At 42.2% G+C, this 162246-nt stretch carries 134 protein-coding genes and 4 tRNA genes (1 of these 138 cut by a window edge); 70 read left to right on the top strand and 68 right to left on the bottom strand.

Annotated elements, in window-relative coordinates:
- Window positions 1–346 precede the first annotated feature (346 nt).
- A complete protein-coding gene (locus AAEY87_RS08355; protein ID WP_350656772.1) occupies window positions 347–1144 on the top strand; it encodes an enoyl-CoA hydratase/isomerase family protein in 798 nt (265 codons plus the stop codon).
- Window positions 1145–1251: 107 nt separating this feature from the next.
- Here the strand turns inward: AAEY87_RS08355 and AAEY87_RS08350 are convergent, their stop codons facing one another.
- Both AAEY87_RS08350 and acnB read right to left on the bottom strand, forming a co-directional pair.
- Window positions 1252–1695 (bottom strand): PACE efflux transporter, encoded by a 444-nt coding sequence (locus AAEY87_RS08350; RefSeq protein WP_203226468.1) that lies wholly within the window; start codon window positions 1693–1695, stop codon window positions 1252–1254.
- A gap of 232 nt (window positions 1696–1927) precedes the next feature.
- Window positions 1928–4531, bottom strand: a complete 2604-nt coding sequence (acnB, locus tag AAEY87_RS08345) for a bifunctional aconitate hydratase 2/2-methylisocitrate dehydratase (RefSeq protein ID WP_068036659.1) — start codon at window positions 4529–4531, stop codon at window positions 1928–1930.
- A gap of 445 nt (window positions 4532–4976) precedes the next feature.
- Here acnB and AAEY87_RS08340 point away from each other — a divergent pair, with 445 nt between their 5' ends.
- From AAEY87_RS08340 to AAEY87_RS08330, 3 genes are all read left to right on the top strand, one after another.
- Complete coding sequence (locus AAEY87_RS08340) at window positions 4977–5402, top strand: carboxymuconolactone decarboxylase family protein (RefSeq protein ID WP_149038801.1); 426 nt, start codon at window positions 4977–4979, stop codon at window positions 5400–5402.
- Between the two features lie 162 nt (window positions 5403–5564).
- Window positions 5565–6608 carry a lipoyl synthase gene (gene lipA / locus AAEY87_RS08335; protein WP_350656770.1) on the top strand — a complete coding sequence of 348 codons (1044 nt, stop codon included), beginning with the start codon at window positions 5565–5567 and terminating at the stop codon, window positions 6606–6608.
- A gap of 169 nt (window positions 6609–6777) precedes the next feature.
- Window positions 6778–7251, top strand: coding sequence for a GFA family protein (locus tag AAEY87_RS08330; RefSeq protein WP_350656768.1), 474 nt, complete (start codon window positions 6778–6780; stop codon window positions 7249–7251).
- 226 nt (window positions 7252–7477) lie between these two features.
- Here AAEY87_RS08330 and AAEY87_RS08325 read toward each other — a convergent pair whose 3' ends face one another.
- Genes AAEY87_RS08325 through AAEY87_RS08315 form a run of 3 tightly spaced genes read right to left on the bottom strand, consistent with a single transcriptional unit; the run spans window position 7478 to window position 11052 of the window.
- Window positions 7478–9544 carry a TRAP transporter permease gene (locus AAEY87_RS08325; RefSeq protein ID WP_350656766.1) on the bottom strand — a complete coding sequence of 689 codons (2067 nt, stop codon included), beginning with the start codon at window positions 9542–9544 and terminating at the stop codon, window positions 7478–7480.
- Window positions 9516–10040: a DUF1850 domain-containing protein gene (locus tag AAEY87_RS08320; RefSeq protein WP_350656765.1), complete on the bottom strand. Its 525-nt coding sequence runs from the start codon at window positions 10038–10040 to the stop codon at window positions 9516–9518. The genes AAEY87_RS08325 and AAEY87_RS08320 overlap by 29 nt, the downstream gene beginning before the upstream one ends.
- Window positions 10021–11052 (bottom strand): TAXI family TRAP transporter solute-binding subunit, encoded by a 1032-nt coding sequence (locus AAEY87_RS08315; protein WP_350656764.1) that lies wholly within the window; start codon window positions 11050–11052, stop codon window positions 10021–10023. The genes AAEY87_RS08320 and AAEY87_RS08315 overlap by 20 nt, the downstream gene beginning before the upstream one ends.
- Before the next feature lie 213 nt (window positions 11053–11265).
- Here AAEY87_RS08315 and mtnP point away from each other — a divergent pair, with 213 nt between their 5' ends.
- Complete coding sequence (mtnP, locus tag AAEY87_RS08310) at window positions 11266–12198, top strand: S-methyl-5'-thioadenosine phosphorylase (protein WP_350656763.1); 933 nt, start codon at window positions 11266–11268, stop codon at window positions 12196–12198.
- A gap of 113 nt (window positions 12199–12311) precedes the next feature.
- Here mtnP and AAEY87_RS08305 read toward each other — a convergent pair whose 3' ends face one another.
- From AAEY87_RS08305 to arsS, 5 genes are all read right to left on the bottom strand, one after another.
- Entirely contained in the window at window positions 12312–13379 is a 1068-nt protein-coding gene (locus tag AAEY87_RS08305; RefSeq protein ID WP_350656761.1) for a methyltransferase domain-containing protein, read from the bottom strand.
- 101 nt (window positions 13380–13480) lie between these two features.
- A complete protein-coding gene (locus AAEY87_RS08300) occupies window positions 13481–14098 on the bottom strand; it encodes a TIGR04282 family arsenosugar biosynthesis glycosyltransferase (RefSeq protein WP_350656760.1) in 618 nt (205 codons plus the stop codon).
- Between the two features lie 131 nt (window positions 14099–14229).
- Entirely contained in the window at window positions 14230–14988 is a 759-nt protein-coding gene (locus AAEY87_RS08295) for a TIGR04283 family arsenosugar biosynthesis glycosyltransferase (protein ID WP_350656758.1), read from the bottom strand.
- A 17-nt stretch (window positions 14989–15005) separates the two neighbouring features.
- On the bottom strand, window positions 15006–15815 hold the full coding sequence (locus AAEY87_RS08290) for a DUF547 domain-containing protein (RefSeq protein WP_350656757.1): 810 nt from the start codon (window positions 15813–15815) through the stop codon (window positions 15006–15008).
- 78 nt (window positions 15816–15893) lie between these two features.
- Window positions 15894–16874, bottom strand: a complete 981-nt coding sequence (arsS, locus tag AAEY87_RS08285) for an arsenosugar biosynthesis radical SAM (seleno)protein ArsS (RefSeq protein WP_068036688.1) — start codon at window positions 16872–16874, stop codon at window positions 15894–15896.
- Between the two features lie 523 nt (window positions 16875–17397).
- Between arsS and AAEY87_RS08280 the strand changes: the two genes are divergently transcribed.
- The 6 genes from AAEY87_RS08280 to AAEY87_RS08255 all read left to right on the top strand — a co-directional run bounded on the left by AAEY87_RS08280 (window position 17398) and on the right by AAEY87_RS08255 (window position 23206).
- A complete protein-coding gene (locus AAEY87_RS08280; protein ID WP_350656756.1) occupies window positions 17398–18327 on the top strand; it encodes an alpha/beta fold hydrolase in 930 nt (309 codons plus the stop codon).
- Between the two features lie 260 nt (window positions 18328–18587).
- A complete protein-coding gene (dapD, locus tag AAEY87_RS08275) occupies window positions 18588–19409 on the top strand; it encodes a 2,3,4,5-tetrahydropyridine-2,6-dicarboxylate N-succinyltransferase (protein ID WP_068036694.1) in 822 nt (273 codons plus the stop codon).
- Between the two features lie 342 nt (window positions 19410–19751).
- Window positions 19752–20483 (top strand): 7-carboxy-7-deazaguanine synthase QueE, encoded by a 732-nt coding sequence (gene queE, locus AAEY87_RS08270; protein ID WP_350656755.1) that lies wholly within the window; start codon window positions 19752–19754, stop codon window positions 20481–20483.
- Window positions 20484–20582: 99 nt separating this feature from the next.
- Window positions 20583–21656 carry a multidrug resistance efflux transporter family protein gene (locus AAEY87_RS08265; RefSeq protein ID WP_350656753.1) on the top strand — a complete coding sequence of 358 codons (1074 nt, stop codon included), beginning with the start codon at window positions 20583–20585 and terminating at the stop codon, window positions 21654–21656.
- Between the two features lie 131 nt (window positions 21657–21787).
- Window positions 21788–22423: a trimeric intracellular cation channel family protein gene (locus AAEY87_RS08260; protein WP_068036705.1), complete on the top strand. Its 636-nt coding sequence runs from the start codon at window positions 21788–21790 to the stop codon at window positions 22421–22423.
- 117 nt (window positions 22424–22540) lie between these two features.
- Window positions 22541–23206 carry a trimeric intracellular cation channel family protein gene (locus AAEY87_RS08255; protein WP_068328550.1) on the top strand — a complete coding sequence of 222 codons (666 nt, stop codon included), beginning with the start codon at window positions 22541–22543 and terminating at the stop codon, window positions 23204–23206.
- A gap of 45 nt (window positions 23207–23251) precedes the next feature.
- On the opposite strand, the gene recJ is transcribed toward AAEY87_RS08255, so the two are convergent.
- Window positions 23252–25150: a single-stranded-DNA-specific exonuclease RecJ gene (recJ, locus tag AAEY87_RS08250; RefSeq protein WP_350656751.1), complete on the bottom strand. Its 1899-nt coding sequence runs from the start codon at window positions 25148–25150 to the stop codon at window positions 23252–23254.
- Between the two features lie 315 nt (window positions 25151–25465).
- Between recJ and AAEY87_RS08245 the strand changes: the two genes are divergently transcribed.
- On the top strand, window positions 25466–25981 hold the full coding sequence (locus AAEY87_RS08245; RefSeq protein WP_350656750.1) for a hypothetical protein: 516 nt from the start codon (window positions 25466–25468) through the stop codon (window positions 25979–25981).
- 153 nt (window positions 25982–26134) lie between these two features.
- Here AAEY87_RS08245 and AAEY87_RS08240 read toward each other — a convergent pair whose 3' ends face one another.
- Window positions 26135–28186, bottom strand: coding sequence for an autotransporter domain-containing protein (locus tag AAEY87_RS08240; RefSeq protein ID WP_350656749.1), 2052 nt, complete (start codon window positions 28184–28186; stop codon window positions 26135–26137).
- Window positions 28187–28410: 224 nt separating this feature from the next.
- Between AAEY87_RS08240 and AAEY87_RS08235 the strand changes: the two genes are divergently transcribed.
- The gene (locus AAEY87_RS08235) at window positions 28411–28800 is read left to right on the top strand and encodes a hypothetical protein (RefSeq protein ID WP_350656746.1); all 390 of its coding nucleotides are present in this window, start codon (window positions 28411–28413) and stop codon (window positions 28798–28800) included.
- A gap of 207 nt (window positions 28801–29007) precedes the next feature.
- On the opposite strand, the gene AAEY87_RS08230 is transcribed toward AAEY87_RS08235, so the two are convergent.
- The 4 genes from AAEY87_RS08230 to uvrB form a co-directional block, all read right to left on the bottom strand.
- A complete protein-coding gene (locus AAEY87_RS08230; RefSeq protein WP_068036716.1) occupies window positions 29008–29352 on the bottom strand; it encodes a hypothetical protein in 345 nt (114 codons plus the stop codon).
- A gap of 553 nt (window positions 29353–29905) precedes the next feature.
- Window positions 29906–30958 carry a pyridoxal phosphate-dependent aminotransferase gene (locus AAEY87_RS08225; RefSeq protein ID WP_350656745.1) on the bottom strand — a complete coding sequence of 351 codons (1053 nt, stop codon included), beginning with the start codon at window positions 30956–30958 and terminating at the stop codon, window positions 29906–29908.
- 249 nt (window positions 30959–31207) lie between these two features.
- A complete protein-coding gene (locus tag AAEY87_RS08220) occupies window positions 31208–32260 on the bottom strand; it encodes a pyridoxal phosphate-dependent aminotransferase (RefSeq protein WP_350656744.1) in 1053 nt (350 codons plus the stop codon).
- A 242-nt stretch (window positions 32261–32502) separates the two neighbouring features.
- Entirely contained in the window at window positions 32503–34614 is a 2112-nt protein-coding gene (gene uvrB / locus AAEY87_RS08215) for an excinuclease ABC subunit UvrB (RefSeq protein ID WP_350656743.1), read from the bottom strand.
- Window positions 34615–34845: 231 nt separating this feature from the next.
- Between uvrB and AAEY87_RS08210 the strand changes: the two genes are divergently transcribed.
- Together AAEY87_RS08210 and dps are read left to right on the top strand one after the other, a co-directional pair.
- Entirely contained in the window at window positions 34846–35268 is a 423-nt protein-coding gene (locus AAEY87_RS08210) for a GFA family protein (protein ID WP_350656742.1), read from the top strand.
- Window positions 35269–35577: 309 nt separating this feature from the next.
- Window positions 35578–36060, top strand: a complete 483-nt coding sequence (dps, locus tag AAEY87_RS08205; protein WP_068036726.1) for a DNA starvation/stationary phase protection protein Dps — start codon at window positions 35578–35580, stop codon at window positions 36058–36060.
- 224 nt (window positions 36061–36284) lie between these two features.
- On the opposite strand, the gene AAEY87_RS08200 is transcribed toward dps, so the two are convergent.
- The 7 genes from AAEY87_RS08200 to AAEY87_RS08170 form a co-directional block, all read right to left on the bottom strand.
- Window positions 36285–37388, bottom strand: a complete 1104-nt coding sequence (locus AAEY87_RS08200) for a cation diffusion facilitator family transporter (protein WP_068328571.1) — start codon at window positions 37386–37388, stop codon at window positions 36285–36287.
- A 149-nt stretch (window positions 37389–37537) separates the two neighbouring features.
- Window positions 37538–38101 carry an acyl-CoA thioesterase gene (locus AAEY87_RS08195; protein ID WP_068328573.1) on the bottom strand — a complete coding sequence of 188 codons (564 nt, stop codon included), beginning with the start codon at window positions 38099–38101 and terminating at the stop codon, window positions 37538–37540.
- Between the two features lie 157 nt (window positions 38102–38258).
- Window positions 38259–38669, bottom strand: a complete 411-nt coding sequence (locus tag AAEY87_RS08190) for a DUF2177 family protein (protein ID WP_068036731.1) — start codon at window positions 38667–38669, stop codon at window positions 38259–38261.
- A gap of 74 nt (window positions 38670–38743) precedes the next feature.
- Complete coding sequence (locus AAEY87_RS08185; protein WP_350656740.1) at window positions 38744–40135, bottom strand: class I SAM-dependent methyltransferase; 1392 nt, start codon at window positions 40133–40135, stop codon at window positions 38744–38746.
- 69 nt (window positions 40136–40204) lie between these two features.
- A complete protein-coding gene (locus AAEY87_RS08180) occupies window positions 40205–41176 on the bottom strand; it encodes a DUF1365 domain-containing protein (protein ID WP_350656738.1) in 972 nt (323 codons plus the stop codon).
- 33 nt (window positions 41177–41209) lie between these two features.
- On the bottom strand, window positions 41210–42937 hold the full coding sequence (locus AAEY87_RS08175) for an NAD(P)/FAD-dependent oxidoreductase (protein ID WP_350656737.1): 1728 nt from the start codon (window positions 42935–42937) through the stop codon (window positions 41210–41212).
- 65 nt (window positions 42938–43002) lie between these two features.
- Window positions 43003–43740 (bottom strand): SDR family NAD(P)-dependent oxidoreductase, encoded by a 738-nt coding sequence (locus AAEY87_RS08170; protein ID WP_068036739.1) that lies wholly within the window; start codon window positions 43738–43740, stop codon window positions 43003–43005.
- A 487-nt stretch (window positions 43741–44227) separates the two neighbouring features.
- Between AAEY87_RS08170 and AAEY87_RS08165 the strand changes: the two genes are divergently transcribed.
- From AAEY87_RS08165 to AAEY87_RS08145, 5 genes are all read left to right on the top strand, one after another.
- Window positions 44228–45430 (top strand): pyridoxal phosphate-dependent aminotransferase, encoded by a 1203-nt coding sequence (locus tag AAEY87_RS08165; protein WP_350656736.1) that lies wholly within the window; start codon window positions 44228–44230, stop codon window positions 45428–45430.
- 246 nt (window positions 45431–45676) lie between these two features.
- A tRNA-Asn gene (locus tag AAEY87_RS08160) sits at window positions 45677–45752 on the top strand.
- 472 nt (window positions 45753–46224) lie between these two features.
- Window positions 46225–46300: transfer RNA gene (locus tag AAEY87_RS08155), tRNA-Asn, on the top strand.
- A gap of 232 nt (window positions 46301–46532) precedes the next feature.
- Entirely contained in the window at window positions 46533–46862 is a 330-nt protein-coding gene (locus AAEY87_RS08150) for a CopG family transcriptional regulator (RefSeq protein ID WP_068036744.1), read from the top strand.
- 454 nt (window positions 46863–47316) lie between these two features.
- The gene (locus tag AAEY87_RS08145) at window positions 47317–48132 is read left to right on the top strand and encodes a hypothetical protein (protein WP_350656735.1); all 816 of its coding nucleotides are present in this window, start codon (window positions 47317–47319) and stop codon (window positions 48130–48132) included.
- A 132-nt stretch (window positions 48133–48264) separates the two neighbouring features.
- Here the strand turns inward: AAEY87_RS08145 and AAEY87_RS08140 are convergent.
- From AAEY87_RS08140 to AAEY87_RS08130, 3 genes are all read right to left on the bottom strand, one after another.
- Window positions 48265–48355, bottom strand: a tRNA-Ser gene (locus AAEY87_RS08140).
- 62 nt (window positions 48356–48417) lie between these two features.
- Window positions 48418–49599 (bottom strand): type I glyceraldehyde-3-phosphate dehydrogenase, encoded by a 1182-nt coding sequence (locus AAEY87_RS08135; protein ID WP_350656734.1) that lies wholly within the window; start codon window positions 49597–49599, stop codon window positions 48418–48420.
- A 53-nt stretch (window positions 49600–49652) separates the two neighbouring features.
- Window positions 49653–51566 carry a DEAD/DEAH box helicase gene (locus tag AAEY87_RS08130; protein ID WP_350656733.1) on the bottom strand — a complete coding sequence of 638 codons (1914 nt, stop codon included), beginning with the start codon at window positions 51564–51566 and terminating at the stop codon, window positions 49653–49655.
- Window positions 51567–52020: 454 nt separating this feature from the next.
- Here AAEY87_RS08130 and exaC point away from each other — a divergent pair, with 454 nt between their 5' ends.
- The 12 genes from exaC (at window position 52021) to AAEY87_RS08070 (ending at window position 67400) form a co-directional block, all read left to right on the top strand.
- Window positions 52021–53547: an acetaldehyde dehydrogenase ExaC gene (exaC, locus tag AAEY87_RS08125; RefSeq protein WP_068036757.1), complete on the top strand. Its 1527-nt coding sequence runs from the start codon at window positions 52021–52023 to the stop codon at window positions 53545–53547.
- Window positions 53548–53645: 98 nt separating this feature from the next.
- Window positions 53646–54674, top strand: coding sequence for an alcohol dehydrogenase AdhP (gene adhP, locus AAEY87_RS08120; protein ID WP_203226470.1), 1029 nt, complete (start codon window positions 53646–53648; stop codon window positions 54672–54674).
- A gap of 238 nt (window positions 54675–54912) precedes the next feature.
- Complete coding sequence (eat, locus tag AAEY87_RS08115; RefSeq protein ID WP_350656730.1) at window positions 54913–56355, top strand: ethanolamine permease; 1443 nt, start codon at window positions 54913–54915, stop codon at window positions 56353–56355.
- Between the two features lie 60 nt (window positions 56356–56415).
- Window positions 56416–57795, top strand: coding sequence for an ethanolamine ammonia-lyase subunit EutB (locus AAEY87_RS08110; RefSeq protein ID WP_350656729.1), 1380 nt, complete (start codon window positions 56416–56418; stop codon window positions 57793–57795).
- A gap of 65 nt (window positions 57796–57860) precedes the next feature.
- Window positions 57861–58814, top strand: a complete 954-nt coding sequence (gene eutC, locus AAEY87_RS08105) for an ethanolamine ammonia-lyase subunit EutC (RefSeq protein WP_350656728.1) — start codon at window positions 57861–57863, stop codon at window positions 58812–58814.
- Window positions 58815–58854: 40 nt separating this feature from the next.
- A complete protein-coding gene (locus AAEY87_RS08100) occupies window positions 58855–59181 on the top strand; it encodes a DUF779 domain-containing protein (protein ID WP_350656726.1) in 327 nt (108 codons plus the stop codon).
- A gap of 222 nt (window positions 59182–59403) precedes the next feature.
- The gene (locus tag AAEY87_RS08095) at window positions 59404–61047 is read left to right on the top strand and encodes a GMC family oxidoreductase (protein ID WP_350656725.1); all 1644 of its coding nucleotides are present in this window, start codon (window positions 59404–59406) and stop codon (window positions 61045–61047) included.
- Window positions 61048–61441: 394 nt separating this feature from the next.
- Window positions 61442–63082: an ABC transporter substrate-binding protein gene (locus AAEY87_RS08090; RefSeq protein WP_350656723.1), complete on the top strand. Its 1641-nt coding sequence runs from the start codon at window positions 61442–61444 to the stop codon at window positions 63080–63082.
- A gap of 202 nt (window positions 63083–63284) precedes the next feature.
- Entirely contained in the window at window positions 63285–64301 is a 1017-nt protein-coding gene (locus AAEY87_RS08085) for an ABC transporter permease (RefSeq protein WP_068036776.1), read from the top strand.
- Window positions 64302–64444: 143 nt separating this feature from the next.
- Window positions 64445–65356, top strand: a complete 912-nt coding sequence (locus tag AAEY87_RS08080; protein WP_350656721.1) for an ABC transporter permease — start codon at window positions 64445–64447, stop codon at window positions 65354–65356.
- Window positions 65356–66432, top strand: coding sequence for an ABC transporter ATP-binding protein (locus tag AAEY87_RS08075; RefSeq protein ID WP_350656719.1), 1077 nt, complete (start codon window positions 65356–65358; stop codon window positions 66430–66432). The genes AAEY87_RS08080 and AAEY87_RS08075 overlap by 1 nt, the downstream gene beginning before the upstream one ends.
- Window positions 66429–67400: a peptide ABC transporter ATP-binding protein gene (locus AAEY87_RS08070; RefSeq protein WP_350656717.1), complete on the top strand. Its 972-nt coding sequence runs from the start codon at window positions 66429–66431 to the stop codon at window positions 67398–67400. The genes AAEY87_RS08075 and AAEY87_RS08070 overlap by 4 nt, the downstream gene beginning before the upstream one ends.
- Window positions 67401–67422: 22 nt before the next feature.
- On the opposite strand, the gene AAEY87_RS08065 is transcribed toward AAEY87_RS08070, so the two are convergent.
- From AAEY87_RS08065 to serS, 5 genes are all read right to left on the bottom strand, one after another.
- Complete coding sequence (locus AAEY87_RS08065) at window positions 67423–68442, bottom strand: nuclease-related domain-containing protein (RefSeq protein WP_350656715.1); 1020 nt, start codon at window positions 68440–68442, stop codon at window positions 67423–67425.
- Window positions 68443–68619: 177 nt separating this feature from the next.
- Complete coding sequence (locus AAEY87_RS08060) at window positions 68620–68985, bottom strand: hypothetical protein (protein WP_350656714.1); 366 nt, start codon at window positions 68983–68985, stop codon at window positions 68620–68622.
- Between the two features lie 4 nt (window positions 68986–68989).
- A complete protein-coding gene (locus AAEY87_RS08055) occupies window positions 68990–69448 on the bottom strand; it encodes a hypothetical protein (protein ID WP_350656713.1) in 459 nt (152 codons plus the stop codon).
- Window positions 69449–69793: 345 nt separating this feature from the next.
- Complete coding sequence (tkt, locus tag AAEY87_RS08050; protein WP_350656711.1) at window positions 69794–71791, bottom strand: transketolase; 1998 nt, start codon at window positions 71789–71791, stop codon at window positions 69794–69796.
- A gap of 277 nt (window positions 71792–72068) precedes the next feature.
- Entirely contained in the window at window positions 72069–73355 is a 1287-nt protein-coding gene (gene serS, locus AAEY87_RS08045) for a serine--tRNA ligase (RefSeq protein WP_350656709.1), read from the bottom strand.
- Window positions 73356–74004: 649 nt separating this feature from the next.
- Between serS and AAEY87_RS08040 the strand changes: the two genes are divergently transcribed.
- Complete coding sequence (locus tag AAEY87_RS08040) at window positions 74005–74664, top strand: YcxB family protein (protein WP_068036786.1); 660 nt, start codon at window positions 74005–74007, stop codon at window positions 74662–74664.
- A 330-nt stretch (window positions 74665–74994) separates the two neighbouring features.
- Window positions 74995–75480: a Dps family protein gene (locus AAEY87_RS08035; protein WP_350656708.1), complete on the top strand. Its 486-nt coding sequence runs from the start codon at window positions 74995–74997 to the stop codon at window positions 75478–75480.
- Window positions 75481–75594: 114 nt separating this feature from the next.
- On the opposite strand, the gene AAEY87_RS08030 is transcribed toward AAEY87_RS08035, so the two are convergent.
- The 3 genes from AAEY87_RS08030 to AAEY87_RS08020 all read right to left on the bottom strand — a co-directional run bounded on the left by AAEY87_RS08030 (window position 75595) and on the right by AAEY87_RS08020 (window position 78675).
- Window positions 75595–76305 (bottom strand): DUF2057 family protein, encoded by a 711-nt coding sequence (locus tag AAEY87_RS08030; protein ID WP_350656707.1) that lies wholly within the window; start codon window positions 76303–76305, stop codon window positions 75595–75597.
- 85 nt (window positions 76306–76390) lie between these two features.
- Window positions 76391–77194, bottom strand: coding sequence for a DnaA regulatory inactivator Hda (gene hda / locus AAEY87_RS08025; RefSeq protein WP_350656706.1), 804 nt, complete (start codon window positions 77192–77194; stop codon window positions 76391–76393).
- A gap of 374 nt (window positions 77195–77568) precedes the next feature.
- On the bottom strand, window positions 77569–78675 hold the full coding sequence (locus AAEY87_RS08020) for an AI-2E family transporter (protein WP_068036796.1): 1107 nt from the start codon (window positions 78673–78675) through the stop codon (window positions 77569–77571).
- A 360-nt stretch (window positions 78676–79035) separates the two neighbouring features.
- On the opposite strand from AAEY87_RS08020, the gene purM reads away from it, so the two are divergent.
- Entirely contained in the window at window positions 79036–80085 is a 1050-nt protein-coding gene (gene purM, locus AAEY87_RS08015) for a phosphoribosylformylglycinamidine cyclo-ligase (protein ID WP_350656705.1), read from the top strand.
- Window positions 80085–80810, top strand: a complete 726-nt coding sequence (purN, locus tag AAEY87_RS08010) for a phosphoribosylglycinamide formyltransferase (RefSeq protein ID WP_350656704.1) — start codon at window positions 80085–80087, stop codon at window positions 80808–80810. The genes purM and purN overlap by 1 nt, the downstream gene beginning before the upstream one ends.
- Before the next feature lie 141 nt (window positions 80811–80951).
- Here purN and AAEY87_RS08005 read toward each other — a convergent pair whose 3' ends face one another.
- Window positions 80952–82331, bottom strand: a complete 1380-nt coding sequence (locus AAEY87_RS08005; protein ID WP_350656702.1) for an NAD-dependent succinate-semialdehyde dehydrogenase — start codon at window positions 82329–82331, stop codon at window positions 80952–80954.
- A 396-nt stretch (window positions 82332–82727) separates the two neighbouring features.
- Window positions 82728–83717 (bottom strand): LysR family transcriptional regulator, encoded by a 990-nt coding sequence (locus AAEY87_RS08000; RefSeq protein ID WP_068036814.1) that lies wholly within the window; start codon window positions 83715–83717, stop codon window positions 82728–82730.
- Between the two features lie 824 nt (window positions 83718–84541).
- Between AAEY87_RS08000 and AAEY87_RS07995 the strand changes: the two genes are divergently transcribed.
- The gene (locus AAEY87_RS07995) at window positions 84542–86128 is read left to right on the top strand and encodes an isocitrate lyase (protein WP_068036815.1); all 1587 of its coding nucleotides are present in this window, start codon (window positions 84542–84544) and stop codon (window positions 86126–86128) included.
- Between the two features lie 132 nt (window positions 86129–86260).
- The gene (locus AAEY87_RS07990) at window positions 86261–87874 is read left to right on the top strand and encodes a CYTH and CHAD domain-containing protein (RefSeq protein ID WP_350656700.1); all 1614 of its coding nucleotides are present in this window, start codon (window positions 86261–86263) and stop codon (window positions 87872–87874) included.
- Window positions 87875–88007: 133 nt separating this feature from the next.
- Here the strand turns inward: AAEY87_RS07990 and AAEY87_RS07985 are convergent, their stop codons facing one another.
- On the bottom strand, window positions 88008–88523 hold the full coding sequence (locus AAEY87_RS07985) for a L,D-transpeptidase family protein (protein ID WP_350656699.1): 516 nt from the start codon (window positions 88521–88523) through the stop codon (window positions 88008–88010).
- 136 nt (window positions 88524–88659) lie between these two features.
- Between AAEY87_RS07985 and AAEY87_RS07980 the strand changes: the two genes are divergently transcribed.
- The gene (locus tag AAEY87_RS07980) at window positions 88660–89904 is read left to right on the top strand and encodes a hypothetical protein (protein WP_350656698.1); all 1245 of its coding nucleotides are present in this window, start codon (window positions 88660–88662) and stop codon (window positions 89902–89904) included.
- A 142-nt stretch (window positions 89905–90046) separates the two neighbouring features.
- Here AAEY87_RS07980 and AAEY87_RS07975 read toward each other — a convergent pair whose 3' ends face one another.
- Window positions 90047–91285, bottom strand: a complete 1239-nt coding sequence (locus tag AAEY87_RS07975) for an argininosuccinate synthase (protein WP_068036829.1) — start codon at window positions 91283–91285, stop codon at window positions 90047–90049.
- 537 nt (window positions 91286–91822) lie between these two features.
- Between AAEY87_RS07975 and pyrC the strand changes: the two genes are divergently transcribed.
- The 3 genes from pyrC to AAEY87_RS07960 all read left to right on the top strand — a co-directional run bounded on the left by pyrC (window position 91823) and on the right by AAEY87_RS07960 (window position 94477).
- The gene (gene pyrC / locus AAEY87_RS07970; protein WP_068036832.1) at window positions 91823–92902 is read left to right on the top strand and encodes a dihydroorotase; all 1080 of its coding nucleotides are present in this window, start codon (window positions 91823–91825) and stop codon (window positions 92900–92902) included.
- A gap of 277 nt (window positions 92903–93179) precedes the next feature.
- Window positions 93180–93839: a ribonuclease T gene (gene rnt / locus AAEY87_RS07965; RefSeq protein WP_068039308.1), complete on the top strand. Its 660-nt coding sequence runs from the start codon at window positions 93180–93182 to the stop codon at window positions 93837–93839.
- Between the two features lie 562 nt (window positions 93840–94401).
- Window positions 94402–94477: transfer RNA gene (locus AAEY87_RS07960), tRNA-Glu, on the top strand.
- 179 nt (window positions 94478–94656) lie between these two features.
- Here AAEY87_RS07960 and AAEY87_RS07955 read toward each other — a convergent pair.
- From AAEY87_RS07955 to AAEY87_RS07900, 12 genes are all read right to left on the bottom strand, one after another.
- Entirely contained in the window at window positions 94657–95259 is a 603-nt protein-coding gene (locus AAEY87_RS07955) for a BLUF domain-containing protein (protein WP_068036840.1), read from the bottom strand.
- A 448-nt stretch (window positions 95260–95707) separates the two neighbouring features.
- Window positions 95708–96484, bottom strand: a complete 777-nt coding sequence (gene ispD, locus AAEY87_RS07950; RefSeq protein WP_502945459.1) for a 2-C-methyl-D-erythritol 4-phosphate cytidylyltransferase — start codon at window positions 96482–96484, stop codon at window positions 95708–95710.
- 101 nt (window positions 96485–96585) lie between these two features.
- A complete protein-coding gene (locus tag AAEY87_RS07945; RefSeq protein ID WP_068036846.1) occupies window positions 96586–96894 on the bottom strand; it encodes an FtsB family cell division protein in 309 nt (102 codons plus the stop codon).
- A 111-nt stretch (window positions 96895–97005) separates the two neighbouring features.
- A complete protein-coding gene (eno, locus tag AAEY87_RS07940) occupies window positions 97006–98322 on the bottom strand; it encodes a phosphopyruvate hydratase (protein ID WP_068036849.1) in 1317 nt (438 codons plus the stop codon).
- Between the two features lie 322 nt (window positions 98323–98644).
- Window positions 98645–100993, bottom strand: a complete 2349-nt coding sequence (locus tag AAEY87_RS07935; RefSeq protein WP_350656695.1) for a heavy metal translocating P-type ATPase — start codon at window positions 100991–100993, stop codon at window positions 98645–98647.
- Window positions 100994–101281: 288 nt separating this feature from the next.
- Window positions 101282–101506: a heavy-metal-associated domain-containing protein gene (locus AAEY87_RS07930; protein WP_068036854.1), complete on the bottom strand. Its 225-nt coding sequence runs from the start codon at window positions 101504–101506 to the stop codon at window positions 101282–101284.
- Between the two features lie 263 nt (window positions 101507–101769).
- Entirely contained in the window at window positions 101770–102024 is a 255-nt protein-coding gene (locus tag AAEY87_RS07925; RefSeq protein ID WP_350656694.1) for a cation transporter, read from the bottom strand.
- Window positions 102025–102060: 36 nt separating this feature from the next.
- Entirely contained in the window at window positions 102061–102936 is an 876-nt protein-coding gene (kdsA, locus tag AAEY87_RS07920) for a 3-deoxy-8-phosphooctulonate synthase (RefSeq protein ID WP_350656778.1), read from the bottom strand.
- A 397-nt stretch (window positions 102937–103333) separates the two neighbouring features.
- Window positions 103334–104968, bottom strand: a complete 1635-nt coding sequence (gene pyrG, locus AAEY87_RS07915) for a CTP synthase (RefSeq protein WP_350656693.1) — start codon at window positions 104966–104968, stop codon at window positions 103334–103336.
- 186 nt (window positions 104969–105154) lie between these two features.
- The gene (locus tag AAEY87_RS07910) at window positions 105155–106276 is read right to left on the bottom strand and encodes a porin (RefSeq protein ID WP_350656692.1); all 1122 of its coding nucleotides are present in this window, start codon (window positions 106274–106276) and stop codon (window positions 105155–105157) included.
- 272 nt (window positions 106277–106548) lie between these two features.
- Window positions 106549–107592 carry a porin gene (locus AAEY87_RS07905; RefSeq protein ID WP_350656691.1) on the bottom strand — a complete coding sequence of 348 codons (1044 nt, stop codon included), beginning with the start codon at window positions 107590–107592 and terminating at the stop codon, window positions 106549–106551.
- A gap of 576 nt (window positions 107593–108168) precedes the next feature.
- Window positions 108169–110367 carry a malate synthase G gene (locus tag AAEY87_RS07900; RefSeq protein ID WP_350656690.1) on the bottom strand — a complete coding sequence of 733 codons (2199 nt, stop codon included), beginning with the start codon at window positions 110365–110367 and terminating at the stop codon, window positions 108169–108171.
- Between the two features lie 690 nt (window positions 110368–111057).
- Here AAEY87_RS07900 and AAEY87_RS07895 point away from each other — a divergent pair.
- Window positions 111058–111792, top strand: a complete 735-nt coding sequence (locus tag AAEY87_RS07895; protein ID WP_350656689.1) for a MiaE family protein — start codon at window positions 111058–111060, stop codon at window positions 111790–111792.
- Between the two features lie 152 nt (window positions 111793–111944).
- Here AAEY87_RS07895 and AAEY87_RS07890 read toward each other — a convergent pair whose 3' ends face one another.
- From AAEY87_RS07890 to AAEY87_RS07875, 4 genes are all read right to left on the bottom strand, one after another.
- Window positions 111945–112181 carry a hypothetical protein gene (locus AAEY87_RS07890; RefSeq protein WP_350656688.1) on the bottom strand — a complete coding sequence of 79 codons (237 nt, stop codon included), beginning with the start codon at window positions 112179–112181 and terminating at the stop codon, window positions 111945–111947.
- A gap of 104 nt (window positions 112182–112285) precedes the next feature.
- Window positions 112286–112684 carry a hypothetical protein gene (locus AAEY87_RS07885; protein ID WP_350656687.1) on the bottom strand — a complete coding sequence of 133 codons (399 nt, stop codon included), beginning with the start codon at window positions 112682–112684 and terminating at the stop codon, window positions 112286–112288.
- Between the two features lie 82 nt (window positions 112685–112766).
- On the bottom strand, window positions 112767–113057 hold the full coding sequence (locus AAEY87_RS07880) for a hypothetical protein (RefSeq protein WP_068036880.1): 291 nt from the start codon (window positions 113055–113057) through the stop codon (window positions 112767–112769).
- A gap of 40 nt (window positions 113058–113097) precedes the next feature.
- On the bottom strand, window positions 113098–113268 hold the full coding sequence (locus tag AAEY87_RS07875) for a hypothetical protein (RefSeq protein WP_350656686.1): 171 nt from the start codon (window positions 113266–113268) through the stop codon (window positions 113098–113100).
- A 318-nt stretch (window positions 113269–113586) separates the two neighbouring features.
- On the opposite strand from AAEY87_RS07875, the gene AAEY87_RS07870 reads away from it, so the two are divergent.
- A complete protein-coding gene (locus AAEY87_RS07870; RefSeq protein ID WP_068036882.1) occupies window positions 113587–114120 on the top strand; it encodes a DUF2058 domain-containing protein in 534 nt (177 codons plus the stop codon).
- Between the two features lie 154 nt (window positions 114121–114274).
- Here AAEY87_RS07870 and ppk1 read toward each other — a convergent pair whose 3' ends face one another.
- Together ppk1 and mtgA are read right to left on the bottom strand one after the other, a co-directional pair.
- Window positions 114275–116581 (bottom strand): polyphosphate kinase 1, encoded by a 2307-nt coding sequence (gene ppk1, locus AAEY87_RS07865; protein WP_350656685.1) that lies wholly within the window; start codon window positions 116579–116581, stop codon window positions 114275–114277.
- A gap of 187 nt (window positions 116582–116768) precedes the next feature.
- Window positions 116769–117455, bottom strand: a complete 687-nt coding sequence (gene mtgA, locus AAEY87_RS07860) for a monofunctional biosynthetic peptidoglycan transglycosylase (RefSeq protein ID WP_350656684.1) — start codon at window positions 117453–117455, stop codon at window positions 116769–116771.
- 199 nt (window positions 117456–117654) lie between these two features.
- Between mtgA and AAEY87_RS07855 the strand changes: the two genes are divergently transcribed.
- The 8 genes from AAEY87_RS07855 to AAEY87_RS07820 all read left to right on the top strand — a co-directional run bounded on the left by AAEY87_RS07855 (window position 117655) and on the right by AAEY87_RS07820 (window position 125857).
- Complete coding sequence (locus AAEY87_RS07855) at window positions 117655–117963, top strand: glutaredoxin family protein (RefSeq protein ID WP_350656683.1); 309 nt, start codon at window positions 117655–117657, stop codon at window positions 117961–117963.
- Window positions 117964–118208: 245 nt separating this feature from the next.
- Entirely contained in the window at window positions 118209–119969 is a 1761-nt protein-coding gene (locus AAEY87_RS07850; RefSeq protein ID WP_068036893.1) for an L-lactate permease, read from the top strand.
- 184 nt (window positions 119970–120153) lie between these two features.
- The gene (locus tag AAEY87_RS07845; RefSeq protein WP_068328687.1) at window positions 120154–121362 is read left to right on the top strand and encodes an alpha-hydroxy acid oxidase; all 1209 of its coding nucleotides are present in this window, start codon (window positions 120154–120156) and stop codon (window positions 121360–121362) included.
- A gap of 100 nt (window positions 121363–121462) precedes the next feature.
- Window positions 121463–122464 carry a rhomboid family intramembrane serine protease gene (locus tag AAEY87_RS07840; RefSeq protein ID WP_350656682.1) on the top strand — a complete coding sequence of 334 codons (1002 nt, stop codon included), beginning with the start codon at window positions 121463–121465 and terminating at the stop codon, window positions 122462–122464.
- Window positions 122465–122578: 114 nt separating this feature from the next.
- Window positions 122579–123388, top strand: coding sequence for a MipA/OmpV family protein (locus AAEY87_RS07835; protein WP_350656681.1), 810 nt, complete (start codon window positions 122579–122581; stop codon window positions 123386–123388).
- A gap of 130 nt (window positions 123389–123518) precedes the next feature.
- Window positions 123519–124391: a DMT family transporter gene (locus tag AAEY87_RS07830; protein ID WP_350656680.1), complete on the top strand. Its 873-nt coding sequence runs from the start codon at window positions 123519–123521 to the stop codon at window positions 124389–124391.
- A 468-nt stretch (window positions 124392–124859) separates the two neighbouring features.
- A complete protein-coding gene (locus tag AAEY87_RS07825; RefSeq protein WP_350656679.1) occupies window positions 124860–125321 on the top strand; it encodes a Panacea domain-containing protein in 462 nt (153 codons plus the stop codon).
- Window positions 125322–125353: 32 nt separating this feature from the next.
- Window positions 125354–125857: a hypothetical protein gene (locus AAEY87_RS07820; RefSeq protein ID WP_350656677.1), complete on the top strand. Its 504-nt coding sequence runs from the start codon at window positions 125354–125356 to the stop codon at window positions 125855–125857.
- 106 nt (window positions 125858–125963) lie between these two features.
- On the opposite strand, the gene fumC is transcribed toward AAEY87_RS07820, so the two are convergent.
- Window positions 125964–127367, bottom strand: a complete 1404-nt coding sequence (gene fumC, locus AAEY87_RS07815; RefSeq protein WP_350656676.1) for a class II fumarate hydratase — start codon at window positions 127365–127367, stop codon at window positions 125964–125966.
- A 195-nt stretch (window positions 127368–127562) separates the two neighbouring features.
- Here fumC and AAEY87_RS07810 point away from each other — a divergent pair, with 195 nt between their 5' ends.
- On the top strand, window positions 127563–128228 hold the full coding sequence (locus AAEY87_RS07810; RefSeq protein WP_350656674.1) for a 5-formyltetrahydrofolate cyclo-ligase: 666 nt from the start codon (window positions 127563–127565) through the stop codon (window positions 128226–128228).
- Window positions 128228–128479, top strand: coding sequence for a hypothetical protein (locus AAEY87_RS07805; RefSeq protein ID WP_350656672.1), 252 nt, complete (start codon window positions 128228–128230; stop codon window positions 128477–128479). Before AAEY87_RS07810 ends, AAEY87_RS07805 begins: the two co-directional genes overlap by 1 nt.
- Window positions 128480–128732: 253 nt before the next feature.
- On the opposite strand, the gene AAEY87_RS07800 is transcribed toward AAEY87_RS07805, so the two are convergent.
- Entirely contained in the window at window positions 128733–130094 is a 1362-nt protein-coding gene (locus tag AAEY87_RS07800; protein ID WP_350656671.1) for a Na+/H+ antiporter family protein, read from the bottom strand.
- Between the two features lie 311 nt (window positions 130095–130405).
- Here AAEY87_RS07800 and lon point away from each other — a divergent pair, with 311 nt between their 5' ends.
- Both lon and AAEY87_RS07790 read left to right on the top strand, forming a co-directional pair.
- Window positions 130406–132958 (top strand): endopeptidase La, encoded by a 2553-nt coding sequence (gene lon, locus AAEY87_RS07795; RefSeq protein WP_350656670.1) that lies wholly within the window; start codon window positions 130406–130408, stop codon window positions 132956–132958.
- A gap of 354 nt (window positions 132959–133312) precedes the next feature.
- Window positions 133313–133870, top strand: a complete 558-nt coding sequence (locus AAEY87_RS07790; protein WP_068036923.1) for a superoxide dismutase family protein — start codon at window positions 133313–133315, stop codon at window positions 133868–133870.
- Window positions 133871–134018: 148 nt separating this feature from the next.
- Here the strand turns inward: AAEY87_RS07790 and topA are convergent, their stop codons facing one another.
- Complete coding sequence (gene topA / locus AAEY87_RS07785; RefSeq protein WP_068328715.1) at window positions 134019–136673, bottom strand: type I DNA topoisomerase; 2655 nt, start codon at window positions 136671–136673, stop codon at window positions 134019–134021.
- A 271-nt stretch (window positions 136674–136944) separates the two neighbouring features.
- Window positions 136945–137547: a hypothetical protein gene (locus AAEY87_RS07780; RefSeq protein WP_350656669.1), complete on the bottom strand. Its 603-nt coding sequence runs from the start codon at window positions 137545–137547 to the stop codon at window positions 136945–136947.
- A gap of 357 nt (window positions 137548–137904) precedes the next feature.
- Between AAEY87_RS07780 and AAEY87_RS07775 the strand changes: the two genes are divergently transcribed.
- Complete coding sequence (locus AAEY87_RS07775) at window positions 137905–138444, top strand: DUF2799 domain-containing protein (RefSeq protein WP_350656668.1); 540 nt, start codon at window positions 137905–137907, stop codon at window positions 138442–138444.
- 225 nt (window positions 138445–138669) lie between these two features.
- On the opposite strand, the gene AAEY87_RS07770 is transcribed toward AAEY87_RS07775, so the two are convergent.
- The 3 genes from AAEY87_RS07770 to AAEY87_RS07760 all read right to left on the bottom strand — a co-directional run bounded on the left by AAEY87_RS07770 (window position 138670) and on the right by AAEY87_RS07760 (window position 140847).
- On the bottom strand, window positions 138670–139071 hold the full coding sequence (locus tag AAEY87_RS07770; protein ID WP_068036934.1) for an ExbD/TolR family protein: 402 nt from the start codon (window positions 139069–139071) through the stop codon (window positions 138670–138672).
- 103 nt (window positions 139072–139174) lie between these two features.
- Window positions 139175–139861, bottom strand: coding sequence for a MotA/TolQ/ExbB proton channel family protein (locus tag AAEY87_RS07765; protein WP_350656665.1), 687 nt, complete (start codon window positions 139859–139861; stop codon window positions 139175–139177).
- Window positions 139862–139980: 119 nt separating this feature from the next.
- Window positions 139981–140847 carry an energy transducer TonB gene (locus tag AAEY87_RS07760; RefSeq protein ID WP_350656663.1) on the bottom strand — a complete coding sequence of 289 codons (867 nt, stop codon included), beginning with the start codon at window positions 140845–140847 and terminating at the stop codon, window positions 139981–139983.
- A gap of 605 nt (window positions 140848–141452) precedes the next feature.
- On the opposite strand from AAEY87_RS07760, the gene AAEY87_RS07755 reads away from it, so the two are divergent.
- The 4 genes from AAEY87_RS07755 to AAEY87_RS07740 all read left to right on the top strand — a co-directional run bounded on the left by AAEY87_RS07755 (window position 141453) and on the right by AAEY87_RS07740 (window position 145825).
- Complete coding sequence (locus AAEY87_RS07755) at window positions 141453–142508, top strand: siderophore ABC transporter substrate-binding protein (protein WP_350656662.1); 1056 nt, start codon at window positions 141453–141455, stop codon at window positions 142506–142508.
- A gap of 58 nt (window positions 142509–142566) precedes the next feature.
- Window positions 142567–143667 carry an ABC transporter permease gene (locus tag AAEY87_RS07750; protein WP_350656661.1) on the top strand — a complete coding sequence of 367 codons (1101 nt, stop codon included), beginning with the start codon at window positions 142567–142569 and terminating at the stop codon, window positions 143665–143667.
- 121 nt (window positions 143668–143788) lie between these two features.
- Window positions 143789–144883 (top strand): iron chelate uptake ABC transporter family permease subunit, encoded by a 1095-nt coding sequence (locus AAEY87_RS07745; RefSeq protein WP_350656660.1) that lies wholly within the window; start codon window positions 143789–143791, stop codon window positions 144881–144883.
- A gap of 168 nt (window positions 144884–145051) precedes the next feature.
- Window positions 145052–145825, top strand: a complete 774-nt coding sequence (locus AAEY87_RS07740; protein ID WP_350656659.1) for an iron ABC transporter ATP-binding protein — start codon at window positions 145052–145054, stop codon at window positions 145823–145825.
- Between the two features lie 194 nt (window positions 145826–146019).
- On the opposite strand, the gene AAEY87_RS07735 is transcribed toward AAEY87_RS07740, so the two are convergent.
- The 3 genes from AAEY87_RS07735 to AAEY87_RS07725 all read right to left on the bottom strand — a co-directional run bounded on the left by AAEY87_RS07735 (window position 146020) and on the right by AAEY87_RS07725 (window position 150546).
- Window positions 146020–146775 (bottom strand): siderophore-interacting protein, encoded by a 756-nt coding sequence (locus AAEY87_RS07735; RefSeq protein ID WP_350656657.1) that lies wholly within the window; start codon window positions 146773–146775, stop codon window positions 146020–146022.
- Window positions 146776–146898: 123 nt separating this feature from the next.
- Window positions 146899–148248, bottom strand: coding sequence for a PepSY-associated TM helix domain-containing protein (locus AAEY87_RS07730; RefSeq protein ID WP_350656655.1), 1350 nt, complete (start codon window positions 148246–148248; stop codon window positions 146899–146901).
- A 153-nt stretch (window positions 148249–148401) separates the two neighbouring features.
- Window positions 148402–150546, bottom strand: coding sequence for a TonB-dependent receptor domain-containing protein (locus AAEY87_RS07725; protein WP_350656654.1), 2145 nt, complete (start codon window positions 150544–150546; stop codon window positions 148402–148404).
- A 683-nt stretch (window positions 150547–151229) separates the two neighbouring features.
- Here AAEY87_RS07725 and AAEY87_RS07720 point away from each other — a divergent pair.
- On the top strand, window positions 151230–152669 hold the full coding sequence (locus tag AAEY87_RS07720) for a uracil-xanthine permease family protein (RefSeq protein WP_068036957.1): 1440 nt from the start codon (window positions 151230–151232) through the stop codon (window positions 152667–152669).
- A gap of 146 nt (window positions 152670–152815) precedes the next feature.
- Here AAEY87_RS07720 and AAEY87_RS07715 read toward each other — a convergent pair whose 3' ends face one another.
- Window positions 152816–153478, bottom strand: coding sequence for a TetR/AcrR family transcriptional regulator (locus tag AAEY87_RS07715; RefSeq protein ID WP_068036961.1), 663 nt, complete (start codon window positions 153476–153478; stop codon window positions 152816–152818).
- Window positions 153479–153786: 308 nt separating this feature from the next.
- Here AAEY87_RS07715 and uraD point away from each other — a divergent pair, with 308 nt between their 5' ends.
- From uraD to AAEY87_RS07675, 8 genes are all read left to right on the top strand, one after another.
- Window positions 153787–154308 (top strand): 2-oxo-4-hydroxy-4-carboxy-5-ureidoimidazoline decarboxylase, encoded by a 522-nt coding sequence (gene uraD / locus AAEY87_RS07710; RefSeq protein ID WP_350656653.1) that lies wholly within the window; start codon window positions 153787–153789, stop codon window positions 154306–154308.
- 43 nt (window positions 154309–154351) lie between these two features.
- Entirely contained in the window at window positions 154352–154720 is a 369-nt protein-coding gene (gene uraH, locus AAEY87_RS07705) for a hydroxyisourate hydrolase (RefSeq protein WP_350656652.1), read from the top strand.
- A 66-nt stretch (window positions 154721–154786) separates the two neighbouring features.
- Entirely contained in the window at window positions 154787–156139 is a 1353-nt protein-coding gene (locus AAEY87_RS07700; protein ID WP_350656650.1) for a urate hydroxylase PuuD, read from the top strand.
- 146 nt (window positions 156140–156285) lie between these two features.
- Window positions 156286–157791, top strand: a complete 1506-nt coding sequence (locus AAEY87_RS07695) for an NCS1 family nucleobase:cation symporter-1 (RefSeq protein ID WP_350656649.1) — start codon at window positions 156286–156288, stop codon at window positions 157789–157791.
- 48 nt (window positions 157792–157839) lie between these two features.
- A complete protein-coding gene (puuE, locus tag AAEY87_RS07690) occupies window positions 157840–158820 on the top strand; it encodes an allantoinase PuuE (RefSeq protein WP_350656648.1) in 981 nt (326 codons plus the stop codon).
- A 55-nt stretch (window positions 158821–158875) separates the two neighbouring features.
- The gene (locus AAEY87_RS07685; RefSeq protein ID WP_068328757.1) at window positions 158876–159712 is read left to right on the top strand and encodes a bifunctional allantoicase/(S)-ureidoglycine aminohydrolase; all 837 of its coding nucleotides are present in this window, start codon (window positions 158876–158878) and stop codon (window positions 159710–159712) included.
- Window positions 159713–159882: 170 nt separating this feature from the next.
- Window positions 159883–160461, top strand: coding sequence for an ureidoglycolate lyase (locus tag AAEY87_RS07680; RefSeq protein WP_350656646.1), 579 nt, complete (start codon window positions 159883–159885; stop codon window positions 160459–160461).
- Window positions 160462–160674: 213 nt separating this feature from the next.
- On the top strand, window positions 160675–161622 hold the full coding sequence (locus tag AAEY87_RS07675; protein ID WP_350656644.1) for a DMT family transporter: 948 nt from the start codon (window positions 160675–160677) through the stop codon (window positions 161620–161622).
- 348 nt (window positions 161623–161970) lie between these two features.
- On the opposite strand, the gene AAEY87_RS07670 is transcribed toward AAEY87_RS07675, so the two are convergent.
- Window positions 161971–162246, bottom strand: partial view of an amino acid ABC transporter ATP-binding protein gene (locus tag AAEY87_RS07670; RefSeq protein WP_068036988.1) — the final stretch only. Its footprint extends 468 nt past the window's final position; the window shows 276 of its 744 coding nt (coding positions 469–744); its start codon lies off the right edge, out of view — the gene reads right to left on this strand; the stop codon is at window positions 161971–161973.

The following is a 162246-nucleotide window of genomic DNA, read 5'->3' as shown; positions in this document are numbered from 1 at the left end:
AGTTTGTTTGTACCAACTTAATCTACTCTTTCTCATATGACTATCCTAGATTATTTTATTTATCTAGGACAGCCCCAATATTTATTTCAAGTAATGTTTCTAATAATGAATGTAAGCAGCTTTAAACCCGTAAAGACTTCTCACCACCTATTAATTCCTGTCTATAGCTATGCGGAAATACTATCAAGATTAGTATGGCTTAAGCGCCCACAAAACCTGCTTTTATAATCATGACAAGCTGCTATAGTAAGCAGAATTAGCAATAAATACTGAATCATTTATTCGGATCACTTTTCATTCATTATCGATCAATGTTAATCAGCCATTTAAAATAAGGAAATCAAAGATGTCACAATCTCTAGTCGAGTATCACAGCGAAAACCATATTGCCACCATCACTCTAAATGACCCAAAAAGTCTGAATGCCTTTAGCACACCATTAAAGACCAGTGTACTAGAAGCGCTTGAGCAGGCTGAAGCTGATGATAAAGTTAGAGTAATTGTCTTACAAGGTGCAGGCGGCAATTTCTCAAGCGGTGGTGACATTAAAGAGATGCTATCTGAAGGCATAGACAAAGAAGTGATTTCAAATAAACTAAAAGGCATGGTGGAAGGCGCTGGAGAAGTCAGCTTAAAGTTACGTAAAATTCATAAGCCAATTATTGCTAAATTAGAAGGCGCGGTTGCAGGCGCAGGCATGAACTTAGCCTTAACTTGTGATTTTCGTATCACCGCAGATAACGCGAAATTCGTGCAAGCGTTTGTACATATCGGCCTCGTACCTGATGCTGGCGGTGTGTATTTATTAAATCAGTTAATTGGCCCTGCTAAAACCACTGAGCTTGTAATGCTTGGCAATAAAATCAGTGCACAAGACATGGCTGACTTAAACTTGGTCAACCAAGTCGTGTCATCTGAAGAGCTTGATGCCGCAGTGTTAAAGCTTGCCTCTCGTCTGAGCGCTCTGCCAGCTAAAGCCTTGTCTAGTATGAAACATATGCTCAATACTCATGCTTACTCAGGCTTGAATGAGGCACTCGATATGGAAGTGCAACAACAAGCAATGCTGGCGAAAACTGATGATTTCATTGAAGGGGTTACAGCGTTCATTGAAAAGCGCAAACCAGTTTATCAAGGTAAGTAATAAACTAGTCAGACTCGCTTTTGCAATATCATCAAAAAGGCTGCCAAATGGCAGCCTTTTGTCTTGAGTAAAACCCTATATATTATGGTTAACCATATCGTTACTTGTTAAGAGGCGGAGGCTGACTCCTGTTGATATGGTAAAGTAAATATCTTGTCAAAACCTAACGTGAAAACAAAGGTATAAACTAAGAAGAATAGCAATAACGCTGCCTCCATTATAAAGGCTTTTGTCACACCAACATCATACCAAATCATATACAGTGGTAAGCAAATTAAAACCAATCCGCCTTCAAATCCCAAGGCATGGGCACTACGTATCCATAACGTGCGCTTGGTCACCTGCTTACGACTTTCCCACGCCTCAAAGGCCGTATTGTAAATAAAGTTCCAGATCACAGCGGCCAATGACACCATCACAGCAACTGGTAAGGACTCTGCCGCATCGCCACCACTGAGCTTCATCAGTACAAAGGTAGAAGAAATGATTGCGATAATCTCAAAGATAATCACATAGACGATACGACGTTTGAGTGGGGATAAAGTAATCAACCAAAACTCCAGAGCACTTGATTGTAAACAAAAAAGTGCCTATCAAAGTATCGGTCCGTCCCGAGATAGAAAAAATAGATTAAGTGCAGAGCCACGGTTTCCGCCTGCGCCTATATTATACCTAAGATACTGAGAGAAACCAGTCGGTGCTTATAGCAAAAAACCCCGCATCATTACGATACGGGGTTTATTTTTAAAACTTAAAAACGTTTAGCTTAAATTTGAACTAATATTAAGTCAACTGAGCAACGTTAATTTTATCCGCTTCTTCAGTGTACTCTTCCATACGGTCGAAGTTCATGTACTGATACACTTCTTCGCCCATGCTGTTTAGCATGCCAGCATACTGCTGATATTCTTCGTTAGTCGGCAATTTACCAAGTACTGCTGCCACTGCTGCAAGCTCTGCAGAAGCCAGATATACATCAGCGCCTTGACCTAGACGGTTCGGGAAGTTGCGGGTTGAGGTCGATACCGCAGTAGAGTTCGGTGCGATACGTGCTTGGTTACCCATACATAGTGAACAACCTGGCATCTCAGTACGAGCGCCGGCTTGAGCATAAATGTTGTAATAACCTTCTTCCATCAACTGACGCGCATCCATCTTGGTTGGTGGCGCAATCCATAGACGAGTCTTGAGGCTACCTGCTGGTACGTCTTGTAGCAGTTTACCTGCAGCACGGAAATGACCAATGTTAGTCATACATGAACCAATGAATACTTCATCAATGGTATCACCAGCCACGTCAGCCAATGTTTTTGCATCATCTGGATCGTTCGGGCAGCAAAGGATCGGCTCTTTAATCGTGCTCATGTCGATAGTCATATCGATGGCGTATTCTGCATCTTCGTCAGCACGCATGAGGCTTGGATTAGCCAACCACTCTTGCATTTGCTCGATACGACGGCTAATAGTACGCGCATCGCCATAGCCTTCTGAAATCATCCACTTAAGCAGCGTGATGTTTGAATTTAGGTACTCAGTTACTGACTCTTCAGATAGCGTGATGGTACAACCTGCGGCACTACGCTCAGCTGACGCATCAGATAACTCAAACGCTTGCTCAGCGGTTAGGTCTTCTAAGCCTTCAATTTCAAGAATACGACCATTGAATTCGTTGATTTTGCCTTTCTTATCAACGGTCAATAGACCTTCTTTGATCGCTTGATAAGGAATCGCATGGACTAAGTCACGTAGCGTGATACCAGGCTGACGTTCGCCAACGAAGCGGACACGGACAGACTCAGGCATATCAAGTGGCATAACACCAGTCGCTGCTGCGAATGCTACTAGACCAGAACCAGCTGGGAACGAGATACCCATTGGGAAACGAGTATGCGAGTCACCACCAGTACCAACGGTATCTGGAAGTAGCATACGGTTCAACCACGAGTGAATGATGCCATCGCCCGGGCGTAAGCTGACGCCGCCACGGTTCATGATGAAGTCAGGTAGTGTATGCTGAGTCTCAACGTCAACTGGCTTTGGATAAGCAGCAGTGTGACAGAATGACTGCATGACTAAGTCTGCTTGGAAGCCCAAACATGCCAAATCTTTTAGCTCATCACGGGTCATCGGACCAGTGGTATCCTGAGAGCCAACAGTCGTCATTTTAGGCTCACAGTACATACCCGGACGTACGCCTTGCAGGCCACAAGCTTTACCAACCATTTTTTGCGCAAGGGTAAAGCCTTTACCCGTATCAACTGGCTCTTCTGGCTTGGCAAAGATATCTGAATGACCAAGACCCATGTATTCACGAGCACGGTTAGTCAAACCACGACCAACGATTAGTGGAATACGGCCACCAGCACGAACTTCATCAAGCAATGTTGGTGAGTTTAGCTTGAACGTTGACAGTACTTCGTCAGAGTCATGCTTAGTGATTTTGCCTTCATACGGATAGATGTCAAATACATCACCCATGTTTAGGTTATCAACAGCCACTTTTTCGATTGGTAATGCGCCAGAATCTTCCATAGTGTTAAAGAAGATAGGTGCAATATTGTTACCTAATACTAAACCGCCGCCACGTTTGTTTGGCACGTTAGGGATATCATCGCCCATGAGCCACAATACTGAGTTCGTCGCAGACTTACGGCTAGAACCCGTACCAACCACGTCACCAACATAAGCCAGTGGATGGCCTTTTTCTTTTAACGCTTCGATCTGCTTCATTGGACCGACAACGCCCTCTTCGTCAGCAGTGATGCCGTCGCGAGAGTTTTTGTGCATGGCTAATGAATGCAATGGGATATCAGGACGGCTCCACGCATCTTGCGCAGGTGACAAGTCATCAGTGTTGGTTTCGCCAGTCACTTTAAACGTCGTGTAAGTGGTCTTTTCTGGTACGGCAGCACGGTTCAAGAACCATTCAGCGTCAGCCCAAGATTGAACGACTTCTTTAGCGATGTCGTTGCCAGCTTCAGCTTTTTCAGTGACGTCATTGAACGCGTCAAATACGAGCAATGTCTTTTTCAATGCTTCTGCTGCGTCTTGTGCAACATCGGCGTCGTCTAGTGCAGCAACCAATGGCTGAACGTTGTAGCCACCTTGCATAGTGCCTAGGATTTCAACGGCTTTTTGCTTGCTGATAAGTGGTGATGATGCTTCACCCTTAAGGATAGCAGCTAAAAATGCAGCTTTAACGTAAGCAGCTTGGTCAACGCCAGCAGGAATACGGTTTTCTAGCAGGTTCATTAAGAACGCGTCTTCGCCTGCTGGTGGGGTTTTTAATATTTCAACCAACTCTGCTACTTGTTTTTCATTCAGTGGTAGCGGAACCGTTCCTAGCTCAGCACGTTCTTCGACATGTTTACGATAAGCTTCTAACACAATAGTCGTCCTCGTCAGTTGGGGGGTATTAGCACATTACGTGGGTAGTCAGCATGACAGCCTGCGTCTATGTACTAGGTGGAATAATTATCCGTGCAATCATAGCTTAAAACGCTCTAAATGTTAATGGCTCAGCCTTTAAAAGGCTCATAAAGCAGCCATAAAGGGGTCATATTGAACATTTATTATATAAATAGTACCATCAACAATATGATTGACTGCCTTTATAGAACCCGTACTCAGCTTGTAACTCTTGTCAAGCACAGCTCGATTTACGGTTAAACAAATACTGTGCGACGGCGATACTCTTTTGTAAGATATTATTTTATAAAATATCATTTTAATACGATAGCTTAGAAAAATAGCGCTTGAAAAAATAGTTTTTATTAGCAAATACTAAATTGATAAAATAAATATGAAGGATGACGACATGGACGGTAGTGATATGGAAAACCACGACATAGAAAACAAGGATATGGAGCACAACGCTAATTATCAAAACGGTCTCAAGGTTCGTACTGAAGTAATGGGCGAGGCACATGTCAAACGCTCGCTTGATAGCGCAACTGGATTTACCCAGCCATTGCAAGACTGGATCATTGAAAACGCTTGGGGCAGCACTTGGCAAGATGACTCGGTATTACCGCGCAAATATCGCTCATTAATCACCATCGCCTTTTTAATTGCACAAAAGAGCCCAACTGAGCTAAAAGGACACATTCGAGGTGCCATTAATAACGGTGCCAGTGTCGCTGAGATTCGAGAAGTATTGATGCACAGTTTGCCTTACTGCGGTGCACCTGCCACCCAAGAAGCGTTTCGTGCTGCTATAGAAATACTGAATGAGTTGGACATTGACATAGATATTTAAAACTATGGTAATCAGACCAATCGTAGTAGTCTTGATTAGGTCAGTGAGACAATATTCTTTGGAAATTAACTCCTAAATCTCTGCTATAATATCTCAACTCATAAAACATTTTAATAATTCCATAAACCCTTATACTACAAAGGGTTAAGAGATAATTTAATTATGACAACTGCCGTACAAACACATGTGCCTGCTGCTAAGGTCAAACCCAAAAAAGCCATCCAAGGCGAAAAGCTACGTGGCTACGATAAAGTTGCACGTATCCCAATTAAAGTAATCCCGACCGTCGAGGCGAAGAAAAAGCCAGATTGGATTCGGGTTAAGATGTCGTCGCCTGCTGAAGTGGCCCGTATCAAAGCCACCTTGCGTGAGCAAAAGCTCTATACCGTCTGTGAAGAAGCTGCCTGCCCTAACCTGCCGCAGTGCTTCGCTGATGGTACGGCGACCTTTATGATTATGGGTGATATTTGTACCCGTCGCTGCCCGTTCTGCGACGTGGGACATGGTCGTCCAAATGAGCTGGACGCTGATGAACCCCGCCATACGGCTGAGACCATTTTAGGCTTGCAGTTGAAATATGCCGTTATCACCTCTGTTGATCGTGATGATCTAAAAGATGGCGGTGCTGCGCATTTCGTTGAAGTACTCAATGAATCAAGAGCGCTTAGCCCGAACTGCTTAATTGAAATCCTAGTACCTGATTTCCGTGGGCGCATGGAAGTGGCTTTAGATTTGCTGACGGAAACACCGCCAGATGTGTTTAACCACAACATCGAAACCGTGCCACGTCTGTACAAAGCCTTCCGCCCAGGCTCTGACTATCAGCATTCATTAGATTTGCTCAAGATATATAAAGAGCGTCGCCCTGATATCGCCACTAAATGCGGTTTTATGGTAGGTCTTGGTGAAACTGAAGAAGAAATATATGCATTGCTTGATGATTTAAAAGCGCATAACGTGGATATGATTACGGTTGGTCAGTATCTACAACCTAGTAAAAACCACGCGCCAGTTGATCGTTATGTCCATCCAGACGAGTTCCAGCGTTATATGGATTATGGCAAAAAGATTGGCTTCTTTAACATTTGGGCAGGGCCGATGGTACGCTCAAGCTACTTTGCCGATCGTCAATACTACGGCGAAGATTGCCCAGCACCTATTCGTAGTAAAAAGGCATTGGCAGCAGAAGGTAAGCTTGGCTGCTAGTATCTGATTGATTAAGCCAGTTATTTATAGAAAAAGGAGACTCGAAAAGGTCTCCTTTTTTATTGTGCTCTACTCAAAGCGACTACATTAGTACGCTAAGATAGTGCTATATTTTGCATTAATAAATTATGACAACTCTCTTACCCTCTTATTAATGAAGGACTAACTAATGAGCAGCGAATTTACCCCACAAGAAGGCTCTTGCTCCTGTTATAGCAATACTTATACGGTCAACAATAAGCCAATTGGTCGTTTTATCTGCCACTGTACTATTTGCCAAGAATTTACTAGCCAAGCTTATAATGATGTGACGGTTTTAATGAAGTCCGATGTCAGCAATTTAAACCTCATTAGAACCAAATTTCGCCGTTGGAAACTCCCACCAAATATTAGTCGCGGGCTTTGTACTCGCTGCAACAAACCCAGTATAGAAATGGCGTTGGGTGGCAATCTCATATTAGTACCGACAACAAATTACCATGATATAGCTGCATTGCCTGAACCGACTATGCATCTATTTTATAACCGCCGCGTTGAAGATATGGACGATGATTTGCCCAAGTACAATGGCTTTGTACAAAGTCAGGCAATGATCGTTAAAGCGCTTGCTCAGGGTATGTTTAAAAGAGTGAGTAAACGCTAGTGGCTATATATTTAGAATCTGAGTTTACAATTTATGTTTAGAGCTTAAGATCTGTTAAACATTCAAATGTGGTACTGGCAATTCTAATATTTGAATGTTTAACAGACCCTAAAAATCATAACTAAAAACAGTTAGCTGAGAATCTAAAAAGGGTGAATAACAAATAATCGTTATTCACCCTTTTTTGTGACTTTAATACATCTCTAAAACCTTCAAACCTAACGCTTTAAACGGTTAGAGTTGGCGTTGGCTTATCAGCTGTTTTTATATTAAATACAGCCACGATTAATACTATTACTCCGCCGATTAATCCTGTCGTAAGCTCAGGATAGATCAATAGTAACGCGCCAATGGTCAGTATTCCACGAGTTAGTGGATTCATAGCACCTTTAAAATAACCCTCCAGCGCCGCACTTAGCGCGATAACACCTGTGACCGAAGTCAACACGACAGTTACTATGTCAAGAATAGACGGTAGCGGAAAATCTTTCGCCGTGACCGCTAGACCAGTTGGGTCTATCATCAGCATCGTGGGGCTATAAATAAACATAAATGGCACGATGAATCCGGCCAATGCTAACTTTAACGATAAGAAGCCTGTCTTCATCGGATCGCCACCGGATATACCAGCGCCGGCAAAGGCTGCCAGACACACAGGCGGTGTAATATTAGCGAAAATACCAAAATAGAATACGAACATATGCGCTGATAAAATCGGAATATCAAACCCTGCTAAAGCTGGTGCTGCCATCGTTGCCGTAATAATATAAGCTGGAATAGACGGTAGCCCCATGCCCAATACCATCGATGCTAGCATCGTTAAAATAAGGGTTAGGAATAATGACCCTGCTCCTAGCGTCACGATTGATGAGGTCATCACCGTACCAAAGCTGGTCAAACTCACAACCCCGATGATCACACCTACCACCGCACAAGCTGCCATCACGGCTAGCGACTGACGAGCACCATCTTCTAAAGCACCCAAAATGTCAGAAAACCCCATTCTGGTCTCTTTGCGTAGCATACTAATTACGACCGTAAAACCAATGGTATAAGCCGCGGCATAGCCTACGGGTACGTTTCTGATTAATAGAAATATCAAAAATACAATCGGTAATAGCATGTGACCGCGCGCTTTTAACACCTCTTTTACCTGCGGTAGGCTTTCTTTGGCGATACCTTTTAGGTCGCGACGTCCGGCGCGAAAATGCACTTGAGCAATGACGCCCAAATAATAAAGTACCGCCGGTAGTAATGCTGCTAAAGCAATCGTACTATATGGCAACCCTGTGGTCTCCGCCATGATAAAAGCACTGGCACCCATAATAGGAGGCAATATCTGCCCGCCCACAGAAGCGCTCGCCTCTACTGCACCTGCAAAGTCCTTATGATAACCGACCTTTTTCATTAAAGGGATGGTAAACGCTCCGGTGCTGACAACGTTCGATAACGCTGAGCCGTTGATACTGCCCATAAAGCCACTTGAGATGACTGCAACCTTGGCAGGCCCGCCTTTTTTATCACCGGCTAGCGCGAGTGCCAAGTCATTAAACAGCTGTCCCATGCCAGAGCGAGCTAAAAATGCACCAAATAAAATAAACAAAAAGATGAAAGTAACCGACGCCCCAATCGCAACGGAGTACAGACCTTCAGTCTTTAAAAACAATTGACCAAAAATATCACCCATATCATAAGGGCGCGTAAGCAGCCGATCAGGCATAAAGTCTAGATGACTGACAAACGGATAAGCCAAAAATATCGACGCTAATATAGGCAAAATCCAACCAGTGATACGCCGACTGCCTTCAAGGACACAAATTACCGTGATAATAGAAAATATCACATCAACCTGATTGGCCATGCCGCCACGCGAGGTCACAATGTCTTGATACTCGTAGATGAGATAGGCCATTCCAGATAAGGACAGGGCAAACCAAATCCAGTCATACCAAGCCACCTGCTGTCGGCTGCTTTTTTTACTGGCTGGAAAAATCAGAAATATCAAGGCAAATCCAACACCGACATGCACAGAGCGTTGTAGCAGTGCAGGCATGGGATTAAAAGTGATATACAGATGAAACAGAGAATATAAAATGCAAATCCCAGCGATAAAATACTTTACTGGGCCTTGGGTGATGTTACGGGTGATTGACTCTCGGTCATACTTTTCTAATATTGCTCGATTATGAGCTTCCGTCTCAGCTTCAGTGCCAGTATCTGGCTGCTCAGGCAAATGAGCGTCATCGCTGAGCCCAGTCATCACGCTATCGTGATCCGTCACTTGAGAGTTCATGACAAAAGTCCTTTTTCAATCTATCAATTAAATTATACGCCTTAGGCGTAATAGTTACTTCAGAATAATCTGGCGCCCACTCATGAATCAAAAGCCGATAGTCAGCATAATCAAGCTCACCCTTGGTAAGCCTAGATACTACCCAATTAAGGCTGGGCAGTTTTTCATTGATTTGATAACCCAAATAGCCAGGTTTTTGTATGGGTGCAAGCGCTTCAGTAGAAGGGGTGCCAGCGCCAAATGCTTCAAAATAAGTAGTGGTCAGGAGTAGTCCATCGTTTTCACGTTGATATTGCTCCTCCCACCATTGCTTTTCTACAGAATGAATCCAGCGCAACTGAAAGTTAGGCTCAGTGAAATAACAGGTTTTTCCATCGACTTGCACTTCGACAACGGACTGACGTGATAAGCTGGCCCATAGCGCAAAAAAAACTAGCGCAACAACCAGTGCCGCGCTAGTTAATAGCCATAAACGTTTATTTGGCTGCTTGCTCATCATAGTACTTTTTAGCTCCAGGATGAATCGGTGCTACCATGCCAGTATTGGCAGTCTCTAGACTGATATCAGTGGCCGCTTGGTGTGCTGTTCTTAAACCATCTAAGTTTTCAAATAAAGCCTTGGTCAACTTATAACCGTCAGCTTCAGATAAATCCGAACGTACTAATAAGGCATTCATAATCGCTGCAGTTGGAATCGCTGCTTCATTACCATAAGTGCCTGCAGGAATCTCGAAAGTTTTAAAGTAAGGTTTGGTTGCAATGATTTCATTAAGCTTGTCTTGATTGATGGTTATCAGTTGCAAATCTAAGCCTTGCTCTAACTCCATCAATGACGAGTTTGGTAGACCACTACTAAAGAATGCCGCTTCGATTTTACCCGCTTTCATGCCATCTGCTGCTTCAGCAAAGCCTAGATAATCTACTTCAACATCATCATAAGTGATACCGAACCCTTCCAATAACGTCCTAGCATTAACCTCAGTTCCAGAGCCCTGATCACCTACTGCAATACGCTTGCCGCGCAAATCTTCAATATTTTTGATGCCAGATTTTTTGGTGGTGACAACTTGCACCACGTTAGGATATAACACAGCAATCTGTTGAATGTTGGCTACTGGTTGATCGAAGTTGTTTTTACCTTCAACGGCATCAGTGACGACATCACTAAGCGCCAGTACCATATCGACCTTGCCTTGGGTCAGTAGATTGACGTTTTCTACTGAAGCACCTGTCGTTTGTGTCTTTGAGTTAACCCCAAAGGTCTTGGCATAAATCTCTGATAGCGATGTACCAATGATATTATAAGGGCCTGACGCGCCCCCTGTCGCTATGGTGACAAACTTAGTCTCAAGCTTATCATCAGCAGCTGGGGCAGCCGTTTCTGACTCGCCAGTGACCGCTGAATCATCAACGCTCGCCGTTTCATTTTCTGTTTTTGAGCACGCAGTGAATGCCAAACTAGACGCAATCATTGCTATGATTAGAGACGTTTTACTGGTCAATTTCATTGGTTTCTTCCTTGATGGTTAAGACTATCTTCGGTTATAAGTTAATTTAATTTATCAATAGCCTAGTAAGCATACCGCAACTCACTTCAAATACAAATTATATCTAACGACTTTTTCGTGTTATACCTATAAGCCTCTCATTAATAGTGATTTATTTTTGAAAAAATATAACCTATGCTGACGACAATCATAACGACATGGAAGCCAATTAAGATGAGCACAGTAAGAGATAGTCAAATCGCAAATGAAAAGCCTTTAAACAATAGCACCTCCACAACTATTCGCAAATCAGCTGATATCGCTATTATCGGTGGTAGCGGTCTGTATCAAATGCAGGCTTTAACCAATAAGCGCAGCGTTAAAGTTGAGACACCCTATGGAGATCCATCCGATGATATTGTACTCGGTGAACTTGATGGCGTAACGGTTGCATTCTTAACGCGACATGGTCAAGGGCACAGATTGACCCCATCTGAGGTGCCTTATTGTGCCAATATCTATGCATTAAAGACCTTAGGCGTCAGCTATATCGTCTCAGTCTCAGCAGTTGGCTCATTGCAAGAGTCGCTGAAGCCATTAGATATGGTCATTCCTGATCAAATGATTGATATGACTAAGCAGAGAGTAAACTCGTTCTTTGGAGATGGTGCGGTCGCCCATGTGTCAATGGCTGACCCTTTATGCCCTGAAGTAGCAGACATCTTAATGCGAGCTTATGATAAAGCCAATATTACGGATGGACAGTGCCACCCTAAAGCGACCTATGTATGTATCGAAGGGCCGCAGTTTTCTACTCGCGCAGAATCACACTGGTATCGACAGATGCAAGCGGACATCATCGGCATGACCAATATGCCAGAAGCGAAGCTGGCACGTGAAGCACGTATCGCCTATGCCACCTTGGCGCTAGTGACCGATTTTGATAGCTGGCATCCTACCGAGGAAGCCGTCAGTGCCGATTATGCTATAAAAAATCTAATGAAAAATGCAGATAACGCGCAACAAGTGATTAAGCAAGCAATCGCTCTACTTGCCGCCGAACAGCCTAAATCAATCGCTCATACTGCGCTAGCTCAAGCGTTAGTCACCCCTATTGAAGCGATGGATGAACAAACCAAAACTAGACTTGCAGCGTTACTTCCTTAGATGTTGAAATATGCATTCAATAAAAGAGGCCATCAAATCATTTGATGGCCTCTTTCATGTTTAATAGACTATTTTTTAACAAATAGTTTTTTTAAATCATACAAATCTTATTTTTAACAACAGCTGCCTGAATCAACAGACGTCCCAGCATTTGAGCTAGACATTATATTCGCTTGATTACCAAATGGCAGGATGTCACCACAGCCTGCAAAAATACCGTAGTGGCGACTATCATCTCCAATAAAGTCAAAATGCTTAGCAAATCGTGATTCTTTTAGCATGCGAAAAGTATTACCGCAGACGGGGAAGACGCGACCTGTCTCAATCGCATGATGCTTATCTAAATCAAAACAATGCGTTAGCTGGTCAATGGTTCCGTGATAAACGACTGCTTGACCGTGGTCTTCACAAGCATCTTCAAGCGTGGCGATTTTAAACAATCGATAAGTAGCGGAAAAAAACTGAATATCACCAATCTTAGCGGCAAGTAGCGGATCGGTGATTTCAAGCGGACGATCTTCAACCAAACGCGGGTCTAAAAAATCAGCCTGTCGCGCTAGGCGCTCAAAATCCTTCCAGTATAATGCACCGCTTAAACATTCCCCATAAAGGACAGGATCATTGACTAAATGCTGCGGGATACGGCGGTCTGCATAGACGTCAGAGAAGTAAAACTCACCGCCCGGCTTAAGCAAACGCTGCACACTGGCCATCACTGCTGCTTTATCAGGTGATAGGTTAATGACGCAATTTGAGACAATGATATCAAAGCTATTGGAGTCTAGATTTAGCTCATCTAGTTTTTCGATGTAGCCCTTAAGAAACGTCACATTATCGTAGCCAAATTTATCGACATGATAATCTTGATGTTGCTTTGCAATGGCTAATTGTTCGTCCGTCATATCGACACCGACCACATGGCCTGTACGTCCAACCAATTGTGCGAGCGCATACACATCACGGCCTGATCCACATCCCAAATCTAGGATACGGCAACCTTCAAGTAGCGCTGGGCAGACCAATCCACAACCATAGTATCGACTTAAAACTTCATCATGAATATTGGCTAACAAAGGCTTTAACCAACTTGGCATATTGCTAACATCACAGCATGCTGACGTTTTTAAGTCCTCGGTGCTTTGTAGCTGCTTGCCATAATAATCTTGAACGACCTCATGCATAATAACTTCCTTGTTAATAATAAAACAGCTTAAGCAATCTTATAAATGTCATTCTAAAAGTAATAAATATTAGTCACATTTAGAGGACAAGCCAATCAACATCATATTTTTTCAAGCCAGCCTACGGGCAGGTATTTTAAATCTGCAGGCTCATCAATATCATGTAATGGATTTAGTAATATCAGCGACCAATCCAATGCTTTAATACGCTGTCGAGTCACCGCTGCTACGCTGGCAGTACTCCACTCGATATCCGAGAATAAATCAGCATGAGTTTGCTTAAATCCTAAGAGCACATAACCGCCATCCGAGGCTGGAATCATTACGGCATCAGACTGCTCTAGTTGCTGCACTGCACCTTGGATACGTGTTTCGGTCAGACTGGGACAATCAGTACCAATTAATAAAACCTGTTCAAATTTACTTAGAGCTTGCTGGCTGGCAGTTAACATACGTAACCCTAAGTCACCATCTGCTTGCGCTGACCACTGTAATGACTCGGGTAAATTAAGCGTCTGCCAACATGGGTCATTTGGTGCTGGACTAACGCACAGCTCAACGCTAAACCCAGTTGCTACTGCCTGCTCAACACTATGCAATAACAGCTGGCGTGCCATACTGGTAGAGCCTTCGATACCGAGTGCGGGTTGCAGACGAGTTTTTGCCATGTCACGTGCGGGAAACTTGGCAAAGATAATGATGAGCGTGTCTGTTGGCATAGGATACTTTGGCATATAATATTTAAATTTATTTGTAGGGTGCGCCGCGTGCACCGATAGAAAGTTGTTGTTCTAAATTGGTGCGCATGGCACACCCTACGCTTGCTGCTTAATGGTCTTTAAGTTAATAACTAATTTTTATAGTAACGCTGTTTGATATTATCAGCAGATACACCGCACCAATAATCAAAGCGCAACCGCCACATCAGTAATATCGTGCGCCAAGTGCCATACTGTTGCCAGCGCCGTGGTGAAGTTATCACCTTACTATTTAGACAAGCTGGCTTACCGATAGCTTTAAGACGTTTGCAAAGCTCAATATCTTCCATCAACGGCTGGTCAGGGTAACCACCTAGCTGCTCAAAAAGTTCTCGCTCAACAAATATTGCTTGGTCACCTGTAGCAATCCCACTCAATCTCGAACGCCAATTCATCATTTGACTGACTACCTTGAGCATCCACTCAGAACTGTCCAAATGTACATCGAAACGCCCCCACTCTGCTCGCATGACTGCCGATTTAATATCGGTGATAGCGTGGTTCGGCAACTGCGTATCAGCATGCAAAAATAGTAATACGTTACCCGTTGCTAGGTCAGCACCTGCATTCATCTGGGTAGCACGACCAACGGCGGACTCTACTACTTGCCAGTCAGCAACTTGCCCGTTAGTAGCTGACTGATTATTGATAGCCAATTGGCTGGTATCTATCAACCCTATAATCAGTTTCTTGGCAACAGCCACTGAGCTATCCGTTGAACCGCCATCGACTAATATGACTTGATGCGGTAGTGGATTCAGATGGACAATATGACTAATCAATCGCGGCAAATTGTCCGCTTCATTTAATACCGGTATTACGATAGAGATATTAATTGCCACAGCAGTCATGTTTCTTAACGCCCAGTTTATTTTTTATTCAAGCGCCAATCATAATCAGTGTAGCTGATTTTAGTCTTGCCACTTTTTAGATCGGCGGCTTGAGACTTGTTAAGACCCAAAGATGAACTATAACGACCTAAAAAACCCTCTAAGTTATTAGTACCACGCCAATTTGTCGCGAAGTCTTCTTTGTACCATTTAAAAATTGGTGAGACCTCAAGCGTGCTGCCTTTAAGACGATTACGACTACTATCGGCTAAGAATTTACTGGTCACTTGCTCTAGCTGCTTGTCTAATTTGTTGCCTGTGAAAGCATCATCCAACAGGGCTGGGCAGCCAATGCTCGCACAATTAACCGCAAAGTGAATACGCGGGTCGTTATAACGCTTGGAGCCGCGAATCAGATTATGTTCAATATCATCCAGCGAGCGCGTTTTACCCAATAATGGAATAAAATCCTGCTTCCAAGGCGAGCTTAATAATGATCCAATATCTTTAATCGACTTGATGTTTGGATATTTGGTGAGCACCAACTCTACCGTAGCCGCGTTGTAGACATTAATTAAAAAGGCTAATTGCTCATCTTTATTCCAACGATTGAATTCAGATTGACTAACTTTACTAGTGGCACTCAGATAGCTTGACAGCTTACTCTTATCCGCTTGCATACCAGCATAATCCACCACTGACGCCTTACCAGCACTAGTCATGGTCACATGTTTGTCTAGCAACGCATCCCAACTGCTGTGATTAAAGTCAGCATAGGCCACTGCGCTTGATAACAAGATAGTGGTAGCAATAGCCGTCTTGACTATTAAGTTATTGAATAACGACATCGTATTAACTCCGTTGAAATTGATAAGTGTTTACCTATGCTAATTTTATGTACTTTAATTTTGTGGACTATAACAAAGCTAAATAGCTGACTCTTCTAAAATTCCACCGCAGCTGCTGCCTTGTCCTGCCGTACAACCATAACAGTGATCTGCAATGGCAATATCATCACCAGCAGGATTCTGCATTAATAAATCTCGTAGATGCCGACGGGATTTGTTTGGTACCGGAATCTTTAGCTGCTGATTAAAATCGCAATCAAACAACTCTCCTAACCAATTGACACTAATGGTCGAGCGGCACATAACTTCGGTTAAGTTAGCAGCCACATAATTGGCTTTGAGCAGATCCATATAGGGATGGAATTCGTTTTTAGCTAATAGCACCGCACCAAAGCGCTGAATAGGCATATTGGTTAAGGCAAACAGCTGATTAAACTCAATATCGAAGTGCGCTTTCAACTCGTGCTTATAGTCAGCTTCCAGCTGTTGCTGATTGGGTGGTAGCGTTGCACCTTGCGGGTTATAAACAAGATTCAACGTTAAATTAGAGTCAGCTTTATTATCGCTCTTTCCGTAACCCAAGGCATTAAGCTTATGCAATCCTAAAATACTGTCATCAAAAGCCCCTTTACCGCGCTGCTTGTCTACATTTTCTAACGAGTAACAAGGTAGCGAGGCGACGACTTCAACCTCATTATCCGCTAAAAACTGCGCCATATCTTCATAACCTTCTTCCATCAGAATCGTCAAATTACAGCGATCAATCACTTTTACACCCAACGCTCGTGCTGCTTTGACCAAGTGCTTAAAGTCTTCGTGCATCTCAGGCGCGCCACCGGTCAAATCTAGCGTATCGATATTTTGTGCTTGGAGGACTTGTGGAATCAGATCAACTAGCTCACGTGACATCATCTCCGTACGGTACGGACTGGCTGCGACATGACAATGCACACAGGACATGTTGCATAAGTAGCCCATATTAACTTGCAGGACTTTGAGCTTCTGTCTTTTAATATTAGGAAAATCAGTATCTTCGAGTAGTTCAATGGTAGATTTCATAATGGTATAGAATCCAGTTGTTGGCCCTCTTTAGCGTAAGGAAATATAACTAAAACTTTGACTTAAGCAATATTTATCTTATAAGTGTGCTATCAAAATAAAGTTAATCTAATTAATAATACCTTATTTTTCTCTCATATTTTTATTAATATTAACTATTTAACTGGTTATTCCATATCAGCACTAAATTTTATTGGGTGCTACGAGACGTTCATCGGATATATAAAGACGATATAAATAGCCAAATAATATTGACCGCATCTGGCTTTATAGTTAGATTGGTTGCAGCCATAATTTGTTGAATGATGAATTTATCCTAAATAAATGTGATAAAACATTGATTTTGTAGCTTATCGATATAATAAAGTGCTATTAAAGACAGGTTATCTAGAATGATATGATTATAATATGCACCCTAGAGCGCGTTAAATAATCAAAAAGGATAAGACGGTTATAAGCGTAGACTCCAACACAATACAACAGGCCATACGTTTTAAACCCATAACTATTTAAGGATTCGCTTATGAGTACTTTTGAACAAATTACTTCTTCTGATAATACCCATTATTTGCATCATACATTTTTTGAGCCAACAGACGGCGAGGTTAAGGCGACCTTGCTAATCGTACACGGCATGGCAGAGCACAGTGGTCGCTATGCAGAATTTGCGCAATTCTTAGCCGACAATGGTATTGCAGTCGCTACTTATGATCAGCTCGGTCATGGACGTACCATTAAAACACCAGAAGAGTTGGGGTTTTTCGGTAATGAGCACCCTGCACAATCATTATTAAAAGATGTCATCGTTATGGCGAATACTTTAAAAAATCGTCATCCTGATGTGCCGCACTTCGTTATGGGTCACTCGATGGGTTCATTTATCGTGCGCACCGTACTTAAGCATCATGCTCAAGATTTTACTGGAGCCATTCTGATGGGCACCGCAAATGCGAATCCACTAGTAAAAATCCTGCTTCCGTTAAACACTATTCTTGCAAAAACAGCCCCAAAAAAGCCAAATACCGTATTCGCCGAAATCATGAATAAGGTACTCAATGCTAAGCTTAATGAGCGTATTTCCCCCTCTCCATTTGCATGGTTAAGTGAAGACACTGCTAATATTGAAGCATATGAAGCTGACCCACTGACTGGTTTTGACTTTACTAACAATGGTTTTATGACGTTGTTTACGTTGATGCAGGCTGGATTGCATAAAGGCTGGGCATCTACTATCAACAAGGGCTTTCCGATGCTATTTGTCAGCGGCGAGAACGATCCTATCGGTAATATGGGTCGCGGCATTCGCGATATAATCAAAAACTTGCATAAGCAAGGCTTTAGCAATACTGATGCACGCTTATACCCTAACATGCGCCACGAGCCGCTACATGAGCAACACCACACCGTGGTTTATCATGATATTTTGCATTGGATACGTCATTTAAGTGCATAACAGTGGCTGACTCGGTTTGCTAAAACTCGCCAAATTAGCGACAATACGCTAAGCTACTTTTTTAGTATTAGTTGCCAGTCATATTTAGTTGCAGCTCATATTCAAATATAAAATCTATTTTCAATTACCTTCACCTATACCATCTCAAAAATTAGAGTAACGCGGAAAACGAGTGCAAGCCCTACAGCTAGTAGGCTAAACGAGTTTGACAAAGTTAAGCAGGTTTTTAGGTTTGGTATGATCACTTTTTAGGAACTTTTATGTCATTACAACAGACCATCGAACAAGCATTTGAAAAACGTAACGAATACAGCCCAAGCACTATGCCACAAGACGTACGCGACGCCATTAATGAAGTGCTTGAAAAACTAGACAACGGTAGCTTGCGCGTTGCTGAAAAGAAAGATGGCGAATGGGTTGTCAATCAGTGGGCCAAAAAAGCAGTTTTGCTATCGTTCCGCCTTAATGACAACTATGTCATGCCAGCTGGCGAGCATGTGCAGTTCTATGACAAAGTACCAACTAAGTTTGCTGATTGGACCGAAGCTCAGTTTAAAGAAGCCGGCGTACGTGTCGTACCACCAGCGGTTGCCCGTAAAGGCTCATATATCGCAGCAGGCGCAGTGTTAATGCCATCGTATGTCAATATCGGTGCTTATGTCGATCAAGGCGCCATGGTAGATACATGGGCGACTGTTGGTTCATGTGCTCAAATTGGTAAAAACGTGCATCTATCAGGTGGCGTGGGTATCGGCGGCGTACTTGAGCCACTACAAGCCAACCCTACTATTATTGAAGACAATTGCTTCATCGGTGCACGTTCTGAAATCGTTGAAGGCGTGATCGTAGAAGAAGGCGCAGTTATCTCTATGGGCGTCTATATCGGTCAGTCTACGCGCATTTATGACCGTGAAACTGGTGAGATTCATCGTGGTCGCGTACCAGCAGGCTCAGTTGTCGTACCAGGCAGCTTGCCTTCTGAAGACGGCACCCATAGCTTATATGCCGCTATCATCGTGAAAAAAGTCGATGCGCAAACACGTGCTAAAACTTCAGTGAATGAGCTATTACGCTTAGCATAAGCGCTTTTATAAAAGCTTTTATCGTATAGCTAAAACGACAAAAAAGATGCTGAGGGCGAACTTCAGCATCTTTTTTACAGCTTAATAACCTGTCTTACGCTATAATTCACCGTAAGATTCGACTACCCTATCTAATAAGCACTACTCAACTTAAACAATACTCAACTCGCACACTTCGTCCCCCAAGTTCTTAGACTTGTCAGCTATCGTGTGTGTTAATTTTATACTGTCTGATAACCATGCGGTAATAGCCTCTTCAATTTAGCTTGCTTCTTAATAGTGTCCCTGCTTTATTCAAGACGCTTAAACATGTATCGACACCTTATTCTGTTTGAAAATATTATGAGTGAATCATTATTACGCAGCAGTGCCATCCCTGTCACCGATCCTGAAGCAGGACTTCGTATCACTGAAATTTTTTATTCTTTGCAAGGTGAAGCCTTAACTTCAGGCTTGCCGACGATATTTGTACGCCTGACTGGCTGTCCGCTACGCTGCGTCTATTGTGATACTGAATATGCTTTTAGTGGTGGCGAGCGTCAGGCGCTTGAAACCATTATGACTACGATTAAAGGTTATCCTTGTAAACGCATTTGTCTTACCGGTGGCGAGCCTTTAGCACAGCCAAATGCCATTGAGCTTATGAAGCGCTTATTAGCCGATGATTATGAAATCTCCCTTGAGACCGCAGGTGCGCTCACGGTAGAAAACGTCCCACCAGCTGTCAGCAAAGTCATGGATCTTAAAACGCCAAGCTCAGGTGAAGTCGATAAAAACCTATGGTCAAATCTTGATTACTTAACCCAGCATGATCAGATTAAGTTTGTCATTATGAATCGTGAGGATTACGATTGGGCAAAGGAAAAACTGTTTGAGCATAAGCTTGATAAATTGGTCGGTACCATTTGGTTTTCACCAATGTTCAATGTAGCAGATGATGTTGATGAAGAGTCTAGCCCTGAAGTACCTGTACTAGCGCGAGAACTCGCAGAATGGATGTTAGCTGATGCGCTGCCTGTACGCTTTCAATTGCAATTACACAAAATCATCTGGGCGGATGCCAAAGGTAAATAGCCAATAATCAAAGCCTAATAGCTGCCCTGTCTTAGTAAAATTATAATAGTCAACCCACACACTTAAAAGCATATACCAGCCAGCTGTAAGGACACAGGAATGGTCAGATTAATTTTGTTAGGCCTACTGGCTGGTGCGTTTTTTAGCTCGACGTTTATTTTAAATGAGCTGATGAGTGCAGCCGGTGGTCATTGGTTTTGGTCAGCCAGCCTACGTTATGTTTTTATGTGGCTTATCATTACCGTTATCATTACGATGCAATATGGTTTTGGTCGCATTAAAGAGCTGACCACTATTTTTTGTCAGCATTGGGGTTTTTGGTGTGTGACCGGAAGTATTGGCTTCGGGTTATTTTATACGGGCATCTGCTATGCCGCTGACCATGTCGCAGGTTGGGTCGTTGCGGCGACATTTATGTTCACTGTCGTCACCAGTTTGCTCGTACTATTGGCCTTTGGACAGCGCTTTGATAAAAAGTTTATTGGTTACGCGCTATTAGTATTTATCGGTGTGGTGCTAGTCAACGTCAGTGAAGGCCTACGTGCCGCTGCTGTAACAGATATCAATGCTGCGCCAATGGCAGAAATGCTGCTTTACGGTGCATTACCTGCGCTGATTGCCGCTTTTAGCTATCCCATCGGTAATCAATTAGTCTGGCAAGTCTCTTACAACGCGAAAAAAGCTAACGCTGATAAGCGTGATGCTGCGAAATATAAAACCTTAGCAGACGACGCTATTAAACAAAGTAGCGCCATTACCGTCCAATCTCAAACTACTCTCCAAACCCTGATTGCACGCATTCCTGCTATCGAAACCTCACTCTTGCAAAATGCTTTTAATAAAGTATGGCTAATGACTTTGGGTAGTTTGCCGTTTTGGTTACTTTCAGGCATTATAGTGCGGCCTGAATTGCCTGATACTTCACAACTATTTAATACTTTATTAGTAGCACTATTGGCAGGAGTAGCAGCGACCACTATCTTTCTGTATGCGCGTGGTCAAGCGCAAACGTCAAGTGAGGTTGCTGGGGTAGATTCGACCCAAGCCAGCGAGGTGATATTTGCTTTAATTGGCGGTATATTATTATTGAATAATGCGATACCCTCAGCGATGGGGCTCATCGGCATTGCACTGATTATGCTAGGATTGGTGTTGTTTGCAAAAGATGGTTAAAAAACGCTTAAATCTTATTCGGCCGCTTAGCAAAAGTTATATCAGTTATATAAGATAAGTTATTAGTATTAAATAATGCTCAAGTTAGAGCGTTCCATCAACTTTGATAGTGAGTGCTTGGTGATATAATCATGACTAATGATTTGATTTTTCCTGATATCTTACTCTATTTACTCGATATGGTTGGCGTGATTGCTTGTGCTATCGCCGGAACTTTGCTGGCTCAGCATAAAGGCTTTGATATCGCTGGCTGTATTCTCGTATCTATGGTCAATGCAATTGGCGGCGGTACGCTACGTGATATGGCATTGGATCGCCATCCTCTATTTTGGATGACCGATCTCAATTATGTGATTGTAATCACTGTGACTTCCTTAATTCTGCAAATCTTTTTTCATTTGTATCACAAGATTGATAACGCACTGAAGCTTTTTGACGCGATTGGCTTAGCAGCATTTAGCGTTATTGGCTTTAAAGTTGCATTAAACCAAGACATGTCACCGCTAATTGCAATTATGATGGGGGTCTGGACCGCTATCATTGGTGGTATGCTGCGCGATATTATTTGTAATGAGATACCGATGGTACTGCAGCGTGAGATTTATATCTCTGCAAGTATTGCCGGATCAGTGACTTATTTGCTGCTTGAAAATTTGGGCGTAAATGCAGGATTGAATGAATTTATCATGCTTGGCGTTATCTTTGCCGTGCGTATGCTAGCGTTGCGCTTTGATTGGCATCTGCCCTCTATTCGCTTGGTTGATTAGTTAATTAGAATAAATCTTGCATAATCTTAGAATCAAACTGCTCTGTTTTTCCTGTTGAACATACTGACTATTAGCAATCATACCTTTTAATAATTAAGAACTTAGTGAGAATCACCCATGTTGGCTATCGCCCTGGACCCCGCGGAATTGATTACCACTTTTGACCCACGCTCTTTGATATATCTGTTTGATATGATCGGCATTGTTGCTTGTAGTATTTCGGGTACGATATTAGCCAAACATAAAAACTTCGATGTATTTGGCTGCTTACTGGTATCGATAGTGACGGCAATCGGTGGTGGTACGGTACGTGATGTGATTTTGGATCGTCATCCGCTATTTTGGATGGTGGACATGAGTTACCTTACGGTCATCACTATCTCTTCATTAGCGATGCAGATATTCTTTCATCCCAATTCAAGACGGGTCGATAAGTTTTTAAAACTCTCTGATACGATTGGTCTATCAGCCTTTACCTTGATCGGGATCAAAGTTGCCGACAGTATGGGAACCAATGTCCCCGTAGCATTGTTACTGGGCGTCATTACGATTATTGTCGGTGGTATCATCCGCGATATGATCTGCAACGAGATTCCGTTAGTGCTCCAGCAGGAGATTTATATTACCGCAGCACTAACTGGTGGCATTCTCTACTTTGCACTGCACAACCTAGGCGTAGCTGAATGGGTTGCTGATATCTCTGCTATGACTACTATCTTTACCTTAAGGATGCTTGCCATTCGTTATGACTGGCAGTTTCCGACACTCGAATGGAAGTATTAAAGCCTAGCAACTATTAATACAGCAACTGCCAATACAGCTAACGCCCTAGCCCACTTCTACAGTCTCTTTGACGAGCGCTAAATCTTTTACCATAAGCTGCAAACTTTGTTTACCATTCCATTCGTTGATGTCCAACTGAAATAACAAATGTACTTTTTCAGCGCGGTAATCCCAAGCACTGCTATCAAAGTTAAAATAAATCGCCTCAATCGGATACTGCACCTCAGGATAACGCAGTGATAGCTTCAAATGCTTGTCTTTTAAGACTTTAAAGCTCAGCACCTCAAATATGCCGTCAAATATCGGCGGTGCAAAGCCATGACCCCAAATACTGGCATTGGCTAAATGCTCAGCGAACCATAAGCTAAAGTCACCTGCTTGTAGTGGCCCATCGGTGAATTTCTGCTCGGCGAACACCTCATCATCCATCTCTGCCATGACTTCATTGAACGCCGTCACAAACGCTTCAAAGTTGCTGCGTTTAATAGTCAAACCTGCTGCCATCGCATGACCACCAAAGTGAGTAATCAATTCAGGATAACGCTCGGCGACTTGTTCAATGGCATCACGAATATGCACGCCAGCGATAGATCGTGCTGAACCTTTAATCGCATCATCATCTCCAGTACGCTCTGTATCCGCTGGTGCAAAGACGATGCTAGGCAAATAATGACTCTCTTTTAAGCGCCCAGCGACGATACCGATAACACCTTGGTGCCAATCATCCTGATATAAAATAATACTACGATTGCCATTGCTGCTAGGTTTGTTTTTAACAAGGCTATTATGAGGAATAATTCTATCATTGTTTGCGTCAGGATTGCTGTTATTAGAACTGCTATTCTCAAAGCTGTGATTTTCAAGATTATTGTTTTCAAGATCGTTATTCTCAAGACTGTCATCAGCCGCTAATGTCTGCACAATGCTATCAGCTTGCGCACGCATCTCGCCTTCTACATGACGACGGGTACGGTTTAGCTGCTCAAGCTCTTGCGCCAAACGCTGAGCGGTGCTCCAATCTTCAGTCAGTAAACACTCAATACCGATCCGCATATTATCCATACGTCCAGCAGCATTGATACGCGGGCCTAAAACGAAACCAAAATCCTGCGCATGTAACTGTTTGGGATCCCGACCCGCTTGCTCAAGTAATGCCAATATGCCCATACAGCAGCGACCCTGACGAATAGCGGTCAACCCATGATGCACTAAGATACGGTTGTTTTTATCAAGGACACCAACGTCTGCAATCGTGCCAAGCGCCACTAAGTCTAAATATTGACTGACTTGTACGGTAGACTTGCCAGCTTCGCGGCGCAGTTTTGCCAAACGCCCAAGTACATAAAACGCCACGCCGACCCCTACCAATGCCTTACTAGTAAAATCACAATCGAGCTGATTGGGATTGACCACCGCTTGAGCAGGCGGGGTCTCTTTGGTCGTAAGGTGATGATCAGTGATAATGACAATAATACCGTCAGCCTGTGCACGCGCTACGCCTTCATGGCTTGAGATACCATTATCAACAGTAACTATCATGTCTGGCTTGTAGGTCTCAATACCTAACTCGACAATCTCTGGCGTCAGACCATAGCCATATTTGAAACGATCTGGTACTAGGAAATCAACGACCGCGCCCATCTTGGTGAGCGCACGCATCATCAGCGCAGTACTGGTCGCGCCATCACAGTCAAAGTCGCCAACGACAAGGATACGCTGACCTTCATCAATGGCCACGTCTAATAGACGCACTGCTTCGGTGACGCCATGTAGCATCTCAGCTGGCAGTAGACCAGACAATCCAGTTTCAAGCTCATCAGGCACAGTAATACCGCGACCTGCATACAGGCGAGCCAGAGTAAATGATTGAGCGGCAAGTGGTTGCAACGCAGTGGGCAACTCGTCGATGCGAGTGCTGGTATAACGGGGGGTTAAATTTAGCATGAGCGTATTCTACTGGCTTTGTTAGATGGTCACAACGGGAATTTATAGCGCTTCAGTCTATGGTACATGATGTATGGTTGCCCAAAATTGATTACGTTCGGCGCTTCGCGAACTTTCTACAGGTTAAATTTCTACTCAATACGGTGCGTTATTTACAAAAACTGTGCATAGTAACCTTATTTTTCTGCATTTTGATACAAAGCAATGATTGTAAGCCGTCTATAAATCCATAAAATGGTAACCATCTGAGATACTTGCTATCTGTTGAATTTTTGCTCTTTTTTTTTATCATTTATTCATCTATAAGGAAGCTTTATGAAAACCACTCCAGCAGCTGAAAAACTACCAAATACTATTGATCCAAATTTAGACTTAGAACAAATAAAAAAAGACTGCCAAAAATTGGTAAAGAAACGCGCCAAATATTCAGCTGGTGTCGCCGTCGTCCCTGTACCATTCTTTGATGTCGCGGTTGATGCAGGTATGCTTACCCAGCTACTACCTCAAATTAGCGAACGCTTTGGCCTGATTGAAGGTCGTGAATCAGCAGTCGATTTAGAGTCGCGTGCTGTACATTGGGGTGCTTTAAAAGACCGTACTGTCGATTTCGCTGGTCTCATGGCGACACGCGGTATTGTCAAAAAGACTGTACAAGGCTTTGGTGGTCGTATCGCTGCCAAGCAAGTAACCAAGTTTATTCCTCTTGGTGGTCAAATGGTTGCAGCTACCATGGGCTATATGATTTTCAAAAAAATCGCGAATGACCATATTAATGAATGTTATAAACTAGCGAAAGACATTCAGAAAAAACAACATGGCAAGAATGTCTAGAACTATTAGATAAGCGCATAAAAATAAAACCAGCTAAGATAATTTGTCTTAGCTGGTTTTTTGATGGCAATTAAAGTATTTGTAAGCTCAATAGCAATTATGACAGTACAGCATGCATTCAGAAAATCTGTAAAGAACAGACCTTATCCAAGATTAAAACTCGTACTGCAAACCCAGTTGTACTGAACTGTCTCTATTATCCCGTGCAAAGGTGGTGTCCCCGTTTAGATAAGCATAAACGTTCTTGTGAACTTTGCTACTGACACCCAGGTCAAAACGTCCGTAATTGTCATCGTTATCTTGAGTAATTCTAACCTCTCTCTTTTGACCATCAGCTAAAGCAGTTGCTGATAAATTATCTATCAAGCCATCTTCAATCACATGCACGTAGGCAAGCTTGCTTTGTAACTTAACGGGCGTATCTGCGACATTGAAACGATACTGTAATTGGTAACCAAGCTCTGAATCCCACGCATCATTAGAGATATCGTCAATATCAAGAGCAGTACGAGAGTTAGCGTTGCCACTGGTATAACCATCGATGTCGATCTGGCTATAGTTGAGACCTAAATAAGCGCCATGGGCGACATTTTTATTAATAATAAAATTATAACCCAATTCATTGTGTGCGCTAAACACATCAGCATCAACGCTACCACGCTCATTATTATTGATGATATTGATACCATCATTCCCATCCAATCTTACCGTTCTATTGGTATCTAAGTCATGTTGAGACAGGCTCAAAGACGTGGTATTCCACCAAGGTGTGTTTTTGCCACCCAGTAAAGAGTAAGCTTGAACACCGTAGCTAGTATCTTTTTTGATGCTATTTTCCATACTCTTGTTGTTTTGATTGCCAGCCAGCAAGCCTGCACCCATTCGCCAATTGGGCTGTAAAGTGTATTCGCCATATAGACCAATCTGTGCCCGTCTGCCCTCTTCCATATCCTCAGTATCTATATAACTTTGAGAGCCATCAACCCAGACATGAGTACGCGAATCAGAATCGAGAGATGCAGGTTGATCAATAGCATTTAAAGCGAGAAAATTGGCCCGCTCAAACACTGGTGAATGTGAATCAGTAGCGTTGTTTTTTAAATGCTCGCTCATCGTATTTTGCAGATTAATAGCACTCTTCATCGATTGCACGATGTCTGCATTGGTTTGCTCAACGATTAATCGAGTAATAATACGAGAGTAATCACGCATTCTTTGAGCAATACGCGCCTCACCAAAGGCATCTACCAGCACCTCTTCATTGTCTAATGCAGGATTGTGCCACGTATAACCATCTGGAATTTTTGGATTGTCAGTCTGCGTATAACCATCATAATAAGGCCCCAAGCTCCAATTTGTCGCTTCAAATGCGACTACCGGCATAACACTATCGAAAGACTCTTGGTCACTACAGCAACCGACACCATAAGGCTCGTATGGCTCAGTTTCACCTGGCGGAATAATGGCTGGGTTAACTTGGAAGTCAATGCCCAGCTCTTTTGCAATACGAAGCGCATTTTCACGCAAGCTCACATTAGCAGCCACTTCTTGACCGTTATCGTCATACGCGTTTCGACCTGCATTGGCATACATAATGTCGCCAGTGATTAAGCTGTCTAAATTAACCATACCTAGCGCATTTGATTTTTCTGCTGCGCTCAATGCCTCAACGAAAGCCTTTGAGCCGTTAAGCCCGCCTTCTTCAGCACCAAACGCGACGAGTTGAACGTCATGCTCGGCTTCGATACCATTCAAATTTCTGACCAGTTCTGACAATACTCCAGCGCCAGAAGCATTGTCATCCAAGGCTTGCAAGTTTTGGTAGTTTGGATAGGCTACAGCAGAGTCGTAATGCGCCCCTACGAATAAGGTTCTATCGGTATCAGCCGTTCCTGATTGAGTCACCACTACGTTATTACTAGTGAGCTGCTGGTCTTTAAATAATCCGTACGGGGCGGTAAAATCAAAAGTCCGAAGATCGACTTGATTATTGCTGCCATCGATAGTCATACGTTGTTGCATATAATCGGCAGCTTGTGATTCTGTATCAGAGCCTGTATATCTTCCAGAGTAGTTACGAGCAAGTGTTAACGCTGTCTCTGTGCCATAAGCCCCATATTCAGCGCCCGCCCATGTCTCTGTCCCTGTCAATGCGGTCAGCACTGCAACCACTGACAAAGTAAGTTGTGATAATTTAATAGCCATTGCACCGCTCCTTGGTTGGGACGTATTTCACATTCGACCATAGCACTGACATTAATGGCAGAACTTATCTATGAATGTTCAACACGTCCTAAATAAATGTGACTAATAATAAAAATTAATTAAAAACAACATTATTTACAAGCTATAAAAATCTCAGGTTTGGAGGTTTATTTGCTATAGTCCGTTAAGCTACAAACACAACTGAAAATATTGAAGGGAAAACCATGAAAAAAATCTTAGTTTCAACCGTTATGCTTGCTACCTTCGCCCTAGCTGGATGTACAACCACAGATGGCGTAAATACTAATGCGGGCACTGCGATGGGTACAGCGAACGAAATCGGTATGAACGTATTCAAGGCAGCTATTGATAACCAATGCCGCAGTCAGATTGAAAATCAAAGTGCTTGGCGTATTGCTAGCGCTGCCATGACTGAGACACAAGAAGAAGCGGTAAAAAGTAAAGTTTGTGGTTGCGTGAGTGAGCAAGCACCTCAACAAGTTACTATTGTTGAGTTGGGTAACGCTGCTATAGATTCAGCATACCGTACACAGTTAGTGGCAAAAGTCGTCGCCAAATCGTTGCAGAGCTGCTACGGCAGTATTGTTAAATAAGAAGCATCACTAAACAACGATTTTGCTCAGAAAAAGACGCTAATAAAGGGTGCGTTGGTGAATCTTGACGCACCCTACTCCCTATTATGTACAATACACTGCGTAAAACCGTACAACACACTGCCTAACACCCTAAATATAGCCATTATCAAAAGAAAATACCTGAGCTCAAAAGACTTAACTTCTATTTGTTATAGATTCATTTGGCTACAAAGGGGCTGCTAGAGGCAGAATTTTGTTACGAAAATATTTGGATTTACCATCAAGAACTTTATCAACTTCTTTGATTAAATCTTGGATAATGTCGTCGTAAATGCCATGATTTAACTCTTTTTCAAAAGGCGTATATGGATGTTTACGAGCTGCTGATCTCACTTCAGTTACACCTTGCTTGGTATAAAAGATATCGACTCGACCATCACTATTTAATACGCAATTTAACTCTCCATTCTCAATCACCAGCTCTACACGTTCAGGCATGAAAATATAATCATCCACATCAATTAGCTTTTTTTCTACTTCTCGTTTTAAAAACGACTTAATGTCAAACATAGATATATCCCTAACGTTTAAATTTTTATAAAATCAATCTAAAATAACTTTCACACAAGTTTGCTTATAATACAGACTCGCTACTACCTACCTTCAATTGAATACAACAGACGTACAACCTTTAAAATCTATCACTTTATCTATCATGAGTTTTATATAGATTATTATACTTAAATTCATAAAGTATCCGTTTCGTTATCCTTTAGAGTCCACCAACTATAAGGCTAATCATTGATTGACCCAGCATTTGTTCAAATCTTTGATAAATAAAGCTTTATCTAACTATTTTATAAGAGACAACGCTTTTTTTTAAGATAGGAAATGTAAAACTGCGTGTGCTGTTAGTAAGATCAGGGATAATTGTTAATAGTGGTATCAGAGTCACTAAAAAATGGCATTACTATGTAGGAAAAGGAAATATAGAACAACATAATAGCGGATGGTAGGATTAGCGCCATTATTACACTCCAATAAAAAAGGTGAGCTGCAAATTATGCGACTCACCTTTTTTAGTGTTAATTTTAGTGCTAATTAATCTCTTGTACATCATCAATCACACCCAGCCTTTCTCACGAAATGACTTTAACACTTTAATGAACACTGCCATCTCATCGGGTGTACCGAGTGTTAAGCGACTAAAACCTTCAATTGGTGGAAACTCGCGTCCGACCACAATGCCATGTTCTCGCATTCTTTCCATGTAGGTTTTTACATCGCCTTTGACTTCATGAAAAATAAAGTTGGCTTGTGAGGGCAAATGATGCAGACCCAGTTCGTCTAACGTCGCTTCAACCATTTCACGTGATTGATTAGTCATACGTAAGCTATGCGCCAAAAATTCTTCGTCATCTAGGGTCGCGAGGACGGCTACTGCACCTGATAAGTTGGTATTATCTATGGACATAAAAGCTTCGATGGCGGCGGTCGTTTGCGGATTAGCAATGGCATAGCCCATGCGCATACCCGCCAGCGCACATAGTTTTGAGAAAGTACGAACGACAATCAGGTTGGCTGATAACTCTTGCTTTATCCACTCAACCCCACTCTCAAAACTTGGGTCGGTAATATATTCTGAATAAGCTTGATCTAATAAAAAGTAGTGATTCTCTGGAGCATCTTTTATCCAAGCTTTTAGCTTATCCGTTGCGGTGATGGTTGCCGTTGGATTGTTAGGATTGCAAAGATAAAACAAGCTAATGCCATCGAATTCGTTGGCTGCTTTTTGCAGGTTATCAAAATTTAAATCGTAATTGTCAGGCGTGAGTGGTACTTTTACGACAGACTCGCCGATAGAGAGCACATACAATTCTGCATAAGCGAAAGTAGGATCAGGTACGATGACTTGGAATTGCTTACCTGCTTTTAAAGCTTTGGTTTGTAGCATTTGCACGACGGCTCGGATGTTTTCGCTGGAGCCATTACCTAGCGAGACGTGGCTTTCTGTCACGCCGTTTATTTCTGCAATTTTGCTAATGAGAGCGGCACGTTGATCGTCTGGATAACGAAATCCAATATCAAAAGATTGTAGGATAGCTTGTTTGGCAGATTCTGCCATGCCAAGTGAGTTTTCGTTAGAGTTTAACTCTAGTAAGTTATGAGTATGCACAATGGATAATAGACCTAATTTGGAAGTGAATGATGGGATTAATGGGTGCCATATTAAGTGGCATTGAATTTGATTACAAGGGGGTCTCATAAACAAACATGAGATACTTTTTTGGTAGTAATTTTTACAGGCAAAAAGACCGTTTTTAATCTTGAGCACGCCATAAAAAAGGTGAGATGCAACTTATGCAACTCACCTTTCTCAATATTGATCAGTCCTGTTTCGTTCACTAATCTTTTAAAGTACCAATCATACCCAACCTTTTTCACGAAATGACTTTATTACTTTGATAAATATTTCCATCTCATCAGGCGTGCCAAGCGTTAGGCGGTTGAACCCCGTGACAGGTGGAAACTCGCGACCGACCTTAATACCACTGTCTCGCATTCTAGCAATGTAGGTTTTTAAATCACCTTTTATTTCATGAAAAATGAAATTGGTTTGGGATGGTAAGTAACGAAGTCCAAGCTCGTCTAACACTGTTTCAATCATCTGGCGCGACTGATTGGTCGTGCGCAAACTTAACTCTAAAAATTCTGCATCATTTAACGTCGCAATGGCGGCGACCGCACCTGATAAGTTGGTGTTATCCATAGACATAAATGCTTCGACAGCTTCAATAGCTTGCGGGTTAGAAATCGCATAGCCCACTCGCATACCAGCCAAGGCACATAACTTTGAGAAAGTATGAATCACAATAAGATTGTCTGATAATCCTTGTTTTACCCACTCAACCCCACTCTCAAAGCTTGGGTCATTCACGTATTCTAAGTAAGCTTGATCTAATAAAAAGTAGTGGTTGTCTGGTGCGTCACCTATCCATTTTTTAAGCTGTTTCGTTGATGTAATGGTTCCGGTTGGATTATTAGGATTGCAAAGATAAAGCAAACTAATTCCGTCAAACTCGTCGGCAGCTTTTTGCAGACTTTGAAGATCTAAATCATAATTTTCGGCAGTTAATGGTATCTTGACTACGGACGCCCCAATAGAGTTTGCATACATTTCTGCACAATCAAACGTTGGCATAGGGATTACCATCTGAAACTCTCTGCCCTCTTTGAATGCTTTATGTTGCAGCATTTGAATGGTAGCTCGCATATTTTCAGTCGAGCCATTGCCTAATGAGATTTGGTCTTCTGCCACACCATGAATGGTGGCAATTTTGCTAATGAGTGCAGCGCGTGGATTATCTGGATAACGAAAACCTTCACTTAAAGATTCTGTAACGGCTTTTTTGGCAGAATCTGACATGCCTAGCGAGTTTTCGTTTGCATTTAACTCTATCATTTTATTATTTTGCATGATGGACGATACGCCTAAATGTCAGTGGATAATAAGATCAAATTTAATCATTGATATCATATTAAGTGGCATTTGGTATGATTACAAGTTTTCTAAACCCCAAACTTTAGTTATTAATCCTATCCAACAAAAAGCTATCTTATTTCAAGCATTTAGCAGACCATAAAAAAGGTGAGCTACAAATATGCAACTCACCTTTTTGTTAAATACAAATTGATATTAACTATTATCCAAGTAATTTGTTAAATTAAGTGTGCTTTTAACTCCAAGACTTTATCTCTTGTCTTCGCTGCATCCTCAAACTTCAAATCACGCGAGAACTGTTTCATAAGCTTCTCAAGACGATTGATTTCTTTGGCAAGCAAATCAGGACTGCGCAAGATACTGATATCGACATCCGGCAGATGACTCTTGATTGGAATCACCTCATTATCATTGGCATTGAGATCATCGCCAGTATCAATTTTATCTGTGATACTCCGGCGCGCGCCTTTTGGCGTGATATTATGTTCAAGGTTAAAAGCGACCTGCTTTTCACGGCGACGATCCGTTTCTTCAATCGCTTTTTGCATACTGTTGGTGACACGGTCAGCATAGAGAATAGCCTTACCATTGATATGACGCGCGGCACGACCAATAGTCTGAATCAAAGCACGCTCAGAACGCAAGAAGCCCTCTTTATCCGCATCAAATATCGCCACCAATGACACCTCGGGCATATCCAAACCTTCACGTAGCAAGTTAATGCCGACCAGCACATCATGCACGCCAGTACGTAGTTCATGAATAATCTGCATACGTTCGACCGTATCGATGTCAGAATGCAAATACGCGACTTTGACATCGTATTCTTTGAGATAGCTGGTCAAATCCTCTGACATGCGCTTGGTTAAGGTAGTGATAAGTACACGCTCGTCTTTTTCACGGCGTTTGGTAATCTCCGACAGCACATCATCGACCTGCGTGAGCACGGGACGAATCTCAATCTCTGGATCAATCAGACCCGTTGGACGTACGACTTGCTCGACTACTTGCTCACTGTGTTCTAACTCATACAAGGCTGGCGTGGCGCTCACATAGATAGTTTTGGGCTTGATGCGCTCCCACTCTTCAAATTTCATCGGGCGGTTATTCATCGCACTTGGTAGGCGGAAACCGTAATTGACCAAGTTCTCTTTACGCGATCTATCGCCTTTATACATCGCGCCAATTTGCGAAACGGTCACGTGCGACTCATCGAGGAACAGTAACGCATCCTCTGGAATATAATCAAACAAGGTAGGCGGCGCCTCCCCTGATGGGCGTCCAGAGAGATGCTGTGAGTAGTTCTCGATGCCGTTACAGTAGCCGAGCTGTTGAATCATCTCAAGATCATACTGTGTGCGCTCTTTAAGACGCTGCGCTTCAATCAGCTTATTATTATCGCGGAAATACTCTAAACGTGGCTCAAGCTCCGCGCGAATAGTATGACTGGCCGCTTCTAGTTTATTACGCGGGGTCACATAATGCGATTTTGGATAAATAGTAATGCGTGGCACCTTGCGTACCGTCTTACCAGTCAGTGGATCAAACCATGTAATTTTCTCGACTTCATTATCAAATAGATGCACACGCACAGCCAGCTGCTCAGATTCAGCTGGATAGATGTCTAATAACTCCCCGCGCAATCGATAAGTACCACGCCCGAAGTCCAGCTCGTTACGGGTATATTGCATCTCAACCAAACGCTTAATGGTCGCAGTACGATCTATTTTGTCGCCGACGACGATATGCAGTAGCATTTTCAAGTAACTTTCTGGATCACCTAAACCATAGATACACGATACCGAGGCGACAATAATCGCATCACGGCGCTCTAATAATGCCCGCGTTGCTGACAAGCGCATTTGGTCAATATGATCGTTAATAGCACTGTCTTTTTCGATAAAGGTATCGCTGGCGGCGACATAAGCTTCGGGCTGATAATAGTCATAATAGCTGACAAAGTACTCAACCGCATTATTCGGAAAGAACGCTTTAAACTCACCATATAGCTGTGCAGCTAGGGTCTTGTTATGCGCCATGATAATGGTTGGACGCTGAGTTTCAGAGATTACCTTGGCCATAGTGAAAGTCTTACCAGAACCAGTAACACCAAGCAACAACTGCTCATCCATGCCAGAATTAATACCTTTGACTAATTTTTCAATCGCCTGCGGCTGATCCCCTGCTGGCTCAAAGTCCGTAACCATCTCAAAGGCACGACTTGATATTTGCGTCCCTGACGCATTGACACCACTAATTTCAGCTTCGCCTTGGAGCTGAGTGGCCAATTGGTTTAACTGACGCGACGAGCGCGGTTCAGGCATTCGCATAATGGCTTTCTTCCTGATATCTATAAAAGGTTATAAGAGGTAAGGTTTAAAACAATATGGGGGTCAAACTACTCTTTTTAAAGGATAATTGCAGGTTTTATCGCTAGGATTGACTGACGGCTAATCTAGTGATTAAGACGTAAAAATATACAATAAAGAGGTTGGATATTCAGGTATATTTTATCGATAGAGCATCTTAATTATCAAACATAACGAACCAAGGAATATACTATGAAAGGCAACTATTTGTGCGGCAATATAACGATTGAAGTAGAAGACATCAATACTTTTGAGGCATGCCATTGCGGAATGTGTCGGCGCTGGGGCAGCGGACCTTTGATGGCGGTACATAGTCAATCAAAGCCTAATATTAAAGGTCAGGAATCGATAACTGTATATCAATCATCTGAGTGGGCTGAGCGTGCATTTTGTAATAAATGTGGCACTAATCTGTATTACCATCAACTTGGTTCTGAGGTTTATGTATTGTCACTAGGACTATTCCAAGAACATGCCAACCTTAACTTTGCTAGCCAAATATTTATCGATAAAAAACCTGAATATTACGAATTTGCTAACGTTACTGAAAATCTTACTCAGCAACGACTGTTCGATAAATTTGATGAGAAAGGCATCACCACGGCCAAAAAGTAATCATCATACGCATTAAATCCATGTTGAATAGCCTTATATTTTCTTCTAGCGTTACAAAGCTTTTCACGATTAACAAAGTCATTACACGACCACTTAATAAAGCCTAACGCTTAAGGGTTCAATCATCGATTTAAGCTGTTATTATCATTAATGAATTAACGAGCAACACCCAAGCAGAATGTTAGTCAGGATTTCATACTGATTGTAAAAGCTAATGCATCATTTCTGCTTAAGAAATATATTAATAAAGAACTATTAATCATAGAATTTCTAGACTCAATAAAATAACTCTAACTAATGGAGCAAGATATGAGAGAACGTTACGCAAGTGGTATAAACGACGACACTGCTAAAAAAATGGTCGATCTACTAAACGCTAATCTAGCCAACTTAATCGATTTAAGTATGGACAGTAAACAGTGTCATTGGAATCTACAAGGTACTGGCTTTATCGGTGTACATCAGTTATTAGATGACACTTATGGTCGTTTGACTGAGGCTTTTGACACTGTCGCTGAACGTATTGTTATCCTTGGCGGTAAAGCCAATGGTATCTCTAAGCGTGTGGTTGAGGACTCTATCTTGGAAACTTATCCAACTGACATTACTGAAGTTGATCAACATGTTCGTGAGCTGACCAATCGCTATAAGACAATTGCAGCATCATTGCGTGAAGCGATCGATACCGCTGGAGATGCTGGTGATGAAGATACCGCTGATCTATTAACTGAAATTAGCCGTATCGTTGACAAAGATGCTTGGTTCATCGGTGCAAACGCGCCAAAATCATAAATTTTTTATAAACTTAGCTAACTAATAGCTTTGATATATAAAAATTTGATACATAAAAGCTAGTATAAAACTGAATATGAATGCAAAAAGGTCACCGTAATTGGTGACCTTTTTTTGCCTGTCGTTTAAAACTTAAATACTCACTCAGTAATACTTATTCAGCGTTTTAAAAGTTACTAGAATGTCAGCTTTGATAATTGCTATCTACCAGTTTGACAGAAATATCAGACAGCCTCACTACTTTCTAGACTCAAAATTTCGGCATTGGGCACGGAGAGTGTCAGAATAGCCTCTTGAAATAACGGATCTGCACGGAACTGGTTTTCAATATCTTCGAATTTTTGTGCGATTTTTTCTTCTTTTTGATTGCCGGCAATATCTACTGCCGCTACCATAAATATCTTTTTGGGTCCGACCCACTCTAAATGCAGATACGAGACACTATCGATATCAGGATGATTGAGCAGCTCGACTAACGCATAATTGTGTATGCTATCTGTTACCTTATATCCGACTAAAAAATCACGATTACGGCTGATTAGAAAGATGGCTACTACTCCTAATAGTAGGCCAACAATGATGGAGCCAAGTGCATCCCAAAACGGCTGCCCAGTATAAGCATGCATACCCATTGCCGCAGCAGCGATAACCAAGCCAATAACAGCTGCCAAATCTTCAAAGAATACACCACGTAAAGTTGGGTTTGAAGTATTAACAACATAACCAATGGCGCTAACATTAATCGCTTTACCATGTTTTTTGCTTTGTAAGTAAGCTTGTATTAACGAAAAACCTTCAAGTACAAAAGCTACCGCTAATACAATAAAGCCAATGGTGTAGTTAGTTTCACTCTCAGCAGCATTCCATTCGGTGATACCTGTATAAATAGAAACGATGGAACCTGCCATAAAAACGCCAAAAGCGGCAATCATTGACCAAACATAGGACTCTTTACCGTAGCCTAACGGATGACTTTCATCAGCAGGTTTAATCGCCTTTTTTTCTGCGACAATTAATAAGGTGCCGTTACCCGCATCTGCCCAAGAGTGCGCTGACTCCGCTATCATAGAGGCAGAGCCAGTCATAAATGCAGCCACTGTTTTTGCAATAGCAATGATAAGGTTTGCCCCGACTGCAATCAGTACCGTAACTAATGACCCAGAATGTTGATCGTCGTTATTAGATGCAAAGTTAGAGGCTTTATCAGGAGCAGAACTAGAATTGGACTCTTCAGTGGGATTACCAGCACCGCGAGCACGATGACTGCGCGGCGCTGACTGGCTATTAATATGGCCATGTAGATTGGTTTTCGAGGGCTTCAAACTCATAATAGTCTCAATAAAATAATGAATGTTTAATTACTATATTTACTATATGGTTTACGGCAGTTACCTTGCTGTTTAGAACAACAGATACTTTGCTATTTAAAATAAAAGCGAGCCCAGTCTGAGATATGGCCTAGCCTAAGATAAAATAATCAGTCGCTTTTTTTAGCATTATCATTAGTGGCACTGGCTGAATTTCCAATCATTTCATCGATATCACAGCTAGGACGTTGTGAGCTATTCATGCGCAGATTTTTACGCTCCAAACCTGCGTCAAAGCGGCATTGCTGCATGGCATTTTTAATATCAAGCGGTGGAATAGGTGTCGGTTTACCGTTATCATCGATAGCGACCATGGTGAAATAGCAGCTATTGGTATGGCGAATGGTACGCGCGCGCACATCTTCTGCTTCAACGCGAATACCAATTTCCATCGAAGTTGTGCCCACATAATTGACACTCGCGGCAAAGGTGACCAGCTCACCAACATAGATGGGCTCACGGAACATCACTTGATCGACGGACAGCGTCACCACATAACTACCGCTATAACGACTGGCACAAGCATAAGCGACCTGATCAAGCATTTTAAGCAAATCACCACCATGTACATTACCAATGAAGTTTGCCATATCAGGCGTCATTAGCACCGACATATAGAGCTCATGGTTTAATGGGGCTTTTTTGGCCGTTGAAGTGGTGTTTAATTGTGGCATAGTTTTCCCAGTTCGCTATTATCAGTTAAAGGTGGCGTGCATAATTGGCAATAGTGTAACGCAAACCAGCTGTTTTATGACAGCTTTATGATAGTGTCCGGTCGGTCAGCATCAGCGGTTAATCAATATTTCGAGCTACTCATCACTGTCAATTTAACTAGCTCAGCCAGTGAAAACGATAAGCCAGCCATGCCACAATAGCACTGACAGAACCTGTTAATAACCCGCCCCATACGAAGTCCACTAAGGCAGTATCTAACGTAAAGCCTTTATATAACGCAAGATTGGTAAAGTCATAAGTACCGTAAGCCATTAGTCCTATTAACCCGCCCAGTAAAAAAATATGACCGATCGAAGCACCTGCTTTAATTTGTGGGTAAAGAATCAATATGCAGAGAGCTAATAGATAAAACATGTAAAACACGCCAGCCGCGACCATATTTGGCTCATCAGCGAGTAAGTGTCCGATACGCTTTTCATAGAATAAGCCTGTCATAGTCTTAAGCCAGACCGCGTCGATACCTAAAAATATGACAACCGCAGCAAGGTAGATAAATACATAACCCATGATAATATCCTTTTATGATGGTAACTAAGCATGAGACACGCTTGCAGCACTGCTTATTATTACGCTAATTATACCTAAGCTGACACCAGGGCTGCTGGCGAATCAGAAAAATGCAGCGAATCGATATTGTCCTTCTTAACTGCTGTTACCTGTACTACTCCAATCGTACGCTCCAAAAAGCCGCCTTCACAGTAGCAGAAATAAAATTCCCACAAACGAATAAATGCCTCGTCGTAACCGAGCGCTTTAATCTCTTCACGTTGCGCCATAAAAGCAGTACGCCAATCGCGCAATGTATAAGCATAATCAAAGCCGTAATCATGCAATTGCTTAATGACCATATCTGTCTGTTCGGTAAATTGAGTATTTAGCTCTTGGTTGGATAACAAACAACCACCAGGGAAAATATGTGTCTGGATAAAGTCGACCGATTCTAGATAATCTTCATAATCTTGATCATTAAAGGTGATGGCTTGGAGCACCATCAGTCCTGTAGGCTTGAGTAAGCTATTACATTTAGCAAAGAACGTTGGCAGATATTCATGACCAACTGCCTCTATCATCTCAATACTTACTAGCTTGTCGTAATTCCCTGTCAGCTCACGATAATCTTGTTTAAGCAGGGTGATTTTATCAGACAGTCCTGCCGCCTCGACTCGGCGATGCGCCTCCTGATACTGAGCGTCAGAGATGGTCGTCGTCGTTACCTGACAGCCATAATGTTTGGCCGCGTAAATCGCAAAACCGCCCCAGCCTGTGCCGATTTCAATGACATGATCATCAGCCGTCAATTGCAAGCGCTGACAGATCAGTGCCAGCTTATGCTGCTGTGCCTCTGCAAGCGTTGTATCAGGTGTCATGTATACCGCTGATGAGTACATCATAGTCGGGTCTAAAAAGCGCTCGTACATGGCATTACCCAAATCATAATGCGCTAGAATATTAGATTTGGAGCCAGCCTGATCGTTACCGCGCAGTTGATGCTTGGCTTTCTCTAAGGTTTTACTTAGACCTGCAAAGCGATTTTCCAAACTGTTCAGCACTGCTAAATTGCGTGCAGCCAGCCGTATTAAACCAGTCAAATCATCAGTATCCCACTCACCCTCAATATAGCTATCGGCAAGTGCAATAGAGCCGCCAAATAATAATCGACGATAGACATTACTGTCATGAATTGTCAGAGTAACGTCTAATGAGTGACGACCCACTGCTGAGCTGCTTATTGCGCTGGACTGCTTGCTACCGAAGCTGTTTGTCTTCAGTGCTCGCTCGTCAAAATCCTCTATTAAAGTGATGCTACCGAATTGAAGGTAGCTAAGCGCACGGAATATTGCCTTTCTAGTCAAGTAATTTACACTTTTATTAACTGGCTTTAAGACCACACTATCATTAATTGTTTGACTCAAACGCGCAGTGATTTTATCTATTTTTGATGTAGGTGTACGGTCGGTTGGGCGTGCTGGCATCGTGCTGGTGTCCTTTTATATTATATTTTTAAAGTATAAATTTTTTGTTAGGATTGACGGTCACTTTTACTAAGAGATATCTGTAGAATCTTTGACGTGCTGCTGACTATCAGCCAGCTTTTCATCGTAATTGATATAAGGAACCTTTTTAATAGCGTAGAGCTTGAAAGCATGCCAATAAATACGTGTCAGCGACGTAAAATTCATTAACGGATTTTTCCGCAGACTGTCACGAATTGTCATCTGTGTCATCGGTATACCGGACATCTTGACCCCTGTTTTTAATACTTCACCACGCGCGTCACTTATGTTGATAGCGATGCGAACTTGCAAGCAATTATCTGACTGTTTTTTTACCTTTATCTGCCAGCGATACAGCTGATCTATCGGGTTAAATGGTGAAACATGAAAGTCTTTATCGTGGCAAAACTCGGTGTCAGTACCGTCTAATAAAAACCCATAATAGTGACGTTTGTCCCATGGTGTGTTGGAAACCTCTGCGAGCAGATGCGTAGGTATTTGCTCCTTATCGAAACCCAAGTAAAAATTTACTGGACTAAAATATAGTCCAACATTGCGGCAGACTACCATGCCCATCATCTCACCTGCCGGAGCACTACCTGCATGCTCAATGAACGCTTTTTTTAAGCGCTGTTCGAGAGTTTCAGCACTATTTAAACCATTCTTCTTGTCGTTATCAGCATCATCGTCATCTACACTTGGATGTAAATAATCATCTGCACAGAACTGCTGCAATGCTTTTTTTTTCGCTGAAAATAGCAGTAAGCCTTTTATACCGATACGCTTATTTAACATTGATTTGGCTAAGGCTAATGTGCTCACTTCCGGTAATAACTCTCCCGCTGCTAGCGCACTGATATTGACACCCCAATAACGATACGGATAAGCAAATTTGTGCACGCTGGGTAGCAACCGACTATGCCACGTTGTCCCTTGAAACAACTGATGCAGCAACATATTAGAGACTTGTGGTAACTCATGAATTGGCATGGTGTCAGACGGATGGGCTGAGGTAGTCATAATGTGCTCTTATATAATGATATTATTGCACTGCTATGCATTTTTAGCTTTGCGACGGCCGAATAAGCCTCGTTTTTTCTTATTATTAAATGCTTGTACAGCTGGTTGTAAAGTTGCGATATAGTCCACCAGCTCTTGATTGGTAGTAGCCGTCATTACGTGACGTTTTTTGAGTTTTCGTGCTTGCTTATCTGCCTTTACTGGCAAGTCTCTATAACGAAATGGCGTGTGCGTGCTATCACTATCGGGTAGGTGATTTGGATCGGCTTCATCTTTAATATCAATCGTACTACCCAATGCCTGACAGACACGCAGGCCACTACGTACGCCATCTTCATGAAAGCCATTGAACCAATATGCTCCGCAAAAATGCGTATGTAGACCACTTCCCGATATACGCGACCACTGAGCTTGTGCAGCAATCATCCCGTTATCAAATACTGGATGGCTGTAATCAATGCTCTTAATGACTTGTGCTGGATCAATGTCTTTATTGAGTGTGACTAGATAATTATGCTGCTTGGTCAAACGCTGCAAGATATTCATATGATAAGTCAATACTGGCTTCGCAGATGCTTGTTGTTCGCGTTCACCAGTCTTATCCTGAGCTTTATCTTTACTGTCAATCAAGTAATTCCAACTGGCCCATGCTAGTGATTTCTTTGGCAATACTTCGGTATCGGTATGCAGCACCGCCGTATTATTAGTAAACTGAAATTGTCCCAGTACTTCACTCTCATCAGGACTGGCATCTTTCAGTAATTTCAGCGCCGTATCTGCATGACAAGCAAAGATAACGTCATCAAAGGTTAACTGTTGCACATCATTATTAGTATTTTTATTGATGATGGTTAACGTCACTTTATTGTCATGCCGAGTGACCGATTGCACCGGACTATTGACTCGCACAGTACCGCCGATTTTAACAAAGCGCGTCACTAACTTATTAACATACTGCTTAGAGCCACCTTTGATGGTGAACCATTGCGGACGATTAACCACATCGAGCAAGCCATGGTTATCAAAAAACTGGGCAAAGAATACCAATGGCGTATCTTGTACTTTTTCTAGACTGGTTGACCAGATTGCTGACACCATCGGCAACAGATAATTATCGGCAAACAAAGCGCCATAACGCTTACTTACCAGATAGCTACCTAGGGTTTGCTCAGTAAAACCCCTAACGTCCTGCCCTTGTGCGCGCGCTGTCTCATAGTCTTGACGCAATTGACGGATATGTTTATTGAACTGCAAAATATCAGTCATAAACGCCCAGAACTTAGGATTAAGAACATTTTTGCGCTGCGATAGTAAGGTGTTAAGCGTATGACCATTATATTCAAAGTTGCGAGCGGTATTTTTCACTGAAAAGCTCATATCCGTTGCTTGAAACGGTACTTGCAAATCATGCAATAAACGAAAAAAGTTAGGGTAAGTACGCTCGTTAAAGACGATAAAACCCGTATCTATTGTGCTACTTTCTACTTTAGTGCCCTTCGCCTTTTTGCCATATTGCAGTGTCACATCGATCGTATTTACGTGCCCGCCAATATAATCGCTGGCTTCAAACACTGTTACCTCATGGAGCTTAGCCAAATAATGGGCACAAGCTAATCCTGCTATTCCAGAACCGATAATAGCGACACTTTTTGTTGCTTGGTCATTGTCTGCTTGAGTATTGACTGTTTGGCTAGCTTGTACTGGTTGTTGCTTTACAGTTTTTGGTTGATCAGATGCACGCTGACGGCGAAAAAATGGCATAAAACTTTCCTTGGTGTTCTATTTAATAAGACATTACTTAGCTTGATAATGAGTCGCTTAGCTCACTATTTTTTATTCATTTTTTCACTGACTTGCTGCCATACCGTATCCGGCAATGCGCCTAACGTCTTTAACGATAGCGTTAGTCTTCTGGGAAATTCAATGACCTCATCGCCATCTTTGATACCTTGACGAATAGCAAAACTTGCTTGCTCAGGCGTCTGTATAAACGGCATTGGAAAGTCATTTTGCTGCGTCATTGGCGTTTTTACAAAACCTGGTACCACTAAACTAACATCGACATGGTGCGGTGCTAGACTAATTTGCAAGGTTTTCATTAAGTAATGAATCGCAGCTTTCGAGCTACCGTAAGCTTCCGCACGGGCAAATGGTACATAAGCCGAAGCAGAACCAAGGCCGACTAAACGTCCTTTTGAGGCAATGAGTTTGGGCAACACGCCTTCGATAGCATGTGATAGCGTACCCATATTGACCGACATGACTTTCATAAAGACGCTACTATCAAAATTAGGCATATCTAAATATTCACACATACCTGCGCCACAAATCGCTAAATCAATTTGATTTACTTTGTCAAAGGCCTCGATGACCTTCTCGCGATCCATCAGATCTAAATCAATCGGTGTTGCGCCTAGGTCTTTTAGCTCTGCTAATGCCTTGTCATCACGCCCAACCGCGTACACTTCATGACCATCTTGTAAGTAGTCCTTTGCCAATTGATAGCCAATACCAGAGGTTGCACCAGTGATTAAAATATGTAGTTTTCTAGGAGAGTCCGTCATCGTAAGATCCTTTTTTGAGTGGTCTTTTTTCAGTAGTTCTTTGAAGTAGCTTGTTAAATACCGAAATTTTTATAAATTCAAAAATATGAATATGTTAAGAGATAATACTAGGTATCTCTGTTAGCAATAATCTTATCGAAACTTCTAATTCATTTAATAAAACTAAATAATAGGCAGTTAAATAATTATAGTATAAGGACTGATAATTACTGTTGTAACTTCGCAAGATGTTTCTTATAAATGTTGTTGTTTAGAACCAACTTTCTTTCTTACACTAGCCACAGCAATGCCCTATTGCCAATTAAGACAGCGCAATATCAGCATGCTACAATGCCAAGAATGAACTTATTAAAGTTAATATAAAGGCCTTCATGGATTTATATTCAACCCAGCCTTCCAGTTTTTACCCCGTACTAACGATAACTAATAACGCTATATAATTAGCCTTGATTACCCAACTTTTACTCCCCGCTAAAAAGGAGCTCTCATGAGCGAATTGCAACTGTCTGACCGCGTCAACAACATTAAACCATCACCTACCCTAGCTATTACTAATAAAGCCAAAGAGCTAAAAGCGTCTGGTAAAGACATCATTGGTTTGGGCGCAGGCGAGCCTGACTTTGATACCCCAGAACACGTAAAACAAGCAGCAATTCAAGCGATTAACGAAGGTTTTACTAAGTACACCGCTGTCGATGGCACCCCAGAGCTTAAAAAAGCCATTATTGAGAAGTTCAAGCGTGATAATGACCTCAGCTATGAGCCTAATGAGATTTTGGTATCGGTCGGTGGCAAGCAGTCATTCTTTAACCTTGCGCAAGCTTTTATCAATCCAGGTGATGAAGTCATCATTCCAGCACCGTACTGGGTCAGCTATCCTGACATGGTTATCATCGCTGAAGGTGTGCCAGTCATCGTGAAATGTCCAGCTGAGCAAGACTTTAAAATCACTGCCGAACAGTTAGAAGCGGCCATTACTGACAAAACCAAATTGTTGGTGCTGAATAGTCCATCTAACCCAACAGGCATGATTTATACCTTAGATGAGCTAAAAGCCATCGCTGAAGTGCTCAAAAAGCATCCACAAGTTTATGTGGCTTCTGATGATATGTACGAGCATATTCGCTGGACAGGTGATAAGTTCTACAACATCTTAAATGCCGCACCTGAGCTAAAAGAGCGTGCGATTATTTTAAATGGCGTATCAAAAGCGTATGCGATGACTGGTTGGCGTATTGGTTATGCAGGTGGCCCTGCTAAATTAATCGGCGCAATGAAAAAAGTGCAATCACAATCAACCTCATGCCCAGCATCGATCAGTCAAGTCGCTGCCGAAGCGGCTATCAGCGGTGACCAAAGCGTATTGACGCCTATGGTCGAAGCTTTCGAGCAGCGTTGTGACCTCGTCGTCGATGGCTTAAATGCGATTAAAGGCATCACTTGTCTACGTCCTGATGGCGCATTCTATGTCTATCCTAATATCGTGCCATTGATTAAAGCGGCTGGTCTCTCGTCTTGTACTGAATTCTCAGAATGGTTATTGGAGAAAGTCGGTGTAGCAGTCGTCCCTGGTGATGCATTTGGTCTTGGTGGCTACATGCGTATCTCATATGCCACTGATGAAGCTACTTTAAAAGATGCCCTATCACGTATTGAAAAAGCGGTTGCAGACCTTGATATTACTGAGTAAGTTTTAAACTAAAAAAGACGCCTATGATATCTATCTTAGGTGTCTTTTTTCATATATTTCTTAAATTTTTCAACTTCAAAAATACGCTTATAACGGGATTTGTAAGCACAGAAAAATATAATTTTTGTAGAAAATGCGAAAAAAGCTTGACGTATCTTTTATTTTTGCTAGAATACGCCCCACTTAGCAAGAACTCGTTAGAGCCTTCTAAGTCTCGTTGTAAGAAGTTAAACACTTACAGCTTATTCTCCAATAGCTCAGTTGGTAGAGCAACGGACTGTTAATCCGTGTGTCCCTGGTTCGAGCCCAGGTTGGAGAGCCAAATTTTAGTAGTAAACTACTTTGAATTATTATTAATTCAATTATGGCATTTGCCAAAACCCTCGTCGATTTGATGAGGGTTTTTTTATGGGTGCTATATGCGCAACTCTACGATTAACCTTAGATAGTTAGCCCTAAATAATTTGACTAGAAAAAACTTAATCAAAAACAATCGCAGCTTGGCTATTACTCAAGTTTTTACCTGCATTAACCATCTTATCTGTCTTTGCTTAAATCAAACTCTTACTTCCAACCAAAATAGCTTGAAAAAACGACAAATAATGGTCAAATATGCAGCACAATTAGTACTAAACATCGTTAAATCAAAAATTATCATCAATAACTGATGATTAGTGATTTATTTGGTTGACAGGCTACAGCTACTTGGCTAAAATGTGCCCCACATAACGCAAACGAGCTTAGTGCTTGCTATGTCAGACACGTTCAGCAGGTTTGCCGTTATCACAGCTTATTCCCCAATAGCTCAGTTGGTAGAGCAACGGACTGTTAATCCGTGTGTCCCTGGTTCGAGCCCAGGTTGGGGAGCCATATATTGAAAAGCCTTCATCTACTATTGATGAAGGCTTTTTTATGGTTATTGTTTTTGCCTCTGTAGTGTTCTTTGCAGTGGTTTTGTTGTATGGTAAGCAGTATTGATAACTGTTAATTTATAACGGCCATCTAAAATATTTATAAGTAACTACTCTGAGCGTCAATTGCAGATGAATAGCTACTATCATTCTTGTTCTTTGTTTTTAGTCACTAAAAGTAATGGTTTATTATGATACCTGTACGCATAAAAAATAAGTTCTCTGATCATCCGCAAAAAATCATGCGCCCGATCAGTATTCGCCTCTCTGAGGAGATGATTGAGCTGCTAGAGGCAACTTCATCGGAGCTTGGATTTAAACGCATTCAAGGGCTGATTCGTTTGTACATTCGCCAAGGGCTTGACCGTGATCATCAAGACTATACCTTAGCACATGATGAAGTTTTTATTGAGACCTTGCGTAAGCGCGGTGTCAGCCAACGTATCATTGATGAAGCAATTGTGGTCACTCACAATAATAACATCACGCATCCGTTGACTGAATTACAAAATAACGACTAGATCTGGCCTACGTACTGGATTAGTTATTGGTACTAATGTTCTAAGAGATAGATAAAAAAAGCTAGCAGCTAGGTTGCCTAAACGCACTTATCTGCTAGCTTTTTTTATGGTTGTATCTTGCGTACCTTATTTTCAACAACCTACTTTATTATTTACCTTACTACTTTTCGCAACTATTCTTTATCCCTAGTCTATCTCTACTCTATTGTTAATCGTATAAATCCTTCTTTTTTATTATATAAAGCTTCTCTTTCTATCCTATAAAACTTTAATGTTAAGCATAATTTAACATAATAGCCAACGATGACTCATAATACTACTCATCAAAATACGGTATATTGCAATTGAAGTGAGTTGCAGTAAGGCCGATTCAATCCTAATAGGCAAAATAGATTTAACCCTGCCACTATATAATAATTAGAGAGTCTATTAGAAAACAACAAGGAGGTAGATGATGGTAAATTTTTTGAAGAAACGATTGGTAGCGAGCACGCACGCTTTGGCACATCGCTCTAATACCTCGCATAAAATTCGTGCTCAATACTCTTACCAGCGCATGAGCACAACTGCATTGCTTGTCTTGTGCCTAGGAGCATTACCTTTACTAAGTGGCTGTTCAAAGCCGCCGACTGATCCCAGTAAGCAGACCATACCAACTAACTCTGATCAATGGCAAACAAAGCTAGGAGATACCTTTGAGCAGTTACCTGAGGGTGATAGACAGCTGCTTAGCCGCTATATGCTACGAATGAAGCTTAGCGGTGCTTACGAGTCTGGAGCGATGCCACGCATAACGATTAAGCAAGCCCTAGTACAACAACGCGAGTACGAGCGCCTGCATCCTAACAATCCAACTGGTAAAAAAAGCCCTGTTGTTATAAATCAACAGAAAGGCGCTATTCATGCCTTAACTTATCCTGTCGCCCTACTACCAGTCAAGACCAGCGATAGCGATAGCTTAAATCAGGTGAAGCTACAGTTTATGCTGTCTAATCATGGCACAGTGGCTATTAAGAGCTTTCAAGGAACACTGCTAATGAAAGACGCAAAGCTGACAAAAGGCAAAAAATTTAATGTGCCGTTAACGCAGTTCAAATCGCCAATCGAGCCGGAGCAATCTGGCAAAATAATCATTGAGAGTAGTATTGAGGATATCAATGTCATGCGTGCGATTAGAAATGCACAAGATGTGACAATAGAAATTAGTGAAGGTACGCTAACTCTGACGGATGGACAGAATATTAAGTTTGTAAACGCGCTTGCGAAGTAGACTGTTTAATTCATATTAAGGCTAATTAAATGTTTTACTGCTAGATATACTGTAAGTTATTTGGCTTATAATTCTATAAAAAATAGCCATAAAAAAAGCCCCAATCAGTTATTGATTGGGGCTTTTTGAATTTGGCGGAGACGGAGAGATTCGAACTCTCGAAGGGCTATGAACCCTTGTCGGTTTTCAAGACCGGTGCATTCAACCGCTCTGCCACGTCTCCATTTGTGCATCATTATAGCGATATGAAATGAGAATGCAAGCGCATATTTCAAAAAACTTGAATTATTTTACTGCTGGACGTTTTTTACTTATTTCTTGCTTACTAGAAGCTAGGTGCAAACACATATCAAGAAGCCTATTGGCATAACCCCACTCATTATCATACCAAGCAAAAACCTTATATTGATTACCTATTTGCATAAGCTGCTGACCATCAATGATGAGTGACTCAGGCTGATGAATAAAGTCACTTGATACTAGAGGTTCATCGGTATAGGCCATAATATCGAGCAAATGCGCTTGGCTGGCAGATTTAAGCACTTCTCGCATGTTATCCACGCTAACATCTGGCGCATTAAATACAAAGGTCACATCAATCGCTGCAACATCAATGGTTGGTACTCGAATAGAATGACCATTAATCTTCCCTACCATTGCTGGCAACACGCGTTCCGTGGCTGCGATACTACTAGAAGTCGTAGGAATAATATTATAGCCAGAAGCACGCGCTCGTCTTGGGTCTCGGTGAGCCTGATCAAGTACTGTCTGATCAGCGGTGACCGAATGTATCTCTGTCATCATCGCCGACTCTACACCAAATGCTTTATCAAGCGTATCAATCAGCGGTACTAATGCCTGCGTAGTACAAGAGACGCTAGAAATAATCGGTAGCTTGCACGTTAGCGACTCAGTATTTACGCCCATGACAATACAAGCGTCGACATCATCAAAGGGCGCAGCTCCAATAATAACTTGTTGTGCCCCAGCTTCGATATGCAAATGTGCTTGCTCATAAGAGCGAAAATGTCCCGTACACTCTAAGACCACATCGATTCCAAGCGTCTGCCATGGTAGCTGCTTAGGATCTGGCTCTGAGAGCATGCGTATACAGTAAGTATGATTGTTTTTAGTTAAGCATAGCTGAGTTTCACTATATTCGTCGGCCAAGCCTTCTACTATGTCCGCACTAACGCCAAGACGGCTCAATCGACCATGAGTGCTATCAAACTTTAATAGGTGCAATAAAATATCGGGGGATGCCAAGTCGTTAATAGCCACTACATGAATCGCTCGTCCAAGCACCTCAAAACGCTCTAGCAGTGCGCGCAGTACATTACGCCCTATACGTCCAAAACCATTAATAGCGACTCTTAGTGGCTGCGTGTGCTCGCTGGTAGGATGAAACACCGCTGCTACTGCAGGATCTGACGTGAGTCGATAGTTGGCACTAGAAAAATCAGGCATAACAAGGTATCGCTATAAAAGTAGGGGATAATATAGGGAGCAAGATTGCAAGCCTACGGTGTAATAAAAATCAGCGCCAAACGAATAGTATTGTAATCGACACTTTGTTTAAGACTCTCGTAAATAGGCTTGATTTTCACACTACCATTATCGTTAAAATCATTCGGATTATTGGCGACTTTAATCGCCACATAGGCATTACCTACTGCCATCATTACTTCGTCGTCAGGACGCAGATGATCACAGGCAAGGCTTGGGTCTTGGCGTTTAAGATCACTAATGTGGCGCATAATCGTTGACTGCGCAAGCTCACGCGTCTGCGCGATATCAGCGATGGATAAGCTTTCTTCTAAGAGCAGCCGCGTCGCTAGCAGCGTACTATCTGATTTATCAGAGACTTGATTGCCTAATTTTTGTTTCTTGTCTTGTTGCGCCTGTTGTTGCTCACGGCGCTTTTTTTGCAGACTTATATACGCGTCAATGACTGACTGACTCAGTGTACCGCCTGCTTTCAAAACAAACTTCTCATGCGCCTGCTTCATGCTTTCTTCATCAAGCATTGCATAGTTGGCATCAGCTTCATCGGACAGCACTAAAAAGCGTTTGTCGGCCCCGCGTGCCAGTGGATCAAGTTGCAAGCTCATATCATTCATACCCAGCAGCTGCAAACCCGCCAGCGACTTAAGCCGTGATAACGCCACATAACCTTGTCCCAGCTCAAAAGTACGTGACAAGTCAATTTCCGCAGCATCAAGGGTCATGCCTTGCGACTTATGAATGGTAATCGCCCAAGCTAAGCATAATGGTACTTGCAAATAACTTGCTAGCACGTCTCCAGTCTCATCTTCGATTATCCACTCTTCAGGCTCAGCGATGACTTCACGTCCTGAATTAAGTCTAACCACTGGCATTTTCTGCGTCGTTAGCTTTTTAGCTTTGGGCTTTTCTTTATCTTTGCTTTTGTTTTTGGCAGTATCTGTATCACTGTCCGTACTGCCGTCTTCTTCAATTAAAGGGTCACTATTGTCTTTGCTGTCATCGACCTTTACTGCCGCAAAGCCTATCAACTCACCCATCGTGCCATTAGAGACGCCAAGCTCGGTATTGTTTTTGATAAACATCACTTTTGCGCCAACTTTGAGAATGAGCTCATCTTGAGTACGCACCGTCTTTTTGAGTGTCTCAACCAGTTTACTATCGCCAGTCACCGTGGACTCAAAACGCATCATCTCGCCATCTAACGCAGCCAGCTCTTTATCATTGATTTTATTGACGTTGAGATTGTGCGTGTACAGACGTGTACGCTTGATATCGACGTTTTGATCATAGGTGGCTTCTAAGGCAGCAATCGCTTCAAAAGTGACTTCTTGGCGACGGATTTGGTTAAGAATATCGTCTAAATCAAGCCCGCCATTAGCGGCCTCGCTCACTTGCCGATGTTGCTCAGACAGATAGCAAATATGAAACTTGGCATCAAGCCAAGCCTCCGACATAAAAGCGAACTTCTCACGGTTACTCTCGCCCTTACTGCCAATTGGCGGTAGCTGAAAAAAGTCTCCAGCGACAACGACCTGAATACCACCAAATGCCTTGTCATTTTTGCGCACATGCTTAAGCACTTGGCTGACCAAATTGATCTGCTTGGCATGCAACATCGATATCTCATCAATAATTAGAACAGCAGTGTCTTTCAACCTGTCCGCTAAAAATTGTTTGCGTGATAAATTGGTTAAATCACGATCAGTTAGCTCATCTTTAATACCGATGCCCGACCAGCTATGAATAGTTGTGCCGTTCATGTGTGTGGCCGCGATACCGGTACTTGCAGTGACAGCGACTGGCACACGGCGCGCACGCAAATAATTGATATACTGATTGAGAGTATAAGTCTTACCTGAACCTGCTGAGCCTGTCAAAAATACATTTTGACCTGTTTTTAAGATATCAAGAGCAGAAGATTGACGCATATATCCAAACCAATTAAGTTAATAGTAATAAGAAAAAAGTAGAAGAGAACAAAGTCGCCCTCTATGCATTGATAGTCGAAGCAGTTAAAAATTGGTACAAGGCAATTCAGCGCAAATAGTACATTGGATAAATCAAGCAAGATGAGCGCCTTAAAATTGTACAAATGCTTTGACTGTAGCAGCTTAGAGTATTTGGCAACAATTATAACAGCTGCACCAACTTTGCGAACTACTTTAACTCAATCATCTTATATAACTTAAAGTTATGCGATGCGAAATATATCATTATAAAAAGTCATTATAACTCTGTGTCAAAGCTCAGTACGATAGGGTGAGTAGTTAATCAGGAAGATTGGCTATTAAACACGTAAGCATATATTTTTTATAGCTTTTTATAAAATAATAAATAAACTTTCATGTGATCTATCTCAAACAATACAACAAGGAGTCGTTAATGTTATACGCCTATCCCAATACTGAAAACAGTCCTGTCCAATTCCGCGAAAAATATGACAATTTTATCAACGGTGAGTGGGTTGCACCAGCTGATGGTGAATACTTTGATAATACAAGTCCTATCGATGGTAAGTCTATCTGCCAAGTCGCACGCTCAAAAGAAGCGGATGTCGAAGCTGCGCTAGATGCCGCTCATGCCGCCAAAGATGCGTGGGGCAAAACCAGTGTTACTGAACGCTCTAATATGTTGCTCAAACTTGCCGACGGTATCGAGGCCAATTTAGAGGCAATCGCTATCGCCGAGAGCTATGAAAACGGTAAACCTGTACGTGAAACCCTCGCCGCTGATATTCCAATCGCCATCGACCATTTGCGTTACTTTGCTGGCGTTATCCGCGCACAAGAAGGCGGCATCAGCCAAATTGATGAAGATACAGTCGCTTATCATTTTCATGAACCACTTGGCGTCGTCGGTCAAATCATTCCTTGGAACTTCCCTATTCTAATGGCAATCTGGAAAATTGCCCCTGCTCTTGCAGCGGGTAACTGTGTCGTCCTCAAGCCAGCCGAGCAAACCCCTGCTTCTGTTTTATATATGCTTGACTTAATAGGTGCAGCGGACATTCTGCCTAAAGGCGTACTGAATGTCATTAACGGCTTTGGTGTTGAAGCTGGTAAACCAATCGCTTCTAACCCACGTATTGATAAAGTGTCCTTTACTGGTGAGACCACCACTGGTCGCCTCATTATGCAATATGCCAGTGAAAATATCATTCCGGTGACTCTAGAGCTGGGTGGAAAAAGTCCAAACATCTTCTTTGCCGATATCATGGATGAAGATGATGACTTCTTAGACAAGGCAGTTGAAGGTTTGGTCATGTTTGCGCTAAACCAAGGCGAAGTCTGTACTTGCCCATCACGCGCCCTCGTGCACGAAAGCATCTATGATGAATTTATGAAGCGTTGTATCGCGCGCGTTAAAGCCATCAAAATGGGCAATCCACTCGATACTGATACTATGATCGGTGCTCAAGCCAGCTCAGATCAGTTAGAAAAAATCCTATCTTATCTCGATATTGGTAAAAAAGAAGGCGCGAAAGTCCTTGTCGGTGGTGAACTCGCCAAACATGATGGTGAAATGGCAAACGGTTATTATGTACAACCAACCATTTTTGAAGGCACCAATGATATGCGCGTGTTCCAAGAAGAAATCTTTGGTCCTGTGCTTGCCGTTACTACCTTTAAAGACGATGAAGAAGCGATGGCGCTCGCCAATGATACCTTATACGGTCTTGGTGCTGGCGTATGGACGCGTAACGGCACTCGCGCTTATCGTTTCGGTCGTGGCATTAAAGCCGGTCGCGTTTGGACGAATTGTTATCACCTCTATCCTGCGCATTCAGCGTTTGGCGGTTATAAGCAGTCTGGTATCGGCCGTGAAAACCATCTAATGATGCTAGATCATTATCAACAAACCAAAAACATGCTGGTATCTTATAGTCCTAAAGCGATGGGCTTCTTTTAAATCTACCTCTCAAAGCACTTTATGGCAAAAACCGTAAAGTGCGAACTTAATGCTCGCTGAGTATTTTAAAGTAAAGAACGATGATAAGGAGTTGCAACGTGAGTAATAAAATGAAAGCTGCTGTTTTACATGAGTTCGGACAACCTTTACAAATTGAAGAAGTGGACATTCCGACCCCCGGTGCTGGTCAAATCGTTGTAAAAATGCAAGCATCAGGTGTCTGTCATACCGATTTGCATGCGGTTGAAGGAGATTGGCCAGTCAAACCAAGCCCACCATTTATCCCCGGACACGAAGGCGTAGGCCTTATAACCGCCGTTGGCGAAAACGTACATCATGTCAAAGAAGGCGACCGAGTCGGTGTGCCTTGGCTCTACTCTGCCTGTGGTCACTGTACCCATTGTTTGGGCGGCTGGGAGACTTTATGTCTACGTCAAAAAAACTCTGGCTACTCAGTAAACGGCAGTTTTGCAGAATATGTTCTAGCAGATGCCAACTATGTGGGCATCATTCCTGAGGGCGTTGACTCTGTTGAGATTGCACCAGTTTTATGTGCAGGTGTCACGGTGTATAAAGGTCTTAAAATGACCGACACCAAGCCAGGCGATTGGGTTGTCATTTCAGGTATCGGCGGACTTGGTCACATGGCGGTACAGTACGCCATTGCCATGGGCTTGAATGTTGCCGCTGTGGATATTGATGATGAGAAGCTTGAGTTTGCCAAAAAACTGGGTGCGACCGTCACTGTTAATGCCAAAAACACCGACCCTGGTGAGTATCTACAAAAAGAGATCGGTGGCGCTCATGGAGTGCTCGTGACTGCCGTATCCTCTAAGGCATTTGATCAAGCTTTAACCATGTTACGACGCGGTGGTACTTTGGTTTGTAATGGTCTGCCTACTGGTGATTTTCCTGTATCTATCTTTGACACAGTTCTGAACGGTATTACTATTCGCGGTTCAATCGTGGGTACACGTCTTGACTTGCAAGAATCGCTAGAGATGGCAGCAGAAGGCAAGGTGAAAGCAACCGTTGCCGCTGAGCCGCTTGAGAATATCAATGATATTCTTGAACGTATGCGCCAAGGTAAAATCGAGGGTCGCATTGTGATTGACTACTCCATGTAGCCATTTCAATTTTTTGAGACATTTTGATGTTTTTGAAACTGTCTCAGTGATTGGCACTTTTCGTCATAAACAACAGGTCGTATCCCTTCAACCATGCGTTACTAGCAATTTGAGTTGAAGTGATACGACCTTTTTATTCTCAGATGTCAGTTATTAATAATTTTTTAATAATGAGTTATTTACAGTATAAGTTAGCAGTACCCTTAGTCTATTCATAGCCTTTATGTAGGGGAATAACATGACAAGCACGCCTAACGATCAAAAGAGCGCGGTCTCTGGCAGCACTCAAGCTGAAAAAGATTATTTCGCCAAACGTCAACTTAAAGAAGGTGCGGTTGGTTGGGTTTTATTAATAGGTCTTGGCGTCGCCTATGTGATCTCCGGAGACTTTGCTGGTTGGAACTTTGGCCTAGCACAAGGTGGTTGGGGCGGTATGTTCGTCGCCTTAATAGCCGTAGCTCTCATGTATCTATGTATGTGTTTATCAATGTCAGAGATGTCCACCATGTTGCCTACAGCAGGCGGCGGATATAGTTTCGCCCGTACCGCTTTTGGTCCTTTGGGAGGGTATTTAACTGGTACTGCGATTTTGATTGAATATGCTATCGCACCAGCCGCTATCGCAGTGTTCATTGGCTCATACTGCGAGTCATTGTTCGGTATCGGAGGCTGGATCGTATATTTGACATGCTATATCGTCTTTATAGCTATTCACTTAAAAGGCGCAGGCGAAGCATTAAAGATTATGTTTGGCATTACCGCTGTTGCCTGTATTGCCCTGGTCGTATTTATTGTGTCGATGTTTCCGCATTTTGATAGTAAAAATTTATTTGATATTGCCGTCGGTACACAAGCGGGAGCAAGTCCGTTTCTACCCTTTGGGTATATCGGGATTTGGGCTGCCGTTCCTTATGCAATTTGGTTCTTTTTAGCGGTTGAAGGTGTGCCTCTAGCGGCTGAAGAAGCTAAAGATCCTGCTAAGTCACTGCCGCGCGGATTAATCGGCTCTATGCTAATTTTAGCGTCATTCGCATTGCTTATTTTATTCTTAGGACCAGGTGCTGCTGGTGCAGATACCTTAAAGGATTCAGGTGCGCCTTTGGTTGATGCCTTAGTTGCCGTATATGGTGAAAATACGTGGTTGGCCAGTTTTGTAAACTTCGTTGGTCTCGCAGGTCTTATCGCGAGCTTCTTCTCCATCATCTATGCTTACTCTCGGCAGATTTTCGCCTTGTCTCGTGCAGGTTATTTACCCAAAAAACTGTCACTCACTAACAGCAATAAAGCCCCTTACTTGGCACTTATTGTTCCTGGTATTATAGGTTTTCTCTTATCACTTACTGGTGAAGGAGACCTTCTCATTCTCATGGCGGTATTCGGTGCGACTATCTCTTATGTATTAATGATGGCCTCTCATATTAAATTGCGTTTATCGCGTCCTGACTTGCCTCGCCCTTATAAAACACCGGGTGGCATCATGACTTCAGGTATAGCCCTTGTGCTAGCTTTTCTTGCCGTCATCGCAGGGCTAATGGTAGATCCCAAAGTTTGGTTTATGGCAGCGGGGATTTATATCGTATTTATTCTTTATTTTGTCATATTTAGCCGTCACCACTTAGTGAGTGGCACACCAGAAGAAGAGTTCGCTGAAATTAGAGCCGCGTCCGATGATTTGAGTTAATAATGCTTATAGAGCTTGTATTTTATAGCCTATAAAATTGATAGATAGAAGGTGAACAAAATGGCTTATCAACATACTGTAGGGCAGAAAAGCTACCAATTTGAGAGTTTAAAGGTGTTGCTTGCCAAAGCATCACCGCGACGATCAGGTGATGAGTTGGCAGGGGTTGCAGCCTCTGACGCCACTGAACGCGTAGCAGCGCAAATGGCCTTAGCCGATTGTTTATTAATCGACTTTTTGGATGACATTACCATCCCTTATGAAGACGATGAAGTGACTCGGCTAATTATGGCACAACATGATTGCCAAGCCTTTGCCAAAATATCTAGCTTTACCGTTGGCGATCTAAGAAACTGGTTATTGGGAGAATCTGCCACAAGGGATGAAATAGCAAAGTTGAAGTACGCCTTTACCCCAGAGATGGTAGCTGCCGTTAGTAAAATAATGCGCGTGCAAGACTTAATCTTAGTTGCAAAGAAGTGCCAAGTCGTTACTAAGTTTCGCAACACTATCGGTCTTGATGGTTGTCTATCTACGCGCTTACAGCCCAATCATCCTACCGATGATATGTTGGGTATTTCTGCCAGTATTATCGATGGTTTAATGTATGGCAATGGGGACGCTGTGATTGGCATTAATCCTGCCACTGACAATCTACAAAATCTATCAGAATTACTAAAGCTGCTAGACCATGTGATCTCTGAATATCAAATTCCCACTCAATCTTGTGTTTTGACCCACATCACCTCCGCTATCCAATTGATTGAGAAAAAAGTACCCGTTGATTTAGTCTTTCAGTCAATTACCGGCAGCGAAAAAGCCAATACCAGCTTTGGTATAGATTTAGCACTATTGAGAGAAGGCTATGAAGCGGGGCTCAGCTTAAATCGTGGCACAGTTGGTCAAAATATTATGTACTTTGAAACCGGACAAGGCAGTGCGCTGTCAAGCAATGCACACTTCGATGTCGATCAACAAACGCTTGAAGCAAGGGCTTATGCAGTGGCTAGAGAATTTAACCCACTGTTAGTAAATACGGTCGTTGGATTTATTGGTCCTGAATATCTGTTTGACGGCAAACAAATCATTCGCGCCGGCTTAGAGGATCACTTCTGTGGCAAGCTGCTTGGCGTACCTATGGGCTGTGATATTTGCTATACCAATCACGCCGATGCCGATCAAGATGATATGGATACCTTACTGACCTTGCTTGCGACGGCTGGAATCAACTTTATTATGGGTATTCCAGGCTCCGATGATGTCATGCTCAATTATCAAACCACCTCATTCCATGATGCACTCTATGCTAGGCAGCTGCTTGGATTGACTCCTGCTCCTGAGTTTGCGCATTGGCTCAGTGAAAACGGCATTTATACTCAAACGCAAAACAGTATTCAGTGGTCAGACAAGCCATCCTCTCTACTTTCTGGCATTATATAACCCTATAATAGTGATTAAAATAAATCTATAAAGTTACGCAATACCGAATCATAAAGGAGAATGCTATGTCTATGAATGATTCGCAAGTTAAGCAGTCGATTATTGACGAAGACAAACCCGAAACGAGTCAAAGATCTGAATTGGTTCATCTAGATCCTTGGCAGAAGTTAAAAGAATATACAGATTCTAGAATCGCTTTAGGACGAGTTGGCTGTAGTATTCCTACCAAAGCTTTATTAAAGTTTCAGCTTGATCACGCTGAAGCCAAAGATGCGGTATTACAAGATTTGGATATCGAACGCTTGGTTGATGATTTGTCTACACAATGCCATCTTACTTTTAAAGATATGGACACAGAGGCTGCGACAGAAAATTTAGAAAAAATTGACGAACAATCTCTAGAGCAATCAGATGAGGTTTGGGAGCTATTCAAAGTGATGAGTCAGGCAGAAAACAAATCTGACTATCTTAAACGTCCAGATTGGGGAAGGCTATTAAACAGTGACTCCTCTGAAAAACTAGAGCACTTTTTAGAACAATCTGGCACAGATAAATCTTATGATGTCATCATCGTGATGGGAGATGGTCTATCGGCACGAGCGCTAGAAGAAAATGGGCCCAAGCTTGTAGCAGAGCTTATTCCGTTATTCAAAGAGCAAGGCTGGAGCATTGCGCCCTTGGTCATTGCTACTGGCAGCCGTGTGGCTTTAGGCGATAAAGTTGCTGAACGTCTCAATGCCAAAATGCTGGTAATGCTTATTGGTGAGCGGCCCGGTCTTAGCTCCCCTGACAGTTTAGGTATTTATTACACTTGGGACGCGCATGCTGAAAGCCATGATGCCATGCGCAACTGCATCTCTAATGTGCGCGCAGCTGGACTGCCCATTAAAATGGCTGCAAATCGACTATTAGCCTTAATGAAAAAATCTTGTGAACTTAAATTATCCGGTGTTGATTTAAAGGACGAGCAAGAGCTGCCAACCCTAGATCAAAGTCAACCAGCGATAAAATTGCTATAAAATAAATTGCATAAATTACTGTCATGACAAGGAGTCCGACATGAAACTTGAAGCTACAGAATCCTGTAAAGAATTAATCGAACTATTAAAATCTAAGCACGGTGACCTGATGTTTCATCAATCTGGCGGCTGCTGCGATGGTAGCTCACCGATGTGTTATCCGTTAGGTGAGTTTAAAGTTGGCGGTCAAGATGTGTTGATTGGTGAGCTGGCTGGCTGTCCATTCTATATGGGTAAAGCACAATATAAGCTATGGCAACATACCGACTTAACCATCGATGTGGTCAACGGACGCGGTGCGAGTTTTTCACTTGAAATACCAGAGGGCAAACGCTTTATCGTGCGCTCGGAGATATGTGAAGTATAGGCAAATCACTTTAAAAGACAAATATCACAGCTCAAAATAACAGACATATTCCATCTCGAAAATCTATTTTGTTAACTTGATTCATCAAACCTTCCTTTCCTTAAAGGCGTATTGACCAATCGATACGCCTTAGTCATTTTTATTTATTTATTCTGATAAAATAATAGTTATTGTAATGGACGACCAATGTTTAATTGGCATGGACGCTACAAGGAATAAGAAATGGAATTTGATACAAAGTTTGATTACGTCATCGTTGGTGGCGGTTCAGCGGGCTGCGTACTTGCCAGCCGACTTACGGAAAACCCAGACATTAGTGTTTGCTTGTTAGAGTATGGCGGTGATGGTAAAGACCTGACTATTCGCGTACCTGCTGGGCTTATTCTTCTCGTCCCTGGCAAACCGCTCAAGTTAAACAACTGGTGCTTTCATACCACCCCTCAAACTCATTTAAATAACCGTCGCGGCTTTCAACCTCGCGGACAGTGTTTGGGTGGCTCATCCGCTATTAATGCCATGATTTATACGCGCGGCAGTGCGCTAGATTATGAGCGCTGGGTAGAACAAGGTTGTACTGGATGGGGGTTCGATGATGTCTTGCCTTACTTTATCAAGGCCGAAAATAACGTCCATGGTGGCGATGATCTACATGGCGATAACGGGCCGCTCCATGTCAGCGACTTACTCAGCCCACGTGATATCTCAAAAGCATTTGTAGAAGCAGGTGTTGCCAATGGACTGGCTCACAATCAAGACTTCAACGGAACAAAACAAGACGGCGTAGGCCTGTACCAAGTCACTCATTTTCATGGTGAAAAACAAGGTCAACGCTGCTCTGCCGCTGCCGCTTATCTACACCCAGTCGAAAGTCGGCCTAACCTTACTATTGTTACTCACGCTCAAGCCAACCGTGTCTTAATCGAAGATAATCAAGCGGTAGGCGTCGTCTACGAAAAAGATAGTGTTGAACATACCGTTATGGCTCGTCATGAAGTCATTTTATCAGGTGGCGCTTTTGGCTCACCTAAAGTACTCATGTTATCGGGTATTGGTCCAGCCGAGCATTTGCAAGCGCATGGTATTGATGTTGTGGTAGACTCACCAGAAGTGGGCGGCAACTTACAAGATCATTTGGATGTGGTGTTTGACTACGAGGTCAATACCACCGATGTATTTGGAGTCGGCATGGCTGGTGGTAGAAACTTCTTCAAAGCTCTTTCACAATGGAGAAAAGATGGCACAGGTCTGCTGTCCACCAATTATGCTGAGGCTGGTGCTTTCTTTAGTGTTGGCGATGACCCGCAAGAATGGCCAAATACTCAGCTACACTTTGTGATATCTCGAGTAGTCAATCACGGCCGCGATATCAAACTTGGCTACGCTATCTCATGTCATGCTTGCTACCTGCGCCCTGAAAGTCGCGGTACTGTCCGGCTTGATTCTGCCAATCCCTCTGATCCAGTATTGATTGATCCAAACTATCTCTCTCATCCCAAAGATATTGAGTACATGGTTGCAGGAGCAGAACGTACCCGAGCAATCATGCAAGAAGCGCCAATCGCCAAATATATCACCGAAGACTACCCTGCTCCCTATCTCGAAAAAGACGGTATGCTTGGCTATATTAAAAATAGATCTGATACCATCTACCATCCTGTTGGCACCTGCCGAATGGGCTCAGATGAAAGCTCCGTAGTGGATCTGGAATTGAAGGTGCGCGGTGTAAGCGGATTACGGGTAATCGATGCGTCAATCATGCCAACTTTAATCAGCGGCAATACCAATGCGCCAACTATTATGATCGCTGAGAAGTTAGCCGATATGATTAAAGCCAAACATGATCATGTCAAATCAGTTTCATCCTAAATCACCGAAATTTAATAGCTGAAAGTTAAAGGCTATATCACTAGCTCTGATATGTATCATATTACGAAGAGAGTAGTTAAATAGCTCTCTTCATTCAGTCACTTCCACTTAATTAACAACGTTAAGACGTGATATTTTTGTTGAATTTAGTTTACAGATATCTTGCGTTGTAGCCATTTAACAGAGTATATTCAAACGACTTATTTATATTTGTATTTTTTGCAGACTTGATTCAGAGTGGGTAAAACATGACTACTGTTCTGCATTGGATATTAAAGATACTATATTAATAAATACTTTAAAGGGAATTAAGAGCTTGCCAATTGTGTTCATGGTTCGAACACGGATCTGTATATTTATTGGCAATGACTTATCGTTTACATAGGATGTAACAATGCAAAAAACACTCTTCAAACTTACGATGTTGGCTACGGTTGTCTTGAGTATAAGCGCTTGTAGCAGCGACAACAAAACCACTAATGATTCTGCTGCCAGCTCAGACGCCAAAGCGGCTAAAACATTACTTTACTGCTCAGAAGGCAGCCCCGCTGGTTTCGATCCAGCACAATATACTTCTGGTACTGACTTTGATGCCAGCGCCTACCCTATCTATAACGGCTTAGTAGAATTCAAAAGAGCGGGTACTGAGATTCAACCAGGGCTGGCTGAAAGCTGGGATATTAGCGAAGATGGTAAGACCTATACCTTTAATCTACGTAAAGGGGTCAAATTTGGTAAAACAGACTACTTCACCCCAACCCGCGACTTTAACGCTGATGACGTCGTCTTTACGCTAAAACGTATTACCAACCCAGACTTTGAATTTAATAAAGCCTATCCTGCTGAGTTCCCATATTCGGTCGGCATGGGACTGCCTGATATTATCTCCAATATCGAAAAGGTCGATGACTATACGGTAAAAATCACCCTCAGCGAGACCAATGCGCCATTTTTACAAAACCTAGCGATGGCCTTTGCTTATATTAACTCCGCTGAATATGCAGACCAATTAATGGCTGCGGATAATGCCGCTGATATTAATACCAAACCTGTTGGTACCGGACCTTTCGTCTTTACCTCCTATCAAAAAGACGCGCAAATTCGTTATACCAAAAATCCAGACTATTGGAACAAAGACGATATTCATATCGACAATCTAGTGTTTGTCATTACCAAAGACTCAGCAGTTCGCGCCCAAAAAGTTCAAGCCGGCGAATGCCATGTGTCAGCCTATCCAAAACCTGCCGAAATTGAGTCAGTCAAAAAATCCGGTAAAGCCACAGTCCTTGATCAGCCTGGCTTCAACGTAGGCTATGTGGGCTACAACGTAGAAAAACCAAAGCTTGATGATCTTAAAGTCCGTCAAGCGTTAGATATGGCCATTAATAAAGACGCTATTATCAATGCGGTCTATCAGAGTGAAGGACTCAAAGCGACCAATCCAATGCCGCCAACGCAGTGGGGTTACGATGAGTCGCTTAAAGATGCCCCTTATGACGTTGAAAAAGCAAAAGCCCTTATGAAAGAAGCTGGTGCTGACAATCTTGAAATCGACCTATGGTATATGCCGGTTCAACGGCCGTACAACCCTAATGCCAAGCTAATGGCTGAAATGCTGCAAGCAGATTGGGCGAAGATTGGTGTCGATACCAAGCTTGTCACTTATGAATGGGGCGAGTACCTAAATCGCGCTGCTAAAGGTGAGCACGATGTTATTCTAGCTGGCTGGACCGGTGACAATGGTGACCCAGATAACTGGCTTGGTACGTTATTATCTTGTGATGCTGTCGGTGGTAACAACTACTCACGCTGGTGTAATAAAGACTTTGACAGTTTAGTGACCAATGCCCGTCAGATTACCAACCAAGATGATCGCGTCAGTGATTATGTACAAGCTCAGCAGATATTCAAAGAGCAGCTCCCTTGGACAACGATGGCACATTCGGTGGTCACCGTATTCACGGCACCAAACGTTGTCGATTACAAGATTAGTCCACTAGGTTCAATACGCTTCGATGGTGTGAAGGTTGAATAACCTTGGCTAATTAAGTCCGGTACGACATGCACTGTTATTTAATTTGTATTCGGCTGGATCAGACTCTCTGCTCCAGCCGTAATTGTATAAATTAAGCGCTTTGCTAAACATATTGCTAAACACTATGTCACGGACAGTATTAGCACTGCTAGTACGCTAATCATCGATCTATAACTATTGACCCACAACTATTGAGCAGCCCATGCTACTGTATATTCTGCGTCGAATTGCTATTCTAATTCCCGTCTATCTTGGCCTAACGCTATCGACCTTTACCCTGATTCGTCTCGTCCCTGGAGATGCCGTCGAGATTATGATGGGTGAGCGTATGGTCGATCCAGAGCTACATGCCCGTGCCCTAGAGAGACTTGGCTTAGACAAACCACTCATCGTCCAATATTGGGATTACTTAACCGGTATCTTGACCGGTGATTTTGGACAATCCTTTCGTACACGTACCCCAGTGTTACAAGACTTCTTTGCCCATTTTGTACCAACCTTAGAGCTGGCTGTATGCGCCATTGTCATTGCTAGTGTCATTGGTGTTAGCTTAGGTATCTTTGCTGCGCTGCGACGTGGTACTTGGATTGATTACACCTTAATGTCAGGAGCGCTGGCAGGATACTCTATGCCCATATATCTATTAGGTCCTATCCTAACCGGTATATTCGCCCACTATTTAGGGCTGTTACCAGTCGCTGGGGTGATATCTGTCGCTCAGTTTTTAGATGTTAAGCCCTTATATGGCTCATGGTTATTGGGTTCTCTGACGTCAGGAGAACCTGGCGCATTTTGGGATGTGGTAAAGCACTTTATCTTACCTTCTATTGCTTTATCGACCATTCCATTAGCGATGATCGCGCGGATGACACGCTCGGCAATGCTAGAGGTGTTAGATGAGGACTATGTGCGTACAGCACGAGCCAAAGGCTTATCGCCGCGCCGAGTGATAATGATACACGTTATGCGCAATGCTTTGATTACAGTAGTCACTGTCGTTGGTTTGCAGATGGCGACCTTGCTTGCTGGCGCTATTATCACTGAGACTATCTTTAGTTGGCCAGGCGTTGGTAATTGGCTACTCGATGGCTTTTTTACTCGTGATTATCCTATTGTGCAAAACGGTATTTTACTGGTAGCCACAGCCTTGATTTTGGTTAGTTTATTTATCGATATTTTGTATGGTCTTATCAATCCACGTATTCGACATACTTCTTAATTTAACATTGATAAATAATCATATTACAAATAGTGACGACTAGCGCTTGCATGGTTTAGAGCAATTTTTAGCAAATTCTTAGTACTTTTTTAGGAATAAGACTCTAAACACTGTCGAAGCGCTAGCCACTACAGGAATTGCTCATGAAGCCTTCTGTTCTCCCCTCTGATATCAATCTGGCAGCCACACCGCCCTCGTCTTGGCAGCTATTTCTATCGACGTTCTGCCGAAATAAAGGCGCCGTACTTGGTTTTATTGTACTGGCGTTGATGGTCATTATTGCCATACTTGCGCCCGCCATTGCGCCTCATGACCCTTATGAATTGTTCACCGGCCAAGAGCAATTGCCACCAGCATTTCTGAGTGGTGGCGATACTATGTTTTGGCTTGGTACTGACGATGCAGGGCGAGATACTTTATCTCGGGTGATGTATGGCGCGCGTTACTCATTGTTTATTGGTCTAAGCGCCACTACCCTTGCTATGTTGGCCGGTGTTTCATTAGGACTTAGCGCCGCGTTTTGGCCAAAAGTTTGGGGCAAAGCGGTGATGCTAGTCAATGATATTTTGATGTCCTATCCTAGCTTGCTGTTGGCTATCATTATTGCGGCTATCTTAGGCCCTTCTATGACCAACACTATTATTACCATTGCCTTGGTCTGTACCCCACCTTTTATTCGCCTGACACGTGCTACCGCGATGGTAGAGCTACAACGTGAGTATTTTGTTGCCTCGCAAGTGATGGCCGCTGGCGTGTTCCGCTTATTATTCGTAACCATTTTACCCAACTGTATGGCGCCTCTCATTGTACAAGCGACGATGATTTTCTCCTCTGCCATTCTAGAAGCAGGTGCGATTGGTTTCCTAGGCTTCGGTGTACAACCGCCAGATGCTGAATGGGGTGCAATGTTAGGTACAGCGCGTCAATATATTCAAAGTAATGTTTGGCTAGCTATTTGGCCGGGTGTCGCTATCTTCTTAGCTGCCTTATCAATTAACTTAACTGGTGATGGCCTACGCGACGCTCTAGATCCTAAATTGAAGCAGGTAACCTAATGACTGAAATTTTAAATAATGCTTCTGTAGTAAATTCAGCAGGTTCTTCGACAGAAAATACCCCATTACTACTGGATATCAAAAATCTCTCGGTAACCTTTGGTGAAGGGGCGCGTGCTTTTCGCGCAGTAGATGACGTGTCGTTAACGATTAGGCAAAGCGAAGTTGTGGCAGTCGTCGGTGAATCTGGTTCAGGAAAGTCCGTCACTATGATGGCCTTAATGGGACTGTTGCCGCCTTCTGCGACAGTTCGTGCTAAGCGAGTGATGTTTGATAATAAAGACATGCTGAGTATGCGAGCCAAAGAAAAACGCGGCATTATTGGTAAAGATATCTCGATGATTTTTCAAAATGCGATGTCTTGTCTAAATCCAAGCTTTACGGTTGAGATGCAATTGGGTGAAGTACTGCGCAAACATCTTGGCTTACGGGGTTCAGCGGTCCAGACACGTATCTTAGAGCTGCTTGAATTGGTTGAGATGCCTGACGCCAGAAACCGTCTCAAAGTCTATCCGCATCAGCTGTCAGGCGGTATGAGCCAGCGGGTCATGATTGCGATGGCGATTGCTTGCGAGCCAAAACTACTTATCGCTGATGAACCAACCACTGCTCTTGATGTCACGGTGCAAGCGCAAATCATGGACTTGCTCAGCCGACTACAACGCGAAAAACAAATGGCGATGGTGCTTATCACCCATGATTTAGGTTTAGTCGCGCAAAACTCACGCGATGTCGTCGTCATGTATGCCGGACAAGTGGTTGAAACCAGCACTGTACCAGAGATTTTCCAAAATCCTGCTCATCCTTATACCGAAGCATTGCTACAAGCAATTCCTGAGCTGGCTATCGGTCAAGACAGGCTTAACAGCTTGCCGGGTGTTGTACCAAGTCAATATGATCGCCCGAGCGGTTGCTTATTATCTCCACGTTGTCCGTATAAAGAGCCAGCTTGTGAAGTACCACCACCCATTTTAGACACGCCTAATGGCAGCGTGCGCTGTATTCACTCAGACCTGCCAAATTTACCTTCTCGCACTTCTATCGCTAACGCTGCTACTTTGGAGTCCCAGTTATGAGTAATAAAGTGGTCTTAAAGGCAGTGAATCTACACAAGCATTACCCAGTATCGCAAGGTTTGGGCAAACCTAAAGCTTATGTTAAAGCTTTAAACGGTATCTCATTTGAGCTTGAAGCTGGCAAGACGCTCGCGGTCGTTGGTGAATCAGGCTGCGGTAAATCGACCCTCGCCCGCCAGCTAACGCTCATTGAACAGCCTACTGACGGTGAATTATTTATCAACGATGAGGCGACAACTGGCTACAGCCGAAAAGCATTAAAAGATTTGCGTACCGAGATTCAGATGGTATTCCAAAACCCTTATGGTAGCCTTAACCCGCGTCATACTATTGGTTATCAATTGACTGAACCCTTAGATATTCATACCAAGCTATCAAAAGAAGAAAAGCGTAGCAAAATTAATGAGATGATGAGACATGTTGGTCTACGTCCCGAACATGCTGGCCGTTATCCGCATATGTTTTCAGGTGGACAGCGTCAACGGATTGCTCTCGCCCGCGCTATGATGCTCAATCCAAAGATTGTGGTCGCTGACGAACCTACCTCGGCGCTCGATGTCTCGATTCAAGCGCAAGTATTGAATTTATTCATGGATTTACAGGACGAATACCATACCGCTTACGTCTTTATCTCTCATAACTTATCAGTGGTACGCCATGTCGCTGATGATGTAATGGTGATGTACTTAGGTCAGGCGGTCGAACACGGGCCTAAAGAGGCTATTTATAATGCCCCAAAACATCCTTACACCATTGCTTTATTAGCAGCGGCACCGACTGTAACTGGCCATAAAAATGACTTAACCTTACATGGTGAGCTTCCAAGTCCACTTAACCCACCAACTGGCTGCGCGCTACATAAACGCTGTCCTTATGCCAAGCCTAAATGTAGTGAAATAGAGCCGGAGCTGCGAGAATGGGACGGTCGATTGGTGTCTTGTTTACGGTTGGAAGAGATTTATGGGTAAAGTAGCTATGGGTTGATCACATCTAATTAACGTTCACCACACCGCGACATTTAGGAAACTGACTACAACCATAAAACGCCTGCCCTTCGCGCGCGCCTTTTTTTACGACACGTTTAATCATCTCACTATGACATCTTGGGCAAGCAGGAATATTATTGAAAACGATTGGCGCGTCGACTTGCTCAACAGTAGAAAGCTCATTGATATTCGGCTTAGACTCTAAAACCTCAAACGGTGTGATAAATACCGAGTCACTACTAATTAATTGCGGGCTAGAGGGCAGAATGGCTAGCGCAACAGTTGACGCATTGCTGGATTCAATTTCAGTTTGACCCGACCATCGCAGCACTTCTCTACTTTTCAGCGTGGGTCGTTTAGCAGTTTCTTTTACTATCGGTTCTGGTGTAGGCTTATTAGCCATTTTAGCAACTGGTTTATTATTAGCGTTACCGCTAGGCGGCTTATTTGACTGGCTATGCTTGTCTTTTAGATAGGCTTTGTGCTCTCTATTGGTTTTCCAAGATTTGCTAAATCTATTACTTTCAATTTGCTCAATGATAGCCTTAACATCTTCTTCACTTAGTACCTTATCTTGCTTTTTCTTCACATAAGACGCCATTCCACTCGTCAATACGTGCTCAGGTAACTCATCGCGCGTTTTCAGCTCACACTCACCGATGAAAGCAATCATCGAATGAAAGTAGCTAAGCTCCAATCCTAATAAATCTGCGAGCGTCTTAATGTGCAAGTAGTTTTGGCGCAATGGGTTTTGAAATTTGAATTTACTTCCATTTGGGAAGGCTTGTGTCCACTGTCTTTGGTTCTCGCTACCATATATCCAGCCTTTATAGTTTTTGGTTTCGATGACAAAGATACCGTATACAGAAACGATAATATGGTCGATTTGAGTGCTACCACCATTGGCTCGTGGTAAGGTAATACCGTTTAGTCGGTGGTAGACGTCTTTTTCAAGCTTAAGCCACATAGCGACATTGATAACGGTTTCACCTAGGAAACCTTTGAAGGTGGATTTTAGGGACATAGCAGAAATCTCAAAAACAACTTATTAGAGCTAATATTTCCTATCTAAAAATTCAAAGACTCTCAAAATAGCGATAAACATATTCACTCTAACTAAAATATTTTTGAATTCATAGGATACACTATGCGTACTAATAAGAAGCTTAATGCATATACATTGAGTGTGACTTTCGGATATTTATCTTCCTAATACACTACTAATAAAATCATCAACTCCAGCATCTTTGTACCTAATAGCTTCCAACAAATTATAAGTATTAGATAAGATTGGAAAACGCCATAAAGGAGTGGAGTGAATATCAGTAAATTCGACGATAGGTCTTTCAGCCCAGAAAAACTCAAACTCATCTGTAAAGTGTTTGTAGTTTTCTTCGTATACTCTTAAGTATTTGCCTTGATAAGTTGTTGTATATACGAAATCGACTTCTTGCTCTGTACCCATCAAATTGTTAGGAGGACTTGATCTTCTCCAAGAAACCGTATTATTTTGGGTCATTGCAATCAAATGGTCTATAAACTCAATGTAATCTCTATTAGCCTTCATTTTGTTACCTAGTTAAAGTTCTATTTTTATCTTGATGTTTTAGCTCTTCAACTACAACATTGATATTAGTAACGATTTCTCGCGCTGATATCTCATTCGATATAGAGCTAAAAAATTTTATAGTATTCTTACCTCTGAAAACTTTGATACTTCGCCTAGTAATCTTCAAATCGTTAAGCAAGTCATCAGTTGCACTTCTCTGAATATTTCGAAGTTTAACGTCTATTAAAGCAAATCTCTCATTAATAACTTCAATATTATTATCAAACTTACCAAGCAAACGAGTCATTTCACTAGAAAACGTTTCTAACTCTTTAACGTATTCAACTACTCTAACATTTAGTAAAAACCTATCTTCAATCTTACTAACTTTTTTAAGAGTTATATAAGCTATGAGAAGACTAGCTATGGAAGCTAAACTTCCATAATCCGAAAAACTTAATCTACTTAGCCAGTCATTCAAAACTAAAGCCTTATGAAAAAACACTAGGTTTGTTGTTAGATTCTATTATAACTACCTAGCAGTTAAAGCGATAGTATGACCTTGAAATTTTAAACTCAAATTCAGTTATAACTTTAGGCACCCCACACAAAAATAAACTAAAACACGAACTAATTTTAATTAGGCATAGAATAGTCGCTACTAGATACATTTTATTCTCGATTGCAGTAATATCATGCTACAGACAATACTGATGCAGGTAAATAAAAAGAACTGCTCCAAAACCAAAAATCAAGCTATTAAAAAAAAGCCACCAGATTTCTCCGGCAGCTCTTTCTTGTTTAAACGCTAACTAAGTCAGGTTTATTACACCAAACTATTTACCGCTTCAACCACAGCCTCAGTCGTAATACCAAACTCTTTGTATAACTGATCTGCAGGAGCAGATTCGCCATAAGTGGTCATGCCGATGACTTTGCCATCTAGACCAACGAACTTGTACCAGTAATCTACATGCGCAGCTTCTACCGCTACGCGAGCACGAATAGTGGCCGGCAATACAGCGTCACGGTAGCTAGCATCTTGCTCCATAAAGATTTCTGCACATGGCATAGAGACCACACGGACGCCAACGCCATTTTCGCTAAGCGTCTCGTACGCTTCCATCGCTAAGCCAACTTCTGAACCCGTTGCAATGATGATGGCTTTTAGCTCGCCTTGTTCCTTCGCTAGCACATAGCCGCCTTTAGTGATATTAGCGACTTGCTCACTGTCACGTGCTTGATGCGGTAAGCTTTGACGGCTAAAGATAAGTGCAGATGGATTGTTTTCTGACTTAATCGCTTCTACCCAAGCAGTAGCAGATTCGGTCGCATCACAAGGACGCCATGTACGTAGATTTGGTGTCGTGCGTAGGCTAGTCAATTGCTCAACTGGCTGATGCGTTGGGCCATCTTCACCCAGACCGATAGAATCATGCGTGTAGACATGGATGATACGTTGCTTCATCAATGCACCCATACGCACGGCATTACGCGCGTATTCCATGAACATCAGGAAGGTCGCCACGTAAGGGATAAAGCCGCCATGCAATGCGATACCATTGGCAATCGCGGTCATACCGAACTCGCGCACGCCATAGTAGATATAGTTGCCATCAGCGTCAGTCTCGATGCCTTTAGCACCTTTAAATAGGGTTAGGTTTGAGCCAGCTAGATCCGCTGAACCACCCAACAATTCTGGTAATAATGGCTGTAAGGTATTGATGGCGTTTTGACTGGCTTTACGGCTGGCAACATCACCGCCCTGCTCTTGGGTTTGTTGGATATAGTCTTGCGCTTGCTTGTCAAAGTCCGCTGGCAACTCACCATTTAAGCGGCGTAGTAGCTCGCTTGCCAATTCTGGATAAGCCTTTTTATAAGCTTCAAAGTCCGCATCCCAGTTCTTTTGTTGCACATCGCCTTTGGCTTTGGCATCCCACGCTTCATAAATTTCATCATCTAATTCAAACGGTGCATGCTTCCAAGATAACGCATCACGAGTCAAGGCGATTTCGTCATCACCAAGTGGTGCACCATGGCTGGCTGCTAAGCCTTGCTTGTTCGGACTACCAGCGCCGATAGTGGTTTTGCAGATGATTAAGCTTGGTTTAGTGGTCTCAGCAATCGCTTTCTCAGTTGCTTGAGTGATAGCATCGGTATCATGACCATCAACCTTGATAACTTGCCAGCCATACGCTTCAAAGCGCGCTTGCGTATCATCAGTGAACCAGCCTTCAACATTACCATCGATTGATATGCCATTGTCATCATAGAAGAATACTAACTTGCCAAGCGATAACGTGCCAGCCAGTGAACAAACTTCATGGCTGATACCTTCCATCAAGCAGCCATCACCCAAGAACGCATAAGTATGGTGGTCAACGATGTTATGTCCGTCACGATTAAACTGTGCCGCTAGCGTCTTCTCAGCGATAGCAAAACCAACCGCATTCGCGATGCCCTGACCTAGTGGACCAGTCGTGGTTTCAATACCTGGTGTATAACCAAGCTCAGGATGACCTGGGGTCTTTGAATGTAGCTGACGGAAGCCTTTTAGGTCATCGACGCTGACATCATAGCCTGATAAATGGAGTAACGAGTAAATAAGCATCGAGCCATGGCCGTTCGATAACACAAAGCGGTCACGGTTGTGCCATTGCGGATCGGCAGGATTATGTTTTAAAAATTTGCGCCACAGAACTTCAGCAATATCAGCCATGCCCATCGGCGCGCCTGGATGTCCAGAGTTGGCTTTTTGAACCGCATCAAATGAGAGCACACGGATGGCATTGGCTAATTTACGTTCGTTAATTGGGGTGGGCATAGAGTGTCCTAATATTCGAATGAGAAGTATGGAAGATAAGAGGAAAATCGATTGAACAGTAAAATAAAAGCGCGATAAACGCTCTTAAGAATAAGGTGATTAATTAAGGGGCAATATTAACATATTTGCCATGAGCCAAGCCAAAAACGGCCTCATAAAATCGTTTGTATTTAACAATGACTTATATCGGTTTTGTTAAATAACAATTAATAATAGGCAAAAGTAATAAATAGCGAGTTAGCATTATAACTTGCTATTTATATAGACAAAATACTTATTAAACTGAAATTGTCTCAGCACCGCCCATAAATGGACGCAACACTTCTGGAATCGTGATACTACCATCCGCATTTTGATAATTTTCCATGACAGCCAATAAAGTACGACCAACTGCCAAGCCTGAACCATTTAGCGTATGCGCAAGACTTGTCTGTTTACCGTCTTTGACCCGTGTGCCCATACGGCGTGCTTGGAAATCACCACAGTTAGAACAACTTGAGATTTCACGATAGGTCTCTTGGCTCGGTAACCATACTTCAATGTCATAAGTTTTTTGCGCGGCAAAGCCCATATCGCCCGTACATAATTTGACCGTGCGATATGGTAGATTCAACTGCTGCAAAATATATTCAGCTTGTCCAGTCATTGCTTCAAGCAATTCATCTGACTGCTCAGCTGAGGCAATATTGACCATCTCAACTTTTTCAAACTGATGCTGACGAATGAGACCACGAGTATCACGACCGTGTGAGCCAGCTTCACTACGGAAACAGGGTGTATGCGCGGTAAACTTTAACGGCAGCTCTTTGATATCTAAGCGCTCGCCGCGTACCAAATTGGTCATCGGTACTTCCGCCGTCGGAATGAGATAAAAATCCATATCATCATTATTGGTATGATTAGTAAGTTTAAACAAATCATCTTCAAACTTCGGTAACTGACCTGTGCCTTTTAAGCTTTCTGAATTGACGATATAAGGAACATACGTTTCAGTATAGCCGTACTTAATCGTATGAGTATTCAGCATAAACTGAATTAAGGCACGGTGCATTTGTGCCAACTGTCCTCTGAGCACATTAAAGCGGCTACCAGTTAGTTTGGTTGCTGCTTCAAAGTCGAGCATACCGAGTGTCTCACCTAGATGAGTATGGTCTTGAATCTCAAAGTCAAACTCGCGCGGCGTGCCCCATTTGCGCACTTCGACGTTATCATCTTCTGACGTACCCACTGGCACATCTGCTGCTGGAATATTGGGAATCTGCAAAGCCGCTTGGGTGATGCGCTCTTGTAAAGTGCGCAGCTCGTCTTCGGCCGTTTTAATCTCACCGCTGACACTTTGCATCTCAGCCAATAGCTCACTGGCATCTTCGCCCGATTTTTTTAGCGCGCCCACTTGCTTAGCACCAGCGTTACGGCGCGATTGCAACTCTTCGGTTTTGACTTGTAGCGATTTACGCTCATTTTCAATGGTTTGCCAGAACTCCATATCAAGCGTATAGCCACGGGTGGCCAGCTGTTGCTGTAAGTCGCTTAAATCGCCGCGTAAGAGTTTCGGATCAATCATAATAGTTGCCTGTAACGCTGAGAGTGAGTAGAAGGTTTAAAAAAATTTTTAATATAATAAGTGGCCAGCTTAGATTTATAACAGAGCTTTATGCCTAGTTATGACATAGTTATAGTCTTGCTGTGACGCCATGCTTTTTATGACAAAATATTGTAGCCGCTATAATACCAAGACCCAGTAGATTTGACCATGTTTAGACCATTTTTTAACTAGGTTTTCAGGATTTTCTACCTCTAATTTATAGCAACTACTTTTAGCTTAACGATATCCTTCAGCGCTCAATAATGTATGTCTTTTTGAATTTTTAACCCTAAAGTCATACTAATTCCAAAATTTTGAGTGACAAAGACAACGAAGGCAAATACTACATGTAATGGATTAGGCGAGTTTGGCACAGCTAGTTGCATTTTTTGGAACCGATATTAGCTTTCATAACTGATATTAACTCTTATAAGCGTCGTATATCTCTATTAATGCCATTAATATGGTATCTATAAGTGCACAGATATCCTTATATGTTTCATTTAAGAGCACTTTTCGGTAAGATAAGCGCATACCTTTATTACACTTCCGGCCAACTACGGCGTAGCTGCTTACGTTTGGCGTTTTTAAACCCAACACTTTTAATATAAGTATTTGAGAAACCTTTATGGCCCTGTACCCCTACACGCTACAACCTGTCGCCTTAAACTTAACCGAGGCTGAATTCCATCAAGCACAGTATGAGCTATTCGCCAGCGCTAGCCCCTCTTTCGGTTTAAAAAGTATCAAAATGAAAGAATGGATTATTATGGCAGTGGTCGTAATACTAGCAATTGTAGGGTTAGTCTTCGTAACAGGTTACTCGACGATTATTTTTTGGCTAATGCTGGTTGCGGTAGTGATTTATTTACTGGTTCGTACCCTTGGCTTTAAATGGTATGTCAAAAGAGAATTTGAAAAACAAGTTGCTGATCAAGAGATGCCAGACGAGATGCGTCAGATGAAGTTGGGTGTGCAAAAACATGGTTTAGTCATGGCAATGCCAACCAATCAGCCTGATTTGATGAACAATAATAAGATGCGTGGCATGCAAATGCGGGCTGGTACTACTCAACAAGCGGTTATTCCATGGACTGCGGTCAAAAGCTGGGATGAGACTGATGACTATATCTTTATGATGTTTGAAATGAAAGGTCAGCAAGGCAGTCAAATTGTACCTAAACGTTTGCAAGCGCAAAAATTCCCGATTGATACGGTACGTCAGCACCTGAAAGAAGTAGTTCCTGTAAAAGGTTTAAACCCTGAGAGCATTCAACCACCTTCATGATAGTATTTAGGTCTCTTTATCTGTTTTACTTTAAATAATAAAGAGACTTGCTTAATAGTAAAGAGATTTTCTTTAGAGTTTTACAAAACCAATCATAGAATTATATTTATTAAATTTAACTAATCCATTATGGTTTGCTATTATAATAGGCATCAAAAGTTAAAGCATCGTAGTTATTAGTGGTACCAGTCTTTTTCAGAATCCAGTCTCTTTCGTAATATCGTCGTTATATGTTCAGACTTTGGTACGATAAAGAAGGTAATCATAAGTAACGCGACTTGCTATACTCCTATTTTATAAAATCAACACTCACATTATAAGGATAATATTATGAGTAATACTGATAACAGTACTAACCAGATTGGTCTAGAAAAAGCTGAAATGGGTCAAGTAATTGATAAATTAAATGGTCTATTATCTAGCTATCATACTTTCTATATTAACGTCCGTGGTTACCACTGGAATGTTAAAGGTGAGCATTTCTTCTCATTACACCCTAAGTTTGAGGAGTTATACACTGCTCTACAATTACAGATTGATGAGATCGCCGAACGTATTCTAACCTTAGGTGGTACACCATTACATGCTTATAGCGATTTTGCACAGCATTCTGGCATCCAAGAAGATAAGAACGTTAAAGACGGTAATACCTGCGTAAAAGGTGTGGTGACTGGTCTGCAAACGCTTATCGAAGAGCAGCGTCAAGTTTCAGCAGTAGCAGCAGAAAGCGATGACCAAGGTTCAGCCGACCTAGTTGATGCTTATGTACAAGAGCAAGAAAAACTAGTTTGGATGTATAACGCATTCTTAGGTTAATGATTAACTAGACTCTGCTAGTCATTACATCTAATCGTAAATAAAAAAAGCACCTATTATTAGGTGCTTTTTTATTACTCAGATATCGTTAACTAATACTATAAAAACAGATGGTTACTGTTGAATCCATTGGCGCATTTTCTCACGTTCAGCAGGCGTTGCATTAAGCCAAATTTGCATAAAGCTATCAAGGGTATTCGCAGACTGAGTGCTAGAGCTTACCGTACCAGTATTTACCTTAGGTTGGGTTATTGCAGTTTGCTGCCCAGTAGTTGAAGTCGGCTGCTCTAATGCAGCAATAGCGCGCTGGTTCTGTAGTTCGGCATCACTGCTACCACCAAACACACCGCCTAGAGCTTTACCTATACCTGATAGCAAGCCACCTTGATTTCCACCGATGCTTTGCTGACTGGCGATAACCCTATTGTCCTGTTGTACTGCTAGCGTTGGACGTTCAGCATATTCTTTGGCAGCTTTATACTCTTCTGGTTGATTAGGCATAGTCAAACGATAGGTTTGATTGTCTGCCAGTTCCGCCGTTACGCTCACATTGCCTGAACGCAAATAGTCATGCTCATCACGAGGCAAATCATATAGACGGTCATATTTAGCAGTAATGGCATGTTGACCAGGCTGCAAAGTAAACGTTTTAGTTAAAGGCTGAAAGGCACTTTGTTTGACTTCCTGCCCATTAATAGCGGTTACTTTAATATGGTCATCGACGAGCAAAGTAACGGCTGCATGTGAAAGCATAGACACTGAACCTGCGCCAATTAAGAGCGTGCTAATTGTCAGTTTTTTAAGCAAAGAGGCAGAGATTTTCATAAGATATCCTATCCATGATAAAAAATTTGGTAAAAAAATTAAAGGTTAGAGCATTGAGCTATTTATCTTCACTAAGTGTCAGCAGCTAAAAATCCAGTGGTATTGTATGGTTGTCATTACTTGCTGCTTCATCATCTTTTTGGGTTTCTTGAGCGATATCAGCAAGCTCTGCCGCAAGCGTTTGTTCGTCAATAGTACGCAATGCATCGCTTATCACTGCTTTAGATATATTACTACGTCCAAGATTAGAAAACATCGGCTGAATATAGTTGAGCACCTCCATCATTGCCCCGATACGATGCGGTCCTTCGGTCAGCAGATGCTCAATAATACGCTCATCAAATTGCCAACCACGCCGACGTAAAATAGACTGTAATAATGCTTTACGGTCGGCTAGGTCATGACCATTGGGTACTTTGAACGTGGGTGCTTGTGCTAAACGAGTCAGCAGATCAGTCAGCTGAAACGGCAATTCACTGGCTGGTCTATTGGCAGCAAATAGTAACTGGCGCTGCCCTTCACGGCTGCGGTTTATCAAATGAAACAAGGCTTCTTGCCATTGACTGCTATGCTCCAGCACTTCTAAATCATCAATGGCGATAAGATCAAAATTCTCTAAGGATGACAGTACGTGGACATCGGTATGAATCAACTCATTAAGTGATAAACAAATTGCTGACTTATCCATCTCAATGAATGACTCACAAATAGCCGATAGCAAATGAGACTTACCAGTAGCAGGGCTACCGAATAGGTACAGCTGGCCTATCAGGCCGACATGTAGCTGCCGCACTGCATCAATAATCGACATCCAACCTGGACCAGCAAAGTCGCTGAGACTCGCATCGTGCTTAATGTCCAGATTGAGACTTAGCTGTGCTTCTGCCATGAATCATCAACTCGTTTTGCATAGCGCAATGTAAAGAAAAAATTAATTTGTCGAACAATCTTCTTTAAACTGGCTTAAATACTGCGTGACATAAATTTTTTGGTATTGGCATGTAGTTTTCTTAACTTACATTTTTTTGTTATCCAAGAGTTCTCTCGTTCAGTAATAAATTAACTAAATGCTTTATTAAAAAAGACCTTTGTCAAAATTAACCGAAACGAGCAACTGCTATAGTTAATACTGCGCCTATATATAACATATTTACAAAATGACTGACAAGTCTTTTACTTACTAAGCCTGATTAACTGCTATTCGTCAATCTAACATTTAACAACTGCTGCTTGTCTGATCTATCGCCTTCAATCTTAACGCACTTATCTTTCTTCAAATAAATTTAGTTGTTTACGACCCTTATAAAAGTCGGTAGAGCGATAATAATTATAGAGATGTCGAAATAATACGTTAAGTACAGCGGATACAGGCAAGGCAATCAACATACCGACGAAACCTAGTAAGCTTGCGCCTGCCAATACAGAAAAAATAACCCATAACGGTGAAAGCCCGATTTTATCACCCAACAGGAGTGGCTGTAACACGTATCCTTCGGCCGCTTGTCCTACTAAAAACGCACCAACGATTAGAGACAGATAAGTCCAATTTAGACCAAATTGGAACAGACAAGCAATAACAGCGGCTATGAAACCAAGTCCAAAACCTAAATACGGTACAAAACTCGCAACACCTGCAACCATACCAATAATTAGTCCAAGCTCAAGCCCAATCAGTTGTAATTGCACAGCATAAATAATCCCTAACAGCACCATGACCAGTAATTGACCTTTAATGAAAGCCATCAATGCACGGTCACACTCTTGGGCGATGCCAATGACTGTTTTGCAGTAAGCAGTAGGAATAGCCACTTTCCAGCTAAGCAGACGTTTGTCCCAATTAAATAAGAAATAAAACGTCAGAATGGGTACTAGCACAATCAGTCCGGCATTATTAATAAAGTTCATACTTGAGGCAAGTATTTGGCTCATCCATGTACTGGCGTCTGAGAATCTATAATGCGTCTGCATATAATCTACTAAGGTCTCGGACAAACCCTTCGCCTCTAACTCTGGCAGACGAACAGGGCTATTATTAGTAAACCATTCACGTACCACTTCATCATACCAGCTCAGAATTTTGGGCAAATATTCCCAAGCGGCTTGCAGCTGATGCCACAACGTTGGCACAATCCACCAGAGTAGCAACACCATACTGAAGGTCAGTGCTGAATAGACGACAATAATGGCTATCCAGCGTCTAACATACCTTGATAAGCGTTTGACCAGTGGATTAAGTAAATAAGCCAGTATGAATGCAATAACGAACGGTATAATGACCGGCATCATCAAATACAATAAAAATAGGGTTACAACAATAGCAACGACAATAAATAAGCGCCGAAAAAAAGGATCTATTGGTTGATTTATCATTAAGGGCAATCCTACGATTAAGCTGATTTGAGATGATGACGTTACTAGAGCTGGTCATATAAGTTATTAAATGACTTTCCTATAATAGTAATCATTAGTACGGTAATTTTACAATTACTTTGGCGCTTTATTATCGCAGAGTACAGTAAAAAATCAGTCATTTTTTGTGTCTTGGTTTTTTATTTGCCGCTTATAGCAAATCTTGGTCAAATATTGGCAAGTTGCTTTGCGAGTGTGGCCTGTTTTTGGGTATAATGCGCGCACCACATTCAAATTTTATAATACTGACTTCAATTATTCATTGTAATGAATAACTTCAACTATTAATTCCAATTATCTATCCCCAACTGTGAGATGACTATGAGTGACAAGCCTTCTTTAAGCTACAAAGATGCCGGCGTTGATATTGATGCAGGCGATGCATTGGTTCAACGAATCAAGTCCGTAGCAAAAGCCACTACTCGCCCTGAAGTTGTGGGTGGACTTGGCGGTTTTGGCGCCCTATGTCGTATTCCGACAGGTTACACCTCTCCGCTACTCGTATCTGGTACTGATGGCGTTGGTACTAAGCTTAAGTTGGCACTACAGCTAAATCGTCATGACACTATTGGCATTGATTTGGTGGCGATGTGCGTTAATGATCTATTGGTTTGCGGTGCAGAACCATTGTTCTTTTTAGATTACTATGCAACGGGTAAACTCGATGTCGATGTTGCTGCTACTGTCGTGACTGGTATTGGTGATGGTTGTAAACTTGCCAATTGTGCCCTTATCGGCGGTGAAACAGCTGAAATGCCAGGCATGTACCAAGACGACGATTATGATTTAGCTGGATTCTGTGTGGGCGTGGTTGAAGAAAGCGAGGTTATCACTGGTGAAAATGTCGCAGAAGGCGATGTTCTAATCGCCCTTTCTTCAAGTGGCGCGCATTCTAACGGGTATTCATTAGTACGTAAAGTTATCGAAGTCAGCGGTATTGATGTTACTAGCAGCAATGAGCAGCTAGATGGGCAGCCTATTCAAGATGCGCTAATGGCACCTACTCGTATTTATGTAAAAGCGATTAAAGCTCTGCAGGATACCCTTGGTAGCTCCGCACTGCATGCCATGTCACATATCACTGGTGGCGGCTTAACGGATAACTTGCCACGCGTATTACCGGATAATTTAGCCGCTAGCATCGATACCAACAGCTGGCAGTTCTCAGAGCTATTCACTTGGCTACAAACTGAGGGCAATATCGAGCAAAGTGAGATGTACCGCACCTTTAACTGCGGTGTTGGCTTTGTTATCGTTGTGCCTAAAGATAAAGCTGAAGCGGCGATTAAAACTTTGAATGATGCTGGCGAAAAAGCATGGCAACTAGGTGAGATGGTTAATCGTGAAGCGGATGCAGTGGTGTACCGTTAATGTCAGTATCGCCAATATCAGATGATAATCTACAAAGCACTTCTAAAAGTATCGCAAAAGTATCGGCTAAACCTTTACGCATTGCGGTATTGGTATCAGGCAGTGGTAGCAATCTACAAGTATTAATAGATGCTATGCAAGCAGGTGCGCTACCGATTGAGATAGTCGGTGTCATTAGTAATCGTGAGGATGCTTATGCCATCACACGTGCGCAAGATGCCGCTATTCCAGTAGAAGTATTGTCGCACGTTGCTAATGGCAAACGCATGGGAATCAAAACTTTTGAGAGTCATGCTAATGCTCAACTGGTAGAATGGCAAGCAGATTTGATTGTATTAGCTGGTTTTATGCGGGTATTGAGTGCAGATTTTATCGATAACGCACCAGCACCGATGATTAACCTACACCCTTCTCTATTACCTGTTTATAAAGGGCTAGATACTCACCAGCGTGCCATACAAGCAGGTGAACGTCATCATGGCTGTAGTATTCATGTCGTCACTGCTGAGCTCGATGCGGGCGCTGTTTTGACCCAAGCTTTATTAGAGGTCAATCAAAAAGATACGGCGGATTGTCTACAAACGCGAGTGCAAAAGCTTGAGCATCAGCTATTGCCTTGGACAATTTTGTTATTAGCTAAAGGTGTAATCAACCTGAATAGTCAGGGCAAAGAAACTTTTTCTATGTTACCCACCTTACCTTTAAAGCTTTATTTAAACAGTTAATGTAATGGCAAGAAGCAAAGAAAAATATTAATCATTTAAAACTGTCGCTCATAAAAAAGCCCAGTCACTCAATTTATGAATGACTGGGCTTTTCGGTATCTAATGTTTAAAGCGTTTTAACTTTAAAGTCTGTACGTGTTCTTAACTGTTATGAACGTGGACACCTTTGATGTTTACGAATTCTTTAATACCGAAACCACCATGCTCGCGACCATGACCCGAGTTTTTCACACCACCAAAAGGTAATGCTGGATTTGCGAGGCCATAACCATTGATATAGACCATACCCGTATCAAACTGTTCATTGGCTAGACGTATAGCTTTGTCTTCATCTTTAGAGAAGATAGCGCCACCTAAGCCATAACGGCTGTCGTTAGCAATACGTAATGCATCGTCTTGATCTTTAGCACGTATCAGCGATGCTACTGGACCAAATAGCTCATCATCATAAGCTGGTTGACCTTTTTCAACATTTTCCAAAATAGTCGCTGGATAGAAGCTACCTTTACCTTCTGGTAATTTACCACCAACAGATATAGTAGCGCCTTTGCTTACGCTCTCTTCCACTTGCTCATGCAATTTTTCTTGCAGATCTTTGCGGGCTAATGGACCAAGATCCGAGCTGTCGTCCATTGGATCGCCTGCTTTTTTGCTTTCGAACTCTTCAACGATACGCTTACGGAACTCATCATATAAACTGTCGACAACGATAAAGCGCTTTGCAGCAACACAAGTTTCGCCATTATTTATCAGACGCGCTAGAGTACAAGTTTGTACTGCAAGCTCTAGGTCAGCATCCTCTAAAACGATAAATGCGTCATTCGAGCCCAACTCTAGGACTGCTTTTTTGATTGCTTTTGCTGCTTGCTGACCGACGATGCTACCTGCACCATCACTACCAGTAAGCGTCACACCGCGTACTTTATCATTACCAATTAACTTTTCTGACTGATCATGATCGATTAGAATAGTACGGAACAAATCGTTCGGTAAGTCAGACTCATGGAATATTTTTTCAATTAATAAGCCAGAACCAGTCACGTTTGCTGCATGCTTAAGCAGAACGCTGTTACCTGCCATCAAATTGGCTATGGTATAACGGAACACTTGATAAGCTGGGAAATTCCAAGGCTGCATACCATAGATAACGCCAATGGGCTGATAAGTGACAATACCTTTTTTGAGACCTTCGATGTCACGTTCATCATCAGCAAGCGCGGCCACACCCCTCTCTGCGGTGTAATCACAAATCGCTTTACATAGATCAATTTCTTGTAGACTCTGACTATAAAGTTTACCGCGCTCTTCAGTCATAAGACGAGATAGCTCCTCTTTGTACTTCATCAAGGTCTCGCCAATAGAATTAATAACCTTCGCACGCTCTTCATGGCTAGTTTTACGCCATTCTAGAAATGCTTGATGCGAGGCTTCAACAATGTTGTTAACCTCATCATTACTCATATAGTTGTATTCTTTAATGTCTTCGCCTGTTGCTGGGTTTACAGTAGTAATATCTGCCATGATTATTGACCTTATCCATTTATTTAGTTGATTGATAAATTGCTTAGATGATACTAATTACAAAACACATATTTCTTAGTCTTATCATCTAGCTCTAAACAGTTATTATTCTAAAGATGTTCGTTTTAAAGATATTCTTGCTTAACGTTCAACTCTTCTAAGTTCGAATTATCATAACAAAACTATTCGCTTACAGTTTTACAAGATATAAAGAAATGTGCTTGATATGTTAAGAATGTGACTGTCTTATTAAGAACTACTTAACCAACCCCAAGTTCAGACAAATAAAAAACCAGCACAAAGGCTGGTTTTATTTAACATTAAACTTTAATAGAAGTTGCAATGATTTAGAACAGCCCTGATGCTGAAATGGGAAGTGCCTAAATAAAAGCTACCTTAAAACAGATGATTAATGGTGGGTATTTCTTGCTCTTGATTCTCTTCATCAGCAACCACCTGCCGTGCAACATGCATGATAAGTTGTCGTAACCAGCGATGCGCTGGATGATGCTGTAATAACGGTGACCATGCCATCGTCAGCTCAAATTCAGGAATAAAGAATGGTGGCTCTTTCATCATAATACTATCGTTATTGGCCTGCATGCGTGCAACTCGGGTCGGCAATGTCGCAATCAAATCTTTGTTTGCCGCGAGCATGGCCGGCATCTGATAATGACGAGTAAAGACACTGATTTGACGCTTTTGACCCAAACGTTGTAGTGCTTGATCGATAGAGCCAAGTCCGCCAGACTTTTCTGGATTGACTCCGAACCCCACGCCCATACCTGTCTTGGATACCCAGACATGCTGCGCTTTTAGATAGTTTTTTAGATTAAAACGGTTAGCATAAGGGCTTTCAGATGAGAGTAAGCAGCTAAAAGTGTCGCGCCAAACTAATACTTGATGGAAGCTTTGCGGAATCTCGTTGAAGCGGTTAATCGCCAAATCAACTCTCCCTTGCTCCATATCACGATAAGACACGTCTGAAGGTGTCAAAAAGTCCAAAATCACATTCGGTGCTTCAGAGCGTAAAGCTTTTACCAGTTTTGGTACTAACGTTGCCTCAGCATAGTCTGAGGTCATAATACGAAAGACACGTGACGTGCTATACGGTCGAAACTCAGTACGCGGCTCAAGTACTTGAGTCAGATCAGCGAGTATCTCACGAATACGTGGTTGCAGCTCTAAAGCTCGTTCGGTCGGCGTCATACCTTCAGATGAACGCACCAATAACGGGTCGTTGAATAGCTTACGCAAACGTCGCAATATATTACTCATTGCAGGCTGGGTGATGCCTAACTGCTCAGCAGCACGTGTGACGTTTTTTTCTCTTAACAATACATCTAAATGCACCAATAAATTTAAATCGACCCGCTGCAAATTCATATGTATTTCTCTTTTACTTAGAATAAATGCTATTTAATAGTTAGCAATTTTTGCGTTGTTTTTATAGATAATTATGGGCGTTATACAGCCATTAGTAGGAAATTAAGAGTATTTTTTGCATTAACTTTGCTCAATATTAGCTATTATAACGTAATTCTTCTAAACTCAAACCATTGTTTTTGTTACTCTATATATTATAGAAATACCAAAGATAACTATCATAAATTAGGTAAATCTTGGTAACCCCGCTATAGTGAGTTATACAAATAATTGACAGCACAGACAATAATTCTTATCTCAAATCGTTATTTTATTTATATAACTAAACAACGTATTTGTACGATGGGTTGTTACGTAGCTCAACGATTAAGTGCTAGCATCATCATCATATAATGCTTTGACTATTTATGTCTAAATACGCAGTTAGTTATTGTAACATTTCTTATTAGTAAGCAGAGATTTGGTAGGTGGTGAGATTTCTGCTGCAATGTATCGAGATATGAATGTCAATACAAACCTAATATGCTTTGACTACTAACTACTTTTTCTAGTAGAGTCAAGTAAACCTCTTGTATTTTACAGCAGGTTTGTTTAGGGTAATAGAGATAAGATTTATAGTAAATTGTCATTCGCCGTTTGTGAGGCGGACTTCAATTTGCCCTTAGTAGTACCAATAGCAATTAAGTTTCAACGCAAGTTAGTACAATCGTAATCCCTGTAAATTCCTCGCAAATCAAATTTAGTTACGATCATTTTACCACTTGATTCTGTGCTCGTTAGAATTTGTTCGTCAAACTTTTAATACCCCACCAAGGAGACTGTAGATGTCAACTACTTATAAATCAGCAATCGATTTAGTACGTGAATTAAAGCAAAAACACGGTAACTGGCAGAATATCAGCGAAACTGATGCTGCACGTATGATGGCACAAAACCGCTTCAAAACTGGTTTAGACATTGCAAAGTATACTGCAAAAATCATGCGTCAAGACATGGAAGATTATGACAACGACACATCTCAGTACACGCAGTCTCTAGGTGCATGGCATGGTTTTGTTGCCCAACAAACTATGTATGCTAAGAAAAAATACTTTGGTACTACTGCTAAAACTTACATCTACCTATCAGGTTGGATGGTAGCAGCCTTACGTTCTGAGTTCGGTCCTCTACCTGACCAATCGATGCACGAAAAAACATCAGTACCTAAGCTAATCGCAGAAATCTACACGTTCTTACGTCAAGCTGATGCTAAAGTGCTAAACGACTACTTCCGTGAGCTAAACGCTGCTGAAGAAGCGGGTCAAGATACCACAGCCATCCAAGAAAAAATCGAAAACTTTGATTCACATGTTGTGCCAATCATTGCTGATATCGATGCTGGTTTCGGTAACGAAGAAGCGACTTACCTATTAACTAAGCAAATGATCGAAGCTGGTGCTTGTGCTATCCAAGTTGAGAACCAAGTATCTGACGCTAAGCAATGTGGTCACCAAGCTGGTAAAGTAACTGTACCGCATGAAGATTATATCGCAAAAATCAATGCGATTCGTTATGCATTCTTAGAGCTTGGTGTTGAAGACGGTATCATCGTTGCTCGTACTGACTCTGAAGGCGCATCACTAACGCAAAAAATCCCAGTATCAAATGAGCCAGGCGATCTTGCTTCTCAGTACATCGACTTCATCGAAATGGAAGAAGTGACGCTAGAGAACGCGAAAGAGAACGATAGCTTGCTTAAGCACAACGGCAAACTTGTACGTCCAGTTCGCTTGCCAAACGGTCTATATCAGTTCCGTGAAGATACTAACATCGACCGCGTTGTCCTTGACTGTGTAACCGCTCTAGAAAACGGCGCTGACCTACTATGGATCGAAACACCGACTCCAGACGTAGAACACATTAAAATGATGGTTGATCGCATTAAAGAGCAACAGCCTAAAGCTAAGCTAGTTTATAACAACAGCCCATCATTCAACTGGACGCTTAATTTCCGTAAGCAAGTTATCGCTCAGTGGGAAGAAGAAGGCAAAGACATCTCTGCATACAATAAAGATGACTTGATGAGTGCTGATTATGACGGTACTGAGCTTGATGCAGCAGCTGACGTTGCCGCTAAGAACTTCCAACGTGATGCATCACGTGAAGCTGGTGTATTCCATCACTTAATCACGCTACCTACTTACCACACGACAGCACTTAGCGTTCATGAACTTGCTAAAGGCTACTTCGGTGAAGACGGTATGCTTGCTTATGCAGCTGGCGTACAACGTAAAGAAATTCGTGAAGGCATCGCTTGTGTTAAGCACCAAGCAATGGCGGGTTCTGACCTTGGTGATGATCACAAAGAGATCTTCTCTGGTGACAACGCTCTAAAAGCTGGCGGCGGCAAGAACACAATGAACCAGTTCTAATTACCGACCATCTCTAAGTACAGATTACAAGAAAAGCTGCCCTACATCATGTAGGGCAGCTTTTTTATTGCAACTTAAATAATTGTAGAATGGTAGACTAATAGTTATTAGTCAGAATTATTAGGAGCCATCATGCAGGAAATAGAGCTAAAGTTTTTAGTACCAGAGTCGCGGCTAAAGAGCCTGATGCGTCAAGCCCAAGTCAAGTCCTCACAGATTACGCAACTGGCAGCGCATTATTACGATACACCTGATCAACAGCTTGCACAGGCTGGTATTGGCTTACGTATTCGTAAAGAAGGCGACACCTGGGTACAGACTATCAAAGCTGGTGGCGATGGTATTGCGGCACGTTTAGAGCATAATGCTACATTAGATAATGCAAAAGTACAGGCCATGCTGGATAATAATAAGCTAATGCCTGATTTGACGATTTATAAGAACACCTCAATTGCCTCTGCTTTGGCCGATTTCAAGCTCAAAAAACTGGCACAAAAACTAACACGCCAATATGTTACTGATGTACAGCGCACTACCCGTTTGTTAATGGAAGACAGTAAAGATGAGGATAGCAATAGTATTGAGATGGCGTACGATCATGGAGAAGTTATCCATGGTCATGATGATACCCAGCGCGATCCTATTCAAGAGATTGAGTTTGAGCTGGTCTCAGGAGATTTAGACTTTTTATTTACGACTGCTAAAACGTGGTGTAAGCGTTATAAGCTCTGCTTGTCTACCGTCACCAAAGCTGAGCGCGGTGGTCTACTAATCACTGGGCAAAATCATAGTCCAGCGGTTAAAGCTGACCTGAGCCAGCTGAATATTAACAAAGACAGCAGCATGCCTGCCTTTGTACGCGCAGCAGTGCATAATTGTCTGTTGCAGATATTACCGAATAGTAGTGCTGTCGTGGCTGGCAGCAAAGATGATGAGCATATCTTACAACTATCCATTGGTATTAACCGCCTGCGTGCTGCATTACAAGCATTTGCTGGCTTTTCTGATGAGCTTAACCCTGACTGGCTGCCGATATTAAAACAAACAGCGACCTTACTTGGTAGCTATCGTGAACTCGCCTATCTTGCTTCATATATCGAACCTAAACTGCAAGAATTTAGTGCGCCTGTAGTCGATTGGACTGCAGACCTCGAAGCACTAAAAATTAAGCCTATCGATGCGGTAGCAGCCAATGACTTTCAATTAACTCTACTGGAGCTGATTGCCTTTGTTATGAGTGATCCACACCTTGAACCGCAAGCTGATAAGTGCGCCAATGATAAACTGGCAAAAATACTATCTAAACAGCATACAAAGTTTGTGAAAGCCGAGCAAAGCCTAGAAAGTAAAAATGATGCCAGCGATGATGGCTCTGATAGTAAGGATTTGGAAAGCGTTGATTTACATAATGTTAATTTAGAAAGCAGTGATAAAGACCAAGCGCTGCATAAATTATACCGCCAATTAACAGATTTACGCTATATTAATGAGTTTGCCGTGCCATTATTGAATAAGAAAGATGGTAAAAAGAAAGCCAAACGCTGGTTAAAACGTTTGATAAAAGCGCAAAAAGCATTGGGTCGATATTGTGAACATCTTCAATATCAACAATGTTATCAGCAAAAGTCAGAAGAAAACTCTAATGCGCTGTATGGTGCAGGCTGGTTTGCTGCAACGCTAAAAGAAGACCTTAAACGCACTGAAAAACACTTGCCTAAAGTGAAAGACAGTTCGATATTTTGGTAAAGGTGTTCATACAAAATAATAACAATGCAGAATAAAAAAGACAGCTCCATTTATAAGAGCTGTCTTTTTTAACCTTAAATTGATAAAGGTAACATCGCCAGTTATTTATAAACTTTATTGACCAAACCAGTATCTAGCTCGCTACTATAGTGACGGCTGCGCCTTCTTCTACTTGCTCAAACAGCTCAAAGATATCCTCATTACGCATACGTACGCAACCATGTGATAGTGGTATACCCATCGGCTCAGTGTCTGGTGTGCCATGAATATAGATATAACGCTGATACGTATCACAGCCGCCTTGACTGTTACTGCCTTTATTAACACCTTCCTCAAGACCACTTAGCCATAAAATACGGCTTAATATCCAATCACGTTCAGGATGTAGCGCGCCAAGCTCAGCACTATATACCTCGCCCGTAGATACTCGTCCAACAAACACAGCATTCATAGGCTCATCCTTACCTATCTTCTTGGCAATGATATGGTTGCCGAGCGGTGTGCAACCACTATCTTGCTGGCTACCAATGCCGTTCTTAGCAGTGGATACTTTATATTGAGCAAGCTCAGTTTGCTGCTGATATGCTGTTAGAGTTTGCTTAGCAATATTGATTACTAGCTGCGTATCGGTACGGTTGTTATTTATCATAAAAGCTTCCAGCTGTCATTCATAACATGATTAATAGCATTATCAGTAAAATGATTATAAATTTCTATTATTAAGGGATTGTATCAAGACATTTGGCACCGTAATATAGGGGCACACTTTTTGATGCTAGCAGATTATGACGACTATTTCACCGACACGTGTGTCGATGTATGACTTTTTATACCAAGATACTCAGCCAATGGTGTCGTTATTAGCTGATGTCGCTCAGCTATCATTACCACAGACACGCCTTGCAGTTGGCTTTGGTTTACAAGCGATTGTAAGTGCTCTACTCGCTTATCAACAGCGTTATCAAGGTCTGTCTGTTAGCAAAAAGCTATTTAATCGTAGTGCAGTAAAAGAGCTACGTCGATACAATTCTATGAACTTTACAACCATCAAGGCAACGTCATATCATCGTCATGATGTCGCCAATGCAATATTTAAAGACAGCACTGATGTGATCAAGGCTAGCGAATACATAGCAAATAAGATTGACGCTACTACCTCTCAGGTCCAAACCTTGCTCACTTGTCTGTGTGTTATCGTTTTACGAGAGCTTGCAATCTTAGCGGACTATAGCCAGCTTGATAATGATGAGATTGACAAATGGTTTGCTTTGCAACCACAGTTTTTATCACTTGAACGCTTTGCAGCTATTGAGCCGAAGATAACTCCTGCAGATAATAAAGAATATACCATATCGACAAAATCGACAGAGTTAGAATTTGATAGTAAAGAGCTTAATGTCTTTGAAAACAGACAACTATCAAGCGTGCCCCCATCTTTCGACCCTTATTGGTATGAGCTGACCGCATTCAAACCCGATAATTATAAACCGGTACAAGATATGCAGCTGGCAACTGGTCACTATCTAAAAGCCATCGGCCGTTCATCTGATAATTTGCAGCAAGGCGGGCATAATGACTTGTTGATATTTGCAGAAATGACGGCCATCACGTTGCCGCATCAACGCTGGTTATTACAGCTGGCCAAAATTTCAGAGATCTACTTGCAGCGCGATCGTTTGCGCATTACCTCTGAACCTGAAAACCCACCAAAACCACCTTTGGTAAGTTTAGGGCTAATCGGCGGTAACAGTGAAAGTGCGCCAGCAACTACTAGCGAGATACCAATTGAATACGATGCACCAGTCCCTATTTGGAAAAACCCCATTATCCTGATTATTATTTTGGTTATTGGTAGTCTCAGTGCACTTGCGACCTTAAAATACCAAACGCAGAAATCTAATGGTGCCATACCTGCAACGGCAGAAGTGTTAAAGCAAGACCTCATGGAAGAACGTCAACAGCAGGATGTAGCCATTGTGATGGTAGATGATGGTGAAACTGATATTAAAAAAGCAGCAAAAACTGAATAGAAGAGATTAGCTATTAGAGCATGTTCATAAAATAGGCTTTTAATAAAATTTAGTAGCAATAAAAAACAGAGACACTATTGATATAGGTCTCTGTTTTTTCTGTAATCTAAAGGCTTACTTGACTATCAATAGTCTATAAATCTTATTTTGATAAGTCACGACCACGGCTGGCTTCAATAGCTAGACGTAGACCATTTAGACGGATGAAACCTTCCGCATCTTTTTGATCATATGCGCCAGCATCATCTTCAAAAGTCGCGATTTTTTCATCGAACAAAGAATCATCTGACTTACGACCAACGACACTAACAGCACCTTTGTACAACTTCACACGTACCGTACCGTTGACATACTCTTGTGATTTATCAATCAAAGCTTGTAACATCATACGTTCAGGACTAAACCAGTAACCATTGTAGATAGTTTTAGCATAGCGTGGCATTAGCTCATCTTTTAGATGCGCCGCTTCACGATCTAGCGTTAATGACTCAATGCCGCGATGCGCTTTTAACATAATTGTACCAGCTGGTGTCTCGTAGCAACCACGTGACTTCATACCAACGTAACGGTTTTCTACGATATCTAAACGTCCGATACCATGCTTGCCGCCAATTTCATTTAGCTTAATCATAATCTCATATGGCTTGAGTGTCTCGCCGTCAATCGCAACGATATCACCTTTTTCGTATTCTAATTCTAGATATTGCGCTTCATCAGGTGCTTCTTCTGGGCTGACTGACCAACGCCACATATCGTCTTCTGCTTCAGCATATGGATCTTCTAGGATACCGCCCTCATAAGAGATATGCAGTAAGTTAGCATCCATTGAGTAAGGAGATTTGGTCTTATTACCCGCATAATCGATCGCAATATCATGCTCTTTAGCATATTCCATCAAGCTTTCACGGCTAGACAAATCCCACTCACGCCAAGGCGCAATGGTCACAACATCTGGAGACAAGGCAACAGCACCGAGCTCAAAACGTACTTGGTCATTGCCTTTACCGGTCGCACCATGGCTGATAGCGTCAGCATTGTGTTCTTTGGCAATCTCGACCAATCGTTTGGCAATCAGTGGACGGGCGATAGAAGTACCGAGCAGATACTCACCTTCATAAATAGCATTGGCACGGAACATAGGAAATACATAATCGCGGGCAAATTCTTCACGTAAGTCTTCGATATGGATATGTTTGATGCCCATCGCTTCAGCTTTAGCGCGCGCCGGCTCTACCTCTTCACCTTGACCAATGTCAGCAGTAAAAGTAATCACTTCGGCATCATAGGTTTCTTGAAGCCATTTAGCGATGATTGAGGTATCAAGGCCACCTGAATATGCCAATACGATTTTATTGATATTTTTTGGATCAAGCTGAGCCATGAACAACTCCTAATATAAGAATTTAGTTATCGGAAAAGATGCTAAGAATGAATTGAAGTATAAATTGCCTACTCAGTGTACATCATATTCACAATTGGCAAAAGTGTAACTCTCTTACGAGTCATAATTTATCAACAATTCATCTTATATTTGCTAGCGATATTGATGATAATTGTAGTGATAATCATGAAAAAGGTATTCAAAGACTGCGTCGTTATATTTGGTTGCATATTTAGTCAAGCAGTCAAATCTGCTATTATAGTAAAGAGCCAAATATCGATGTAAATAAACATTATGATGGATAAGCATTGTTATAAAATAAATATCCTTATGTTAAGCAAAATATTTAACCATAATTTTTGAATTTGAGACGACGGGTCAAAGAACCTATCTCAACCCATAGCAGCAACTCTGATGTTTTATTTTCATCTATACCCTTTATACACCTTTTTTTAACGATAGCAATTATTACAAAACTTGCGCCTTAGCGTCTTTTACTATCATCTTTTTTCACTATACCTTAAGACATAGAAAACTATGACCCCAATTACTGATTCCATTAAAGAGTTAACTATCCTTCAGCCAGACGATTGGCATATTCACTTGCGTGATGATAAGGCACTTGCCACTACTGTAGCGCATGCGGCGGCAAGCTTTAATCGCGTCATCTGTATGCCAAATCTAGTACCACCAGTTAAAAATACTGATGATGCGCGTGCCTATCGCGCTCGTATCATGCAGCATTTGCACGATAGTAATTTGGATGCTGAGCGCAAAGCTGCTTTTGAACCACGTATGACTTTATATCTAACTGATCAAACTACCGCAAAAGATATTGAAGTAGCTGCCCAATCAGGTATCGTACAAGCGGTCAAACTGTATCCTGCGGGCGCTACAACCAACTCTGCTGATGGTGTCACGGATATTAATGCCTGCGTTGATGTGTTCGAAGCCATGGAAAAGTATAATTTACCACTACTACTACACGGTGAAGTAACGCACGACCATGTCGATATTTTTGATCGTGAAAAGCGCTTTTTAGAAGAGGTACTTGGGCAAATTATTGCTAAATTCCCTACTCTCAAAATTGTGATGGAGCATATTACTACTAGCGACGCGGCTGACTTCGTATTAGCACAAGGTAATCAAGTTGCGGCTACTATTACCCCGCAGCACTTGATGTTCAACCGTAACCACATGCTATTGGGTGGTATCAAGCCCCACTTTTACTGTTTGCCTATCTTAAAACGTAAACAACATCAAGAAGTGCTGCTAAATGTTGCTACTAGTGGCAGTCCAAAATTCTTTTTGGGAACTGATTCAGCACCACATGCAACAGACAAAAAAGAAGCCGCTTGTGGCTGTGCTGGCTGCTACAGCTCATCAATTGCCCTACCCTTATATGCGACCGCATTTGATAGTGTCGGCAAAATTGATAAATTAGAAGGCTTCACTAGCCGTTTTGGTGCACAGTTTTATGGCCTACCAGTTAACGAAACTACCGTTACCCTAACGAATAACCCTATGCAAGTGCCTACAGGTTACCCTTACTTTGATGGGCAAACGCTTACACCACTAATGGCTGGTGAGATGCTACCCTGGTCTATCAAAGCATAAACAGTACACAAATCCTCTCAATGCTATCGAGATGCTGCGAGTGTTCAATTGCTATTGTTTTGATAGCATTGGACATTAACAGCATCTCAATGTATTCGCATCACCGATAGAAGTGACTTAACTTAATATGACCACCCAAAACAAAGCTACCTTGTCTACTGACGACTCATTAAACACTCAAGCCAGCATTGCTTCTGATAGCACTCTAAATATGCAGTCAACTACTGATGTCTGCTCTAGTACCAATACAAATGAGACTGAGCAAGACTCAGCTCCAATGACTATGAAAGAGCGCTTTCGTAAGTTTGTACCCGTCATTGTCGATGTCGAGACAGCAGGATTTAATGCACAGACCGATGCACTATTAGAGATTGCTTGTATTCCAATCTTATTAGACGAGCATGGAGTATTTTACCCAGGAGAAGCACTCAATGCTCATATTGAACCTTTCGAAGGTGCCAATCTAGAGCCAAGATCACTGGCATTCACTGGTATAGACCCTAACAACCCTATGCGTAAAGCAATTGCAGAAGATGAAAAGACTGCGCTACGTCGGATCTTTAAAGGACTAAAAGAAGTACGCCGTGCTGAAGACTGTCGTCAATGTGTACTAGTCGGTCATAATGCGCATTTTGACTTAGCATTCTTGAATGCCGCAGTAATGCGTACTAATAGCAAAAACCATAACCCGTTCCATCAATTTTCAGTGTTTGATACGGTTACTTTATCAGCTTTGGCCTTTGGTCAAACAGTACTAGCACGTGCTTGTAAAGCTGCTGGGCTTGAGTTTGATGGTAGTCATGCTCACTCAGCACTTTATGATACTCAAAAGACAGCCGAGCTATTTTGTCATATTCTAAACCAGTACCCTATGTTGCCCAATGCTTTACATACTGAGCAAACAGAGGTAGAGTTAACTGACAACGACGATGAATAACCAGTAGCATGCAGATATCGATTATGTCTATTCATCATTATGATTAGCCAGATAATTTTATTTTTGGAATAACTTTGCCATCTTGATTTTATAATCAATAAGGACGTAACTGTTAGGATGATGATAAATGACAAGCAAGATAACTGTCACTCGAGGTTTGTATATTATACTGTCTAAATAAAACTGATGGTTCGCTTTCTTTTTATGGATTCCGTCTGTCTCAATATGATGTCCTATAGATGACTTAAGTTACTCATATCCCAACTAGTATATGTAATATGCTAATTAGGGAACTACGGAGGGGCTTTATCATGGATCCACAATTTAAGTTATGGGGTACTATCATTGGTTATATGATACTCGCTTTGACTATCAGCACCTGTACCTCTCTATGGATTCGCCATCATTTAAAGAGTAATGACTTACATCCACGCCGTGCTATCAAAAAAAGATATTTAATTTTAAAAAGACGAAGAAAAAGGCTTGACACAAAGCGCAGACGCCATTAGAATGTGCACCACTTCAGCATAAATGGTGAAAGCAGCTGAAGGTGCAGTACCTAGTCCCCATCGTCTAGAGGCCTAGGACACCGCCCTTTCACGGCGGTAACGGGGGTTCGAATCCCCCTGGGGACGCCACATATTAAAGCGCTATTGGCAATTGTTTTAGCACTTTTGAAACCCGTAAAATCTATAAGATTTTACGGGTTTTTTTATGCCTATCTTTTTCTAGTAGTTGCATTAACCCAGATGTAGATAACATAAAAAGCCAGCAGGACGCTGGCTTTTATTATAGAACACTAAGAATCAATACTTTATTAGAATTTGTCAGATAGCATAAACCATAATAATGCCAATATGATTAGCGCACCCAATACAGTTTGAATTAAGAAAAAAGCTTGATGCTGCCCCACAACTTTACCTAATGTTAAACCTAGTGCATTGTACTTAATTGGCTGAGCATCGACTTCACCTGTCTTTTCTTGCTCTTTGTAATAACCTTTCAAAATTTTCAAAAATTGTTTCCACTCATTAGGAGCCCAGTTATAGGGTTTAAAAGGCATAAGTGCCTTGGCTTTAGGATCACTGATCATCCAACGTTCAAGTATGATGGAGCGTAATGACCAACCAGTAAATCCGCGCTCGCTAATCGCACAGAAATCTAAAGTTTGGATATCTTTATGCCTATCATCCATGAGTAATCGATTTTTCAAATTAGTTAATACTTGCTCTGTACCCTCTACACATTGGAAAAAGTATCCATTGCCATAGCAAAGTACACCAGTAATATCATCATCTTTATTATTTTTTATAGAAATTTCAGCAATATCATTTAGTGTGCTAGCGCCAGATAGTCCCGTTGAAGTAATCCGGCTAACATATACAAACTGGTAAAGATCAATCTCTTCTAAATGGTTCATAGTAGTAACGTGCGACAATTAAATGCCCCTTAACATTAGACGAATAAACGCCTATAGACTTTAAAATATAATAAATAAGACAGAAAACAGAATTTTTATGCCTTGTCATATTATTGATATTATAAGTTTTTATTATTAATTGTATTAACTTGGTTACATCATAAGGCAGTTAGGTCAACTAAGCAACTTATTACGTTAATACAACAATAAATTATTGTAACTAAACAATTTTTCATCTTCTATTATATTCGGAAAGGCTGATATTTAAAGGGATTAAGTTGACTAGAACCAAAAATAGGTTGAATAAAGAATTCTGGCAACACAATCTATTGAGAGTTAGTTATGAATAAGAATTAATTATAATAAGAAAGCTAAAAGAACAGAGAACAAATAGGAAGGGTGGTATTAACGAATTCTATTTATAAAAAAGCTTCGTTAATACAATGGTCTAGCTTTGAGCGTTGAGAATAGCGGCTAGCAACGTAGCATCTTCAGGATAGGTAAGTTTGATATTTTGACGACTGCCAGTAACGAGTCGAATAGGCAGCTGTAAGTGTTCGAAAGCACTGGCTTCATCGGTAATAGCTAGTTGATGTTCAGCGACATATGCTAGTACTTTCTGCAGCTGATCTAGTCGAAAGACTTGCGGGGTTTGTGCTTGCCACATATTACTACGGTCGATAGTACGTTTAGTATAAGGATGTGTGCTGCTACTTATTGTATTATCTACGAGCTCAGATTGGGCAGTAGACTGGAGATAGGACTCTTTTAGGGTATCAGCCACAGGTGTGGCTAAAATAGCGCCATAAGGCTCTAGTATCGCCGCTTCAATAACTTGATCGATATCATGACTGGGCACAGCAGGACGCGCAGCATCATGTATCAGCACTAGATCTGAATCCTTAGCACCTGCATTACTGATGGCCTCTACCCCTGCCTGTACTGACTGCCAACGCTCAATTCCACCGACAGCATAATGTATAGGAAGTGCAAAATCTAACGTCTGTGCTGTGCTGTCATCTGCCGCTATTACCAATAAGCACTTATCAATATAAGTACTACACGCAAGCCTTGCCACACTATGCTGTAGCAGCGTCTGATCTTGCAGCTGGATATATTGCTTGGCTATAGACGCACCAAAACGGCTACCGCGACCAGCAGCGACGATCATGGCATGTATACGAGGTATAGTATTCATAAGGTAGTACTCATGGTTAAAATCCATGACAGTATGGCTAGACAAAAATGAAAACTAGGAGAAGTGAAGACTTTAAGATGTACAACGTCTCTATTATAGGTAAGAGAAGAAGATAAGTCTTTAGAAAATCAATAGCGACTGTGCGTGGTTGGTGCGGTTGATACTTGTACAAAAGTCTCATTTGGCTTAATCAAGCCCAAATCTAAACGAGCATGCTCTTCTACTGCTTCAAGACCGTTTTTCAAATCATGGACATCGGTACGTAACAGGTTGTTTGCCGCCACTTGATTGTCATTCAAGCGCTGCTGATCTTCAATTTGAGTTAACAGTTTGTTGCGCTCAAAGCGACCATTTTCACCCAGCCAATACTGATATTGCAGACCCAAAAGTACTGCAACAGCTAGAGCGAGTAATATAAATTGGCTTAAGTATTTCATAAAGTGATAACGCCAAACCATATAGAGATAATAAAATAAACACTAATTAAGCTTGCTAGGCGAAATACAAATAACGATATATCGCCTAGCTTTAGCTATAAGTTCAGATTCTTAACCACGTAGACCAATGAACTCTTCACGGCCACGATAGCTTGCACGGACTTGTTGTTCGATACGTAGCAACTGATTATATTTCGCGACGCGATCTGAACGGCATAGTGAGCCAGTTTTGATCTGACCAGCAGCAGTACCAACCGCTAAATCTGCAATAGTACTATCTTCAGTTTCGCCTGAACGGTGCGAGATAATCGTTGCATAGCCATTTTTCTTCGCAAGGTAAATCGCATCTAGCGTTTCTGATAATGTACCAATTTGATTAAACTTAATCAAAATTGCATTGGCAATATGCTTATCAATACCTTCTTGTAAAATAGCAGGATTGGTCACAAATAAATCATCACCAACCAACTGAACCTTATCACCAATCTGCTCAGTCAAATACTTCCAACCATCCCAATCTGACTCATCAAGACCGTCTTCGATAGAGATAATAGGATATTGACGTGCCAATCCAACTAGATAGTCGGAGAATCCTTGACTATCGAAAGCCTTATTACCCTCGCCTGCCAAGATGTATTGACCATCTTTATAGAACTCGCTAGCAGCACAGTCTAAAGCCAAATGAATATCTTCACCCGCTTTATAGCCAACTTGCTCAATCGCCTGCATGATAACAGTGATAGCTTCTTCATTGCTACGTAAGTTCGGTGCAAAGCCGCCTTCATCGCCGACTGCTGTATTCAAGCCTTGTGATTTCAAAACAGACTTTAAGCTATGGAAAATCTCCGTACCAGCACGCAACGCTTCTGAGAAGCTGGTGAAACCAACTGGCTCAATCATAAATTCTTGGATATCAACCGTATTATCCGCATGCTCACCACCGTTTAAGATGTTCATCATCGGTACAGGCATTGTCAGCGACGTCTGATTACGTAAGTTGGCAATGTATTGATGTAATGGCAGATTTTGTGACTTAGCAGCAGCTTTGGCAGTCGCCAGTGACACGGCTAGCATCGCATTAGCACCAAGACTGTCTTTGTTTTCTGTACCATCTAACGCAATCATAGCGTCATCGATACCTTGCTGCTCTGTAACATCTTTATCTACCAAAGCACTGCGAATCTGGCTATTAACATTGGCAACGGCTTTTTTAACGCCTTTACCCATATAGCGATCTTTGTCGCCATCACGCAGCTCGAGCGCCTCACGTGAGCCAGTAGAAGCGCCGCTTGGAGCAGCAGCACGTCCGATAGTACCATCGGCTAAAATTACATCGGCTTCAATCGTTGGGTTACCGCGCGAGTCTAAAATCTCACGAGCGCGAATGTCTTTAATTGCGGTGACGTTGTTGGTTTCTTCAGCGTACATAATGTCTGTTAATTCCTTTGGTCATGCCAAGTTTGTGGGATAAATAACGGCAACTAGAATACAAAAAAGATAAAGCAAAATATCATATAGCATCCGTGTCTAAAGTTACTTTAGACATCTATACAGCCAGCTACTTTTTGACATCTTTAAATGTCTAATTGGTGCATCAAATACTTGACTATAGTGCTTGGCATAATAGCATATATTTTGCCAAACTTCCCTTATCTTACACCAACTTGCGCCCATAAAATCAAACATAAGTAATGATGCTAGCGGTTATAGTCTCGTTTAAGTGCATATAATATCAAAGACGATATGATATTTATATCTTCGCTGAGCTTTGCGTCTCCATATCAGATGGAGATACCGTATTATGTAGCTCCACCTCTGTTTTAAATCGTGTCAATCGTAACGCATTCATTAATACTGAAATGGAGCTAAGCGCCATAGCGGCGGCGGCAATCATAGGGTTTAAAAAGCCAAAAGCGGCAAGCGGAATACCAAGGCAATTATAGATAAAAGCAAAAAACAAATTTTGCTTGATATTACGCAGTGTTGCTTGAGCAATTTTTTGCGCAGCATCGATATGCATGAGCGACTCGCCCATCAAGCGTGCAGAGGCGCTATGCTGAGCAACATCAGTACCCTCAAACATGGCAAAGCTGGCATCCGCTGTTGCCATCGCTGGCGCATCGTTGACACCATCACCTGCCATCGCAACTTTATGACCAGCAGTTTGCAATAAGGCAATTTGGCTTGCTTTATCACGAGGGCTCATTTTACCGTAAGCTTGTTCAATACCCAGCTGCCCTGCCACATGATCGACGACGGACTGCTTATCACCACTCATCAAAATGACATTGATACCAGAATCCTGTAGCGCGGTAATGGCTTGCGGCGTATCAGCCTTTAAGTCATCAGCAAGGGCAAAAGCACCAAGCGGCTCATCATTAATACTAATCGCAACGGTACTAGCAATTTGCCATACCTTTGGCATCAGCTTAGGCAACGTCAAGTTAGCAAACTCTGCCGTACCGACTTTTACAAGACCTAAGCCTTCGATATTTGCTTGTATACCAGCGCCTTTGATGACGCTAATATCAATCACATTCATTAACGGTAAGTTTCGCGCGGTAGCCGCATTGATAAGCGCAGTCGCTAAGGGGTGGCTGGCATGCGCCTCAACGCTCGCGGCAATTTGTAAGACATCATCAATGGCAAGCGACTTATCTACCATCACATTGTCCACGATAGTAGGCTTACCGATGGTTAATGTGCCTGTTTTATCCAAGACAACGGTATCAATATTACCTGCGGCTTCTAGGCTTTGCGCGTCTTTAAACCAAACGCCATGACGCGCAGCGACACCCATACCAGCCATGATAGCGGCTGGTGTGGCCAAACCAAGTGCACACGGACAGGCAATGACTAATACAGACACTGCATGCATCAAGGCGATGTCAATCATACCGGTCAACCACCATGTCAGCCCAAAAGTGACAATAGCAATCGCCACTACGACTGGGACAAATACTGCCGTTACTCTATCGGCAAGGCGTGCTAAATTGGCTTTTGAGCCTTGCGCATCACTGAGCGCCTGCACCATATCACCAAGCTTCGTATCGCTGCCTTTAGCACTGACGCGATATAGTAAGCTGCCGTTTTCGACTAGAGCGCCTGCTAGTAGTCCATCGCCCTCTTCTTTTTTGAGTGGTACTGACTCACCAGTTAAATGACTCTCCACGCACCAACCACTGCCACCGATAACCGTACCATCAGTTGCTACGCGGCTCCCTTGCTTAGCGCGCAAAATATTACCAACCTGCACATCTTGCAGGGCAACATTATGAAAGTCGCCATTCGGCTGCTGCTGCTCGACTTCATCAGGGGTTAATGACAATAATAAATCAATACTGTTAAGGCTATGCTTTTTAGTACGCTCTTCAAGATATTTACCCGTACGAACAAACGCAATGACCATCACCCCTGCTTCAAAATACACAGCAGGACCGCCATCCGCACCGTGACCACTTTGCAATAGACTGTTTAAAGTACCATCGCCATGAGTGAGCCATAAATAAGTTGAGTATGCCCAAATGGTTACCGTACCGATGACCACCAGCACATCCATATTGGCAAGACCACCTTTGATTGACGCCCAAGCGCTTTTATAAAATGGTAACGCCAGTCCAAATTGTACAATTGTCGCTAAGATAAACTGCATCCAGACCGGTAGCATCCATGACATACCCTGACCGAAAAGCATGCCTGCCATACCAACTAAAAATGGCACCAAGCAAATCCATAACCCAATCAGTCGCCATGGGTATTCAGTCGCCGTATCTTTATCTGTTTTCGCAAACAAGCTATCACCTGCCTGCAAGTTTGCAACGAAACCCGTCTTATTTACCCAATCCGTGACTTGCTCGGGCGTGGTCTGCGTCGGATCGTAATCTACATTGGCGGTCTCGCCAGCGAAGTTTACACTCACCTCATATACCGACGGCTTTTTATTAAGTACCTTCTCGATGCGTGAGGCACAAGCCTGACATGTCATTCCATCAATGGCCAGTTGCAGGTGTGCACGCTCGGGCGCGAGCGTCGTATTAGACTGAATATCAGTCTCAACATCATAGGACTGGTCATTGGCGGTACGGGTAGAATCATTCATAAATAGAACTCGTCATTGCGTTATAGCGTTTATAAATTCGTATGAGCAATAAAAATATCAGTGGATGGGAAATCTAAATGAAACAAGTAGGACATTCTAAAATTAAATATCAGTGTTAATATTAAATGGTTACGACTGCTGTCTATTCAAGTCAGATGCTCTCTGCAAATCAATAACAGCAAGCCAGTTAAGTTACAGAAGCAACCCCATATTCATAACCACTGTTAATTTAAATATCCATCAAAAAACCAGCCATGATAGCTGGTTTTCTTACATAAACGACAATGCTTAAGAGTTAGCGACGGTCGCATCAAATCCAGCTTCGTCGATAGCAGATGCAATAGCTTCTGCACTGGTTTTGCTATCGTCAAAGGTTACCGTCGCTTGATTGTCTGCAAGCTCGATACTGATATCATCTAAACCATCGATATCGGCGGTGGCATTATGGACGCTTGCCACACAGCCACCACAAGTCATGCCATCAATTTTAATAATACGTGTTTGGTCTGCCATGTTAGGTTCCTTATTCTTGTAAATGAGTTTTTATAAATGAATGTTTTTATAAGTAAATAAACTGCTTTTATAGTTATTTTCTAAAGACTAATTTTTAAAATAACTGTCTTTTAAAGTTTTATAAAAACAATACTTAATCAGCATAATCCGTATTGTCGTTAACAACAAGACTCCTTGGTTATCACTTTATTAACAGAACCATAAATTTGTGCCAAAACGATAAGTAACATCTCTTATTCTAGGGCAAAACCTGCAAGCAATATCTAATCATGATGATGTGGATTTTGCGGTGCATCAATAGGAAACGGCTGGGTAACATAATCGACCATGCTAATTGCGGCAGTTAAGGCATGAATACTGGTATCGGTATCATCGTAGCTTACGGTAGCAATGTCTTTATCAGGATCGAGCTCGATCGCGGTTACCCCTGTAATATTTTTAAGAGCAATCATCACGCTCTCTAATCCTTCGGTGTCATCGATATTTTCGATACTGACTTGTGCAATTTGGATGGCCATTATCTTACCCTCTTATCATTTCCTACATTGACTGCATTAATGAGTATCTAATACCTCAAAGCCTTTGACCAAATCATCAATCTGCTTCAGCTGACGTAAGAATGGCTCTAGTTGACTCATACGTAGTGCACATGGGCCGTCACACTTTGCCGTTTCTGGGCTTGGATGCGCTTCTAAAAACAGCCCTGCTAGTCCTGTTGCCATACCTGCACGGGCAAGCGTCGTTATTTGCTCACGACGTCCACCTGCACTATCGCTACGCGCACCCGGCTGCTGTAAGCTATGTGTCACATCAAAGAATACTGGAATATCCATCTGCTTCATGGTATCAAAGCCAAGCATATCAACAACTAGATTATTATAACCAAAGGCACTCCCGCGCTCACAAAGGATAAGCTTATCGTTTCCACCTTCAAGGCATTTATTGACGATATGACGCATCTCGTGCGGCGCTAAAAACTGCGCTTTTTTAATATTAATAATCGCGTCTGTTTTAGCCATTGCATGTACCAAGTCAGTCTGGCGTGATAAAAACGCAGGAAGCTGGATAACATCAGCAACCTCAGCGACGGGCGCTGCTTGATATGGTTCGTGCACATCAGTAATGATCGGCACTTGGAACTTTTCTTTAATTTGCCCTAGCCAATCGATACCCTGTTCTAGTCCAGGACCTCGATAAGAGTGTAGGCTTGAACGGTTGGCTTTATCAAAGCTGGCCTTGAATACATAGCCAATCCCCAAACGCTGACATATCTCGACATACTGCTCCGCAATTTCAAACGCTAATTCTTTGGACTCTAAGACATTCATACCACCGAACAATACAAACGGCTGATCGTTACCAATATTAATCGTATTGTTATTAGGAGTAGTAAGCTTAATATGTGATTGCGCGGTTAATAAGTTATCCATGAAGTCATTGCCCTCTTTATTGTTATTCATATTGCTATCCCATATTGTAACCGATAGCCCAATTAAAAAAAGTGTACAAGCGTAATTAGACACAATCAGTAGTCATCAATCAATAATCACGCAGTAGTCATCAATCAATAATCACGAACGTCATATAGTCGATACTAAATAAAATGGATACATGACATTATGATGCGTGACTGGTACAAACTTTTCTTGCTTGCTGTGCCTACGCAGACAGAGGCTACAAAAAATTTATACCAGTCCCACTGTATATCTTTTATATTGACCTGACTATAGCGTTAAAACTCCAGTGTCACAAAAACATGATTCAAAAAAAGACCAATCCGAAGATTAGTCTTTTTTTATTGTGGATAAAGCTGTAATGATTATGCCATTACCTAGTTTCGCTATAATTTTTTGCAGCTTTAACAAAACTGTTAAACAATGGATGACCACCACGCGGTGAGCTGGTGAATTCAGGGTGGAACTGAACCGCGATAAACCATGGATGATCAGCAACCTCAACCGACTCAACCAAATGTTGCTTAGCAGAATACCCTGATATGGTCATGCCTGCTTGCTCTAATGGTTCGATATAACGATTGTTCATCTCATAACGATGGCGATGACGCTCAGTGATATTGCTTGCGCCATAGATTTGGCTCAGCTTGCTACCAGCAACCAGTTCAGCTTGCTGAGCACCCAAACGCATAGTGCCACCAAGATCTGAATCATCACTACGAATCTGTAGCTCGCCGCGCTCATCTAACCACTCAGTAATCAGACCAATGATAGGCTCAGCGGTCTTGCGATCAAACTCAGAAGAATTGGCATTAATTTTGAGTACATTACGCGCATACTCAATTACAGCTAGTTGCATACCAAGGCAGATACCTAGATAAGGCACGTTGTTTTCACGAGCATAAGTGATGGCTTTTATCTTACCATTGGTACCGCGCTCTCCAAAACCACCTGGTACCAAGATGGCATCAGCATTATTTAGCTGCGCCAATAAACTGTCATCACCTTCTAAACGCTCAGCATCGATATAATCAATCTTAACGTCTGCTTTATGCGTAATACCTGCGTGTAGCAACGCCTCATTAATAGACTTATAGGCATCAGGCAATTCGACATATTTGCCAACCATCGCTACGGTAACCGTTGATTCAGGATTGAGCTGGGCTTCAACCACTTTGTCCCAATCGCTTAAATCTGCTTCAGGTACATCAAGACCGAAACGCTCGCAGATTAGATCATCAAGATCTTGCTCATGAAGGGTACGCGGTATTTGATAGATGCTTTGCGCATCTTCACACATGATGACTGCACGTTCTTCAACGTTAGTAAACAATGCAATCTTACGGCGATTATCTTGCGAGATATGATGGTCAGAGCGACATATTAAAATATCAGGCTGCAAGCCAATAGAACGCAGTTCTTTCACTGAATGCTGAGTAGGCTTAGTTTTGGTCTCGCCGGCACTGGCAATATAAGGTACTAGTGTCAAATGCATCAACATGGCTCTATTGCGACCAAGCTCTACTTGCATTTGGCGTACGGCTTCCATAAAAGGTAGTGACTCGATGTCACCGACCGTCCCGCCAATCTCAATAATGGCGATATCATAGCCCACACCACTGGCTAAGATTTTACTCTTAATCTCATCAGTGATATGTGGAATAACCTGTACCGTACCACCTAGATACTCACCGCGGCGCTCTTTATTCAGGACATTCTGATAGATGCGACCACTAGTAAAGTTGTTACTTTTACTCATCTTGGAATGCCGTAAAAAACGCTCATAATAACCCAAATCTAAATCCGTCTCCGCCCCATCTTCAGTGACGAACACCTCGCCATGCTGGAACGGACTCATCGTACCTGGATCAACGTTAATATACGGATCCATCTTGGTCATCGTTACACTCACGCCGCGCGCTTCGAGTATCGCAGCAAGGGAAGCTGCGGTAATACCTTTCCCTAGTGAGGACACTACCCCACCGGTCACAAATATAAACTTGGTCATAGTACTCTATCGGTAATTGGTAAAAGAGGATTTTACTAAAAATGCGCCATAAAATATAGGGCAAAAGCTTAAAGACTTTTAAACTATTAGATTTTGCTGGTTGTTTCCCTATTAATGTTGGCACAATGAAAAAAACCCACCCCGAAGGATGAGTCTTTTAGCATGCTAGCTATGCAATGTTTTGATCTAGAATTTATATTCTAGACCGCCACCGATAGCAAGTACATCGGCATCGCCACGAGCTTGAACTAGATCAGTAGTATCATCATCATTGTTTCTAACAACGAGAAGACCATTTTCCAAATCAGCAGAGTTTTTGCCAACATAGGCATGCGCAATAATGTTGTCTTTAAACATGTATTTGCCACCTAATACGATTTGATCTGAATCATTGCCACTAAGGCCACCTAAGTTATCCGTCTTATCATATTGGAGATAGACAGAGGCTGGACGAGCGAAGTTGGTTAAACCCATTTCAGCACTTACGACTAGACCCTTCTCTTCATCATCATAACCATCAAAGTCTACTTGTTGATACAAAGCGCCTAAAGTAACAGGAGCAGCAACGTATTTACTGAGATCGACACTAGCACTGCCACGAAGCATTTCACCATTAGTACTCATGTCTTTGTCATAAGCAACACCAGCAGTAAAGCCCGTACCTGGATCGAACATTAATGAAGCACCAAAGCCACTATCGCGATCATCGTTATCAGTTACAAAAGCTTCATCAGCACTGTACTGTAGCGCAAGCTCTAATGGTAAGCCGTTATACTTAGGCGCAATCCACACGATTGAATTATTGATACGTTCACCATCAGTCAAGGTTAGCGCTTCACTAAGTGTGCCTCCATCACTAAGAGAGCTTGAGCCAATATTATCCCAATAACCTTCATTGACGGTTACGTTGTTAATATAATCAGAAACTGAATAATTGCGACCGAAGCGAAATTGCCCATAGTCTTTATTCTTTAAACCAAGATATGTGTCACGGCTTTTAAAACCAATGTTACTACTACCACTATCATCAATTTTGATACCGTATTCTAATTGATAAATGACATCAGTATTGGCCGTTATCGCCTCAGACCCTTTAAATCCTAGGCGTGAAGAATGCGAGCTGACTTGTACTGAACTGTTATCTTCATTGACATTGATAGCGTCGTTGGGAATATCCATAGACTGGCGATTAAGTTCAGCATCGACATAATTAGTGGTCACGAATGCTTTGCCGTAAACGGTTGGTGCGGCCTGAACGGTAGAAACTGATAGCATTGCAATTGCTGAGGCTACAAGTAGTTTTTTCAAAGGTTATCTCCACTATACGATTTGAGTGATAAATTTTCTAAAATTGACTGGGATATATAATGGTATCGTTACAGCCATACTATATAACGAGCTATTGAAACTGTTCAGACACTAAGGTAGCAAATTTATATTACCGTAAGATGAAAAAATCCAAATTTACACAACTGTAATTATTGAGATAACTGCCATACGGGTCTAGAACTTCCTGTTTTTATCACAAAAAAACCCACCCCGAAGGATGAGTTTTTTAGATTCAAGTTCTAATGTTTAAATTAGAATTTGTATTCTAGACCACCACCGATAGCGAATACATCAAGATCAGTACCGCTATCGTTGTCTTCAGCTGAGTTGTTACCAACATAAGCATGGGCAATCATGTTGTCTTTATACATGTATTTACCACCTAGAACAACTTGATCTGAGTCGCGGTTATCAACACCAGCTAGATTCTTAGTACCGTTGTATTGTAGATATACAGCTGCTGGGCGGGCAAAGTTGGCTAAGCCCATTTCAGCGCTTACAACTAAGCCTTTTTCATCTTCAGTACCGCCATCGAAATCAGCTACTTGATACATTGCACCTAAAGTAACTGGCGCTGCCATGTATTTACCTAAATCAACAGTTGCACTACCGCGTAGAAGATCACCAGCTTGGCTCATGTCTTTTTCATAAGCAACACCAGCAGTGAAGCCAGTACCCTGGTCAAACATCAATGAAGCACCATAGCCACTGTCACGGTCATCTGAGTCAGATACAAACGATTCGTCAGCACCATACTGTAGAGCAAGCTCTAATGGTAGGTTGTTATATTTTGGTGCTTTCCATACTATTGAGTTGTTAACACGGCGACCATCAGCCATGGTTACAGCATCAAGGACATCGCCTTCCATATCAAGATTACTAACACCTAGGTTGTCCCAGAAGCCTTCAGTAACGGTTACATTATTGATGTAATCAGTAACTGAATAGTTACGACCGAAACGGAACTGACCGTAGTTTTTGTTATCTAGACCAAGATAAGTATCACGGCTTCTAAAACCAATGTTTTCACTACCACTGTCATCGATAGCAATGCCATACTCTAACTGATAAATTACGTCAGTATTAGCCGTCATTGCTTCAGAGCCTTTAAAGCCCAAACGTGAAATATTTGAGTTGACTTGCACAGAATCATTATCTACGTCATTTACTGTACCAGTGCGCTCAGCGTTTACATAGTCGGCAGTAACGAATGCTTTACCATATACAGTTGGTGCGGCTTGCGCTGCAGATACAGATAGGGCAGCAACTGCTGTAGCTAAAAGTAGTTTTTTCATGGGGGTATCTCCACTTTACAATTTTAGTAATAAGCTAGCTATTATTAGCTGGTGCTCATAATGGTATCGTCACAAATCCTCAAAGATATAATGTGTAACTGGCTACCGAGATTAGTCAGGAACAAGTGTGGCGAATTTCTATTACCGTAAGATAAAAAAACCATGACTTACATGAATGGGACCGAAAAAGTAACTACCATGTAAACTTAGGTCTTTATTGCTCTAGTGTGTAACATCCGTTACCAAACTCATACTTCGAGTACAAGCATAACAACTTTGACATAATTTGCAACATCTTTTTTAGCGTTTAATTACAGATTTTAAAAAAAATCAAAGTGAGATTAAATACGACAAATATTCATTAATCTAAATTTAAAAGCATAAAAAACGCCACTAGCCGTTGAAACGACTAGTGGCGCTACTTATGAAGATAATTAGTAAAACTACTTACTCAGAGCTAATTATTGAGGCTCACTAGCTAAAGAAACCTAAATAAATATTTTTAAATTAAGCGTATTTTGATAAATATTGTTTCATTATTGAAGCAATAAAGCTTCATTTCTCTATTTAGTTGAGTTATGCGCCAGCTTTTAGGTCAAGACGTGCTTGATGCAATAATGGCTCAGTATAGCCATTAGGCTGCTCACAACCTTTGAATACCAAGTCACATGCTGCCTTGAATGCGTACGAATGTTCAAAGTCAGTAGCCATCGGCTGATAATCAGCATCGCCAGCATTTTGCTCATCGACGACTTTTGCCATACGCTTCATCGCATCCATCACCTGTTGCTCACTGACTACGTTATGGTGTAACCAGTTGGCGATATGTTGACTTGAGATACGTAGAGTCGCGCGGTCTTCCATTAGGCCGACATCATTAATATCCGGTACTTTAGAGCAGCCAACACCTTGGTTTACCCAGCGTACAACGTAGCCTAAGATGCCCTGAGCGTTATTCTCAAGCTCTTGCTGCTTTTCTTCGTCTGTCCAGTTGGTGTCTTTGGCTAATGGAATGGTCAAAATATCATCTAAACTTGCACGTTTGCGTGACTTTAGACTGTCTTGGACATCAGCGACGTTCACTTGATGATAATGCATACTGTGTAAGGTTGCGCCTGTCGGTGATGGTACCCATGCTGTATTGGCGCCCGCTTGTGGATGAGCTGCCTTAGTGTCCATCATCTCTTTCATCTCATCAGGCTTTGCCCACATACCTTTACCGATTTGAGCATGACCTTGTAGACCAGTCTCTAGACCGATATCAACGTTCCATTGCTCATATGCAGGTTGCCATGCTTGTGACTTCATATCACCTTTACGCACGAATGGTCCTGCATTCATACTGGTATGCATCTCATCACCAGTACGATCTAAGAAGCCTGTATTAATAAAGATAACGCGCTCTTTAGCTTGACGAATGGCTTCTTTGAGGTTGACCGTCATACGGCGCTCCTCATCCATGATACCGATTTTGAGAGTGTTACGCTCTAAGCCTAATAAGTCTTCTGAAGCATTGAATAAGTCATTAGCAAACTTCACTTCTTCAGGACCATGCATTTTTGGCTTGACGATATACATTGAGCCCTTGCGGGAGTTTGATAGCTCGTTCCTACCTTTGATGTCGTTTAAGGATAGTAACGGCGTAATTAAGCCATCCATTAATCCTTCAAAAATTTCTTCTTGACCATTGCCCAAATCGACCAAGATTGCAGGATTTTGCATCAAGTGACCGACATTACGGATTAATAATAATGAGCGACCTGGCAATATAAGCTTACCGCCTTCTGGTGTGGTGTATTCACGATCTGGGTTTTGTTTCCGAGTACGGGTCTTGCCACCTTTTTCAAAAGTCTCTTGCAAGTCGCCATTCATAAGACCGAGCCAATTGCGATAGACCTCGACTTTTTCTTCTGCATCTACGGCAGCGATAGAGTCTTCACAATCTTGAATAGCGGTAATCGCTGACTCAAGCAATACATCTTTGATATTGGCTGGATCATCTTTACCAACTGGATTATTAGCATCGATTTGGATTTCAGCATGTAAATTATTATTCTTTAACAAAATACCAGTAGGACTGTCTACCTCGCCAACATAACCGACAAACTTAGCTGGATCTTGCAGCTGCGTGCTGCTATCACCTTGAGCAATCTCAAGCTTACCATCCACTACTTTAAAGCCAGTAACATCATTATATGAGCCTGATGCTAGCGCAAAGCTATCATCTAGGAACTGCTTGGCATAGGCGACGACAGCAGCGCCGCGAGTAGGATTATAACCACCTGTCGCTTCTTGACCATTCTCATCGCTAATGACATCAGTACCATATAAGGCATCATACAGGCTGCCCCAGCGTGCGTTAGTAGCATTGAGCGCATAGCGAGCATTTCGTACGGGTACTACCAACTGTGGCCCTGCGATATGAGCAATCTCGTCATCAACGTTCTCTGTACTTACTTTAAAATCATCGCCTTCTGGTAATAGGTAACCAATCTCTTGTAAGAATGCCTTATAGGCAGGATAATCAATTTCGCCATCTTTGGCAGGGTTATCTAAATGCCATTGATCAATCTGACCTTGGATTTTGTCACGTTTGGCTAGCAGGGTTTTGTTACGCGGAATAAACTCCTTGACCACCTTTTCAAAACCTGACCAATAACTATCCGAATCAACGCCAACTTTAGGTAGCACTTCATTTTCAATAAAGTCATACATCTGCTGGTCAATTGCAAGAATGCCTTTCTGGATACGATTAGGGTGAGAAGTCTGGCTCATAGTGGTGTCCTTATCTGTTCGTGATGGAAGTCAATAATGATTTATTATAGTAACTGGTGAAATTGAGATATGTTTAGCACTTTGCATTCAGTCTAAATGTGAATACGATGTTAAGCGAAGTTGATAAAGCCGAATACAACCCACCTTAACTAGCAATCTAGTAATTTTTCAATAGTTAAGATGAGGTTATCTATATAGTGGCTATATTATCTTTTGTTTCAAAATATCATTAATCGTTAGTATGCTGACGTGCATCTGGTAGAGAGCTACACGTCTATAGCCTGTCAGCTAACAATTAATAGTAAGACAAAATGACTTAGAAGCAAAATATCATCCTACTATCAAATAATAAAATAAACAACAAAAAGGCATTTAGTAAATAAATAACGGGGTTGTATAAAAATGATACTGTATAAGGCACAAGCCCTAAGCATCATAACTAATGTTAGTTGAAGAGATGACTTGAGGGTAAGTATAAACTGTAAGTAATCATTACAGAGTGAAGCAATGCTTAAATGTTATATATCTTGGTAGCCTTCAACTGTTTATAGTATTCTGTGATTATTCATCTCGTAACAGCCTACTGTTATACTACTCACTACTTATAACAATGAGCTAAACCGCCTACTTTTGTATTTTTTAGCCGCTTTCACTGACCACTACTTCCTTTTAATACAGATATATCAGACTATGAATAATCATAATATAAGCCATAAGCCAGCAGTAGAGAATTTAATAGACAATCTATCAAACAGCATAAAAGATAATGACTTGCAGAATGAAGACAGTACCGATATCACACAATTGCGAGCACCTATAAAGGTAGACCTTTCCCCTATCTATGCGTTCTTAGGTAGTCGAACTACACAAGCTTGGGTAGATGCTGCTATTGCGAACTTGCCATTGATTATTCAAGACCATGCCAACTGCGAAAAAAAAGCAGCGGGCACTGCGATGAATCTAATATTCCGTTATGAGTTTTCTTACGACTTACAGCGTAAGTTAGCCCAACTGATACGTGAGGAAATGCTGCACTACGAGCAAGTGCTGGGTATCATGAATGATCGCGGTCAAGACTGGAAATATCTAAGTGCAGGTCGTTATGCCAAGGGCATGCTAAAACACAAACGCACCTACGAGCCAGCAGCGATGGTAGATGTCTTGATAATTGGAGCATTTATTGAAGCACGTTCATGCGAACGCTTTGCCGCACTTGCTGAGGTAATCGATGATAAACGCTTGGCAAAATACTATCGATACTTGCTCAAGTCAGAAAGCCGCCATTTTGAGGATTATTTGGCACTGGCGCAATCATTGTCTGACGATAATATTGATGAACGAGTCGCCTTCTTTAAAGAAGTGGAAGCAGAATTAATATCTAATCCAGATACTGAGCTACGTTTTCATAGCGGTACACCTGCTTAGAAACAATCCTTAAAATGCCAGCTGGTGCAAATAGGAAAAGATGTTGTAGCAGATTGGAGTGTTTGGCTCGATCAGTTACAACATTTTCTTAATTGTGCCTATCAAATTATATTTGCCTTATATAAAGGTACTTAATATATAAAGGTATTCAGTTATTTATCATCTTCCATTAGTGGGCTGTCATACTGCTTACTACCTTTAGCAACATTATGCGGATCATGATCGGCACTTTTGCGCTCAGCAGCAGCAGGATTCACTTTTTGCAAAGCATCATCGAGGACGATGCCATTATTATCGTCTGCATCCTTTAACTCATACTCTTTGTCTACTTCACGTTCTTTATCCAGTTCATGTCCTTCATTAATATTGCTATCTTTTGAGATACTCATTAGCGTTCCTTATTACGATAATTACCAGACAAATCAAATAAAAACCATTTTATACAAGATGAATGAAGAGAATAGACAACTGCTATCCCCACCATCTTTAAACTTTAATCTTTTTCATCCGGATTTAAAGTACGTGTTTGTGCATTATCAATATTGGCATATCGATTCATATCAGTAATACCTTCACTTTTAGGTGCTTCACTACGGACAGTATCTTCGTTAATATTTTCGTCAAAAGCATTGCCTTCTTGGTCACGGCGGTCAGGCTGACGTGCTGGATTGTCACCGTCATTAACATGCTCAGAACCGACTATCCCTTCTTCAAAGGTATCAGTACCCTTATTAACAGTAGTATTGGTTTCGACTTCATGACGACTATCGTGAAATTCCTCTTCGCGAGTCATTGCTGTTTTTTCTGCTAACGATTTGCTATCAACATCATTATTATCTAAGCTACTATCCATAATAGAAGTCTTTGTGAGCGCGGGATCTTTAGTTTCCATTAGATTGTCCTTGTTGCCGTATATTATTTAAAGTGTCTTGTTTAGGGTGTTTTGACGTTTGTTATAGCACCACCATCAAAAGCTATTCATTGCCTTTTTGACTAAGATCGTAGGCATTTAAATCGCCAACATTTTTACCACCTGCTGGCAAATCTTCTTCTTTACGTGGATCAGAATATATCTCATCAGTCTCTTGAGAGTCTTCTATCGGTCCGTCTATTTCTGGCTCGTGCTTACGCCCCGCATAGCTCCCTTTAGGGTTTGGTCGATGCGATACTGTCGGATCATTGACCGAAAGCTTTTTATCGTGTCGTTCACGACTGATATCTTTGTCATCCATGTCTTTATTGTTAGTGTCTTTGTAGGTTGTCATAGCGTCTCCCTCGCTGGTATTGCCCAATTTAATTACTTACCTATTTATCAGTACGGACTTCTTCGTCAATAAAAGGTGTCGCCTGCTCTTTAGTCAACTCTTCTGGCATGTTGACTTGCTTATTTTCTTTTAGATTATTTTCAATTTGTTCAACATCGGCATTTTCTGCTGCTTGTTTAATATCTGAAGTATCATTTTTGCTAGTACTCATTAGAAAGCCTCTACTCTTATTGATGTTTATAAATGATTTTTTATCTGCTAATTTGAAATGAATCTTACTTATACTAGTATCAATTATAGGTAGATGATGAGCTTCTTCACTAGTGTACTGCAGTATCAATATGTGAATAAATGTGATGTTAAAGGACAGTTTGTAACCCATTATATTAAGCTGGCAGGTTATCGAGAGCATGACATTCCTGTATTTTCTTGCATCGTTTAGCATAACTCAAGACACGCTGTAGCAAAATTTGCTACCATGTATTTTTAGATTTTAAGACTTACGGTTTATTATTTAGGTAATCAGATTATGGCCAAAAATGCCCTACAAGCTCAACTCTTAAAAGCGGGATTGGTTGATAGCAAAAAAGCCAAGCAATTAAGTAAACAGTCTCAGCATGCCAAACGTACTGGCGATCCATCAACTGTTGAAGCTAAAAAAGCTCTAGCAGAAGCCCAAGCCAAAAAAGTAGAAAAGGATCAAAAGCTTAATCAGGAAAAACAGCAAATCTTAGAACAGAAAATGTTAAATGCTAATATCATCCAAATGATTAAACAACATCAGATTAAAGATATACAGGGTGATGTAAGCTACCAGTTTGTTGATCAATCTAAAGTGAAAAAAATTCATATTACTCAAAAACTATATGACCAAATAGTGGCTGGTCATGTGGTTATTGCACGATTGGAAGAGGGTTATGCTCTACTTCCTCGTCCCTTAGCAGATCGTATCGATGCTAAATTAGAAGGGTTTATGGTGGTATCTAACGATAAATCAGATGTTGAGCTAGCAGATGACGACCCTTATGCAGCCTATGTGATTCCAGACGATCTGATGTGGTAGTCATTAAACTAAAGAACCCTTCATAGAATTAAGTAATCTACGAAGGGTTTTTTAGTATTGAGCTTTTACTAAATGAGCTTTTACTAAATATGTTGCTCTATATCCAGTTCAAAATAAAGGATATGCTAATCGATGACAGCCTCTAAGATTATTGTTAACTTTTTTCACCGACATGATTGATAGTTTTCAATAAATGCTCTTGTGCAATATGTAGTGGTTCGTCCGCTACTGGCTGAACCTGCTGCCAACGTCCATCGCCATCAAGCGTCCATGCTTGAACGTTATCTTGTAGATAGTTCTGCAAGCCGTCTTGATAAATTTGTGCAAATATCTTTTTATCTTCAATGGGAAATGCGACTTCGACCCGATGGAACAAGTTTCTATCCATCCAGTCAGCACTTCCACAATACATACGTTCGTTGCCATCGTTATAGAAGTAATAGATGCGGGTGTGTTCTAAGAAGCGGCCAATGACTGAGCGCACGGTGATATTCTCAGACAATCCCTGTACTTGCGGACGCAGACAACACATCGAGCGCAGGATTAGCTCAATTTTAACGCCTGCTTGCGACGCATCATATAGCCTATCAATCAGTCGACGTTCAGTCAGAGCATTGGCTTTAATGATAATACGCGCACGTTTACCAGCTCTAGCATGTGCAATCTCAGCATCGATAAAGCTCATTAGCTTTTCATGTAAGGTAAATGGCGCATGCAGTAGCTTTTTGAGATTGGCAGGTTTGCCCATACCAGTGAGCTCTTGGAAGATTTTATGCACGTCCTCTGAGATGTCAGGGTCAGCAGTAAATAAGCCATAGTCAGTATAGACCTTGGCATTAGCTGCATGATAGTTACCCGTACCTAAGTGTACATAACGGTGAATTTTTTCATCCTCACGGCGAATAATAAGCATGAGCTTGGCATGAGTCTTATAGCCAACGATACCGTAAACCACGACCGCACCTGCTTCTTGTAGATAGTTAGCAACCGCAATATTGGATGCTTCGTCGAAGCGTGCGCGTAGCTCAATGATAGCGGTGACTTCTTTGCCATTACGAGCAGCGGCGGCCAGCGCTTGTACAATTTCTGAATTGGTGCCTGAGCGGTATAAGGTTTGTTTGATTGCTAAGACTTTTGGATCACTGGCGGCTTGCCATAATAAATTGATAACAGGTGAGAACGCATGAAAAGGATGATGTACCAGCACATCCCCTTTGCGCATAGCAGCAAACATACTGGTGCTTTTGTCGAGCTTATCGGCTTCACGGCGGAACGGTTTGGGTACAATGTGGGTAAATGGTTCATAACGTAGCGCTGGAATATTAAAATCAAATAGCAACCGTGTTAAGTTTACTGGTCCATTGACACGATATAACTGATTGTCATGTAGCTCGAATTCATCGAGCAAATAGTCACTGATAGGGGTTGGGCAATCAGTCGTGACCTCTAAACGAACCTTATCACCAAAACGACGGTTTTCAAGCTCACCTTCAAGGGCCTTGGCAATATCCTCGACATCATCTGCCAAGTCCAAATCCGCATTACGTGTCAACCTGAATTGATGACAGCCTGTTACATTCATGCCAGGGAACAGCTCGCCGATATGCTCATGAATGATAGCAGAGAGCATGACATGATGCTCTTTACCACCAGTCAGCTCATCAGGCAAACGAATAACGCGAGGTAAACTACGCGGCGCTGGCACAATGGCGAGATTAATATCGCGACCAAAGGCATCTTTGCCTTCTAACGTAGCGATAAAGTTAAGGCTTTTATTCACTAAGCGCGGAAACGGGTGCGCAGGATCAATACTAATCGGCGTCAATACTGGCGATACTTGCTCAGTAAAATAACGTTTCATCCATGCTGATTGCTCGGCATTGAGCTCATCGCGTTTTAAATAACGGATATCTTCTTTCGCGAGGGCTGGTAGGATGTCTTCGTTGAGAATACGATATTGTTCATCAATAGCATCGTGCGTTACTGTGGATATCTCGTTGAGAACTTCACTTGGGCGCATACCATGAGCACTGGTAGAGACATCACCAATATTTAGCTTTTGCATAATACCAGCAACACGAATCTCAAAGAATTCATCGATATTGGACGAAAAAATAATTAAAAAGAATAAGCGCTCGAGTAACGGATGACGCGGGCTTGCTGCTTGCGCTAATACCCGCAGATGAAACTGCAATAAAGACAAGTCGCGGTTGATATAACTGCTGGGTGAGTAGCTGCCATCTTCTGAGCGTTGCCACGCAATTTGGGTCAAGTTATCATTTACTATATAAGTTTCTGCATTTTTGAAAGCGCTATCAATTTGAGTGTTCTGCTCGTGGTTGCTCTCATTACGATTGTTAGCACTGTGGTTGCTAGCATTGTCACTGCTATTATTAACATCACTGACTTTAGTATTGTTGACTTCAGTATCACTGTTTTGATTCGTTTTAGCCTGTGTCATGCAACCACTCCTTATTATAATCCATCATTGTCAATCGCTATCATGCCCTGACCTCCATATTACCGCAACTGCATAAGGCTGCAACTATCTCTCTCACCTACTCTACTAATATTATTTTTATATACGAACGACTAGTCTTTTACTATTAACAGAGCAAATAAACCATAGAACAAATAAAGTCAGACCATTAACTCGCTTGTGGTAACACCGCATTCTTCATACGTTTTTTGATAATCCTCTGTTTGTTACGTAAGCTTCTATCGCCTTGGTTGTCTTCATAGTACTTAGGATTGGTCAGCATCCCGATTAGCAATGCTGATTCATCACGATTAAGATTGGCAGCGGATTTATTAAAGTAATTTTGGGCAGCAGCTTCGACACCATAAATGCCGTTGCCAAATTCTGCCACATTTAGATAAGCTGTTAAGATACGCTGCTTGTCCCATATGGTTTCAATCATGACGGTGACAATAGCTTCTTCACCCTTACGAATGTAGGAGCGATGCGAGGTCAAAAATAAATTCTTTGCCAACTGCTGAGTAATCGTTGAGCCACCAGCAGACATTTTACCTGTTTCTTCGTTTTTCTTGCGGGCGGCCTCAATACCTTTAAAATCAAAGCCATTATGTTGACTAAAAGTTGAATCCTCACTGACAATCGCCGCTTGCTTAGCAGATTTAGCAATGTCGTCATATTCTACCCAAGTCTGAGTGACTGTGCCGCCTGTAAGTCGGTGAGTTAGCATAAACATACTATTATTAATTGGCTGGGTTTTCCAAATTAATAGTAGTCCAGCGACTAACACATGGAATGCTACGACTAACAACATTAATGCCAGTAATAGTCGTTCAATAAATTTGCCAAAACTTGCCATGCGCAAAGTATCCGAATAATTAAAAATAATAAAAGTTGTCAGCTAATGATAAGCAGCAGGCTATCTTACCTAATCTCACAATCGCTGTCATTATTTACCCCATTTCTTTATTATGTAATGATCTCTAAACAGTATTCACTTTTTATTTAAGGGCTTAAGACAAGTACCTTATAACAAGCATAAAAATAAGAGAATAAATATGCATAATGACAATAATATAACTGCCTTGCGCGCACGTATCATTGAAGCGAGCCCAAATCTTGGCAGCGATGAAAATCTTGATAACTGGTGGCTACTCGGCACATCTGGCTGTCATCTATGTGATGTCGCTGAGCAACTTATGGCGCGCTTTCAAAGCGTACAGCCTATCGAATATCAGCATGTTGATATCGCAGAATTTGATGAAGATCTGATGATGGAGTTTGCCACTACCATCCCCGTAATTCTGACGCCATCAAAACGATTAGACTATCCATTTTCAGTCATGGATTTGCAGCAGTTACTATAAATCTCTTGTTACTTTTACCTTCAAGCCTACTGTTAATAACACTCTGAAAATCAGCTACTATTTTATTTGTTTCAGCCTTGATTATTTACTAGTATAAAATTCAAACTTTTGCTATTTTGACTAAATGGTCAAGATAGTAAATTGACTAGATAAGGATTATCACCATTTGAGATTATAAACCTAGCCCTACGATCAGTCCGATATTGACTACGGATCTGAACATTTATCGATAAGGATTGTTGATAATGTATACTTTTTTGGCCCTCGCACCAATTTTAGTCGTTTTAGTCTTGCTGGTAGTGATGCGCCTACCGGCAAAAATATCTATGAGTGTTGCCTATTTAGTGACCGCTCTTTTAGCCTTGTTCGTTTGGCAAGCGAGTGGTGCCCAAGTAGCAGCAGCTACTACAAATGGCATCATCATCGCTCTCACGCTTTTATTCATTGTATTTGCCGCTATTTTATTATTGAATACGTTAAAAGAAGGCGGCGCTATTGTCGCTATTCGTAAAGGCTTTATGGATATTTCGCCCGATAGACGCATTCAAGCGATCATTGTCGCTTGGTTATTCTGCTCGATGGTAGAAGGTTCCTCAGGATTTGGTACGCCCTCTGCTATTGGTGCGCCGCTATTATTGGCTTTAGGTTTTCCGGCCATGGCCTCTGTTATGGCAGTTCTCATTATTCAATCAACACCCGTATCATTTGGTGCTGTTGGTACCCCCATATTACTCGGTGTTTGGACGGGTATCAACGATAAGCAAGATATTACACAGGCCATTGCGCCACTTTCTGCGGAGAACTATCTACTACAAATCGCTGGTAACGTTGGTCTTATCCATGCGCTAGTGGGCTTTTTAATTCCGCTAATTTTAAGTGCGTTCTTAACCCGATTCTTTGGCGAAAAACGCTCCTTCGTTGAAGGACTAAAAGTATGGCCGTTTGCAATATTTGCCGGTCTCAGCTTTACTATCCCTTACTTCTTAGTAGCCAAATATCTAGGTCCTGAATTCCCATCGCTCGTTGGTGGTTTTATCGGTCTAATGATTGTACTGCCTGCCGCGAAACGTGGCTTTTTGATGCCAAAAGATACTTTTGACTTTGCACCACGTGCCAAATGGGACAAGGACTGGCTCGGGTCACTTGATGAAGAAAAATATGATGATTCGGTTGCACCAAAATTTTCTTTAATTCGTGCGTTTTCCCCTTATCTCATCGTTATCGCTCTATTAATTATAACTAGGGTCGTTGCACCGCTTAAAGCATTTTTGACTGGTGAATTGACTACGATTGAATTTAGCAATCTCTTTGGTACGACTATTTCTAGTAAAATACAGCTTGCTTACTCTCCTGGAGCGATTCTAATTATCAGCTCTTTGTTGTGCATCTTATTGTTTAAAATGAACGGTCAAGCCGTTAAGCGCAGTTGGAGTAATTCGGCGAAGACGATGGTTGCCGCCGCACCAGCTTTGCTATTCTCGGTGCCTATGGTACAAGTATTCATTAATTCAGGCTCAGCCGCTGAAGTCGCTACTGCGCTACCGGCTATGCCAATATTACTGGCTGAAAGCGCAGCTGGGGCTTTTCAAAATGCTTGGCCACTCGTTTCTCCATGGATTGGAGCGATGGGCGCTTTCATTGCCGGATCAAATACGGTTAGCAATATGATGTTCTCGTATTTTCAATGGTCAACTGCTAGCCAAATCGGTCTCGATAGTAACCTTGCAGCGCAAGTTGTCGCTCTGCAAGCGGTCGGCGGTGCCGCTGGTAATATGATTGCCGTGCACAATGTGGTCGCGGCTTGTGCGGTAGTCGGTCTGATGGATAAAGAAGGTTATGTTATACGAAAGACATTGGTGGCAATGACTTATTATGTGATACAAGCTGGTTTTATTGGTATGGCTATTATCTTTGGTCAACTATGGTGGTGGGCTTTAGCTGTGATTTGGCCGATAGCATTCTTTAGTATCATGTCGCTGACAAATAGAAAACGAGTCGTTAGTTAATATTGCAAGGTTACATGAATCACTAACCAAGTTATATATATTGATTATCAACACTTAATATGACGCTATTAGATTGTTTCTGATAGCGTCATATTGGTATTATAGTTTCTATATTATGATTATGAACCACATATTATAAACGCTATTTTACCGATACTTTAGCTTAGCTATACAGGAAACCTCCATGAAAGACTTGAGCAAAGTTACCGAAATTGAAGATCTGCGCCGTGTTGCCGAGCGCAAAATACCGCGTATGTTTTACGATTATGTCGATTCAGGCTCATGGACTGAAACCACTTACCGTAATAATGAGACGGACTTTGATCGTATTAAGTTACGCCAGCGGGTATTGGTAAATATGGACAATCGTAGCCTTGCGACGCAGATGATTGGCGAACAAGTCAAAATGCCAGTTGCGATTGCACCAACTGGTTTTACTGGCATGATGTGGGCGGACGGCGAGATTCATGCGGCGCGGGCAGCAGAGAAATTTGGCGTGCCTTTTTCACTATCAACCATGAGTATCTGCTCTATTGAGGATGTTGCTGAAAATACCAGTGCGCCGTTTTGGTTTCAGCTCTATGTCATGCGTGATCAGGACTTTATGGCCAATCTTATCCGCCGTGCCAAAGCGGCAAATTGTTCCGCGCTCATTTTGACAGCTGATCTGCAAGTACTTGGTCAACGTCATAAGGATATCAAAAACGGTCTATCCGCGCCGCCCAAACCAACCCTCGCCAATATCTTAAATCTAATGACCAAGCCAGAATGGTGTCTAAATATGCTTGGTACCAAACGTCGTACTTTTGGCAACATCGTCGGACATGCCAAAAACGTCGCTGATATGTCCTCACTTTCAGCATGGACAGCAGAACAGTTCGACCCGCGTTTGAGCTGGGATGATGTCGCACGTATCAAAGATGCATGGGGCGGCAAGCTAATTATAAAAGGTATTATGGAGCCTGAAGATGCTATCTTGGCTGCCCGTAGTGGTGCGGATGCACTGGTGGTCTCAAACCATGGTGGCCGTCAATTAGATGGTGCGCCCTCCTCAATCTCTGCTTTGAGCGACATCGTGCAGGCGGTTCATGCCGAAAATAGTGATATCGAGGTGTGGCTCGATAGTGGTATTCGCTCCGGTCAAGATGTCTTAAAAGCCATCTCTTTAGGTGCAAAAGGTACTATGATTGGGCGAGCTTTCTTGTACGGGCTAGGTGCTTATGGTGAAGATGGGGTGCGCCGTGCGCTTGAGATTATCCATAAAGAATGTGATATCAGTATGGCATTCTGTGGTCATACTGATATTAATCAGGTGACGGATGATATTTTAGTCAAAGGAACTTACGAGCAGCTCAAGTCAGCATTACCTTATGTCCCACCAATGCGCTGGTAGACTTTAGTCTTACACAAGTAGATTTATATGCGACAGCTTTGTTTATCTAACCGTTAGCCCTTATACTCTATCTATCATCTTTCACTGATATTTAGCTTTTATGACCATTAAACAACTTCTAAAAACAGCGCCCGTCACCACTCTACTCTTAGTCAGCTTTATTGGGCTATTTATCATGCAAGTGCTGACAGGCGTCGATGCCAATAATCCCTCGACTGAAGCCCTGCTCAATTGGGGCGCTAATGCCCTGCCCTTAACCATGACTGATGATCCATGGCGACTGGTCAGCAGTGCGTTTTTGCACATTGGCTTGATGCATTTATTGTTTAATGGCTTTGCCATGTACTTCTTCGGGCAAATTGCGGAGCCGATGTTTGGCTCAGCTAAATTTTTGGCATTGTTTTTATTGGCGGCAATCGGTGGCAACTTACTTAATAATCATGTGACATGGCAAGGTATTTTAGATGGTACTGGACAACCGGGGCTTTCAGCTGGCGCATCTGGTGGTATCATGGGTATCGGTGGCGCACTTTTAATAGCCGCGCTGTTTAAAATATCTGTTAATGGCATGGTGCTCAATTTAAGAAGCCTGATATTTATTATGGGTATCAACCTTGTATATGGCTTTGCGGTACCGGGCATTGATAATGCAGGACATATCGGCGGCGCTATTACTGGCTTAGTAATTGCACTGGCTTTTGCTATCGCTTACCGTCAGCGTATGGCGATTGCTCTACAAAACGTACCTAACATTCCTATTTATCAGAACCGTTATCAAACTGATTACCCAAATGACTATCAGACCAGCTATATCGATCACCCAGCGAGTAGCGATGCTGACGTTAATAACAATGATTTTAATGTCGGTCTTAATAGCGGCTTCAATAGTGATACTTATTCTGATAATGGCACTTATGCAAATTCAGACAGGAACATCAACGCCGCTCATGCCAATATTATCAAACAAAAAACGCCTGCGAAACCTGCCTTTATTTGGCAGCTACTACCATGGATTATGATGTTGTTGATAAGCATTGGCTTCGTCTGGTGGTGGCAAGATATTCATCAACAAATCTTACAAGTGTTAAAAACCATTGAGTAAACCGTCATACTTATTTATCATTGCTAAATAGCTCATGAAAACAGCATATTCGTTTATTTTTCCCTACTCACTTTTTTCTACCCAATTATTACCACTCACTTATGAGATTCAATTATGTTCAAACTTGCAGCGCTCTCTAATAACTCTAAGTGCGCCTTGCTTAGTACTTTAACGGCCACTGCACTATTTAGCGTGGCTAGCTTGTCCAGTGCAGCACTTTTTAACAACCTACCTACTGACCAAGACGCTGAACTAAGCGTTGGCGTCAATGTCATGGCGGTCAACTCAGCCTATGATTTGGAAGATAACACCGAGATTCGGGTATTGCCGGGCGTGTTCTATGATAATAATAGAGTCTATGCGCGCGGTGCTCAAGCTGGTGTTTACCTTCACAATGATGGCACTAATCAGCTGTCTGCTTACGCTCAATTATCAGGTTCAGAGTTTGATCCTGAAGATGCGAATGGTGCGCTTCAAGGTCTGGACGAGCGTAAAACCTCAGCCGTTGCCGGTTTAACTTATCTACGCCGCACCCCTATTGGCGGCTTCCGTGGGCAATTTGCCACTGACATTCTAGATCGTAGTGGTGGGAATACTGCTCGCTTAACGTATCTTGCCAAAATTGCTAAGGGCAAACTAACGGTCTATCCGAGTGTTGGCTTTGAATATTATGATGCGGACTACAATGAATACTATTATGGTGTAAGTGATGAAGAGTCGGCAAAAACGGGTGTTGAAGCTTATACCTCTAATTCGAGCTTGAATCCGTACGTCAATGTTAGTGCCAACTATGACTTCAGTGAAAACTGGGCAGGATTTTTTAATCAAAGCTTAAGCTACTTGCCTAACGAGCAATACGATAGTCCAATGGTTGACTCGCGTACTGATGCAACGACGACGCTTGGTTTGCTTTATAAGTTTTAGAGTTCTTGAAAATGTGATAGAAAAAGCCGAGCATTTTGCTTGGCTTTTTTATTGTGTTAATTCGTTGATATGAGACACTAGCCTATCATATAAATTCCAGATTTGATTTTATATATAGGATTGCACCATTATGTTCCACGCTACCCTTTGGATGATTGGAGCACTCACCTCATTTTGTTTAATGGCCATTGGTGCTCGTGAGCTGAATAGTCAAATTGGTGTTTTTCAGATTTTATTCTTCCGAAGCATAGTAGGACTACTGGTATTATTGCCAATAATATTTTTATCAAATTTTTCATCAAAAAAGAGCAATTTTTTATTACCCAAGCGTATTAAATTACACTTAGTGAGAAACTTATTTCATTTCGCGGGGCAATATGGATGGTTCTTAGGTATAGGACTACTGCCCTTAGCAACCGTTTTTGCTATCGAATTCACCGTACCTTTTTGGACGATAATCATCTCGTATCTCTTCCTAAAAGAGTCTATAACTGTAAAAAAAGTTATTGCCGTATTACTAGGCATTCTTGGGGTAATAGTCATCGTTCAACCTAGCTTAGATGTCGCTCACTATGCGTCACTAATCGTGTTAGGAGCCGCTATTTGCTATGCCTTTTCTCATGTGGCCACAAAATCGTTATCTAATACTGAAAGCCCAATCACCATCATTTTTATGATGTGTTTGATACAAGCGCCTTTAGGATTGCTTTTATTTATAGAAGGATGGACAACGCCAGTAGGTATTCAGTGGCTATGGCTCGTAATCATAGGTGTAACGGCACTATCGGCACATTATTGTATGACCAAAGCCATGCAACATGCAGAGGTTACATTCGTGGTCACTATGGATATGTTTAGATTGCCGCTAATCTCAATCATCGGTGTGCTTTTGTATTCTGAGAGCTTTGGCGTTGCCTTAATCATTGGCATGCTGCTAATAGTCGCTGGTAACGCGTTAAATATATATTCTAGGAAAGTAGATAAGGATAGTATTACTCGATAGCGAAGTTAAGCATAAGCCTGATGGTTGACTCAAGGACTGATACAACGACGACGCTTGTTTTGCTTTTCTTGTTTTTAAATACAATCACTCATATGCTGACAGGTGCTCAATGAATCAAATTTTGCTAAATAATTGCAAAGCGCCATCAAGTTTCTCCAGTGTATAAAACAATAATGAGAAAATATTAGAACATGAACGACATTAGTTGTCTTTTATATCTAGATTATTGCGTCGTATAGATTATCTTGCATTAATTATTGGCAAGGTACATTATATAATGAACATTGAATAATTATAGCAAGGGACATAAAGGACATTGCTTCTGTTTTAGACTAAGCCTGTTACATGGAAATATTATTATCTTTCTACAACTGATAATGCTTCTCATGTATCTTATTTGTTTAATTGTTCGTATGTTAATTTTTATAGAAGAAAATCTAAATTTACACTTTCCTATAAGGTGAAATAATGACTACATCAGCTAAGGTAATAGCTAATGCTTTTATTGAGCGTTCACATCAAGAAAGTAAGCCTCTATCAAATATGCAACTACAAAAGTTAGTATATATAGCCAATGGCTTTTGTCTTGCCTTGCTTGATAAGCCTTTATACTATGATGAAACCTTTGCATGGACTTATGGACCTTTGATTAAACCTCTCTATTCTAGTTTGATGAACTATGGCTCAAAAGAAGTAACTTTATTGATTAATATAAACGACTATGAAGATGGAATTGATGAAAACGAAATGAAAGTCATTAATTATGTTTGGTCAAAATATAGCGATATGACGGCTTACAAACTATCTGATCTCACGCATCAGGTTGGCACTCCTTGGGACATTACGTGGAAAAATAATGATTATGGTGTTATAGATAACGATCTGATTGCCGCATATTATAAAGATTTAATAGAAAGTATAATTGAGTAATTATGAGTTAATCTAACGCTTTGGTAGAGAATATGGATAAAAAAGAAGATTTAGACGAAAAACTTCAATCGCTTCTTGATGAAAAAGATATTCCTGATAGGAATATCGCAAGGTTACTTGACAGGAAAAACAATAGTGTTCAAGACTATTTGTCCAGATATCGCGAAAAGTCCAAGGAAGATCCGTCTAAAGACCCATATCAGATTAAACAAGACGAATTGGCTCATAGGCGTTCTGAAGAAACTCTTAAAGACTATAAAGAAACAAATACACTTAGGCAAAAATATGCGAAAAATATTTATCGTTTAACATACATTTGGCTAATTTTTATCGGTAGCGTTGTTCTGTTAACAGGAATTGGCGATTTAAATATAGTTATAGGAAAGTTCAATATTGAGCTTATTGATTTCAGATTATCAGATAATGTACTAATAGCTTTTATTACTACCACAACTATTAATGTAATTGGAATTATCTATATCGTAGCTAGATGGTTATTTCCAAATGGAATTGAAGTATATAAAGAGAAGGATTAGCATAAATAATCATTTATATTCTAATATAATGAACGCTAATGATCACAAGAAAGACCTTGCCACACGACGTGACAAGGTCTTTTTATCTATCCAAATAAAATCTAGATTAAGAAGGATGTACCATATCAGCTGGCGTCACCCACTCATCAAACTGAGCTTCAGTTAATAGTTCTAATTCAACGGCAACTTGCTTCAACGTTTTGTTTTCTTTATAAGCAGTCTTGGCGATTTTCGCGGCATTTTCATAACCAACATGACGGTTCAATGCGGTGACTAGCATTAATGAATTGTGCAAGAAGTCATCGATTTTGTCTTTGACAGGCTCAATACCAACGGCACAGTTATCGTTAAAGCTATTGCACGCATCACCCAATAATTGGATAGATTGTAATAAGTTAAAGGCGATAACAGGCTTATAAACGTTAAGCTCAAAGTTGCCTGACGCGCCTGCCATGCTGATCGTGACGTCGTTACCCATCACTTGAGCGACAACCATGGTCATTGCTTCTGATTGGGTTGGGTTCACTTTACCTGGCATGATAGAAGAGCCTGGCTCGTTCTCTGGAATCGTCAATTCACCTAGACCACAACGAGGCCCTGATGCCAACCAACGTACGTCGTTAGCGATTTTATTTAAGCTACCTGCTAGCGTTTTTAGTGCGCCTGAAGCAAAGACTTCAGCATCACGAGCGGCTAGTGCTTCAAATTTATTCGGTGACGTTACGAACGGCAAGCCTGTTAATTCAGCCAATTGCTCCGCTGATTTTACTGCATAATCAGGATGGGCGTTTAGACCTGTACCAACCGCCGTACCGCCTAGTGGCAATTCGTATAAGCCTTGTAGCGCGTTGTCGATACGGGTCAACGAATGGTCAAGTTGGCTGACATAACCGCTAAATTCTTGACCTAAAGTCAAAGGCGTGGCGTCTTGTAAGTGGGTACGACCGATTTTAACAATGCTATCAAACTCTTTGGCTTTAGCATCTAGCGTATCGCGTAATGCTTTTACTGCTGGGATAAGCAGGCTGTTGATTTGACGAGCAGCAGCCACACGAATCGCTGTTGGGAAGCTGTCGTTGGTAGATTGTGCATGGTTGACATGGTCATTTGGGTGAATCGGCGTATAGCTACCACGCTCAGAACCAGCAATTTCGTTGGCACGATTGGCTAGTACTTCGTTCATGTTCATGTTGGACTGCGTACCAGAACCCGTCTGCCATACCACTAATGGAAACTGATCCGTTAAACCACCGTTGATAACTTCATCAGCAGCTTGTACGATTAAATCGCGCTTATCGCCTTCGATACGCTCAAGGCTAGCATTGGTAATAGCAGCAGCTTTTTTGACTAAAGCCATTGCTTCAATCATCGGACGTGGCAACGTCTCGCCACCGATTTTAAAGTTCTCACGGCTACGCTGAGTTTGCGCACCCCAATAAGCGTCAGCTGGGACTTCCACGTTGCCCATGGTATCTTTTTCGGTACGAGTTGCCTGATTCTGTGTCGACATAACTACCCTCTTTGATGGTTTGTTGTATAGCTGCTTCGAAAAAAGTGCAACACACGCTGCACATAAAGGAAAATACGATGTAAAGTGGCGTTATGATAGCATGACTAGGCCGTGTTGAATATTCACAAATAGGTATTGATACCGCCTAAAAGCACCAGCCATCATCAACTTAATACATTATAAGATAGTATATCTATGCATCCTGAGCTAAAGAACTCTAAGTCTTATGACTCTAACTCTAATGAATCTAAAGTTAGCAATCCTCCTAGACGGCAATTTACCCGCCAGCGTCGCCAGTTAAGTGCAGGCGAACGCAGACAATACGCGCGCATGGCAAGTTTGCATTTAATTAAGTTACAGCAGCGCTTGGCTCCGCGTGCGCGTATTGGCTTATATTATGATGGCTTTGGCGAGCTGCCCACTCAGCCACTATTGGATTGGTGTCAACGCTTAGGCTATTTACCTTATTTACCAGTGGTTGGTTCGCTCGGTCGTGATAATAAGGGAAACGTTGATAAACACCTGCGCTTTGTGCCTATTTATCAATCGAAACTGTTAAACATACCGACACGTATTCACAGCTTAGGTATGAAACAAAACCATCATCGTCGACTACTTTGGGCGCGAGAATTAGATGTAATTATCTGTCCGTTAGTAGCGGTTGATAAAAGCGGTAATCGTATGGGCATGGGTGGTGGCTTTTATGATACGACGCTTGGAAGAAGCTATCAGGCAGGGTTAAAGAAACCGTTGAAAATTGGCTGGTGTTATGATTTTCAAGTGGTTGAGGCGTTACAGCGTCAACCATGGGATGTGCCATTAGATGGCTTGATTACGCCAAGCGGCATAAGGTGGTTTTGATGACTGATAAGAAAATTTCCATGGATGACAAATCTAGTGCCGAGAACGTTGAGCAGCATTTAGGGCAATTAGAAAAAACGGAAGTGGCTAGAGAGCAGCTTTATTATAGTCAAGAGCAGCCCTTTAGCTCTGATGAGTTGGCAAGGGTAATTAATAAGAAACGCTTAAATGAGCTATTGGCGCAAAGCGATGACTTTTTGCGTGGCTTATCAGGTGAGATTAAAGATTTTGATGAGGATAGTTCTAAATAATACCTGACTCTTAACTTAGTATGAACTACCGTAGGCTGATGCTTTTAGACCTGAAAAGCGTTAAAAAATTGCACTGCAATTTTAGCTTTGCAAGGAAAATCCTTTAAATAGAATTTTCTCAATTACTTGACTTTAATAAGTATCATACAAGTTAAAAACTCAGCCTACATTAACTAACCACCAAACTAAAAAGGCGAATGATTATAAAATCACTCGCCTTTTTCATATCTACTATTAGGGTTTAGATTATTGATTAAAGCACCATCGCCGCAATCCAACCAAATACCAACAACGGAATGTTGTAATGTAAGAAGGTCGGCACCACGCTGTCCTTGATATGGTCATGTTGACCGTCGATATTTAGACCAGATGTCGGACCAAGGGTCGAATCTGACGCCGGAGAACCTGCATCACCAAGCGCGCCAGCCGTACCAATAATTGCAACCGTCGCCAGTGGCGAAAAGCCTAGAGAAATACAGAGCGGCACATAAATCGCGGCAATAATTGGAATGGTTGAGAATGACGAGCCGATGCCCATCGTGACCACCAAACCAATTCCAAGCATGACCAAAGCAGCAATGGCTTTATTACCTGCAAACAAGTTGGTCGCGCCATCGATGAGCGGTGCAATTTCACCCGTCGCTTTCATGACTTCTGCAAATCCCTGCGCGGTAATCATAATAAAGCCAATCATCGCCATGAGTTTAATACCGTCATTAAATACGGTGTCAGCTTCACGCCACTTGACCACGCCCGTTGCCATAAAGACGGCAAAGCCAAACATCGAGCCTAGCAACAGCGAATCCGTATAAAGCTGTACGACAAAGGCGGTGACAATTGCAGCTAGGGCGACAAGCGTTTTTAGCTTACTTTGAGACTGCGCACCAGCTGCGGTTTTGCTTAAAGAATCACCTTCAACAACTGCATCATGAGCTTCTTTATCTATCGCTACTTGCTTATATTGGCGCGGCTTACGATAGCTGATAAATACCGCTGTCAGTAAACCAACCAACATACCGAGCGCCGGAATCGCCATGGCCTTAACCACAGAAATATTGGCGATATCAATGCCTGCTTCACCAACGTTTTTTAGCATGATTTGATTGAGATAAATATCACCAAAGCCATATGGGATAAACATATAGGTAGTGACCAAACCAAAGGTCAAAAGGCAAGCGATTAAGCGTCTATCAATCTGCATGCGGTTAAAGGCGAGCAACAATGGCGGCACAAGCAGTGGAATAAATGCGATATGAATGGGGATTAAGTTTTGACTAAAGCAACTCATGGTGATTAAGCCTGCAAACAGCATATACTTAATCATGCCACCAGTACCACCCGCATCAATACGCTTGATCACCGCCCCTGCCAATGATTGCGGCAACCCTGAGTGCGCAATCGCCACCGCAAAAGCACCAAGTAGCGCGTAAGACAGGGCGATTTGGGCCCCATTGCGAATACCTTCTTGAAAGGCCTCTAAGGTATCGGTGATACCGAGACCCGCTATCAGCCCGCCCGCCAGTGCACCAATTAATAAACTGAGCACCACGTGCACTCGCGAAAGTGACAGTCCTAGCATAATAACGACTGCCAGTAGTACCGCGTTGATGGTCATGTGTTGCCCCTTTTGCTTGATGCTCTGGCCTAATTAAGACCTATTAATATCTTAAAACCTATGAATACTGCCCTGATGTCTAAAATGCTTTGATCCAAAAAGCACGGTTTCAGACGCGCGTCAGTTTACCTTATTTTTCCTATAAAGCCTACGCTCAGAACGGAGCAGATATTAGCCGGATTAAAAATAATCAAGTATTATTCTTTACCCTGTTGAGTAGTAAGGCCTTGCAATTTTTTATGGGGACACCATTTATCTAAACATGAACCACGAACTTGACTTTACAAGTCTGGTGAACGAGGAAAGATTATATGAGTAATAACGAACATAACATCGAAAAAGACGATCTTGCTCAAGACAACCATGCGCAAGATAATGTTGAACAAGACAATAACGATCTTGAAAACTCGTCTGCATCTATAAAAGATGCCAAGAAGGATGATCATTCAGACAACTATCTGCCGCTACTGGCGCTCAGAGACGTGGTGGTCTATCCGCATATGCAAATCGCCCTATTTGTCGGTCGTGCGCCATCCGTACAAGCGGTTGAGCTTGCACAAGCCGAATATGGTAATAAAGTATTGGTCGTTGCACAAAAAGACTCGCTGACCGAGGACATCGATCATGACAACTTGTACCAATATGGTACGGTTTGCCGCATCGTCAGCACCATGCCACATGATAGCGATGAGGATTGCATCAAAGTCCTTATCGAAGGTCAATATCGTGCGCGTGTCGATACGATTCAGGACCATGATAACGTCTTGATGGCAAGCTTTGAGCGTGCTGACCTCGACATGCAAATGGATGACAGTCAGCAGAAAAACACCATTCAAGCTTTAACCAGCTTGTTTGAAAGCTATGCTGATGCACGTCTACGTAATGCCCGTGAGCTCACTCGTGTGGCGAAACGCATTGATGACTTGCTTGAGTTGGTATATTTCATCTCAACTCGAGTCTCGATGGATCTTGATATCAAGCAATCGTTTTTAGAAAATGACGATATCAAAACCCACATCAACACTTTGACTGAATATTTGGTTAAGCAAAGCGCTGAGCAGAATATCGAGCAAGATATTCAAGATGCCGTCCGTCAACAGATGGAAGACAATCAGCGCGAGTATTTCTTAAATGAAAAAATGAAAGCCATCAAAAATGAGCTGTCTGACATGAATGACGGCGCATTTGATGGTGACGACGATGTCGCTGAGCTTGAAAAACGCTTAGAAGATGCTGATTTGCCAGATGATGTGCGCAAAAAAGCAGAGCAAGAGTTTAAAAAGCTAAAAATGATGCCACCTGCATCGAGTGAATCATCAGTCGTACGTAACTATATTGAGTGGATTTTGGATACGCCGTGGAATGCGACGACTAAAGTTTCTATCAATTTAGAGAAAGCTAAGACCACTCTCGATGAAGACCACTATGGCTTGCAAGATGTTAAAGATCGCATCTTAGAATACCTCGCAGTCCAATCGCGAGTGAAAAAACTTCGCGGTCCGATTCTTTGTCTTGTCGGTCCTCCTGGTGTTGGTAAAACCTCATTAGGTGAGTCGATTGCGCGTGCAACTGGTCGTAAGTTTGTCCGTATGGCGCTTGGTGGCGTCCGTGATGAAGCTGAAATCCGTGGTCATCGCCGTACTTACATCGGTGCGATGCCGGGTAAAATCGTCCAGTCTTTAGCTAAAGTGGAGGTTAAAAACCCACTATTCTTGTTAGACGAAGTCGATAAAATGGCACAAGACTTCCGTGGCGATCCAGCATCAGCGCTATTAGAAGTATTAGATCCGTCACAGAATGACAAGTTTAATGACCATTATTTAGATATGGACTTAGACTTATCACAAGTGATGTTTATCTGTACCGCTAACAGCATGGATATTCCGCCTGCCCTTCTTGACCGGATGGAAGTCATCCGTCTACCGGGTTACACCGAAGAAGAAAAGGTCAATATTGCGAAAAAATATCTCGTACCAAAAGCCATCAAGCAAAATGGGCTTAAAGAAGGCGAGATTGAAATCGTAGAAGCGGCACTGCATAGCATCGTACGTAGCTACACACGTGAAGCAGGTGTGCGTAACCTTGAGCGTGAAGTGAATAAAATCTGCCGTAAAGTCGTGCGCGGTTCAGTTGAAAGTCATGGCGCACGTGCTCCGAAAAAAGACGAGCGTGAGCTGGTCGTGGTCGATGACAAAAATATCGATGACTACTTAGGCGTCCATCAGTATGATTATGGTCTAGCAGAAGAAGAGCCTGAGATTGGTCGTATCACTGGCCTTGCATGGACACAAGTCGGTGGTGAGTTACTCACTATCGAAGCAGTCGCCATGAAAGGTAAAGGTGAGCTTAGCTTTACTGGCTCATTAGGTGATGTGATGAAAGAGTCTATTCGCGCAGCGATGAGCGTAGTACGTGCTCGTGGTGATAGCTTAGGTATTGACTACGAAACGGTCAAAACGACTGATATTCATGTGCATATGCCAGAGGGTGCGACACCAAAAGATGGTCCATCTGCAGGTGGTGCACTGACAACAGCCCTAGTATCTGCCTTGACTGGCATCGCTATTCGTCCAGATATTGCGATGACAGGTGAGATTACGCTGCGCGGTAAAATCTTGCGTATTGGTGGCCTCAAAGAGAAGCTACTAGCCGCGCATCGTGGTGGCATCAAGCATGTGTTGATTCCAGCAAGTAATGAGCGCGACTTGGCCGATATCCCTGATAACGTCAAAGAAGGCTTAACCATTCAGCCAGTGGCAACGATTGATGAGATATTAAAAGTTGCTTTGGTCAGTATGCCAACGCCACTTAAACCAGCTAAAGTGACGGTTGATAAAACCTCAAGCAAAGCGCTGCACAATTAATCTAAATTATTAATAGTTAATAGATGCAAAAAGACCGTAATTGATATTACGGTCTTTTTTTATGTTCAATATTTTTGAAAACCTATTCAAGTTTCCCTTTTACTCATTGTGTTTATACATTACACCAATGATTGCAACCTATAGTCTGAATTTTTACTACTTAATATATCTACTTTTCAAACCCATACGCTATTTACATTTATTAACTGATTGTTGCGCTTATGGTGAATAACTATGACGAGTGTTTGTCTATACTAACTGTGATGTCTCTAAGTAGCACAGAGAAGGTCTACATAAATTGTAGACTTAATCATAATTACAATAGTTAGATAACTAAATAAAATGGAGAAACCAATGAAAAAGACGATGCTTGCAAGTGTTCTATTATGTGGTTCAGCGTTAGCAATGACTGGTTGCCAAACGGTACAAGATCAGCTAAAAACGGGGAATCCATTTAGCCAACCTGCTCTAAAATCAACGATTAAAACGGTGGATAGTAATAACAAAGAAGTCGGTCAAGTATTCTTGCGTCCTGTTGATGGCGGCGTACAAGTTTATGGTAAGCTTATGAATATGACACCGGGCAAAACTGTGTCACTACATATTCATGAGACTGGTAGTTGTGCTGATATGGGTAAAGCAGCAGGTGGTCACTTCAACCCTGATAACTTTCCACACTCTAACCCAGATGACATGAAAGGCCATGCAGGTGATCTACCTAATCTAACCGCCAATGCTGATGGTGTTGCTACTATTAACTATGTAAATAAGCAAATTTCTGCAGCTCAAACAGGCAAATACAGCGTTAACCGTTTAGCCTTTATCGTTCATGGCGGTGTTGATGACTATACTAGCCAACCAGCAGGTAATGCTGGTGACCGTATCGCTTGCGGTATCATTGAAAAGAACTAATAACGTTTAGCTCAAATATTATTAATAGCACAAAAAAACCTCTTAGAATTCTAAGAGGTTTTTTTATAGTTTAAAATTATTTATGGTCTAATGCGATACTATATCAAGAGTTAGATATACCGCTTAAAGGTAAAGTGGTACAAGAGGTTTACTCTTCTACCCATTCGCCTTTGCGCCAGTACACACCCCAACGCGTGGCTTTACCGTTTTTCTCAGAGCCAATATATTGCTCTTTTTTCTTACGTGACCAGCGTAGGATAGTTGGATTACCATCAGGATCTTCATCCGGCCCTTCAAACAGATATTGGAACTTATCTTCCATTTTATCTTTGATTTCGCGTAGCTCAGCAAGCTTTGGCGCACGTGTTTCGCGTACTTTCGGGAACTTAGACGCCGCTAAGAACATCCCAGCCGCCCCTTCACGCAGGATAAAATAATCCTCATGCTTGGTCGATTTTAGCTCCGGCAGATGAATAGGATCCATACGCGGCGGTGCTGCTTCGCCAGTTTTTAACACTTTACGAGTGTTGTCACATTTTTGACAAGCAAAGTAAGGGCCAAAACGTCCGGTCTTTAGCTCCATTTGCCCATCACACTTATTACAGTCAATGGTTGGTGCATCTGAGCCCGGCACTTCAAACTTACCTTCTTCTAGGATATAACCATCACAATCAGGGTTGTTACCGCAGATGTGTAGTTTGAGACCACCATCGACGATATAACCGTTCATGGCTGTACCGCATTTCGGGCAACGCTTCTTCTCCATCAAATCTTTGACTTCAGCAGCGTCGTCGTCACCTTCAGCGTCGTCAAGGTTGGCAAAAGCTTCGACTGGCATTAAGTTCTTCGTGCCTTTACAGCGCTCTTTAGGTGGCAAGTTATAGCCAGTACAACCTAAGAATACACCTGTTGAGCCGGTACGAAGTTGCATTGGACGATCACAAATATCACAGTGTACGTCCGGCACATCGGTCGGATCATTAGGACGCATGCCGTCTTTATCTTTGGCATGTTCAAGCTTAAGCTTAAAATCACCGTAGAAATTATCGAGTACATCTTTCCAATCTTGTTCACCTTCTGCAACGTGATCGAGTTTGTCTTCTAGGGCAGCGGTAAAAGTATAATCCATCAAGTCTGGGAAGCTGGCTGTCAGTCTATCAGTTACGATATCACCCATTTTTTCGGCAAATAAACGCTTATTCTCAAGCTTTACATAACCACGATCTTGAATAGTTGAGATGATTGATGCATAAGTCGATGGACGACCGATACCTTTTTTCTCAAGCTCTTTAACTAAGCTTGCTTCAGTAAAGCGTGGAGCTGGCTTGGTAAAATGCTGACTTGGATCAAGCTTATCAAGGATAAGCTTATCGCCTTTTTTGACATCAGGTAACAAGGTATCGTCAGTCTTGGCTGGTGGCATCACTTTAGTATAGCCATCAAAAACCATGGTACGACCACGAGCTTTTAGCTCAACGTCATCTGCACCAACAAATAGATTTACAGACAGATATTTTGCTGGCAGCATCTGACAGGCGACAAACTGACGCCAAATTAGCTCGTATAGACGTATTGCATCACGCTCAACGCCTTTCAGCTGAGTGGACTTCATATTGACGTTAGAAGGACGAATGGCCTCATGCGCTTCCTGTGCGCCTTGCTTATTACCGTAGAAGTTTGGCTTTTCTGGCACATACTTTGCGCCATAGCTATCTTCAATATAGCCACGCACAGCAGCGAGCGCATCACCAGATAAGAAAGTCGAGTCGGTACGCATATAAGTGATATGACCAGCTTCGTATAAGCGCTGTGCCAAAATCATAGTCTTTTTGACAGAGAACCCTAAACGTGTACTTGCCGCTTGCTGCAATGTCGAGGTGATAAACGGCGCACTTGGACGCGATTGCGTTGGCTTCTCTTCGCGCTCTTTAACGATAAAGTCGCTTGAATTAAGCACTTCTAATACTTTATCAGTCTGCTCTTTATTGACAAGCTTAAGCGTTTTGCCGCCTTGCTTGGTCGCTTCTAGGCGAATACCAATCTCTTCAGCGTCTTTTTTGCTAGTGGCAATATGCGTATCAGCATGAATCTGCCAATATTCTTCTGGAATAAAAGCGCGAATCTCATGCTCACGTTCGACCACTAAGCGCATGGCAACCGACTGTACACGACCTGCAGACAGACCGCGAGCAACCTTTTGCCACAGTAATGGCGATACCATAAAACCAACGACCCGATCCAAAAAGCGCCGCGCTTGTTGTGCATTGACGCGATCGATATCGAGTTTTGACGGCTGCTTAAAGGCATTTTGAATGGCAGATTTGGTAATCTCGTTAAAGACCACGCGCTCATACTTGCTATCTGCACCACCGATGACTTCTTTGAGATGCCAAGCGATTGCCTCCCCTTCTCTATCCATATCCGTTGCGAGATAGATTTTGTCAGCGTCTTTCGCTAAAGCCTTTAGCTCTTTGATAACTTTGGTCTTGTTTGGCAGTACTTCGTAGACTGCAGCCCAGTCGTGCTCTGGGTCTACGCCCATACGCCGTACCAGCGCTTGCTGTGCTTTTTCTTCTTTGCTCAGAGTTTCATCTTTTTTAGTGCTTGTCGCTTTCTTAGCGCTTTTACTTGCACCTACCGGCAAATCACGGACATGACCAATACTTGAGCGTACGATAAAGTCATCGCCAAGGTATTTATTAATTGTTTTAGCCTTGGCTGGTGATTCGACAATGACTAATGACTTGCCTTTCGGTTTGTCAGAAGCAGAAGCCGGACTTTTTTTAGTTGTAGTTTTTGCCATATGTGACGACACCGTAATAAGTAGATTAAAAGTAAGGTTAGATTCAGCAGCATGGCAATTTTGTTAGCTAATCATAATAGCTCAGCGATTTGTGGTAATAAAAGCTGCCAACAAAAACGGTTATCTAACAAACAATAACGATAAAACAAAAATATAGTTATAAAGACGTTACACTGCTAGGAGTGAAACTGTCAACTGTAAATGACTGAGAGTCTGCCAAAAGTGCTTGCATATTGCCTATTAATGGAGATTAAAAAATACTTTACTAGCTCTAAAGTTTCTTCTGCATCTCAAGCGCCCATTTTTCAAGATTTTCTTTAAGCGCTAGCAAGTCTGCCTCAATCAATTTTTGCTGATAAGCAGGATTGGTTGATGGACGCACATAAGCGATGTCTTCCCAATAAATAATAATGCTATTAGCCTTGGTTAATAAACCTTTCACAAACGGCTCAATACTCACGGGTAAATCCAGTGGCACTTTATCCAAGCTAAAATTGGTTTTTTTGATAGCACTGCCATTATTAGTGTTGCTGTTATTAGTACGAATGGCACTTGGAATAGTAAGCTTAGTGCTATCTGTAGTCATATCGATAAAGCTACTATCTGGTCGCCATTGCCCGTCAATCACTTGATAGCGTGCATGTGGCAGTTGCGTATCTTCTAGCACTAAACAATACTGACCCATCATCCCTCGACCATATTCATTATCTTTGCCCTTGATCCAGTCAGGACAGGTAACAAGCTTTGGGTTGAGCTGCAGACGACGCGCAGTCATACGTAGCTTGTCCAAACGCTGGTCGATACCGCTGGGTTTGAGCGCCATCATACTCCCTAATACAAATAGTACAATGACAATTCCAATCCATAACCCCATGACCATCTTGCCTTATCGTTTAATTAACAAACACCTAATAACGGTGTAAGCATTACTTGTTGATTATTTTTAACTATTGAATACGCTATCGTTATTCTGCATTAGCAATATACTAAATGGCGACCATGTTGCCTGATAACGATACGATTGCAAAATACCATGTGCAGACTAATATCGCGACCTTGTGTTCAAAATTCAAGCACCAACGCTTACTCTATATAGATAAACCCGAGACAAACACTTCCATATCAGCAACTTAGCAATTGATAATAATTAAATCTAATAACAAGATATGAAAAGTCGCTGGCAGAAAAAATGCTATGATAAACCATAATTTTAAACGCGCGCAGGTTTATTATGAATTATCTTACTAAGCTAAACTCATCTACTGCTTTTTTAGCGAGCAAAATTGCCAATAAGCTCACGAGTAAATTCAGTATCACTATATCGATGATAGGCGCCACACTAATCGCTTTATCAGGCTGTGCAACGACACAAAGTCTAACGCCGCAACAGTGTCAGACCAGTAATTGGCAAGAAGTCGGCTACGCAGACGGTATCCGTGGGCGCTCAGGTGCTTACTTTGGTCAATATACCAATCAGTGTGCAAGCGTCGGCGGAGCAATGCCCAATCGCATCCGATGGGAGCAAGGACGCCAGCAAGGCCTCAAAAACTACTGTACTGAACTTAATGCTTATAAGCTTGGCCGCGAAGGTTATGACTGGCAACCGGTCTGTCCACTCGAAGGCATTGATAAGCTAGAAGAGGCCTATTCTCAAGGACGCTACTATTATATCCGCCAGCGTGATCTTGACTATCTACGTTCGCCTTACCCATTTGGCTATGGACCTGGACGCTTTGGTTACGGCTATCGTCCCTTTGGCTATGGTTGGTAAATGCTGTGGTTAGTAATAGCTGATGTTAAGTTTTATTAAAACTAAGAAACGATAAAATAAAGGAAACCTCGCAAGGTAACCCAAACGAGGCTGGAGGAAAAGTTTATTATTTTAATTGTTCTTCTTGTTATCTTGGTTATTTTTTTATTGATAAGTTTGCTGGTTTTTTTAGTCAGCTTATTACTATAAGGCTGTTATAAAAGTTATGGCATTAAGCCAATAATATTACTCGTTAACAAAGGCTATCTTGCTGAGTCCAGCTTCACTAGCAGCAGCCAATACTTGCGCCACGGTATCATACTTGCCTTCTTTATCAGCACGCAGTTGCACAGAAGGATCTTTACCAGCTGCGCTTTGCTGTTGCAGTCGCGTTTCTAGCTCTTCCATACTGATTGGATCACTATCCCAAAATATTCCTGCGTCTTTATCAATACTGATCTGAATGGCTTCTGGCGGTGTTTCATTTAGCTCAGCACTAGTCTTTGGCAAGTCTAACGGCACCGTCGGATTTAACACCGTCGCTGTTAATAAAAATATAATCATCAATACCAGCATGATATCGATGAGTGGAATGAGGTTCATCTCACTCATACTTTGACTATCATCATCACCCAGTTGAAATGCCATAGTTCTTCTCAATATTTTTAATTATTCGCCATACATTTAAAACGTTGTCGATTATCTCTAGCTATCGTTCTTTTTTGCTGACAACGCTATCAATGAACACTCATTAAAGCTGTGATGGTGCTGAGCTACGATAAGGCTTTGCTTGCTGAGCTTCATTTGTATCTTCGTTATGACCCTGCACTAGCTGCGTTTGCATAGTGGTAGATTGATTATCTATTGACGGCTGTTGTGTGGCTAATTTGGTAGATTGTGCCAGTAAGTCATGCGCTCTATCGTTGGCGTGATACATTACACGGCGATTGATACGCACCGCAAGGTTGTAAAACACTACCGCTGGAATAGCGACCGCAATACCAAGCCCTGTCATGATAAGCGCTTCACCAACCGGCCCTGCTACTTGTCCCAATCCCGCCTGCCCACTCGTGCCGATGAAATGCAGCGCATGAAAAATCCCCCACACCGTCCCAAACAGTCCAATAAAGGGCGCAATCGCGGCAGTCGTGCCGAGGATAGGCAATCCGCGCTCACTGGCAAAGCGGTAGCGACCTATATGCTTAAGTAACGTCTGCTCAGTGACCAAACGATGAGTGGCTGCATCAGAATCTATTAAATCAGACTGTTTAGCAGCAATCTGCTGACTCAATTCATCAGCGACATTGTCGGCCAATTTGCGACTTTGTAGAACACGAATAATACCCGTTACCCAAGAGATAATAGATAAAGCGAATAGCAGAAAGAACAAGGTTCTGGTCACCATATCGCTATATTGCCAGTAGGTCGTAAAGTCCATGTCAGATTCCTTAGTTTTTTATGCAATCACATAATGCTGCTACGCATATTATGCCTCGCCTTATCATGAGAATTATAAATAAATATTTTTTAAGAATAAGTAAGATCAAAATCAACCAACTAAGGTACAGCGTAACTAATAGGTAATGTCACATTTCCTACCACTGGTTCACCATTCTTAGTAAAAGGTTTGAATTTTCCAGAGCGTACTTGACGCTGCGCCTCTTTGTCTACTATTGAATTGCCCGAGGATTTAGCAACTCGCACACTATCGATACCGCCCTGTTTATTTACTCTCAATATCAATACGACATTAAAGGTATCACCAGAAAGGGCTCTACGTGAGGCACGCTCAGGAAAGCTAAAGTTCGGTGCGGATGCCCAATTTGCATTGCTAGCAGTGAAATTCACTGGTGTATTATTTGCTGCGGCTGCTTGGGCATCACGGGCAGCTTTAGCGTCTGCTATTCTTTTGACTTCTGCAACCGCATTCGCATGAGCTTCTTGAGCTGCTTTTTCCGCTTGTGCTGCCACTATTTTACGCTGCTCATTAGCAGTTGATGTATCGATTATAGGCTCTGGTAACGGCTGTTGGAGTTTTTCTTCCGGAGCTTCTTTTTTAGGAGTCTCTTTTTTAATAATATCGGGCTTTTTTTCTTCTACTTTTACGATAGGTGAGGTATCAGGTTTTTCATCTCTCACCACTGGCTCTATTGGTTTTGATGGCGTATCTACCTTAGCTTTAGATACTGGCTTAGCTTTCGGTACTGGTTCTTGTTCAGGTTTAGTTTTTTCCGTTGGTTGAGATTGTGCTTTTGGCTGAGGTTCAGGCTCTTGTTTAGCTGCTTGCTCTTTCGCTTCTACCTCAGCAATGGCATTTTGGGCAGGTAATGATACAAACTCAATCTCGATAGGTGGTTTTTCTTTAGACAGCTCAACTTTCGGTTCAGGCGTTTTTATTGCTACCAAAGCCACTGCCGTAAGCACGTGTAGTCCCACAACTATAACAACAGCTATGATTATCGATCTAAGTGGTGGCGCGTCTAAATCCGTTGAACTCATAACAGCCTAATATTTATATTTAATCGACGTACAATCGCGTTGATAGGATTACAATGGCGTAGATAATAATGCAAACGATAACTATTATCAATAACAAATTTAAATTATTTCTCTCATTGTCAAATCCTTTACAACCACTATTGTACGGCTATTTAACTAAAGAAAAGCTTTATTCTAGTTAAATTTTCCTACCCGAAACTCTATTCATCCAACAAATTACGGCTATCGAACAATAGCACTAAAAGGCAATATTTATGAATTATCCTTGATAGTTAATAACAACCATTATCATTTATATTGATAATGAGTCTCAATTACTTTATCATAACCTCTAATTTACTATTCCATTCCGTCCTGCTAAAACTATAAACTTTAAAAACCAGTTAATAAAAAATAATAAATTGAATTAGACAAATCAGCGAGCACTGTATTAGCGTGCACAACAACGCTAAACAAGCTCTTTTTACTTTCTTATATTTGCAGTTACTTTACTAAAAGACTGCACAAACCCGTAATATACCGAGTTATTTATGCCTACTAACACCTTCTGCTCTAGCCGTTCTACTGCCTCTTCTTTTAAACGTCCACTATTGACTGTCATGATGACAGCACTAGTTGCCAGCATTGGCTTGACAGCTTGTTCGTCACCTGACTCTAGCGATTCTGAAGTAAATGATACTAAGGTGGAGAATAACACTGCTGATGCCGCCTCGAATGTCGCTAACAACGATGCTGTTTCAGTGGCTACCATTGAAGTGGGTACGGTCAAAGGCCCTGTAAGTCTAGCGATAAATCCATCACCATTGGTAGTCTATGATATGACCTTGATGCAAGATTTGGCAGCGCTGGATGTGGCGGTCGATGGCATGCCAAGTGGGCTACATTTAGACAATTTACACTCAAAAACTCAGCCTGAGCCAAAATCAGTCGGTACGGTATTTGAGCCAGACCTTGAAGCGTTAAATGCCATGCAGCCACAAGCTATTTTGGTCGGCTCACGGATGGCAGAAAAATACGATGCGCTTTCAAGCATTGCGCCAACGCTTGATATGACCATTGATACGGCAAATATTTATGAGTCGAGCAAGCAACGTCTGCATGATTTGGGTGCATTGTTTGGTAAAAGTGATCAGGCAGCAAAACTGCAAGGTAATATCGACAGTCTCATTGGCGAGACCAAAGCCTTAACCGAGGATAAAGGTAAAGGCTTAGTGGTCATGGTGAATGGCAATAAGTTATCCGCTTATGGTGATAAGTCACGCTATGGCTTTATTCATACGGTATTAGATATTCCGATGGCCGATGGCCAAATCGCCGATGCGCGTCACGGTCAACCAGTATCGTTTGAGTATCTACAAAAGACCAACCCTGACTGGCTATTCGTTGTCGATCGTAGTGCGGCAATTGGCGAAGACGGCGCTGGTGCCAAAGCAGTATTGGACAATCCATTGGTCGCGCAAACCAATGCTTGGAGTAAAAACCAAGTGGTTTACCTCAGCCCAGATTCTTACCTAGCATTCGGTGGTTACTATCAATGGATGCAAGATTTGACTACCATTAAAGATGCTTTTGCTAGCGCGAAATAGACCTGATAACGATACGAGCCATATTTCTTAATTACCCATTAATAAGCCAGTAGACGTTATGTCGTTATTTTCATCTCGCGCTCATGCCAGTGTCAAAGACAATCCTGCTTTGCCAGCTGCACCATCAAGTTGGCAAAAAAACACCCGCAATGGTCTGAGTCCTAAACATCAACGTGCCGCCATACCACCGTGGTTAATCAACACGGGTAGCCTCATTATCATGGGGCTTTTGGTGTTGTTAAGCTTATCGATTGGGGTGGCGGACTTTTCGTGGTCAGGTATCTTTCACAGCATTATCAATCATAGCGCCAACTCGGACAGCTCACTGCTATTAGTCAGCCGCATACCGCGCACCATTGCCATTATCTTGACTGGTATCGCTATGGCTGTTGCAGGGATGATTATCCAAGTGGTGCTAAAAAACCGCTTCGTTGAGCCATCGATGGTTGGGGCAACTCAAAGCGCGGCACTGGGTTTATTAATAGTTAGCTTACTATTTCCAGCCAGTGCGCTCATTGTAAAAATGGGCGTAGCGACTATTGCTGCGGTGTTTGGCATGATGCTATTTATGATGCTCATTCACCGTATTCCGCCGACTGATTTTTTGATGATTCCGCTCATTGGCATTGTCTTTGGCGGCATTATCGAGGCAGTAACGACCTTTGTCGCTTATCAGACTGAATCGTTACAGATGCTCAGCGTTTGGCAATTTGGCGACTTCTCTGCCGTATTAGCCGGTCGTTATGAGCTGTTGTGGCTAACCGGTGGACTGTGCGTGCTGGCTTATATCATTGCCGACAAGCTGACCATCGTGGGGCTAGGCGATAACATCGCGCTGAACTTAGGAATTAGTAAACACCAAGTCACGTGGCTTAGCGTCGGTATGGTGGCAATGATGAGCGCTGTCGTTGTGGTAACGGTTGGTATGATTCCCTTTATTGGCTTGGTCGTACCCAATATCGTCAGCCGATTGATGGGTGACAAATTACGCCGTAGCTTGCCCGCAGTCGCGCTCTTGGGCGCATCAGCAGTACTGCTCTGCGATATCATCGGGCGCTCTATTCGCTACCCTTTTGAAGTGCCAGTCGCTACTGTCTTTGGTGTGGTCGGCACCGTACTATTTTTATGGCTGTTATTACGCGCGCCTGCTGAGCAATAATATATATCAATAAGACAGCTTCCTAATTGTTATTAACTCTTTTCTTAATTTATTCGTCCTGTTGTCTGCTTAGATGAGCTTGGCGTTGTTACTATTAAAGGTAGCATAGTAGGATTTACGTATGTTTTCACCGTCTAAGCATCGTCTTATAAATGACAGTTCTACAAAGTCTGGCTCAGCAGCAAAGAGTGTTCCAGAAAATGGCACTTTGGAAAACGACAACCATGCAAACACTTCTGCACAGAGTCATTTAGCACAACTTTGGGCATTTATCGCCAACCATCCAAAATCAATTGCCGCCATTATCTTATTGATCTCAATGACGCTGTTTTTGACGCTCAATGTCAACGGTTATTGGGATTTTGCCCTGCCGTTACGGGGCAAAAAACTACTGGCACTTATGGTGGTCGGCTATGCGATTGGCGTGTCGACCTTACTGTTTCAAACCCTAACGCACAATCCCATTTTGACGCCATCGCTATTGGGTTTTGACTCGCTCTATGTCTTGCTGCAGAGCTTATTGGTGTTCTTTTTGGGCGCGATGAGCTTTACCAGCATCAATCCTATTGCCAAGTTTACCCTTGAAATTGTCCTGATGTTTGGCGCGTCCCTACTGTTGTTTCAAGTGCTATTCTCAAAAAGCAGTCAGGATTTGACGCGGTTGATATTAGTGGGCGTCATCTTTGGGGTGTTGTTTCGCAGCTTATCGGCGCTGATTGCGCGCCTGATTAATCCTGATGATTTCGTCGTCGTACAATCTGCCAGTTACGCACAATTTAATACAGTCAATCCACAGCTACTGGGTATCAGCCTCTTTATTTGTGCCATTAGCGCTGTGTTTGTTTGGCGCTGGCGTTATCAATGCGATGTATTGATGCTTGGTAAGGCGCAAGCGATTAACCTTGGTATTAATTATCAACGCTTAGCCTTTGGGCTGTTAACGGTCATTGCGGTATTGGTCGCCACGGCAACCGCATTGGTCGGTCCAGTGACTTTCTTTGGCTTACTGGTCTGCGCCTTAACCAATCGCATTGCACGTCATATGTATCATAGCGAACGCCTGATATTGGTCAGCTTAGTGGCGATGATTTGCTTGGTACTTGGTCAGACGGTATTCGAACAAGTATTGGGTATGGCAGGGGTACTGTCAGTGGTAATTGAATTGGCAGGCGGCTTAGTATTTTTAATACTGATTTTTATGACTCAGCGCCGTTAATTATGGCTTAGTAAAACTGCACGATCAAAAAAATTTTAACGACAAGATATATAAATACATGCAGATGCTACTGGGATAAGTTTTTTGCAGCCTTTGTCTGCATCGGCACAGCAAGCGAAAAAAACTTATTCCAGTAGCGTTATAGCGTTTTTAAATCGGACCAACTGTATGATTAAACTCGATAATATCTCCCACCATATTGGCAAACAACAAATCCTGCATGACATTACCTTGTCTTTACCACCCTCACAAGTGATTGCTTTAATTGGCCCCAATGGCGCAGGTAAATCCACCCTGTTTTCAGTAATGGCACGTTTGCAACCGCTACAGTCAGGACAGGTAAGTTTTGCTGTAGATAATGAGGAACGTGATATTGTTAGCTGTCATGCGCGAACCTTGTCTAAGACAGTAGCGATGCTCGGACAAGACAATCAAGTACTAGGGCGACTGCGTGTGCATGAGCTGCTGATGTTTGGGCGCTATCCCTATCATCAAGGGCAACCAACCGCAAACGATGAACAAAAAGTGCAGGATATTATTGAACGCTTTGAGCTAGAACCATTAGCCGAGCGTTTCTTATCGACATTGTCCGGTGGTCAACGTCAACGCGTGCTGATTGCAATGATTGTTTGCCAAGATACGCCGTATCTATTGCTCGATGAGCCCCTAAATAATTTAGACATGTACCATGCTGGTCGCCTAATGCGTGAGCTGCGCGATTTGAGTCATAGCCAGCAAAAAACCGTGGTCATCGTCCTTCATGATATCAATCAAGCCGCGCAGTTCGCCGATACGGTGGTCACCATGAAAGCAGGTAAAGTAATGGCAGTTGGCCGACCAGCTGATGTCATCACCCAAGAGACTATGAAGGATTTATATAACGTCGATGTCTCAGTTCTTAGTCATCAGGGTCGTCCAGTGATTGTCGATACATTGTTATAGTGACGCTTCACCATAATTCCCATATATAGTTGGTTCAATATAAAAACGATACGCAAGACTGGTATAAATTTTTTGCAGCCTCTGTCAGCGTAGACACAGCAAGCAAGAAAAATTTATACCAGTCTGGAAATATCACATAGCGTATCGGTTTCATTTGATATGAGATATATGGTATCGCTGTTTGTGTTCACCACTTATAGCCCTAATGCAGCATCTTCCCGCTTCACAATTTTATGCTCATCTTCACTGCTATCAAGCTTCCAATAACTTGAGATATAGAGATGGCTCTTAGTCACTTCTTTTTCTTTAAAATACCGTCGTAGCGCTCGCATACTATTAAACTCACATGCCGCCCACACTGCAGGTGTCCCGTCTAACCAAGTAAGTGCTTTAATACGCTCAAGTATTGGGTAGTGGCTATCACTTGCCATTGCATTCACAACCCACTCAATCTCGATATTTTTTGGTTTTGTGAGAGATTGGATATCGTCCTCACTCAACACTTCTATGACCGCGTAGCCGACTGCATCCTCTGGCAGTTGTGCCAAATTAACCGTGATGGCTGGCAAAGCAGTCATATCACCTGCTAACAAAAACCAATTCGCCTCATGATTGATGTATTTCTTTGCACCCGGACCGCCAATCAAAATAGTGTCACCGACTTGAGTCGTTTTGGCCCAGTGCGATGCTGGTCCTTCAGCACCTTTATGGTTAAGACCGTGTAATACAAAATCGATATCCATCTCATCAGCACGCTGCTGGATAATAGTATAAGTGCGCATGATTGGTTTTTGCTCCTCACCCTGAGGAAATATCAATTTGATATAGGCGCTTTCTTGATCTACTGGGAAGTCTCTCATTCCTTCCCCTCCCAGCGTAATACGTCGCATATTGGGTGTGATATCAGTGATACGTTTCACTTCTAAAATTCTTGGGCTAGGTTTGGACATTTTTAGATCCTTTTATTTATAAAGTTATATTTTTCTTTTAGATAAGATCGGTTTGAAGTGCTAGCTATTTTACACTAGCATTATGTTATGCACCTTCACGTGCACATTTCAATTAGGTCATGTTTACTTCAGCTTTCGCAACGCTTTGCCTCGTTGTTGCCGACCTTTCCACCACAGATAAACGCCAGTGCCTGATAATATCGTCACGACCAAACCTATCAGCGCTAAGAATACTTGATACAGTCGATGAGTAAGTTGTTCATCTTCGCCTTGACCAATATGTCCCATGTGTAGCGTTGATAACCATTGGTCTACTTTACTGCCGAATGAGCTTTGATAACCAAAATTAACGCGCTCAACGTTACCTGTTTGGGCATCGACAGTGATAGATGAGGCGCCGCTGTGGCTGCCAACATCCTTATCGGTTTTAAAGCGCATTTGCCATTGCTTGTCCTCTTCTACCCAGCGCAATCCCAATAACTGCTGGACGCTGACCCCATTTTTTTGCGCGGCAATATTCGCCTGCTTGCTAACATACTCAATACTATTGGCTTTATTCACAATAGCAGCAACACGTGTTTCATTACTAACTGGCGCAAAACTTGGCATGTCCTGCACGCTAGATTTATCTGGTTTATTTGACTCACCTTTTTCTCTTTCTTTACCTTCTTTGCTTTCAAGTCCAACCACTGCTTGCATCACCGGTTTATAAACTTGCTGCAAGTTAAAACCCACACTCGACCAAGCAATGACAAATAACATCAGCCAAAGCCACAATCCAAACGCATGGTGCAGATCATAGTTGAGCTTAAAGATATTGGTTTTTCTGCGGATTTTCCAAGCAGGTAGCCAACGCTTAAATAATGAAGCACGTTTTTTACTGACGGTTTTTTTATTAATATCCGAGTTGGCTTTATTAGCCTTTACTGCCCGTGGAAAAGTAAGATAAAAGCCAATAAAGCAATTAAGCGTCCACACCAGCGCCACTAAGCCTAACAGCAGCCTACCGATATCACCTAGCAACAAATCACGGTGTAGCCAAAACACCTTCCACATGGTATTGCGCCATGCCCATTCATCCTTATTACGAGTACCGATAATCTCACTGGTAAAGGGGTTGATATAGACTTCTTGGAAAGGGGCTTTAGGCTGAGATTTCGCTTTAGGGCTTCTTACTCTATCTACCAAAAATACAGCAGATTTGTCAGGCGCTATCGAGGTTGGCATACTCGAAAATGTCTGTTTTGGATAACTTGTAATGACCTTGTCATGCAGCTCAGCGATCGATAATGGCGGCGTTCGTTGCGCTTCAATATGCACCAGCTCATGATTGAACATATCGTCCAGCTCGTCATAAAATGCTAGCAGCGCTCCAGTGAGACCAGCCATGATTAAAAAAGCGGCCATCGCAAGTCCGGTATAACGATGGATCCATAGACAGGTTTGGCGCAGATTAAATGAAAATAATGTCATTAGTCCTAATTCTTTATTAATTTATCATGTGATTGGTCATTAGAATGTAGCTGTTAATTGATAATTCTGCCAAGTTAAGAAGAAACCCGCATGAAAAAAGCCAGCTCTCATACAAAGACAGCTGACTTTTAAATATTACCAATAGCAGTTAGATTAGAACTGATACGTTAAGGAAGTTTTAATATTACGACCCATCTCAAAATCCGTGTAATTATCATCTAAAGCGTTGTTACGTGAGGCATGGCTGGCATAAGTTTCATCAAAGATATTGTAGACGCCTAATGTCGCTTTTAAGCCTTCAACCTGAGTTGGTGTATAGCTCATAAAGATATCATGCACGTCGTAGTTTGGTTTTTCGATATCATCTCCACTCGTATTAGGCGTCACTGAAGCAACATAGGTACTGCGCCAGCCAAGCTCTGTGGTGTCCGTTGGCGCGTAGCCAAGGTTGACCATGTATTTATCACCAGACTCAGAGCTACTACCGCTCACTGAAGCGATGTTATAACCGGTATTTTCGCCCTTACTGCGGGCACGCGCATAGCTGAGACCCATGTTAAAGTTATCTATTTTATAATCGGCTGCAAGCTCAACGCCTTTGATTTTAAAATCTTCGTCTTTGTTAATCACACCCTGACATGTCTCAGGGGAATCACTAGTACCTATCTGTCCAGTTGTACAATTTAGACCAGTCCTACTACCCCCTGCACGGACAAATTCAAGGTAGTTTTCAATATTGGTCTCAAAGTATTTGGCACTCAGTCGTAGCGCATCATCAGCGCTAGTCAGACCGCGAAGCGTCGTCGCCATACCAACTTCAGCGTTCGAGCCTTCTTCTGCTTTGAGGTCATTATTAACATAGGTATCTTCACCATCTTGATTAAAGATAGCTTGGCTTAAATCTGGACCGTTAAACAGCTGCGTATAGCTGGCGAATACTTGCGTACGCGGTGCAATCTCGTAACTGGCAGCCAGTGCGCCAACGACATTGTCGTAAGTTTTGCCAGCCGATACAAATTCAGGAGACTCATAACGGTCATAACGTATGCCCGGCGTTAGGGTTAATTTACCCATCTGCCACTGGTCTTCTAAATATACTGAGGTGTTTTTTGCTTCATCAGTGCCAGTTTTGGCAGAGTTGCGCGCCATCTCTGACTCTTTTTTATAGTGCTCAACGCCAGCAATCAGCTTATGCGTCCCTGTGATGCCCGCGATGATAGCGTCATCAATAATACTGGTGTTTTGGACTTTAGCACCAGTGGTTTTAACGCCCGCTTCCCAGTCATAACCTAGATTTTCGGTATAATCCGTATCCCTTGAGATACTCGTTTCTGTTTGATAAACATTGGTATCAACGTCTATTAAGCGACTCACTGGATTATAGCTATAATCTAACGTATAAGTATCACGCTTTACTTTTTGCGGGAGAATCTCGTTCCAACTACCTACCCCTGAACTCGCTGGAAAATCAGGACGTAATGGGAATAAACCTTCGTTTTCGGTACGGCTAAAGCCAGCACCAACATGATGATCATCGCCAATATAGGCACCCGCTTTTAATAGGATATTTTCGCCTTCGCTATCTTGGGTTTGAATCTCACGCCCCTTGCCATCTTCACCAGCATTGGCATCACGTTTGCCATAATAAGCCAACAAATCAACATTCTCTGTCGGTGCGCCATAAACGGTTGCTGAAGTGAGTAGCTCGTCGTTATTGCTGCCGTAACCTGCATGTAATTTGGCACCGACTTTTTGACCAGGTTTGAGCAAGTCTGCCGCATCCACGGTTTCAAAAGCCACACCGCCACCAATCGCATCATTACCCAGCGTGACAGAATTGTTGCCCACCGATACGTCTGCTTGTTTTAGTAAGTCTGGGTCAATCGTGACATCGCCCATATGATAAAACATCGCGCCTTCTTGACGCGCACCATCAATCGTTACTTTTAGATTGGTATCATCAAGACCGCGTACTCGCACACGCTGGTTCACCGATGAAGTACCACCGACTTCAACCCCTGGTATGACGTCCAAAAAATCACTTAAGTGGCTAGCTTGCGCGGCTGGCGTGTAGTCATCTATGTAGACAGAATCTTCTTGTACACTATCACGGACTGAGCTATTGGCCGTCACAGTAATCGTCTGTAATGTCGTACTTGGCATATCTTTTACAGCAGCTGTACTGGCTGCTTGTGACCCTTGCGACCACAATACCGCTGCCACACCCATAGACAATACGGTCAATCGACTAGATAGCTTTGCTGGTTTTGACGACTTTGATAACTCTACTTCACGCATAACGCACTCACTTTAATTACTATCAGAATTGGATTTTTGAAAATCACTATTAAAAGCCATTTATCAACGGTCTTTTCCCAGAACTGCTTGTTTATACTTCTTAATGCTTTAACGTCATCTAGCGGCACATGCGAATCGCATTGTAAACGTTAATGATAATGATTAGCATTTAAATTATAAGAGGCATAATAACGAAGTATTAACAATTTGGCAATAATTAATGTGAGAAATTTAGCATTAAAAATTCGCGCGCGTGTGTTTGTTACCTTAACCGCTTAATACTCATCTTTTCTAGCAACTTTCACGATGCGCTAATCAATTTAATAATTTATGCTTTACAGCTCTAATGAAGAACTTTCCTCGAATAAATAAACGCAATAATATTAAAAAAAACGTTGCAATGCGTCACCCTTTCGCTATACCCTAATATAGCTGACCAAATAGTCAGGTTTTAAGATATGACGGTTAGTGAGATTAATAAATAAATAGTTGTTATCGATAAATAATGGCTGGCTTTTTTATTTATTAGCACAAGGATCAGTGCGACTCTTTGTTAGATAGATAGGCCATACGATTCGTTATAGAGCTTTAAATGAATAGGGAGCTCTAACCCATATGTCTCTTGTATTGCTTAATATTACCGACAGAGATTGGACTAAAAGTCACTTTAGGAGGAAGCCAAAATGAGTGAACACACTCAAGGAAACCCTGATTTGTTATACGGACTGCATGAACGTCCTGCCCCTGCAAAAGCATTTTTGGGCGCGGTACAGCACGTACTAGCCAGCTTTGTCGGTATTATTACCCCTTCATTAATTATTGGCGGCGTCTTGGGTTTGGGCGAACACATCCCCTACCTCATCAGTATGTCTTTGATGGTATCAGGGGTTGCGACTTTCATTCAGACTCGCAAGATTGGCCCTGTAGGTTCTGGACTCATGGCTTTACAGGGCACTAGTTTTGGTTTTTTAGCTGCAGTATTAGCAGCAGGTTTTGTGGTAAAAAATCGAGGGGGTAGTCCAGAGGAGATTCTCTCTGTCATCTTTGGCGTCTCGTTTCTTGGTGCCTTCGTCGAGATTTTCTTAAGCCAATTCATTACCAAGCTTAAGTCTTTGATGAGCCCTATCGTTACTGGTTGCGTGATTGTCACTATCGGTCTGTCATTGACTAAAGTAGGTCTGACTGATTTGGCAGGCGGCGTTGGTGCTGAGGACTTTGGTAGTATGCAGAACCTACTACTAGGTGGCGGTGTACTGGTAAGTGTGGTGCTGATCAGCATCATTGATAATAAAGTTATTCGCTCAAGTGCAATCTTTATTGGGCTAATGCTAGGTTTGGTTGCAGCGATGTTCATGGGACGTATTGACTTCTCTTTAGTATCTGAAGCCCCCGTATTTACTTTGCCTGTGCCCTTTAAGTTTGGTTTTGGTTTTGACTGGCAAGCTTTTATTCCTATCGCCTTTATGTATATTATTACCAGTATTGAGACCTCAGGTGACTTAACTGCAACCTCAATGATTTCAGGCGAACCTATTAAAGGCCCACTATACGAAAAACGTATCAAAGGCGGTGTCTTAGGTGATGGGGTTAACTCATTGATTGCGGCGGTGTTCAATACCTTCCCAGTGACGACGTTTAGCCAAAACAATGGCGTGATTCAGATGACGGGCATCGCTAGCCGCTATGTTGGCTTTTATGTGGGTGCTATCTTATTCACTATGGGTATGTTTCCTATTTTGGGCGCTATCTTCACTCAATTACCAAAACCCGTCGTGGGCGGAGTGACATTACTGATGTTTGCAACGGTAGCGACCGCAGGTATTCGTATTCTATCAACCGTGGAATTTACCCATCGTAATATCTTAATCATTGCGACCTCACTAGGTCTATCAATGGGTGTTGCTTTTGTCCCTGATGTATTTGCCCAAACCCCTCAATTTTTCCGTAATATTTTTGGCTCAGCAGTTACGATGTCAGGTATCGTTGCTATCGCTCTCGATATGATCTTGCCAAAGAACTATGGTGTTGAATTTGATGAGCCAGAGCAACATGCTGATGAAAAGTTAAAGCCCGTGCGTGAATTGTCTCAGAGCGAAATTGAGATAGAAAGTCAGGCGTTGTGATTTGCCTATAATTTAATTGAGCGCAGGAAGAGTATCAGGAAGAGAATTTTTCTGCACCTCAATCACCACTTTAGCGATATAGCGTTAACAAAGCTACTATCGTTAAAGTGGTTTTGGCTATATAAAACGAGGATCAATACCTGCTGTTAAAGACCGCAGCCACGCAAAATGAACGGTACCAAAAACTCAGCTGCACGCGCCTCATCTTGTTCATCGTAGGCACTCTTTTGCATCAAGCCGACGATTTCTGTCTCAAACTCTGCATATCTCTGGGTCGTTGCCCAAATCAAAATCAATAATTGCAATGGATCGGCAATGCCAATTTTGCCCTGCTCATGCCATGTCTTCATCACCTCTATTTTATCAAGTGCCCACTCTTGCATCGTCGTTGACATAAAGTCATGTAGATGCGGTGCACCGCCAATGACCTCAAGCGCGAACAGCTTATGCCGATTTGGGTTTACAAATGCTTGATGCAACTTGGTACGCACAAACTTTTCGATAACGGCTTTAGGGTCACTATCAACCGTCATGGTGACCAGTCCTTCGTTCCATTCTTGAATAATAGAATGCAGCACCGCCTTGTACAGATTCTTTTTATTTTTAAAGTAATAATGAATATTGGCTTTTGGCAGCCCTGCTCGATCAGCGATACCTTGCATAGTCGCGCCGCGATAGCTTTGTAGGACGAACTCCTCTTCAGCCGCTGCTAGAATCAACGCTTGGTTTTGCGCACGAATATCTTGTTGACTACGATGGGCAGGTGCTTCAGGCGCAGGTGAGGTGTCCGCTTGGTTCTGTTGTGCCATAGTTTGAGCCATTAGGTATTGTTATTAATAAACAACCATATTCCAGTGAACTATTAGGATAAAGCCCTAGTTTTTATGAAACATAGCAAGATAAATGAAAGTATTTTGTATAAAGTAGTTGACCAAATGGTCAGGTTTAAGCAGAATAGATAATATCAGACCAATGACTACTCAAGCAATACTACTTTAGCACGGGATTCGCATAGTCTTTATTTGATGGAAAAATATTATCCTATCGTCATAGATGCTTATGAACCTTAAGCTTCTATCTTACTAGAATTTTTGTATAAAAAGAAAAGGATGTCACCGTGAGCTTAACGTTACCGCAATTTAATGAACTATCTCAAGCTGATGCGACCTCACGCCTATTGACCTGTTGCACCAGTACCAGCTGGGCACATGACTTGGCAAACGCGCGTCCTTTTGCAAATATAGACACTTTGCTTACCCGTAGCGATGAAATATGGCAACAGGCTCAAACGACTGAAGCGAATTTGCTTGAGGCCTTTGACGGTCATCCACAAATCGGCAACGTCGACTCGCTGAAAGAAAAATATCGCAACACTCAAGATAGTGCCGCGCATGAGCAGTCAGGCGCAAATGATGCTGAAGATGATGTGATTGCCGCATTGGCTCAAGGTAATCAAGATTATCTCGATAAATTCGGCTTTATCTTTATCGTGTTTGCAACGGGCAAGAGCGCGCAGCAAATGCTGGATTTATTGTTAGCACGTTTGCCAAATGATCGCGCTACTGAGCTGGTTAATGCCGCTGCTGAGCAAAATAGAATTACACGTTTACGCTTACAGAAGCTGCTAGGCGCCGCTTAACGTAAACGCTGCCTTACTGGTTCAATATATAAAAGGAATTATCATGTCAGGTACTCTCTCATCACATATCTTAGATATCCATCTTGGCAAACCTGCCGCCGATATCGCGGTGACGCTACACCGCGTAAGCGCAAGCGGCAAGGCGTCACTATTAGCCAATGGCGTCACCAACGCTGATGGACGCGTGACACCAGATAGCTGGTCGTTTGACCCAACTATTGATATTGCTGAATATCACTTAGATGTTGGTCGTTATACCTTAACGTTTGATACCCAAGCTTATTTTGATGCACAAAATCTAAAGGCTTTTTATCCGCAAGTAGTCATCGATTTTATGATAAGTGATAACGGTCACTATCATGTACCGCTACTACTTAGCGCACATGGCTACAGCACGTATCGCGGCTCGTAAATTTATTACGTCACAGTGTAAAAATACACTGGATGAAAGAACATTGGACAAAAGGACACTTGCCACATGGGCGCATATCTTCTCGATTGGTTAGCTTTATTTTTTCGCTGGTTTCACGTTATCGCTGGGATTGCATGGATTGGTGCGTCTTTCTATTTTGTTTGGTTGGATCTCAGTCTGCGTAAACCACCACAGTGGAAAGCCGATAAAGGTATCTCAGGCGACTTATGGGCAGTACATGGCGGCGGCTTTTATGAGATTGCTAAATACAAGCTTGAGCCTGAAGAGATGCCCAAGACCCTACACTGGTTTAAATGGGAAGCTTATACGACGTGGCTGACTGGTATGGCAATGCTCTCTATTGTCTATTATGCCAACGCAACAGCTTACTTAATTGACCCCAGCAAAGTCGCTTTTGGTAGCAGTATCGGTGCCATATCGACTAGCTTACTGTTCTTATTCGGTAGCTACTTTATTTATGAAGTAATCGTTCGCAGTCACTTAGGTAAAAACGCCTTTGTCTTTAGCTCGCTTATCTTTATATTGTTGATTATCGCGACGTGGGGTTCGTATCAGCTGTTCAGCGATCGTGCCTCATTTATTCATATCGGTGCTATCTTAGGTACGGTAATGGCGGGTAACGTATTCTTTGGCATCATGCCAGCTCAGCGTGCGCTTGTAGATTGTGTGCGGCGCGGTGAAAAACCAGGTAAAGAAGTGGCCGACTTGGCGTTACAAGCAAAAAACCGCTCGCTAATGAATAACTACTTTACCCTACCGCTCATCTTTACCATGATTAGCAACCATTATCCAATGATGTATGCTCATGCACATGGTTGGTTGGTCTTGGTATTCGTAGGTATTATCACTGCCCTTGTACGCCATTACTTTAACCAAAAGCATTTAGGTAATACGCAAACAAAATTCCTCTGGATTCCTGCCTTATTAACAGTGTTATTGATTATTTGGATGCGTCCAGCGCCAATCGAGCCATTACCTGCCGCTAGCGCTCCAGTCGCTGCTGCGCCTGCAGTAACTGACAGCACGCCACCAACTGCTAATGCTAACAATGAAATAACAAGTGCTGCAGCTGTTAATGCTACTGCTATTAATGAGACTGACAAGGCTGACTCTGATGAAAATGTCACCGCCGCAGCCATTCCAGTGGCGGCCTCAGCTGACGATGCCATTATGGATGTTGTGCACACGCGCTGCAGTACCTGCCATGCCGCACAGCCAACCCAGCAAGGCTTTGCTGCACCGCCAGCGGGTATTATCATCCAGACACCCGAAGACATGAAAATTCACAAAGCCAAAATCATCACTGCGGTACAAAGTGGCTATATGCCCCTAGGAAACCTCACTCAATTAACGGATGAAGAACGTCAGCAAATTGTAGCGTATGCTTCCGGGTTATAAATGAGCATTCTAAACACAGATAAGTAAACACTAATCAAACAATTACCTTGACCAATGACCTAGACATCCTTAAAGTGTTAACAATAACCGTTATTAAGTGTTAACAATCTTGGTTTCGATTGATTCCAATCTAAAGGGAGAAAAGGATGTCCACTGCGAATGAGCAAGGAAGTCAGCTCAATAATAAGTCCAACAGCGCGCTCTATGATTGCAACACTTTCAATCCAGAACGCAAAAACTCAAGATTATATAATGAAGATCTTGCCCCGCTACAGCCTGAACAGCGTAATTGGGGCTGGTTTGCGATATTTAATGTTTGGTCCAATGATATTCAGAGCTTATTCGGTTATACCTTAGCGGCCTCTTTATTTTTGAGTTATGGACTGAATGGCTGGTGGGTCATGGCAGCGATTATCTGCTCAGGATTCATCGTCATGCTGATGGTTAACTTGACGGGTAAGCCGAGCGTCAAATATGGTATCCCTTTTCCAGTACTCATACGAGCTAGTATGGGTATCAACGGCGCTAATCTTCCAGCTATATTACGAGCCATTATTGGTATCTTTTGGTACGGCGTGCAGACCTATTTTGCATCCACTGCGGTCGCTATTTTATTAACATTAATGATGGGTAGCTCGGATGCAACCTTTTTGGGCTTAAACGGCACGGCTTGGCTCGCTTTCGTAATCGTTTGGGTGTTTCAGATTTTGCTTTTTTGGGCAGGGGTTGAACCTATCAAGCACTTTTTAAACTGGGCAGGTCCGCTAGTTTATGTGGTGATGGTTATCTTGATGGGCGTGGTCTGGTATCAGTCAGGCTCAGAATTATTACCGGCTATTAACTCCATTTTTGCTAGTGGCAGCGATTATACGGGTAGCTCCTTTCAGGCCTTTACGGCTATCGTTGGTACTATGGTCGCTTACTTTGCCGCAGTGGTCATCAACTTCGGTGACTTTTCACGGTTTTTGCGTAGCGAGCGTGATATGAGACTGGGTAACTTACTCGGTTTGCCGATTAACATGGTGTTTTTCTCCTTCATTGCTCTAGTCATTACCGCAGGTACTCTAGTCTTATTTGGTGAAGCCTTAACGAACCCATCAGATATCGTTGATCGAGTGGACTCTTTGCCATTAACTATCGTCGCTGCCCTAACGTTCTTTGCCGCAACGGTAGGTATCAATATGGTCGCCAACTTCATACCACCGGCTTACGACTTGGCCAACTTGTTTCCTAAACATATTAACTTTCGTAAGGGCGGCTTAATCACTGCTGTTATCGCTTTTTTCGTTGGCGCATTGTGGTTATCTTTTATTAGTAAGATCGGCATTGTGGGTTTTGTAAATGCTGTCGGTGCCGTTATTGCGCCCTTCTTCGGAATCTTGGTCATCGATTATTATATAATAAAGCGCCAACAAATCGATATGGATGACTTGTTTTCGGCAAAACCCACAGGCGCTTATTACTATTATAAAGGTTGGAATGTTCGCGGTTTGATCGCCTTTGCTGTTGGCGCTTTATTCTCGCTTGCCACTGTATTAGTACCTTCGCTCACCTCACTTGAAGGTTACGGTTTCTTATTAGGAGCTGCGTTAGGTGGTATCGTTTATTGGCTACTTATGCGTCCCTACGCCGTAAAACCTAATCAAGCATAAGACTTTAGGTAATAAAAACATCTCAATTGAAATAAAGGAATATCAAACATGACTCAGAAAATCACCAGCGATTTTAATCAAGACACCTACCCACGCGACCTAAAAGGCTATGGTGGCAATCCACCACAAGCGAATTGGCCAGGTGGTGCAAAGATTGCTGTACAGTTCGTACTAAATATCGAAGAAGGGGCAGAAAACAGCGTCATGCACGGCGATGGTCAGTCTGAGCGCTTTTTGTCAGATGTTTTAGGCACGCCAGAATTTAACAATCGTCACCAGTCTATAGAGTCTGCATTTGAGTACGGTAGCCGCGTGGGTGTTTGGCGAGTATTAGATGTGTTTAAAGAATATGGCTTACCCATTACTACCTTTACTTGTGCTGCCGCTGCTGAAAAAACACCGCATATTATCGAGCGCGTCTTAGAGGACGGTCATGAAATCGCCAGTCATGGACTGCGCTGGATCACTTATCAATATATGTATCGTGAGACCGAACGTGAGCATGTGCGTGCGGCGACTAAAATCTTTGAGCGGATGCTTGGCGGGCAGCCGCTGGGCTGGTACACTGGTCGTGACAGCCCTAATACCCGCGAGCTGGTAGCCGAGCAAGGCGGTTATATCTATGACTCCGACTCTTACGCTGATGAGCTACCTTACTGGCTCAATGTGAAGGTAGCAGAAGGCAACAAGATTGAGCGCAAACCGCATTTGGTTATCCCTTATACGCTTGAAACCAACGATATGCGCTTTGCTTCAAGCCCTGGATTTACGCACGCCGAACCCTTTTATCAATATCTAAAAGACAGCTTCGATACCTTATACGAAGAAGGCGCGCATACCCCTAAAATGCTAACGATTGGTCTACATTGTCGCATTATCGGCCGTGCTGGTCGCATCAAAGCCCTCAAACAGTTTTTGCAATACATCACTAGTAAACCCGATGTCTGGATATGCCGCCGAGATGAAATCGCTAAGCACTGGTATGAAAACCATCCCGCCACGGCTGATAACACTGCCAACTGGATGTAGCCATGAGCTCAGACACAAATTTATCGCGGCACAAAACCACTAAGGAACATGAATAATGTCAACAAAAAGTACTTATTATGCACCAACTGGCGGATTACCACCGCAAACACAGTTACTATCCGATCGCGCTATCTTTACCGAAGCTTATGCGATTATTCCTAAACGTGTACTAACCGACATTGTTATTAGCTACCTGCCGTTTTGGGAAGGAATGCGGATGTGGGTACTTGCACGTCCTTTAAGCGGTTTTTCAGAAACCTTCTCACAATACATCGTTGAAGTAGCACCAAATGGCGGCTCAGAAAAACCTGAGCTAGATGCAAAAGCCGAAGGTGTTGTATTCATCGTTGAAGGTGAAATGGATATGACCATAGAAGGTGAATCGCATCATCTTGAAGCGGGAGGTTATGCATTTTTACCGCCGGGATGTAAATGGACGCTGAAAAACAATAGCGATAAGCACGTTAAATTTCATTGGATCCGCAAAGCTTATCAATTTGTAGAAGGTATTGATGCGCCCGAACCCTTTGTAACCAGCGATCACGATGTTGAAGCGATTGAGATGCCGGACACAGGAGGCGTATGGGCAACGACTAGGTTTACAGAGCAATCTGATATGCGTCACGATATGCATGTGAATATAGTTACTTTCCAGCCAGGTGGTGTGATTCCATTTGATGAAACTCATGTTATGGAACATGGTTTGTATGTACTAGAAGGTAAAGCCGTATATCACTTAAACGGCGAATGGGTAGAAGTTGAGGCAGGTGATTTTATGTGGCTGCGCGCATTTTGCCCACAATCTTGTTACGCTGGCGGACCTGGTCCATTTAGATACTTACTATATAAAGATGTGAATAGACATATGCCGTTTATTCGCCCAGAACGATAACCCATCCAGAACGATAAACAGTTTAGAGGCATAATCGTTAATTCGAGTATGTCATTTACTCCCAGATGACGGTTTAAGTCGCGTACGGGTTTATGGTAAAGTTGCTGATACTGCCAATTAAACGACTCTACCAATTAACAGACCCTATTAACCCATAGTAAGGTGAATTCATGAGTACTACAATCATAGCCAAACCTTTGACCAAAGCTGAGTTTGCGCCATATGGTAAGGTTATTGAGCCGTACGACAAAGAGCAAGAAACGCCTGAAAATTGTTATGAGATTAATAATGGCTACGCCAAGCGCCATCATGCTATCGCTGAGTCTAAGCTTGATGGTGGCAATGTCGGCATGAGTATTTTCTGTGCTAAAAAGCGCGAATTTCCTATCGCTTTGTCAGTGATGGAATATCATCCGTTTGGTACGCAAGCTTTCTTTTCGATGCATGGTCAAGATTATATTGTCGTCGTTGCGCCTGCGGGCGAGCCACCCCAATCTGCTGATGATTTAAAAGTATTTTATGCCAAGTCTCATCAAGGCGTGCAATATGATGCCAACGTTTGGCATCACCCACTGCTCGCACTTGGTTGTGACTCTGACTTTTTGGTCATTGATCGTATCAATGGCGAAGGCAATAACTGCCATGAGCTTGATATCAATGATTGGCAAGTTCAGATTGAAATTGATCGTGAAACTGATAGCGAATCTGACAGCGCAACTAAAAGTGAAATTAACAGTGAGCATAGTTAAGTTTATACTTCGCTGACTCGTATTAACTAAGCATTAGACAATAGCTTTAACATTAAATGAATCATGACACACAAAAGACAGCCCTCAATCGGGTTGTCTTTTCTTATTTTAGTACCGCCTTTGAGAAGTTATATTGCGCTGTTGCTCAGACAGTTTGGACAACTAAAAGCCTTGTAAAACATGGCGACAATTGGACATTAATAAGAGAACGATATGGCAAACACCGGTAGCGTAATGTCAGCGCAGCAATCATGGATAGGTACTATTCAAATTATCACAGCCGCTGTCTGCTGGGGTACTTTAGGAATATTCTCGACCTATCTCAACCAAATCGGCTTTAGTGGCTGGCAAATTACCATTTTGCGCATCGTTACCGCTGCTTTTCTTATCCTTATCATGCTGCCAAAACTATGGCCACATCTCGTTAAGCTACGTCTAAAACAATGGCTTGGACTGGCACTACAGTCTTTGATTGGTGTGCTCGGCATGTCGGTATGCTATTTCTTCGCTGTTATCTATGTCGGTGCTGGTCCTGCTGTCGCCCTACTTTATACCGCGCCCGTTTTTAGCCTGCTTTTCTCAGCGTTTTTTCTGAGTGAATCTATTACGCGGCAGTCGGCATTACTAGCATTAATGGCGGTATTTGGCGTCGGCCTGACGATGTTAGGTGAGCAAGCGCAAGCCAATTGGGGTATCTTATTGGGTCTATTGTCAGGCGTGTGCTATTCCTTGTACGGAGTACTCGGCAAGCGCGCTATGCACTATGCGCATCCTGCCCCTTTGGTATTTTTTACCTCTATTGTTATTAGTGCTGGTGTGCTGCTATTACTACCTGAAACCTATAACACTTATGAGCAATTATTGACCTTGCCTTTGCTTACTTGGGGTTACGTCTTAGGTCTGTCTCTACTTGGAACAGTCGTGCCATTTGGTCTTTATATGAAAGCGTTGGAGAAGCTACCTGCTACCCGCGCTTCGGTGTTCACAATATTTGAGCCTTTAACTGCTATCGCCCTTGCGACACTGCTATTACATCAATCATTATCGTGGATTCAATACGTGGGCGTGGTATTGATTTTACTGGCGGCTTTATTTAATGCCGTATTAAACGGTACTACCACGCGTGTACCGCGTTGGCTAAGAAGACGGCAAAAAGTTTAGTTTTTATTACGCGCTACTAAAAATTAACGTTTGATATATTCAGAATACAGCAGCTATTTTTATTAAATTGAAAAAGCCCCAACCATGACATCATAGTTGGGGCTTTATTTCGCCTAAAAGTTTATTTTAGAGTGCTTAAGACTTTGCTTCAAAAAAAATTTGCGCGATAGTCAATCCACTATAAAATAAATACAGCGCTACTGAGATAAATTTTGCGAAGCCTCTGTCTGCGTAGGCACAGCAAGCAAGGAAAAATTATCTCAGTAGCACATTATAATCTTTGTACTTCTTTTATTTAGGGCTGACTATATACAGATTTGATAAATAACTTGGATTACCCTAACCTTATTACTGCACAATACGCTGTAGAAATGCTTGCGTACGAGGGTGCTCGGAGTCTTCAAATAACTGCTTCGCGCTGCCCTCTTCGACCACATAACCATCTTCAATCAAGACGACATGGTCAGCGACATCACGAGCAAAGTTGATTTCGTGGGTTACTACAACCATCGTCCAGCCTTCAGATGCCAGTTTTTTCATAGCCTCGAGTACGTCTTGGACCAGCTCGGGATCAAGCGCGGAAGTTGGTTCATCGAACAACAGTAACGACGGCTCAATGGCCAG

This window comes from Psychrobacter sp. S1-30-MNA-CIBAN-0213, assembly GCF_040309845.1.
Classification (GTDB): domain Bacteria; phylum Pseudomonadota; class Gammaproteobacteria; order Pseudomonadales; family Moraxellaceae; genus Psychrobacter.
This window is presented reverse-complemented; position numbering and strand designations above follow the sequence as displayed.

Excerpts from the sequence above, each read along its gene's own strand:
- AAEY87_RS08355 (WP_350656772.1), top strand. The coding sequence starts at position 347 with ATGTCACAATCTCTAGTCGAGTATCACAGCGAAAACCATATTGCCACC.
- AAEY87_RS08340 (WP_149038801.1), top strand. The coding sequence starts at position 4,977 with ATGGAAAACCACGACATAGAAAACAAGGATATGGAGCACAACGCTAAT.
- lipA (WP_350656770.1), top strand. The coding sequence starts at position 5,565 with ATGACAACTGCCGTACAAACACATGTGCCTGCTGCTAAGGTCAAACCC.
- AAEY87_RS08330 (WP_350656768.1), top strand. The coding sequence starts at position 6,778 with ATGAGCAGCGAATTTACCCCACAAGAAGGCTCTTGCTCCTGTTATAGC.
- AAEY87_RS08325 (WP_350656766.1), bottom strand. The coding sequence starts at position 9,544 with ATGAACTCTCAAGTGACGGATCACGATAGCGTGATGACTGGGCTCAGC.
- AAEY87_RS08320 (WP_350656765.1), bottom strand. The coding sequence starts at position 10,040 with ATGAGCAAGCAGCCAAATAAACGTTTATGGCTATTAACTAGCGCGGCA.
- AAEY87_RS08315 (WP_350656764.1), bottom strand. The coding sequence starts at position 11,052 with ATGAAATTGACCAGTAAAACGTCTCTAATCATAGCAATGATTGCGTCT.
- mtnP (WP_350656763.1), top strand. The coding sequence starts at position 11,266 with ATGAGCACAGTAAGAGATAGTCAAATCGCAAATGAAAAGCCTTTAAAC.
- AAEY87_RS08305 (WP_350656761.1), bottom strand. The coding sequence starts at position 13,379 with ATGCATGAGGTCGTTCAAGATTATTATGGCAAGCAGCTACAAAGCACC.
- AAEY87_RS08300 (WP_350656760.1), bottom strand. The coding sequence starts at position 14,098 with ATGCCAACAGACACGCTCATCATTATCTTTGCCAAGTTTCCCGCACGT.
- AAEY87_RS08295 (WP_350656758.1), bottom strand. The coding sequence starts at position 14,988 with ATGACTGCTGTGGCAATTAATATCTCTATCGTAATACCGGTATTAAAT.
- AAEY87_RS08290 (WP_350656757.1), bottom strand. The coding sequence starts at position 15,815 with ATGTCGTTATTCAATAACTTAATAGTCAAGACGGCTATTGCTACCACT.
- arsS (WP_068036688.1), bottom strand. The coding sequence starts at position 16,874 with ATGAAATCTACCATTGAACTACTCGAAGATACTGATTTTCCTAATATT.
- AAEY87_RS08280 (WP_350656756.1), top strand. The coding sequence starts at position 17,398 with ATGAGTACTTTTGAACAAATTACTTCTTCTGATAATACCCATTATTTG.
- dapD (WP_068036694.1), top strand. The coding sequence starts at position 18,588 with ATGTCATTACAACAGACCATCGAACAAGCATTTGAAAAACGTAACGAA.
- queE (WP_350656755.1), top strand. The coding sequence starts at position 19,752 with ATGAGTGAATCATTATTACGCAGCAGTGCCATCCCTGTCACCGATCCT.
- AAEY87_RS08265 (WP_350656753.1), top strand. The coding sequence starts at position 20,583 with ATGGTCAGATTAATTTTGTTAGGCCTACTGGCTGGTGCGTTTTTTAGC.
- AAEY87_RS08260 (WP_068036705.1), top strand. The coding sequence starts at position 21,788 with ATGACTAATGATTTGATTTTTCCTGATATCTTACTCTATTTACTCGAT.
- AAEY87_RS08255 (WP_068328550.1), top strand. The coding sequence starts at position 22,541 with ATGTTGGCTATCGCCCTGGACCCCGCGGAATTGATTACCACTTTTGAC.
- recJ (WP_350656751.1), bottom strand. The coding sequence starts at position 25,150 with ATGCTAAATTTAACCCCCCGTTATACCAGCACTCGCATCGACGAGTTG.
- AAEY87_RS08245 (WP_350656750.1), top strand. The coding sequence starts at position 25,466 with ATGAAAACCACTCCAGCAGCTGAAAAACTACCAAATACTATTGATCCA.
- AAEY87_RS08240 (WP_350656749.1), bottom strand. The coding sequence starts at position 28,186 with ATGGCTATTAAATTATCACAACTTACTTTGTCAGTGGTTGCAGTGCTG.
- AAEY87_RS08235 (WP_350656746.1), top strand. The coding sequence starts at position 28,411 with ATGAAAAAAATCTTAGTTTCAACCGTTATGCTTGCTACCTTCGCCCTA.
- AAEY87_RS08230 (WP_068036716.1), bottom strand. The coding sequence starts at position 29,352 with ATGTTTGACATTAAGTCGTTTTTAAAACGAGAAGTAGAAAAAAAGCTA.
- AAEY87_RS08220 (WP_350656744.1), bottom strand. The coding sequence starts at position 32,260 with ATGCAAAATAATAAAATGATAGAGTTAAATGCAAACGAAAACTCGCTA.
- uvrB (WP_350656743.1), bottom strand. The coding sequence starts at position 34,614 with ATGCGAATGCCTGAACCGCGCTCGTCGCGTCAGTTAAACCAATTGGCC.
- AAEY87_RS08210 (WP_350656742.1), top strand. The coding sequence starts at position 34,846 with ATGAAAGGCAACTATTTGTGCGGCAATATAACGATTGAAGTAGAAGAC.
- dps (WP_068036726.1), top strand. The coding sequence starts at position 35,578 with ATGAGAGAACGTTACGCAAGTGGTATAAACGACGACACTGCTAAAAAA.
- AAEY87_RS08200 (WP_068328571.1), bottom strand. The coding sequence starts at position 37,388 with ATGAGTTTGAAGCCCTCGAAAACCAATCTACATGGCCATATTAATAGC.
- AAEY87_RS08195 (WP_068328573.1), bottom strand. The coding sequence starts at position 38,101 with ATGCCACAATTAAACACCACTTCAACGGCCAAAAAAGCCCCATTAAAC.
- AAEY87_RS08190 (WP_068036731.1), bottom strand. The coding sequence starts at position 38,669 with ATGGGTTATGTATTTATCTACCTTGCTGCGGTTGTCATATTTTTAGGT.
- AAEY87_RS08185 (WP_350656740.1), bottom strand. The coding sequence starts at position 40,135 with ATGCCAGCACGCCCAACCGACCGTACACCTACATCAAAAATAGATAAA.
- AAEY87_RS08180 (WP_350656738.1), bottom strand. The coding sequence starts at position 41,176 with ATGACTACCTCAGCCCATCCGTCTGACACCATGCCAATTCATGAGTTA.
- AAEY87_RS08175 (WP_350656737.1), bottom strand. The coding sequence starts at position 42,937 with ATGCCATTTTTTCGCCGTCAGCGTGCATCTGATCAACCAAAAACTGTA.
- AAEY87_RS08170 (WP_068036739.1), bottom strand. The coding sequence starts at position 43,740 with ATGACGGACTCTCCTAGAAAACTACATATTTTAATCACTGGTGCAACC.
- AAEY87_RS08165 (WP_350656736.1), top strand. The coding sequence starts at position 44,228 with ATGAGCGAATTGCAACTGTCTGACCGCGTCAACAACATTAAACCATCA.
- AAEY87_RS08150 (WP_068036744.1), top strand. The coding sequence starts at position 46,533 with ATGATACCTGTACGCATAAAAAATAAGTTCTCTGATCATCCGCAAAAA.
- AAEY87_RS08145 (WP_350656735.1), top strand. The coding sequence starts at position 47,317 with ATGGTAAATTTTTTGAAGAAACGATTGGTAGCGAGCACGCACGCTTTG.
- AAEY87_RS08135 (WP_350656734.1), bottom strand. The coding sequence starts at position 49,599 with ATGCCTGATTTTTCTAGTGCCAACTATCGACTCACGTCAGATCCTGCA.
- AAEY87_RS08130 (WP_350656733.1), bottom strand. The coding sequence starts at position 51,566 with ATGCGTCAATCTTCTGCTCTTGATATCTTAAAAACAGGTCAAAATGTA.
- exaC (WP_068036757.1), top strand. The coding sequence starts at position 52,021 with ATGTTATACGCCTATCCCAATACTGAAAACAGTCCTGTCCAATTCCGC.
- eat (WP_350656730.1), top strand. The coding sequence starts at position 54,913 with ATGACAAGCACGCCTAACGATCAAAAGAGCGCGGTCTCTGGCAGCACT.
- AAEY87_RS08110 (WP_350656729.1), top strand. The coding sequence starts at position 56,416 with ATGGCTTATCAACATACTGTAGGGCAGAAAAGCTACCAATTTGAGAGT.
- eutC (WP_350656728.1), top strand. The coding sequence starts at position 57,861 with ATGTCTATGAATGATTCGCAAGTTAAGCAGTCGATTATTGACGAAGAC.
- AAEY87_RS08100 (WP_350656726.1), top strand. The coding sequence starts at position 58,855 with ATGAAACTTGAAGCTACAGAATCCTGTAAAGAATTAATCGAACTATTA.
- AAEY87_RS08095 (WP_350656725.1), top strand. The coding sequence starts at position 59,404 with ATGGAATTTGATACAAAGTTTGATTACGTCATCGTTGGTGGCGGTTCA.
- AAEY87_RS08090 (WP_350656723.1), top strand. The coding sequence starts at position 61,442 with ATGCAAAAAACACTCTTCAAACTTACGATGTTGGCTACGGTTGTCTTG.
- AAEY87_RS08085 (WP_068036776.1), top strand. The coding sequence starts at position 63,285 with ATGCTACTGTATATTCTGCGTCGAATTGCTATTCTAATTCCCGTCTAT.
- AAEY87_RS08080 (WP_350656721.1), top strand. The coding sequence starts at position 64,445 with ATGAAGCCTTCTGTTCTCCCCTCTGATATCAATCTGGCAGCCACACCG.
- AAEY87_RS08075 (WP_350656719.1), top strand. The coding sequence starts at position 65,356 with ATGACTGAAATTTTAAATAATGCTTCTGTAGTAAATTCAGCAGGTTCT.
- AAEY87_RS08070 (WP_350656717.1), top strand. The coding sequence starts at position 66,429 with ATGAGTAATAAAGTGGTCTTAAAGGCAGTGAATCTACACAAGCATTAC.
- AAEY87_RS08065 (WP_350656715.1), bottom strand. The coding sequence starts at position 68,442 with ATGTCCCTAAAATCCACCTTCAAAGGTTTCCTAGGTGAAACCGTTATC.
- AAEY87_RS08060 (WP_350656714.1), bottom strand. The coding sequence starts at position 68,985 with ATGAAGGCTAATAGAGATTACATTGAGTTTATAGACCATTTGATTGCA.
- tkt (WP_350656711.1), bottom strand. The coding sequence starts at position 71,791 with ATGCCCACCCCAATTAACGAACGTAAATTAGCCAATGCCATCCGTGTG.
- serS (WP_350656709.1), bottom strand. The coding sequence starts at position 73,355 with ATGATTGATCCGAAACTCTTACGCGGCGATTTAAGCGACTTACAGCAA.
- AAEY87_RS08040 (WP_068036786.1), top strand. The coding sequence starts at position 74,005 with ATGGCCCTGTACCCCTACACGCTACAACCTGTCGCCTTAAACTTAACC.
- AAEY87_RS08035 (WP_350656708.1), top strand. The coding sequence starts at position 74,995 with ATGAGTAATACTGATAACAGTACTAACCAGATTGGTCTAGAAAAAGCT.
- AAEY87_RS08030 (WP_350656707.1), bottom strand. The coding sequence starts at position 76,305 with ATGAAAATCTCTGCCTCTTTGCTTAAAAAACTGACAATTAGCACGCTC.
- hda (WP_350656706.1), bottom strand. The coding sequence starts at position 77,194 with ATGGCAGAAGCACAGCTAAGTCTCAATCTGGACATTAAGCACGATGCG.
- AAEY87_RS08020 (WP_068036796.1), bottom strand. The coding sequence starts at position 78,675 with ATGATAAATCAACCAATAGATCCTTTTTTTCGGCGCTTATTTATTGTC.
- purM (WP_350656705.1), top strand. The coding sequence starts at position 79,036 with ATGAGTGACAAGCCTTCTTTAAGCTACAAAGATGCCGGCGTTGATATT.
- purN (WP_350656704.1), top strand. The coding sequence starts at position 80,085 with ATGTCAGTATCGCCAATATCAGATGATAATCTACAAAGCACTTCTAAA.
- AAEY87_RS08005 (WP_350656702.1), bottom strand. The coding sequence starts at position 82,331 with ATGGCAGATATTACTACTGTAAACCCAGCAACAGGCGAAGACATTAAA.
- AAEY87_RS08000 (WP_068036814.1), bottom strand. The coding sequence starts at position 83,717 with ATGAATTTGCAGCGGGTCGATTTAAATTTATTGGTGCATTTAGATGTA.
- AAEY87_RS07995 (WP_068036815.1), top strand. The coding sequence starts at position 84,542 with ATGTCAACTACTTATAAATCAGCAATCGATTTAGTACGTGAATTAAAG.
- AAEY87_RS07990 (WP_350656700.1), top strand. The coding sequence starts at position 86,261 with ATGCAGGAAATAGAGCTAAAGTTTTTAGTACCAGAGTCGCGGCTAAAG.
- AAEY87_RS07985 (WP_350656699.1), bottom strand. The coding sequence starts at position 88,523 with ATGATAAATAACAACCGTACCGATACGCAGCTAGTAATCAATATTGCT.
- AAEY87_RS07980 (WP_350656698.1), top strand. The coding sequence starts at position 88,660 with ATGACGACTATTTCACCGACACGTGTGTCGATGTATGACTTTTTATAC.
- AAEY87_RS07975 (WP_068036829.1), bottom strand. The coding sequence starts at position 91,285 with ATGGCTCAGCTTGATCCAAAAAATATCAATAAAATCGTATTGGCATAT.
- pyrC (WP_068036832.1), top strand. The coding sequence starts at position 91,823 with ATGACCCCAATTACTGATTCCATTAAAGAGTTAACTATCCTTCAGCCA.
- rnt (WP_068039308.1), top strand. The coding sequence starts at position 93,180 with ATGACTATGAAAGAGCGCTTTCGTAAGTTTGTACCCGTCATTGTCGAT.
- AAEY87_RS07955 (WP_068036840.1), bottom strand. The coding sequence starts at position 95,259 with ATGAACCATTTAGAAGAGATTGATCTTTACCAGTTTGTATATGTTAGC.
- ispD (WP_502945459.1), bottom strand. The coding sequence starts at position 96,484 with ATGGATTTTAACCATGAGTACTACCTTATGAATACTATACCTCGTATA.
- AAEY87_RS07945 (WP_068036846.1), bottom strand. The coding sequence starts at position 96,894 with ATGAAATACTTAAGCCAATTTATATTACTCGCTCTAGCTGTTGCAGTA.
- eno (WP_068036849.1), bottom strand. The coding sequence starts at position 98,322 with ATGTACGCTGAAGAAACCAACAACGTCACCGCAATTAAAGACATTCGC.
- AAEY87_RS07935 (WP_350656695.1), bottom strand. The coding sequence starts at position 100,993 with ATGAATGATTCTACCCGTACCGCCAATGACCAGTCCTATGATGTTGAG.
- AAEY87_RS07930 (WP_068036854.1), bottom strand. The coding sequence starts at position 101,506 with ATGGCAGACCAAACACGTATTATTAAAATTGATGGCATGACTTGTGGT.
- AAEY87_RS07925 (WP_350656694.1), bottom strand. The coding sequence starts at position 102,024 with ATGGCCATCCAAATTGCACAAGTCAGTATCGAAAATATCGATGACACC.
- kdsA (WP_350656778.1), bottom strand. The coding sequence starts at position 102,936 with ATGGATAACTTATTAACCGCGCAATCACATATTAAGCTTACTACTCCT.
- pyrG (WP_350656693.1), bottom strand. The coding sequence starts at position 104,968 with ATGACCAAGTTTATATTTGTGACCGGTGGGGTAGTGTCCTCACTAGGG.
- AAEY87_RS07905 (WP_350656691.1), bottom strand. The coding sequence starts at position 107,592 with ATGAAAAAACTACTTTTAGCTACAGCAGTTGCTGCCCTATCTGTATCT.
- AAEY87_RS07900 (WP_350656690.1), bottom strand. The coding sequence starts at position 110,367 with ATGAGCCAGACTTCTCACCCTAATCGTATCCAGAAAGGCATTCTTGCA.
- AAEY87_RS07895 (WP_350656689.1), top strand. The coding sequence starts at position 111,058 with ATGAATAATCATAATATAAGCCATAAGCCAGCAGTAGAGAATTTAATA.
- AAEY87_RS07890 (WP_350656688.1), bottom strand. The coding sequence starts at position 112,181 with ATGAGTATCTCAAAAGATAGCAATATTAATGAAGGACATGAACTGGAT.
- AAEY87_RS07885 (WP_350656687.1), bottom strand. The coding sequence starts at position 112,684 with ATGGAAACTAAAGATCCCGCGCTCACAAAGACTTCTATTATGGATAGT.
- AAEY87_RS07880 (WP_068036880.1), bottom strand. The coding sequence starts at position 113,057 with ATGACAACCTACAAAGACACTAACAATAAAGACATGGATGACAAAGAT.
- AAEY87_RS07875 (WP_350656686.1), bottom strand. The coding sequence starts at position 113,268 with ATGAGTACTAGCAAAAATGATACTTCAGATATTAAACAAGCAGCAGAA.
- AAEY87_RS07870 (WP_068036882.1), top strand. The coding sequence starts at position 113,587 with ATGGCCAAAAATGCCCTACAAGCTCAACTCTTAAAAGCGGGATTGGTT.
- ppk1 (WP_350656685.1), bottom strand. The coding sequence starts at position 116,581 with ATGACACAGGCTAAAACGAATCAAAACAGTGATACTGAAGTCAACAAT.
- mtgA (WP_350656684.1), bottom strand. The coding sequence starts at position 117,455 with ATGGCAAGTTTTGGCAAATTTATTGAACGACTATTACTGGCATTAATG.
- AAEY87_RS07855 (WP_350656683.1), top strand. The coding sequence starts at position 117,655 with ATGCATAATGACAATAATATAACTGCCTTGCGCGCACGTATCATTGAA.
- AAEY87_RS07850 (WP_068036893.1), top strand. The coding sequence starts at position 118,209 with ATGTATACTTTTTTGGCCCTCGCACCAATTTTAGTCGTTTTAGTCTTG.
- AAEY87_RS07845 (WP_068328687.1), top strand. The coding sequence starts at position 120,154 with ATGAAAGACTTGAGCAAAGTTACCGAAATTGAAGATCTGCGCCGTGTT.
- AAEY87_RS07840 (WP_350656682.1), top strand. The coding sequence starts at position 121,463 with ATGACCATTAAACAACTTCTAAAAACAGCGCCCGTCACCACTCTACTC.
- AAEY87_RS07835 (WP_350656681.1), top strand. The coding sequence starts at position 122,579 with ATGTTCAAACTTGCAGCGCTCTCTAATAACTCTAAGTGCGCCTTGCTT.
- AAEY87_RS07830 (WP_350656680.1), top strand. The coding sequence starts at position 123,519 with ATGTTCCACGCTACCCTTTGGATGATTGGAGCACTCACCTCATTTTGT.
- AAEY87_RS07825 (WP_350656679.1), top strand. The coding sequence starts at position 124,860 with ATGACTACATCAGCTAAGGTAATAGCTAATGCTTTTATTGAGCGTTCA.
- AAEY87_RS07820 (WP_350656677.1), top strand. The coding sequence starts at position 125,354 with ATGGATAAAAAAGAAGATTTAGACGAAAAACTTCAATCGCTTCTTGAT.
- fumC (WP_350656676.1), bottom strand. The coding sequence starts at position 127,367 with ATGTCGACACAGAATCAGGCAACTCGTACCGAAAAAGATACCATGGGC.
- AAEY87_RS07810 (WP_350656674.1), top strand. The coding sequence starts at position 127,563 with ATGCATCCTGAGCTAAAGAACTCTAAGTCTTATGACTCTAACTCTAAT.
- AAEY87_RS07805 (WP_350656672.1), top strand. The coding sequence starts at position 128,228 with ATGACTGATAAGAAAATTTCCATGGATGACAAATCTAGTGCCGAGAAC.
- AAEY87_RS07800 (WP_350656671.1), bottom strand. The coding sequence starts at position 130,094 with ATGACCATCAACGCGGTACTACTGGCAGTCGTTATTATGCTAGGACTG.
- lon (WP_350656670.1), top strand. The coding sequence starts at position 130,406 with ATGAGTAATAACGAACATAACATCGAAAAAGACGATCTTGCTCAAGAC.
- AAEY87_RS07790 (WP_068036923.1), top strand. The coding sequence starts at position 133,313 with ATGAAAAAGACGATGCTTGCAAGTGTTCTATTATGTGGTTCAGCGTTA.
- topA (WP_068328715.1), bottom strand. The coding sequence starts at position 136,673 with ATGGCAAAAACTACAACTAAAAAAAGTCCGGCTTCTGCTTCTGACAAA.
- AAEY87_RS07780 (WP_350656669.1), bottom strand. The coding sequence starts at position 137,547 with ATGGGGTTATGGATTGGAATTGTCATTGTACTATTTGTATTAGGGAGT.
- AAEY87_RS07775 (WP_350656668.1), top strand. The coding sequence starts at position 137,905 with ATGAATTATCTTACTAAGCTAAACTCATCTACTGCTTTTTTAGCGAGC.
- AAEY87_RS07770 (WP_068036934.1), bottom strand. The coding sequence starts at position 139,071 with ATGGCATTTCAACTGGGTGATGATGATAGTCAAAGTATGAGTGAGATG.
- AAEY87_RS07765 (WP_350656665.1), bottom strand. The coding sequence starts at position 139,861 with ATGGACTTTACGACCTACTGGCAATATAGCGATATGGTGACCAGAACC.
- AAEY87_RS07755 (WP_350656662.1), top strand. The coding sequence starts at position 141,453 with ATGCCTACTAACACCTTCTGCTCTAGCCGTTCTACTGCCTCTTCTTTT.
- AAEY87_RS07750 (WP_350656661.1), top strand. The coding sequence starts at position 142,567 with ATGTCGTTATTTTCATCTCGCGCTCATGCCAGTGTCAAAGACAATCCT.
- AAEY87_RS07745 (WP_350656660.1), top strand. The coding sequence starts at position 143,789 with ATGTTTTCACCGTCTAAGCATCGTCTTATAAATGACAGTTCTACAAAG.
- AAEY87_RS07740 (WP_350656659.1), top strand. The coding sequence starts at position 145,052 with ATGATTAAACTCGATAATATCTCCCACCATATTGGCAAACAACAAATC.
- AAEY87_RS07735 (WP_350656657.1), bottom strand. The coding sequence starts at position 146,775 with ATGTCCAAACCTAGCCCAAGAATTTTAGAAGTGAAACGTATCACTGAT.
- AAEY87_RS07730 (WP_350656655.1), bottom strand. The coding sequence starts at position 148,248 with ATGACATTATTTTCATTTAATCTGCGCCAAACCTGTCTATGGATCCAT.
- AAEY87_RS07725 (WP_350656654.1), bottom strand. The coding sequence starts at position 150,546 with ATGCGTGAAGTAGAGTTATCAAAGTCGTCAAAACCAGCAAAGCTATCT.
- AAEY87_RS07720 (WP_068036957.1), top strand. The coding sequence starts at position 151,230 with ATGAGTGAACACACTCAAGGAAACCCTGATTTGTTATACGGACTGCAT.
- AAEY87_RS07715 (WP_068036961.1), bottom strand. The coding sequence starts at position 153,478 with ATGGCACAACAGAACCAAGCGGACACCTCACCTGCGCCTGAAGCACCT.
- uraH (WP_350656652.1), top strand. The coding sequence starts at position 154,352 with ATGTCAGGTACTCTCTCATCACATATCTTAGATATCCATCTTGGCAAA.
- AAEY87_RS07700 (WP_350656650.1), top strand. The coding sequence starts at position 154,787 with ATGGGCGCATATCTTCTCGATTGGTTAGCTTTATTTTTTCGCTGGTTT.
- AAEY87_RS07695 (WP_350656649.1), top strand. The coding sequence starts at position 156,286 with ATGTCCACTGCGAATGAGCAAGGAAGTCAGCTCAATAATAAGTCCAAC.
- puuE (WP_350656648.1), top strand. The coding sequence starts at position 157,840 with ATGACTCAGAAAATCACCAGCGATTTTAATCAAGACACCTACCCACGC.
- AAEY87_RS07685 (WP_068328757.1), top strand. The coding sequence starts at position 158,876 with ATGTCAACAAAAAGTACTTATTATGCACCAACTGGCGGATTACCACCG.
- AAEY87_RS07680 (WP_350656646.1), top strand. The coding sequence starts at position 159,883 with ATGAGTACTACAATCATAGCCAAACCTTTGACCAAAGCTGAGTTTGCG.
- AAEY87_RS07675 (WP_350656644.1), top strand. The coding sequence starts at position 160,675 with ATGGCAAACACCGGTAGCGTAATGTCAGCGCAGCAATCATGGATAGGT.